This window comes from Nonomuraea sp. NPDC005650, from assembly GCF_040605375.1.
Taxonomy (GTDB): Bacteria; Actinomycetota; Actinomycetes; order Streptosporangiales; family Streptosporangiaceae; genus Nonomuraea.
In genome coordinates this window covers 1-230,686 of record NZ_JBEXCR010000006.1, presented here as the reverse complement: position 1 = coordinate 230,686, position 230,686 = coordinate 1, and the positions used below count along the sequence as shown (strand labels likewise).

General features: G+C 71.4%; 185 protein-coding genes and 3 pseudogenes (1 of these 188 cut by a window edge). 90 read left to right on the top strand and 98 right to left on the bottom strand.

Going from position 1 to position 230,686, the window contains the following annotated elements:
- The 5 genes and pseudogenes from ABZS69_RS12640 to ABZS69_RS12620 all read right to left on the bottom strand — a co-directional run.
- Positions 1-632 carry the 5' portion of a dienelactone hydrolase family protein gene (locus ABZS69_RS12640; protein WP_355370260.1) on the bottom strand. It extends 235 nt beyond the left edge of the window, so 632 of the gene's 867 nt are visible here — the first part of the coding sequence; its start codon is at positions 630-632; its stop codon lies beyond the left edge, outside the window.
- 83 nt (positions 633-715) lie between these two features.
- Positions 716-895 (bottom strand): helix-turn-helix transcriptional regulator, encoded by a 180-nt coding sequence (locus ABZS69_RS12635; protein ID WP_355370661.1) that lies wholly within the window; start codon positions 893-895, stop codon positions 716-718.
- Entirely contained in the window at positions 883-2,160 is a 1,278-nt protein-coding gene (locus ABZS69_RS12630; protein ID WP_355370258.1) for a hypothetical protein, read from the bottom strand. The genes ABZS69_RS12635 and ABZS69_RS12630 overlap by 13 nt, the downstream gene beginning before the upstream one ends.
- 589 nt (positions 2,161-2,749) lie before the next feature.
- Positions 2,750-3,178, bottom strand: a pseudogene (locus ABZS69_RS12625) (ATP-binding protein); the annotation flags it as partial.
- Positions 3,179-4,375: 1,197 nt separating this feature from the next.
- Positions 4,376-5,188, bottom strand: coding sequence for an SAM-dependent methyltransferase (locus ABZS69_RS12620; protein WP_355370255.1), 813 nt, complete (start codon positions 5,186-5,188; stop codon positions 4,376-4,378).
- Positions 5,189-5,520: 332 nt separating this feature from the next.
- Here ABZS69_RS12620 and ABZS69_RS12615 point away from each other — a divergent pair, with 332 nt between their 5' ends.
- From ABZS69_RS12615 to ABZS69_RS12605, 3 genes and pseudogenes are all read left to right on the top strand, one after another.
- Complete coding sequence (locus tag ABZS69_RS12615) at positions 5,521-6,105, top strand: hypothetical protein (protein WP_355370252.1); 585 nt, start codon at positions 5,521-5,523, stop codon at positions 6,103-6,105.
- Positions 6,106-6,176: 71 nt separating this feature from the next.
- Positions 6,177-6,410, top strand: a pseudogene (locus ABZS69_RS12610) (integrase core domain-containing protein); the annotation flags it as partial.
- Between the two features lie 329 nt (positions 6,411-6,739).
- Positions 6,740-7,729, top strand: coding sequence for an AraC family transcriptional regulator (locus ABZS69_RS12605; protein WP_355370249.1), 990 nt, complete (start codon positions 6,740-6,742; stop codon positions 7,727-7,729).
- Positions 7,730-7,827: 98 nt separating this feature from the next.
- Here the strand turns inward: ABZS69_RS12605 and ABZS69_RS12600 are convergent, their stop codons facing one another.
- Together ABZS69_RS12600 and ABZS69_RS12595 are read right to left on the bottom strand one after the other, a co-directional pair.
- On the bottom strand, positions 7,828-9,768 hold the full coding sequence (locus ABZS69_RS12600; protein ID WP_355370247.1) for a TOMM precursor leader peptide-binding protein: 1,941 nt from the start codon (positions 9,766-9,768) through the stop codon (positions 7,828-7,830).
- Positions 9,769-9,894: 126 nt separating this feature from the next.
- The gene (locus ABZS69_RS12595; protein WP_355370244.1) at positions 9,895-10,095 is read right to left on the bottom strand and encodes a lantibiotic protein; all 201 of its coding nucleotides are present in this window, start codon (positions 10,093-10,095) and stop codon (positions 9,895-9,897) included.
- Between the two features lie 175 nt (positions 10,096-10,270).
- Between ABZS69_RS12595 and ABZS69_RS12590 the strand changes: the two genes are divergently transcribed.
- From ABZS69_RS12590 to ABZS69_RS12555, 8 genes are all read left to right on the top strand, one after another.
- On the top strand, positions 10,271-12,553 hold the full coding sequence (locus tag ABZS69_RS12590) for a TOMM precursor leader peptide-binding protein (RefSeq protein WP_355370241.1): 2,283 nt from the start codon (positions 10,271-10,273) through the stop codon (positions 12,551-12,553).
- Positions 12,550-14,493 carry a TOMM precursor leader peptide-binding protein gene (locus ABZS69_RS12585; RefSeq protein ID WP_355370238.1) on the top strand — a complete coding sequence of 648 codons (1,944 nt, stop codon included), beginning with the start codon at positions 12,550-12,552 and terminating at the stop codon, positions 14,491-14,493. The genes ABZS69_RS12590 and ABZS69_RS12585 overlap by 4 nt, the downstream gene beginning before the upstream one ends.
- Positions 14,494-14,527: 34 nt before the next feature.
- A complete protein-coding gene (locus tag ABZS69_RS12580) occupies positions 14,528-16,147 on the top strand; it encodes a nitroreductase family protein (RefSeq protein WP_355370236.1) in 1,620 nt (539 codons plus the stop codon).
- Positions 16,148-16,174: 27 nt separating this feature from the next.
- Positions 16,175-18,952: a lantibiotic dehydratase gene (locus ABZS69_RS12575; RefSeq protein WP_355370233.1), complete on the top strand. Its 2,778-nt coding sequence runs from the start codon at positions 16,175-16,177 to the stop codon at positions 18,950-18,952.
- A gap of 19 nt (positions 18,953-18,971) precedes the next feature.
- Positions 18,972-20,057: a lantibiotic dehydratase C-terminal domain-containing protein gene (locus tag ABZS69_RS12570; protein WP_355370231.1), complete on the top strand. Its 1,086-nt coding sequence runs from the start codon at positions 18,972-18,974 to the stop codon at positions 20,055-20,057.
- Positions 20,058-20,095: 38 nt separating this feature from the next.
- On the top strand, positions 20,096-21,250 hold the full coding sequence (locus tag ABZS69_RS12565; RefSeq protein ID WP_355370228.1) for an acyl-CoA dehydrogenase family protein: 1,155 nt from the start codon (positions 20,096-20,098) through the stop codon (positions 21,248-21,250).
- A 322-nt stretch (positions 21,251-21,572) separates the two neighbouring features.
- Entirely contained in the window at positions 21,573-23,786 is a 2,214-nt protein-coding gene (locus tag ABZS69_RS12560; RefSeq protein ID WP_355370226.1) for a BTAD domain-containing putative transcriptional regulator, read from the top strand.
- Positions 23,783-24,622 (top strand): AfsR/SARP family transcriptional regulator, encoded by an 840-nt coding sequence (locus ABZS69_RS12555; RefSeq protein WP_355370223.1) that lies wholly within the window; start codon positions 23,783-23,785, stop codon positions 24,620-24,622. The genes ABZS69_RS12560 and ABZS69_RS12555 overlap by 4 nt, the downstream gene beginning before the upstream one ends.
- On the opposite strand, the gene ABZS69_RS12550 is transcribed toward ABZS69_RS12555, so the two are convergent.
- The 11 genes from ABZS69_RS12550 to ABZS69_RS12500 form a co-directional block, all read right to left on the bottom strand.
- Positions 24,585-25,502 carry a C1 family peptidase gene (locus tag ABZS69_RS12550; protein WP_355370220.1) on the bottom strand — a complete coding sequence of 306 codons (918 nt, stop codon included), beginning with the start codon at positions 25,500-25,502 and terminating at the stop codon, positions 24,585-24,587. The genes ABZS69_RS12555 and ABZS69_RS12550 overlap by 38 nt on opposite strands.
- Positions 25,499-26,362: a phytanoyl-CoA dioxygenase family protein gene (locus ABZS69_RS12545; protein ID WP_355370217.1), complete on the bottom strand. Its 864-nt coding sequence runs from the start codon at positions 26,360-26,362 to the stop codon at positions 25,499-25,501. The genes ABZS69_RS12550 and ABZS69_RS12545 overlap by 4 nt, the downstream gene beginning before the upstream one ends.
- Positions 26,359-27,006, bottom strand: coding sequence for a TfuA-like protein (locus ABZS69_RS12540; RefSeq protein ID WP_355370214.1), 648 nt, complete (start codon positions 27,004-27,006; stop codon positions 26,359-26,361). The genes ABZS69_RS12545 and ABZS69_RS12540 overlap by 4 nt, the downstream gene beginning before the upstream one ends.
- 26 nt (positions 27,007-27,032) lie before the next feature.
- Positions 27,033-28,382, bottom strand: a complete 1,350-nt coding sequence (locus ABZS69_RS12535) for a YcaO-like family protein (protein WP_355370211.1) — start codon at positions 28,380-28,382, stop codon at positions 27,033-27,035.
- Entirely contained in the window at positions 28,379-29,599 is a 1,221-nt protein-coding gene (locus tag ABZS69_RS12530) for a 50S ribosomal protein L11 methyltransferase (protein WP_355370209.1), read from the bottom strand. Before ABZS69_RS12530 ends, ABZS69_RS12535 begins: the two co-directional genes overlap by 4 nt.
- Positions 29,596-30,249, bottom strand: coding sequence for a flavoprotein (locus ABZS69_RS12525; RefSeq protein ID WP_355370206.1), 654 nt, complete (start codon positions 30,247-30,249; stop codon positions 29,596-29,598). The genes ABZS69_RS12530 and ABZS69_RS12525 overlap by 4 nt, the downstream gene beginning before the upstream one ends.
- Positions 30,246-31,139: a phosphotransferase gene (locus ABZS69_RS12520; RefSeq protein ID WP_355370203.1), complete on the bottom strand. Its 894-nt coding sequence runs from the start codon at positions 31,137-31,139 to the stop codon at positions 30,246-30,248. The genes ABZS69_RS12525 and ABZS69_RS12520 overlap by 4 nt, the downstream gene beginning before the upstream one ends.
- Positions 31,136-32,152, bottom strand: coding sequence for a T3SS effector HopA1 family protein (locus tag ABZS69_RS12515; protein WP_355370200.1), 1,017 nt, complete (start codon positions 32,150-32,152; stop codon positions 31,136-31,138). Before ABZS69_RS12515 ends, ABZS69_RS12520 begins: the two co-directional genes overlap by 4 nt.
- Positions 32,149-33,246, bottom strand: a complete 1,098-nt coding sequence (locus tag ABZS69_RS12510; RefSeq protein ID WP_355370197.1) for a phosphotransferase — start codon at positions 33,244-33,246, stop codon at positions 32,149-32,151. Before ABZS69_RS12510 ends, ABZS69_RS12515 begins: the two co-directional genes overlap by 4 nt.
- A complete protein-coding gene (tvaA, locus tag ABZS69_RS12505; RefSeq protein WP_355370194.1) occupies positions 33,247-33,474 on the bottom strand; it encodes a thioviridamide family RiPP peptide in 228 nt (75 codons plus the stop codon). It abuts the gene before it with no gap.
- Positions 33,475-33,691: 217 nt separating this feature from the next.
- Entirely contained in the window at positions 33,692-33,877 is a 186-nt protein-coding gene (locus ABZS69_RS12500; protein WP_355370191.1) for a hypothetical protein, read from the bottom strand.
- Between ABZS69_RS12500 and ABZS69_RS12495 the strand changes: the two genes are divergently transcribed.
- A complete protein-coding gene (locus ABZS69_RS12495; RefSeq protein WP_355370189.1) occupies positions 33,876-34,055 on the top strand; it encodes a hypothetical protein in 180 nt (59 codons plus the stop codon). The genes ABZS69_RS12500 and ABZS69_RS12495 overlap by 2 nt on opposite strands.
- A gap of 46 nt (positions 34,056-34,101) precedes the next feature.
- Entirely contained in the window at positions 34,102-35,049 is a 948-nt protein-coding gene (locus ABZS69_RS12490) for an AraC family transcriptional regulator (protein WP_355370187.1), read from the top strand.
- A 274-nt stretch (positions 35,050-35,323) separates the two neighbouring features.
- Here the strand turns inward: ABZS69_RS12490 and ABZS69_RS12485 are convergent, their stop codons facing one another.
- Positions 35,324-36,250 carry a LysR substrate-binding domain-containing protein gene (locus tag ABZS69_RS12485; protein WP_355370659.1) on the bottom strand — a complete coding sequence of 309 codons (927 nt, stop codon included), beginning with the start codon at positions 36,248-36,250 and terminating at the stop codon, positions 35,324-35,326.
- An 89-nt stretch (positions 36,251-36,339) separates the two neighbouring features.
- Here ABZS69_RS12485 and ABZS69_RS12480 point away from each other — a divergent pair, with 89 nt between their 5' ends.
- Together ABZS69_RS12480 and ABZS69_RS12475 are read left to right on the top strand one after the other, a co-directional pair.
- On the top strand, positions 36,340-37,716 hold the full coding sequence (locus tag ABZS69_RS12480; protein ID WP_355370184.1) for an MFS transporter: 1,377 nt from the start codon (positions 36,340-36,342) through the stop codon (positions 37,714-37,716).
- Between the two features lie 387 nt (positions 37,717-38,103).
- Positions 38,104-38,319, top strand: a complete 216-nt coding sequence (locus ABZS69_RS12475; RefSeq protein ID WP_355370181.1) for a hypothetical protein — start codon at positions 38,104-38,106, stop codon at positions 38,317-38,319.
- Positions 38,320-38,417: 98 nt separating this feature from the next.
- Here the strand turns inward: ABZS69_RS12475 and ABZS69_RS12470 are convergent, their stop codons facing one another.
- Complete coding sequence (locus tag ABZS69_RS12470; protein WP_355370179.1) at positions 38,418-39,551, bottom strand: cytochrome P450; 1,134 nt, start codon at positions 39,549-39,551, stop codon at positions 38,418-38,420.
- A gap of 162 nt (positions 39,552-39,713) precedes the next feature.
- On the opposite strand from ABZS69_RS12470, the gene ABZS69_RS12465 reads away from it, so the two are divergent.
- Positions 39,714-40,970 (top strand): serine/threonine-protein kinase, encoded by a 1,257-nt coding sequence (locus tag ABZS69_RS12465; protein WP_355370176.1) that lies wholly within the window; start codon positions 39,714-39,716, stop codon positions 40,968-40,970.
- Positions 40,971-41,156: 186 nt separating this feature from the next.
- Here the strand turns inward: ABZS69_RS12465 and ABZS69_RS12460 are convergent, their stop codons facing one another.
- Complete coding sequence (locus ABZS69_RS12460) at positions 41,157-43,541, bottom strand: CHAP domain-containing protein (RefSeq protein ID WP_355370174.1); 2,385 nt, start codon at positions 43,539-43,541, stop codon at positions 41,157-41,159.
- A gap of 501 nt (positions 43,542-44,042) precedes the next feature.
- Complete coding sequence (locus ABZS69_RS12455; protein WP_355370171.1) at positions 44,043-45,083, bottom strand: PP2C family protein-serine/threonine phosphatase; 1,041 nt, start codon at positions 45,081-45,083, stop codon at positions 44,043-44,045.
- Between ABZS69_RS12455 and ABZS69_RS12450 the strand changes: the two genes are divergently transcribed.
- The 3 genes from ABZS69_RS12450 to ABZS69_RS12440 all read left to right on the top strand — a co-directional run bounded on the left by ABZS69_RS12450 (position 45,073) and on the right by ABZS69_RS12440 (position 47,591).
- Positions 45,073-45,198, top strand: a complete 126-nt coding sequence (locus tag ABZS69_RS12450; RefSeq protein ID WP_355370168.1) for a hypothetical protein — start codon at positions 45,073-45,075, stop codon at positions 45,196-45,198. The two genes, ABZS69_RS12455 and ABZS69_RS12450, sit on opposite strands and share 11 nt — an antisense overlap.
- A 1,056-nt stretch (positions 45,199-46,254) precedes the next feature.
- A complete protein-coding gene (locus ABZS69_RS12445) occupies positions 46,255-46,896 on the top strand; it encodes a hypothetical protein (RefSeq protein WP_355370166.1) in 642 nt (213 codons plus the stop codon).
- 140 nt (positions 46,897-47,036) lie between these two features.
- Positions 47,037-47,591: an SMI1/KNR4 family protein gene (locus tag ABZS69_RS12440; RefSeq protein WP_355370164.1), complete on the top strand. Its 555-nt coding sequence runs from the start codon at positions 47,037-47,039 to the stop codon at positions 47,589-47,591.
- Positions 47,592-47,612: 21 nt separating this feature from the next.
- Here ABZS69_RS12440 and ABZS69_RS12435 read toward each other — a convergent pair whose 3' ends face one another.
- Complete coding sequence (locus tag ABZS69_RS12435) at positions 47,613-48,221, bottom strand: TetR/AcrR family transcriptional regulator (protein WP_355370162.1); 609 nt, start codon at positions 48,219-48,221, stop codon at positions 47,613-47,615.
- Between the two features lie 155 nt (positions 48,222-48,376).
- Between ABZS69_RS12435 and ABZS69_RS12430 the strand changes: the two genes are divergently transcribed.
- The 4 genes from ABZS69_RS12430 (at position 48,377) to ABZS69_RS12415 (ending at position 52,496) form a co-directional block, all read left to right on the top strand.
- Complete coding sequence (locus tag ABZS69_RS12430) at positions 48,377-48,937, top strand: hypothetical protein (RefSeq protein WP_355370159.1); 561 nt, start codon at positions 48,377-48,379, stop codon at positions 48,935-48,937.
- Position 48,938: 1 nt separating this feature from the next.
- The gene (locus tag ABZS69_RS12425) at positions 48,939-50,378 is read left to right on the top strand and encodes an NAD(P)/FAD-dependent oxidoreductase (RefSeq protein WP_355370157.1); all 1,440 of its coding nucleotides are present in this window, start codon (positions 48,939-48,941) and stop codon (positions 50,376-50,378) included.
- Positions 50,379-50,484: 106 nt separating this feature from the next.
- Positions 50,485-50,973, top strand: a complete 489-nt coding sequence (locus tag ABZS69_RS12420; RefSeq protein ID WP_355370155.1) for an Rrf2 family transcriptional regulator — start codon at positions 50,485-50,487, stop codon at positions 50,971-50,973.
- A 92-nt stretch (positions 50,974-51,065) separates the two neighbouring features.
- Positions 51,066-52,496, top strand: coding sequence for an MFS transporter (locus ABZS69_RS12415; protein WP_355370153.1), 1,431 nt, complete (start codon positions 51,066-51,068; stop codon positions 52,494-52,496).
- A gap of 43 nt (positions 52,497-52,539) precedes the next feature.
- On the opposite strand, the gene ABZS69_RS12410 is transcribed toward ABZS69_RS12415, so the two are convergent.
- The 6 genes from ABZS69_RS12410 to ABZS69_RS12385 form a co-directional block, all read right to left on the bottom strand.
- Positions 52,540-53,613, bottom strand: coding sequence for a DUF4236 domain-containing protein (locus ABZS69_RS12410; protein WP_355370151.1), 1,074 nt, complete (start codon positions 53,611-53,613; stop codon positions 52,540-52,542).
- 65 nt (positions 53,614-53,678) lie between these two features.
- A complete protein-coding gene (locus ABZS69_RS12405; RefSeq protein WP_355370149.1) occupies positions 53,679-54,578 on the bottom strand; it encodes an NBR1-Ig-like domain-containing protein in 900 nt (299 codons plus the stop codon).
- A gap of 255 nt (positions 54,579-54,833) precedes the next feature.
- Positions 54,834-55,310, bottom strand: coding sequence for a hypothetical protein (locus ABZS69_RS12400; RefSeq protein ID WP_355370147.1), 477 nt, complete (start codon positions 55,308-55,310; stop codon positions 54,834-54,836).
- Between the two features lie 135 nt (positions 55,311-55,445).
- The gene (locus tag ABZS69_RS12395) at positions 55,446-55,967 is read right to left on the bottom strand and encodes a hypothetical protein (RefSeq protein WP_355370145.1); all 522 of its coding nucleotides are present in this window, start codon (positions 55,965-55,967) and stop codon (positions 55,446-55,448) included.
- A 377-nt stretch (positions 55,968-56,344) separates the two neighbouring features.
- Positions 56,345-57,250, bottom strand: coding sequence for a HAMP domain-containing sensor histidine kinase (locus ABZS69_RS12390; protein WP_355370143.1), 906 nt, complete (start codon positions 57,248-57,250; stop codon positions 56,345-56,347).
- Positions 57,251-57,448: 198 nt separating this feature from the next.
- Entirely contained in the window at positions 57,449-61,558 is a 4,110-nt protein-coding gene (locus ABZS69_RS12385; protein WP_355370141.1) for a HAMP domain-containing protein, read from the bottom strand.
- A gap of 265 nt (positions 61,559-61,823) precedes the next feature.
- Here ABZS69_RS12385 and ABZS69_RS12380 point away from each other — a divergent pair, with 265 nt between their 5' ends.
- Positions 61,824-64,685: an AAA family ATPase gene (locus ABZS69_RS12380; RefSeq protein ID WP_355370139.1), complete on the top strand. Its 2,862-nt coding sequence runs from the start codon at positions 61,824-61,826 to the stop codon at positions 64,683-64,685.
- On the opposite strand, the gene ABZS69_RS12375 is transcribed toward ABZS69_RS12380, so the two are convergent.
- The 7 genes from ABZS69_RS12375 to ABZS69_RS12345 all read right to left on the bottom strand — a co-directional run bounded on the left by ABZS69_RS12375 (position 64,661) and on the right by ABZS69_RS12345 (position 73,901).
- A complete protein-coding gene (locus ABZS69_RS12375) occupies positions 64,661-67,342 on the bottom strand; it encodes a thiopeptide-type bacteriocin biosynthesis protein (RefSeq protein WP_355370137.1) in 2,682 nt (893 codons plus the stop codon). The genes ABZS69_RS12380 and ABZS69_RS12375 overlap by 25 nt on opposite strands.
- Entirely contained in the window at positions 67,335-69,152 is a 1,818-nt protein-coding gene (locus ABZS69_RS12370) for an ABC transporter ATP-binding protein (protein WP_355370135.1), read from the bottom strand. The genes ABZS69_RS12375 and ABZS69_RS12370 overlap by 8 nt, the downstream gene beginning before the upstream one ends.
- Complete coding sequence (locus ABZS69_RS12365; protein WP_355370133.1) at positions 69,145-70,791, bottom strand: ABC transporter ATP-binding protein; 1,647 nt, start codon at positions 70,789-70,791, stop codon at positions 69,145-69,147. The genes ABZS69_RS12370 and ABZS69_RS12365 overlap by 8 nt, the downstream gene beginning before the upstream one ends.
- A complete protein-coding gene (locus ABZS69_RS12360) occupies positions 70,788-72,263 on the bottom strand; it encodes a hypothetical protein (RefSeq protein WP_355370131.1) in 1,476 nt (491 codons plus the stop codon). Before ABZS69_RS12360 ends, ABZS69_RS12365 begins: the two co-directional genes overlap by 4 nt.
- Before the next feature lie 64 nt (positions 72,264-72,327).
- A complete protein-coding gene (locus ABZS69_RS12355; protein WP_355370129.1) occupies positions 72,328-72,483 on the bottom strand; it encodes a hypothetical protein in 156 nt (51 codons plus the stop codon).
- 18 nt (positions 72,484-72,501) lie between these two features.
- The gene (locus tag ABZS69_RS12350; RefSeq protein ID WP_355370127.1) at positions 72,502-73,644 is read right to left on the bottom strand and encodes a hypothetical protein; all 1,143 of its coding nucleotides are present in this window, start codon (positions 73,642-73,644) and stop codon (positions 72,502-72,504) included.
- 5 nt (positions 73,645-73,649) lie between these two features.
- Positions 73,650-73,901 carry a hypothetical protein gene (locus tag ABZS69_RS12345; RefSeq protein WP_355370125.1) on the bottom strand — a complete coding sequence of 84 codons (252 nt, stop codon included), beginning with the start codon at positions 73,899-73,901 and terminating at the stop codon, positions 73,650-73,652.
- A 263-nt stretch (positions 73,902-74,164) separates the two neighbouring features.
- Between ABZS69_RS12345 and ABZS69_RS12340 the strand changes: the two genes are divergently transcribed.
- Together ABZS69_RS12340 and ABZS69_RS12335 are read left to right on the top strand one after the other, a co-directional pair.
- Entirely contained in the window at positions 74,165-75,079 is a 915-nt protein-coding gene (locus ABZS69_RS12340) for an endonuclease/exonuclease/phosphatase family protein (protein ID WP_355370123.1), read from the top strand.
- A complete protein-coding gene (locus ABZS69_RS12335) occupies positions 75,049-75,954 on the top strand; it encodes an ornithine cyclodeaminase family protein (protein WP_355370121.1) in 906 nt (301 codons plus the stop codon). The genes ABZS69_RS12340 and ABZS69_RS12335 overlap by 31 nt, the downstream gene beginning before the upstream one ends.
- Before the next feature lie 50 nt (positions 75,955-76,004).
- Here ABZS69_RS12335 and ABZS69_RS12330 read toward each other — a convergent pair whose 3' ends face one another.
- The 5 genes from ABZS69_RS12330 to ABZS69_RS12310 form a co-directional block, all read right to left on the bottom strand.
- Positions 76,005-77,339, bottom strand: a complete 1,335-nt coding sequence (locus ABZS69_RS12330) for an ATP-binding protein (RefSeq protein WP_355370119.1) — start codon at positions 77,337-77,339, stop codon at positions 76,005-76,007.
- Between the two features lie 141 nt (positions 77,340-77,480).
- Entirely contained in the window at positions 77,481-78,002 is a 522-nt protein-coding gene (locus ABZS69_RS12325; RefSeq protein ID WP_355370117.1) for a hypothetical protein, read from the bottom strand.
- 12 nt (positions 78,003-78,014) lie between these two features.
- Positions 78,015-79,199 (bottom strand): FAD-dependent monooxygenase, encoded by a 1,185-nt coding sequence (locus ABZS69_RS12320; RefSeq protein WP_355370115.1) that lies wholly within the window; start codon positions 79,197-79,199, stop codon positions 78,015-78,017.
- Positions 79,200-79,317: 118 nt separating this feature from the next.
- Positions 79,318-80,799: an AMP-binding protein gene (locus ABZS69_RS12315; protein WP_355370113.1), complete on the bottom strand. Its 1,482-nt coding sequence runs from the start codon at positions 80,797-80,799 to the stop codon at positions 79,318-79,320.
- A 21-nt stretch (positions 80,800-80,820) separates the two neighbouring features.
- A complete protein-coding gene (locus ABZS69_RS12310; protein WP_355370111.1) occupies positions 80,821-81,324 on the bottom strand; it encodes a hypothetical protein in 504 nt (167 codons plus the stop codon).
- Between the two features lie 265 nt (positions 81,325-81,589).
- Here ABZS69_RS12310 and ABZS69_RS12305 point away from each other — a divergent pair, with 265 nt between their 5' ends.
- The gene (locus ABZS69_RS12305; protein ID WP_355370109.1) at positions 81,590-82,636 is read left to right on the top strand and encodes a family 43 glycosylhydrolase; all 1,047 of its coding nucleotides are present in this window, start codon (positions 81,590-81,592) and stop codon (positions 82,634-82,636) included.
- Between the two features lie 100 nt (positions 82,637-82,736).
- Here ABZS69_RS12305 and ABZS69_RS12300 read toward each other — a convergent pair whose 3' ends face one another.
- Both ABZS69_RS12300 and ABZS69_RS12295 read right to left on the bottom strand, forming a co-directional pair.
- Complete coding sequence (locus ABZS69_RS12300; RefSeq protein ID WP_355370107.1) at positions 82,737-83,714, bottom strand: LacI family DNA-binding transcriptional regulator; 978 nt, start codon at positions 83,712-83,714, stop codon at positions 82,737-82,739.
- Positions 83,715-83,779: 65 nt separating this feature from the next.
- Entirely contained in the window at positions 83,780-84,688 is a 909-nt protein-coding gene (locus ABZS69_RS12295) for a glycoside hydrolase family 43 protein (RefSeq protein WP_355370105.1), read from the bottom strand.
- Between the two features lie 127 nt (positions 84,689-84,815).
- Between ABZS69_RS12295 and ABZS69_RS12290 the strand changes: the two genes are divergently transcribed.
- The 5 genes from ABZS69_RS12290 (at position 84,816) to ABZS69_RS12270 (ending at position 89,086) form a co-directional block, all read left to right on the top strand.
- The gene (locus ABZS69_RS12290) at positions 84,816-85,553 is read left to right on the top strand and encodes a response regulator transcription factor (RefSeq protein ID WP_355370103.1); all 738 of its coding nucleotides are present in this window, start codon (positions 84,816-84,818) and stop codon (positions 85,551-85,553) included.
- Between the two features lie 136 nt (positions 85,554-85,689).
- On the top strand, positions 85,690-86,907 hold the full coding sequence (locus ABZS69_RS12285; protein WP_355370101.1) for a cytochrome P450: 1,218 nt from the start codon (positions 85,690-85,692) through the stop codon (positions 86,905-86,907).
- A gap of 11 nt (positions 86,908-86,918) precedes the next feature.
- On the top strand, positions 86,919-87,116 hold the full coding sequence (locus ABZS69_RS12280) for a ferredoxin (RefSeq protein WP_355370656.1): 198 nt from the start codon (positions 86,919-86,921) through the stop codon (positions 87,114-87,116).
- A gap of 76 nt (positions 87,117-87,192) precedes the next feature.
- Positions 87,193-88,014 (top strand): SDR family oxidoreductase, encoded by an 822-nt coding sequence (locus ABZS69_RS12275; RefSeq protein WP_355370099.1) that lies wholly within the window; start codon positions 87,193-87,195, stop codon positions 88,012-88,014.
- Positions 88,015-88,207: 193 nt separating this feature from the next.
- Entirely contained in the window at positions 88,208-89,086 is an 879-nt protein-coding gene (locus tag ABZS69_RS12270) for an NAD(P)-dependent oxidoreductase (RefSeq protein WP_355370097.1), read from the top strand.
- Between the two features lie 14 nt (positions 89,087-89,100).
- On the opposite strand, the gene ABZS69_RS12265 is transcribed toward ABZS69_RS12270, so the two are convergent.
- Together ABZS69_RS12265 and ABZS69_RS12260 are read right to left on the bottom strand one after the other, a co-directional pair.
- Complete coding sequence (locus ABZS69_RS12265; RefSeq protein WP_355370095.1) at positions 89,101-90,108, bottom strand: GDSL-type esterase/lipase family protein; 1,008 nt, start codon at positions 90,106-90,108, stop codon at positions 89,101-89,103.
- 271 nt (positions 90,109-90,379) lie between these two features.
- Positions 90,380-91,282 carry an NADP-dependent oxidoreductase gene (locus ABZS69_RS12260; protein WP_355370093.1) on the bottom strand — a complete coding sequence of 301 codons (903 nt, stop codon included), beginning with the start codon at positions 91,280-91,282 and terminating at the stop codon, positions 90,380-90,382.
- A gap of 182 nt (positions 91,283-91,464) precedes the next feature.
- On the opposite strand from ABZS69_RS12260, the gene ABZS69_RS12255 reads away from it, so the two are divergent.
- The 6 genes from ABZS69_RS12255 (at position 91,465) to ABZS69_RS12230 (ending at position 95,891) form a co-directional block, all read left to right on the top strand.
- Positions 91,465-91,824, top strand: a complete 360-nt coding sequence (locus tag ABZS69_RS12255) for a helix-turn-helix domain-containing protein (protein WP_355370091.1) — start codon at positions 91,465-91,467, stop codon at positions 91,822-91,824.
- A gap of 104 nt (positions 91,825-91,928) precedes the next feature.
- Positions 91,929-92,393, top strand: coding sequence for an SPW repeat protein (locus ABZS69_RS12250; protein ID WP_355370089.1), 465 nt, complete (start codon positions 91,929-91,931; stop codon positions 92,391-92,393).
- A 136-nt stretch (positions 92,394-92,529) separates the two neighbouring features.
- A complete protein-coding gene (locus ABZS69_RS12245; RefSeq protein ID WP_355370087.1) occupies positions 92,530-93,072 on the top strand; it encodes a hypothetical protein in 543 nt (180 codons plus the stop codon).
- A gap of 147 nt (positions 93,073-93,219) precedes the next feature.
- Entirely contained in the window at positions 93,220-93,540 is a 321-nt protein-coding gene (locus ABZS69_RS12240; RefSeq protein WP_355370085.1) for a plasmid stabilization protein, read from the top strand.
- A gap of 38 nt (positions 93,541-93,578) precedes the next feature.
- The gene (locus ABZS69_RS12235) at positions 93,579-93,812 is read left to right on the top strand and encodes a hypothetical protein (protein WP_355370083.1); all 234 of its coding nucleotides are present in this window, start codon (positions 93,579-93,581) and stop codon (positions 93,810-93,812) included.
- Positions 93,813-93,935: 123 nt separating this feature from the next.
- A complete protein-coding gene (locus ABZS69_RS12230; protein ID WP_355370081.1) occupies positions 93,936-95,891 on the top strand; it encodes an endo-1,3-alpha-glucanase family glycosylhydrolase in 1,956 nt (651 codons plus the stop codon).
- A gap of 45 nt (positions 95,892-95,936) precedes the next feature.
- Here ABZS69_RS12230 and ABZS69_RS12225 read toward each other — a convergent pair whose 3' ends face one another.
- Positions 95,937-96,410 carry a hypothetical protein gene (locus ABZS69_RS12225; RefSeq protein WP_355370079.1) on the bottom strand — a complete coding sequence of 158 codons (474 nt, stop codon included), beginning with the start codon at positions 96,408-96,410 and terminating at the stop codon, positions 95,937-95,939.
- A gap of 195 nt (positions 96,411-96,605) precedes the next feature.
- On the opposite strand from ABZS69_RS12225, the gene ABZS69_RS12220 reads away from it, so the two are divergent.
- From ABZS69_RS12220 to ABZS69_RS12190, 7 genes are all read left to right on the top strand, one after another.
- The gene (locus ABZS69_RS12220) at positions 96,606-97,148 is read left to right on the top strand and encodes a tripartite tricarboxylate transporter TctB family protein (RefSeq protein ID WP_355370077.1); all 543 of its coding nucleotides are present in this window, start codon (positions 96,606-96,608) and stop codon (positions 97,146-97,148) included.
- On the top strand, positions 97,148-98,659 hold the full coding sequence (locus ABZS69_RS12215; RefSeq protein WP_355370075.1) for a tripartite tricarboxylate transporter permease: 1,512 nt from the start codon (positions 97,148-97,150) through the stop codon (positions 98,657-98,659). Before ABZS69_RS12220 ends, ABZS69_RS12215 begins: the two co-directional genes overlap by 1 nt.
- A 26-nt stretch (positions 98,660-98,685) precedes the next feature.
- Positions 98,686-99,684, top strand: coding sequence for a tripartite tricarboxylate transporter substrate binding protein (locus ABZS69_RS12210; RefSeq protein WP_355370073.1), 999 nt, complete (start codon positions 98,686-98,688; stop codon positions 99,682-99,684).
- Between the two features lie 12 nt (positions 99,685-99,696).
- Positions 99,697-100,287 (top strand): RraA family protein, encoded by a 591-nt coding sequence (locus ABZS69_RS12205; protein WP_355370071.1) that lies wholly within the window; start codon positions 99,697-99,699, stop codon positions 100,285-100,287.
- 37 nt (positions 100,288-100,324) lie between these two features.
- Entirely contained in the window at positions 100,325-101,086 is a 762-nt protein-coding gene (locus tag ABZS69_RS12200) for an IclR family transcriptional regulator (protein ID WP_355370069.1), read from the top strand.
- Between the two features lie 36 nt (positions 101,087-101,122).
- Positions 101,123-101,896, top strand: coding sequence for a DUF1932 domain-containing protein (locus ABZS69_RS12195; RefSeq protein WP_355370067.1), 774 nt, complete (start codon positions 101,123-101,125; stop codon positions 101,894-101,896).
- Positions 101,897-102,018: 122 nt separating this feature from the next.
- Positions 102,019-102,603 (top strand): putative glycolipid-binding domain-containing protein, encoded by a 585-nt coding sequence (locus ABZS69_RS12190; protein WP_355370065.1) that lies wholly within the window; start codon positions 102,019-102,021, stop codon positions 102,601-102,603.
- A gap of 350 nt (positions 102,604-102,953) precedes the next feature.
- Here ABZS69_RS12190 and ABZS69_RS12185 read toward each other — a convergent pair whose 3' ends face one another.
- On the bottom strand, positions 102,954-103,826 hold the full coding sequence (locus ABZS69_RS12185) for an SPFH domain-containing protein (protein ID WP_355370063.1): 873 nt from the start codon (positions 103,824-103,826) through the stop codon (positions 102,954-102,956).
- A 60-nt stretch (positions 103,827-103,886) separates the two neighbouring features.
- Positions 103,887-104,279, bottom strand: a complete 393-nt coding sequence (locus ABZS69_RS12180; protein ID WP_355370061.1) for an ACT domain-containing protein — start codon at positions 104,277-104,279, stop codon at positions 103,887-103,889.
- A gap of 625 nt (positions 104,280-104,904) precedes the next feature.
- On the opposite strand from ABZS69_RS12180, the gene ABZS69_RS12175 reads away from it, so the two are divergent.
- Positions 104,905-105,246, top strand: a complete 342-nt coding sequence (locus ABZS69_RS12175; RefSeq protein WP_355370059.1) for an Lsr2 family protein — start codon at positions 104,905-104,907, stop codon at positions 105,244-105,246.
- A 282-nt stretch (positions 105,247-105,528) separates the two neighbouring features.
- Here ABZS69_RS12175 and ABZS69_RS12170 read toward each other — a convergent pair whose 3' ends face one another.
- Entirely contained in the window at positions 105,529-106,626 is a 1,098-nt protein-coding gene (locus ABZS69_RS12170) for a hypothetical protein (protein ID WP_355370057.1), read from the bottom strand.
- Positions 106,627-106,692: 66 nt separating this feature from the next.
- On the opposite strand from ABZS69_RS12170, the gene ABZS69_RS12165 reads away from it, so the two are divergent.
- Positions 106,693-109,227: a LuxR C-terminal-related transcriptional regulator gene (locus ABZS69_RS12165; RefSeq protein ID WP_355370055.1), complete on the top strand. Its 2,535-nt coding sequence runs from the start codon at positions 106,693-106,695 to the stop codon at positions 109,225-109,227.
- Here the strand turns inward: ABZS69_RS12165 and ABZS69_RS12160 are convergent.
- The 17 genes from ABZS69_RS12160 to ABZS69_RS12080 form a co-directional block, all read right to left on the bottom strand.
- Positions 109,224-110,669 carry a hypothetical protein gene (locus ABZS69_RS12160; RefSeq protein WP_355370053.1) on the bottom strand — a complete coding sequence of 482 codons (1,446 nt, stop codon included), beginning with the start codon at positions 110,667-110,669 and terminating at the stop codon, positions 109,224-109,226. The two genes, ABZS69_RS12165 and ABZS69_RS12160, sit on opposite strands and share 4 nt — an antisense overlap.
- On the bottom strand, positions 110,669-111,673 hold the full coding sequence (locus tag ABZS69_RS12155) for a hypothetical protein (RefSeq protein WP_355370051.1): 1,005 nt from the start codon (positions 111,671-111,673) through the stop codon (positions 110,669-110,671). The genes ABZS69_RS12160 and ABZS69_RS12155 overlap by 1 nt, the downstream gene beginning before the upstream one ends.
- Positions 111,670-112,653, bottom strand: a complete 984-nt coding sequence (locus ABZS69_RS12150) for a hypothetical protein (RefSeq protein WP_355370049.1) — start codon at positions 112,651-112,653, stop codon at positions 111,670-111,672. The genes ABZS69_RS12155 and ABZS69_RS12150 overlap by 4 nt, the downstream gene beginning before the upstream one ends.
- Positions 112,637-114,472 carry a hypothetical protein gene (locus tag ABZS69_RS12145; RefSeq protein WP_355370047.1) on the bottom strand — a complete coding sequence of 612 codons (1,836 nt, stop codon included), beginning with the start codon at positions 114,470-114,472 and terminating at the stop codon, positions 112,637-112,639. Before ABZS69_RS12145 ends, ABZS69_RS12150 begins: the two co-directional genes overlap by 17 nt.
- Before the next feature lie 2 nt (positions 114,473-114,474).
- Positions 114,475-117,585: a tubulin-like doman-containing protein gene (locus tag ABZS69_RS12140; RefSeq protein WP_355370045.1), complete on the bottom strand. Its 3,111-nt coding sequence runs from the start codon at positions 117,583-117,585 to the stop codon at positions 114,475-114,477.
- A 7-nt stretch (positions 117,586-117,592) separates the two neighbouring features.
- The gene (locus ABZS69_RS12135; RefSeq protein WP_355370043.1) at positions 117,593-119,764 is read right to left on the bottom strand and encodes a vWA domain-containing protein; all 2,172 of its coding nucleotides are present in this window, start codon (positions 119,762-119,764) and stop codon (positions 117,593-117,595) included.
- 198 nt (positions 119,765-119,962) lie between these two features.
- On the bottom strand, positions 119,963-123,739 hold the full coding sequence (locus ABZS69_RS12130; RefSeq protein WP_355370041.1) for an SAV_2336 N-terminal domain-related protein: 3,777 nt from the start codon (positions 123,737-123,739) through the stop codon (positions 119,963-119,965).
- Entirely contained in the window at positions 123,736-124,689 is a 954-nt protein-coding gene (locus ABZS69_RS12125) for a MoxR family ATPase (protein ID WP_355370039.1), read from the bottom strand. The genes ABZS69_RS12130 and ABZS69_RS12125 overlap by 4 nt, the downstream gene beginning before the upstream one ends.
- Before the next feature lie 111 nt (positions 124,690-124,800).
- The gene (locus tag ABZS69_RS12120; protein ID WP_355370653.1) at positions 124,801-126,651 is read right to left on the bottom strand and encodes a trypsin-like peptidase domain-containing protein; all 1,851 of its coding nucleotides are present in this window, start codon (positions 126,649-126,651) and stop codon (positions 124,801-124,803) included.
- Between the two features lie 5 nt (positions 126,652-126,656).
- Positions 126,657-127,001 carry a CU044_2847 family protein gene (locus ABZS69_RS12115; RefSeq protein WP_355370037.1) on the bottom strand — a complete coding sequence of 115 codons (345 nt, stop codon included), beginning with the start codon at positions 126,999-127,001 and terminating at the stop codon, positions 126,657-126,659.
- Positions 126,998-128,518: a vWA domain-containing protein gene (locus tag ABZS69_RS12110; protein WP_355370036.1), complete on the bottom strand. Its 1,521-nt coding sequence runs from the start codon at positions 128,516-128,518 to the stop codon at positions 126,998-127,000. The genes ABZS69_RS12115 and ABZS69_RS12110 overlap by 4 nt, the downstream gene beginning before the upstream one ends.
- Positions 128,515-128,883 (bottom strand): hypothetical protein, encoded by a 369-nt coding sequence (locus ABZS69_RS12105; RefSeq protein ID WP_355370035.1) that lies wholly within the window; start codon positions 128,881-128,883, stop codon positions 128,515-128,517. Before ABZS69_RS12105 ends, ABZS69_RS12110 begins: the two co-directional genes overlap by 4 nt.
- Before the next feature lie 6 nt (positions 128,884-128,889).
- Positions 128,890-130,047: a hypothetical protein gene (locus ABZS69_RS12100; protein WP_355370033.1), complete on the bottom strand. Its 1,158-nt coding sequence runs from the start codon at positions 130,045-130,047 to the stop codon at positions 128,890-128,892.
- Positions 130,044-132,416 (bottom strand): hypothetical protein, encoded by a 2,373-nt coding sequence (locus tag ABZS69_RS12095; protein WP_355370031.1) that lies wholly within the window; start codon positions 132,414-132,416, stop codon positions 130,044-130,046. The genes ABZS69_RS12100 and ABZS69_RS12095 overlap by 4 nt, the downstream gene beginning before the upstream one ends.
- A complete protein-coding gene (locus tag ABZS69_RS12090; RefSeq protein WP_355370029.1) occupies positions 132,413-133,429 on the bottom strand; it encodes a hypothetical protein in 1,017 nt (338 codons plus the stop codon). Before ABZS69_RS12090 ends, ABZS69_RS12095 begins: the two co-directional genes overlap by 4 nt.
- Positions 133,426-135,144: a hypothetical protein gene (locus ABZS69_RS12085; RefSeq protein WP_355370027.1), complete on the bottom strand. Its 1,719-nt coding sequence runs from the start codon at positions 135,142-135,144 to the stop codon at positions 133,426-133,428. Before ABZS69_RS12085 ends, ABZS69_RS12090 begins: the two co-directional genes overlap by 4 nt.
- A gap of 313 nt (positions 135,145-135,457) precedes the next feature.
- Complete coding sequence (locus ABZS69_RS12080; RefSeq protein WP_355370025.1) at positions 135,458-136,105, bottom strand: TetR/AcrR family transcriptional regulator; 648 nt, start codon at positions 136,103-136,105, stop codon at positions 135,458-135,460.
- A gap of 73 nt (positions 136,106-136,178) precedes the next feature.
- Here ABZS69_RS12080 and ABZS69_RS12075 point away from each other — a divergent pair, with 73 nt between their 5' ends.
- The 3 genes from ABZS69_RS12075 to ABZS69_RS12065 all read left to right on the top strand — a co-directional run bounded on the left by ABZS69_RS12075 (position 136,179) and on the right by ABZS69_RS12065 (position 140,586).
- Entirely contained in the window at positions 136,179-137,663 is a 1,485-nt protein-coding gene (locus ABZS69_RS12075; protein ID WP_355370023.1) for an FAD-dependent monooxygenase, read from the top strand.
- A gap of 101 nt (positions 137,664-137,764) precedes the next feature.
- The gene (locus ABZS69_RS12070) at positions 137,765-138,295 is read left to right on the top strand and encodes a hypothetical protein (RefSeq protein ID WP_355370021.1); all 531 of its coding nucleotides are present in this window, start codon (positions 137,765-137,767) and stop codon (positions 138,293-138,295) included.
- The gene (locus tag ABZS69_RS12065) at positions 138,292-140,586 is read left to right on the top strand and encodes a bifunctional polysaccharide deacetylase/glycosyltransferase family 2 protein (RefSeq protein WP_355370019.1); all 2,295 of its coding nucleotides are present in this window, start codon (positions 138,292-138,294) and stop codon (positions 140,584-140,586) included. The genes ABZS69_RS12070 and ABZS69_RS12065 overlap by 4 nt, the downstream gene beginning before the upstream one ends.
- Before the next feature lie 22 nt (positions 140,587-140,608).
- Here the strand turns inward: ABZS69_RS12065 and ABZS69_RS12060 are convergent, their stop codons facing one another.
- On the bottom strand, positions 140,609-141,169 hold the full coding sequence (locus ABZS69_RS12060; protein WP_355370017.1) for a helix-turn-helix domain-containing protein: 561 nt from the start codon (positions 141,167-141,169) through the stop codon (positions 140,609-140,611).
- 82 nt (positions 141,170-141,251) lie between these two features.
- Here ABZS69_RS12060 and ABZS69_RS12055 point away from each other — a divergent pair, with 82 nt between their 5' ends.
- Positions 141,252-142,619 (top strand): MFS transporter, encoded by a 1,368-nt coding sequence (locus tag ABZS69_RS12055; protein WP_355370015.1) that lies wholly within the window; start codon positions 141,252-141,254, stop codon positions 142,617-142,619.
- Positions 142,620-142,626: 7 nt separating this feature from the next.
- Here ABZS69_RS12055 and ABZS69_RS12050 read toward each other — a convergent pair whose 3' ends face one another.
- Entirely contained in the window at positions 142,627-143,562 is a 936-nt protein-coding gene (locus ABZS69_RS12050; protein ID WP_355370013.1) for an NADP-dependent oxidoreductase, read from the bottom strand.
- Between the two features lie 151 nt (positions 143,563-143,713).
- Between ABZS69_RS12050 and ABZS69_RS12045 the strand changes: the two genes are divergently transcribed.
- The gene (locus ABZS69_RS12045; RefSeq protein WP_355370011.1) at positions 143,714-144,691 is read left to right on the top strand and encodes a helix-turn-helix domain-containing protein; all 978 of its coding nucleotides are present in this window, start codon (positions 143,714-143,716) and stop codon (positions 144,689-144,691) included.
- Between the two features lie 6 nt (positions 144,692-144,697).
- On the opposite strand, the gene ABZS69_RS12040 is transcribed toward ABZS69_RS12045, so the two are convergent.
- Positions 144,698-146,257 carry a class I adenylate-forming enzyme family protein gene (locus ABZS69_RS12040; RefSeq protein WP_355370009.1) on the bottom strand — a complete coding sequence of 520 codons (1,560 nt, stop codon included), beginning with the start codon at positions 146,255-146,257 and terminating at the stop codon, positions 144,698-144,700.
- Between the two features lie 102 nt (positions 146,258-146,359).
- Here ABZS69_RS12040 and ABZS69_RS12035 point away from each other — a divergent pair, with 102 nt between their 5' ends.
- The 4 genes from ABZS69_RS12035 to ABZS69_RS12020 all read left to right on the top strand — a co-directional run bounded on the left by ABZS69_RS12035 (position 146,360) and on the right by ABZS69_RS12020 (position 151,644).
- A complete protein-coding gene (locus tag ABZS69_RS12035) occupies positions 146,360-147,799 on the top strand; it encodes a carotenoid oxygenase family protein (protein ID WP_355370007.1) in 1,440 nt (479 codons plus the stop codon).
- Positions 147,796-148,725 (top strand): LLM class F420-dependent oxidoreductase, encoded by a 930-nt coding sequence (locus tag ABZS69_RS12030; RefSeq protein WP_355370005.1) that lies wholly within the window; start codon positions 147,796-147,798, stop codon positions 148,723-148,725. The genes ABZS69_RS12035 and ABZS69_RS12030 overlap by 4 nt, the downstream gene beginning before the upstream one ends.
- A gap of 196 nt (positions 148,726-148,921) precedes the next feature.
- Positions 148,922-150,145, top strand: coding sequence for an MFS transporter (locus ABZS69_RS12025; protein ID WP_355370003.1), 1,224 nt, complete (start codon positions 148,922-148,924; stop codon positions 150,143-150,145).
- A gap of 131 nt (positions 150,146-150,276) precedes the next feature.
- Positions 150,277-151,644: an ATP-binding protein gene (locus ABZS69_RS12020; protein ID WP_355370001.1), complete on the top strand. Its 1,368-nt coding sequence runs from the start codon at positions 150,277-150,279 to the stop codon at positions 151,642-151,644.
- A 79-nt stretch (positions 151,645-151,723) separates the two neighbouring features.
- Here the strand turns inward: ABZS69_RS12020 and ABZS69_RS12015 are convergent, their stop codons facing one another.
- On the bottom strand, positions 151,724-153,343 hold the full coding sequence (locus tag ABZS69_RS12015; protein ID WP_355369999.1) for a protein kinase: 1,620 nt from the start codon (positions 153,341-153,343) through the stop codon (positions 151,724-151,726).
- A 118-nt stretch (positions 153,344-153,461) separates the two neighbouring features.
- Between ABZS69_RS12015 and ABZS69_RS12010 the strand changes: the two genes are divergently transcribed.
- Together ABZS69_RS12010 and ABZS69_RS12005 are read left to right on the top strand one after the other, a co-directional pair.
- A complete protein-coding gene (locus ABZS69_RS12010; RefSeq protein WP_355369997.1) occupies positions 153,462-153,893 on the top strand; it encodes a hypothetical protein in 432 nt (143 codons plus the stop codon).
- A gap of 39 nt (positions 153,894-153,932) precedes the next feature.
- Complete coding sequence (locus ABZS69_RS12005; RefSeq protein WP_355369995.1) at positions 153,933-154,670, top strand: winged helix-turn-helix domain-containing protein; 738 nt, start codon at positions 153,933-153,935, stop codon at positions 154,668-154,670.
- Between the two features lie 3 nt (positions 154,671-154,673).
- On the opposite strand, the gene ABZS69_RS12000 is transcribed toward ABZS69_RS12005, so the two are convergent.
- Positions 154,674-154,805: a hypothetical protein gene (locus ABZS69_RS12000; protein WP_355369993.1), complete on the bottom strand. Its 132-nt coding sequence runs from the start codon at positions 154,803-154,805 to the stop codon at positions 154,674-154,676.
- A 301-nt stretch (positions 154,806-155,106) separates the two neighbouring features.
- Here ABZS69_RS12000 and ligA point away from each other — a divergent pair, with 301 nt between their 5' ends.
- Both ligA and ABZS69_RS11990 read left to right on the top strand, forming a co-directional pair.
- On the top strand, positions 155,107-157,176 hold the full coding sequence (gene ligA, locus ABZS69_RS11995) for an NAD-dependent DNA ligase LigA (protein WP_355369991.1): 2,070 nt from the start codon (positions 155,107-155,109) through the stop codon (positions 157,174-157,176).
- 479 nt (positions 157,177-157,655) lie between these two features.
- Positions 157,656-158,855, top strand: coding sequence for a cytochrome P450 (locus ABZS69_RS11990; protein ID WP_355369989.1), 1,200 nt, complete (start codon positions 157,656-157,658; stop codon positions 158,853-158,855).
- Between the two features lie 16 nt (positions 158,856-158,871).
- On the opposite strand, the gene ABZS69_RS11985 is transcribed toward ABZS69_RS11990, so the two are convergent.
- From ABZS69_RS11985 to ABZS69_RS11960, 6 genes are all read right to left on the bottom strand, one after another.
- Entirely contained in the window at positions 158,872-159,498 is a 627-nt protein-coding gene (locus ABZS69_RS11985; RefSeq protein WP_355369987.1) for a haloacid dehalogenase-like hydrolase, read from the bottom strand.
- Between the two features lie 120 nt (positions 159,499-159,618).
- Positions 159,619-159,747, bottom strand: a complete 129-nt coding sequence (locus ABZS69_RS11980; protein WP_355369985.1) for a hypothetical protein — start codon at positions 159,745-159,747, stop codon at positions 159,619-159,621.
- 263 nt (positions 159,748-160,010) lie between these two features.
- Complete coding sequence (locus ABZS69_RS11975; protein ID WP_355369983.1) at positions 160,011-161,420, bottom strand: hypothetical protein; 1,410 nt, start codon at positions 161,418-161,420, stop codon at positions 160,011-160,013.
- A gap of 175 nt (positions 161,421-161,595) precedes the next feature.
- Positions 161,596-162,438: a hypothetical protein gene (locus ABZS69_RS11970; RefSeq protein WP_355369981.1), complete on the bottom strand. Its 843-nt coding sequence runs from the start codon at positions 162,436-162,438 to the stop codon at positions 161,596-161,598.
- On the bottom strand, positions 162,438-162,992 hold the full coding sequence (locus tag ABZS69_RS11965; RefSeq protein ID WP_355369979.1) for an RNA polymerase sigma factor: 555 nt from the start codon (positions 162,990-162,992) through the stop codon (positions 162,438-162,440). Before ABZS69_RS11965 ends, ABZS69_RS11970 begins: the two co-directional genes overlap by 1 nt.
- 224 nt (positions 162,993-163,216) lie before the next feature.
- The gene (locus tag ABZS69_RS11960; RefSeq protein WP_355369977.1) at positions 163,217-163,933 is read right to left on the bottom strand and encodes a GntR family transcriptional regulator; all 717 of its coding nucleotides are present in this window, start codon (positions 163,931-163,933) and stop codon (positions 163,217-163,219) included.
- Positions 163,934-164,187: 254 nt separating this feature from the next.
- Here ABZS69_RS11960 and ABZS69_RS11955 point away from each other — a divergent pair, with 254 nt between their 5' ends.
- From ABZS69_RS11955 to ABZS69_RS11935, 5 genes are all read left to right on the top strand, one after another.
- On the top strand, positions 164,188-166,494 hold the full coding sequence (locus ABZS69_RS11955; RefSeq protein WP_355369975.1) for a LuxR C-terminal-related transcriptional regulator: 2,307 nt from the start codon (positions 164,188-164,190) through the stop codon (positions 166,492-166,494).
- Positions 166,484-168,064, top strand: a complete 1,581-nt coding sequence (locus ABZS69_RS11950) for a sugar ABC transporter ATP-binding protein (RefSeq protein WP_355369973.1) — start codon at positions 166,484-166,486, stop codon at positions 168,062-168,064. The genes ABZS69_RS11955 and ABZS69_RS11950 overlap by 11 nt, the downstream gene beginning before the upstream one ends.
- Positions 168,058-169,071, top strand: coding sequence for an ABC transporter permease (locus ABZS69_RS11945; RefSeq protein ID WP_355369971.1), 1,014 nt, complete (start codon positions 168,058-168,060; stop codon positions 169,069-169,071). The genes ABZS69_RS11950 and ABZS69_RS11945 overlap by 7 nt, the downstream gene beginning before the upstream one ends.
- On the top strand, positions 169,068-170,171 hold the full coding sequence (locus ABZS69_RS11940) for a substrate-binding domain-containing protein (RefSeq protein ID WP_355369969.1): 1,104 nt from the start codon (positions 169,068-169,070) through the stop codon (positions 170,169-170,171). Before ABZS69_RS11945 ends, ABZS69_RS11940 begins: the two co-directional genes overlap by 4 nt.
- A 218-nt stretch (positions 170,172-170,389) precedes the next feature.
- A complete protein-coding gene (locus ABZS69_RS11935; protein WP_355369967.1) occupies positions 170,390-170,632 on the top strand; it encodes a hypothetical protein in 243 nt (80 codons plus the stop codon).
- 27 nt (positions 170,633-170,659) lie between these two features.
- Here the strand turns inward: ABZS69_RS11935 and ABZS69_RS11930 are convergent, their stop codons facing one another.
- Positions 170,660-171,427 (bottom strand): alpha/beta hydrolase, encoded by a 768-nt coding sequence (locus tag ABZS69_RS11930; RefSeq protein WP_355369965.1) that lies wholly within the window; start codon positions 171,425-171,427, stop codon positions 170,660-170,662.
- Positions 171,428-171,665: 238 nt separating this feature from the next.
- Here ABZS69_RS11930 and ABZS69_RS11925 point away from each other — a divergent pair, with 238 nt between their 5' ends.
- Genes ABZS69_RS11925 through ABZS69_RS11910 form a run of 4 tightly spaced genes read left to right on the top strand, consistent with a single transcriptional unit; the run spans position 171,666 to position 175,805 of the window.
- On the top strand, positions 171,666-172,889 hold the full coding sequence (locus tag ABZS69_RS11925) for a CoA transferase (RefSeq protein WP_355369963.1): 1,224 nt from the start codon (positions 171,666-171,668) through the stop codon (positions 172,887-172,889).
- Positions 172,886-173,734, top strand: coding sequence for a MaoC family dehydratase N-terminal domain-containing protein (locus ABZS69_RS11920; protein ID WP_355369961.1), 849 nt, complete (start codon positions 172,886-172,888; stop codon positions 173,732-173,734). Before ABZS69_RS11925 ends, ABZS69_RS11920 begins: the two co-directional genes overlap by 4 nt.
- Entirely contained in the window at positions 173,727-175,292 is a 1,566-nt protein-coding gene (locus ABZS69_RS11915; protein WP_355369959.1) for an acyl-CoA dehydrogenase family protein, read from the top strand. The genes ABZS69_RS11920 and ABZS69_RS11915 overlap by 8 nt, the downstream gene beginning before the upstream one ends.
- Before the next feature lie 51 nt (positions 175,293-175,343).
- A complete protein-coding gene (locus ABZS69_RS11910; RefSeq protein WP_355369957.1) occupies positions 175,344-175,805 on the top strand; it encodes a GNAT family N-acetyltransferase in 462 nt (153 codons plus the stop codon).
- A gap of 11 nt (positions 175,806-175,816) precedes the next feature.
- On the opposite strand, the gene ABZS69_RS11905 is transcribed toward ABZS69_RS11910, so the two are convergent.
- On the bottom strand, positions 175,817-179,020 hold the full coding sequence (locus ABZS69_RS11905) for a BTAD domain-containing putative transcriptional regulator (protein ID WP_355369955.1): 3,204 nt from the start codon (positions 179,018-179,020) through the stop codon (positions 175,817-175,819).
- Positions 179,021-179,036: 16 nt separating this feature from the next.
- Entirely contained in the window at positions 179,037-179,702 is a 666-nt protein-coding gene (locus ABZS69_RS11900; RefSeq protein WP_355369953.1) for a hypothetical protein, read from the bottom strand.
- A 158-nt stretch (positions 179,703-179,860) separates the two neighbouring features.
- Here ABZS69_RS11900 and ABZS69_RS11895 point away from each other — a divergent pair, with 158 nt between their 5' ends.
- Together ABZS69_RS11895 and ABZS69_RS11890 are read left to right on the top strand one after the other, a co-directional pair.
- A complete protein-coding gene (locus ABZS69_RS11895; RefSeq protein ID WP_355369951.1) occupies positions 179,861-181,900 on the top strand; it encodes a sensor histidine kinase in 2,040 nt (679 codons plus the stop codon).
- Positions 181,890-182,537, top strand: coding sequence for a response regulator transcription factor (locus ABZS69_RS11890; protein WP_355369949.1), 648 nt, complete (start codon positions 181,890-181,892; stop codon positions 182,535-182,537). Before ABZS69_RS11895 ends, ABZS69_RS11890 begins: the two co-directional genes overlap by 11 nt.
- 54 nt (positions 182,538-182,591) lie before the next feature.
- Here ABZS69_RS11890 and ABZS69_RS11885 read toward each other — a convergent pair whose 3' ends face one another.
- The gene (locus tag ABZS69_RS11885; protein WP_355369947.1) at positions 182,592-183,269 is read right to left on the bottom strand and encodes a helix-turn-helix domain-containing protein; all 678 of its coding nucleotides are present in this window, start codon (positions 183,267-183,269) and stop codon (positions 182,592-182,594) included.
- An 88-nt stretch (positions 183,270-183,357) separates the two neighbouring features.
- Between ABZS69_RS11885 and ABZS69_RS11880 the strand changes: the two genes are divergently transcribed.
- Genes ABZS69_RS11880 through ABZS69_RS11870 form a run of 3 tightly spaced genes read left to right on the top strand, consistent with a single transcriptional unit; the run spans position 183,358 to position 186,826 of the window.
- Complete coding sequence (locus ABZS69_RS11880; protein ID WP_355369945.1) at positions 183,358-184,896, top strand: acyl-CoA carboxylase subunit beta; 1,539 nt, start codon at positions 183,358-183,360, stop codon at positions 184,894-184,896.
- Positions 184,897-184,901: 5 nt separating this feature from the next.
- Positions 184,902-185,081 (top strand): acyl-CoA carboxylase epsilon subunit, encoded by a 180-nt coding sequence (locus ABZS69_RS11875; RefSeq protein ID WP_355370651.1) that lies wholly within the window; start codon positions 184,902-184,904, stop codon positions 185,079-185,081.
- Positions 185,082-185,083: 2 nt separating this feature from the next.
- Entirely contained in the window at positions 185,084-186,826 is a 1,743-nt protein-coding gene (locus ABZS69_RS11870) for a biotin carboxylase N-terminal domain-containing protein (RefSeq protein WP_355370648.1), read from the top strand.
- Positions 186,827-186,833: 7 nt separating this feature from the next.
- On the opposite strand, the gene ABZS69_RS11865 is transcribed toward ABZS69_RS11870, so the two are convergent.
- A complete protein-coding gene (locus ABZS69_RS11865; protein WP_355369942.1) occupies positions 186,834-188,192 on the bottom strand; it encodes a cytochrome P450 in 1,359 nt (452 codons plus the stop codon).
- On the opposite strand from ABZS69_RS11865, the gene ABZS69_RS11860 reads away from it, so the two are divergent.
- The 5 genes and pseudogenes from ABZS69_RS11860 to ABZS69_RS11840 all read left to right on the top strand — a co-directional run bounded on the left by ABZS69_RS11860 (position 188,185) and on the right by ABZS69_RS11840 (position 194,760).
- The gene (locus tag ABZS69_RS11860) at positions 188,185-189,855 is read left to right on the top strand and encodes a serine/threonine-protein kinase (protein ID WP_355369940.1); all 1,671 of its coding nucleotides are present in this window, start codon (positions 188,185-188,187) and stop codon (positions 189,853-189,855) included. The genes ABZS69_RS11865 and ABZS69_RS11860 overlap by 8 nt on opposite strands.
- Before the next feature lie 180 nt (positions 189,856-190,035).
- Positions 190,036-191,088, top strand: a complete 1,053-nt coding sequence (locus ABZS69_RS11855; RefSeq protein ID WP_355369938.1) for a TerC/Alx family metal homeostasis membrane protein — start codon at positions 190,036-190,038, stop codon at positions 191,086-191,088.
- Positions 191,088-191,285: pseudogene (locus ABZS69_RS11850) on the top strand (SDR family oxidoreductase); the annotation flags it as partial. The gene ABZS69_RS11855 and the pseudogene ABZS69_RS11850, both read left to right, overlap by 1 nt.
- Positions 191,286-191,401: 116 nt before the next feature.
- A complete protein-coding gene (locus ABZS69_RS11845; RefSeq protein ID WP_355369936.1) occupies positions 191,402-193,090 on the top strand; it encodes a sigma-70 family RNA polymerase sigma factor in 1,689 nt (562 codons plus the stop codon).
- A 68-nt stretch (positions 193,091-193,158) separates the two neighbouring features.
- Complete coding sequence (locus tag ABZS69_RS11840; protein WP_355369934.1) at positions 193,159-194,760, top strand: AbfB domain-containing protein; 1,602 nt, start codon at positions 193,159-193,161, stop codon at positions 194,758-194,760.
- Positions 194,761-194,886: 126 nt separating this feature from the next.
- Here the strand turns inward: ABZS69_RS11840 and ABZS69_RS11835 are convergent, their stop codons facing one another.
- Genes ABZS69_RS11835 through ABZS69_RS11825 form a run of 3 tightly spaced genes read right to left on the bottom strand, consistent with a single transcriptional unit; the run spans position 194,887 to position 198,238 of the window.
- Positions 194,887-196,818 (bottom strand): ABC transporter ATP-binding protein, encoded by a 1,932-nt coding sequence (locus tag ABZS69_RS11835; RefSeq protein WP_355369932.1) that lies wholly within the window; start codon positions 196,816-196,818, stop codon positions 194,887-194,889.
- A complete protein-coding gene (locus ABZS69_RS11830; RefSeq protein WP_355370646.1) occupies positions 196,818-197,975 on the bottom strand; it encodes a lanthionine synthetase LanC family protein in 1,158 nt (385 codons plus the stop codon). The genes ABZS69_RS11835 and ABZS69_RS11830 overlap by 1 nt, the downstream gene beginning before the upstream one ends.
- A 44-nt stretch (positions 197,976-198,019) precedes the next feature.
- Entirely contained in the window at positions 198,020-198,238 is a 219-nt protein-coding gene (locus ABZS69_RS11825; RefSeq protein ID WP_355369930.1) for a hypothetical protein, read from the bottom strand.
- A 169-nt stretch (positions 198,239-198,407) separates the two neighbouring features.
- Between ABZS69_RS11825 and ABZS69_RS11820 the strand changes: the two genes are divergently transcribed.
- From ABZS69_RS11820 to ABZS69_RS11810, 3 genes are read left to right on the top strand one after another with little or no spacing between them, the layout of a single operon-like run.
- Entirely contained in the window at positions 198,408-201,404 is a 2,997-nt protein-coding gene (locus tag ABZS69_RS11820) for a lantibiotic dehydratase (RefSeq protein WP_355369928.1), read from the top strand.
- Entirely contained in the window at positions 201,401-202,627 is a 1,227-nt protein-coding gene (locus ABZS69_RS11815; RefSeq protein WP_355369926.1) for a lanthionine synthetase C family protein, read from the top strand. The genes ABZS69_RS11820 and ABZS69_RS11815 overlap by 4 nt, the downstream gene beginning before the upstream one ends.
- A gap of 18 nt (positions 202,628-202,645) precedes the next feature.
- A complete protein-coding gene (locus ABZS69_RS11810; RefSeq protein WP_355369924.1) occupies positions 202,646-203,776 on the top strand; it encodes a cupin domain-containing protein in 1,131 nt (376 codons plus the stop codon).
- Here the strand turns inward: ABZS69_RS11810 and ABZS69_RS11805 are convergent.
- Positions 203,721-205,298 (bottom strand): AMP-binding protein, encoded by a 1,578-nt coding sequence (locus tag ABZS69_RS11805; protein WP_355369922.1) that lies wholly within the window; start codon positions 205,296-205,298, stop codon positions 203,721-203,723. The two genes, ABZS69_RS11810 and ABZS69_RS11805, sit on opposite strands and share 56 nt — an antisense overlap.
- A gap of 135 nt (positions 205,299-205,433) precedes the next feature.
- On the opposite strand from ABZS69_RS11805, the gene ABZS69_RS11800 reads away from it, so the two are divergent.
- Complete coding sequence (locus ABZS69_RS11800; RefSeq protein WP_355369920.1) at positions 205,434-205,769, top strand: hypothetical protein; 336 nt, start codon at positions 205,434-205,436, stop codon at positions 205,767-205,769.
- Positions 205,770-205,808: 39 nt separating this feature from the next.
- Complete coding sequence (secD, locus tag ABZS69_RS11795) at positions 205,809-208,019, top strand: protein translocase subunit SecD (RefSeq protein ID WP_355369918.1); 2,211 nt, start codon at positions 205,809-205,811, stop codon at positions 208,017-208,019.
- A gap of 63 nt (positions 208,020-208,082) precedes the next feature.
- Here secD and ABZS69_RS11790 read toward each other — a convergent pair whose 3' ends face one another.
- The 4 genes from ABZS69_RS11790 to ABZS69_RS11775 all read right to left on the bottom strand — a co-directional run bounded on the left by ABZS69_RS11790 (position 208,083) and on the right by ABZS69_RS11775 (position 213,682).
- Entirely contained in the window at positions 208,083-210,155 is a 2,073-nt protein-coding gene (locus tag ABZS69_RS11790; RefSeq protein ID WP_355369916.1) for a SpoIIE family protein phosphatase, read from the bottom strand.
- A 237-nt stretch (positions 210,156-210,392) separates the two neighbouring features.
- A complete protein-coding gene (locus tag ABZS69_RS11785; RefSeq protein WP_355369914.1) occupies positions 210,393-211,007 on the bottom strand; it encodes a helix-turn-helix domain-containing protein in 615 nt (204 codons plus the stop codon).
- Positions 211,008-211,376: 369 nt separating this feature from the next.
- The gene (locus tag ABZS69_RS11780; RefSeq protein WP_355369912.1) at positions 211,377-212,780 is read right to left on the bottom strand and encodes an L-fucose/L-arabinose isomerase family protein; all 1,404 of its coding nucleotides are present in this window, start codon (positions 212,778-212,780) and stop codon (positions 211,377-211,379) included.
- An 86-nt stretch (positions 212,781-212,866) separates the two neighbouring features.
- Positions 212,867-213,682, bottom strand: coding sequence for an alpha/beta fold hydrolase (locus tag ABZS69_RS11775; protein ID WP_355369910.1), 816 nt, complete (start codon positions 213,680-213,682; stop codon positions 212,867-212,869).
- Positions 213,683-213,764: 82 nt separating this feature from the next.
- On the opposite strand from ABZS69_RS11775, the gene ABZS69_RS11770 reads away from it, so the two are divergent.
- The gene (locus ABZS69_RS11770; protein WP_355369908.1) at positions 213,765-214,358 is read left to right on the top strand and encodes a TetR/AcrR family transcriptional regulator; all 594 of its coding nucleotides are present in this window, start codon (positions 213,765-213,767) and stop codon (positions 214,356-214,358) included.
- Between the two features lie 6 nt (positions 214,359-214,364).
- Here ABZS69_RS11770 and ABZS69_RS11765 read toward each other — a convergent pair whose 3' ends face one another.
- From ABZS69_RS11765 to ABZS69_RS11740, 6 genes are all read right to left on the bottom strand, one after another.
- Complete coding sequence (locus ABZS69_RS11765; protein ID WP_355369906.1) at positions 214,365-214,757, bottom strand: hypothetical protein; 393 nt, start codon at positions 214,755-214,757, stop codon at positions 214,365-214,367.
- An 84-nt stretch (positions 214,758-214,841) separates the two neighbouring features.
- Positions 214,842-216,140 (bottom strand): xylan 1,4-beta-xylosidase, encoded by a 1,299-nt coding sequence (locus ABZS69_RS11760; protein WP_355369904.1) that lies wholly within the window; start codon positions 216,138-216,140, stop codon positions 214,842-214,844.
- A gap of 168 nt (positions 216,141-216,308) precedes the next feature.
- On the bottom strand, positions 216,309-217,181 hold the full coding sequence (locus ABZS69_RS11755) for an NAD(P)H-binding protein (RefSeq protein ID WP_355369902.1): 873 nt from the start codon (positions 217,179-217,181) through the stop codon (positions 216,309-216,311).
- Between the two features lie 227 nt (positions 217,182-217,408).
- A complete protein-coding gene (locus ABZS69_RS11750; RefSeq protein ID WP_355369900.1) occupies positions 217,409-218,545 on the bottom strand; it encodes a mandelate racemase/muconate lactonizing enzyme family protein in 1,137 nt (378 codons plus the stop codon).
- Entirely contained in the window at positions 218,542-219,429 is an 888-nt protein-coding gene (locus ABZS69_RS11745; protein ID WP_355370643.1) for a dihydrodipicolinate synthase family protein, read from the bottom strand. Before ABZS69_RS11745 ends, ABZS69_RS11750 begins: the two co-directional genes overlap by 4 nt.
- Before the next feature lie 12 nt (positions 219,430-219,441).
- Positions 219,442-220,758 (bottom strand): MFS transporter, encoded by a 1,317-nt coding sequence (locus ABZS69_RS11740; protein WP_355369898.1) that lies wholly within the window; start codon positions 220,756-220,758, stop codon positions 219,442-219,444.
- Between the two features lie 274 nt (positions 220,759-221,032).
- Between ABZS69_RS11740 and ABZS69_RS11735 the strand changes: the two genes are divergently transcribed.
- The 4 genes from ABZS69_RS11735 to ABZS69_RS11720 all read left to right on the top strand — a co-directional run bounded on the left by ABZS69_RS11735 (position 221,033) and on the right by ABZS69_RS11720 (position 226,362).
- Positions 221,033-221,743, top strand: coding sequence for a GntR family transcriptional regulator (locus ABZS69_RS11735; protein ID WP_355369896.1), 711 nt, complete (start codon positions 221,033-221,035; stop codon positions 221,741-221,743).
- Between the two features lie 246 nt (positions 221,744-221,989).
- Positions 221,990-222,991, top strand: coding sequence for a sporulation protein (locus ABZS69_RS11730; protein WP_355369894.1), 1,002 nt, complete (start codon positions 221,990-221,992; stop codon positions 222,989-222,991).
- 190 nt (positions 222,992-223,181) lie between these two features.
- Positions 223,182-224,156 (top strand): hypothetical protein, encoded by a 975-nt coding sequence (locus tag ABZS69_RS11725; RefSeq protein ID WP_355369892.1) that lies wholly within the window; start codon positions 223,182-223,184, stop codon positions 224,154-224,156.
- Between the two features lie 130 nt (positions 224,157-224,286).
- Positions 224,287-226,362 carry an alpha/beta hydrolase-fold protein gene (locus tag ABZS69_RS11720; protein WP_355369890.1) on the top strand — a complete coding sequence of 692 codons (2,076 nt, stop codon included), beginning with the start codon at positions 224,287-224,289 and terminating at the stop codon, positions 226,360-226,362.
- On the opposite strand, the gene ABZS69_RS11715 is transcribed toward ABZS69_RS11720, so the two are convergent.
- Together ABZS69_RS11715 and ABZS69_RS11710 are read right to left on the bottom strand one after the other, a co-directional pair.
- Complete coding sequence (locus ABZS69_RS11715; RefSeq protein WP_355369888.1) at positions 226,334-227,812, bottom strand: Nramp family divalent metal transporter; 1,479 nt, start codon at positions 227,810-227,812, stop codon at positions 226,334-226,336. The two genes, ABZS69_RS11720 and ABZS69_RS11715, sit on opposite strands and share 29 nt — an antisense overlap.
- 390 nt (positions 227,813-228,202) lie before the next feature.
- Positions 228,203-228,775, bottom strand: a complete 573-nt coding sequence (locus ABZS69_RS11710) for a nuclear transport factor 2 family protein (RefSeq protein ID WP_355369886.1) — start codon at positions 228,773-228,775, stop codon at positions 228,203-228,205.
- A gap of 259 nt (positions 228,776-229,034) precedes the next feature.
- On the opposite strand from ABZS69_RS11710, the gene ABZS69_RS11705 reads away from it, so the two are divergent.
- Entirely contained in the window at positions 229,035-230,336 is a 1,302-nt protein-coding gene (locus tag ABZS69_RS11705; RefSeq protein ID WP_355369884.1) for a hypothetical protein, read from the top strand.
- Positions 230,337-230,686 lie beyond the last annotated feature (350 nt).

The window sequence follows — 230,686 nt, the reverse complement described above, 5'->3', positions numbered from 1 at the left end:
GTGGTGACTGGGGCGATCGAGTCGTTCTCGGCGCCGATGATCATCGTCGGCACCTGGACCTCGGACCAGGATTTGTCGAGGTTCCACGGGGTGAGTGGCACCGTGGCCTGGAGGGAGGGCCTGCTGGATGCGGCCTCCAGAGAGCCGCCCCCGCCCATCGAGTGGCCCATGACGCCCAGCCGGCCGGCGTCGACCCGGTTGCGGACGCTGCTGCTCTGGGTCAGGTAGTCGAGGGCGGCCAGGAGTTGGCGGCCCCGGCTGGCGGGCTGGTCGGTGGTCGAGTTGGTGTCGATGTTGAACACGACGAAGCCGTGCGAGGCGACCCGCCGGGCCAGCCACGCCAGGGCGGACCGGGTCTCGGTGTAGCCGGGAGCGATCGCCACCGCGCCGAACGTGCCGTCGGCCGTAGTGGTCGGGTAGTAGATCGTTCCGCCGCCGAAGCCGGTGACCACGAGCGAGGAGACGTCGGTCTCGGAGATCGAGTACGGCCCGCGGGCGGCTTCGAGTGCGGCCTCGGTGGGGTCGGGGCCCCTCTGGTAGGGGCCGGCCGAGGCCTGGGCCGGGGCGGTGGCCGCCACGACCGCGGTGAGCGTGGCCAGGACGGCGAGGGTTCGGGCGAAAGTGAGTTGCATTCTGCTGACTCCCTGTCCTTTTAGGGGGTACACGGAGCATTGTTCTGTTTGCCGGGGCGGGTGCGCATCGGTGAAATCGCCAGTCAGGACAGCAGCCGGACCAGTTCCACCCGAGACCGGATCCCCAGCCGCGTGAAGACATTGCGCAGATGATGGTCCACCGTCCGCGGGCTGAGGAACAGCTGTGCCGCGACCTCCCGATTCGTGGCGCCCTCGGCGACCATGCGCGCGATCTGCAACTGCTGTGCGGTCAGCTTGTCCACGGAGCCGGGCAGGGGCGGCCCCACCGCTTCGCCGGCTGCCCGTAACTCCGCACGCGCCTGCTCGGCCCACATCCGCGTGCCGTCCCGCTCGAAGGCATCCAAAGCCTCCTGCAGGTGTTCACGGGCGGCTCCGGGCCGTCGCTCGCGCCGCAGCGCTCCGCCGTACAGCAGCAGAGTGCGGGCCCGCTCGAACTCGCAGGACCCGAGCCGGTGCAGGTCGATCGCCTCGTGGAAACGCTCGTGGGCCTCGCGGACGGGGCCAGCAGGGCGTGGCACCGGGCGGCCAGCGCCCGGCGGTCCGGGCTGGCCATGCTGCCGGTCCAGCGCTCGAGAGCGGGCAGCGCGGCCGCGGCCCGTTCCCGGTCGCCCGCCCGCACAGCCGCCTCGACCAGGTTGGGCGTCGCCATGATCCGCACCACGACGTGGTCGTGACGGCGGCGCGGGCGCAGCCGGTCGGCGGCGCTGGCTGCCCGGCCCGCGGCGAGGTCGAGATGGCCGAGCGCCCAGTCGCCCAGCGCGCCCGCCATGCCGACGCCGTGCGCGTCGGCCAGCTCGATCGCGGCGGTGGAGCGGATCCGGCAGGTCTCGGCGTCGCCCCGGACGGCCGCGGCCACCGCGAGCCAGCCCAGGTGCTGGGCGGCACTGTTGAGCTGGCCGATCTCCCTGGCCAGGTGCAGGCCCTCCATCGCGTGCTCGGCGACCGAGGCGTAGCGGCCCCGCCAGATCTGGACGTGGATCATCGTCTCCAGCACCTGCGGCACCACCGAGATCGGCCCGCGGGCGCGGGCGGTGGCGATGGCGCGGGCCGACAACTCGGCGGCGTGCCCATCCTCGCCCAGCATCAGGCTGGCGACCGTGGCCCACACCAGGACCGACGGGCTGTCCACGGCGGGGGCCAGCTCCAGCACCCTGCGCAGCGGTCCTGCGGCCTCCACGTGCCGGCCCCGGAAGGTCGCCGAGACCCCGGCCAGGTAGTCGAACATGAGCCGTAGGTCGGCCGGGTCGTCCGGCGAGCGCAGCGCCGCGGCCTGCCGGGCGACCGCGACGAACCGGCGGTTGTCCCCGGCCAGGTAGCTCGCCTCGGCCGCTCGCACGAGCGTGCGTACGGCCAGCGCACGGTCGTGCTCCAGCAGGGACCCAGCGGCCGTCAGCAGCTCGTCGCAGGCGCTGGCCGTCTCGCCCAGGCGCAGCTCCAGGCTGCCGCGGATGCCTCCGGCGCTGGTTGTCCTGGTCGAGGAGGTCGGCCAGGACTCGATGGGCGGCACGGCGGTCGGCCAGGCAGGCGCTGTGGTAGGCCACGGCTCGCAGGTGCGGATCGGCGAACTCCCACCGGCCGTCGACCACCCACACCAGCCCCGCCGCCTCGGCAGGCTCCAGCGCGGCAAGATCGACCCCGGAACCGCACCCGCGCGCCGGGACCGCCGGCTCGACCTTGGATGAGCACGCCCGGACCATCGTCGCGAGCTCCAGCACGGGATCGGCGGCGGCGAGCAGGAGCAGCCACCGGGTCTCCCGCGGCAAGGCCTCCAACCGAGCCAGATGGGCGTTCCACAACCGCCCACCACGAGGCAGCAACTCCGGCGGGGCCGCATCCGCCCGCGACGCGCCCACGAGCTCGACCATGGCCAGCGGCACACCCACAGCCACCCGCTCCAGCGCCGCATAAAAATCCTCCGACGCCCCGGGCACCAGATCGGCCAGCAACGCACGCCCGGCCCCACGGTCCAGCTCGCCGAGCGTGAGGACCGGCAGGCCCTCCGGGGTCCCAGGACCGTCCCTGGTGGTGAGCACCATCGCCACCCGCCGCCCGGACAACCGCCGGGCCACGAAGTGGAGAACCTGCCTGCTGGCCGAGTCGAGCAGGTGCGCATCATCGACGCACACCAGGACCGGCCGGTCAAAGGAGTCCAGCAGCCCCAGCACCGCCACCGGAAGCGCCAGACCACCCGGCTGAGCCGTACCGGACCCTGGGTCAAGGACGTGGCCAAGCGCGGCTGCCAGAGGAACCGGGTGAGCGACCGAGTGCAGCAGGGGGTGCAACCCGGCATAGGACAGGTGACTCTCGTCGCTCGCCCCGCACCCGCGCAAGACCACGAACCCATCCGCCAGCCAGACCGCCCGATCCAGCAGGGCGGTACGGCCGCGGCCTGGGGAGCCACGCAGGACCAGCGCCCCACCGCGCCCCTTTCGCGCACCCTCGACCAGCAGTCGCAGGGCCTCCTCTTCCCGCTCCCGGCCATGCAGCCGGGGTAGCGCCCCCGCGGCAGAAGATAAGGCAGACACGCGTTCAGTGTTACGACGGGATGTCAGTCTGAACAGGCCCGATCGGAAACCGGTGATTTCGCCCGCTCGGCGAAGATTCGCGCTGGCGGCTCGTAGCCCGCCCCACGCATCAGTGCCGCCGAAGGGCACGCGGCGATCACGTGGCCGACCACACTCGGCTCAGTGACAGCCACGTTGGCGCCGAGACTGGCCAGACTGCCGACGATCAGCAGGGTCCAGGCGAGGTCTCCCCCTCGGGAGCCGTACCGGTTGGCCGGCAGGATCGTCGTGGTGGCGGGCGTGGGTTCGGTTCTTGGAGCTTGAGGTCGTCCGGGGCCGGGCACGGCGGGTTTTCGGCGCACCGGGGCCCCCAAAATCGTCACCATCGATGTCGCTACACCAGAACCAGATCGTCACCCAGCATGTCGTTCAACAGTCATCTCCTCGTTCTGCCGGGCCTTGTGCTCCCGCAGGACTTCGCCATCGTCGACCTTCGCCCACGTGAGCCCCGCGAGCTCCCCGGCGAAATCTTCGAGATCGAGTTCCCGCTCCGACAGCCACGCGGTCAGCTCTGGCGCGACACTGCCGTCCGCGCTGCCGTCCGCGCTGCCGTCCGCGCTGCCGTCCGCGCTGCCGTCCGCGACCTCCCGTACGCCTTACGGGCCTCGGCGCCGCTTTCCCCGGCGCGGCCTGGGTAGCGAATCCTCGTCGCTTGTGCTGGCGCCGCTTTCCGTCGTCAACGGGCGGCACGGTCTATGACCAAGCCCTGCGCACCGCAGACATCCCGTATCTGCCCGGACCACAACGTTCGCGACATCGAGCAACGACGTCACGCCCGGATACCCTCGAAAGCGCGCTCAATCTACGAACCAGCCAAAAGCGCACTTACCCGACCTCCCATGATCAAGGTCCCTCTTGTGTCCACATCGCCGGTTTGAGTGATTCCGGTACATTCACGTCTCGTGTCTTGATGAGGCATGCGATACGGCGATGGTGACGGGGTCGGGCTGCGGGCCTGCGCCTGCCGGGAACAGGTACGACTACAAGCCGCGGCGATGTTCGCCGAGGGATCGAGCCCTGGCAGGTCGCGGCCTCGCTGGAGGTGTCGACCAAGCCCGCGTACACGTGGCGACGGAACTGGGCTGCGGGCGGTGAGGCTGCCCTCTCCGACCCTCACATGCGCCGGCGGTCAGCGCACAACACTCCCGCCTACGGCCCCTATGGCTTCCGTGCGACCCCGCACCACTGGTCGACCTCGATCGGCAGGCTGCCGTCGTACTCCGGCTCGGGGTGCCACCGTGAGCACGAGACCCAGCCTGGTTCCACCACCTCAAGGCCGTCGAAGAACTCGGCGATCCGCTCCGGGGTCCGCAGCTTGAGTTTCGGCTGAGCGTCGAGATTCCATACGCGGACCGCTTCGGCGGTGGCCTCGCCGTTGACCGCTGTGGTGGTGTTGGCCACTGCCACGTAGCTTCCGGACGGCACGGCAGTCAGTAGCCGATCGATGATGCGCTGCAGTTTGTCGTCGTCGCTGATGAAATGCATGACGCCCAGCAGCATGATCGCCACCGGCTGGGAGAAGTCCAGCGTCTTGGCCGCCTCCCGCAGGATGAGGTCGGGGTCATGCAAGTCGGCGTCGATATAGTCGGTGGCGCCTTCCGCGGAGCTGGTCAGGAGGGCTCGTGCGTGCACCAGTACCAGCGGGTCGTTGTCGACGTACACGATCCGCGACTCGGGGGCCACCCGCTGCGCGACCTCGTGGGTGTTGTCCTGGGTCGGTAGCCCTGTGCCGATGTCAAGAAACTGCCGGATCCCCGCCTCGGCCACCAGGTACTGCACAGCCCGCCCCAGGAACAGCCGGTCGGCCCGCGCCAGCTCGATCACCACGGGAAAGATCTGCCGAACCCGGTCCCCGACCTCCCGATCCGCCGGAAAATGATCTTTGCCGCCCAGCCAGTAATTCCAGATCCGTGCCGTGTGCGGCACGTGCGACCGGAGTTTGTCCTCGACGACGGGTTCGTCGGCCATCATCAGCCTTTCCAGAAATAGTGGCGAAGCTACTAGATCATCGGATTCTAAGCGTATCGGCCGCGGAAACGTCGGCCAGTGGGACGCCGCGGACCGTCGCCTGTGATTCTTGGATCGCGGGGTCGAGGAACGACGGGACAGCCGTTGGCGGTACGGGCTGTTCGAGCAGGTCAGGGCGGTTGCACTGCCAACGGTGTCGAGTCAGCTTTGGCTTGAACATGGCGGGATGGCCCCGGCACTGCAACGCGATCTCGAGTGTTTTCCGCAGATCGCGGTGACCATCTGTGCCGTGAGGCAGCTCGCCGTCAATGGCTGTCCCGTCGTTCCTCGACCCCGTGGACGCCGTCGGCGCCCGCGACCTGCCTGACCCAACTCTGCCGCCGCCGTCGGCGTACGGGAAGAGCGTGACGCTCTGGGATGGCGTGGATGATCCCGACCTCACCTGCACGATCTCGCTGGATCGCAAGCGCATGCCCTCTGCCGTGCCCGTGCTCGCACGTACGCTCACGGGCCGGGTCACCGTGCGTGAAGAGGTGGCTGTCCTGCCGGAGGAGAAGACAGCCGAGAAGACGCGCCGCCTGCTGGTCACACCGGAAGACGAGCTGAAGAGCTACGACGGGAGAACCTTCGTCGTACCCTGCGACAAGCAGGACGACGACCAGGACGTCAGAGTCCCGTACACGATCGAGCCCTTTATCCGCGGCCGCTGGACCGGAGAGCTGGCCAGCCTCGCCGTGCGTCGCTCCGACCTGCCACTCAGCCCGACATCCCGCGACTCTGTCGCGCATGTCGAGGTGGTCGTGCGGCGTGGAACCACGGTCGCCCACCTGACGTGGCAGGGCCCTGCGGGCAAGGATCTGGCGGCGGCGGTGCGCAAGGGTCGCGAGACCGTCGCTCGCACCCTCGACCTCTTGTCCTGACCCTGTGAGGGTGGAATCCGCGAGTTAGGCTTCCGCGCCGGCTCACCGCCGCCCCGCGCGACAAGGACACCGGCCTGCTGCCCTCAATGGGCAGCGTCGGGGACTGCTTCGACAACGCCATGATGGAGTCGTTCTGGTCTCGCATGCAGGTCGAGCTCCTCGACCGTCACCGCTGGAACACCCGGATCGAACTCGCCAACGCGATCTTCGAGTATCTGGAGATCTGGCACAATCGGCAACGACGGCACAGCAGCCTGGGCATGCTCACCCCCATACAGTTCGAGAACGCGTCCACCGTGGCATGACAATCCAGAAACGCGACTCCATCGAACCCAGGGCACACCAGAGCCTCCATCAGACCCGGAGCGGGTTCAGTTTCCCATGCCCGCGGACAGGGGTATCGATCTCGTAATTGTTCAGGGTCTTCTGTGTGTCCTCGTGTCCGTCCGTTGAGGGCCCTGGGGGACCGGGGGAGAGCGCTGGTCGCTCCACCAGCGAGCTCATCGCGCGGGCCCGGGCGGAGGGCCGGCGACGGCTCATCTCTGCACCTCTCATTTGCGAGGGTGGTGCGGGATTCTTGCAATTTTCACGAAATGTCTGGGCCTGGCGTTCACTGCCATGAACAATTCTGTTGATGAAAGGTCAGGATGATCGGTGCCATGACGTTCCAAGGTCATTTACGGGCGATTTTCAAAAGGTACGTGACTTCCTGTCCCGCAGCTCATGGCCGCATGCCGTCGAGGCCATCAAAGAACATCCGGCAGGGGGCTGCTACAAGGAGCTGTACGAGGGCAACATCGGCATGCGCATCCTGTCGTACGGAGCCGAGATCCGCGTCGCCGTCCCGGAGGCCCCGGATCTCTACAGTATTTACTTTCCGCTGAGAGGCGTGGGGGAGGTGCAGGTCGAAGGCAAGCACGTCGATGCGCCGTCGGTCATCGTGGGCCCCCAGGTGCGGTCCGACATGTGGTGGAGCGTCGACCACGAGTTACTGATCATCCAAGTCCCCTCGGTGCTGGTCGAGCGGACACTCGCCGGCTATCTGGGCGATCCTCCGAAACAGGCCCCTCGTTTCCGCCCGGATATTACTTGTGACAGTGCTTTCAGCGGGGTCCTCACCATGGTGTCGCTGTTGAGCGCATACGACAGGCCACCGTTCATGGCTTCGCCCTTGGCCGGGCATCACTTCGAGCAATTTCTGCTGCATACCCTGCTGGATTCGCAGCCGCACAATTACTCACCCGTTCTTGGCGAGCCTGACGCCGCGTCCAGTCCGGCCGCATTGCGGCGAGCGCAGATCTACTGTGAGGAACACGCGGAGGAACGCGTCTCCCTCCGGGACATCGCCGCAGCGGCCAGGGTCAGCGTCCGCACCCTGCAACACGACTTTCGCAATCACCTGCAAACTACGCCGCTCGCCTACCTGCGCCAGGTACGACTGGCGCGTGTCCACGCCGACCTGGTACGCATCGCCCAGACCGGCGCTCGGACCACTGTCACGGAGGTGGCCATGCGTTGGGGTTTCACGCATCTGGGCCGCTTCGCCTCCCTCTACCGGGAGACATATGGCCGATCGCCCTCCAGCACCCTGTACGGGTCGCCGCGCGATCAGGGCTGTGGATGACAACATGATCAGCTCGACCGCCGACGGAAACCCGTCCCTGGCCGCGGACGGAGAAACCGCCGAGCGAAGATCGCCAGGCGGCGCGAAAGCGGCTGCGACTAGGCGAACGGGTGTGGCACCTGGTGCAATTCCGAATCATCCAGGTCGGTGGCCCGCCACCCGGCGCGTCGGAATGCGTTACGGGTCCGGGGCAGGTGCAGGGCGCGCTGCCGCGACCAGCCGAAGTCGATGGGCACCAATCCCGGCACGATCACGCGCACGGTCCGCAGGCCCAGCAGCTCCTGTTCCGGTGCCGTCTGGTCGACGACGAGTACGTCCAGACCGGCATCGACCAACAGGTCACGGCAGTACGACAAGTCCGTCAGCAGGTCCGTGCTCCTGGGCCGGGTCTGCTCCCACTCCCGGTACAACTCGGTCATGGGGGTCAGCCGTCTGTCGGACAACAGGAAGTCGGCATGGTGCGTCATTCTCGGCGACGAGAACAGCGCCGGATGGTCGGTCAGGGTGCGGACCTTGCTGAAGTCCTCGATCATCGCCTGGATCTCATCGGCGCGGCTGGTGAACTGATCAGGCATGGTCGGTGCGAAGGAAGCAACCTCGGACAGCGCGGACGCGACAGCCTCCGCCGGATCCAGGGCCGCGCCGGACGCGAAGGTCAGCGTACCGGCACCGCCGTCCCGACGGACCGCCACCGCGAGCACAGCGGGCACCGGCAGGTCGATTCGCATGTCGAACAGGCGCACGTCGTAGCCGCAGAGCCGCAGCCGGTCGATCGCGAAGCGGGATTCTCTCCGGCACGTGGCCGGATCGATTTCGGGCAGTGATGCTTTGCCGTACCACGCGAGCACGAAAGAATCGCGCTCGATCAGCTCAAGCATCCCATGCAGAATCGCCTCCTCGACGCTTGCGCCGCTCGCGCAGCCGCTGGAGCACTCCATCACGAAGTTGTGGGTGTTCTCCACCCCGCCGTAATAGGCGCTACGCTGCGGCACCCGCACTGTCCGCCGGTCACGTAGCGAGTAGCCCCAGACCCATGGAATCGGCTGAGCTGGGTCGAACCTCGAATACGCACCCGATTCGTAGACCTTGTCCGCGTAGACTCCGCACTCCCGGGGGTCGAGCGCCTCCGCGGAGAATTCGTCAAAAGTGCCTACCGTGACCGTGGACCAACGCCGTTGCTCGAGCCCGGCATAACGTTCAAGCGCTTCGAACAGCCCGCTGATCTTGCTGGTTTCGAATGAATCGGTCTGTCCGGTCCATTGGATCTCCTGCAGACTTTTACTGTTGCGAAATTGGAACATGCCGAAACTCGGCGCCGTCGTCGGAGACAGCTCGTCGCGGAACGCGTGATGGCCGATCGCGCCGCAGATCGGATTGGTCAGTGCCGAGACCGGCAGGTCGTAGTCCCGCAGGTGATGCTCCCGGTAGCGATCCGGAGCCGGTTTCGATCTCGAACGCAGGTTGAGGACGGCGCGAGCCGCGGTGTCCGGTTCCCGCGGCAGGCATACGGGACATGCGGCGTCCATCAGCAGGTCGAACCGAGACACCCGCAGGGTCCGCAGGTTCAGCTCGTAGACGGGGGCGATCCCCGGGCGTCGGCTTTCCACGGCTTGTGTCTGCAGCAGGCTCCACAGTTGCCAGATCGATTCAAGCGCGAATGGCGTCAGGTATGGCGAGGAAGCCGTCGACCGCGGCTGCCGCCCATTCTCGATCGCATCACGTTCCGGTGCGGCACGAAGGCGCTGCCACCGGAGGGCCAGACATCGCCCGCACGGGGCTGAGCGGCCACGTTCGGCGACCACCGGTCCGAGGATGGCCGACCCTGTAGTGAAATGGATCGGAACGAGGCCGTGCCCCTTTTCCGGTAGATGCGGGCGTGTCGCGTCGCGCAGACCGAGCACCGCCACGTCGGGCAGCGCTCCATTTCCAAGCCGCGAATCCAGGTAGCGAAGGAGTTTGGCCGGCGCCGATTCGCGGCTCTCATTGTCATGCTCCGCCACCGATGCCACACACTTCGCCTTTCGTGCGAGAAAAAGCATACGCCGCCATGATCGAGCAGAGCCGGCTACCTGCGGAGTTCGCAGGGAGCCGGCGGGGAGTCACCGGGCCGGGACGAGGCCGGTGACGTTGCGCTGATTCCGGGTCGAAATCGGCTCTGCTAGAGGTCACTCATCCAGGCAGGCGCAGCTTCCGCTGCTGCAGCTCGTGCTCGTGGTGCTGGTGGACCCGCAACAGCTCGTGGCGGCTGCGACAGGGGCCAGGTGAATGTCGACGTCGGTGTAGTCGGAAACCTCGAAAGTCTCCGACCCCAGCTGTTCCAGCTCCTGGAACAAGTCCGACAGCGGCTTCTCGGCGATGGTCTGCATTGCGGGCTTCCTTTCATTCGCGCGGTTGGGCCGATCGGGCAGAGTATTGCAGCCGTTGCTTTCACGCCGCTGTCACCCGCGGAAACGCCGGAAAGGGATGTGAAAGGACCCGCGGCCATACTTCCGAGGTGGGACGTACGGCGCCCGTCAGAGAAGTGGGGAAGTGATCTCGACAATGACTGCCACCGAGCTTGAGCCGGGAGGGGGACAGGCGAAGCCCGCGGCGGACGATGATTTTGCCGTCCGGCCCAGGCTGGGCCATGACGTGCTGTTCTACGACGTCGGCGACAAAGTCGTGGTGCGCAATCCGGAGAAGGTTTACGTCGTCAAAGGCCGGTGGGCGTACCGTTTCATCTGCTCGCTCGCGCCGTATTTGACGGGTGAATACACGGTCGGCGATCTGTGCGCGGAGCTTGCGCCTGAACGGCAGGAAATGGTCGTCTCGCTCGTGCGTTCGCTGATCGAGCGTGGTTTCGCGCGAAACGTACGTCCGGCCGGCGACGTCGATATGGACCCCGCCGTCGAGGAGGTGTTCGCCTCGCAGTTGAACTATGTGGAGCACTTCGTCGACGAGGCCAAGGCGCGGTTTCTGCGCTTCCGCACGGCCAAGGTGCTGATGCTCGGCACCGGTCGCGTGAACCGGGCGGTGGCCGAGAGTCTGCTGCGCAACGGACTCGGTTCACTGAGCCTGGTCGCGTCCTCGCCGGACGGCGTGGCCGAGGACAGCGCCGAGGACACCGCCGCGGCCATGGCGGGACTGGCCGAGTGCGTGGCGGACTTGACCGAGGCCGGATGTCCCCCGCAGGTTCAGCCGCTGAACCTCACCGTGGACGACGCCCTCGCGTCGCACGCGCTGATCGGATACGACTTCGTGGTCGCCTCCGGCGACGACATCGGTATGGCCGCGCTGCGGCGACTGGTCGACGCCGGCGTGAACGGCGGTCCGGTGGTGCTGCCCGCCACCACGATCGGTTCGAGGGTGGTCATCGGTCCGGTCACCCGCCCGGCGACCGCGGGATGCTGGATGTGCTCCATGCTCCGCTACGGGGCCAACGCCGAGCCGCGCGACGCGGCCGCCCTGTGGCGCGGCATCGCGTGCGGAGATCTCGGCCCAGGCGTTCCACGGCTCAATCCGCAACTCGCGGCGATGGTGGGCAACATGCTCGCCTTCGACCTGTTCCGGCTGGTCACCGGCTGCTTCGCCCCGGAGACGGACCATGGCGTCCTGATCCAGCACATCGCAACGCTGGAGGCCAGGCGCGAGCGGCTGTGGCCGCACCCGCTCTGCCCCTCCTGCGCGGAGCATCAGGACCTCGACGCGGCCATGCCCGTCACGCCGGCCGTCGTCCATGAGAAGCCGCCGCGGCCGTTCAGCGCTGATCGAGATGACAAGGAGCGGCTCAGAACCCTGCTGAAAGAGGCCGATGAGCTGGCCGGCCCCTACACAGGGGTGCTGTCGTCGTTCGACGACGCGACACTGGACCAGTCGCCGCTCAAGGTGAGCAGGGTCCGCCTCGGCGCCCAGGCCGGTCCCGATCTGCGCACTCGGCTGATCACGGCGTTCGATCTGCACTACGTTCCCGTGGCGCGCCGCAGCGCGCTGCGCGCCGCGCTGCTCGCCTACGTCGGCCAGGTGGCGAACGTCCGGCACGCGGTGACCGGTTCGACGGAGCTGCGGCACACGCTGGCCCCGACCGACCTGTCCACCTCCACAGGGCTCGCGGTCGACGGACGCGAGAGGCTCTCCTGGCTTCCCGCGACGTCCCTGGCGAGCGGGGAGCAGCGGCTGGTGCCCGCGGCGGCGGTCCACCCGTTCTCGGCGCTCAACGCCGACTTGTTGTTCGAACGGAGCGGGGCGGGCGACGGAGCCGGAGCGACCATCGGTGAGGCCGTCCGGACGGGCCTGTTGTCGGCGATCGCGTTCGAGGCCCTGCGCGAGGCCGTCTCGGGACGGGGTGAACCCCGTCCGATTCTCTGCGAGGATCCTGAAACCGGTTCTGAGCTGGAGTTCCTGCTGAGGACCTTCGACAACCTGGACGTCCGGCCGGAGGTGCTTGAGATCTCCCGCCGGCGCGATGCCGGCATCGTCCTGGCTCGAACCCCGGACTCGGCGGACGGGCCGCTGTGGACCGTACAAGCCGGGTTGTCCCGGGAGGCCGCGCTCGTCGGGGCCCTGAGAGATCTCGCCGGGCTGGTCCAGCTGCGTCACCTGGCGAAGATGGAGGAAGTCGACCTCGGTGATCCGCTGTTGCCCGGATTCGACGCCCGGGCCGTGCACGCGTCCGGAGATCCGCTGCCGGCCTCGACGGACTACTCACCCAGCGACGTCGCCGGCCTCGTCGGCGAACTCGCCGACGAGGGCCGCGACGTGCTCGTCGTCGACACCACGACCCCGGAGCTCAGGGCTCAGTCGGCCGTGGTGACCTGCCGGGTCCTCCTGGCGCGATGCAAGAAATGATTGAACGGGTCCCACCGGTGCTCGCGGACGGTCAACGACTGGTCGCCGACTACCTTCACGACCGATTGACCCGGACCGCCGGGCGACTCGACCGTCCCGTGACGCTTCGAGTGGCGCTCCTCGACGCACCGGACCTGCTGCGGGAGCCCGACATATCGGATACGGACACAACAGGCCTGCTGCCCGTCCATCTGTACGGCAGCGCCGTGCTGATCGGCCCGTTCGACAGCGAACGGCCCTGTTTCCACTGCCTGGCAAGACGGTGGCAACAGGTGCGGACCGGTGCCGAACGTGACGCGCTGGAAAGCGGACGATCGGTCGTCGCGCACCATGCGTCCCCGTTCCTCGCCCGGTTCGGGTTGGAGGCGATCTGGCAGACCGTCCGGCAGATCGTCAATGTGTCACCGGAGCAAAGGCCCGCCGACCGGCATGGCCATCCGTTCGTGCACGAGCTACGGCTGAAAGACCTGACGGTGCGCCGTCATCCGGTCGTCGCGGACGCGCAATGCCCTCGATGCGGCGTTCCGGCTGAAGACAGCGCCGACGCCGCTCGCATCGTTCTGCGCAGCCGGCCGAAACGATCGATCAACGACTTCCGGATCAACTCGGCCGCCGACTACGACCTGGAACCGGACGCGTACGCGAACCCCGTCTGCGGGATGGCCGGCACCGGCGCGGACCCGGGCATGACGAGCACGACGACGGCGAGCGTGACCGGCCGCATCGGCATTCGAGGCGGTGACTACGTCCATGAAACGTTCTGGGCCGGTCACTCCGACAGCTACGCCCGCAGCACGGTCCTGGGAATAATCGAAGCCCACGAGCGGATCGCCGGCACACAGCCCCGGCGATTTCCGAAGCCGGTGGTCGACACATACCGGAACCTGCGGGGCTCGGCGCTGGATCCCGCCGAGTGCGGGCTCTACTCCGAAGAGTTCTACGCCGGCACCCGGCATTATGTGCCCTACCACCCCGATCTGGCGATTCCCTGGGTGTGGGGCTTCTCGCTGCGCGATGAGCGTCCCCTTCTGGTCCCCGCGGCGATCACCTATTACCACCTGATCGATCAGGCCGGCAGATTCGTCCAGGAATGCTCGAACGGGTGCGCGTCCGGCGGCTGCCTTGAAGAGGCGATCCTCCACGCCATCCTCGAACTGATCGAGCGTGACGCGTTCCTGATCGCCTGGTACACCAAGCTGCGGCTGCGCGAGATCGACCCGTACAGCTGCACGACGGTCCGCAGCCGGCTGATGATGGACCGAATCTCGATGTACGGGTACGACATCCGGCTGTTCGACGCCCGAATCGAATTTCCGATGCCGGTCGTGGTCGTCGTTGCCCAGCGCAGAGACGGCGGCATGGGCAGGCTGCTGTTCGGGGCCGGGGCCAGTCTCGATCCCGAGGAGGCGATCGCCTCCGGCCTGTACGAGGTCGCGTCCGGGGTTCCGGAGTTCGCCGGCTACACGAAGCTGCGCGCCGAAGAGCTCACCGCGAAAGCGGCGGACTTCGACAAGGTTCTTTCGCTGTCCGATCATGCCCCGCTCTACGGGTTGCCCGAGATGGCCCGGCACGCTGCGCATCTCCTCGGCGACAACGGCCGGCCGGCCGATCTGCCCTCGGTGGAGGCGGTGTTCCGGGACTGGGGGCACGACCGGCCGCGCACCCTGGACCTGCTGGATGACCTCAGGTTCTGCGTTCAGTCCGTGGTCAAGGCCGGCTTCGACGTGATCGTGGTGGACCAGACCTCACCGGAGCAGGCGGATATCCCCCTTCACACGGCGAGTGTGGTGATCCCCGGCATATTGCCGATCGACTTCGGATGGGGCCGCCAGCGTGCCCTGCACATGAGGCGGACCCGCACTGTCCTGCGCCGGGTCGGACTCCGCGACAGCGATCTCGAAGCCTCGGAGCTCAACCGGGCTCCGCATCCATTCCCATGAACCGGCTCGCCGGCGCGGACTTCAGGAGTCATGCATGGACACAGAGCAGGCCATCGACACGGCGAGCGACTATTTCGACGCGATCGTGCGCCGCAACCGATCGCCGATGGAGGACCTGGGCTTCAAACCCGATTGGGCCGACCAGCCACGAAAGCACAATGTCTATCCTGGCGTCAGCCCGATCCCGCTACCGGCCGCGAAGGTCCCGCTCGCCTCTCTCGAAGAGAGCCTGGCCGGGCAGGTGCCCGCGAACGGCGGCGCGTTCACCATGCCGATGCTCTCCGAGATGCTGCGGGACTCCTACGCCTACGGCGGGCGGCGGCTGGCTGTGACGGTCAACGACGACTCGGTGGCTCTGCCGCATTATCCGCTCGCGATCTGGTCGCGCGGCACGGCGTCCGGCGGCGGCCTGTATCCGCTCGAAATCTACTGGGTCTGCGGCCCCGGCGGACCGATGTTGCCGGGCGTTTACAACTACTCGGGGGCACAGCATGGCGTCCAAAGGCTGCTGATCGGTGACGTGACGAGCCAGGTGCGTCATGCGATCGCGCCGGCGGAGGCCGCGGGCGACCAGTTTCTGCTCGTGACCATCAGGTTCTGGAAGAACGCCTTCAAATACCGGACCTTCAGCTACCACGCGGTCACCATGGACGTGGGAACGGCGCTGGGGACCTGGCAGTTGTGGTCACGGGCGGCGGGAATTCCGCTGCGCCCGCTGCTCAATTTCGATGAGGAAGCACTCAACGGGTTGCTGGGCGTGCGGACGCACGAAGAAAGCGTGTTCGCCGTGGTGCCGCTGCCCTGCGGCGAAAGCCCCGCTCCGAAGGGTCGACCCGAGCTTCGGGTCACCGCCGTCCCCAGGGAAAGGTCGCGTACCGTCGTCCGGCATCCCATGGTCGAGCGCGTACACGCCTCGACCGTCACCGCTCAATCGCCCGGCGGTTCACCGGCTGAGCGGCTGAAGGCGGCGAGCCCGGGTCACGACGGCGGCAGGGGCGGCGAAATCAAGCTGGCCGATCCGCTCCCGCTCGACGTCACCGTGCGGAAAGCCCTGCGCGGTCGTCGAAGCAGCTTCGGCAGGTTCAGCGCACAACACAGCCTTGGACAGGCCGAATTGGGTGCGGTGTTGCGTGCCGGCACCCTCGGAGCCCGGCTCGTGTCGGACGTCAAGGATGCAGCCGGCACGCCGGCGCTGACCAGGTTGGCCGTTCTCGCCAACCATGTCGACGGCGTCCCCCGGGACGCATATGACTACGACGTCGCCGCCAACACGCTGCTGCCCCTCGGCGTCGGGGTGAGCACCTCGTTCCTGCAACGCAATTACCTGCTGAACAACTACAACATGGAACAGGTCGCCGCCGTCGTCACGGTGCTGGCACGGCCGCACGCGGTGATGGCCGCCACCGGTCAGCGGGGTTACCGGTTCCTCAACGCGGAAGTCGGCGCCGCCGCCCAGGCCATGTATCTGGCCGCGGCCGCGGTGAACATCGGCTGCGGGGCCGCGCTGGGCTTCGACAACGTGTCGTACGTCGAGCACCTGGACAGGCGGCGGGACCTGAGCCGCGATGACGATGACCAGGAGTGGCCGTTGCTGATCGTGATGCTGGGACACGAGCGGCAGAAAGCTCCTGACTTCCACTTCCGACTCAGTTGATCTCACCGACCCGAGGAGGTGATCCCGGTGACAGACCGGGATTTCAGGCTTGGCACGGGGGCGCCTGCCACGGTGGACGGCGCCCCGGCGGACCACGAGAACGGCAGGCAGTGGATAGTCACACCGCAGTTCATGCTGCGGGTGGCCGGGATGCCCATCGACGCCGTGGCCCCTTTGGGCAACCCGCGGGGGGTGCGATGGGCCGACGCCCTGCTGGCTGCCGAGGCCGCCATGGACACGGCGAAGCAGGTGATCGCCGACGCGCTGCAGGAGTCCATCGCGGACAACGATGATGAGCATCAGCGTCGTCGGCTCCTCACGCTGAGGCGGGACGTCTTCAACCGCCGGCTCCCCAAGAACCTGGCATCGGCCAGGGCGCTCGCCGAACATCTTGACGATCAGGGCCGCGACGCCCTGCTCGCCTGGCTGGACCGGCGCGCCGCCTATGAGGAGGAGCTCCGGCAGGGCACCGCCGTCCTGGCAGAGGAAGCGGACCAGGCGCGCGTCCACCTGCGTGAGCTCGCCCGCGATCCGAGACTGCGCAAGGGCGTGTTGCTGGCGTCTCCTTCGCTGGACCGCTACCTGCCCGCCTATCTCAACGCCGGGGCCGGCCCGCTGAACAAGCGAGCGCGCCGCATCGAGCGGTCGCTGCTGGAGTACGTGTACCGCACCGCCTGCAAGACGAGCCCTTTCAGCACGTTCACCGCGGTCGCGCTCGGGCGGTTCGTGCCCGGCGGCGGGTCCGTCTTCCCGGCGATCGACCTCGACGTCACCTGGCGCAGCCACGCTCGCCTCAACGTCGCGGCGCTGGCGCGCTTGATAGACGTCATCGTCGACCAGCTCGCCCTGCGTCCGGAGCTGCCGGTGCGCCTGACGTCAGGCTCGCGGGCGGATACGGAGCGGGTGCGCTACGTGCGGCGGGTCCGGGTGGTCGGCGACGACGACACCCCGATGGGCGTGGACAGCATGCGCGAGAACCTCTTCTACCTCCCCCAGGGCACCCTGCTGCAGGAGGTCATGCGCATCCTGGGCGAGCGGACGGAGGTGTCCTTCGGGGACCTGGCCGAGCTGCTCAGCACGGCCGACCGGCCGAACCGATCCCCTGAGGACGTGCGCGAGTATCTGAGGCGCCTGCTCCGGCTCGGCCTGCTCGTGGCGCCGACCGTGCATCTGGACGTCCACAGCGCCGACCCGGTGGAATCGTTCCGGCACGGCCTGGTGCGGCTGGAGACGCCGTGGGCACAGGCGGCCGCCGACAGGCTCGGCGACATCTCAGAGCTGGTGAAGCGGTACCCGTCAGCCGATCACGAGGCCCGCCGGAAGCTGATCGGCACGATCCGGGCGGGCCTGGAGGAGACACAACGCGAGCTCGGCGCGTTGAAGCCCAGCACGCCGAGCAACCTGGTGTACGAGGACGTGTGCGTCACCGGCGCCGGCGCGGTGGCCGACCCGGAGGCGTGGCGGCGGTCGCTGATTCCCTCCCTGCGTCAGGTGGCGCGGCTGTTGCCGCTGTTCGACTCCACGGTGCCGCAACGGCTGAGCCTGCACGGATTCTTCACCGCTCGCTACGGAATCGGCGGACGTTGCGATGATGTCCTGCGCTTCGTGCACGAATTCCACCAGGACTACTTCGCCCACTACCTGAAGGTCACCTCGCGGCCGGGTTTCGACGAGGACGGCGCGTTCGTCCCCGACCCGAACTGGTTGCGGTTGCCGGAGGTGGAGGCGATGGGGGAGGCACGGAAAGAACTGATACGCCGCATGAAACCGGCCGCGGCGTCCGACACCGACGTGCTGCTCGACGACGAGTTCGTCGACGAGGTCTCCGGCCTGGTGCCCGGCCATCTGCTCGACCTCGAGCCGCGAAGCTTCTTCGTTCAGCTGGGCGACGACGGCGGTGAGCCGTTCGCCGTGGTGAACCAGACCTACAGCGGTCTGACCCTGTTGTTCTCCCGCTTCATGCACTGCTTCGACGACGGCGAACGCGGTGGGCTGGCCGCTGAACTGCGTGACGAACTCGCCAAGCTGCAACCGGACGACGCGGTCTTCGCGGAGGTCACGGGCGGCTACGACACCACGAACCTGAATCTGCACCCAGCGATCACACCGTATGAACTGGTCTGTCCTGGCGACGTGAGTTTCCGGAGCGAGTCCGAACAGATCACGGTGGACGAGCTCAGCGTGCTCCACGACGAGAAGACCGGCCGGCTGCGGCTTCACTCGTGGCGCCTGGGCCGCGAAGTCATCCCGGTCTACCTGGGCTTCATCATTCCACCGGCACTGCCCAAGGTGCAGCGGACGATGCTGCTGTTCTCCCGGACCATATTCGCCGCGATCGACATGTGGGGCGGCACGCACGTGAACGAGCAGATCACGACGATCAGGAGCCGGCCAAGGGTCCGCTTCGGCGACGTGATCGTGTCAAGACGCAGGTGGACCGTACACCCTGACTTCTTCCCCGCGGGCACCACAGCGGACGGCGACGCGGAGTCGTTCCTCGCCTGGCGGAGGTGGCAGCGGGACAACGGCCTGCCGCAGCGGGTCTTCGCCACACTCGGCGTGGCGCCGCTCAAGCCCGACACGAGCAGCGCCGTGCCGACGTTCAAACCACAGTACGTCGACTTCGGCAGCGCCCTCTCACTCCAGTTGCTGAACCGGTTGGCGCGTGAAGGCAACCGCCTGATCGTTTTCGAAGAGATGCTGCCGGACATCGAGCAGATCTGGCTGAAATCGGCTGAAGGACGGTACGTGGCCGAGCAGACCATCGAGCTCACCGGCACGACCCGGCCGCTGCGCGGTCATTGATCAGACAGGGGAAATACCGATGACATCAGAGCCGTCTCAGGCGCGGCCTGCCCCGCCGCCGGGGGAGTGGCAGGCGCTGCACATCTTCTACAGCGCCAATTCCCAGCCGGTTCTCACCGACTGCGTCGCACCGCTGGTGCGCGACCTGCGCAGCCGCGGACTGCTGGAGAGGTACTTCTTCATCAATTACTGGATGGAAGGCCCGCACGTCCGGCTACGGCTGAAGCCGGTTACGGAGGCGGCCGTGCCCGCGGTCCGCGCGGCGGCCGAGTCCGCCGTCCAGGAGTTCCTGTCGAGCCGGCCTGCGCTTTACGAGTTCGACCAGGACATGTTGAAGGCGCAGGACAATCTGTTCGTCATGGAATATCCCGACGAGAATGAGCGGCGCCGGATGTACCCGGACGGCCGGATACCCGTTCAGGACAACAACACGTTCCACTACCGCGCCTATCAGCCGGAATACAATCGCTACGGCGGATCTGTCGGGGTGGCTCTCGCGGAGCGGCACTTCGAATTCTCGAGCGACCTGGTGATCAGGCTGCTGCAGACGGCCAACGTGCATGTCCGGCCGGTCCTGCTGGGCCTGGCCGCCCAGCTCATGATGATCAGCGTTTCCATTTTCCTGCGGGACGCCCGCTGGATGTCGAGCTTTCTGGAGCGTTATCACGATTACTGGAACTCGTCGTTCGGCCTCGACTATTGGAGCTCGTCGTCCCGCATCGTCGAAGGCAGTGCCGCCAGCTATCGCATATGTTACGACTCGATGAAGGACGGGCTCGCCGCCCGGTTCATCGACACGCACAACGCCATTCAGCGAGGAGAGCCGGACCGGCTGACCGGCTTCCGGGCAATGTGGGCACGACACTGGGAGACCCTGCGCGAACAGGTGTTGGAACCCGGGCTTGCCGGCCGGCTCACCTTCCTCAGGGCATTCAGCTCCAAAACGCCCAAGGTTATCTCCGATCAGGAAGTGCTGCTGCCGCACCTGCTCGCGTCGTACATACACATGACGAACAACCGGCTCGGCCTGACGATAGCCGACGAGGCTTATTTGGCGTACATCCTGGCGCGTACCCTCCAGGACAATGTGGCCTCCGCGTCCTGACGCCGTGAATACGTGTCCCCACGAATTGAGATGAGCACATGACCATGCAGATATCCAACCTGCTGGATCTTCCCGCGCAGCTGGAGCCCGCCATCAGGGCGGCCGCCGGCGAAATGGAAGCCGGGCGGGACCTCCCCGAGAAGCTGGTGCGGGAGTTGCGGGACGGCGGCGCCTTCCGCCTGCTCACGCCGCAGGAGCTCGGCGGCTTCGAAGCCCCTCTGGAGACCCTGCTGAAGGTGTACGAGGGGTTCGGCCGAATCGACGCCTCTGTGGGATGGATCGTGTGGAACGCCAACTGGGGATTCATCGGCGCGCTGCTCGACGAGCCGGGCAACGCCCGGATCTGGGGATCGGGTCCCGAGCCGGTCTTCGCGAGCTCGAGCATGCTGGGGACCGCCGTGCCGTGCGAAGGGGGTTACCGGCTGTCCGGTTACTGGAAGCTCGTCAGCGGTGTCAATCGCGCCGACTGGCTCGTCGTGGCCGGCCTCGTCGTGGAGGACGGCAGTGTGCGCCTGACGGAGGCGGGCATTCCCGACGTGCGGTTCTTCGCGCTGCGCCGGGGCCAGGCGTCCGTCAAGGACACCTGGCACGTCAGCGGCCTGCTCGGCTCGGGGAGCAACGACGTCGTGGTCGAGGACGCCATGGTGCCGGACGAACTGGTCGCGCGCGTCGACGTGCCGGCCCGCGTCCGACGGCCCCGCTACCAGGGCTACATTCCCGCGCTCGTCCTCCCCGGGTGCTCTGCCGTCGTCCTCGGGGTCGCCCGGACCGCCATCGAGGAGACGGTGACCCTCGCGGTCTCCAAGAGGACGATCACCGGCGGCACGCTCGCCGAGTCGGCGCACGCCCCGGCGGTCATCGCACGATCCGAAGCCGCGCTGCGGGCCGCCCGGCTGCTGCTGCTGTCCGCGGCGCGGGACCTCGACCTCGCCGCGGAGAGCGCCGAGCCCGTCACTCTGGAGCAGCGAGCCGCGCTGCGCGCCGCGATGAGCCACGCCGCGCAGGTCAGCCGCGACGTGCTGGCGGCCATGTACGAGCTCGGCAGCTCTGCCTCGATCTATCGGGACAACGCCGTCGAGCGGCTCTTCCGCGACGGGATGGTGGCACTCCAGCACAACAACCACTCCGCCGGCTACTTCGAGGCCGCCGGACGGGTCCGCTTCGGCATCGACCCCGCCCTGCCCGTCTTCTGACGGACGAGGTTGTCGAAGGTCACTCGACCGGGACCCGTCGTGAAAGCGCTGCCGGTGATTCTTCCGCTATCCCGAATGCGCAGCGAATCAGACGTAACACGGATATTGCCGGCAACTGCGTGCGGATAGGCTCGGCCGCGCGCCGCATAAAATGCGGCGGAAATCGACGTTTTCATGACGAGGAATTCGCGGAAGGATTTCTTCACACGGTGCCGCCCTGCCCTTTCCCCCGCGTGCCTGGTGCTGGTCCAGCGCAGGTCCGTAACCGTCCGTCAATACCACCGAGTCGTCCGGACCACCTGAGGATGAAAGGCCGGTCCGCATGACCACGGGCGCGGGCAGCGGTCTGCACGTGGCTGTGCTGGGCCCCTTCGAAGTGCGAAAGGGGGCGGCCCAGGTCGAGCTGGGGTCGAGTCGCCTGCGGACACTGCTGGCCGTCCTGGCGCTGTCGGCGGGCGAGACGGTGTCCGTGGACCGGCTGGCCTCGGTGTTATGGGCGGAGGCTCTGCCGGACAACGTCCGGCGCAGCGTCCACACCTATATCGCCCGGCTGCGTAACACGCTCGGCGCCGAGGTGATCCAGACGACGTCGCTGGGCTATCAGCTGCAGGTGGCCCATGACCGGGTCGACGCGCTGCTGTTTCGTCAGCTGCTCGCCGAGGCGACGCCGGCGCGGGGCACCGAAGCCGAGCTGGCCACTCTGGAGCAGGCGCTGGCCCTGTGGCGGGGGCAGCCGTTCGAGGGGATCGATTCCCCGGCGCTGCACGGGACCGACGCCTCTCACCTGCTGGAGCTTCATCTGTCGGCCGCGGAGCGGTGGATCGACCTGGGCTTGGCCGCGGGACGCCACGGCGAGCTGGTGCCCGAGGTGCGCAAGCTGGTGACCCGTCATCAATGGCACGAGCCGTTGTGGGGACGCCTGCTCCTGACGCTGGACGGCTCCGGCAGACGGGCTGAAGCGCTGTCGGTGTACGAGCGGCTCAGACGCAGGCTGAGCGAGGAGCTGGGCACCGCCCCCTCCGTCGAGCTGCAACGCATTCACGCCGATCTGCTGCAGGATCGGGCGGAGTGGGTGGTGCCGATCCCGCCACGCCAGCTCCCGCCGGACGTGGCCGAGTTCACCGGCCGGGACGAGGAGCTGAAGCGGCTGGACGGGTTGCTCAGCGGGAGCGGCAGGGTCTGCGTCATCACCGGCACCGCCGGCGTCGGCAAGACCTGCCTGGCCGTGCACTGGGCGCATCGGGCCGCCGAGCGCTTCCCGGGCGGCCAGCTGTACGTCGATCTTCAGGGATTCGGGCCGGGCGAGAACGAGCTGGACCCGCACGAGGCCCTGTCCGGCCTGCTGCAGACCTTGGGCGTGTCCAGACACCGGATTCCGGTGGATCTGCAGGCCATGGCCGCGCTGTACCGGACACTGCTGGCAGGCCGGCGTGCGCTCGTGCTGCTCGACAATGCCCGCGACGCGGAGCAGGTACGGTGGCTGCTGCCCGGCGACACCGAATGCACGGTTGTGATCACCAGCCGGCAGGGGCTGAACAGCCTGGTCAGCCGGCACGCGGCTGAGCTGCTCACGCTGGACGTCCTCACCTACCGCGGCTCCCGGCAGTTGCTGATCCGCCGGCTGGGCCGCGAGTGCGTCGAAGCCGACGCGCGCGCCACCGACGAGATCATCGATCTGTGCGGGGGGCTTCCCCTCTCCTTGGCCATCGCGGCGGGCCGCGCGGCCGCGACGCCGTTCGCCCCGCTCACCGCGCTCGCGAAGGGGCTGCGTCGCGTCCGTACCGACATCGGCGTGCTGGCCACCCGGGACGCCCGCACCGACATGCGCACCGTGTTCTCGCGCTCCTACGACCTCCTGCCTCCCGGCGCGGCCTGCCTGTTCTCGTTGCTGGCGATCCATCCGGGGCCGGACATCGCCCGACCGGCCGTGGCCAGCCTGGCGGCCGTCGACCAGTTGCGGGCCGACCGGTTGCTGGACGTTCTCCTGGAGGCGAACCTGGTGGCCGAGACCGTTCCCGGCAGGTTCACGCTGCACAGCCTGCTTCGCACGTACGCGCACGATCTGGCCCGCGCCGCCGACGCCCAGCTCCATCGGCAGGCGGCACGACGGGTGATCGAGCACTACCTGCACACCGCGCACGGAGCCGCGCGGCTCCTGGCGCCGGCGGCGTCTGCGATCGTTCCCGCGCCCCCGGCGCCAGGCGTGCGGCCGGAGCAGCTCGCACACCGCCGGCAGGCGCTGGACTGGTTCCGGGCCGAGCACACGGTCCTGCTCACCGTTCTGCGCCAGGCGCTGACGGACGACTTCCCCTCCCATGCCATCCAGCTCGTGGCGGCTCTGACGCCCTGGTGCGATCACCAGCGCGACTGGTACACGAAAGCCGACCTCCGGCACCTCGCTCTGCAAGCAGCCGAACAACTGGGCGACATCCGGGTCGCTCACGACGAGGATCCGGCGGGCATCGAACTGGAGAGATCAGAATGCCAAGAAGGGTTTCCGCGCCAGTCGGCGATGTCTCCGCGTGTCACACCGTGATCTTCACGATCCTGGGTCCTGTCGGCGTGCTGGCACAGCAGGAGGCCGCACGGAAGGCGGCCGACGAGCAGCTCTCGGAACATCGGGTGCGAGGTCTGCTGGCCGCGCTGCTGCTGCGGCCCAACAGGTTCGTGGCCCACACCACGCTGGCGGGCCTGCTCTGGGACGACCCGCCGACCGGATACCGCTCCAACCTGCGCACGTACGCCTCCCGTCTGCGTCGTTGCCTCAACGCCGTGGACCCTTCGAAGGTCCGGCTGGAGTCGCTGAAAGGGAGCGGCGAACACGGCGGGGGCGGCGCGTACCTCCTGCGTGTCGGAGAGATGGAGCTGGACGCCGACGTCTTCCTTCGGCTGATCGCCCGTGCGCAGACCATGAGGCGGAACGACGACCACGAGTCCGCCGTCCGGCTGCTGAAGCCGGCCTTGGCGCTTTGGCACGGGCCGGCCGGCGGTTGCGACGTCGCCGGGTCCGGCCGGCTGCTCGCCCAGCTTGACGCGTTCAACGACCTGCGGTTGATCACGCAGGAGGATCTGATCGCGGTGCGGCTTCAGCGCGGGGAGCACCGGCTCGTCATCCCCGAGCTGAGGGCGCTGCTGGCCGACCACCCCTACCGCGAGGGCGCCTGGGCGCAGTTGATGTACGCCTACCACTGCTCCGGGGATGTCGAGAAGGCCCTGCGCACCTACCGTGAAATGCGGGAAATCCTGGACAAGGAGCTGGGGGTGGAGCCGGGTGACGAGCTGAACCGGCTGCACCGCGCCGTCCTCGACCGCGACGACGCCAGGGCACGCGGCGTCATCTGGCCGGAGCCGGACCGCCTCGCCGTGCGGTGACGGATCGTGATCCGCCGACGGCCGGGGAGCCGATCCGGCCCGGTGCCGGAACGCGATCATCGGCCGGGCGGCGGCCCCGCGTGGCCACCCAGCCCGGCTCGATCGCCAGCCAGCTGTCGCGGACCGGCCCTTGACGGACGAACGCGAACGGCAGCCACCCGTAGCCGTCCTCACCCCACCCCGTTCCCCAGCTGTTGCGCACCCGGAACGCGCCGGTGAGCCCGGGACCGCACGGCCGGTTCTCGTCGTAGCCGACGAGCAGCACCACATGTGTGCCGAGGAGCGCTTCCCCGAGCTGCGGAACAGGAAAGATCCCGTCGGCGAACGACCCGCTCGTCGAGACGTGCAGCGTGACCTCGAAGACGACCGGAACGCCCACCGCGAGCGGCGCCTTCAGGAACGTGAGGAGTCTCTCCGGCCGCATCGCGTCGCCCGCGAGCCGCCGGAGCTGCAGCCGCGGCGCGCTCGACGGGTACACCTCCTCGGGCGGGTCGTCGTTGACGCGGTTCGGATCCAGCGGCCAGCTCGCCTCGTCGGCCAGGCCGTAGCGCGTCCATGCGGCCAGGCTGAAGAAGACGTGCGAGCCGTCGCGGTCGGGATCCCCGCCGAGCCTGCGGGAGAGGCGGTAGTTGAAGAGCAGAGAGGGCTCGAACTCCCGCCCCTCGGCCCGCCTCGCGTAATAGGAGGCCATGGCGGTGATCACCGCGGAGCTGCACAACGGCTGTTCGCCCTGGTCGATGACGGCGGGAAACCATCGCTCGATGGAATCCGTCGCCGGCGGGAGCCCCGTTCCCGCCGGGGCGCGCGCCGACCACGGAGGCGCGAGGCCGGTCCCCGTGGTGCGGAAACCGTCCTTGACCGCGATCTGCCAGCCGGTCACCCGGCCCGCCTGGCGTGCGCCTCGCGCAGGACCGCGACCAGCCGGGCCTCCCGCATCGCCACCGCGGCGCGAAAGGCGCGCAGCGCTTCGGGAGCGAAGTCCGAGACAGGGCGCGGCTCGGAGGCGTAGTACCCGTGACGGTCCTCGCCGCGCGCCAGAAGTGCGCTGTCGGCTCCATGCGTAGGCCGCACGGCGGGGTTGACGTAGTCGACGGCGAAGCAGAGCCGCTCCGTTTCGCCCAGGCTGGGGCCCGAGCTGTGGACGGTGGCGGGGGTGTGCACGGCGCACTGGCCGGGTTCGAGGTCCACGCTGAGAATGTCCTCTCGCGCGATCTCGTACTCGGCCCGCTCGCCCTGGAGGAGATCGCTCATGGAGGCGCCGGTGAAGCCGTGCGGCACCAGCCCGCCCGCGTGCGAGCCGCGGCAGTACAGCATCGTGCCGTTCGCTCTGCTCGTGGGGGTGAGAGCGATCCAGATCCGGATCGCGCGCCCCTCGAAGCCCTCCCATCCGTAGTACGGGGCGTCCTGGTGCCAGGCGAGGCGGGCAGGGCTGTGCTCGGACCGCTCGAAGACGTTGGTGGACCACACCAGGAGGTCGGGGCCGATCAGGCTTTCCGCGAGGTCCAACGCCGCCTCGTGGTGGACCAGCGCATCGGCCCATCGCGTCAGCAGGTGGATCTTGGGGGAGTTCCAGCGCTGCCTCAGCAGCCCGCCGGCCCGCCGGGCGATCTCGCGGTAGGTCCTGAGCGCGGTGGCGTACTCTCGCGCCTCCTCCCGGTCCAGCAGTTCGACCGGGAAGAGGAACCCGTCGGCCCGGAAGCGGGTGAGCCGGTCCTGTCGCGTCGCGGTGTGGTTCCTCATCCCAGATACTCCCTGATCGCGGCGAGCAGCAGCCGGGCGTCGTCAGCCTTGGTGTCGGGCGCCTCGGAGGCGAAGAACCGGGCGAGCGCCTCATGTTCCCCGGCGGGCAGAGCGGGCTTGACGACGTGCAGGGTGTTGCGCGCGGTGCGCTCGGGGAAGTACAGCTTCTTCGCCGCGTCGACGAAGGTCGCTCCGGTCCCGGCGGTGATCAGCCCGCGGTCGACCGCCGCGTCGACGGCGAACCGAAGGTTGATCATGGGATCGGACGCGGCCGCCCCGGTCTCCTCGTCGTAGATGATCGCCACCTCGTCGTCGGCGTCGACGGCCCCGGACGCGTACGCCTCGTAGATCCTCCCGATGCCGATCATTCCCCAGGGCGCGCACTCCGCGGCGCGCAGGGCGCCCATGCTGGAGGAGCCATAGACGCGTACGCCCTGGTCGACGGCGGTGAGGACCTCCTTCGGCGAGATCGACAGCGACGACAGGAACCGGCCGTCCACGATGCCGATCACCTCGGGCGGCTCGGGCCGGCGCAGCAGGGCGTCGATGTCGCCGCGCTGGATCGGCGGCAGGTACTCCGCCTCGAGTTCCCTCAGCGCCAGGGCCGGGGACAGGCTCGGTCCGAGAAAGACCGCTGCGCGCATGGCGTTCCCTTCTACGGTCACGGTGGTCAGCCCGCCTCGGCGAGGGACAGACGGCGGTCGAGCTCGGCGGCCGTGCGGACGGCACGGTTCCACGCGGTGGCGGCCCGGTGGCCGAGCCTGCTGTGATCGACGCCCCAGGACTCCAGCCCCGGCACCAGCAGCCGGACCACGGAGATCGGGATCTGCGGCGGGGACAGGTCGACCACGATGGCCCGGGTCATCCCGATCGCCCGAAGGCGGTCGAGCATGAAGCGCACGTCGTCCATCACGTCGCCGTGCCGATAGGAGGCGATCTCCCGGGCGTCGAGGATCTTGTTCACCGGCTTCCAGAGCCAGCCGCCCTTGTCCACGGTCGAGGACCGGTGCACGTGCAGCATGTGCTTGGGCACCTCCGTGTCCGGCAAGGAGATGTCCTCCCGCATCGCCTGGATGTCCACCGCACGTCCTTGGGCACACTCGCTGATCGCCCGCGCGATCGCGACCTCGACGTCCGGGTGGGTGCCGAAGCCGGCGTGGTTGTGTGCCGAGGTGGCCGTCAGCTCCTCGGTGGTCGCCGCCACGAAGGTCGGCACGCCGATGTCATTGGTCAGCTGGACCACCCGCATCTCCAGCCGCGCGTCGTGGACCCGGGTGACCAGGTCCTGGGCCCGCGGCGGCAGTGTGCCGATGTCCAGGTGCGGGTGCTGCTCCTTGAGCCAATCGGTGATCGCGGCGGCGTGCCCCGCGCGGTCGTCCCCCTGCAGCACCCGGCCGAGCTTCGTGCTCAGCAGTTCGGAGATGGTGATGGCGTCGCGCTCGATCACCTCGCACAGCGCGTGGCACACCGCCTCCTCGAGGCTGTTGCCGGAGGCGAGCCCGTTGGTGGTGGTGATGCGGTAGCAGGGCGCCTCATGGTACTTGGCCACGTAGCCGGCCGCGTCCTGGGGGACCAGCACCGGTTCGTCCGAGAGCAGGTCGTGGCCCTGAGCCCAGGAGATGGGCAGGTCGTCGGAATAGTGCGGGGCCAGCTCCAACAAGTACTCGGCGGGGTGCAGCACGCTCCGCCCCTCGGCGCGCAGCTCCGCGTACGAGGCGATGGCGGCGGGCATGCGCGGCAGCCATGCGGAGAAGCGCTCCATGGCCTCCATCACGGCCGAGGTCTTGGCCTGCAGCGGGGTCATGCCCTTGCCGTTGTAGACGGAGATGATGTCGTTGGAGCGCGGGGAGATCGCGTTGTAGACCGGGATGCCGATCCGGTCCAGCCACGTGATGTCGGCGACCCGGGTGATGCCCGCGCGCAGGAGATGCGGCTCCACGCGCGACCAGGTCTCCTCGGCCGTGATCTCCCGGTGCACGCCGCGGCCGTCGACCTTGGGCACCTGAGTGCGCAACTTCATGATTCCCCCTGTTCCTGAACAAGCTCGACACGAGCCCGGCCGTCACCCTCGTATCGGTAACTCAGCGTGATCAGGTCTCCGGGCGCGACCTTGAGCTCCTCGGGGAAGGCCCAGCCGGCGCAGTACCAGTGGCTCTTCTCACCGCCGTCCCAGGGAGCCGTGGAGAGCACCGTGGTGGGACCGAGCTGCGCCTCGAAGTAGACGAGGGCGGTGTTGAGCAGGCCCGGCCGGCTGACGGGCACGGTCACCCGGTTCTCGAAGTGCCGTACGTCCTGGTGCAGGTCGACGGTGAACAGGGGTTCGGGCTCCGAGAGCCGCTCCCAGGTCCGCACGTGCTCGGGCCGTTCGTAGAAGCCCGCGGAACGGGAGAGGTTGCCCTCCAGCATCGGCGAGAAGTCGATGCCGTACCGGCTCTGCCAGCGCACGATGTGCGAGGGCAGGATCCGGTGCCGGGAGCGGAAGTCGACCGGCATGTGGGCGAGGTAGACCTTGGCGCGCAGCGAGCCCGGGATCAGGCGGGCGTCGTCGCTGAGCAGGCGCCGCCGGGCGTCCTGCAGGTTCTCCCAGATGACCATGTCCAGGCCGTCGTTGCCGATGATGTCGGTGGTGAGGACGGTCGCCTTCTCGGGCAGTTCGGTGGTGCTGGACCAGCCGCGTACGATCGTGACCCGGTCGGCGAAGCCGTTGCGCTCCACCACGCGGGCGGCGAGGTCGCCGGTGCGGGCGGGCTCGACGGCGTACACGTGCCGGGCACCGGCGCGGGCCGCCGCGACGGCCAGCACACCGCAGCCGGTGCCGAGATCCAGGACCACGTCGTCCGGGCCGACCACCTCGTCGATGGCCTTGAGGAACTGCGTCTTGCGAACCGGGTCCTCGAGCATCGTGACGTCCAGATACGTCTGTCCGTACCCGCCGATGGGGAACATCAGCTCCGAGTGGCCCTCAGCCGGGTCGGGGGTGAGCAGGCCGGCCCCGGTCATGGTGGTGAGCGTCGTGAGCAGCTCGTCGACGGCTCGCCTGCCCTTGAGCCGCGGGCGAAGCCGCTGCATGGCCTCGGCGACGGTCACGGGCTCGTAGAACACGTCGAGGAGGGACAGCGCGTGGGGGCCGAACTCCCAGATCCGCCGGTCGTGGTGCACCCGGACCCGATGGGAGCTCTCCACCTCGATGAGCAGTTCGGGGACGCGACGGAGCGTCACGTCGGGCGTCAGGGTCAAAGGTTCCTCCTGCTCTCACTGCTCGCGGCATCCGCGACGGGGGCGGACGTGGACGGGACAGTCCCGGGGTGGCCCGCGGCGCGGGTCAGAGCGGCGATCAGCGGGGCCCGATAGTCGCCCATCGAACCCTTCTCGTCCGCGCCGGAGGCGAGCGAGTGACCCGTCCGCGGCTCCACCACTTCGAAACCGTCGGCTCTGAGCTGCGCGACGTTGCGCCGCACGACGGGCTTGTTCCAGGTCGTCTCGCTGGTGGAGGGCACGACGACGGTCGGGCATGACACGGCCATGAGCGTGGAGCTGACGAGGTCGTCCGCGATGCCGTGGGCGAGCTTGCCGACCAGGTCCGCGGTGGCCGGCATCACCAGGCCCACCTGCGCCCACTGGGCGACGGACACGTGGGAGCGGTCCTCAAGGGGAAGGTCGTCCCAGTCGCACATCACCTCGCAGCCGACGACGCGCCGGAACGAGTCCTTGGTGACCAGCCGCAGCGCCATCGGTGTCAGCAACACCCTGATCCGTTTCAGCCCGAGCCGGTCGGTCAGCCAGAGCAGGATGTGCGGCACCGCGAGGGCCGCGACCGAGCCGGAGACGCAGACCAGCAGCCGCACCTCGCTCAGATCGAGGTGGGGTCCGGTCCGGGGCCGTGTCACGCCGTCACCGCCACCGCGAACCGTCGCCACTGCGCCTCCAGCCGCGGCAGCGCCACGGCCGGGTCGCCCCCCGCGGGCCGCCACAGCGTGCTCTGGGCGCAGTGCTCCAGCAGCCGGTCGGCGACGAGGCCCACCAGCCGGTCGGCATCGGCCACCGCGCCGTAGCCGTCGAGGAACGCCGTCGCCGCGGGGTCGTCCGCCAGCTCGATGAGCGCGGCCGCTTCGACCAGCTCGGCCAGGAAGAAGGCCAGGTCACGTTGTGGGTCGCCGAGCCCCGCCTCCCGCCAGCCGAGCACCACCGGCCGATCGGTGTCGGCGCACACGCCCGTCGAGAACCGGCCGTGCACGACCACCGGGTCACCGGCGAACGGGGCGACGGCCGCCGCGCCGCGCGCGAGCCCTCCGCCCTTCAGCCGACGCCGGGCGGCCTCGACCGCCCGGGCCGCCGGCGATCCTTCGGGCAGCCAGGCCGGGCCGTCCCGGCGGGGCAGGTCGGCGGGTGGCGCGGCGTGCAGCCGGGAGAGGAAACCGCCCAGTGCCCGGCAGACGGGTTCCAGGTTGCCGCGCTCGGCGACGTACGCCCGGTCGCAGAGCAGCGCGGGGGTGGGCAGCGCGGGCCACGTGGCCAGGCCGGGGGTGGGGAGCGTGGGGACGGCGGCGAGCACGGCGGCGTCCCGGGGCAACACGGTACGCAGCGTGTCGAGCTGCCGTGCGTCCAGGTATCCCGGGTTCTGCCGTTTGTCCCGTTCCGCCCAGCGGTAACCGGACGGGGTGCGCACGCAGGCCCGGAGCAGGAACGGCCCGTCCATGCTGCGTACGAGACCTTCGACGGCCGGGGTGCTCCCCACAGGACCGCCCGGCCGGTCGGCGGCGTCGGTTGCCGTGCTCACGGCACCCGCACCGGCTCGGCGTACGGCGCCTCCATGCTCAGCCCCTCCCGTGCGTAGCGGTCGCGGATGACGGCCAGGCGGCCGGCCGCGTCGCTCACCCCCTGCTCGTGCGCCTGGACCAGCGCCTCGGCGACGAGCAGGCAGCGGTGCTCGCCGAAGCTCAGCAGGCGTCCGGGCACCTGGGGCTCGACGGCGAAGGAGATCCCGAATTCGAGCGGCAGCGCCAGCCGCGGGTAGTCGTCACGCAGGACGGCGCGCACCTTCGCGCACATCTCCAGCAGGGCCGTCCGGTGGTCCGACCAGGCCTCCGCGCTCAGGAAGAGCACTCCGGCGTCGCGCCGGTGGTAGGCGGCCGGGTGGTTGGCCATCTTGAACTGGAAGGGAACCTCCAGCGCGTTGAGCGTCGAGGTGACCGCCCCCATCAGGGCCGGGGCCCCGAGGTGCCCGTCCAGGCTGAAATAGACGCGGACCAGGCCGTCCTCGCGTTCGGCCACGCCCTGGTCGCCGATGGCCATGTACCAGCCGAGCAGGGCGTACCGCATGCTCGGCGGGAAACGCACCGACACCGGTGCGCCCACCTTCACTTCGCCGTCCGGTCCGGCCGCGACCAGCTCCTGCGGGGCGGCGCTGAGCGTGATGCCCTCCCCGTGCACCAGGAAGCGCTGCCCGTCGTGCCCGGTGATCCGCCAGCCGGGGGAGAGATAGCCGCGTCCGGTGTTGTGCCCGTGAAGCTGCTCGCTGAACGTGTAGTCCTCGTAGTCGGGGATGGTGGCGACGGCCGTGCCGCCGCTCATGAGGATCTGCGCGGCCGCGTCGTCCCCCGCGTAATACGACAGGTAGATGAGCTTCGCCAGGTAGGTGACGACCGGGTGGCCGGCGCTGGCCGCCATGTCGCGTGGCGGCTCCAGGGTCCCGAATCGCGGGTGGGTGAAGGTGGAGGCGTCCTCGATCACCACCTCTTCCGCGATCTCATGGAAGAAGTGGAGATAGGGGTTGTCCGTCTCGCCCGTCATCGCAGGATCGCCTCCGGAGCGGGGTTCTGGATCAGCTGCTTTCCGTACAGCAGGCAGAGGTGGCCGATCCGGCCGAGAGCGCCCAGGAGCTGCAGCCGGCTCGCCGCCTGGACCAGCAGGAGGATGCCCGCGTACCGGAAGATCCGTTCCTCGTGGGGGTGCTCGAGCCCGGCCAGCCGGCGGTAGGCGACCAGGAAAGTGCGGATGTTGTGCCGCGCCGCGCGAGGTCCGTCCGGATCGCCGTGGCGGCGCAGGGCGGCGGTGAGGAACTGGCCCACCAGGGTGCCGAGGTCGAAGCACGGGTCGCCGAACCCGGCGGCCTCCCAGTCGATGACGCGGACGGGCGCGGGCGCCCGCGGGTCCAGGGCCAGGAGGATGTTGTCGTCACGCAGGTCGAAGTGGATCAGGCTGTCCGGCCTCCACCCCGCGTGAATCTCCAGGAAGTCCTGCTGGAGCTCCTGCATCGTCCGCAGGTATACGTCGAAGTCGATGCCGCAGCCGTGGGCGTACTCGTGCGGCGTGGGGATCGTCGACTTCGGCACCGGCGGCCGCAGCAGCCAGTCGGGGTACTCGGCGTAGGCTTCCTCGATCGACGCGCGGTGCAGTCCCGCCATCGCCGCGGCCAGCTGGACCAGGTACGCGACGTCCACCACGTGGGTGTCCCGGATCACGTCGCTCAGGCGTACGCAGTCCTGCATCACGTCCAACGCGATGGTCCCACTCTGGCGGTCGCCGGCGAGCAGGCGCGGTAGCGCGGCCCGGGTCCGCGTTGGAAGGTCGAGCCGGTCGAACAGGCTCAGCATCACGTACTCGTAGTCGTGGTCGTGCTCGACGTCGGTGTCCGGCCACTTCAAGAGCCGGGCGTCCCCGTCGGCGAGTTCGACCATCAGCACGAGCCGCCGCGAGACGCGCTGACTGACCCGGACCACGGAATCCGGATCTATGCGCAGCGCGGCGAATACCGGGGCGAGCTCCGCGCTGCGGTGATCGAACTGCTGCGTTCGGCGGGGCGCGCTCCGCCGACCCGGACGCGGGGTGTGGAAACCCAGCGTCCGGGCGCGCAGGAGCTCGTCAGCCCCTGAATCTGGGACCATCTAGCAGTGCACCCCGGCGGTGACGATAATGCCGGTGAAGCTGCCCTGGATGCCCTCGTCGGGAGACAGACCGACCTTCTCCTCCAGGAACTGCTGCAGGTCCTCCGGGGAGACGCCGGCCAGCTCGCTGAACGCGGTTTCGGACGTGTCGAAGTCCGCGGCCGATTCCTCGGCGCGAATCTGCGCGACGATCTCGTCGAGATTGTGCTCGGGCATGATCGCTGTCATGGACCTCTCCGTGGTTCGGCATCCGCTGGATGCATGAGGAACAGTGAACGGCTCAAGTCTGGCCACGGGCCGCATGCCGAACGCATGGCTGCCGCCGTGGCGCGATCGCGGCCACTTCGTTCGACGATGCGCTCGTTTCCGCTATCCCGAATGCGCAATGGATCAGACGTAACGTGGATATCGGCTGCCGCCGCGCGCCGCTAGGCTCGTGCGCGCCTCATACCACGAGGCGGAAATCGACGCCGGATGTGCACGATGTCCGCGCGCGAATGAGACCGCATCCGTTGCCCGCCATCGCCGGAGCGTTCTGCGTCACCGCGCATCCGCCCAGGTAGCCGGTAACGGTGCCCTCCATCACGAAGAGGCGGGCCCACAGCAAGAACATGTGAATGGAGAAAGACATGAGCGAACTGGTCGAGCCGTTCCAGATCGACATCCCGCAGTCCGCTTGTACTGGTTCACGGGCACGGGGGTGTCCGCGGCCCTGGGTCGAGCACGACCGCAGCCGGCACTTCCCGGCGATGGAGGCGCCCGAGCAGCCGGCCGAGGACCTATCCGCTTTCTTCGACGGTCTCAGGTGACGCGGCCGTCCGCGCTGACCGTGCAGTAGGCAGGGGGATCAAGACCATGAATGACTTGATGATGTTCAAAGGCGGCGTAGAGGAAATGCGGGCGCAGGTCTCGCAGAACTTCTCGCCGCACGGCCTCAAGGTCATCAAAAGCCATTCAAAAGGTGGCCGATACAGGCTGCTGCACCGCGGGGGCATCGTCTTGCACACGCTGGCGTACGGGGCGGAAATCCGGGTCGCAGTACCGGAGCTGCCCGACTTCTACAACATTCACGTGCCGTTGACCGGTGGTGGACGACTGACGATCGGGGGCCAGGATGTCGCCGCACCGCTCACCATCATCGGCCCTCGGCGGCGTATCGACATGAACTGGAGCGTCGATCACGATGTAATGATCATCCAGATTCCTGAGGTGCTTGTCGATCGCGTCCTTGAGGATCAGCTCGGCGATGTCCCCAAGAAAGACATGTACTTCGAGCCGCAAGTCGTCGATGCGAGCCCCCTGGGGCGAGCACTCACCGCGCTTTCCCGCCCCGCCACGGCAGGCAGAACGTTTCCCTTTGCGGCCTCGTCTCTCGCCGAACACCATTTCGAGCAGTTTTTGCTGCAGACCATGCTCGGCTCACAGCGCCATACCTACTCTGCCGACCTCGGCCAGCCCAGTGCCCCATTGACCTCCGCGGCGCTTCGACGCGCGCGCCACTTCTGCGAAGAACACGCCGCCGAGCCGATCACCCTGACGGACATCGCCACCGCGGCCAGGGTGAGCGTCCGTGCCCTTCAATCGGGCTTCCGTGAACACCTGCAGACAACGCCGATGGCTTATCTGCGCAATGTACGGCTGGCCCGGGCTCACGCCGATCTTCTCCACATCGCGGCCACCGGCGGCCAGACCACTGTCACGGAGGTGGCGCTCCGCTGGGGTTTCACGCATCTGAGCCGGTTCGCCTTTTTCTACCGCCAGACCTACGGTCAGGCGCCCTCCGTCACCCGGCGAGCACGATAGCGAAGGCGGCGCTTGAGGCCGGGAGCCGCGTGCGACCGGTTGACGGCCCGCCGGTGACGAACCGGGAGCCGACGTCACCGGGCCCGACCCGGCACCCGAGTGCCAAACCGGAAGCGTGCCTGCCCCGCTGCGACGGCACCCCGCTCCGTACTCGCCGGGGCACCTGCGGGGGCCGAGGCATCAGCTCGTACGGCACCGCTACCTGCGCCCCACTACGTGGAGGTCGGCCGGCCCGGTCGAGCCCGTCGGCGGCGGCGAGGCAGGAGCTTGCCCGCTACTGGCGCGGCCGGCGGGTCTCCGCACCCGTTGGAACCTCTGACCGGTGACGGGTGTCCTGGATGGAGCCGGTGGGGTTGGCGTGGGTGAGGATGGCGCTGGTCAGGGCCTCCGCGAGTTCGGAGGGGGCGCGCGGGTTGGTCAGCAGGACAAGGTCGAGCTCGCCCAGCTCGGGTAGCCCGGCATTCTTGGGAAGCTCGACCAGGTCGGCGGGCAGCAGGCTGCGGGCGAAGATCGCAACGCCGAGGCCGGCGCGGGTGGCGGCCAGCACGGCGTTGACCCCGCGCGCCGTACAGACCACACGGTGTTTGACGCCTGCCTGCTCCAACGCCTGCACCGCCAGCGCCCGGCTCGGGCTGGGCGCCTGATACACGATCAGCGGCACCCGCCGTCCCTCGTCCCACCGTAGGCCGGTGCCCTCGACGGAGGCCCATACGAGCCGGTCCCGGCGCACCAGCCGGCCCCGTCCCTCGCCGGCGGTGGTCTGGAGGAAGGCGACGTCGACGTGGCCGGATTCGACCCGGCGTTGCAGTTGCGCGCCCTGCTGGGCCACGGTCAGGTCCAGGGTGACGCCGGGGTTGAGGTGCCGGAAGTCCCGCAGGATCCGCGGCACCTGGCTCAGGGCGAGATCGTCGGTCACTCCGAACCGCAACCGGCCCCGCACTCCGCCGCCGGTGAAATAGTCCACCGCCTGAGCGTGCGCGGTGAGAATCGAGCGGGCGAAGCCGACCATCGCCTCGCCGTCGACGGTCAACGTCACGCTGCGGGTGTCCCGGACCAGCAACGGCCTACCGACCGCTTGCTCAAGCTTGCGTATGTGCTGACTCACCGTGGGCTGGCCCAGGCCCAGCGCCGCCGCGGCCCGGGAGAAGCTCAACGACTGCGCCACTGCCAGGAACGTCCGTACCTGCTCAGGAGGAAACATCACGGGCCGACGCTAGGCCGGCTCATCATGATTCGCAATAAGACTTATTGGATCAATTCCCTTTCGTAAATTGATCTCGGTGCCCAACGATGGAGACACAGCCCCGTTACCGAAGGAGGAGTTTCGTCGTGACCAGGGCGGCCGACAGACCAGAGCCCCCCAGCCCCCGGCAGAAACCACCTATCCCGCGACGTGCCAGGCTCGCCGCGTTGCGTTCCCGGAACTTCCGGCTCCTGCTGCTCGGCCAGACAGTGGCGACCACCGGGATGTGGGCGCAGCGCATCGCCCAGGACTGGCTGGTGCTCAGCCTCACCGGAGACGCCACCGCCGTCGGAATCACCACCGCTCTGCAACTGGCTCCCATGCTGGTCCTCGGCCTGGCCGGTGGATGGATCGCCGACCACTACCCGAAGCGCCGCGTGCTGCAAGCCACCCAAACCGCGACCGCCGCCCTCGCCGCGATACTCGCCGTGCTCACCCTCACAGACCACGTCACCGCCTGGCACATCCAACTTCTGGCGGCGGGTCTCGGCATCATCGCCGCGATCGACCAGCCTGTTCGGCTGGCGTTCGTCACCGACCTGGTCGAGCGTGATCACCTGTACAGCGCCATCAGTCTCAACTCCTCGACGTACCAACTCGGCGCCCTCGCCGGCCCGGCAGTGTCCGGCGCGCTGATCAGCGCCGTCGGTCCCGGCTGGGCGTTTGTTCTCAACGCCGTCTCCTACGCCGTCCCGCTCATCGCGTTCGCCTGCATCGACCCGGACCGGCTCCCACGCCCGCGACCCGCGACGCGTGCCGCCGCGCGCGCTCCGGGCGGGATGCGCGGACTGGTGCGGCAACCGGAGATCTGGCGGCCCATCGCGCTGGCCGGCGCGTTCAGCACGTTCACCAGCAGCCTGCCGGTCACGCTGTCCGCCTACGCCCGCACCCTCGGCATCGGACCTTCCGGCTACGCGATGTTCACCTTCGTCGTCGCCCTCGGCTCCATGCTCGGCGCGCTGATCGCCGCCGGTCGAACCCGCACCACCGTGCACGGACTGACCTGGACCGGCTGCATGCTGGCCGCCATGTACTTACTCGCCGCCGCCGTGCCGGCACAGTGGAGCCTCGCGTGCGCACTCGCCGGGGTCGGCATGGCGACCACACTGTTGTTCACCGCGGTCAACGCCACCGTGCAGGTCGCCGCCGGAACCGAGCTTCGCGGCAGGGCGATGGGCGTCTACCTTCTGGTGTTCTTCGGCTGCGGCGCCCTCGGCGGACCCCTGATCGGCGCCATCAACCAGCACCTCGGCCCGCGAACCGGTCTGGCGCTCGCCGGTGCGGTTCCCGCCGCCGCCCTTCTCCTGCTGTCCCTCTCGCATTTCGTACGCCGCCCTGCCGCGGCGCCACCGTCCGACGCGTCCCGGCGCCCATCCGGCACCGGCCGGGAATCCACACCGCACACCCGATCGCGACGCCCCTGACCCGCCGGCTCCGCCCTCCGGGGAAGACCCATGGGGCCTCGACTCACCGGGCGCTGTGGCACATCATCGGTCCCACCCTGCCGGCAGCCTGACCCCCGCCGGAGAACACCGCCGCCTGGGCGGGGCCGGCCCTTGGTACGGGCCGCGCCCCGCTCACCGCGCCGGTCGTCCCACGGAGCCTGGCCTCCTGTGCGCCGGACGACCGGACGGACGGAAAAGCCCTGGCCGGAGGGCACATCATGCGAGCTACCTCGATGACGAAGCCGGCTGCCGTACCAGCGTGACCCTTGACCTTGACAGAGAGATCGGTTTGACTGACAAGTCAAACCGATCTTGTTTGCCCTTGGGGGAACAATGCATCGACGCGTAACCAGCGTGTTGGCGACCATGACACTGGCGGCGGCAGTCGTAGTCGGCCTGGCCGATGCCGCCGTGGCGGATCAACGGACCTTCGTCGGCTACGGTTATCTCCCCTCGGATGCTCATGCCGACGCGGTGGCCGCCATGCAGGCGTACAGCAGCAGCTGTCAAGAGATCAACACGAGCTATTCTCCGGCCGGTTCCGAACATTATTGGAAGGCCACTCTCACCGCCTCTTGTTGAGAGCGCGGTCGTTTCCGCACTACCTCGGCGCGGTAGCGGCAGGGGCGGTCGGGCGGTCCCCGGCCGCACGTACCCGCAGCACCTATGGTCCGAGAGGCCTACCAGGTGACGCGTACGGCGAGCGGGCCGATGTCGACGCTGTTGGTGGTCCATTCCACGCTCTCAAGCGGCTCGGCCAGCCGTGCCCCGGGTAGGTGACGTGACAACGCTGACAGGGCGGCGCCGATCTCGGCGCGAGCGAGGACGGCGCCCAGGCAGTAGTGCGGGCCGTGGCCGAAGACCAGGGGAGGGGCGGAGCGGCGGCCCGGAAGGAATCGGTCGGGGTCGGTGAAGTGGGCCGGGTCGCGGTGGGCGGCTTCCAGGCGGACCAGGACGAGGTCGCCGGACTTGATGGCGACGCCGTCCAGCTCCAGGTCCTGATGGGCGTAGCGGGGGAACGGCTCGCCGGTGCGGCCCGACTGCATGCGGAGAGCTTCGTCGACCACGGCGGGGGTGAGGCCGGGCAGGCGGCCTTCGGTGATCACGCGCATGGCGGTGACGCCGACGGCATTGCTCGCCGACAGGTAGCCGCCGGTGACGATGGTGGTGATCATGGCGGTGAGCTCGTCGTCGGTGAGCGGCTCGGTGACCAGGCGGCTGAGCAGGTCCTCCCCGGGTTCCGACCGTTTGGCGGCGACCAGGGTGGCGGCGTGGGCGCCGAAGTCCTGCCAGGCCTGTGCCGCGGCGGCGATCTGGTCTTGCTCGCCGAACAGGAAGTCCGCCCTGCTGACCGCGTCCGACAGCTCGCGGAACAGGGGACGCCTCTGCGGTGGCACGCCGAGAAGCTCGCTGATGACGGTGATCGACAGGGGTACGGCCAGGTCCGCCATGAGGTCGGCGGGCGGTCCGGCCTCGGCCATGGCCCTGACGCACTCCTCGGCCAGCCCCTCGACGCGGGGGACGAGCTTGTCCAGGGCACGCGGGCCGAAGGCATGGGAGACCGCGCGGCGCAGGCGGATGTGAGCTTCGCCGTCCTGGAAGAGCGTGTCGTTGCCGGTGGTGTCGGCCCCAGGCGGCGCGATCCCGAAACGGCGGTCGGACAGCACCGTCGCCGCGGCCTGGTACGAAGTGATCAGCCACGCCTCCTGCCCGTCGGGAGCGAGCACCCTGGCCACGGGAGAGGTGGCGCGCAGACGTGCGTAGGCGGGTGGCGGTTCCAGCGGGAGGGGCCGGTCGAACGGCATGGTGTCCATGACATCAGTCAAAACGTTGACGCCGCGACAAGGTCAAGGATCGTGGCCGATGAGCGTTGCGGTCGCGTGCGCCGCCGGCCCGATTGGGGGGCGCCTGGCTGGGGGTGGCGATGTGCCCGTGGCCGTTGCATGTATGGACGATGATCGGGTACGCATGTCGTCATGCCCGTTACAGGCTATGAAGGATGGTTATTAGGGGCTCGGTACAGGTTGTTGGCCGAGCTGGGCCGAGGGGCCATGGGCAGGGTCTGGCGCGCTCATGACGAGCTGCTGGATCGGCAGGTGGCGGTCAAGGAGATTCGCATCCCGCACCAGCCGGGGCCAGAGCGCGAGGCGCTGCTCAGGCGAACCTTGCGCGAGGCCCGCCTGACCGCGCGGTTGAGCCACCCCCGCATCGCAGCCGTGTACGACGTCGTGGTCGCCGACGAACGGCCGTGGATCGTACTGCAGCTCGTCCCCGCCCCCAGCCTCGCCCAGGTGATCACCGAACGGGGACCGCTGCCCTCGTCCGCGGTCGCCCGAATCGGGCTCGAAGTGCTGGACGCCCTGCGCGCCGCCCACGTCGGCGGCATCGTGCACCGCGACATCAAGCCCGCCAACATCCTCGTCACCGACGACGGGCACGCCATCCTCACCGACTTCGGGCTCGCCAGGACTCTGGATGACCAGGCGCGCCGTACCCGGGAGAGCGTTGTCGTCGGCACACCCGCCTACATCGCCCCCGAACGCGCCCGCGGTGGCCCCGCCACGCCGCAGGCCGATCTGTGGTCGCTGGGCGCCACCTTGTACGCGGCGGTCGAGGGCCGTGCCCCGTTCGGGTTCAGTAGTGAGCTGGCCACCCTGTCCGCGGTGCTGGCCTCGGACCCGGTGCCGTTCGAGCACGCAGGGCCGCTCGCCTCAATCATCGCCGGGCTGTTGGACAAGGATCCGGACCGGCGTACGGACGCGGCTCGCCTTCACGAGCAACTGTCCACCTTGTGTGAGCAACCGGTCATTCCGGTCTCTTCGGACCCTCCGACCGTTGACGGTGACAGCGGGCGGATCAGCGGCTCGCCCGTCGGTCGTCCGCTCAGGGAACGGGCGCCGTACCGGCAGTGGGTTGTCGAGCACCGGCGGCAGGCGGCCGTCATCGCGGCCCTGATCGTCAGCGTGATGGCGACCACCTCGTGGTGGCGCGTCGAGCCGAGCACGCACCATTCACCACCCGGGACGGAGGCCACTCCGCCGCCCACCACGATCGAGCCGGACAGCATGCTGTCTGCCCATCTCATCTCTGCCCGGCGCCAGGTCGCCAGGAGCGAACCGGAGCACGCTCGTACGGAACCGCCCCTTTCCAGCTACACGGCGGGCATCCCGCCTGGACAGGCTAAGAAGGTCAAGACGAAGAACGTCAAGATAAAGCGGCACGGTCCGAAATGACGGCCGCTGGTGTTCAGAGCCATGGCGGTTTGATCTGCTGTGGCTGTGGCTGTGGCGCACGGTGGTGGCGCCCGCCGTCAGCGGGCCGAGTCCGGGCACCGGGGTGACGATCGCGAAGATCATGCCCGTCGCGGCTGCCGACACGAGCGTCCGACCTGCGGACCCTAGCTTGAGCGGGTGCTCAAGCTAGAGCGCGTCGGGGGCCGGGGGCGGAGGCGTCCACCTGGTGGTGGCATCCTCATCGCCGGTGTGCTGGTCGTCGTGTCCGCTGCGCCCGTCGCGGGCCTGGTCGGGGACGTTCTCGTCCGTGGACTCGGCCGGGGTGAAGGCGTTGAACGGGCTCGTCGCCGTGGGGATGACGATGGGGTCGAGGGGTCTGGTGTCGGCGGTCGACTCCAGCGGCCCAGTGTGGGTGACGGCGTCCAGCGGCTCGGTCAAGGCGTCCTCGTCCTGAGGGCCGCGAGCGGGGTCGGGTCGCCGGTTCTCCTGCTCGGAGGGTGCGGGGGCGCCGTCCTGATCGGAGGACGGGGTGGTGTCGAGGGCTACGGCGGCCTCGATGGCTTCCAGGAGCTCCCGTCTCCACGCCGTGCCTTCGTCCGGCTCGGTGACGCCGTGTCGCGGGACGACCGGCATGGGCGGCACGGGCGGGCTCGGGGGAGCGTACCCGGTGGCGGTCGCGGTGGCGGCCGAGCGGGCGCCGGCTCGGGTCTTGAGCACCACGAGCACCGCGAACAGAACCACGACCGCGACCACGGCCGAAGTGACCAACGCCGGAGTGGACAGGCTCGCCAGCGGGTCGCTGACCGAGGCCTGGAGGTGCGTGGGGAACGCGGTGTCAGCCGCTTTCGGCGCGGCGGGGGTGCTCTCCTCGGGGACCGGCTCGGCCGCGGTGGACGTGAGCGGCTCGGCCGGGTGGGGGGCGGTGGTCGGAGTGGGGGTGGCGGTCGGCTCGGACTGGGAGGTGGCCGCGGCCTCCGTCGGGGAAGCGGTCGCCTCGGGTTCGGGAGAGGCGGCGGACTCGGTCGGCTCGGCGGTGGTGGCGGACTCGGTCGGCTCGGTGGTGGTGGCGGTCGGTGAAGGAGTGGTTTCCGGAGCCGTCTGCGGCACCGATGCGCTGGCCGAGGCCGTCGTCGAGGGCGTGTCGGAGGTCGGGGTCGCGCTGGCTGTGGGGGATGTCTCGGAGACGGTTGGTGTTGGGGTGGCCGTGGCCGACGGCGTCTCGGATGTCGGGGTGGCAGTGGGGGTGGCAGTGGGGGTGGGGGTGGTGGTCGGGGTGTCGGAGGTCGGGGTGGGGGTGGTGGACGGGGTGTCGGAGGTCGGACTGGCGCTCGGGCTGTCGGGGGAACTCGCGGTCGGGGCAGCCGTGGCGGGCGGAATGTCGGCGGAATCCCGGGCTGGGGTTGGGGCTGTCGCGTTCGGCGGTGAGTCCGAAGCCTGGGGGTGTGTGGGTGCGGGGCGTGCGGTGGCGGAGTGAGGGTCGTCCTGGTTGTCGCCTGGGCTCACAGGGTCAGCCGACTGCCCCTGAGAGTGCGAGCCGTCTGCGGCGCCTGTGCCTGGTCCGTCTGCGGCACCTGTGCCTGGTCCGTTCGCGGCACCCGTGCCAGGTCCGTCCGCGGCGGCGCGGCCCGGCTCGGCCGTGGCGTGGGTGCCAGGTCCGTCCGCGGTGTTCCGGCCCGGGTCGTCAGCCTCAGGCCGGCCGTCTGTCTGGGGCGCGTGGTCGTCGGTGGCCTGGGGGTTCTGGTCGTGGGGGCGCTGGACTGTCTTGTCGCCGGACGGCCGCTCTTGTCCTGTGTGCTCGCCGGACGGGCGCGTTTGGCCCGTGTGCTCGCCGGACGGCTGCCTTTGGCCCGTGTGGTCGCCGGATGGCTGGTGGGGTGCCCGGTCGGAGGGTCGGTCGTTGGTCGTGTCCGCGTTGGGCCGCGAGTCAGCGGGCTGGTGGCTGGTCGTGTGGGTGACGCGTGATGTCTCAGAGGTCTGGCCAGCGTATTGATCTTGCCGCGTTTGGGATCCGGGCCGGGCTTCGGCGGACCAGTTGTCGGCCCCCTGCTGCGGCGCCTCGGGTCCAGGGCGCGCCTGAAGCAGCTGGGGTTCGGACTTGGTCGCGTCCAGGTGGGACTTGACCTGTTCCGGATAGCCGTACCCGACGACACTGCTCGTGCTGCGTTCTTTGCGCTCCACGACGCCGCCGTCGATGTTGCCCTCGATCGTGAAGATCGTGTCGCCCTGTACCTTCGTCACGACGCCGACGTGGTCGATGTCGTCGATCTGGCCGGAGCCGCTCCAGTCGAAGAAGACCAACGCGCCGGGCGTCGGAACCTTCCCCCACGCGTGCTGTTCCTTGAACCACTTCGCGTGTGCCACCGTCCACGCGAACTGGCCGATCCACGCCTGGTAGCCGAGCTTGTGCGCCGCCCACGAGAGGTACATGTCGCACCACGGGGCCGAACTGTAGTCGGCGTCGAACCCGACGTTGCTGCCGTACCACTCGCCGAACTTGGTGTTCGAGCCCTTGTCGGCATAGCCGAGCTGGCGCTGAAGCAGTTCGATGAACCTCTGAATCTCTGGCGTCATGGAAGTGAGAGGACCTCCTGAACAAGGCCGGATATATGCACATTGATCCTGACAAAATTGGTAATCATGTGACCAATGTGAATAGACCGGAAGCCTGTGATAGAGCGAGGGTAGCTTGATGTTTCCGCAGGTCAAGTGCGCCTCAAGGAGGGTTCAACGGTTCCGGTGAAGGTAAAGTCCCAGGTAGAAGGGGGTGTCCGATGTGTCATCTGATGGGAGATATGTAGAAAGATCTACCTAAATTCACAAACAGGCACCCGTCAGCGGATCCCACTCGCGGTGTCGGACCCACGTGTGTCGAGTGGCTTCGCGACAGTCGCCAGGCGCCATGCCCGTACCTGCCGTGAATGGGCCTTTCGCGGGGCTCCGACGGCACAGGCCCCGTCTGAGGGCCGGCCGCGCCGTCGTCGACGAGCGCTTCGAGGGCCCGTCCACCTGGCTATCGGCGTGGCGATGCGGCGGGCCGGCTCGCACCGTACTGGTCCCGCGCCCTGTTGTGGTTCACGGGGCCGGTTCGCCAGTGCGCCGGGTGATCGCCAGAATCGCCATGTCGTCATCGCGCGGGCCGCCGGCCCAGCGCTCGACATCTCGCACCAGCACGTCGATCACCTCCTCCGGCTGCCGGAACGGGCCCCGGCCGCCGAGTCGGCTTGCCGGGTCGTAGAACGTTCCACCACGGCCTCTGGCCTCCGTCACCCCGTCGGTGACGAGCAGGAGCGTGCTCCCGGTCGGGAAGGGCCAGTGGTCGGGTCGTGCCCGTGGTACGCCCAGGCGGCTCATGCCCAGGGGAAGGCTCGGCTCCGCGGGATCAAGGCAGGACACCGTGTCACCCTGAAGGAGGAACGGCGAGGGGTGGCCGCAGTTCAGCAGACGCACCTGGTCCGCGTCCGATGTGATCTCGCCGAGCACCGCGGTGACGAACCCCTCCATCCGGACGTTCTCCTCGCGCGAGGAGGCTTCTTTGATCAGCGCGCGCTCCATGCGCTCGGCCAGCACCACCAGGTCGGGTGCCTGGTCTGCCGCCTCTCGGAACGTGCCCAGCAGGACGGCCATCGTGCCGACCGCGTCCAGGCCCTTGCCTCGCACATCCGCGATCAGCAATCTGGTGCCGTACGGCGTGTCCTGGACGGCGTAGGCGTCTCCGCCGATCAGGGCCTCGATCTGCGCGGCCTTGTAGACCGCGGCGATGGCCAGCGGACCTACCTGCGCCGGCGGTGCGGGCAGCACGGCGCGCTGGACGGCCTCGGCGACGGAACGCACCACTTGCAGTCGGCGGTTGTGGAGGGCGACCACGCGGTTCACCCCGAGGCCCACGAGCGCGGTGAACACCGCGCTGATCAATGAGAGGGTGCCGACGGCATGACCGAAGTAGCCATCCTTGATCAACAACACCAGCTGGACCAGCACAACGGCCGCCGCGACCGCGATCGTGTGCCGTCGCGACAGCAGCGCCCCCGCCACCACGACCGCGGCGCCCAGCAGGTAGTCGCCCCAGTAGTAGCGCGGGGACAGCAAGTTGAAGACGGCGCCGATGACGATCATGGCGGCCGGTATGAAGGAGATGTACCGGGGCCACCTCGTGGAGTGTGGGTTCATCCGCACCTCGATCCCGCAGCCGATCGGCCTGTGCTCGACGAGCGTGGAGAAGGTCGCGTGACGTCCTCTGGTGGTCGTTGCACGCCGTTCCCTCAGGTGCCGGATCTGATCCTTTTCTAGTGAATGTCGAATCGCCTGTCGAGGCGACACTCCCAGGGCGCGCTGGGAGCCGGCCGCGCCGAACTCGATGATCTCGTGGGCCGACCCGCACCAGCCGGTACGTCGTGGCAGCCTCTACGAACGCCGTCAGGGCATGGCTCGCAGATCTTGCGTTATCCGTGATTGCGAGGCCCTGGCAGAACGCCCCTGGGGGGACATTTATTTGCAGGTCATTCTTCCACGAGCACCGCAAACAACTCCGGGAGCTGGGCGAGAAACGTCCTTTGCCGCCCTGAGCTGCACCTCCTGCTTGCGGTCCGTGGGTTGTCGCAGGACATTAGGAGGCCGCTCTTCTGTTTTTCTTCCGTACGTCTTCCACCGCAGGTGAGTGATGGGATCGCCCTCAGGAAAGCCGCCGGTCGAACGGAAGGGATTGCTGTCTTGCGCAGTTCCGGAATTCGCCGCCGCCCCCCGGAGGCCGGGCGAACCTGCCATACCTCTCAGGGCCGCGCGAAATGCGTGCGGCATTAGCGGTCGCGGAGTGCCTGACACAGGTCGGCAATCACCGCATCGTCGAGACGCACAACGTTCAGGAAAGGGATCCCGCATGTCCATGTACGAACCCCAAGCACCCGCCCAATTCGAAGACCGGCGCGCCGCCAATGCCCCCCAGAGGCCGGCGAACTTACCCGAGCGGTGTACGCGGCCATCGCCGCCGCGGTGCTCAACGTGATCAGCGCCATCGGAATCATCGTCTCCGGCACAGAGGCGATCAAAGAACAGATCGCCGCGAACGCGGACATGGGCTCTGCCCCCATAAGCCCAGACGAGGTCGACATCCAGAGCGACCGGTTCGAGGGGCTCCAGCTGATCTACTCCGGGCTCGCCTACAGCACGATCTTCTGGTCGCTCGTGCTCGTACTGCTCGCCGGGTTTCCTGGTCTGGGGCGAGTTCGGGGACTGGGGAGCCAACACAGGCGGGCCTTCCGGCGACAACCAGCGACCGACCGCGTCGTTCGTGACCCAGTGGCTGGAGGCGGTCGAACGCGACTACTCCCACCCGTCCATCGTCGGCTGGTGCCCGCTCAACGAGACCTGGCAGCGGTCGACCGACCAGATCACCGTGCTCGACGACGTCACCTGGGGGATGTACCTGGCCACGAAGGCGGCCGACCTCACCCGCCCGGTGATCGACGCGTCCGGCTACGCCCATCGTGTCCCGGGCGCCGACGTCTACGACTCGCACTGCTACGAGCAGGATCCCGAGCTGTTCGGCCGGCTCATGGCGGGCCTGGCCGACGGGGCGCCGTTCGTCAACGCCGATCGCGACGGCACGGCCTGGTCGGTGCCATACCAGGGCCAGCCGTACTTCTGCAGTGAGTTCGGGGGCATCTGGTGGAACCCGGACGTACGCCCCGAGGAGAGCTCCTGGGGATACGGCGAACGCCCCGCGAGCGAGGAGGAGCTCCAGCGGCGGTTCGCCGGGTTGGTCGGAGTCCTGCTGGACGACCCCCGGATGTTCGGCTACTGCTACACACAGCTGACCGACGTCTTCCAGGAACAGAACGGCATCTATCGCTTCGACCGTACGAGCAAGCTGGACGTCTCGCGGATCCGCGCGGCCCAGCTCCGTCCGGCCGCCATCGAGCAGGCCCGATGAAGCCGCTTATGCGCGCTGCTGGCGGGCCGTAGCGACTCCGGCTGAGGAGGGAGGCCCGGCACGCGGCAATCGCCCGACGGGCGCATACGCTGGTCACGGTTGGGGCTGGTGGGATTGGACGAAGTGACTGAGGTGATGTGATGGCCGGCATGGAAGCGATCAAGCGGCTCATGCCACCCCCGGTCGGGGGCGGCTTGTCGGTTGACTGGGCCCGGTTGGCCGAATCGTGGGGGAAGAAGGGGTTCCCTTCCGATTACGTGGACTTCATCCAGACCTACGGAGGGGGAGCTGTCCACGACTTCCTGGCGGTGATATCTCCCGAGCCCAAGGGGGGCGATCCGGTCACCGACGGGATGCTCAATGAGACGTGGAACGCCGAGGCCCTTTGGGCAGAGTCGACCTATGCGTGGCAGAAGTCCGCCGAACTGGCGAACGCGACGCCCGAACTCATCACCTGGGGCGTGGACGCGACCGCCGACCTGCTGTGCTGGGACGCCGCCGGCGACGACCCCGAATCCTGGCCCGTGATCGTGTGGAACAGGGGCGACGATCTGTGGCGCCGTTACGACTGCGGGATGGTGGAGTTCCTGACCCGCACCCTGCGGGCGGACTTCGACGAGTGCCCGCTCAACGGCCTTTTCATCTGGGGAGTGTCGCCCGTGGACTTCAAGCCGGAGCGCCCGCGTTCGCGGTGATCGCGCCTCGCGCCTGAGGCTTCAGGCGCCCGCCGGTCCGCTGTAGTCGGTGGTGGCATAAACCTGCAGGAGCCTCTCGACTCCGCGCAGGAAGGTCTCGCAGATCAGCGCCGGGTCGAACAGGCAGCCGGCGGCCATGGCGCCGTCGCGCATCATCACGAAGTGGCGGGCGGCGGGCTCGGCACCGGTCTCCTGGATCTTGGCCAGCAGTTCCGTGACGGTTTCCAGGAACCATTGGCGATGGGCGAGCACGGCCTTGTGCACCGGGGACTCGGGGTCGGGATACTCGGCGGCGGCGTTGAGGAAAGCGCATCCCCGGAAGCCGCGGGACTGGATGCCCTGGGCGATGGACGTGCTGAGGGCCCGGATGGTGCCGGCGGCCGGCAGCTCGGCGGCGACGGCCTCGTCCGCCTGACCCCGCATGGCTCGGTCGACCTCGTTCAGGTAGGCGAGGACGAGGTCTTCCTTGCCGGGGAAGTGCCGGTAGAGGGTGGCCCGCGTCACCTGCGCCTCGGCGATGATGCGGTCGATGCCGACGGAGTGGATGCCCTCCGCGTAGAAGAGCCGGATGGCCGTGTTGAGCAGCCGGGACCGCGCTTCGGACGGCCGGCCTTCGGATTGGCTGGGCATACGCCCATCCTAGTGGATAGAACGTTCGGTCTTGACAGCCTCCGTCGCAAGTCGCCATGCTGTGCCGAGACAGAACGTTCGGTCTAGCTGGGAGGTCCGGCAGCGGGCCGTTCTGAACCGCTCTCCTCGTCACTCAACCCGCCGAAAGGATCATCATGAGCACTATCGCTGCCTCGCCCGGCATTTCCGGGACCGCGTCCGCGCTGCGGCGCCTGTACTTCGTCCGGTTCGCGTTCGCCGTCGTCTGGGCCCTGGCGATGTTCACGACCGCCTCGAACCTGGGTCCGCTCGCGGTCGCCCTGCTCGTGCTCTACCCGCTGTTCGACGTGGCCGCCGCCGTCATCGACGCCCGCGCGTCGCGCACCACCGGATCACCTGCCCTGCTGTACGTGAACATCGCGGTCAGCCTGATCACCGCCGTCGGCGTGGCCATCGCCTGCGCGTCCGGTATCCCGGCGGTGCTGCGCGTGTGGGGCGCCTGGGCGGTCGTGGCCGGGGTGGTCCAGCTGATCGTGGGTGTCACCCGCCGCAAGATGGGCGGCCAGTGGCCGATGATCATCAGCGGCGGCATCTCCGTGCTCGCCGGTGCGTCGTTCATCGTCGGCGCCTCCGCGGGCAGCCCGACGCTGACCAACGCGGCCGGCTACGCCATCCCCGGCGGCATCTTCTTCCTCATCTCGGCCCTGCGTCTCGGCCGCGCCGCGAAGGGGAACTGACATGGACGGCGACACGTACGACGTCATCGTCATCGGGGCCGGCCCGGTCGGGGAGAACGTCGCCGACCGGGTGGTGCAGGGCGGGCTCAGCGCCGCCGTCGTCGAGCGCGAGCTCGTCGGCGGGGAATGCTCCTACTGGGCCTGCATGCCGACCAAGGCGTTGCTGCGCAGCGCGGCGGCGTTGCGGGCGGCGCGTCAGGTGCCGGGAGCTCGCGAGGCGGTGACCGGCGGTCTCGACGCGGCCGCGGTGCTGGGCCGCCGGGATTCGTTCGCCTCGCACTGGAAGGATGAGGGTCAGGTCGGCTGGCTCGATTCTGCCGGGATCGCCCTGCACCGTGGTCAGGGCCGGATCGTGGCCGCGAACGTGGTCGAGGTGACCGGCGACGACGGCGTCCCGGTCACGTTGACGGCCCGGCATGCGGTGGTCATCGCGACCGGAAGCGTCGCGCTGCTGCCGGACGTTCCCGGTCTGCGCGAGGCCGCGCCGTGGACCAGCCGGGAGGCGGCCGCCGCGAGCGCGGTCCCCGGCCGGCTCGCGATCATCGGCGGCGGCGTGGTGGCATCGGAGATGGCGACCGCCTTCGCCGCCCTGGGGTCCTCGGTGACGATGCTGGCCCGTGACGGTGTGCTGCCGCTGGCCGAGCCGTTCGCCGGCGAGCGGGTCACCGAGTCGTTGCGGGAGGCCGGGGTGTCGGTACGCCTCGGCGCGGAGGCCGCATCGGTGCACCGCGACGGGGCCGGAACGGTGCACCTCACGATGGCCGACGGCGAGCACGTCGAGGCCGACGAGGTTCTGGTGGCGACCGGCCGGACACCGAACACCCAGGACCTCGGTCTCGGCGCCGTCGGCCTGACGCCGGGTGCCTGGCTCACGGTGGACGACACGCTGCGCGTGGTCGGGCAGGACGGGGCGCCGATCGGTGACGGATGGCTGTACGCCGCCGGTGACGTCAACCGGCGGGTGCTGCTGACCCACCAGGGCAAATACCAGGCCCGCGCGGTCGGCGACGTCATCGTGGCGCGGGCGAAGGGCGAAGAGGTCGAGGACGGCCGCTGGGGCCGGCACGTCGCCACGGCCGACGAGCGCGCGGTGCCCCAGGTGGTCTTCACCGAACCGGAGATCGCGTCGGTGGGGCTGACCGCGGCCGCGGCCGAGGCCGCCGGGGTACGGATCCGCGTCGTCGACCACGACCTGGGCGCCGTCGCCGGATCCGCCCTGCACGCTGACGGATACCGGGGGCACGCCCGCATGGTCGTCGACGAGGACCGGAAAGTGATCGTCGGCTTCACGCTCGTGGGTCCGGACGTCGCAGAACTGCTGCACGCCGCGACGATCGCGGTCGTCGGCGAGGTTCCGCTGAACCGGCTGTGGCACGCGGTTCCGTCGTTCCCCACGGTCAGCGAGGTGTGGCTGCGGCTGCTGGAGGCGTACGGCCGCTGACCGCCGGGCAGGCCCCGGCCCGACGGGTCGGATGCCCAGTAGCCCCAGGCGGCGGCCGACCGCGCCGCTTCTGGATTGACGAGCGATCAAACTGCAACTAATCTCATTGCAGTTCGATCTGCATGCGACAGTGTGTGAAGGGACGCGGGTGAGTCTCAGCAGCAGGAGCGCGGTCGCGATTCACGCGCTCACGATGTTGGCGCGCTGGGGCGAACGCTCGCTGACCTCCGCGGAGATCGCGGACAGCCTGGCGAGCAATCCGGTTCTCGTCCGGCGCATCCTCGGCAGCCTGCGGGACGCTGGCCTGGTGTGGTCCACCGAGGGGCGCGGCGGCGGCTGGTCCCTTGCCCGCGCCCCGCGTGAGATCACGCTCTATGACGCGTACGGCGCCGTCGAGCAGGGGCCGATCCTGTCGCGGCACACCCATCCGGCCAGCGATGCCTGCGAGGTCGGGCGCCACATGCAAGATCTGCTCGAGGTGGAGTTCCGGGACGCGGAGCAGGCCATGAAGGAACGGCTCGGCCGGACGACCATCGCCCACCTGGTCCAGCAGGTGCTGGCCGCCGAGCGTGCAGCCGCGCTACCGAATCACTGACCGAGCACCGGCGGAGGCGTGTCCTCCGCCGTTCTTTTTGCCCTAACTGTAACTACAACGGTGGCAGTAATGTCGCACGGAGGACGCGTCGAATGACACCCACGTCGACCACAACCGAACGAACCGGCTCAGGGCCGGTCCTGCTGGCAGTGCTCATGCCGGCGATGCTCGCCACGGTCATCGCCAGCGACATGGTCAATCTCGTGCTCCCGTCGATCGGAGCGGAGTTCGGGGCCTCCGAGGCGGAGCTCGCGTGGGTCGTCACCGGGTTTCTGCTGATGTTCTCGATCGGCATCCCGTTCTACGGCCGCATCTCCGACCGGGTGAGCCTGCGGCATCTCTTCGCCTTCGCCCTGCTGACCTACGCCGCCGGCAGTCTGGCCTGCGCGCTCGCCCCGGATCTCCTCGTGCTCGTGCTCGGGCGGATCGTGATGGGGGTGGGCGCGGCCGCGATCCCGGTGCTCTCGATCATCGCCGTCACCAGGTTGATGCCGGAGGACAAGCGGGGGATGGGGATCGGCGTCATCTCCGCGGCCGCGGGCATCGGCACCGCCGCCGGACCGGCGGTCGGTGGCGGGATCGGCCAGTTCCTCGGCTGGTCCGCGCTGTTCTGGCTCATGCTCGTGGTCGCGTTGGTGCTGCTTCCCGCGGCGTGGCGGGTGCTGCCGGCCGAGGCCCCGGCCGGTGCGGAGCGGTTCGATCTTCTCGGCGGCGTCCTCCTGGGCCTCGGCGCCGGGCTGATCCTTTTCGGCATCACCCAGGCGCAGGTCGCCGGCCTGACCGCGCCCTCGTCCTGGGTCAGCCTCGTGGTGGCGATCGTGGCCATCGCACTCTTCGGGTGGCGCACCGTCCGCGTCGCGCAGCCGTTCGTCCAGCCCGCGCTGTTCACCAACCGGGTCTACCGGGCCGCGGTCGTCGTCGCGTTCCTCGCCATGATCGTCAACCTCGGCGGCTTGGTGTTCGTCCCGCTCCTGGTGGTTGACGTCAACGGTCTCGAACCGGGGGCCGGGGCCCTGGTCATGATCCCGGCCGGGGTCGCCGTCGCCGTCGTCTCGCCGTTGATCGGCCGCCTCACCGACCGCATCGGCACCCGGCTCCTGGTGCTCACGGGCCTCGCCGCCGTCGGAGTGTTCGCCCTGTTCCTGTCGACCTTCGCGGGAGGCGCGTCGGTGGTCCCCGCGGGGGCCGGGATATTCGGGCTCAGCATCGGGTTCATCTGCGTGATGACCCCGATCATCAGCGCTGCGGCAGGCGCGCTGCCGGCTGACCAGGTCGGCGCCGGTCTCGGGATCCTCCAAGGAGCCCAGTTCCTCGGCGCGGGCACCGGCCCGGCCCTGTTCGGTGTGCTGGTGACCGCGAGGCGGCAAAGCGGCGGCGACGCCGTCAACCCCCTGTACTCCGGGCACGAAGGCGCTGCCTTCTCCGACGTCTTCCTGGCCATGGCCGTGCTCGTCGTCCCCGCGTTGATCGTCGCGTTCCGGATGCATCCCACGCCGGCCCACGACAGGGATGACATCCACTAGCCAGGGCATCGGCTGTGCGGCTGCGAACGGGATCAGGCTCCGATCACGGACGGATGGCCGGTGTCCTGGCGGAGGAGGCCAGTCTGAGCGCGCGGCCGACGGCCTCGACCGGCCAGGTCTGAGAGGCGTCCCAGATGAGGTTGAGACCGTTCGTGCTCTGCAGGGTCAGCCTGCCGTACAACAGGACGGGAAGCTGGGCGTTGTCCTTGAAGCGCCGGTCGGGGCCACCGCGCACGTTGACGTACCGCCAGGTGCTCCCGACGACCTGTCCGTCAGCGGGAACGGCGCCGGTCTCGATGAAACGGGTCTGGGACGCGGTCACGCGCAGGTTCTGGTACGGAATGTCGGCGAAGTGATTGTTCTCCTGAAGCAGCACCCGATCCGGGAGGAAATAGACACGACTTCGCCCGGCGGACAGGGTCGGAACCGCGACATTGGTCACCAGGCAGCGGGGACCCGCCAACCCGGTGGCGGCGGGATGGCGCTGGAGCAGCGTGGAGGCGCCGCTGTTGACCTTGTACTGGTAGGTCGTGGTGATGGCGCCCGCCGCGGCGATGTGCCACAGCCGGTGCGCCTGGGGCAGGGCGGCCACAGCGTCGACGATCTGCCCGAACCGTTGCGCGGCGTCGTCGTTGACGTCGTACAGGACCACGACCGACCTGGCGGCGCGATCGCGAAAGGCCAGCCAGACGATCGCGGGCGCGCCGACCGGGACGAGCAGCAATCCCCAGCCGCCGACGATCAGGGCGACGACGACGAGAGCGGCCAGCGCGAACGGCCAGAGCGGCCGGCGCCGGGCGGCGGCCTGGAGTTGCCGGACGATGTCGCTCGGATCGGCGGCGACCAGTTCCTGGACGGAGGCGCCCGTGACATCCCGCATGACGACCCCCGGCGCCGGAGGGGGCGGCAGGTACGCCTGAGGTATCGAGTGATGAGCGGCCGGGCGCGACACGGTGCTGCGGTAGGAGATCGTGCCCGCGCCCATGCGCACATAGTTGCCGCGCGGGCCCGTCCCCACCCTGAACCCGGGTATGCCTACCGAGACCCCGATGCCCGTACGGGACAGATTGAACCGGAACGGTCCAGCCTTGAGGCTCGTTCTCACGTAGAAGCCCATTGACATCCTCCCAAGGAGGAATCCGCCGACGCACTCACCCTGTTACTCAGGGTGGTGCTCGCTGATCAGCCGACGACCACGTCCAGGAAGATCGGCTTCTTGGCGGACAGCAACTGGGTCCCGGCCTCGTCGGTCATCTTCCAGTAGATCTTGCATCTGCCGGGGGAGTCCGATGCGCGGACGCGTACCGCGATGTCGACGGGCTCGCCCGGCTGGACCGGGCGGATCTCGACCCGCTTGGGGGCGCGGCACGGGGTGTCGTTCAGCCGGGTGAGATAGCGTCCCCGCCACGGGATGGTGCCGGTGTTCCTGATCCGCCAGATCTTCGTGAACTCCGTCCCCGTCTTCACCACCGTGCCGTCCGGATGGGTGACGTCCTGCTCGAAGGCGGAATCGTCGTAGGAGGAGGCGGCGCGAGCCGTGGTGCCCGGCGCGGTGGACTCGTCCGCTCCGGAGAGCGGGGCGAGCCAGGTGAAGAGGGCGGCGCCGGCGGCGGCAGCGGCGGTCGCGACCGCCGCGATCACGGCCGGCCTCCTGGCAAGGGGCGGCCGGGGCCGGCGTTCGGGATGCTCTGCCATCCGGACCCCCCTCTCGATGTGCCCGGCACGGGCCTCGGCGGGTCCGGCGCGGGTTCCGTCGTGACCTGTACGGCCTTCGGTGGTGCGGGTTGCGTCGTGACCCGTACGGCCTTCGGCGGTCTCGCTACGTGCGGCGGCGTTCGCGGCCCGCTCCCAGTGGGCTCGCCACTCGCGCCTGGCCTCCTCGGCGTCCTGCCCCAACCGGTTGACGGCGAGGACCCGGACGAACTCCCACGTCGTCTCCCAGGTCGGCAGCACCTGCCCCCGGGCGGCGGCCGCCAGCGAGGATTTCGAGGCCGCCGCGCCCATACGGGTCGACATCTCCGCGAAGGACGGGTCGCCCGCCTCCGCCTTGAGCTCCCACAGGCGGGACGCGAGGGCCGCCACCGGGCCCGCGGCCGGTTCCGGCCGGACCGGTTTTCGTCCGGGCCGAGCTCCCCTGCCCGTCCACTGCGGGTCAGGCTCGTCTCCCTGTGAGCCTGACGTCCCCGGTAATTCCGGCATCTTCACCTGCCCTCTCCGGCACCGTCATCCGGCCGTGTCGACGACCCCGGCATGGGCCTGTGACACCCTGAGAGCAAATGAGATTACCTGAATTGTCCGTATAGGTCCGGAATTCTGCGGTTTACCCCGACATTGTGGTCATTCACCCGCGCATGCCCGGAAGCCGTACTCCGCCGCGAAGGATCGCAATGCCTTCTCGTTCTCGTCCGGTTCCAAGGACTGTTCCACCGCCTTCTTCGCCTCGCCCTCCCTGTCCGCGCGCATCGCCGCCTCCGCGCGTCCGCTGAGTCCGCGCAGGCTCGCGGCCAGCGCCCGGGCGGGCACGAAGAACCCGTTTCGCACCCGCGGGACGTCACCATCGGGCGGCGCGATCGCTTCTATCGCGGCGATGGTGCCGGTCATCGACTCCGACGCGCGGCGCAGTTCGTCCACCTCCTCGCGCAGGTTCGCGGGCGGCTCCTCGCGGAGGTCCGACTGCCGGGACGCTTCCTCGCACACCGCGTCCACGGCGGCGATGTATTGCCTTTTGACGTCCTCGTACGGTTCCTCCTCCGCCACCGAGACCGACGCCCACAGCACGAAGGCCAGGGCCGGCACGACCCCGCCGACGATCACGCGCCACGCCGGGACATGCCTTCTCTCACGCGATCCCATCCGCCGCTCACTCCTTCGGAAGAAAACGCCCTTGGCGCTCTCGCGAGCGCCAAGGGCCGAAGTCCGGCCGAGCTACGCCCCCGTCCCAGCCCGAGATCAACACTGGATCCGGCGCTCCTGCGTCCGCTTGTACAGGGTGGCCACTTCGCTGCCACGCAGGACGGAGTAGAGATGCACCTTCGTCTGGTTGCGGTAGAGCTGGCTGCCGCCGGAGCACTTCCACGAAGGGGTCGTCGTCACGGTGAACGCCGCCCTTCCCTTCTTCACCTCCGAGGTGGCCTTCGTCCGCCAGAAACCTAACCCGCGATACTGCTGGAGGCTCGTCTTGACCACGGCCCGGCGGCCCCACTCGCCCTTCTCACAGTGGACCTGCCTGCTGGTCGTGATGTAGGCGCCGGTCCTGTACGGGGTCTTTATCCGCTGCCAGCCCTTGCAGCGGTCGTGGTACCCGATCCCCAGGAAGGACTTCGCGGACCAGCCCGGCGCCAGGGCGGCCGAGCTGTCCGAGGCGGCGGTGACGCCCAGCCCCGCCTGCGCCGACGCGGACGACCCCGCCATGAGCCCGGCCGTCAGCCCGACGACGAGAGCCGCCCCTGTAATCCCTTTTCGTCCGATCATCGGATCTCCTTTCAAAGAAATCCTCTGCACTTTCCGACTCGGGAGTCCCCGGTCAACCGCGCACGGCGATTCAGCGGAATATCCGCATGCCTGCCAATGGCGCTGGGGAACGGCATCACTCTGACCGCCACTGCCCGGCACGGGCAAGTGACCAATCGTCCAGACATTGTCCAGAGCTATTAGGACAATCAAATCCGCAGGTCAGGGACTTGCTACCGGGATTCAGGCGGCTTCGTTGTCAGCCGGTGAGGTAGCCGCCGGAGGCGTCGATGTCCGTGCCGAGGACGGCGGTGGCGTCGTCGCAGGCGGTGCCGCGGTCCAATACCTGCGGGTATAACCGCTGTCTATGGGCAATCTCCCAGGTCCGCGCGCCCGCTTCAGCGCGATCCGTTCGCGCGATCGTACGAGAGGACCTGTCCGGACAGCGCCAGGTGATCGGACAGCGGGAGCCGGAGCACGAAGCGGGCTCCGCCGCTGGCGGACTTGCCCACCTCAAGGGTGCCGTGATGGGCATGGGCGATCTCACGCGAGATCGCCAGCCCGAGTCCGGTGCCGTTGCGATCGCGCTGGTAGGAGGCGTCAAGCCGGACGAAGCGCTCGAAGATCCGTTTTCTGTCGACCTCGGCGATCCCGTCGCCGTCGTCGGAGACGATCAGCTCGGCGCTGTGCCCGTTGCGGCCGACCTCGACCTCGACCTCGTGGATCGCATGCCGTTGGGCGTTGTCGAGCAGATTGGTGAGCACCCGGACGAGCTCGTTGCGAATGCCCATGACCATCACCCCGGGGGCGAGCCGCAGCTTGTTGCCCAGCCGGTCCACCCGGCGGAAGCACTCCGAGCTCACCAACTCCGCCAGATCGACCGCCTCCGGAATCCTGGCGCCGTTGTACCTGCTCTCGCTGCCGGTCGCCTCGATCCGTGACAGCAGGAGCAGGTCGGTGACGATCGCCTCCAACCGGTCGACGTCGGCCAGAGTCTGATCGATGAGGTCCTCCATGCGAGTCTGGCGTGGGTGCAGCTGCGCCTCCTCCAGCCGGACGCGCAACGCGGCGATGGGATTGCGGAGCTCGTGTGAGACTTCTGAGGCGAACCGGCGCTGCTGCCGGAGCGCCTGTTCCAGCCGTCCCATACAACGGGTGACGGACCGGGTGAGCCGGGTGACCTCGTCCTCGCCGGGGAACGTCAGGAGTTCGTCGTGCACAGGCCATCTGTCCGCGTCGCCGTCCGCGGTTCCCGGGGTGCCGAGTGCGTCGACGTATTGGCGCAGCTTCGTTAGGCGGTCCATTGCGGGGCATCCTCATTTCGCCCAAGCTTTTGGCTGATGGCGGAGCTGAGCTACAGAGCCAGGTTCGATTCTGCATCGACGTCCCGGCACCCCACATCACACATCTGTGCAGGTCAGTGGCAGGAATCCGGTGCGGTTGCGCGCACCGGCCTCTGGAGTCACAGGACAGAGGTTCGGTCACGCGGACTCGCCTGAGGGCTACTCTTCGGAGTCGTCCGTATCCAGGAGCTTCCGGGCGACGCTGAGCAGCAGGTTCACATCGGCGGGCTTCTGCACGTACTCGTTGGCGCCCGCGGCGATCGCCTTCTCCCGCTCCCCGGCGATGACCTTGGCGGTGAGCGCGATGATGGGAAGATCGGCGTGTCGGGGATCGCTACGGATCGTCCGCATGGCCTCGTAGCCATCCATCACGGGCATCATGATGTCCATCAGGACGAGCGAGACCTGCGGATGGCGGGCGAGCATCTCGATGCCCTCCTCGCCGTTCGCGGCGCGCAGCACCGACATCCCCACCCGTCCGAGGACGTGGGTGAGCGCCGTGACCAGGCGCACATCGTCGTCCACGATGAGGACCTGGGTGCCCGACAGCGCCTCCGCCGCGCGGCCGGTCTTCCGCTCGTCTGTTCGCTCCGGCTGGGCCGTACGGTCGGCGAGCCCGCGGTGGGCGGTCAGTTCGACCACGTGGCCGTCGGGCGCGGTGACGACGGGCCGCGCTTCTCCGGGTCCGGGCTCCGTCTCCGCGGGCGCGACCGCCGCCGTTGCCTGGTCGGGAGCATGTTCGCCCAGTTCTTCCCGGAGCGGAGGGACCACGGGCACGTACAACGTGAACCTGCTGCCGCGGCCGAGCCCGCTCTCGGCCACGATCTTGCCGCCGAGCAGACCGGCGAGCTCGCGGCTGATGGACAGGCCGAGACCGGTGCCGCTGGTGTGGCCGGCGGGACCGTGCACCTGTTCGAACGCCTCGAAGATGGTGGTGAGCTTCTCGGGTGGGATGCCGATGCCGGTGTCCTCGACGGTGAAGGCGATGACGTCCTCGGCCGAGCCCAGAGACTCGTCGTCGACGTTGACCGCTCGTTCCACGTGCAGCTTGACATGGCCTTCCGAGGTGAACTTGAACGCGTTGGACAGCAGGTTGCGCAGGATCTGCTGGAGCCGCTGCCCGTCGGAGTAGAGGTCGAGAGGCGCGTCCTCGGACACCTCGATGGCGAAGTCGAGCCCGTGCTCCGTGGAGATGGGCCGGAAAGCGGTGTTCACGTAGTCGAGCAGCGTGGCCAGCGGAAGGTACTTCGGCCGGATGTCCATCCGGCCGGCCTCGACCTTCGACAGATCGAGGATGTCGTTGATCAGCTGCAGCAGATCGGACCCCGACCAGTAGATGTTGTGCGCGAACTGCTCTTCTTCTGAGGAGAGGTGACCTTCGGCGTTGTCGGCCAGCAACCGGGCGTAGATGAGCAGCGAGCTCAGCGGCGAGCGCAGCTCGTGCGACATGTTCGCCAGGAACTCCGACTTGTACTGCGAGGCCGAGGACAACAGCGCCGCCTTCTCCGCGAGCTGCTCGTTGGAGCGCTGCAGCTCGGTCTGCTGCCTCTGCAGCTCCTTGGAGCGTTCCTGGAGCTGGGTCGTCAGCCGCTGCGACTCGCCGAGCAGCGCCTCCGTACGCGAGTTGGCGATGATGGTGTTGATCGCGACCCCGATGGTGTCGACGAACTGGTCGAAGAAGGCCAGGTGCACGTCGGAGAAGCGGCTGAACGAGGCCAGTTCGATGACGCCGAGCACCTTGTCCTCGAAGGGGATCGGGATGATGACGACGCTCGTCGGCGTACCCTCCCCGAGGCCCGAGCGGATCGTGATGTAGTCGGGCGGGGCGTCCGCCACGAGGATGCGCTTCTTCTCCTGGACGGCCTGCTGGACGAGGCCGTGGCCCGGGATTCCCGTGGTGTCGACGGTTCGCCCCTGCGAGCCGTAGCCGGCGATGTAGGCGAGCCCCTTCCCTGGTCCGCCTTCGCGGTCGCTGTCGCTGTCGGTGTCGGTGAGGAAGAACGCGCCGTACTGCGCGTTGACCAGCGGGGTGAGCTCGCGCAGCACCAGGTCGGCGACCTCCGTGAGGTCGCGGTGACCCTGCATCAGCCCGGCCAGGCGGGTGAGGTTCGACTCCAGCCAGTCCTTGGCCCGGGTGGTCTCGCGGAGATTGGAGACCATCTGGTTGATGTTGTCCTTCAACTCCGAGACCTCACCGCGGGTCTCGACGGCGATGACGCGGGACATGTCACCCTGTGTGACGGCCGAGGTCACCTCGGCGATGGCGCGGACCTGGGTGGTGAGGTTGAGCGCGAGTTCGTTGACGTTGTCGGTGAGGTCCTTCCACATTCCGGATACGCCGCGGACCTGGGCCTGGCCGCCGAGGTTGCCTTCGGTGCCGACTTCGCGGGCGACGCGGGTGACTTCGGAGGAGAACGAGGACAGGGTGTCGACCATGGTGTTGATGGTCGATTTGAGTTCGAGGATTTCGCCGCGGGCGTCGACGTCGATCTTCTTGCCGAGGTCTCCTTGGGCTACGGCGGTGGCGACCTGGGCGATGTTGCGTACTTGGCTGGTGAGGTTGTCGGCCATGAAGTTGACGTTGTCGGTGAGGTCTTTCCAGACTCCTGATACGCCGCGGACGTGTGCGCGTCCGCCGAGTCGGCCGTCGGTGCCGACTTCGCGGGCGACGCGGGTGACTTCGTCGGCGAAGGCGGACAGTTGGTCGACCATGGTGTTGACGGTGTTCTTGAGCTGCAGGATCTCGCCCTGGGCGTCGACGGTGATCTGTTTGGACAGGTCGCCGTTGGCGACGGATGTCGTGACCTCGGCGATGTTGCGGACCTGGGTGGTGAGGTTGAGCGCGAGTTCGTTGACGTTGTCGGTGAGGTCCTTCCAGACTCCGGATACGCCGCGGACCTGGGCCTGGCCGCCGAGGTTGCCTTCGGTGCCGACTTCGCGGGCGACGCGGGTGACTTCGGAGGAGAACGAGGACAGGGTGTCGACCATGGTGTTGATGGTCGATTTGAGTTCGAGGATTTCGCCGCGGGCGTCGACGTCGATCTTCTTGCCGAGGTCTCCTTGGGCTACGGCGGTGGCGACCTGGGCGATGTTGCGTACTTGGCTGGTGAGGTTGTCGGCCATGAAGTTGACGTTGTCGGTGAGGTCTTTCCAGACTCCTGATACGCCGCGGACGTGTGCGCGTCCGCCGAGTCGGCCGTCGGTGCCGACTTCGCGGGCGACGCGGGTGACTTCGTCGGCGAAGGCGGACAGTTGGTCGACCATGGTGTTGACGGTGTTCTTGAGCTGCAGGATCTCGCCCTGGGCGTCGACGGTGATCTGTTTGGACAGGTCGCCGTTGGCGACGGATGTCGTGACCTCGGCGATGTTGCGGACCTGGGTGGTGAGGTTGAGTGCCATGAAGTTGACGTTGTCGGTGAGGTCCTTCCACACCCCGGACACGCCGCGGACCTGCGCCTGGCCACCCAGCTGTCCTTCGGTGCCGACCTCGCGGGCCACTCGGGTGACCTCGTCGGCGAAGGCTGACAGCTGATCGACCATCGTGTTGACGGTGAGCTTCAGCTCCAGCAGCTCACCCGTCGCCTCGACGGTCACCGACCGGGTCAGATCGCCGCGGGCCACGGCCGTCGTCACCACCGCGATGTCCCGCACCTGTGCGGTGAGCCTGCTGGCCATCGTGTTGACGGCCTCCGTCACGTCCCGCCAGCTGCCGGACAGCCCGTTCACCTTGGCGCGCCCGCCGAGGCGTCCTTCCGCGCCGACCTCGCGGGCCACCCTGGTGACCTCGCTCGTGAACAGCGACAGCTGGTCGACCATCTGGTTGACCGTCTCCCCGAGCCGGCGCAGGCTGCCGCACAGCGGCCGGCTGTCGTCATGCAGGTCCACCCGCTGGGTCAGGTCGCCCCCCACGACCGCCTCCAGGACGCGCGTCGCATTGGCGGTCGGCACGACCAGCACATCGACGAGCGAGTTCGCCGCGTTGAGCGTCGCCGTCCAAGCACCCTGGCCAGGGCTGGCGGACATTCGCTCGTCGAGCCGGCCGTTGCGTACGACCTCGCGCCGGACCCGGCTCAACTCATCCGAGAAGTGCAGATTGCGGTCGGCGATCTGGTTGAAGACGGCGGCCAGCTCGGCAGTCATGCCGTCCTGGTCCGTCGGCAGCCTGACCCGGAAGTCCCCGTCGCGCAGGGCTTCCATCGCCGCCAGCAACGGGCGCAACTCGACCGGGCGAATCGCATGGGAAGAAACGGTGGCGCGTTGGACACCCATCGACGTGTCCTCCTTCGTCGATGCCCATCTATCGAAGTTATCCATGTTATACCGATATGTACGTCTTTTGATCTTTTTTTATATTGTTTGGCATTTAGATGGCATTCGCTGGTTGTGATCACCATGTTCTAGCCGATGTGCGGACCTTGCTTATCCCATGTACGGGTAATGTTGGCTTTCATGTTTCAGAAAGGTCGTCGGTCGCTGTCGTCGCCCGGCGGCCCGGAATGTTGCGCGCGTACCTGGGCCGTTGTCTGATGTATATATGGTGATGAAACGGAAGGGAAACCGCCCGCATATCGCCGACGCGTCGTCCCGGCCCGGCTGGCGTGGCCGAGCCAGTGAATGGCGCCCCGTCGCCGCTCTCCTCCAGGCCATCGAGACCGGCCGGGGCTCCATGGTCCTGGTCGAGGGCCGGTCGGGAATGGGTAAGACCCAGCTGCTCCACCGGGCCACCGAAGCGGCCGCGCGGACAGAGATCGCGGTCGCCCACGGCGCGGCCGAGGAACTCGGCCACCTGGCGCCCCTGGCACTGCTGGCGACGGCGTTCGACGAGCCGGCGCTCACCTCACCGGAGCCCGCGACGACATCGGGGCAGTGCGCCGATGCGGCCGATCTTCGGCTGTCGCTGGTGGAGCGGCTGCGCGCCCTTCTGGAAGAGCGGGCAGGGCGGGGCCCGCTGCTGATCACCCTCGACGACCTGCACTGGGCCGATCCGACCACCCAGCTGGTGCTGCGGTCACTGCTGCCGGAGCTCTCCTCGTACCCGCTCGGGTGGATTCTGGCCCGCACCAGCGGGATGGGCGATTCAGGCGTGGACGGGCTGTACGAACTGCTGGAACAGGAGGGCGCCGACCGCGTCGTCCTCGGGCCGCTGGACGACCTGGCGGTGGCCGAGATCGTCGCCGACACCTTCGGCGCGCCGCCCGGGCCGGACATCGTGGAGATGGCGGCGGAAGCGAAGGGAAACCCGTTCCTGCTCGTCGAACTGCTGAGGACGTGCAAGCTCGACGGCGTGATCGAGGTCGTCGCGGGCAGCGCGCGGCTGACCTCGACGGCACGCGTTCAGGTGAGCGCGCGAAGCCCGCTGATGAGCTTGTCCGCGCCGACCCGGCGGTTGCTTCAGGTGGCCGGGATCCTGGGCCGCTCGTTCTCCGTGGACGATCTGGCCGAGATGCTCGGCGAGCCGGTCGACGGACTGCTGCCGGGGCTCGCCGAGGCGGTCCGCGCGGGGATCGTCGTGCCCGCGGTGGACCGGCTGACGTTCCGTCACGATCTGCTGTGGCAGGTCGTGACGGACATGATCTCCGACCCTGTGCGCACGGCACTGCAGCGACAGGCCGGATTCATGCTGCTGCGACGCGGCGCGGTCGTGCCCGCCGCCGGGCACTTCATGCGCTGCGCCAGGGTCGGCGACACCCGGGCGCTCGACGGGCTGGACCGGGCGGCACGTGCGGTGCTGCCCTACTCGCCGCCGTCCGCGGTGGACCTCGCCGTCCGGGCGCTCGAGCTCACCGGCCCGGCGGATTCCGATCTCCTCGCCCGTACGTCGACGGCGGTGGAGGCGCTGACGGCCGCGGGACGGCTCGCCGAAGCGATCGAGTCCGCGCGGGCGGCGCTGCGGCGGGCGCCGCCCGGACCGTGGACCGATCGCATGCGGTGTGAGCTGGTGTCCGTCCTGCTGCAGAGCGGCCGAGCGGCCGAGGCGGTGGCCGAGGCCGAGGGCCTGCTCACGCGGCCCGACCTCGACGACGAACTGCGCGGCACGGCTGAGCTCGCGATATTCCACGGGCTGATGGGACTGCACGACTTCGGGCGCGGGCGGGCACGGGCGAACGCGGTCCTCGCCGACCGCGCGGGTCACCAGGACACCGCGCTGGTCGGAGCGCTCCTGCTCAGCGCGCACATCGCCTGGGAGGAAGCCCGCGCGGCCGACGCGTTCCGCCACGTCCATGAGGCCATCCGCATCGCGAGCACCGGATCCGTCGCCGCCCGGCGCGCCCACCCACGACTGTTCCTGATCCGCTGCCTGTTCGGGGTGGGACGGTACGCGGAGGGCGAGAGCGTCATCAGGGCCGCCGCCGCGGACTTCGACGCCTACGGACCGACCACCCACGTCGCCACCCCGGCGTTCTTCCGGGCCTGCCTGTCGCTGGCCACCGGCCGCCCCGACGACGCCGCTGCGGAGGCCGAGGTCGGGTTGAAGGCCGCCGACGAGATGGGCGCGTACGCGTTCGCGCTGCTCGGACTGGCGGTCCTGGCCATCGTCGAGTTGCGTCGCGGCAACATGGAGACGGCCGCGCGATACGTCGAACGCTTCGAGACCAAGCAGCAGGAGGCGCACGGCCCGATGTACGGGTCCGTCTGGGGCACGTGGGCCGGCGCGCTGGTCCACGAGGCCCAGAGCGGGCCCGAGAGTGCGATGGAAGCGCTCGGCACCTGCTACGAGGACATCAGGAAGCGGCGCTGGCTACTCATGCTGGAGCCGGACGCGGCGGCCTGGATGACCCGTACCGCGCTGGCCGCCGGGCGCCGCCCGGCCGCCGCGCGCGTGGTGGAGACGGCCCGGCAGATCGCGCACGACAACCCCGGCTTCCCCGCTCTGGCCGCCTCGGCCGCCCATGCCCACGGCATCCTCCACGGGGACACCACCGCGCTGGCCCAGGCGGCAGCACACCACAGCGACCCGTGGGGCGCCGCCTCCGCCGCGGAGGACCTGGGAGTCCTGCTGACCGCCGGCGCGTCGGACGATGCGCGAGGCGACAGAAAGGCGGCGATCGCCGGGTTCGAGGAGGCGGCCGACGCGTACCTGAAGATCGGCGCACTGCGGGACGCGGCCAGGGTGCGCGCCCGGCTGCGGAAGCTGGGCGTACGCCGCCGCCACTGGAACTACGCGGAGCGGCCCGGCACGGGATGGGACAGCCTCACCGACACCGAACGCAGTGTCGCCGCTCTCGTCGCACAGGGACTCACGAACCGTCAGGTGGCCACCCAGATGTTCCTGTCTCCCCACACGGTCTCGTTTCACCTGCGCCAGGTCTTCCGCAAACTCGGCATCGCCTCTCGGGTCGAACTGGCCCGCAACGCCGCCGAACAACCGCCTCAAAACCCGGGCCTTCGCGACTGAGTCTCCAACAGCCACCGCGCTCCCAATTGCTCATCGGCCGGCATTATGCCGCGTCTGTTCAAATGCATATGGGTCAGGCTCCGGACAATGCCGATATCGCCGACCAGATCTGAGAGATCGTCTGCCGTGCGGGTTTCATACAACCCTCTAATATGCGTGAGCCAGGGCGCCTGCCCCTCCGCCAGCACGTTCATGAGCTCCTTGCGGGCCTCATGCGCACGTCGTCGTGACACCTTCCGCGCCGGCGGCCCCGCGCTCATGCGGGTCAGCACCTCAGTGACGACATCGGCGGGAGCGCGCAAAGAGCCGAGATAGAGATGGGTCAAGGCGGCCGCCAGCAGGGCCCTGTCCTCTTGCGCCCGCCGGAGTGGCCTGAGGCAGGCGAGCGCGGATCTGCTGTCTTCGCAGAAGGAGCGTTCGCAGGCTGCCAGGCCCGCGGCACCGCCATATCGGCGGATCTCCGGGCGGTAGGGCTCAATGGAGAAGCCGGTCACGAGGTCCCTGCCGGCCAGTACCCGAAGCACCTGACTCATTTCGACGACATTCGCGTCCTCGCTCCGGATCCTGATCCGGAGCTGCCGGACGGGATCGTCGTACCGGACGAAGAACCACCGCGCCTTCCGGCGCTCGAGATGGTTGCCGAGGACGCGGATCACCTCGTCCTCGTCATCGGGATCCGCGACCACGTGGAAGGCCCACCACCGGTCGCCGGGAAGGCGCATGACCGGCTCGGTCACCTGGGAGACCTCCGCCGGTATGGGGGGATGTTCCGTGTCGACGACGGTGGCGACGAATTCGACGGGGCGGCCGGCCATCCCGCTGACGAACGACTCCTCGACCCATTCACGCCCACGGCGCCTCTCGTCCGCGAGGAGGTCCAGGTGCAGGGGGTTTTCAAGGTCGAGCAGCAGCCGCGTATCTCCCTCCCCGACATGGACGTACCTGGGCATCGGCGGACCGCCGGGCGTTTCGCCGATCCGCCACCTGGCCGGGGAGATGATCAGATCGCCGATCTCCACCCGCGGCAGTGCGCTGTTCGTCGCGGGCAGGGCGCCCCAGTCCCAGCCGGGAACGGCGGTGCCGAAGGCGGACACCCGATGGGCGAAATCCAGGAGCGGGGGAGCGTCACCGGTGTTGACCAGGTGGTGGGTACGTGCGACGACCTTGCGCCCGTCAGTGCGCGACCGCAGGTACGGCACGCCGTCCGAGATGCCGACCACCAGGTCGGCGGGCCGTGACACGGGCCGTTCCGCGGTGGAGGGAGCCGACGACCAGGCGAGCAGCCCTTCGTACGGGGAACAGCCGGTGGCGAGGTTCCGCAGAGCGTCCTGCCAATAGTCGATGGCCAGGAAAAGCGCCTCAGAGCCCTCAGGACGCACCGCCGCCGCGACCTGCTCCGCCACCCGCGGGTCCAGCCCGGCGAAGCGCGAGAAGGCGCGGCCGCCGGGGCAGGCCAGTCCTCGTGGCCCCAGCACCCAGCCCGGGTCCCGGGGGTCGCCTGTCCTGGTGCGTTGGACGAAGACGTCGTACGACACGGCCGCCCGGCTCAGGACGGGCAGGGTGGCGACGTCCTCCGGAACGATCGAGACCCTGTTCGCCGCCGCCCGCCGGATCAGGGCGGCCCGGAGTGCCGTCAGCCGCGGGGAATCGGCCACGCCCGGTGCCGGTGGTCGCTCCTCGTCCAGCACCCGCTCGAAGGGGACCTCCTCATGCCCGAAACGTCGTTCGAACCTCTCCGCGAAGTCGGCGATCCACGGGTCCGGCTCCCGCGCCATGGCCAATCGCAGCAGGATCGGCATGGCCGCGAGCAGGGCGTGCTTCAGGGCGTCCGGCGCCCGGCCGTCCACGGACATGGCCAGATCCACGGCCAGGCACGTGCGGGCACCCCGCCAGTCGAAGAGCTCGGTCGTCTTCTTGACCGCCTCGATCCCCTCCCCGAGCGGGCATCGCTCGAGCCGGCGCAGCATGGGAATCCGGTGGTCCAACTCATGCGGCGCAGGTCGACGGGCGGAGCTCACCAGCAACCCGCCCTCCCGCAGCCGGCCGACCAGGGCGCGAGGATCGAGGATCCCCGGGTCCGTGCGGTGAACCAGTTCGACAACGGAGTCGATGTCACGTGGCTCGGCGCAGTAGTCGCAGATCGCGTCGACGATGGGCAGTCGTCGCACCGAACGCATGGTCACGTCGTTGCCGGGCGGTGCGAACAGGATCCGCCGGGCGGTCACCCGCCGGCTGGGGTTCACCTCGACGGTGGCGGCGGTGCTGTCAGCGAGCCGGCACGCCACGGTGGCGTCCAACCTGACCCTCTTGGTGAAGGCGCGTGGGCGGAGTTCGTCCTGGTCCGCGCCCCAGGTGGTGAAGCCCGTGGCGGCGAACAGCCCGAAGGGCGTGGGACGATGGCTCATCCGGTTGGCGTACTTGAGTAAGGTCCGCAGCATTCGCCGATGGGCCTCGGGATCGGGCTGCCAGGCTCCCGACGCATAAAGGTCCAGGCGGGTCGCGAAGCGCGGGTTGGCCACCCAGACGGCCTCGGCCACGACGGCGTTCGACCACAGCCGGATGACGGGATCCCCCTCGTGGTCGGGCAGGTCGTACGGCAGGACGGGCATGCGGACCATCACGAGCGGTAGCGCCGACCACGCTTCTCGCTCAGGCATTCGGCGTACGCTCCGGGCTGCCCCCGGTGTCCCAGATCCGCCACAGCCGCGCGTAGATGTCGTCGCGGCGGAGCAACTCGTCGTGCGAGCCCACTTCGGCGATCCGGCCGCCCGACATGGCGATGATCTGGTCCGCCCGGGCGGCCGTGTCCAGCTTGTGAGCGATCTGGATGACCGTGTGGCCATGGAGTGAGCGGCGGAGCACGTCGTCCAGCCGCCGCCGCGTCGTTCTGGGGAGCGCGGAGGTGGCCTCGTCGAGGATGAGGATCGCCGGGGGACTCAGCAGGATTCGGGCCAGGGCGAGTTGCTGCGACTCCGCCGGCGTCGGGACGTACGCCTCTTCGCCCAGCTCGGCGTCGATGCCCCCGTCCAGCCGCGAGATCCAGGACATCGCGCCGGTGGCTTCCAGAGCGGCGGTCACCTGCTCGTCCGTGGCTGTGGGCAGGAACAGGCGCAGGTTGTCCGCGACGCTCCGTTTGAAGACGTGGTCTTCCTGAGTGACCAGCGCGATATGACGGCGCAGAACGCTCGGCGGGAAACTCGCGAGGTCGGCGCCCCCGACGAGTACGCGTCCCCGTGACGCGGGCTGGACTCCGGCCATGAGCAGAGCCAGGGTGGTCTTGCCCGCCCCCGACGGGCCCACGATCGCCGATCTGGTGCCGTGTCCGATTCGCAGGTGGGCGTCTTCGACCACGGGACGGCCCGGCTCGTAGGCGAAGCTCACGCCTTCCACCACCACCGATCGGTCGATCGGTTCGGGGCCGGACCCCTCGATCTCCCGCGGCGGCTCGGGCACTCCGACGATCCTGGCCAGCCCGGCCGAGCCACTCTGGAACTCGTCGAACCAGTGGGCGAGGTCGTCGAGCGGCCCGATCAGGGCTTGCGTGTAGAGGACGACGGTCGTCACCTCACCGACCTCCGCCAGCCCAAGGCCGGCCAGCCACGCCCCGACGCCGGCGGTGACGACCAGGGGCAGGAAATAGCCGATCTGCACGAGGGGGAACCACCGGGCCGACAGATCGACAGGGGTGACGGCGGCCTGCCTGGCCTCGGCCACGCCGGAGGCGATCAACCGAGCACGCCGGCCGCCGAGGTCGAACGCCTCCACCATCTGCGCGCCCTGCGCTGTCTCCAGCACCAGGGTCGACAGCCGTGACTGGGCGGCGAGCTCGCTCCCGTACGCTTTCCGGAGCCGCTCGGCATACCTGCGCGTCGCCACCACGATGATCGGAACACCGACCAGCACCGTCCAGCCCAGCAGCGGGTTGGCCACGAAGGAAGCGGTGACCGTCAGCACAAGGGTGAGCAGCGCGGCCACCGTCTCCGGCAACCCGGATCTCACGATCTCGTGGATGACCTGCATGTCGTTGGTGGACCGGGAGAGGATCTCACCCGTCCCCACGCTCTCGACCCGCTGCAGCGGCATTCGCAGGATGCGGCTGACGAACGTCTCGCGCAGCTCGGCGAACACTCTCTCGCCCAGCCTGAAGGCCGACTTCCTGGCGAAGAACACCAGGAGGCCCTGGAGCAGGACACCCGCCGCGATTCCCGCGACGGCGAGGTCCAGTGGAAATCCCGGCGACTTGTGCGCGATGCCGTCGACCACCTCGCCGAGCAGCATCGGCGGCACCAGCCCGACGGCCACCGCCACGAGGTAGAGGCAGACGACGGCGCCCAGCGTGCCGCGGTTGGACCGCAGCAGCCGCCGGACTTCGGCGCGGATCGTCGCGCTGTCGGCCGTCGGCAGGGCGGCGTGCAGGGCGGCGTGCAGGGCTGCGTGCTGGGTGGGGTGCAGGGTGGCGTCAGGCATCCTGGGTCTCCTGTGTGACCACGGCTCGGTAGGTCTCGCAGGTCGTGAGCAGTTGGCGGTGGGTTCCGCTGACGAGGTCGCGTTCCAGGTAGAGCACCCGATCGGCGAGCTCAAGGAACGCCGGGCTCCGCGTCAGCACCACGGTGCCCAGTTTCTGCCGGAAGGAGCGCAGGCGCGACGCGACCTCCTGCTCGGTGGCGCTGTCCAGCGCCTCTGTCGGCCGTACCATGACCAGATAGGGGCTCTGACGTGCGAGCGCGGAGGCGAGAGCCAGCCGCTGGCGCTGACCGCCCGACAGGTTGCGCGCACGCGGTCCCACCGCCAGGTCCAGGCCCTCGGGGCTCAAGGTCAGCAGGTCGTCGCAGCCGGCCGCGCGCAGAGCCTCCAGCACTTCGTCATCACTGAGACCACCGGCCGGGTCGACAGCCTCACGGATGGTTCCGGAGAAGAGGAACGGCTGCGCGCCGTGATGGAGCACCGTCCCGCGTACGTCGGAGCGAGGGGCCTCGGCCAGTACGGTGCCGCCGATCGAGGCTCGCCAGTCGGGATCGTCGGCTCGCAGCCCTGCCAGGTGTTGCGCGATCCGCGTCTCGTCGGCCGGTGATCCGGGAATGACGACGACCAGCTCTCCCGGCCGGACCACGGTTCCCGTGCGAGGTGCGGTCAGGTCACCCGAGAGCAGGCCCGGTTCGGCTGCGCGAGGCTGCTCCCGGTCAGGGCCTCCCAGGCAGGCGTTGTAGTTCTCGGTCGCGACCGATGCCCCGGCCCGGGTCGTCACGAAGTCCGCGACCGATCCGACGGGCCCGACCAGGAACACCGCCGCGGCACAGAACGCGACCAGTGTGCCCGGCTCGATCTCGCCGCTCAGCGCCAGCCGTCCGCCGGCCCAGGTGACCAGGATGAGCAGCAGGTTCGGCAGGAAGACGGCGGAGGCCGACAGCAGCGCCTGGGTGCCTCCCACCGCGACGCCCGCTCGCAGTGTCTGCTTCGACACGACTCGGTAGTGCTCCTCGAAGGCGGCCTGCGCTCCGAGACCGCGGAGCATCCGCAGCCCTCCCGCGAGGTCGACCCCCAGTTCGTTCAGCGTGCCGAGGAGTTTCCTGTGGGCGCGTTGCCGGCCCTCCAGCGGCACCGCGATCCTGGTGGTGAGGAGGGAGACGAGCACGACGCCGAGCAGGACGGCCCCGCCGAGCGGCAGGGACTCCGCGAGCAGGTACGTGGCGATCACCGCCATCGCGGCGATCGAACCGAGCAACCGCGCGATGGCGTTCGGGAAGCCGCCGATCGCGTCGGTGTCGGAGTTGACCGAGGTGCCCAGCTCGCCCGTGGAGCCCTGCGCCCCTCTGGTGACCCGATCGCCCAGACGGGCCTTCAAGTCGAACGACACCCGGATCCTCAGCTTGGCCGCCACGACGTAACGGGTGATCGACGCGGCGATGGTGACCGCCGCCAGCGCCGCCAGGAGCGCGATCGAGCCGATGAGGCCGCCGGAGGCCGGGTCGATCAGAGTCGCGAGAATCCTGCCCAGCGACCACGGGATCAACGCCTCCGCGCCCCACTGCGCCATGGCCAGCGCGACGAGCAGACCGACTGTCGCTTTGTTCTCCCGAATGGGGTCCGACAGCGCAAGGTGGTTCACGACTGCTCCTCGGCATCCGCCTCAGGGGGCAGGAGGGGGATCTCTTTCACGTCCGGATAAAGCGCTCGCAGGGCATCCATTCCGGCGACGCGGCCGATCTCGGCGAGGAGGTCGGCCGCGATGTCGAGGAACGGTCCCCTTCTTGATCCCGCGGCGAACTTGAGCAGGCCGCGCGGCCGGCTGACCCGTGGGATGACCGCGTCGAACCGGTGCGATCGGAAACCGAAGCTCGCGCCGTGGACGAGGCGGATTCCTCGGGCGGCGGCCACGTGGCGCAGCACACCCAGTACGAACCCATGGTTGGCGACGCTGTCCTCGGCCAGTTCGATGATGACGAACGGGGCGTCGCGGATGATGTCGTTCTCCGAGGCGAGCGAGGGGTGAACCACCGAGCCGAACACGCCGCTGACCGTCGCCAGTCTCTCGGCGACGTACCGGTTGTTGGCGTACACCTGGCCCGAGTGCCGTCGATGCCAGGCCGGGCGGAACAGGAAGGGAGCGTCCAGCGCCGCGAGGTCGGCGGCGCTCGGCCCGGCACCGGTCACCCCGCGCACCAGCCGCAGCACCTTCGCCAGTTCGCCCGCCCGCGGCACCCCGCCGACCGTCCCGTGGTGATGGAGGACGTTGGCGACGCCGAGGTTGGCCAGTTCGAGCCCCTGCTGGTCGAGTTTGAGCGCCGAGCGCACTTCGACGAACGTCACGGCGTCACGCCCTGCCATCGCCTCCAGCACCTGCCGCATCGGCCAGGCCGGGGAGATCAGCGTGGTGTCCGCGATCACCACCCGGGGGCGGGCCGGATCCTCCGCCCAGGCGCGCAGCCACCGGCGCAGCGGCAGAACATCCAGAGTGCGGCTGTACCGAACCGGCTCGATGAGGAGGATATCGGCGCCGGAGAACGAGGCCGGGTCGGTCAACGCCGACGGCGGGATCTTCTCGTGAGAGACGGCGGAGGACGCGAGGTACTCCAGGAGGAGGTCGGTTTCGAAGTAGTCACCCCAGTACGCGATTTTCAACGGGTGCGCCTCGGACGGGTGCAACATATGGATGAGCGATTGCAGCACATGGGTGAGCGCGGCCATGCCGCTGGAGAAGGCGACGCTCTCCAGCACCCATCCGGCGGGCACCTGCTCTGCCACGGCGGCGGCCAGCCGTGCCTCCAGGTGCGAAGCCGTCATGTTCCGTTCATAACTGTGGTCGAGCGCGCACCCGCTGGGCAGCACGGTCCGGAGCATCGTGTCGGGCGAGCGGAATCTCTGTTCGCTCATCGCGTGCGCCCGTCTCAGCAGCAGTGACCTGAGTGTTTCCGCGGCTCGATCGAGCTCGTGCTCGGCCAGGATGCCCCGGGTGACGTCGACGTCCGCGAGCCGGTGGTGCAGCAACCGCCAGTCCGGCAGGTCCTCGTAAGGCAGCTCCATTGTCTCCCGGACCAGCTCGGCGAGCAGATTCTGCTCGACCGCCAAGAAATCATCCATCAATCCCGCTTGCCGATGAAGAGGCGTGCCCCGCCGCCTTGGTGGCAGGGCACGCCGGAAGGAGTCAGTTGGTCTTCGGCTTGTTCATCGCCAGGATCGTGAGGTCGTCGCGGATCTCCCGGATCTCGGTGCCGACCACGGGCGTTTCCCGGATGTCGAGCGATTCCACCTCGGCGAACAAGTCGGCCAGATCCTTTTCCAGCAGCTCGATCGCATTCATTTGGCTCCCCTTTCTTGGCTAACCCGCGGCGGACGCCGCGGGTCGTCTGTAAACGGACGAGGCGTAACTCCCTTCATGGCCGGCGAGCGCGGAGCCGTCGGGCAGAACGACGGCTCCGAGAGCGTCGTGCGCCCTGTCCAGCCAGTGGAGGAAGGCCAGCCCGTCCTCGCCGAGCTCGGTCCGGGCGCCATCCCCGTGCAGGCCCCGCCTGAACTCCCGCGCCCGCGCCCACGCGACTGCGATTCGGTGCAGGATCTCCGGGTCCGGTTCGGCGTGAGAGCGACGGCGGGTCAGCAGCGCCAGGTAGAGCAGGGTCTGGTGCACGTACACGTGGTAGGCGCTGACGGCGCGATCGGCGCTGAACCGGCGGACTCTCAGCTCGTTCCCGCTCCAGGGGATGGGGATGGTGTGACTCTCGGCGTCCACGTAGCCCGGCCGGAAGATCGTGCGGGCGAGCCCGATGTCGAAGAGCTTCTGGTGGAGCGACTCATGCAGGATCGACTCGGCGGCGTCGTGGACGTTCCGCAGCGCGGACACGTTGACGAAGATCAGCTTGGGCGTCTGAGCGAAGTGCCCGCTGACGATCGCGCCGGTGATCGGCACGAGACCGTAGGCGCACCGCAGGACGTCGGGAGCGACCACGGGCAGGGCTTCGGCGAGCAGGTCCATCGCCTCGTCGGCGGCCCTCTCAAGGTCGTCTCCGACCTCGACGGCCTCCACCAGCAGGTTTTCGCCGTCCGCGACGGTCTGGGCATTCCAGCGGGACACGACCGCCTCGCCGGCGCGGGTGCCCCGCATGGCGCGGCATACGCGAGGACGGAAATGCCGGGACCGTGACTCGTCGACGGCGAGCTCTCCGTCGCCGCCTGCGATGACCAGGAAATTGTTGACGGCCGCATGGGCGGCTTCCTTCCGCCCGGCCTGGAATTCGCGGAGCGCGAGATCCAGAGCACCCCGGCGCAGGGCCTCAAGCTGAGGGGCCGCACAGGCGTTGAGCGCCGCCCGATCGATATGGGTCACATCAGCGCACAGTCTGCCGAGCCCGCGGTAATAGACCTCGGCCGTCCGGTCGGCGTTGTCGCCGTCACCGAACATTCCTGTGGCCAGGTGGCTCGCCACCTCCGAAACCGTCGCCGCTGCCTCGACAGCCGATTGGTGCACCGGTGTCACCCTTCCAGGGAAATCAGATCGTGGGCCGCGAGTTGACGTAGTTGCTCGTTCACCAGGGAATTGCACTGATCGATATTGACTGCGGGCATGATGCGCGAAACGCGCTCAGCCGTCGCCGACACGGTCTGGCCGTCGCAGATCTCCAGCAAATAGAGCTTGAATCTGTCGACGATCAGCGTGGCGACGGGTTTGCGCACGAATATGAAGGCGCCCGTCAGGTCGGCGAAGCGCTCCAGCTCCCAGCCCATGGTCCGGCGAATAACGGAATCGGCCATGTGATTCCCGAAGGTCGCAGTTCATCTCCGACTACCGACCATAGCAATGCCCTCGTTTGACTGACAAGGGGATTTGCTGGCGTCCACTCAAGCTTGTGAATAACGCGCGCCGAGTTTGAATTAGACACTCCTGTTTTCATTGGATTATAAATATTGTGCGGCAGTGTTTATGTTTTGACCCGGGTGTCCACGTCTGTACTGTCATCACATACTGCGCAATAACGGAAGGACCGTCGATGATGCGTTTACGTCGGATCGGAGCCGTCTTGGCGGCACTGGCGCTCACGGTCGGGCTCATGGCGGTGAGCGGGGTGCCCGCGCAGGCCGCCGTCCCGGCGCGGACCGTCAAGATCATGACTTGGAACGTGTGCGGGAACAACGGCGACTGCCAGTATTACGAGGACCCGGACGGGCTGGTCGCGGCCGTCAGATGGCACCTGCTCGGCCACGGCGCCCCCATGGACGCGGCCATCATCCAGGAGTTCTGCAGCTCCTTCGCCAAGCCACTCGAACGCGAGCTGGAGACCCACTACGGGCGCGGATGGGACGTGCGCTTCGCGCCCATCAAGATCAAGCGAGGTGCCGACCCGGCGGCCGCGCCCAACAAGCAGTGCGTCCGCGGTCGCGGCGACTACGGCATCGCGATCGCCGTGCCCGAGGAGAACACCTGGTACGGAATCACGTACCTGCCCTCCGTGGAGGGCGCCGAATGGCGGGTGGCCGTGTGCGCCACCGTCGAGTCGTGGCTGGTGAAGCTCTGCAACGCGCACTTCAGCAACGGCGGCGAGGACCCCACCGGCAGCTTCCGCGCCCAGCAGGTCACGGCCTATCGGGAATTCGTCTGGCCGTCCCGCTTCCGGGTGATCTTCGGCGGTGACCTCAACCGGACGCCGCCCGGAAGCGCCGCCTCCGGTGGTCTCACGCCCTTCTATGACGCGTTCGTCGAGTGCGCGCAGGCCGATCAATCCTCCCCGCGTACGGGTCCCGGGACGTACTACACGACCTCCCCGCACGACAACGACGCGACCGTGAAGCTGGACTACCTGTTCACCCAGACGGGCATCGCGCACACCTGCGGCGTACCGGGATCTCCGGTCGAGTCCTCCGATCACCGGCCCATGTGGATGACCGTGAACCTGCCCGCGACGTAGCGCCGGCCTTCGCGGAGCTCGGCGGCGAGGTGTCCGACGACGTCTCGCCGGCCGGACGCGACGAGCTCGTGGTCCGCCGGAGCGCCGCGCCGCCCTGGCCACGACACCGGCCGGCCGCCTCCCGCCCGACCCGCTGGAGTCGGAAAGGCCCAGGCAGACGCCTACGAAGCCGCCGTTCGCTCGCCAAATGGCGGGTGGCCGGCCGCACGCCGGCCATCACCGGCACGGTGGTCTGGAGCGAACTCGGCCATCCCCGCCACCTCATCGCCGACGCCACGGAGGTCACCCGCCTGCGCACCGGAGCCATCGTCGGCGTCGCCACCCAACTGCTCGCCCCGGCCGAGGCGCGGACGTGCGCCATCATCGGCGCCGGCGCGCAGGCCGCCGACCAGATCCGCGCCGTGCACGTCGTCCGCCCGCTCACCGCCCTGGAGATCGTGGACCTCGACCCCGATCGCGCCCAAGCCCTGGCCGACGTCGTCGTCGGCACCGATGCCGACAAGGCCGTTCGTGACGTCGACATCGTCTGCTGCGCCACGACCTCCACGGCGCCGCTGTTCTCGGTCGACTCCGTCGCGGAGCGCGCCCACGTCAACGCCGTCGGGGCGTTCCGCCCGACCATGCGCGAGCTGCCCGACGCGCTGCCCGCCGACGCGACCGTCGTGATCGACGAACGCGAAGCCGCCCTTGAAGAAGCGGGGGAGGTCATCCACGCTCTCGAGCACGATGAGATCACCGAGGACCAGTTGATCGAACTGGGCGCCGCACTCACTGACGGCGTGCCCTCCAGCGCGGGACGCACGGTCTTCAAGACCGTCGGCATCGCGACGCAGGACTGGGAGATCGCCCGGCTACTGGCCCAGCGCTACCTCTGACAGAGCACGATCGGCCGTGCTCCTTTCGCGCAGCCAGGGCGAGGAGGGCGTCACGGCCGGGGGGACGCGTCGACGGAGGGCTTGGCGGAGAGGGGGAGGCGTACCTCGAAGCAGGCGCCACCCTGGGCCGAGTCGCGGACGGCGATGGTTCCGGCGTGGGCGTGTGCGATGTCCCTGGCGATGGCCAGGCCGAGGCCGGTGCCGCCGTGGTGCCGGCTGCGGGCGGCGTCCAGGCGGGTGAAGCGTTCGAAGATGCGCTGGCGGTCGGGTTCGGGGACGCCGGGGCCGTCGTCGCTGACGGTCAGGAGCGCCTGGCCGTTCTGGCGGCTCACCTCCACCTCGACGCGTTCACCGGCGTGGCGTTGCGCGTTGTCCAGGAGGTTGGTCAGCAATCGGGCGAGCTGGACCGGGGTGCCGTCCACGGTGACGCCGTTCTGCAGGTTGGTCTGGATGGGGATGCGGTCGGCGCGACGGTCGAGTTCGGTACGGGCCAGATCCGCCAGGTCCACGTTCGTGCGTACGGTGGTCGAGGTCGATTCGAGGCCGGCGAGCAGGAGCAGGTCGGTGGCGATGGCCTGCAGGCGGTCGACGTCGCCGAGGGTGTTGTCGAGCAGCTCCTGGGGGTCGAGGTCCTGCGGGTGCAGCTGGGCCTCCTCCAGCTTGACGCGCAATCCGGCCAGCGGGGTACGCAGTTCGTGCGAGGCGTCGGCGACGAACCGCCGTTGCTCGCGCGTGGCCCGTTCCAGCCGCAGCAGGGTGTGGTTGAGCGTCTGGATCAGCCGGGCGATCTCGTCGTCTCCCTTCGGCCCGGGGATCCGGTGGCTCAGATCGTTGAGCGTGGTCGTGGCGAGCTGGGACGTGATGGACTCCACGGGGCGCAGGATGCGTCCTGTGACGTACCAGGTGATCCCGCCGACGGCGGCGGCCAGCAGGACGGCCTGCGCGGCCACGATGGCGTTGTCGAAGGTGGAGGACATGATCGCGGTGGTGCGATGGGCGGCGTAGACCACCAGGGATCGCGCTCCGGAGTCCACCCGGAGCGCGCTGAGGCGCAGGCAACCCGGCTCGCTGTTGGTGCAGGTCTGCAGATCCTGCACCGTCGCGTCGGGCGCCGGCCAGGCCCGGTCCATGGGCCGTCTGTGGTCGGCGCCGGGGGAGGCGGCGACCACCCGGCCGCCCGGCGCCACGACCTGGACCAGGTCGACGCCCGGCACCGATGGTTTGATCACGCGAGGCAGATTGCCGCTGCGAACGACCGCCGCCAGCAGGATCGCCTGCTGCTCGGTCTCGTTCCACATGACATTGGCGATCATCTGCGACAGCATCGCGCCCATCACCACGGCCAAGGGAATGAGGATCGCCAGCGTGCATACGACGCTCAGCATCGTAAGCCGCCCACGGATTGACCGTGGGCGCAGCCTCGACCAGCTGTTGCCCACACCCTCAAGGTAGTCAAGCCACCCCACCAACCTGACAACGCCAAGGGAAAACCTCGGCCAAAGAGGGTTATCCGTTGAGTCTGGGGGCTACGGGCACGTCGTCGCGGGGTCGAAGAGGTCTGGGTTGAAGGTCTCCCGGATGAAAAGCGCCGGTTGCGCGTTGTCGACGATGAGGTACCAGCGGGCGGCGGCGGCGCGTCCGGGACCCCACGAGTCCAGACCGTGTCCCAGCGGGTGGCGTTCGTGCGGCTGGGGCAGGCGCAGTCCCAGCGGGGTGGTGCAGGAGCGCAGCAGCGGGTCTGTCCAGGGCAGGCGGCCGAGCGGGGCCAGGACGAGGTTGCGGGAGATCTGGTGGCGCGCGCTGCCCAGCGTCGTGCGGCGGACCAGGACGGAGGCGCCGGCGGGCAGGCGCAGCGGGGCGGCCGCCTCGGGGCACACCTGGTCCACGACGGTGTGAGCCAGATCCAAGGTGTGGACCTTCACGTGTTCGTCCAGGAGGTGTTCGAGCAGGTTCGTGGTGGAGCCGGTATGGGAGAGGAGGGTTCGGGTCCGGGGGTCGGTGAAGGTTTCCGCGCTGACCGAGTGGAGCGCGCTCCTTTGGGGCGTCATGGGAACCCTGCTTCAGTAGAGGCTGCCGGGGATCCCGGCGTCGCGTGGTCCGTAGGGTTTGCTGTCGAGCCACGTCCCGGCGCGGGGCAGCACCCGGGCGGCGAGAGCGGCGGCTCGTTGCGCGGCCTGACGGTGCGGGCCGGCGGCGGTCAGGTGCGCCAGCGCCTTGCCCGCGGCGGCGCGGTTGCGTTCGGCGGCGGCCCGTCTCACCTGGTCGTATTCGGCGAGTACGCGGTGGCGGGCGCCGGGGTCGGTGCCGGCTTCGGCGATCGCGTCGACGGCGGCGGCCGCGTCGGCGATGCCGGAGTTGAGCCCGCGGGCGCCGAAGGGGGCGTAGAGATGCGCGGCCTCGCCGGCCAGCAGCACCCGGCCGAGGGTGAAGGTCTCCGCGACCGCCTGGCGGAACAGGTAATGGGAGGACCAGGTGACCTCACAGGCGTGCCCGGGCGGCAGGAGGGACCGGAGCCAGGCGCGCGGCTCGGCGGCCAGCCTCGCGGGATCGTCGCGGCCGCGGCACTGGAGGTCGACGCGGTGGCCGCCGGCGAAGGGGATGAACAGCACGTTGCGGCCCCCGGCCAGCGGATGGCGGTAGTGGAAGACCCGCTCGGCGGGCAGCGGCCGGGCGGGGTCCTCGGCGATGTCCACGACGACGAACGGGGCGCCGGCGGTGTCGCCGTTCATCGGGATGCCCAGTCGGCGCCGCATGACCGACCCGGCGCCGTCCGCCGCGACGACGAACGCGGACCGCCACTCTCTGCCGTCGACCGCGCGGATCAGGACAGAAGTGTCCTGGAGGACGACTTCGTCGGCCTGGGCTCCCCAGCTGAAGGTGACGCCTGCCCGCACGCCCGCCTCGTGGAGCAGCTCCTCCGTTCTGGGCTGCGGGAGGCTGATGAACGGTGCGAGTCTCGGGCGCACCGGTTCGTAGCAGCGGTGATGGACCCTCCTCCCGGCCCAGTACGTCCCGCGTCCCGGCCAGACCAGGCCTTCGCGCACCAGCTGGTCGGCCAGGACGGGGCAGGCCGTCGCGAGCGTCTGGATCGTCTGCCGGTGCAGGAAGGTCGCGCGGCTGCCGGGCTTGGGGGCGGCGGCGGGCAGCCGTTCCAGCACGTGCGCGGGCAGCCCCCGGGCCCGTGCCAGCAGGGCGGTCGCCAGCCCCACGGGGCCCGCGCCCACGATGACCGGTCCGTCGATCAAGGTGTGGCTCCTTCCGGCGGCCGTACCCGGCTCGGCACGGCTCGGACGCGCGTGGGCATCGTCACGCCGAAGCCGCCGGCGACGGCCGCGCCACGGTCGTGCGGCTGGAGCCGGTCATTCAGGGGCATGCGGATTGTCTCCCGGAGGTCGTCGAGGTGAGAGCGCGCCTGTCGACCTTGCCGTTCGCGGTGACCGGCAGGCCGGTGACGAGGACCACCCGGCGGGGCAGCTTGTGGGTGGCCAGCAGGGTCCGGCAGTGGCCGATGATCTCTTCGGAGGTGGGGACGGAGCCAGGCTCGGGCACCACCCACGCGCAGGGGATCTCACCCAGGATGGGATCGGGCAGCCCGGCGACGGCGACGTCACGAACCGCCGGATGCCCGCGGATGGCGCGTTCCAGCTCGGCGGGGAACACCGAATAGCCGCCGCACAGGACGACGTCCTTGATCCGGTCGACGATCCGGACGCGCCCGTCGTGGGTGATGACGCCGACGTCTCCGGTACGCAGCCAGCCGTCCGCGCCGATCGCCGCGGCCGTCTGCCGGGGGCTGTTCCAGTAGCCGGGGGTGACGATCGGTCCGTGCACCTGGAGCTCGCCCGGCTCGCCGGCGGGCACCACGCCATCGCTCGCCGCCGCTCGCAGACGCACACCCGGCACCTCGTGCTCGGGCGCCTGGCTCGTCACCACTCGCAGCCGCACGCCCGGCAGGGCCGTCCCCGCGGTGCCGTGGCGGCCGGGCAGCTCCGGCGCGGCCAGCGTGGCCATCCCGCCCAGCTCCGTCATCCCCCACCCCTCCACGTACGGTGCGCCCGTGCGTTCCTCCCAGGCCATGGCCAGGTCCTCCCCGGCGCACTGGCCGGCCGACAGGCCGCAACGTAGCGATCGCGGCATGCGGCCGTCCGGATGGGCCAGCAGGCGCCGGTACATCGTGGGCACGCCCGCCATGACCGTCGCCGCGTGCCGGGCCGATCGCTCCAGCATCGTCGCCACGTCGAAGCGTTCCAGCAGGATCAGGCCGGCGCCGCTGCCCAGCGCGGCGTTCATGACGTTCGTCCCGTAGGTGTGCGCCAGCGGGAGCGCCGTCACCACCCGATCCCGTGGCCCGAGCCGCAACCGTCCCGCCAGGTTGGAGCCACCGGCGCGGACCGCCCGCCAGGTCTGGACGACCCCCTTGGGAGACCCGGTCGTCCCCGAGGTGTAGGCCAGGCAGGCGGCGCCGGCCGGCGCCGCCTGCCTGGACCCGCGCTCAGGCGCCCGGCGGTTTCGGGGGACCGTGCCGTCCGGACAGAGCAGCACCTGGTCCGCGCACCTCTCCTCCAGTGCCTCGGCCCGATCGGCGGACACGAACAGCGCGCGCATGCCGCAGTCGCGAACCACATGGACGATCTCCGCGACGGCCGATGCCGCGTTCAGCGGCACGCAGCACGCCTGGAGCCTGGCCAGCGCCAGGTACGTCACCACCCATTCGCAGCCGTTGGGCAGGCACAGCCCGACGAGATCACCCTGCCCGATCCCGCAGGCCGCGAGCCTGGCCGCCCGTCCGTCCGCCAGTGCCGTCAATTCGGCACGGCTCACCGTGCGATCGCCGCACACCAGCATGAGAGCGCGGTCCTCCCCGCGTCAGAGCAGGTCGTCGGCGCCGGTGTAGAACTTTCGCAGGAACTCGGTGAAACAGGCCGTGTTCACCCGGCCGGTCCCTCCGCTGTCCAGGTCGCTGAAGAGTTTCGTCGAGTAGGACAGCGGGAAACCCGCGGCGCTGTGGAGACCGAGGAAGTCGTCGCGCTCGATGAGGCCGTCGTCGTCCAGGTCGCAGACGGCGGGCAGCGCCGCCGCGTACGCCTCACCGTGCTCGGCGAACCACGAGTCGTCGTGCGAGAACGAGGAGTATTCCTCGAAGGTGACCTGCCCGTCCCTGTTCCGGTCGGCGGCGGCGGCCAGGCCCTCCCAGAAACGCCGGCATCCTTCCTCCAGCGCGCCGGCCTTGGGCGCCTCGGCGGGCACGCCCAGCACGCGGCAGACGCGCGAGGCGTAGAGGGCGAAGTCGGCGGAGGTCAGCACGGCGCTGCCGTCGGTGTCGAGGAGTTCGAAGCGCATCCGCAGGCGGTCCGGAGAAGAGAGGGGCATGGGGGTCTCCATTCGGTACGCGATGGGTCCGCCGGGGGACTCGTCGATGGGGAGGTCAACGACCATACAACTACCCTTGGCATTCGAATGATAACCCAATGTAGTCGGCGAGGGGGTGTGGACCTGATGGCCGTCATGTCCTCCTGGTCGGAGGCGTTGTTGCGGACTCGTTACGGCTGCACGTCTTGCTGCCTCGGTGAGGCTTGCTGTTAACGTGGTTACGCGCGTTGGTTACGCGCGTAAACGCGACGGAAGGACCCGGTACGTGCCCGACCTCCACACCCGCTTCCGCCCGGGCCGCCCCTGGCTCGACACCAAAGGCGAGCGCATCCAGGCGCACGGCGGATCCATCCTGTACGTCGACGGCACGTTCTACTGGTACGGCGAGAACAAGGAGAGGACCACCCCGGGCAGCGGCATCTGGCACTGGGGCATCCGCCTCTACGCCTCCCGCGACCTGTACAACTGGGAGGACCGGGGCCTGATCATCCCGCCCGAGCCGGACGACCCCGCCAGCCCCCTGCACCCGGCCAGACAGGTCGACCGGCCGCACATCATCCACGACCGGCGGAGCGGGCGGTTCGTCTGCTGGCTCAAGATCATGGGTGCGTTCCAGGAGTCCACCGTGCTGGTCGCCGACGCCGTCGACGGGCCGTACCGGATCGTGCGCACCGGCCTGCGGCCGCTCGGCATGAGCGCGGGGGACTTCGATCTCGTCGTGGATCCGCACGACGGCAAGGGCTACTACTACTTCGAGCGCGTCCACAGCGAGCTCATCTGCGCCGACCTGACCGCTGACCACACCGACGTGAGCGGCCACTACTCCACCCACTTCCCCCGCCCCCACCCGCCGTACGTCCGCGAGGCCCCGGCCTACTTCCGGCGCGGCGCCAAGCACTACCTGTTCACCTCGGGCACCTCGGGCTACCTGCCCAACCCGAGCGAGGTCGCCGTCGCCGACACCTATCACGGGCCCTGGACCGTGCTGGGCGACCCGCACCCGGGCGACGCCACCGGCACCTCCTACCGGTCGCAGATCTCGTCGGTCTTCAAGCACCCGCACAAGAAGGACCTCTACATCGCCCTGGCCGACCGGTGGCTGCCCGACGTGCCCGCCGAGGTGTCCGCCAAGGCCCTGGAGCACATCGCGGCGCCCACGGAGGGCCGCGCCCCGGCCGAGGCGGAGCTGCGGCGCAGCCTCATGGACCCCGACACCTCCAGGGCCGACTACGTCTGGCTGCCGGTCCGGTTCGACGGTGACCTGCCGTACCTGGACTGGCACGACGAATGGCGCATCGAGGACTTCGACTGACCGGCGCACGGCGCGCCCGCGGCGGCGGCACTCGGCTCGTCTTGGGACGCCGCCCTGCTCGCCGAGGTGGGCGCGGCGCTCGGGGCCGAGAGCCGGGGGCTCAGGTGGACGACCGCTGGATGACCCGGGGGTTGGCCGAGGCGTCGGTGTGGTGGGTGGGCTGGCCGGCCAGGCCGGCGACGATCGCGCCGGCGCGGTGGTGTGCCACGTCGTGCAGGTCGTAGCAGACGGTGGTGAGCGGCGGGGTCGCCAGCCGCGCGGTGGGGATGTCGTCGGCGCCGATGACGGCCAGGTCGGCGGGGATGGCGAGGCCGTGCTCGTGCAGGCCGGCGAGCACGGCGACGGCGGTTTCGTCGTTGAAGGCGCACACGCCGGTCACCCCCTGCTCGCGCCAGCCGGTGACGGCCTGCGCCGCGCTGGGGATCTCCAGGTGCACGGTCAGCGTCACGGGAGGTTCGAGTCCGGCCTGCGCGCAGGCCTCGGTGACGCCTTGGAGGCGTTCTTCGGCCATCGGCCGGAAGGCGGGGTGGCCGGGCAGCGCGTATCCCAGGCGCCGATGGCCGCGGTCGATGAGGTGTTCGGCCTGCAGGCGGCCGATGTGGCGCATGGGGGAGGCGTCCTCGGTCCCTGAGGGGAGCACGAGGTCGGCGCCGGCGCGGTGCAGGGCCTGGACGGTGTCCTGGTCGAAGGCGTAGAAGCCGACGACCACGGAGGCGTCGACGGCCGCGCACACGTCGGGCAGCGGCCGGCCCTGCGCGGCCGCGAGGTGGGTGACCAGCGTCAGGCCGTAGGCCGCCAGGGCGGTGGCCAGCTCTTCGACGAAGCGGCTGATGCCCGCTCCGATGGGCAGGTCGGGGATGGCCAGGAGCACAACGTCGCTGCGGCCGGCGGCCAGGGAGCGGGCGGAGGCGTGCGGGCGGTAGTCCAGGGACCGGGCGGCCTCCAGGACGCGGCGCCGGGTCTCCTCGGTGATCCTCATCCCGGGCTTGTCGTTGAGCACGAAGCTCACGGTGGCGCGGGAGACGCCGGCGGCGCGGGCGACGTCCGTGCTGGTGATCCGCTTGGCGGGCGACGGCATGCGGTCCTCTCGTCACACGGGAATGTCGTGTCCCATGGTAGGGCTCGGCCGGGTTACGCGTGTAATCAATGGTCTGGTCTCTCGGTGAGAGTGACGGTGAGCTCGTGCTCGACGAGCGGGTGGATGATCGCCCGCTCGTCGGGAGTGGTGTTCGGCTGGTGCAGGGTGAGCGCGAGCCGGCCGCCGCGGAGCCGTACGATCATGCCGTGCCCGCCGTCCGCGGACCACAGCGCCCGCTCCTCCTGCGTCCAGGGCCCGGTCACCTGTCCGGACGACGAGTGGGCGACGCCCATCGCATAGCCCTGCTCTCCGAAGCTGGACCAGACCATGAGCAGGTGCCCGCTGGTGAGGCGGAAGAGGAACGGGCCGTCGGTGACATAGGCGGGCAGCCTGCCGGCCACGGGGAGCGGCCTGGCCCACGGGGCGTCGGACGCGTTGAAGAGGAAGACGGGGGTGCCGGCCGGTTCGCGCAGGTCGCCGGTGAGGCGCTGGGCCCAGATCGCTCCGTCGTGGATCTGCGTCCACTCCTGGCAGAAGACGAGCCAGGGCTCGCCCGCGTCGTCGGCGAAGAGGCTGCCGTCGAGGCACTGCCACTTCCGCGGGGTGATCGCGCCGTCGCTCCACGGCGTGAACGGGCCCCGCGGGGCGTCCGCCACGAGCACCTGGGTCCCGCGGTAGCCGTCCGGAGCGGTGAAGGTGGCGAACATGAACCATCGGCCCCGGTGCTCATGCACCTCGGGCGCCCAGTACATGCCCTCGCTCCAGAAGCCCGCGGGCGGGCGGAACGCCTCGAACGGGCCTTCCCAGGTGCGCAGGTCCGAGCTGCGGTAGGCGTCGAAACCCGTGCCGGGGCCGGACCAGACGTTCCTGTCAGTGCTGCCGTAGAGCCAGTAGGCCGACGTCGAGCGGTCGTTGAGGATGAACGGGTCGCGGATCTGGATCTCGTCCAGGGTCAGCCGAACGTCGTCGGACATCGATGATCCTTTCGTCTCGTACGCTGGTAACGCGCGTTGCTAACGCGCGTTTGCATGCTACCAACGGCGGAGCGCGCAAGGGCGTAACCTGTCCGGGGGCGGGGGCCCCGCCGACCTGGGGAGGGTGATGTCGTTCCGAGGAGAGAGCCTTCACGCGTACGGCGAGGTCAGGGAGCGGGAGTCGCCCCCGCCTGGCCACCGCCTGCTCCTGATCGTTCCGGACCCGGAGTCCCGCGAATCGCTCGCCACGCGGCTCGGGGCGGCCGGCTACCACGTCACGTCGGTGGGGACCGGTGCCGCCGCGATGGCCGAGCTCGGTGACCGGCACTTCGACCTGCTGCTCGTCGACGTCGACATTCCGGACCTGCACGACCTCGCCCGCGACCGGCCCCGCCTCGTGGCGCGGCCGCCCATCATCTGCATGATCACCTGCGACGCGCTGGAGCCGCTGCTGCCCGAGGTGGGCATCGAGGTGGAGGACTACGTCACCAAGCCCTGCCGGGACGCCGAGCTCCTCGCTCGGGTGCGGGTGCTGCTGCGGGGCAGGCAGGCGTCGCCGCGGCCGTGCGTGCTGCGGCACGGCGACCTCGTCCTGGACGAGATCGTCTACCAGGCGTGGCGAGGCGAGCGGCGGCTGGAGGTCACCCCGGCCGAGTACCGGCTGCTTCGACTCCTGCTGCTCAACACCGGTTGCGTCCTGTCCAAGGAGCAGCTCGCCCTGCACGTGTGGGACGAGCCCAGGGGCGTCAACGCCATCGAGCGGCTGGTGTCGCGGCTGCGCCAGAAGGTCGACGAGACCGCGCCGGCCCTGATCCACACCAGGCGCGGCTTCGGTTACTGGCTGGGAGAAGCCGGACGGATGTGACCTGCGTCACGTCCGGCTTTTGTCAGGTTACTGTCCGGGCCGCGTCAGGTTGGCCTGTTTGCATGGGTTCATCGTCTTCGCGCCACCAGGGTGATCCCTTCTACGGGACCGTGGCGACGATCCCTTGAGGAGACCCATGCCTGGAACGACCCCCTTGCCCGACTACCCGATGACCCGGGAGCCGGCCTGTCCCTTCGCGCCCGCCCCCGCGGTGCGCGCCATGACCCGGGAGGACCCGGTGGGGAAGGTGCGCATCTGGGACGGCAGCACGCCGTGGTTCATCACCCGGCACGCCGACCAGCGGGCGCTGCTCAACGACCCGCGCCTGAGCATCGACGAGAAGCGGCCCGGCTACCCGCACATGACCCGCAGCCGCGCGGCGTCCGCCCCGCACCACCCGGCGCTGATCACCAACACGGACCCGCCGGAGCACACCCGCCTGCGCCGCACCGTCAACGCGCCGTTCATGGTCAAACGGGTCGAGGCGCTGCGGCCCCGCATCCAGCAGGTCCTCGACGGCCTCATCGACGACCTGCTCGCCGGGCCGAACCCGGCCGACCTCGTCCAGGCGCTCGGGCTTCCGGTGCCGACCGTGGTCATCACCGAGATCCTCGGCGCGCCGTACGAGGATCACGAGCTGTTCCAGACCAACAGCCACACGCTGGTCAGCCACGAGTCGACGCCCGAGCAGGCGCAGGAGGCCGGCCGGATCCTGGGCGGATACCTCAGCGCCCTGTTCGACAGGAAGACGGCCGAGCCGGGCGACGACGTGCTGTCCGAGATGGCCGGCCGGGTCAAGGCGGGGGAGATGACCCGGGTGGAGGCCATCACCATGGCCAACGCCATCCTCATCGCCGGCCACGAGACCAGCGCCAACATGATCTCGCTGGGCACGCTCGCGCTGCTGCGGAACCCGGACCAACTGGCCCTGCTGCGGGAGAACGGCGACGACCCGAAGTTCGTGGCGGGCGCCGTCGAGGAGCTGCTGCGCTATCTGACCATCGTGCACAGCGGAATCCGGCGCATCGCGAACGAGGACATCGAGCTGCACGGCAAGGTCATCAAAGCCGGCGACGGCGTCATCTTCGACCTGGGTGGCGCGAACTGGGACGGCGCGGAGTTCCCCGGCCCCGACCGCCTCGACCTGACCCGGCCCGCCCGCCAGCATCACGCCTTCGGCTACGGCGCCCACCAGTGCCTGGGCCAGTCACTGGCCCGGGTGGAGCTGCAGGTCGTCTACGGCACCCTCTACCGGCGGGTGCCGACCCTCGCTCTGGCGGTGCCGTTCGAGCAGGTCGAGTTCGCGATGGAAGGCGTCGCGTACGGGCTCAGGTCGCTGCCGGTCACGTGGTGAGGGAGATGACGATGCGAGTGGAGTTCGACGAACCCAGGTGCGTGGCCGCCGGGCAGTGCGCGATGGTCGCCCCCGACGTCTTCGACCAGCGCGAGGACGACGGTGTGGCCGTCGTCCTGGACGCCGAGCCCGGCCCGGACCATCACGACCAGGTACGCGAGGCGGCGGCGGTCTGCCCGGCCGCCGCGATCCGCCTGGTGGAGCGGTGAACCGGGCCGTGGTCGCAAGCGCGTCGGCGGTCCGCCCGGGGCGGCAGGCCATCTCCACCTCACCCGAGGAGCAGCAATGACCGGAACCGACGTCGTGGTGGTCACCGGCGCGGGCGGCATGGGCACGGCCGTCGCCCGGCGCATCGGCAGCGGCCGCACGCTCATCCTGGCCGACGCCTTCCCCGACGCCCTGGAGCGGGCCGTCGCCGGCCTGCGCGCCGAGGGGTACGACGCCAAGGGGCAGCTCACCGACGTCTCCGACGCCCGGTCGGTGGCCGAGCTCGCCGTCGCCGCGGCGGCGGAGGGGCGCATCGGCGCGGTCGTCCACACCGCCGGCGTCTCCGCGGCCACCTCGACGGTGCGGAAGATCATGGAGGTGGACCTGGCCGGCACCGCGCACGTCATCGACGCGTTCGAGCCGGTGGCCACGCGGGGCACCTCGCTGGTCTGCGTGGCCAGCATGGCCGGCCACTACGCGAGCCTGAGCCCCGAGGACGAGCGGGCCCTCGCCACGGTGCCCAGCGGCGACCTGCTCTCCCTCGACGTGATCGCCTCGGTGGGGGACGACCCGGTGGCGGCGTACATCCTCGCCAAACGCGGCAACCAGGTCCGTGCCCAGGCCGCGGCCCTGGCGTGGAACCGGCGCGGCGCCCGCGTCAACACCGTCAGCCCCGGGGTGATCTCCACCGCGATGGCCAAGGCCGAGGCGGAGTCGGCCTCCGGCGACCACATGATGGCGATGCTCGACGCCTGCGGCGCCGGCCGCACCGGCACGCCCGCCGAGATCGCCGAGGTGGTGGCGTTCCTGACCGGTCCGGGATCGCTCTACATCACCGGCACCGACCTCCTCGTCGACGGCGGCCAGGCCGCCTGGCTGCGCTGGCACCGCCCGCGATAGCCCCGCGCTTCGGCGGACGGCTCCAAGGGGGCGCGGCCGGTCGATCCTCCCGAACGAGCCGGGGTGTGAAGGGCACGTGGCGATGGCGACGACGTCGGGGGAAGGACCACCTGTCATGGGGCCATTACCGGCGCTTGGCCGGCGTCGGGAAGGGTCTGGACAGCGTCGTACGACCAGACAGGAGGCCGACGTCATGACCGACAACCTCACCGTGAGCGTTCTGGGCACCGGGATCATGGGCGCCGCGATGGCCCGCAACCTCGCCCGCGCGGGGCATGCCGTACGCGCCTGGAACCGCAGCCGGGACAAGGCCGAACCGCTGGCCGCCGAGGGGGCGCACGTCGCCGACACGCCCGCCGACGCGGTACGCGGCGCCGACGTCGTGCTCACCATGCTCTACGACGGCCCCGCCGTGCTGGAGGTGATGCGGCAGGCCGCGCCCGCCCTGCGCCCCGGCGTCGCGTGGGTGCAGTCGACCACCGCGGGCCTCGACGCGGTCGGCGAGCTGGCGGCGTTCGCCCGCGAGCACGGGCTGGTCTTCTACGACGCGCCCGTGCTCGGCACCCGCCAGCCCGCCGAGGCCGGGCAGCTGCTCGTCCTGGCGGCGGGACCCGGCGCGGGCAGGCAGGCGGTGACGCCGGTGTTCGACGCCGTCGGGGCGCGCACCGTGTGGACCGGCGAGGACGGCGCGGCCGCCGGCGCCACCCGGCTCAAGCTCGTGGCCAACAGCTGGGTCCTCGCGGTCAACAACGCGGCCGGCGAGGTCCTGGCCCTGGCCAAGGCGCTGGGCGTGGACCCGCAGGGCTTCTTCGACGCCGTCGGCGGCGGCCCCCTGGACATGGGCTACCTGCGTGCCAAGACCGGCCTGATCCTGGAGGACCGCCTCACGCCGCCCAGCTTCGCCGTCACCACCGCCGCCAAGGACGCCCGCCTGATCGTCGAGGCGGGGCGGCGGCACGGCGTCCGCCTCGACGGCGCCGCCGCCGGCGCAGAACGGCTGGACCGGGCCGCCGCCCAGGGCCACGGCGACGAGGACATGGCCGCCGCCTACTACGCCAGCTTCGACGGCTGAGCTGCCGCGCGGGCTCAGAGCCTGGCGCTGATGATCGGTGCCAGGCGATCGGCGATGACCACGTGGCCGCTGTCGTTCGGGTGGACGTTGTCGGACATGTTCGCGCTGGTCAGCCAGCCCTCGGTGGGGACGTAGTAGACGTTGGCGTCGCCCGCGGAGTTGCGGGCGGCGACCGCGGCCCGCGTCTGCGCGGCGTACCGCCGGGTGAAGGTCTCCAGCGCGAAGACCGCCGCCCCCGGGTACGCCGCCCTGACCTCCTGCAGCAGGTGGGTGTAGGAGGTCTGGAAGGTGGTGGTGCTCACGCCGTGCCCCACGTCGTTGGTGCCCAGGTTGATCACGACCGCGTTGGCCTGGTAGCGGGAGAAGTCCCAGCTCGGGGTGTCGGCGTTGGGGTTGAGCTTGGGGAAGCGGGCCTCCAGGCCGACGCAGCCGTCCGCGGTCGCCACCAGGCAGGCGCCGCCCTGGGCGACCTGGGTGTGCCTGGCCCCGAGGCGCTCGCCGATGAGCCAGCCGTAGGCGGTCAGGGCGTTCTTGGAGGTGGTCGTCCCGACGGTGATGGAGTCGCCGACGAACTCGATCAGCTTGGGCGGGGCCGCGATCGCGTACGTCGTGGCCCCCGGGTCGAGCACGAGGCCCTGGAAGACGGCGTCACCGTGGTAGGACCCGGCGACGACCCGGTAGGAGACGCGTAAGGTGTGGTTTCCCGCGGCCAGCGGCGCCGGGGTGAGGTTGACCGTGCCGCGGACGTTCTGGATGTAGGCCCAGGCGCCGCCGTCGATGCTGTAGTACAGGTCGATGGTGTTGCGCTGGCTCAGCTTGACCGTCCTGCCGGTGAAGCCGGTGGTGAGGTAGGCGCCCGCCCAGTACGGCACGTACGCGGTGGAGACGGAGGCGTCCCAGCGCCCGGTGAAGGAGAGGTTGGGGTCGGTGGGGGAGCCGTCGCCCCGCGCCGCCTCGGCCCGCGGCGTGATCGCCGTGACCAGGGCGACGATGAGCGCGCTCAGCAGCAGTCGTGTCCTCATGAGAGTCCGATCTTGGGGGCGGCGAAGGGGGCGGCGAAGGGGGCGAGGCGGTCGGCGAGGGGGCGCGCGCACCAGTTGACTCGACGTCATGAACGATCGTCAACGAGATCGTTCGCGCGGCCCCCGACGGCCCGCCTCCGGGCAGGTCAGCGGCGAGTTCCCGGTGAAAGGTTCATCGCCGGGAAGGCCGGCAGCGCGGGCACGCAGCCGGCCTCCCTGCCCGCCCTGTCCCGTCCCATCCCGTCCCTGAGCCGTGGTCGAGGGCGTCTGCTCAGATCAGGACGGCGAGTTTGCCGACGGTTCCGGCGGTGAAGTCGATGATCGCGCGCGGCGCCTCGGCCAGCGGGTAGGTGCGGGCCACCGGTACGCGCAGGCGCCCCTCGGCCGCGTCGGCGGCGAGCCTGGCCAGGGTGTCCGGGTTAGGGTCGGCCATCACCGCCGTGGCCTTGACGTCGTCGGGCGCGTACTGCAGGGTCGAGGCCAGCCGCCCGCCGTCGGCCAGCAGGGCGGCGACCGCCGGGCCGTCGCCGGCCAGGTGCAGCGCGGCATCCACCCCGCCCGGCGCGATCGCGCGTACCCGCGCCGGCAGGTCCGCGGGGTCGACGGCCCAGGCGGCGCCCAGGCCGGTGACGAAGGCGGCCTCGGCTCCGGGCCGGGCGGTGGCGATCACCCTGGCGCCGCGCGCGGCGGCCAGTTGGACGGCGAAGGCGCCCACGCCGCCGGTCGCGCCCGAGATCAGGACGGTCTCCCCCGGCTGCGGGGCGACGGCGTCGACGGCGTTGAGCGCGGCGGTCCCGGCCAGGCCCAGCACACCCGCGCGCGGGTGGCCGAGCCCTTCAGGGATCCTGGCCAGGCCGTACTGCCCGCTCACCACCACGTACTCGGCGAAGCCGCCCTGGCCCAGGGACGGGCGCATGACCACGCCGAACACGTCCTCGCCCGGCGCCAGGCCGGTCACGCCGTCGCCGACGGCCGCCACGGTGCCGGCGAAGTCCTTGCCGAGGACGACCGGGAACTCGTGGTCGAGCACGTCCTTGAGATGACCGCCGAGCACGCCCAGGTCGAAGCCGTTGACCGAGGAGGCCAGCACCCGGACCAGCACCTCGCCAGGACCCGGTTCCGGCACGGGCAGCTCGGTGGCCTCCAGACCGGCGCCGAAGTCGGTGAAAGCCATGGCACGCATGATGATCACTCCGTTTCTGTGGAAGCTGTGGCGGCCCGCCCGCAGCCGAGGGGCGCGCGGCGATCGCAACAGCACTTTCTGTGCGCTGGTTACTTCTTGTGCGCGCGTCGAGTCTGGTCCAGAATGCCGCCATGGCGGAAGAAGGCACTTTGACCCGCGCAAGGCACATCGATGTGCGTGAAACGGTCGGCGAGAACACCCCGGGCTGTCAGCTGCGCGACATCCTCGACCGCGTCGGGGACAAGTGGAGTGTGCTGGTGCTGCACCTGCTCGGCGACGGGCCCAAGCGCTATTCCGAGCTGCGGCGGGCCATCGAGGGCATCTCCCAGCGCATGCTCACCCTCACCCTGCGCAGCCTGGAGCGCGACGGCCTGGTGGAGCGCACCGTCACCCCCACCTCGCCGCCGCGGGTGGACTACGCCCTGACCCCGGTCGGCGCGACGCTCTCCACCGAGGTCGCCGGACTCATCGCCTGGGCCGAGCGGCACCGCGAGTACGTGGCCGCCTCCCGCGTGCGCTACGACGCGTCGTAACCGGCCCGGCCCCCGCCTGCCGCGATTTGGGCAAATGTTGACCCGGGCGGGCGCGTCGGCGTGACCGTGGGGGAAGGGGTTTCGTATCCATACCTCCACGCGGCATGAGGAAGGTGGTGTGCGACATGGCTGAAAGTCCGCTCCATCCGAAACTCGACATGGGTCAGCACCCCGACATAGCGGCCCTGCGAGCTCAATACGATTTGGCTGCGCAGAGTCCGTCGGGGCAGTCCGTCAGCGGGCTGGCCTTTCTGAGCGGTCTCTACCTCGCCATCTCGCCATGGGTGGTGGGATTCTTCGGGCACACGCCCCTGACCGTCAACAATCTGATCACCGGTATCGCTGTCGCGCTGCTCGCGGCCGGGATTGCCTCGGCTTACGGCCGGATACACGGACTGGCGTGGGTCATGCCGGTCATCGGTGTCTGGACGATCATCGCCCCGTGGGTGCTGCCCCCGCACACTGCCAGCGGTGGCACGATCGTCAACAACGTCATCACGGGGATAGTCGTCGCCGCATGCGGCGCGGCCTGTGCTGTGCTCGGCACAATGTCCAAACATCGGCGTTGACGCTTCCTGCGGGCCATCCGGGTCCGCGTCGAGAAGCGGCTCGCTGCCGACTGCGTCCCGTCTCGGGGAGGAGAAGGGGACGCAGTCGGCTGTCCGGCCAACTGATTGTCCGGGCACCGGGACCGGGGTGACAGGGGTGGATTCGGCGCGGCGGCCGCGTCCGGAGGCGTTCGCGTTCGTCATGGCCACCGGGATCTTGTCCGAGGCGCTGGACAGGAGCGGCACGCGGGTGGCCTCCGCGGCGCTGCTGGCGGTGGCAGTGGCCGGCTTCGTGGCGTTGTCGCTGGCGGGAGCCGGCTTCGTGGTGCCGTCGCCGGCGTACAGATGGCGGCCGGCTCGCGGGCGCACGCGGGCGTACAGGTGGGGGCCGGCGCGCGGGCGCACGAGGGCGGCGGGCGATCTCCTCGGGGCGGGCGGTTTCGCCTGCCTGACCGTCGCGGCGGCCTCGAACGTGCTGGCGAGCCGGATCCTGGCGACCGGCCGCATCGGTGTCGCCGCGGCGCTCACGGCGTTCGGCGCGGCGGTCTGGGTGGTGCTCGGCTACGGCGTGCCGCTCCGGCTGATCAGCGCCGGCGACCGTCAGCGGGTGAACGGCACCTGGTTCATGTGGGTGGTCGGCACCCAGTCCGTCGCGGTCGCCACGGCGAGCTCGGGCGCTCCACCGGAACGTGGTGGATGACCGCGCCGGGCGACGGGGAGACCTGGCTCGCCGCCGCCGTCGCCATGATCAGAGCCTCGTACGGCTTGCTGACGCGCGAACGGTGAGCGATTGTTTCGGGGGTTTCCGTGGGGTAGGTGGGCAGGGAAAAGCCGGAAGGGGGAAGACATGCCTCGGGGATCGAGCCGGAAACGGGAACGGCAGTACGAACACATCAGGGAAAGCGTCAAGCAGCGGGGCGGGAGCGAAAAGCGGGCCAAGGAGATCGCGGCCCGGACGGTGAACAAGGAACGCGCCAGGGCCGGTGAGTCGCGCACCGCCAGCCGCACCTCGACCCAGGACATCTCCTCAAGCCGGCGCGGCGGGCTGCGCTCGCACACCGGAGCGGGCGGCCGTACGCGGGACCAGCTCTACGCGGAGGCCAGGCGCCGCGACATCAAGGGCCGCTCGAAGATGAGCAAGGCGCAGCTGGAGAAGGCCCTCGGCTAGCCGCCGAAGGCCGGGTCGTCGATCGAAGGAGCGGCATCATGGTTGCCAAGCCCGTTGACGCACGCCGTACGCGGATCGTGGTGCCCGGGGTGGGCACGGTCGTCCTGCCGCCGTCCGAGCACCTCATCTTCTACGCGGTCCTTCTCGCGCTGGGAGCGCTGGAGATCGTGGAATGGCCGGTCGTGGGCATCGTCGCCATCGGCCACCTGCTGGCCGGCCAGCATCGGTTCCCCAGGCTGCAGGAGGTGGGGGAGGCCGCGCAGTCGGCCTGAGCCCGGAGGCCGCATAACCCGATTTATCAGGAAATCGTGATCTGACGCAGGACCTTGATCCATCCTTGGCCGTGCAAGGCGGCCCTGCCGAGGCGGGGCCGTACCGTAAGCCAAGGGAGTTTCATGGCCAACCGATATCGGTCGTTATGGGCGGCGATGGCGGGCATCGCCACGCTGGCAACCGCCGCCGTGGCCCCGGTGCAGGCGTCCGCCGTCACCCCCGTCGGGAGGACGTTCGCCGCGGCCGAGGACGTGTTCGTCAGCCAGGCCGAGCCGGCCAAGAGCTTCGCGACCGCGACCTGGCTGAGCGTGTGCGGCACCGGGTGCGGCAGCGCCACCGCCGGGCAGCGCGCCGCCCTGGCCCGCTTCAAGGTCACCGGCATCCCGAGCGACGCCGAGGACGTGAAGGTCACGCTGGAGGTGGTCTCGGCCCGGACGACGGACACCACCGTCTCCGTCCGCCCGGTCACGGGCGCCTGGAGCCAGGCGGCCACCACCTGGACCAGCCGCCCGGCGCTCGACGCGCCGGTCGTCGCCTCGCACACCGGCTTCACCGCGGGCGCGACGGCCAAGCTGGACGTCTCGTCGGCGGTCCAGGGTGACGGCACGTACGCGTTCGCCCTGACCGGGACCGACGCCACCACGACCGTGCTGATGTCCTCGCGCGAGAGCGGGAACCGGGGACCGAAACTCGCCGTCACCTACACCGAGGGCACCGGCGGCGGGCAGACCGATGGGCCGCTGCCCTTCACCCTGCCCGGTACGGCGGCGCTGCGGGCCTCGGCCAAGAAGGTGTTCGCGCACTACTTCACCCCGTATCCGATCTCCCTGGACAACCAGGCCCCGGCCGGCGACTACTACGCCAGGAACTACCTCATGCCGGACGGCGAGAGCGGCAAACACGCCGCCTACGGCGGGCTGCTGCGCGACCGGCCGCTGGGGCGCGACCCGATCGCCGGCGACTACGCCCTGGCCGACCTCAAGACCGAGGTGAAGCAGGCGATCGCCGCCGGGCTGGACGGCTTCACCGTCGACATCCTCTCCGTGAGCAGCGCGCAGTGGACGCGGGCGCAGAACCTCGTCAAGGCGGCCGAGGCCGTGGACCCCGGGTTCAAGATCGTGCTCATGCCGGACATGAACGGCCTGGCCTCGGTGGACAGCGCCGCCTTCGCCGCCGCCATGGCCAAGCTGGCCGCCTCCAAGTCGGTCTACCGGCTGGCCGACGGTCGGCTGGTCGTCGCGCCGTTCAAGGCCGAGGGCCGCACCGCCGCCTGGTGGTCGGACTGGATGAAGACCATGGAGACGCAGCACGACATCAAGGTTGCCCTGGTGCCCACGTTCGTCGACTTCAACAAGTACCGCGACGCCTTCGCCTCCATCAGCTACGGCTTCTCGAACTGGGGCAGCCGCAGCCCCGCGGCCAACGCCGGCCTGAAGACGAACATCGACCGCGCCCACGGCATGGACAAGATCTGGATGCAGCCGGTGTCCGTCCAGGACGAGCGGCCCAACCAGAGCGTGTTCGACGAGGCGGGCAACACCGAGAACCTGCGGGCCACCTGGAAGGGGGCGATCGACGGCAAGGCGGACTGGGTGCAGCTGACGACCTGGAACGACTATTCGGAGAACACCCAGTTCGCGCCGTCCAGGAACGCGGGCTGGACTTATCTGGATATCAACGCCTATTACCTGACCTGCTACAAGCTCGGCTGCCCGAAGATCACCAATGACACGGTGTACCTGACGCACCGGGTCCAGCCGGTCGCGGCCGAGCCGTCGTACGCGCAGACCAAGCTGATGAAGCTGCGCGCGGGCAGCACGGCGGCCCGCGACACGGTCGAGGTGCTGACCATGCTGACCGCGGCGGGCAAGGTGTCGGTGACGGTAGGCGGTGCGACGCAGAGCTACGACGCGCCCGCGGGGGTGTCGGCCAAGACGTTCCCGCTGAAGGCGGGCACGGCTTCGGCCTCGGTCACCAGGAGTTCGGCGACGATGGCGAAGGTGGTCTCGCCGTACACGATCAGCTCGACGCCGTACGTGCAGGACCTGCACTACCGCGCGGTCTCCAGCGAACGCTGACGCGCCGGATCCCCGGGCCGCGGGTGCCCGGGGATCCGGCCCCTCTCAGGCGCGCAGCCGCTCCAGGCGGAGCGTGCCGCGCAGCAGAGGGCGCGCCGCCAGGGCCACGAGCACCGCGGCGAGAACCCCGATGCCCGCCATGGCCACGGCCCTGGCGGCCGCCCAGCCGAGCCACCGCACCTGGTAGACGTCGGTGAGGGACAGGACCACCACCGCGACTCCCGCGACGGCCGTCACGGCGCAGATCGGCAGCGCGGCGATGACCGCCTGCTGGGCTCCGGCCCCCGCGCCGAAGAACACCGTCAGGCCCACTACGGACAGGGCCCTGGCCCAGGCCCTCGGATCCGCCTCGACCAGCAGCGCTTCCGCCGACCGCGCCCGCCGACCGACCCGGCGGGCGTACGCCCTGATCACCCAGGTCGCGGCCAGGGTCACGCCGAACAGCAGCAGCACCAGCCCGGCCGCCATGGCCACCGCGGACCCGTACGGACCGACGAGCGGGAAACGGCCCTTCACCACGGCTCCGAATGATCGCAACTATACGCTCAATGAATAGTCGCATCCCCCTCCGGGCTGACCGCGCCGTTTCACCTTCCGGTCATCGGTGGAAACCTCCGCGTAACCCTTGACATGTCCGTACGCCTCCCAGCACGCTTGTCATGAAATGGAAAGACTTTTCACTGTGTGAAAAGAGTGGAAGGCGGCAACACCCCCATGAGCCATGAACAGGCGTTCGCCGAGCACGCGCCCGCCCCTGAGGATCACGGCCAGGCCACGCGATCTTCCAGCGCGAGGCTGAGAACGGGCGCGCAGGCGGTCCTCGTCGTGCTCTCGCTCTACATCGCCGTCGAGTCCCTGGGGCTCGGCCTGTGGACCTCGTTCGGTCCCGGGCCGGGGTTCTTCCCGTTCGCGCTGGCCATCGCGCTCGGGCTGCTCGCGGTGTCCTGGGCCGTCCAGTCGACGCGCGGCCGCGGAGGTGCTGACGACGGCCCGGCCGAGCGCACCGACGTCGGCCACGCCGCCGCCGTGCTCGGCAGCCTGGTGGTGCTCGCGGCCGTCATGGACCTGGCCGGCTACCAGCTCAGCGTGTTCGCGTTCCTGATGTTCCACCTCAAGTGGCGCGCGGGCCGGAGCTGGGTGCTGTCGCTCGTGCTCTCCCTGGCCGGCAGCGTGGGCATCTACCACGGCTTCGACCAGGGGCTGATGGTGCAGCTGCCGCCGTCGGCGATCCCGCTCCTGGCCGGTTGGGGCCTGTGATGGACGTCCTGTCCGACCTGCTCGGCGGGCTCGCGACGGCCCTGTCGCCGCAGAACCTCCTGTACGCGTTCATCGGCTGCCTGCTCGGCACCCTGATCGGGGTGCTGCCGGGCATCGGGCCCGTCGCCGGGGTGGCGCTGCTCATCCCGCTCACCCTCAACCTGGACCCGACCAGCGCCATCATCATGCTGGCCGCCATCTTCTACGGCACCCAGTACGGCGGCACCATCACCAGCGTCCTGCTCAACACGCCGGGCGAGGCCGCCTCCGCGATCACCACGATCGACGGCTACGCCATGACCAAGCAGGGCCGCGCGGGAGTGGCGCTCACCATCGCGGCGGTCGGCTCGTTCGTCGGCGGCACCGTCGCCACGGTCGGGCTCGTCGTCGCCGCCAAGCCGCTCGGCGACCTGGGCCTGCGGATCGGGCCGCCGGAGTTCTTCGCGCTCATGGTGCTCGGCATCTCCCTGCTCGTCGCGCTCGCGGGCCGCTCGATGACCAAGGCACTCATCTCCGGCGTGCTCGGCCTGCTGATCTCGATGGTCGGCATCGACCCGGTGGCCGGGGCTCCGCGCTTCACCTTCGGCAGCGACCGCCTGCTCGACGGCATCAGCTTCGTCGCCGTCATCATCGGGCTCTTCGGCCTGTCGGAGATCCTCGCGGCGGCCAGGGGCGGCACCGCCAAGGCGGTGGCGCCCGGACTGCGGGCGCTCCTGCCCGGCCGCGCCGACCTGCGGCGCAGCGTCCCGGCGATCGCCAGGGGCACCGGCATCGGCTTCGCGCTCGGGCTCGTGCCCGGGATGACCGGCTCGGTCTCCTCGCTGCTCGCCTACGGCGCGGAGCGCAGGTTCAGCAAGCACCGCGCCGAGCTGGGGTCGGGCGCGGTGGAGGGCGTCGCGGGGCCGGAGACGGCCAACAACGCGCACGCGAACGGCGCGCTCGTGCCCCTGTTCACCCTCGGCATCCCGGCCTCGCCGACGATCGCCGTGCTCATGGGCGCGTTCCTGCAGCAGGGGCTGACGCCGGGGCCGACCCTGTTCGCCGAGCACGCCGACGTCGCCTGGGGGATCATCGCCAGCCTGTTCGTCGGCAACGTCATCCTGCTGGTGCTCAACGTGCCGCTGGTCCGGGTGTGGACGTCGATCCTGCGCATCCCGTACCCGGTGCTGACCGCGCTGATCCTCACGTTCATGGTCGTGGGCGCGTACACGATCAACTTCTCCGTCTTCGACGTGTTCGTCATGGTCGCCTTCGGGCTGCTCGGCCTCGTGCTGCGCCGCCTGGACATCCCCCTGGCGCCCCTCGTGCTCACCCTCGTGCTCGGGCCGCTCATGGAGCGTTCCCTGCGCGAGTCGCTGGAGCTGTCGCAAGGCGACCTCACCGTCTTCCTGACCCGTCCGATCTGCGTCGTCCTGCTGGTGATCGCGCTCGCCATCGCCGTGAGCCCGCTGCTGAGCCGGCTGCTGGGGCTGCGCAAACCCGCCGTCCTGGCCGAGGACCCCGAGGCCTGAGCCACCACCCCCCAGAAGGAGCCATCGTGAAAGTCAAGATCACAGCCACAGCCACAGTCGTGGCCGTGATGACGGCGCTCGCCGCGTGCGGCGCCCAGCAGTCCGGCGGCGCCGCGGGCGCCTGGCCGCGCAAGGGGAAGCCGGTCACGCTGATCGTCTCGTTCGCGCCCGGGGCGGCCGTCGACGCGGCGGCCCGCGTGGTCGCGCCCGTCCTGGAGAAGGAGCTGGGTACGAACGTCGAAGTGCTCAACCGGCCCGGCGCCGGGGGCCAGATCGGCTACACCGCGCTCACCAAGGCCAAGCCCGACGGCTACACCATCGGAGCCACCGGTTCGCCGTCCGTCGTCGTCTCGCCCCTCGACCCGAGCCGGGGCGCCACCTACACCCGGCAGAGCTTCCAGCCGCTGGGCATGCAGGTGCTCGACCCGATGCTGGTCGGGGTCGCGCCCGGCAGCCCGTACAAGGATCTGAAAGCCCTGATCGAGGCGGTCAAGGCCAAGCCGAAGAGCGTCACCGCGACCACGACCGGGGTGCAGACCGGCGAGCACTTCGCGCTGGCCGACATCCAGCAGAAGACCGGCGCCGAGTTCGCCCCCGTGCACTTCTCGGAGGGCGCGGCGTCGGCCATCGCCGCCTTCCTCGGCGAGCACGTCACGGTGTTCGCCGGCAACGTCAGCGACGTCAAGGACCTCGTCGCCCAGGGCAAGATCCGGGTGCTCGGCATCATGTCGGCCGAGCGGAGCCCGTTCCTGCCCGACGCGCCCACCTTCGCCGAGCAGGGCTACCAGGTCGAGGCGGCTACCGCGCGCGGCTACTCGGCGCCCGCCGGGCTGCCGGACGAGGTCCGCGTCAAGATCGAAGGCGCGCTGAAGAAGGCGATCGAGGACCCGGCGGTCGTCGCCAAGATGAAGGACCTCGGTCTGAACACCGCCTACAAGTCCGGCCAGGACTACAGCACCTACTGGGCCGAGCAGGAGACCACGGTCAAGCAGGCCCTGCCCCTCGTTCGCAACACCAAGAGCTGAAAGGCCCCTCAAATGAGTGAAATCTCCCAGGACGTGCTGGCCCGGCTGGCCGCCCTGCCCACGGCCAACATCGGCGACGCCATGGACCGCCTCGGCGTCCTCGACTCCCGGATCCGCCCCATCTGGCCGGGCGCCCGCGTGGCCGGGCGCGCCTTCACCATCTGGACCCGATCGGGTGACAACGCGCTGATCCACCAGGCGCTCGACGTCGTCGAACCCGGCGACGTCCTCGTGGTCAACGGCGGCGGCGACGAGTCCAGGGCGCTGATCGGCGAGCTGATCGGCCAGCGCGCCAAGAACAAGGGCGTGGCCGGGTTCGTCATCGACGGGGCCGTCAGGGACGCCGAGGGGCTCGGCGAGATGGGCATGCCCGTCTTCGCCCGCGCGGTGACGCCCGCGGGGCCGTACAAGAACGGGCCGGGCCACCTCGGCCGCACCGTCGCGGTGGGCGGCGTCGCCGTCGCGCCGGGCGACCTGATCCTCGGCGACGCCGACGGCGTGGTCGTCGTCCCGCTCGCCGAGGCCGAGCGGATCGCGCAGGCGGCCGAGAACGTCTTCGTGATCGAGGAGGGCAAACGAGCTGCCATTCTTGAATCCGCGTGACGACAGGTTCATCCGCGTGCGAGAAAGGGTTCCGCCGATGACCGCCGGGCAGCCGCAGGCGTCCATGCGCTCGGTCGAGCGCGCGTTCGACGTGATCGAGGTGCTGGAGCGCAGCGACCAGCCGCTGCGGCTGTCGGAGGTCGCGCGGCGGGCCGGGCTGTCCCCGGCCACCACCCTGCGCCTGCTCGGGGTGCTCCAGCGGCGCGGGTTCGTGGTCGCCGAGCAGCAGGCATACCACCTCGGGCCGGCCAGCCTGGCCATCGCCCACGGATTCCTCGTCACCGACACCCTCAGCCGCGCGGCCACCCCGGTGCTCCAGGAGCTGGCCGCCACCACCGGCCTGACCGCGACGCTGCACATCAGGTCGGGCCTGGAGCGCATCGTCATCGCCCGCGTCGACGGCGCCGACCCGCTGCGCTACCAGCTCCCCATCGGCCGCCGGCTGCCGCTGCACCTGGGCGCGGGCAAGGTGCTCGCGGCGGCCATGCCGGACGACGAACTCGACGCCCTGATGGCCACGGTCCGCGACCTGGGCACCGCGGGCGGCAAGCCGGTCAGCGAGGCTGACCTGCGGGCCGAGCTGGAGCAGACCAGGGAGCGCGGCTACCACTTCTCCATCAACGAACGCGTCATCGGGAGCTCGGGCATCAGCGCGCCCGTGCCCGCCCCCGACGGCCACTCCATGGCCTCGGTGGGCATCTCCGGCCCCGCCGAGCGCCATCCCGAGAGCGAGATGCTCGGCTGGGTGCCCGAGCTGCGCCGCGCCGCCGCCGCGCTCGGCCGGGCGCGCGCCCTTTAGCCATCGGTTCACATAGAGGACAGAAGAGATTTGATCATGCGTTGCGCCGTCATCGGACTGGGCGAGGCGGGTGGCGTCTATGCCACCGCGCTCGCCGCCGCCGGGCACGAAGTGCTCGGGTACGACCCCGGGAACACCCCCACCCCCGAAGGCGTCACCAGGACGGCGACCCTGGGGGAGGCGGTCGACCGGGCCGCGTACGTGCTCGTCCTGACCGGGGCCGCCGCGGCTCCCTCGGTGGCCGGGCAATGTCTGTCCCACCTGGCGCCGGGCGCCTGCTACGCCGACTTCACCTCGGCCTCCCCGGAGGTCATGGAGCAGCTCGGCCGGACGGTCGGCGAGCGCGCCGACTTCGCCGACGTGGCGATCCTGGGGCCGGTCCCGCTGCACGGGCACCTGGTCCCGCTCCTGGCCAGCGGGCCGGGGGCGGCCGCGATCGCCCGGCTCATCCGCCCCCTCGGCGGCTCCCGCGAGGTCTCCGTGGAGGTCCTCGACGGGCCGCCCGGGGCGGCCATGGGCCGCAAGCTGCTGCGCAGTGTGTTCATGAAGGGGCTGGCCTCGGTGGTCTGCGAGGCTGTCGCGGCGGGGCAGGCGGCCGGGGACGAGGACTGGATCAGGGTCGAGATCGCCAAGCAGCTCGCGGGTGACGGGCAGGCGGTCATCGACCGGTTCCTGACGGGGACCCGTACGCATGCTGTACGGCGTGCCATGGAGATGCGCGACACCGGCGCCTACCTGGACGTTCTCGGGGTGCCCGCCGAGATGACCCGCGCGGCCGAGCAGACCCTCCGCCGCCTGTCCACCGGCTGAGCCTTGTCGCGCTGAGGCTCGTTGCGCTGAGGCCCGTCGTGCTGAAACGTGCCGTGGTGAGGCTCCTCGCGCTGAAGCTTGCCGTGCCGAAATCTGTCGGGGGGCGATGACATGCTCGGGTCATGACGACCTTCACGCCACCGCCTGACACCGCCGCCTGGCAGCACCTGGCCGCTCGCATCGGCTTCGAGGTGGTCTACTTCCAGCCGCTGCCGGACGGATACCGCGTGGAGGGGTGCACGACCGCGGTCGAGGAGGGCCTGACCTGGGTCGTCGACTATGTCATCGAGCTCGACGCGGGCTGGGCCACGCGCTCGGCCCGGCTCGCGAGCCGTTCCGCCGGAGGCGGGCGCCGGATCCTCCTGGAGAGCGACGGCGCCGGCCGCTGGCGGGTGGACGGCGCGCCGGCGTCCTGGCTGGACGGGTGCCTCGACGTCGACCTGGAGTCGTCGGCCATGACCAACGCGTTCCCCGTGCACCGGCTGCGCCTCGGCGTGGGCGCCGCCTCGCCGGCTCCGGCGGCCTACGTCCGGGCCGCCGACCTGGCCGTGGAGCGGCTGGAACAGCACTATGGCCGGCTGGCCGACGAGGAGGGGCGGCAGCGCTACGACTACGCGGCGCCGGTCTTCGACGTCGCCTGCCGCCTGGTCTACGACGAATCCGGCCTCGTCCTCGACTACCCGGGCCTCGCCACCCGAGCCGCCTGAAACCCCGCCTGCCCCGTGGGGAATCCCTGTCTTGCCTGCCTGCCTGGCTGGGGGTTCCGCGTCCCGACTGCCCAGCCGCTCGACGGCCAGGTCGGGCCCGTGTGCCGCCTCCCCGGCCGTGTCCCGCCCGCCCGGACGGGGATCCGCGCTCCAGTGCCTGGGTCGGCCAGCAGGTCGGTGCCTGGTTGGTCTCGGTCGGGTGGGTGGGCGCTTGGGCTGGTGCTTCACCCCGCTCATGAGACGGTCGGCCTGATCGTCCGGCCGGGTGCGGACGCGACCGTGGTCAGGAAACCGGCGTCCGGCTGGGGTCGGGCGGCTGGGGTCGGGCGGCCGGGGTCAGGAGAGCGGGGTCAGGGGCCGGGTCGGTCCGACGCCTCGTGCAGGCCGAGGGTCTTGGTGAGCTCGTCGGGTGGCGGCAGCGGGGGAGCCGCGGGCTGCGAAGCCTCCGGCGCTTCCTGCGCGGGGGAGCCCTGCGCGCCGCGGTCGAAGAAGCGCAGCACCTCCACCGGCAGCGGCATCACCAGCGTTGAGCTCTTCTCGGCCGCCACCTCCACAACCGTCTGCAGGAGCCGCAACTGCAGGGCGCTCGGCGTGTTGGCCATGATCGCGGAGGCGTCGGCGAGCTTCCGCGCGGCCTGGAACTCGCCGTCCGCGGTGATCACGCGCGCCCGGCGCTCGCGCTCGGCCTCGGCCTGGCGGGCCACGGAGCGCTTCATGGACTCGGGGAGCGTGACGTCCTTGATCTCCACCCGGTCGATGTGGATGCCCCAGCCGAGCGCCGGGCTGTCGATCATGAGCGCGAGGCCCTTGTTCAGCTCCTCGCGGTTGGAGAGCAGGTCGTCGAGCTCGCTCTTGCCGATGATGGAGCGCAGTGACGTCTGCGCCACCTGTTCCACCGCGAACAGGTAGTTCTGCACCCCGACGGCCGCCCGCAGCGGATCCTCCACCCGGAAGTAGGCGACCGCGTCGACCTGGACGGACACGTTGTCACGGGTGATGCCCTCCTGCGTGGGCACCGGCATCGTGACAATCTGTACGTTCACCTTCTTCATCCGGTCGACCACCGGGATGAGGAAGGTGATCCCCGGCCGGCGGATCTCCTTCTGGGCCCGGCCGAAGCGGAACACGATTCCGCGCTCGATCTGGTTGACGATCCTGACGCCCCCGAACGCGGTCAATATGACGATGATCGCGAGGAACCCCAGGATGAATTCGATCACCATGACGGCCTCCTCCCATACTTCGAGAGTAGGCCCGTACGGGCGGAAAGCGTAGTTGCAGATCTACTTTGTAAAGGGCGTCGGCTCGGTGTCCACCTGGTGCCCCGCCCTCTCCAGCGCGGCGACGGCCTCTCGGGCCATCTCTTCGGGCACGAGGACCAGGTCGGCGTGGAAGGTCGAGGCGACGAACACCGGGACGGCCGCCTCGGCCAGCGGCCCCACGACCGCCGCGAGCATGCCCGGGACGTCCAGGTCGTGGGCCGTCTGGCCGCTGTAGAGGGCGATCCACCGCTCGGCCGCCTCGGCCGGCCGGGTCTCGCGTACGACGGTCAGCCCCTCCGGAGCCCGGACGAGCGCGATCCACGTGTCGCCTTCGGGGAGCGTCGAGTCCGGCCGGTGCTCGACGGTGAACGCGGACGGCAGGACACGCAGGCGCTGGGCGGATGGGGAGCTCATGGAACTTGTGTAGCAGAAGTCACGTGTTCATCGGCGGATCCGGCTGAGTCGGCGCCGGCGAATGTGGTAATCATCGGTGAGATGCGGCCGGCCCGAGTTGCGGCGCTTGGCCAATACCTGATATGACGCGGCAAACCTTTGAATCGAACTTCAAGATAGCGGATTCATCGCTATTGACCGCGAGGTGGACGCACTTGCGACTAGGTTGCTGACAGCGGGATCGGCGTGGGTGCGGGTGCTCCGGGACAAGGGCCTCTCGCACCTGCGATGGCGCGCTGTGCGCTGGAGGAGGCGGGATGACGGCCATGGGTGCCCGACGCTGGGGATGTCGCCGGTTGTTGATGGCTTATCACTGGTGAGAAGGGCAGAAGGATCTCGTACGGGTCTTTGGGTGCGCCGCGCGCGGGCCGGGTCCTGAGATGTTCCCTGCTCGGCCACGAGCCGGGGCGCCGCCCATGAATGCCGGGCACGAGAACCACGAAAACCGCGTCACAACAGCGAAAGGCGTTGTAGTGCGGGACGGGATCGCGAAGTTCGATTGCGTCAGCGCGGCGCCTCAAGGAGATGCATGATCTGCTGAACAGAGCTACAGTACCTGCAACCATAACGTAATCGGAGCAGCATCATGGCGAAACGCATTGTTGAGTCCTTTGTCGATGACATCGACGGCAGTGACGCCGAGGGGACCACAAGGTTCGCTCTCGACGGCACGAGCTACGAGATCGACCTGTCGGGTTCTAACCGGGAGAAGCTGGAGAAGGCTCTCGCTCCCTTTATCACCAAGGCTCGCGCGGTCCGCGCCGAGCGGGGCGTTCGCGGTCGCCGCGGAGGCATCGGCACTTCCCGGGCGGTCACCCGTGAGAAGTCCACTGAGATCAGGCGGTGGGCGAAGGCTCAGGGCCTGCCGGTGAGCGAGCGAGGTCGCATCGCCGCCACCGTCGTGGAGCAGTACGAGGCTGCCCACTGAGGGGGCTTCTGGAAGGGTTTGTTGTAGGAGGGCCGCGGCGGTCGGGTCCTTGGCCGACCGCCCACGCCTGATCACCCGACGTCGTCCGGGGAGGGATCCGGGGCGATGGGGTCCGTCCCCGCCGACGGCGCCGCGCGAGCCGCCGTTTCGCTTTTAATGGCGCCGGGACGGATTTCGATTTCCGGGCCCGGCCGGGCGATGAAAAGGCCCGAATGGAATATCGGCGCCCGACCAAGATCCAATATTCCGGTTCCGCCCGCCCGCCAAGGCCGAAGGCCGATCCTAAGGGATCAAGGAGCGTCCCAGGTCGACGATGAATCGGGCGAGTCCGGCCCGCTTGCGGAACAGCTCGTGCAGCTCGGCGGTGGGCTCCTGCCCCAGGCGTTCGAAGGGGATCGCGGTCCAGGCGCTGCGCAGGACGAGGGTGGCGGCGTAGCCGAAGGAGACCTCGGCGGGGTCCGCGAGGCCGGCGACCGCGGCGGTGTAGGCGGCCTCGATCACCTCGTGGACGGCGGGCAGGTCCGCGGGGTCGAGGTCGCCGGTGTGGGCCCGGCCGACCAGGAGCTGGCCCAGGTCGAAGCCCACGGCCGCCGGGTACGGCCAGCTCCAGTCGATGGCCACGAAGTCCGCCGAGCCGTCGGCGGGGACGAGCAGGTTCGCGGGGCTGGCGTCGCCGTGGACGAGGGTGTGGGGCAGGCGGTCCAGGGCCTCCAGCAGCGGCTCGATGCGGTCGGCGAGGGCCAGCAGGTCGGCCTGGAGCAGGGGGTCGGCGTTCGCGGCGACCAGCGGGTGCCGCCACGTCGCCGGGTCGCGCACGGCGGGCAGGAACAGGTTGGCCAGCGGGCCCGCGCAGTAGTAGCGGAGGCCCTGGTTGATGGGCTCACGGGGCGCGGATGAACGGCCCGCGACGGGTTGCACGGCGGCCAGGTCGCCGAGCCGGCGGGCGGCGGCGCGGTAGCGGTCCAGGTCCCAGGTGGCGGGTTTGACCTGTACGTCCTCCAGCCACATGACGAGCCGGTCATCGCCCAGGTCGTCCAGCCGGTACAGCCGGGGCAGCCGCAGCCCGCGGGGGAGCCGGGGGCCGGTCAGGTAGACGTCCGCGTCGGCCCGCCAGGGGAAGTGCGCGAGCGCGGCGGCCCGCAGCGGCTCGGGGATGTCGGCGTACCTGGGCATGTGCCTGATCGCGTGGATCGCCTTGACGAAGAACGACCAGGTCGCGCCGCCGGTCGTGGTGCCGCGCACGCGGTGGAGCGAGGTCGTCGACAACGCCCCGGGGCCGGAGCCGAGGGGGTCGACGTGCCGGTCGGCGATCTCGGCGAGGGGGTCGCCGAGGCTCTCGCGTACGAGGTCCGTCAGGCCGGTGGTGAGCGCGATGGTCATGGGCCCAGCATGCTGGGCGGAACAATGCGCTCGCATGAGCATGGCCTACTCAAATACGCTTTCGCCGTGGCAGGCTCCTGGCCGTTCATCGGGCGTGTGGCGCAGTTGGCGGAGATCCGGTCCGCTTTCAGGGGCGTGGTCGTCGCCGGTCCGCCGGGGACGGGCAAGAGCCGGCTGGCGGCGCAGGCCGTGCACGGTCTCGACGGGGTCGCCTGGGCGCGGGCCACGGCCGCCGCCGCGGAGATTCCGCTGGGCGCCTTCGCCCCGTTGCTCCCGGCCACGCCGCCCGCCGGCAACCCGCTGGGCTGGGCGGCCGCCGCGCTGCGGGTGCCGGTGCTGGTGGTGGACGACGCCCACCTGCTCGATCCGGTCTCGGCCGCGCTGGTCCACCATCTCGTGACGCGGGACGGCACCCGGGTGATCGCGACGCTGCGCAGCCGCACGCTCGTGCCGGACGCGGTGCTCGCGCTGTGGAAGGACGATCTGGTGCCGCGGCTGGAGCTGGAGCCGTTCTCCTTGGCGGAGACGGCGGCGGTGCTGGAGGCCGCGCTGGGCGGCAGGGTGGAGTCGGCGACCGTGGCCCGGTTGTGGCGCGTCAGCCAGGGCAATGCCCTCTACCTGCGCGAGCTCGTGCTGTCCGGGATGCTCGCCGCTGATGGGGGCGTGTGGCGCTGGCACGGGCCGTTGACGATCACGCCCACGCTGCGGGAGACGATCGCGGGCCGCATCGGCGAGGTGACCGCGCGGGAGCGGGAGGCGCTGGAGCTGCTGGCGTACGGCGAGCCGCTGGGCGCCGACCTGCTGGCCGTTCTGGGCTCGCTCGACGCGGTGCAGCACCTGGAGGACCGGCAGCTCGTCTCGGTGCAGCCGGACGGCCGGCGGCTCCAGGTCCGGCTGGCGCATCCCCTGTACGGCGAGGTCATCAGGGACGGCTGCGGGGTGCTGCGTGCCCGCACGATGGTGCGCCGGCTGGCGCAGGCGGTCTCGGAGGCCGGGCTGCGGCGGCGCGAGGACGTGCTCAGGGTGGCCGTCTGGCGGCTGGACGGCGGCCTGCCCGGCGATCCTGGGCTGCTACTGGCCGGCTGCGAGCGCGCCAGGGTCATCAGGGACCTGGAGCTGGCCGTACGGCTGGGGCGCGCGGCCGTGGCCGCGGGCGGCGGGACGCCCGCGCTGACCGCGCTGGGCACGGTGCTGTTCTACACCGACCGGTACGCCGAGGCCGAGGAGGTGTTCGCCACGGCCTGGGCGGCGGAGATGGGCGACGCGGCCCGGACCGACCTGGGCGTGCAGCGGGCCATGAACCTGGCCGTCGGGCTCGGGGACGTCGCACGGGCGCGAGCCGTGCTAGATGAGACCGGCCGGCTCGTCCACGGGGTCCAGCCGCGGCAGGCGGCGTTCATCATGCGGGCCGTCCTGGCCGCCCTGACCGGCGACATCGCCGACGCCGACGACCAGATGGCGCGGGCGCGGGGCATGGGCCCGTTCAGCCCGCACGGCGCGCGGATGATCAGCGGGGCCGAGGCGGCCGTCCTGGTGGCGCGGGGCCGGGCCGCGGAATGCCTGGCCCACGTGGCGGAGATCGGCGCCGGGCTGGCGAAGGAGCCGGACGTCATGCGCAGCCTCTCCGCCGCCCTGACCGGCCACGCCACGCACGCCGCGCTGCTGCTGGGCGACCTGGACACCGCCGAGCGGCTGGCCGGGGAGGGGCACGGCCTGGAGGGCCCCTTCCACACCTGGACGCGGGCGAACCTGGAGTTCGGCACGTGGATGGCCCGCGTGCTGCGGTTGCGCGGCCGGGTGGCCGACGCCCTCGGGTGGGCCCGCGACACCGCCGCGCGGCTGCCCGAGCGCAGCGTGCTGGCGGGGTCCTGCCTGGGCGAGCTCGCGCACGCGTTCGCGCTGCTCGGCGAGGTCGGGGCGGCCGAGCAGGCGCTGGAGCGGGCGGAGGCGACGGGGACGCCGATCGGCCCGTCGGTCGTCCTGCCGGCGCGCCTGGCCCGGGTGTGGACCCTGGCCGGGCGCGGGGACGCGGCCGGGGCGGTCGAGCTCTGCCTGGAGACCGCCGAGGACGCGCTGCCGTGCGACGTGCCGTTCCTGCTGCACGACGTCGTCCGGCTGGGCCGTCCCGACCTGGTGTCGGCGCGGCTGGCCGCGCTCGACGTGGCCGGGCCGCTGGTGGCGCTGTTCGCGCGGCACTCCGCCGCCCGCGACGGCGCGGAGTTCGACGCGGTCTCGGAGGGTTTCGAGCGGCTCGGCCTGCTGCTGTACGCGGCCGAGGCGGCGGCGCAGGCGGCGGCCCGCTTCCGCGAGTCCGGGCTGGCGCGCGGGACCCGCGCGGCGCAGACCCGGGCCTGGCGGCTCTCGCGGCGCTGCCAGGGCGCCCGTACGCTCGCGCTGATGGATCTCGACGTGCCGAGCCTGACGCCGCGGCAGCGCGAGATCGCGGTGCTGGCCGCCCAGGGGCTGACGAACCGCGAGATCGCCGAGCGGCTCGTCGTGTCGGTCCGGACGGTGGCCAACACCCTGTACGCCGTGTACGACAAGACCGGCGTCAACGACCGCGCCGCCCTGGCCGCCCTGCTGAGCAGGCTGGCCGGTTAGCGCAGGAGCGTCGTGACGACCTGGAGGACGAGCACGACCAGCAGCACCGCGGCCAGCACGAGCCACCGGGGGTCGAGCCAGGCGGACCTGACGCCCTCGGCCCGGGCGTCCGGGTCCAGCAGGTCGCGCAGGACGGGGTTGACCTCGTTGTCGGGCAGCAGCCGCTCCAGTTCGGGCACCAGGGCGTGCAGCCGGGAGCGTACGTCGGCGGGCGGGCGCGTCCGTGCCCAGGCGTGGACGTCCCGCAGGATGCCCCGGGCGGCCCCGGCGCTGGTGGCTTCGGTCAGCTCGGCCAGGAAGTAGTCGAAGGCGTCGCGCACCACGACGGGTTGCGCCTCCGGAGGGCGGGCTCCCGGGGCGGGCGGCGGCGCCTCCTGCGTCACGGGCACCGGGCCCGGGGCGTGCGCCGACGGCCCTTCCTGCGTCACGGGCACCGGGCCTGGAGCGGGCGCCGGCGGCCTCGCTTGCGTCACGGGTGCGGGCCGTCCCGCGGGCACGCGGGTCCGGGGGCCCGAGGTCGCAGGGGGAGGAGCTGGAGAAGCCGCTGGAGGTCCCTCCACCGCAGCGGGCGTGGGAGCGCGGGGCTCGGCCGGAATGGGCTTCGGCGGCTCGCGCAGGGCGGCCCTGAGCCGCTCGATCCGCTCCTCCACCGCCATCTCGTCGTTGATCCGCAGCCGTTTGACCAGCCCGGTGAGCCGCTCGCCCGCGTAAGCGTCGACGACCATGGCCGCGATCTCGCCGTACAGGTCGTCCTGATCCGGTGCCCGCAGATCGACGCGCCGCCGGTGCGCGGCCCGCGACGAGGGCCCCGGCCACTGCTGCAGGAAGATGACCTCGGCCCCCTGCTTGAGGTCGTCGCTCTCATAGGTGGAGAACGTCTCCGGATAGCGTCCGAGCACCAGGTCCAGGATGTCCACCAGCCCCCACAGCTGCACGATCGCCTGCCCCTGCGCCGCCACCGACAGCGGCTCCCGGTGCCCGCGCAAGGTTTCCGAGACGATCGGCGCGAGGGCCGCGGCCCCGGCGCGGGCCTGCCGGTCGAGTGCCGCGCTCGAGGTGGCGTACGGGCGCAGCAGCAGGGCCAGATCGAGCGGCTCCGGATCGGCGGGCAGCAGCGAGCTCCAGCCGGGAGCCAGCGCGAGCGCCTGGCGTACGTTCGGCATCGCCGAGGCGTTGGCGGCCGAGCCGCCCAGGTACGCCTGGACCTGGATGGTCCGCCTGCTGTCCGAGCCGCCGGTCCGCGTGCGGGAGAGCACGACCACGCGCCCGTCCACGACGAGCCGGCAGATGCTGACCCCGGGCGCGGGCCCGGGGTCGAGCCAGGGCCCGAGCTGGTGGTACCAGCCCCTGGTGTCCTCCAGGGAGGAGCGCACGGGACCGAGGCCGGTGCGGCGCTCGTCCCACTCGAACAGGATCCAGTCGACGCTGGAGTAACGTCCCATCAGAGCCCCACCTCCGGATAGCCACGCAGGACACCGGTCATCGCGAAGAGCGAGATCAGAGGCGCCAGAACACGTCGCGGCCGGACGCCTCTGGGGAACCGCCCGTCGGTCGGGGCGCAGCCCGTCGCCGAGACGAAATGCAGGGTGCACTTGCGGCATTTGCCGTAGGGGCTGAGCCACGCCTGCGCGCCGCGCCGGTGCAGGAAGGCGTAGACGTCGCGGCTCTCCCGCAGGACGTCCACCTGGTCCAGCCGGTCGGGTTCGTCGTAGAGCCAGGTGTCGACCGGCGCCTCGAAGCGCGCCGAGTCGCTCTTGGTGACGGCGACGACGGCGGGGATGTCCAGCCGGCCGCCGCTCGTGGGCAGCCGGTCGAGCACGGCGCGGAAGGACTCGTCGCCCATCCTGGCCGACCTGGCGGCGGCGTCGATCACGAAGAGCAGCCCGCCGACGGCCGGCACGAACCTGGTCGCCTCGTGGGTGGAGCTGCGCAGCAGCTCGCCGGCGATGTCGAAGAACGCCACGGCGGTGGTGTGCCGGCCGTCGCTGACGAGCAGCGCGTCGGCCGGCTCGGCGGCGGCCCGGTGGGTGGTGCGCGAGAGCGCGGTCCGCTCCACCATGAGCGGATGCACGTACGTGTTGACGTACTCGGCGTGCCGCTCGATGTCCACCGCGTACGGGGTCAGCCCGTACGGCTCGAGCCCGCCCTGCTCGATGGCGCCGATCATCGAGGCCAGCAGGTGGGTCTTGCCCGTCTCTGGCCCGCCGACCAGCCCGATCACCAGCGGGCGGCCGTGCCGTACGTAGGTGTAGGGCAGGTGGTGTTCGAGGCTCGGGTCGGCCACCGGCGCCGGGCAGCGCACGTGGGCGGCGCGCAGGAGGTCCTCGCGGCGGGCCCCGGTCGCGTGCTCCAGGGAGAGCGGCTGGTAGTTGCCCGCGGGGGTGCGTTCGTAGAGCTCGTCCTCGCTCCAGGCGAACTCGTGCAGGCAGATCGGGCAGAGGATCACCGGATCACCATCCAGACGACCACGGCGAAGGCGAGCAACACGGCCAGCGGAAGCCAGCGGGCCCACCACTTCTGCGGCTGGTCCTGCGGCGTCTGCTCGATCCGGGTTTCGGGCGGCGGCTCCTCGACCTCGATCTCGCGTTTGGCCTCGCGGGCCCGGTCGAAGGCGGCGCGGCCCTCTTCGAGCCTGAGGTCCTGGTCGACGGGGATGGACTGCATCGGGTCGGGCACCCGCAGCCGGTTGAGCACCTCCAGGACCGACGGCGGCCGGCCGGAGAAGACGTCGTGGAGGGGCTGCAGCGCCGGGGCGGCGGTGAGGTCGGGGCGGTCGGCGACCTCGCGGGCGGTGATCGTGCGGTAGATCACCATTCCGGCGCTCCAGAGGTCGTCGGCGGTGGACGCTCGGCCGGTGCCCGCGCGCTGGTCCGGCGCGGCGTAGGGCGCCTCTCCCAGCCGCAGCCGGCGGCTGCCGACCAGCGTGGCGTGGGCGAGGCCGGTGACCTGGACGGCGGAGCCGTCCCAGCGCACGGTGCCGGGGTCGATGCGCCGGTGGACGATGTCGCAGGCCGACAGGATGCGCACGGCGCGGAAGAGGCTCTCCTGCAGGGCCCGCTGCTCGGCGATCAGCAACGCGCCGGAGAAACGGGTGACCGGCTCGCCCCGGTGGTCGGACAGCAGCACGAAGGGCTCCTCCACGTCCAGGCTGTAGCCCATCAGCCGGGGCAGCTCGACGGGGTAGGCCCGCCCCAGCCGGGCGAGCAGCCTGGAGCCCATCCGGGCCTCGTTCTCCAGCAGCTCGTAGAGGTGCTCGCGGTCGCGCCCCTCCGCGCGGGGCACCCGCCGCTGCACGATCTTGGTGCCCTGGACGACGAGGGTCAGCCGGCGCTCGAAGGGGTCGAGGTCCGGCTCCACCTCCACCTGCCAGGTCACGCGGTCGCCGTCGGGAGTGAAGAAGGTCAGCGGCTCAGGTTCCATCCTCACTCCAGTCCTCCTCGACCGTCCCGGGGCGCAGCGGCACCAGGCGCAGGGTGCCGGCGTACTGTCCCGACCGGGTCCACACGACGTCGGGCGGGTTTCCCTGCCCCCGTACGGCCCTGGGCGCGAACCGCACCGCGTACGCCTGCCGCAGCAGCGTCGCCAGATCGCGGTCGCCGCACAGCTGCAGCATCTGGCCGTTCGCCTGGGCGCGCAGCGCCCGCACGACCTGCTGGGACTGCCGCCAGACCGCGTCCACGAGGTCCTGGCGGCCCGTGTCGCCGGTGCCGAAGTCGGGACGTTCCTGGACACCGCGGTGGGCCAGGTGGTAGCGGTACTGCCGCAGCGTCTCGTCGACCCGGCGTTCGAGGCCCACCTGGGAGTCCCGGTAGGCGCCCTGTTCGAGGGAGGTCCAGGCGGGCTCCAGCCAGGTCGTCACCGCGTCGACGAGGTCGCCGGTGATGACCTCGCGCAGCTGGCCGCCGCGGTCGCGCAGGCGTACGGTGACCTCCTCGTCGAGGGCGGGGCCGGCGGCGGCCTGGCCGGTCTCGGCCTTGCTCCAGTCGGTCAGCGTCCCGGACACCTGCGCGCAGATCTCGTTCAGCGCCGCCGCCAGCGTGCGGGCCGCGTCGGAGGTGTGCATGCGGGCCGCGCCCAGCATCCACTCGCTGGCCGCGACGCGTTCGAGCGTCGAGCGCAGGTCGTCGAGGGCGGTCCTGGCCAGGCCGAGCGAGAGCTGCTCGCGCCACCACGTCCGCGTACGCCGCCAGAAGACGAACCGGGGCAGGAACGCGGCGGGGAACTCGGCGGGCGCGTGCAGCGCGTTGAGCAGCTCGTCCGGGCAGATCCGCCACAGGTCGCCGACGAAGGCGCGGCTGCCGATGGGCGCGCTCTGGTCGGCCAGCAGGCGGAGGCGTGAGACCAGCCGCGGCACGCTTTTCCGCTCGGCCAGGGACGCCTCCAGGTCGGCGCGCAGCTCGCCGACGATCTGGGCGTGGCCCATGTCGGCGGGGACGGCGAACCTGATCCCGTGCGCGGCCAGCCGCTCGGCGGCGTTCTCGTCGGCGTGGTCGATCTCCTCGAAGAGCCGCGCGACGGTGTCGCGGAACTCGGCCAGCGCCCGGCCCGCGGCGATCACCTGGTCGACGACCGCGGCCCGGTCGCGGGCGCTGTGGAAGTAGCCGAGCTCGTCCAGGGCGCGGACGGCCCGGTCCACCTGATCGGCGGCCCCGCGGTAGAGGCGGTGCAGCGTGCCCTCCGGGATGAGGGCGTCGAGGAGGTCGGAGGGCAGGTCGGCGGTGCCGCTGAGCACGGGGAGCGCGGTGGCCAGCGGCGAGCTGAAGGTGGCGGTGTCCTGCTGGACGGGCCCGTCGAAGCGTTCGGCCACCTCGCGGAAGGCCTGGGCGAGCACCTCGGGGTCGATCCGGCCGGCCACGATGCGCCAGCCGGGCGAGGCGGTGCCGTACGGGATGTCGCCCAGGCTGTTGACCACCTCGTCGAAGACCTCCGGCTGGGTGAGCAGGTCGATCAGGATGGCCTCCGCGCTCACCCCGGGCCCGTGGGCAGCCTCACCGGTGTCGGCGTTCCAGAGGATGCCGCAGGGGTCGCTCACCCAGAGCACCCTGCGGCTCTCCCCGCCCAGGACGGGGGGCAGGCGCAGCTCCGGCCCCACCGCCAGGACGAGCACCGACCTGACCAGGCGCGAGCTGAAGACGTCCTGGAGCACCCGCTGGGCGCCGGCCAGGCGTTCGGTGTCGGCCACCACCAGGACCTGGGCGCCCAGCCGCTCCAGCTCACCCTTGCGCAGGTCGAGCACGACGACCATGCTCACTCCCCGATGAGCGCGTCCAGGTCGCGCAGGTTGTAGGAGACGGCCTCGGCGACCCGTTCGAAGGGCAGGTCGAGCGCGGCGGGCAGGGTGTGGGCCCAGAAGGTGATCAGCTGATCGGCCCGGTTGCGCGCGCCCGACGGCAGCTTGGGCATCATGATCTCCAGCAGGCCGAGCTGGTCCGCGGACATGCCGGTGACCAGGTGGTAGAGCGGGTCCGGCAGGCTGGGCGCGCCCGCCAGGCCCCGCGGCGTGGCGTTCATGAGCTGCTCGCTGACCAGGCTGCGGAACTCCTCGTCGCCGGCGATCACCCACTGCTCGTAGGCCCGCAGCATGCTCGGCCACGAGGAGGCCTTGCCGTAGGCGGTCAGCGGCAGCGTCATCGAGCCGCCCTCGACGTCGATCCGGATCCGCGACGGCGAGCTCAGCTCGCCCTCCACGACGCTGACCCGGCCGTTCCACAGCAGGCAGAGCAGCCGGTGCAGGATCCTGACTCGGTGCTCCTCGGTCGTGGCCAGGTAGCCGAAGTCGTAGCCGAGCCGCTGGCGCCATTTCAGGTGGTCCTGCGGGCGTTCGTCGCGCAGCGCGTCGGCCCAGCTGTGCAGCACCTCGCGCAGCTCGCGGACCTGGGTGACGCTCATCGAGGTGCGCAGCTGCACGACGGTCACCGAGTCGGCGTCGATGTTGCGGAAGTCGGGCACGCCCGGCAGGTCGATCCGGTCCTTCAGGAACCGTTCCAGGGCGGGGTCCTTGGCCGGCGCCGGGTAGGAGACCAGCACTTTGAGGTCGCCGGTGCCGTCGGGGGTGAAGCCGCCGGGCACCAGGTCGGCCAGCTTGAGCTGGAACTGCCGCACGTGCGGGTCGTCGCCGCCCGTGGCGGCCTGGGCGAGGATGTCGGCCAGCGCGGGCAGCAGCGGCTGCTCGCCCAGCGCGGCGGCCTCGTCCTGGTCCTTGAAGAGCTTCTTGACCTCCAGCTTGATCCGGTCGCGCGCCCAGTTGAGGGCGTCGGCCGGTTTGCCCGTGCGCCAGGCCAGGTCGTAGGCGTGCCGCCAGCCGTCCGGGCCGATCAGCGCGTTGGCCACGGCGGCCTCCCCGTCGGTGGGGCGCAGCTGCTGCCGGGAGGCGAAGACGTCGACGAAGCGGCGCACGACCGCGTCGTAGAAGGACTCCGCGCCCGCGGGCGGCAGCAGGTGGTAGACGCCCACGCGGGTCTCGTACAGCTCGCCGGCCCGGCGCGCGAAGCGCTCGGCGTCGGCCTCGGCGTGCTCGACGAACACCTGCGTGAACTCGCGCACCTCGCGGATGAGCTGCTTGCGCCGCGGCTCCCAGCGGGGCATCTGGTCGGCCCACGCCTTGTGCCAGAGCGCCTGGCTGCGCCACAGGTACCAGGCGTCCTGGCTGGCGATCGCCGCCTGGACCTCGGGGTCGCCCCACTGCGCCTTGCGGAACACCCGGTCCCGGATCGGCCGCGGCTGCGGCGGGGCCTCGGTCATGTTCTCGTACGGCCTGCGCGGCTGCGCCCTGCGGTGGTCGAGGAGCCCGGCGAAGCCCAGCCGGTCGGCCTCGTGGGCGGCGCCGGGCAGGCCGACCACCACCCGCCGCAGCCGGAACGGGTCGACCTGGCCGAGCCCTTCGAGCGCGCCGCGGCGCACGTCCATCTCCTGGGCCATGGCAGGCACGACGCGGCTGAGCTGCCGCTCGAACGAGGCCAGGTTGTCCTCCATCGCCCGCAGCCGGTTGGCCAGCGACTTCTGGATCTCGGCCGCGCCGGTGGCGGGGCGGACCTCCGGCAGCGGCAGCGGCTCACGGGTGCTCAGCGGCTCCAGGTTGGTGGTGGTGAACATGCGCCGGATCTCCTCGACGTTGCTCTCGGCGGCGCCCGGCGGCACGGCTTCGAGCTGCGTCACCGCGCGGGCCAGCAGCCGGGAGCTGACCAGGTCGGCCAGCTCCTCCACGGGCACGGTCATGGAGGAGACGAAGGCCGTCGAGACGCCCCGGTTGCCGATGCCGGAGGCCGCCGCGACCTCGCGCTCCACGGCCCGGTTGATGAAGTCGTCGGCGAAGGAGGACTCGCCGCGGTCCTCCATGCCGCCGCCGACGTCGCCGGCCACGCTGGGCTGGGTGCCGGCCAGCGAGACGATCAGGGAGGCGATCGAGCGGTGCAGGTCGTCCCGCTCGACGCCGGGCGGCATGGTGAACAGGAACGCCGTCTGGACCGTGCCGGTGGCCAGCCGCACCTCGCCCTTGCCCGGGTAGCGCACGCCCAGCTCGCCGGCGATGCCCAGCTCGTCGACCTGCGTGCCCGCGTGCGGCGCGTTCTGGTCGTCGACCAGCCGGAACAGGTCGAGCAGGCTGGAGCCGGCGTTCAGGCGGGCCCGGCGGCCGCCGCCCTTGCCCTCGGCGAAGGCCGACGGCATGACGACCAGCGGGTAGATCCGGGCCCTGATGTGGTTGCGGGCGAAGGCGTCGCCGATCAGGTGCAGGTAGTCGTAGAAGATGCCGCTGCCGGTGCCGCCCGCCACCGAGTAGGCCACGAAGACGTCGCAGCTGCGCCTCAGCCGGCCGCCCAGCCCGGCCAGCTCGCCGCCCGAGTTGCTGATCGCGCCGATGGCGTCGTCGATGCCCTGCACCACGGGCCCGGGGCCGTGCCGCATCCGCTCGAACAGCGCCGCCCTGGCCACCGTGGGCAGCTGGCCGGCGCCGCGCATCAGCGGGGCGACCAGCGGCTCCTGCTCGCGCGGCGGCAGCCAGTCCTTGACGTGGTCGCTCGACGTCGCCCGCAGGCTGCGGGCCACCTCCGGGTAGGAGTCGAACTTCGGCACCACGTCGTGGATCAGGTGGGCGGTGCGGCCGGCCGCCGGGAACTCCCGCTCGGTCGGCACCACCCGCCGCCGGGTGCGGGTCAGCTCGGCCTCGTTGAGGTCGACGTAGACGAACTGCAGGCAGGAGGGCAATTCGTAGGGCTGGTAGTTCTGCCAGCTGAAGTTCCTGATCAGGTCCATGCCGTCGGGGCCGCACAACTCGTCACGCAGCCGCCGTTCGAGCTCCACACCGACCCGGCAGCCGGTGCCGCCGAGCCCCACGAACATCATCGGATCGAAGATCCTCATGCGCCCCTCACAACAGGTCGTCGCCTGGCATCGGTCTGTGGGTCCTGCTCTGGTACGGCTCCGGCGTGCCGTACGCGGGCTGCTCGGCGCGCTTGACCCGGGCGTCGTCGACGCCGAGGAACATGCCGCCGGGCAGCGGGATCGGGCGCCCCGGGCGCAGCGGTTCCAGCTCCTGCCCGGACGGATCGCGGATCAGTACGGTCTGGCCGCCGCCGCGGCGCGCCGTGTAACCGGTGCCGTACGTGCGCACCAGCCGGCCGTTGGAGATCTCGAAGGTGAACTCGGGTCCCTCGCCGAGGGGCGCCTGCATCTTGCTGACGTACGGCTCGCCCGGCTGTTCGAACAGGTAGAAGGTCAGCTCGCTCGGATCGGCCGCCCGGATCCGCGCGCGCCTCCTGAGGAGCAGCAGCGGGAGGGCCACCGCGACGATCAGCAGGAGGACCAGGAGGGCCTGGAGCAGCCGTTGCCACAGCGGCGTGGGCGGCTGCACGTCGACGTCGACGAACTCCTCGGCCACCACCTGCCCGGTCGCGTCGACCACCTGGACCGAGCCGCCGACCCGGCCCTTGGGGGCGTCGGCGCCGACGCGCAGCTTCAGGCCGTGCTCGGAGGCGCCCGCGGGCGCCTGGAGCCGCTGGACCGACAGGCTCACCGTGCCGGGCACGTCGACGAGCCGCAGGGTGAGCTGGGCGGGCTCGGCGTCGTTGGTCACGCGTACGGTGCCGGAGACCTCCGCGCCCGGCTCGACGGTGGCGGCGTCGAGCTGCACCTGGGCGCGGAGCCGGTCGGCGGGCCCGGCGACGCGGGTGGCGTAGGGGCGCTCGTCGCCGGCGACGCCGGGGCCGGTGACCTTGCCCAGGAAGGACAGGGCCCCGGCGGCCGAGGGCGGGATGGTGACCTGGCCGGAGTATTCGCCGTCGCCCTGGGCGCGGTCGGGGCCGTCACCGGTGTCGCGCAGGTCGACGGGGAGCTCCTGGAAGCCGTCGCCGGACATCCGGGCGGTGAAGCGCAGGCCCTCCAGCGCCGCCGGGTCGGTGATCGTGCCCGTCCTGGTCTGCAGGCGCAGCCGGACGGTCACCTGCTCGCCCGGACGCGGCCGGGGGTTGCTCAGGGAGATCGAGGCGCGCAGCGCGCCCTGCCACACGACGGTCGCGCTGACGTCCTGGCGGCTGACGCCCGGCGGCGACGTCAACTGGACCCGCCACTTGCCGGGCAGCGGGTTGCGGATGCGCAGCGACTCCACCGGGCCGGCCTCGCCGGCGACCTGGAAGGTCGAGTCGTTCTGCTCGCCCTGCTTGGGCACCTGGTTGCCGTCGGGGTCGAAGTAGGTCACCCGGATGCGCCGGTCGCGCTTGACCACCACGATCGAGCCGTCGGTCGCGATGACCGGGATGTTGACCTGGAGGTCGACGGTGGCGTTCGGTTCGAGCGAGTCGGTGACCGACTGCTCGATGCCCGCGCAGCGGGCGTAGGAGAACGCCTCCAGCAGGGATCTCTCCACGTCCGCCGAGGTCGCGACCACCCTCGCGCGGGGCGTGGCCGTCTCCTGGTCGCCGCAGGGCTGCCGCCAGCCGCCCGCGGCGAAGGCGTCGAGGCTGGCCTTGTCGGCCGAGCCGAAGCCCAGCGGCCAGAGCTGCACGTGCGCCTTCTCGGCGTCGCGCAGGCTCCGGTCGATCTGGGCCTGGGCGTTACGGTTGCGCGCCTGGGCGTCGGCGCCGTACTGCGGGCTGTTCCTGACGTCGAGGACGCCGTCGGTCAGCAAGAACACGATCTTCGCCCGCTGCTGGTCGTCGGGCGTGTTCATGATGTCGAGCGCCTGCTCCAGGGCGGCGGCGTGGTCGGTGTCGCCGCCCTCGCCGTTGGCGCGGCGGCGCAGCTTGTCCACGCACCGGCCCAGCGACTCGCGGTCCTGGGCCGTCTCAACACCGGTCAGCGGGCAGGCGATGTCCACGGCCGCCTGGCCGGGACCGTTGGAGCTGCCGAAGCCGACCACGGCCACCTGCGACTGCGGGGAGAGCTCGCTGAGGGCGATGAGCTGGGCGGCGGCTCGTTCACGGGCGACGTCCTGGCTGGACAGGCTGCCCGACTCGTCCACGAGGACGACGACGCGGACGGGTTTGACGTCGGAGGGCTGCGAAGCGTCCGCGGCCGTCGGGAAAAGCACCACAGCAGCGGTCACGGCCAGGGCGAGAAGGGACCTGAGGGATGAAGTGACGCGCACATTTCCTCACAGTTGCCGTTTTCCTATCCGCAGAACGGAGAGAGGCCACGAGAAGTTTCTGCCGCAGTTATGGACGCTACGAAATCCTTACTTAGGTATGTCACAAATAGTACGTTGACGCAAACATATTGCAATCCTAAAGGGAGAAATTCCGGGTCAGGCGCCGAAGTGACGGAGAGCGGCCCAGATCCGCGGCTGGGCCGGGAAGCGGCGGCGGAGCTCAAGGGCGACGTCGTGGACGTGCCAGGCCGTCGAGCGCTCGCCCGTCTGGCGGCTGACGTCCTGGAGTGCCAGGCGGACCTCGTCCGGCACCGGCCACATGACGGCCACCACCTCGCGGAAGGCCGCGAGCAGGTGCGCCGGCAGCGGCGCCGTGCCGTCCGCGGGCTCGCCCAGACCGGCGAGCACCTCGTGCCTGGGCAGCACCGCGAGCCGGCCCGGCGAGCTCGCCAGCTCCGGGACCTGGTGCCAGGTGCCCTCGAAACGGACCTTGCTCCGGGCCGGCTCGTAGGGATCGGTACGCGACAGGTCCGCGGTCCGCACACTCAGCGCGGCGGCCGTGCGTGGCGTGTCGCGCGTGTCGGCGAGGTAGGAGGAGATGACGTGGTCGAACATCGTCCGGTTGCCGTCGCCGGCCGCGTGCAGGGGCAGGAAGCTCAGGGCGCCGGCCGCCGACCACCACAGCCGCCGCCGCTGCGGCGCCGCAGGCCGGCTCAGCCAGCCGAGATGGGCCAGCACGGGCTCGCCGACGAGCTGCCACAACCACGACAGCGTGTCCGCGATCGGCTCGTCTTCTGCCCAGTCGGGCCGCCGCGTGGCGGCGAGCAGGTCGCGGGCGTTGCGGTTGACGTCGTCCGCGCTGACGCCGCTCAGCGGCAGCACTTCGATCCCGCCCGCCTTCAGCACCAGGGCGTCGGTGCGCCGCTCGCACACGTTGATCACGATCATCGGCCCGCGTGCCGCGGGCAGGCCCGGCAGGGTGGACCGGTGGCGGTCCGTCAGGCGGCGCAGCCCCGCCTGCGCCAGCCGCAGCGCGCCGGTGGCGTCGCCCCGCTCCAGCTCGACGGCGGCGGCCTCGCTGCAGAGGGTGGACAGGTCCTCGTCCGCTGTCCGGCCGATCTGCCCGCACAGGCTGATGGCCTGGTCGTAGGCGGCCGAGGCGCGGTGCCAGCGTCCGGCGGACACCTCGCAGCCCGCCCACGCCCGGGCCGCCCGCAGGCGCACCGGCGGCTCGGCGTCGGATTCGGTCAGCCGCTGGAGGTGGTCCGCCGCCTCCCATAGGTCGTGAACGTCGCGGAAGCTCGCATATCGGGCGATGAGTAGCCGGGACAGGCTCTCGTCAATGCTCGCCGACCGGCTGTCGTCGCGGTCGCGGGCCCGCAGCAGGAGCACGCGGGCGTCGTCGGCGATGCCCGGCCGGCGTTCGATGGCGAACCGTTCGAGCCGCACCTCGCCCAGGTCGTTCAGGACGTCGCAGGTCAGGCGGTGATCGCGGGGGAGCGGCAGGCGGCCCAGCCGGTCGAGGGCCCGCCGCAGCGCCTCCTCGCCCCGCTCCAGGGAGGAGGAGGTGCGTCGCAGCCGGAACTCCTCCAGCTGGACGCGCCCCAGCCCGGCCCAGATCCAGGCCAGCAGCGGCTCGCCGGCCGCGCAGGAGCGCTGCGCCAGCCGCAACTGCTCGGCCGCCTCGGCCAGCGCCTCGACACGCCCGTCGCGGCGGAACTCGGCCAGCAGGTGGGTGCCCAGGTCCGTCCGGCAGGCCAGCATGTCCGGGTCGTCGTCCTGGGCGGCCGAGACGGCCTGGCGCAGCAGGCCGATCGCGTGCTCGCGCTCGCCGGGGCCGGGTGAAGCGCCCTCGTTCCGGACGAGGTCGAGGACGAGCAGGACCCTGGCCAGGGTGCCCGCCACGAGAGGGCGGGCCGGGTCGTGCGGGGAGGGGATCCGCAGGGCGCCCGCGCAGCGCAGCAGCAGCTCGCCGTCGGGAGGCTCGCCGGTCCACCGGGCGCGCTCCACGGCGGCCAGGGCCAGGCCGCACACGTCACGCCGGCCGGGCTCCCGTCCCTGGGTGGCGTCGGCGAAGGCCAGCACGGCCTCGGTGAGGGTCAGCGGATCGCGGTCCCAGCGGAAGCGCGTCAGCGTCGCCCAGCCGAGCAGGCCGTCGATCATGTCGAACCGGTCCCGTCCGGCCAGCTCGGCCTCGCCCCGCGCGCGGGACAACAGGGCCGCGCAGTCGTCGAGCGCGCCGCGGTCGTCGCTCTGGCGGGCGCGGGCCAGCAGGGCCACGGCGAGGGAGATCGCGGTGCCGTACCGGCGGGGATCGCCGGGCCGGCGCTCGCTCAGCGCCTCGCCCCAGAGCCGGCGCAACGCGGGGACGTCGGCGCCGGACAGGCCCGGCCGAGCCGGCCTGATCCCCGGCGGCAGCAGCCCGGTGCTTTCGAGGTCGGCGAAAGCCTCCTGCATCGTCCACGGCTCACCGCCGGAACCGGGCGCCACCATGGCCCAGAAGCGCTGCTTGCGCCCGATGCCCGCGGTGCGGCGGCCGATCTCCGCGGACACCGCCGCCCGCACCCGCTGCGCCTCCGCCGCGGGCAGCGCGCTCTGCAGGACCGCGCGCACGCCGGGCTGGAAGGTGAACGTCTCCGCCTCGTCCTGACGCCGCAGCAGGCCGCTCAGCAGGACCTCGGCCATCGGCAGGGGATCGGCCGCGCGGAACATCGAGCGCTGCACCAGCCACATCAGGCCCAGGTCGAGCGGCTCGGTGTAGGACAGGTAGCCGGCCAGGCGGTAGGCGTGCGCGGAGGCGCCCTGGCGGAAGCCCGCCACCCGGGCGGCGGCGTCCTGCCCGGCCGGCCGGGGGATCTTGGCCGGCGGCGGGCCGCCCGCCATGGTGACGGCACAGATCAGCCCGTGGTCCAGCGATCCGGTCACCAGCCTGGCCCAGGGCGCCAGCCAGGGCCCCTCCGGCCGGATGACGGGGACGGGCGTGCCCGCCGGCCTCTCGCCGGAGAGCGCCTGGAACTCCAGCGAGCGGTTCGCCCGGGCGGGCACCGGAGAGTGCAGCAGCCCCGGGACGGGGGCCAGGGCCGTGCGATCCCACAGCTCTTCCGGCAGGGGCTGCAGGATCGCCGCCGGCCCGGCGTCCGCCCATTTGCGCAGCGCGGCGCCGGCCGTGCCGTCACGCCACCTCGGCCCGCAGCCGTCGGTCAGCACGAGCGTCAGCCGCCGCCCCGTCATGTCGATCAGCGCGGCCGGATCGTGCGACTGCGCGCCCGGCGTCGCCGAGGCGCTGATCCGGACGCCCCTGTCGCTCTCGTGCAGGTACCACAGCCGGACGTCGCGGAAGGGAACCTGGAGGAACAGATCGTGCAGCTCCCTCGCCAGCGGGCGCCAGACCCGCATCGAGACGCTCGCGTCCACGACGAAGGCCACGTCGAGCCAGCGGCCCGAGGCCGGCCGCAGGACGGGGGACCAGATCCGCTCGTGGGCGATCCGCTCGACCGTGAGCTCCTCGTCCACCTCCATCTCCCCGCCCGCGTCGGCGTACCTGCGGAACGGGCGCAGGGCGCGGACGAACTCCCGCGGGCGCTCGATCGCGTGCGGATAGGCGAACAGCTCGACGCGTACCGCTTCGGCGCCGTCCGGGTCTCCGCGCGGCGGGCGCTCGGGCTCGACGGACGGCTGCGGCCCGGGCCGCAGCGGGGGCGGCGGGCCGCTGGCGAGCGCGACCTTCTGCGGCGGCCGGGGCGCCGCCGGGGGCGGGCGCCGCGCCGGCGCCGGGCCGGGTCCGGCCGGTGGCTCGTCCGGTGGGTCGGGAGCCTGCGGGCTCTCCTCCTGGGGGGTCATGTGCTCGGCGAGCCAGGCCGCGTCGAGCAGCTCGCGGGCGTTGAGGTCGACGCCTCTCGCCCGGAGCAGCTCCAGCCAGCGGTCGAGGCTCATTCCCGCTCCTGCGGCCCGTCGATCGGCTGCATCGCGAGCTTGAGCAGCTGCTCGCGGAGCTTGCGGTCGCCGACGTCCTTGACCATGAAGACCGCCGACAGCAGCTGGTCCACGGGGAACTGCCCGGACCGCGACGACTTGACGAACTCCGCTATCCCGTCCGCCACCGCTTCGTCGCCCACGCCGGGCAGCTGCGCGCGCAGCACCCTGCCCAGGTGAGCCGGCTCCTTGTGGTGCTCGATCCGGAGCTGGAGGCAGCGGCGCAGGAAGGCGGGCGGGAACTCCCGCTCGCCGTTGCTGGTCATGACGATGACCGGGAAGTTCGCGCACCGCACGATCCCGCCACGGACCCGTACGGACTGCCGCTCGGCGGTGAGGACCTGAGCGGTCTCCTCCTTGGCGGCCAGCGGGCGCACCAGCTGCTTGATGGCGAACTCGCCCTCGTCGAGGGCGTTGAGCAGGTCGTTGGGGAGGTCGAAGTCGCCCTTGTCGATCTCGTCGATGAGCGCGACCCGCGGCCGCCGGTGCGGGTAGAGGGCGGTGCCCAGCGGCCCGAGCTGGATGTAGTGGCCGACCGGCCGCCTGCGCGCGTCGGTCTTGGCCAGCTGCGCGTCGTGCAGCCTGGCCACCGCGTCATAGGAGTAGAGGCCGTCGAGGAGTTTCGAGCGGCTGGTGACCTGCCAGCGCAGAACCGCCCCCAGGCCCAGCTCGTAGGCGATGCGGTAGGCCAGGCTCGACTTGCCGCTGCCCGGATCGCCCGTCACCAGCAGCGGCCGGCGCAGGATGAGAGCGGCGTTGACCATCCTGGCCTCGTCGGTCAGGCCGTCCGGGCCGGCGGAGCCCGCCGTCTGGTACGTCTGCCCGCGCCGGAAGGCCACGCCGGTCAGCTCGGGGGCGACCGGCGAATCGTCGGCAGGGATCTCCAGCGAGAAAGCGCGCCAGGGCGGCACCGGGCCGAAGGAATGGCAGACGCGGGGTTGGCCGGAGCCCCTGTATATAGGCCATTTGAACCCATCGACCGGCGACTGCAATTCAGCCTCCTCGGTTCGAGTCTAAGCGGATCAGGAGGAATGGAAAGCGTCATATTCGAAACGCAGATAATCAGCGGCGAAAGGATCGTCAAAAAGCAGGACGAGACCGGCACCGCAATGGCCGTTCTCGTCGGCCTGAGCCTCGCCGCGCAGCTCCCTGACCTTCTCCGGCAGCGCCGCGAGGCGGACGTGCGCGAGCTCCGCGGTGAGGCGGGCCATCCTGACCGTCCCGGGGCAGGGCTCGGCCTCGGGGCTCTGCTCCGGCCCCGGGCAGGGCGAGCGCCACCACAGCGCGACCGGAACGCCGAATCCGATCGCGCACCTGAGCAGCTCGTCGGAGCCGCAGGCGAGCACGAGCCCGGCGCGCTCGCCGATCCGCGCGGAGAACCAGCCTCGCCGCCGGCTGTCGGAGTAGGCGACCAGCTCGTGCCGGCAGCCGATCTGGTGCAGCGGGAGCGGCAGCGCGTCCTTCATGGCGTTCCAGCGGATGTCGCGCCAGTTCCGGAAACCCCTGGCCGAGGTGTGGTCGCGCACGATGATCGGGAAGCGCGTGCCCAGGGGCATGTCCTTCTGCTGCTCCACCAGGCCGGTCCACTCCTCCACGCCGAGGTCCAGCAGCTCGCCGGGCAGGTTCAGGTAGACCTTGGGCTCGCCCAGGGTGCGGCCGAGCCTGGTCAGCGGGCCGTGGAGATCCTTCTTCAGCTCCTTCTCCAGCTCGCCGCGGCGCAGCGGAACGGGATTGCGCTCCGGGCGATGCCTGTCCGACTCGGCGATCGCGTACCGGTAGAGGGGCGCCGCCCCGGCCTGGCGGGCCCGCAGGTCGAGCCCGACATGGACGGCGACTGCGGACGTCGCCTCCGAGGGCGGGTCCGCCGCCGCGCTGCGCAGCGCGATGCGCCAGGCGCGCTCCTGGTCGACGATCTCCGCCCACAGGGCGCCGCATTCCAGGAGCCGGTCCCGCTCGCCCGGCCCGAGGACCGGGAGCAGCTCCTTGATCAGCCCCAGCACGGGATGCAGGTCCCGGCCGACGTCGTCGCCGAACACGTGGTGGGCGATGTCCCAGTAGTCGTGCACGAGGTCCGGCTCGGGCCGCCCCGGGTTGGCGCGGGCGAGCAGCCCGGCCGGGTCGTCCGGCGGCGGCTGCTCGGCCAGCAGGATCAGCAGGTCGGCCTCGGCCCGCGCACGCCTGTCCAGCCGCTCCGCCCGCTCCCTGATCCAGGCCGGGGCGGAGGCGTGGTAGCGGATGTTCTCCCGCCAGATGCGCCGATAGAGCTCGGGCCGCAGCCGCGCCAGCTGCAGGAGGTTCACGGCCAGGCCGCCGAGGTCGTCGTTGGGGCGGCGGGTGGTCTTCATGACGCCGCGGACCGCGGCGCTCTTGAGGTGGATCACCGGGGAGCCGGAGCAGCCCTCGGTGACCTCCACCATTTTGATCCGCAGCTCGTACTCGTCGAAGTCGTCCACCACGGTGGAGGACGGATGCGTGAGCCTGAGGCGGGCGCGGGCGTACTCCGCGGGACGGAAGCTGTCGGCGTAGGCCGCGAGCCGGTGGTGGTCGTCGAGGTCGGCCGGGCCGAAGCCGATCCAGGCGCAGGAGCGTTCGCCCGGATCGCCGTCGATCTCCACCACGGCGAGGTCTGGCATGGCCCACATCTTCTCCGGGCCCTTGTCCGGCGGCAGGGCCTGCCGCACCGTGCCGGTGAGCACCTCGTTCCGCCCCTTCTGGACCAGGTCCAGCTTGGTCCCCTCGGCGGTGGCTTCGAGGGCGCCCAGCACGTGCGCGCACGTGAGCACGTGCCGGGGCGTGATCAGGAAGCCGGTCCCCTGCAGCAGGCCGCCGCCGTGCCCGCAGACGGCGACGGCGCACCGGTCCAGGAGGGCCATGAGGCTCACAGGGGAAGCTCGCCCTGCTCCGCGCGGTTCCAGGTCAGCGTCACGGTGACGCTGGCGTTGGTGCTGACGTCGGCGAGCCCGGCCAGCCATTCCCCGGCCTGGCAGCCGACCTCCAGGCCGAACTCCAGGCTCACCTCGTCGGGCCTGATCCCGGCCAGGGACTTGTGCACGCTGCTGACGATGCCGCCCAGGGTCTCGCCGAAGCCCTGAAGTGTCTTGATCACCCGGCCGCCGGCGACGTCCCGCGGCCCGTCGTCGTGCTCCCGGTCCGCGGGCGTGACGGTGGCCGCCACCCAGATCGTCTCGCCGGTGCTCAGCTCGACCTTCTCGAAAGTCCTCATCCGACCTCGCTGGTTGTCTTGTAGATGAACTCGACGCCGTTGATCATCACTTTCCGGCCGAGGGGGCAGGTCGCGGTGTCGCTCCGGCCGGCGACGCCCTCCGGCGCGTACGTGATCTTGACTCCGCCGGGGGCCGCCCGCACGTCCACGCTCCCCTGGACGCTGCCCCCGGGCAGGTCCAGTACGGGAGCCAGCTCGGCGGTGTACACCGACCGCCGTCCGCCGAGCTGGACGGGACCCAGCGTGCGCTCGTCCCATGCGTCTCCGGCGTCCTTGACGTAGGCCGACCAGAGCACGCCGGTCATCTTCGGCAGCCGGAACTTCACGGCCCGCCGCCACCGCAGCAGCGCCAGGATCAGGAGCCCGGCGAGCCCGGCCAGGAGCGCGGCGGCCCACCACGAGGGGCCGCCCTGGTAGGTGCCGGTCACGCGGGCCGCGTCGGTGGTGAGGTTCTTCTTGCCGTAGCTCAGGCCCAGCAGGCCCAGATCGCCCTCCCACGGCGTCTGCACGGTCGCGCTGACCTGCACGGTCCGGGACAGGTCGAGGGCGACCGGCTGGACCCGGACGGGAGGCGGCTGTGCCCACGACAGCTCGATCGGCACCGCCACGCTGCGGCCGGGCTCGATCCGGATCGGCGAGGGCAGGGTGGAGCGGCCCGTCACGCGCTCCTTGCCGTCCGAGACGACGACCTCGACGGCGCGCAACTCCAGCGGCAGCGCCTCGGTCTGCGAGCGCACGTCGAGCGTGAGCGTGCCGGTGCCCTGGGCCGGATCCAGCCGCACGCTCGGCTGTTTCCAGGTGGCGGCGACCCCCCGCTTGAGGTCCGCCGCCACCCGGCGCCTGGCCTCGGCGCGGAGCGAGTCGTCCCGGACCATCGACAGGTCCTTGGCGGCGGACTGGCTCTGCCGCGGGTCCAGGATCTGCGCGTTCTCGGGGAAGACCCGCTCCACGATCTCGTCCTGGTGGCGCCGGACGTCGGTCCCGCCGAACGGGAAGGTGTAGAGCAGCGGCTGGGGCTTCAGCTCGGCGGCCTGCTCGCGCAGTTTGTCCCAGGCGGGCCCGTTCGCGCTGCCGTACGGGCTGCCCGGCGCCGGCTCCTGGATGCCGTCGCTGACGAGCATGACCGCGGCCAGCCGGCTCGGGTGCTCGCGCAGGTAGCTTACGACCCACTCCAGGGCCCGGCCGAGGTCGGTGTACTCGCCGGAGGGGGCGGGCAGGGCGTCGACGTCCTTGTCCGTCTCCAGCACGCTGCGGTGGTAGGGCCTGCGGTCGAAGCGGACCAGGGTGACCTCGTCCTGCTCGCCCTTGGCCTTCAACAGGCCCTTGAGCTGGTCTTTGACGTCCTGCTGCTGCGAGCTCATCGTCCCGGACGTGTCGAGCAGCACGATGTAGTCGGCGGGCTGCTCCTTCAGGTCGAGCGCCTTGTACAGGGTCGTGGGCTCCGGGTCCGCCGCCGCGGGCGCGGACAGCGGCCAGGCCACCAGCATCAGCGCGGCCAGGGCCGCCCGGGCCCTCACGAATCGTCCTCCTTCTTCTCCTCCTCCTGCTTCAGCATCTGTGCGTTGTGCCTCAGGGCGACGTCCTCGCTCAGCTCGCCGAGATGGTCGAGGCTCGTCTCGATCTGGCCCCGCTTGGTGGCTCCGACGTCGCCCCGGTCGAGCATGGCCAGCACGCTCTTCTTGAACCCCGTGCTCTCGGCGAGGGCTTTGTCCAGGATCGCCGCGGCATCGATGATCAGGTCCTCCGGGCACTTCCTGACCGCCTCCTCGGCCAGCTCGAAGGCGCACTCCAGCAGTCTGAGGCGGGCCAGCGGGGCGTCGCCGGGCTGGTTGAGCTCCTTGACGATGCCGGCGAGCTTCTGCAGGGCGATTGACGGATTCATAGGGCTCTATTCGCTGGAGGCCGGAAGGATGCCCAGGGGCAGGGAGAACAGGGCGGGTTCGCCGTTCGCGGGCGTGAAGAGCAGCTCTCCGTGCCCGCTGTGGCTGACGCGTACGCCGAGGTGATACTCGCCGCGGCTGATCCGGTGGTCGAAGGTCAGCTGCCGGCCGGCGAAGGGGTCGTCGCCGACGGCCACCACGACCTGGTGGCCGTCCTCGACCAGCACCGGCTGTCTCCGCTCGCGCGCGTAGACGGCCTCGCCGCCCAGCCGGAGCCGGCCAGGGGCGGCCAGTTCGAGCCACTCGCCGAGCGCTTCGGCGCCCTCGAAGCGGTGGGCGGCGACCGACAGGCGCAGGGGGTAGCGGTCGTGCCCGTCCTGGCCGGCCGCCACCCTGGCCGCGCCGTACGCGGCGGCGTTGACGACCTCCTCGGGCGACAGCAGGAGCACGGCCCGCTCGTCCAGGCCGAGCGCGTCGCGAAGGGCCTGGTGCACCTGGGGGAAGGTGCCGGCGCCGCCGAGCGGGACCAGGAGGTCGCCGGGCCGGCTGCCGAAGTCGCCCAGCCGCTCGCGCATGAGCGTGGCCGAGCTCGCGGCCAGGCCGGCGACCTGGCGGACGAGCTCGTAGATCTGCGCGGTCTTCAGGCGCCCGTAGGCCCGGGTGTCGCCCCACGCCTCGTCGCGCGCGACATGGGCGAGCAGCTTCCGTAAACGCGCCTCCGACGCCATGTCACGCCGGTCGAACTGGCGGTCGGTGACGTTCGCGCCCTGTAACCGGTCGACGGCGGCGCCGAGGTCGAGGGACTCCCGATGCTCGCTGTCCAGGACGTAGATCACGGAGTGGCCGAAGAAGCACAGGTAGAGGTCGATCCAGGCGGCACCCACGTCGCACAGCAGGACCCGGCGGCCGGGCCGGACCCGCCGCTCCGCGCCGAGGTGGAGCAGGACCGCCCTGGGCAGGCTCAGGGTGGTGAAGTCGTGGAATCCGGCGCGGCGGGCGTTGGCGGCCGCGCGTTCTCCGGCGCCCTCGCCGACCGCCAGGACCACGCGGTCGGGGCTGCCCTCGAACCGCGCGGCGGCGCCCAGCTGCACGACCAGGTTCGGCCCCGACGGCCCCACCTCGGCCACCTTGACGTACGCCCGGCCCGCGTCGATGCCCAGCCTCACGTGTCCTCCCGGTCGGTCGTGCCGCCGCGGCCGAAGAACAGCTCCCGCAGGCGGTCGAGCAACGTGCGCGCGGCCCTCGGCCGCCTGCCGGCGCGCTTGGCGTTCGCGCTCTCCAGCAGCCACTCCAGGCGGTGGATCTCGGCACGCAGGCGATCGATGTCGCGCGGCACCTGGCGGCGCACCCATTCGGCGTAGTGGGGGACACCCTGGTGGTGCATGACGGCCTCCACCAGCCTGCGGCAGCCGGCCTCGGAGAGCACGCCGCGCCGGAGCGACTCCTGCTGCAGGTGCCGCAGCAGCTCGTGGACGGCCTCCGGGTCGTGGGAGCTCGGCCAGCGCGCCAGGAGCGGCCCCGGGTGGAACATCGCCCCCACCGACTCCAGCGCCAGCGTCCACAGCAGGGCCAGCTGCGGGGGCCGGGCGTCGTTCTCGGCCGCCGTCAGCAGGGACCGCACGGCCGGGTCGGCGGTGATCCGCTGCCGGTCGACGATCTCCGCCAGCACCTTCTCCCGCCTCCTGAGCTCGTTCAGGAGGGGGTGCCGGTGGTCCAGCGGCGAGACGATCCGGCGGGCCACGTCCAGCCGGACCTGCGGCGTCGGAAGCTGGTCCCAGACCCTCAAGAAGCTGGAGGCGTAGCGTCGCACGGCGTGGCCCTCAGCCGCGAGGGCCCAGCGGGGCTCCACTCCGAGCAGGACGGCGAGCACGTCGAGGAGGGCGCCCGCCTCGACCGGCGCCTGCCCGATGTCGGAGAGCAGCTTGGCGAGCTCCACCCGCGCGGGAGCGGCCGGTCCGCGCGCCAGCCCGAGCAGGTGGGAGTACGGCGCGGGCTGGAGCACCACCTCCACCCGCGACGCGTCGGCCGCGGCCCGGAGCAGGATGACGTACGCCATGTCGCCGCCGACGTCGTGCAGGCTCGTCAGCGTCGCCTCCGGCGGCGGCTTGGGCGGCGTCCGCAGCACCGAGGCGTAGGCCAGCAGCCAGGTCGGGCAGGAGTCGGCGAAGTCGCGCGCGGTGTACTGGCGCACCCACGCGCGCAGGTCCTCCGCCGAGTTCTCCGCCACGAGCTGGGTGATCAGGCGGTAGAGGGCGAGGGGCCGGGCCAGCAGGGCCGCGCAGGTCAGGAGCCCCGGCGGGCCGCCCGGCACCAGCAGCGGGATCGCGGCCTCGTCCGGCACCGCAGGCTGGTCGAGGAGGCCGGCCAGCCAGTCGTCGCGCCGGCCGTGCTGGTCGGCGAGCCTCAGGTAGGCGCGGGCCAGGTGCGGATCGCGTACGGCCAGGCGCCGGCCCGCCAGCGCCAGCGCGACCGGCGCGACCGACGGCCAGTGCGTGTCCAGCACCGCGAGATCCTCGGGCTCGGCCCGCTCCACCAGGCACCGCAGCAGCTCGGTCCGCTGCGCCTGCGTCAGCCGTTCGAAGGAGGGGTCGCGCACCGCGGCCCGCTGCTCCTCCGCCGAGACGCCGTCGTCCAGCCGGTGGATCACCGACAGCGCCTTGCTGTCCTGCAGCCGCTCCAGGGCCACGCGCAGCTGAGGGCTGCTGAACTCCAGCGGCTCGCGCAGCCCGCTCAGCCGGTGCAGCAGCCGGTCCGGGCCGGACTCCAGCATGCCCGAGACCCAGCGCAGGTAGACCTGCGCGTCCTCGTCGGCCGGGAGCGGCGGCGGAGCGCCCCAGCGCACTTCGAGCTGCCGCGCCCTGGCCCACTTGCCGAACATCAGCCGGATGCGATGGTCGACCATGTTGTCGGCCCACGTGCTCGCCGTCAGCGAGGCCCGGATGCCGTACGGGAGGAAGGCGACGACCGCGTCCAGGCAGTCCAGCCGGTCGCGCGGGCTCAGCGGGGGCGCGTCGGTCAGCACCACCGGCCCTTCGAGCAGCAGGGCCGCCACTCCGGCGCACCACTCCAGCCCGACCTGCTCGGCCGTGTGCCGCACGCCGCCGAGGCCGGGCGGCTCCAGCCTGACCTGCTCGCCGCTCGGGCCCGGCGACGGGCTGCGCAGGACGGCCTCGTAGAGGTCGCGGTAGCCGATGCCGGCCTGGGCGCCGTCCTCGTAGGGGAAGGTGAAGTATCGCGTCGGCATGATCGCCCGGTCGCTGGCGTCGAGCTCGTCCGACCATTCCCGCACCGCCACGGCCGACCAGCGCCGGCCGTCGCCGCTGGCCTCCGGGGCGCTGAAGGTCACCCAGGGCAGCGCGTCCATGGCCCCGTCGCGGCGGCCGCGCGGGGTGCCCGGGTTGACGAGCCTGATGAGCTGCTCGAACCGCATGTGATCGTCCTGGCCGAGGCTGCAGTCGACGATCCGGTAGTCGTCTGTGGCGCCGGGCGGCTTCGACATCACCGCCCACTCCGAGAGCACGCTCCGCGCGTTCATCGCCTTCTCCGGAGCCTTCGTTCGAGCTCCAGAAAGGGCTCGATCACATTGATCGGATTGATCTGGCTGATCCGGTTTCCCTGCACATTGGCGAATTTGCGCGCGTCGAAACGTTCGCCGTCGTACCGCCTGAAACCGACGGACGAGGAGACGAAATAGCACGTGCGCGCCGGATCGAAATACTTTTCGATGATCCGGTCGACGCGCTGCCCGACGTCGGCGCCGAAATAGCGGCATGCCCAGGTGAAATAGGCTTTCGCGTCGGGGTCCTTGACCCGCGGCGCGCCGTCCGGTCTGTCCTGGGTGCCCCAGCCGGCCGCGCGGGCGGGCATGAACACGCCTGGGTCGTCCCACTTCGTCACGCAGACCGCGACCTCGAACGGCAGGTAGAGCTTGGTGTCTCCCGCCTTGACCAGCAGCGTGGTGATGTATTCCAGCATGCCGAACAGGTAGTCGCCACTGTTGGAGTCGCGCCGCTCCCGGAGCGGGTCGAAGAGCAGCACGAAGCCCTGGCACTGGGCGAGCTGGGAGGCCACCTGCTCCATGTCCGCGCTGCGGTCGTGGAAGTCGCCGCCGGGGCGGTCCTGGACGTGCAGCACGAAGTGGGTCTCCGTGCCGTCCAGGCGCTGCCCCGAGAAGCCGAAGCGCAGCTCGCTGCCGGAGCTGGTGGCCTCAGGGAAACCGCCCTCGTTGACCAGGCGCTGTTTGCCCTCGGTGAGGAAGGTCCGCTCGCCGTCGTCCATGCCCATGACCCGCCACCTGCCGTAGTCGGTGGTGTTGTTGGCGACGTGGGCCAGCGCGTTGACGAAGGTCGTCTTGCCGCTGGCGCTGGCCCCCCACAGGCCGATCCGCATGCCTTTGTCCGCGTCCGCGGGCGGGGTGAACGGGACGTCGGTGTCGTCGTCGGGGAAGGGCGGGTCCACCGGCGGGCGCGCGGGGGATCCGGCCCCCGCCTCCAGCTCCGGCAGGCGGTCGGGCAGGCGCCGTACGGGCGGCTGCGGTGTCTCGGTCACGATGCCCCCTCCTCACCGGCCGCGAGCTGCGCGAACGGGAAGTCGCCCGCCAGCCCCAGGGCCCCCAGGAGATCGTCGGCGGTGACCCGGTCCGCGTCGAAGCTGCCGTTCTCGCCGATGGCCTCCCACGATCGGTCCCCCTTGATCCGGCGCCTGCCGCTCACCACCGCGAGGCAACTCGCGCCGTCCCGTTTGACCTGATCGAGGCCGCGCCTCCAGGAATGCCGCTCGGGGCAGATCTCCGGCGTCAGCTTGCTGAAATGATCCGTGCCGCAGGGCATGCGATCTCCGAGGGTGACCACGAACCGGGCGCTGTGATCCCGCCACGGGATCTCCGACGCCGCGTGGAACGCGTCCGACAGCGCCGCCGTCGTGGGATGGGCCGGGCCGTTGCCCCAGTCGTCGAGCCGGGCGCGGGCCTCCTCGGGACGGCCGAGCGGGAAGGTGTCGGTCGCGGGCTCCGTGCGGTACAGCCGCCGGCTGCCGTGGTCGCGGTAGCCCACCAGCCCCACCCGCAGCAGATCGCGGGCGGCCAGTGCCCGGCTCGCCTTGGCGATCACCTCGCGGACCAGCCCGCGCCGGTCGAGCGAGATCTTGTCCTCCGTGGTGTTCAGCTCCAGCAGGAAGACCAGGTCGACGCTGCGCCGCCGCTGCGTCCAGACGGAGAACGACCTGTAGAGCTCGGACCAGGATCTGCGGTCGGGCTGCACCTCCTTGGTCTGGCCGACCAGGCGGACCCGGTCGACGCCGTCGAGCACCGCCCGCAGCCCGGTGCTCTCGCCCGGCCCCAGCGGCAGGAAGCCGCTGCCGACCAGCTCCCAGGTCTCCGGCGGCCCCCAGGTGAACCTGACCACCGGCAGGCACACCCCGGCGCTGATCGCCTCCGGCCCCTGGACGGTCAGCGCCTGCTGGACGTCCTTGCCCGGCACGGTGCCGGCCTCGAACAGCGTCCGCGTGACCAGCGAGGCCGTGCCCTCGCCGGCGTCGATCCTGCCCAGCACCAGCGCGTACGGCTCACGCAGCGGCGATCGGTCGATCATCCGCTGGACGGCCTTGTCGAAGTCCTCCCCGTGGAGGGCGGCGACCGGCCGGCGGCGCTGGGCCAGCTCCCGCGCCACCCGGTCGAGCAGCGGCCAGCCCGGCCGGTCCAGCACCAGGGCCAGCGCCACCCGGCCGCTGGTCAGGGCGTACGCGCTGTCCAGCTGGGCGTGCAGGGCCTCGGCGTGGGCGGCGGCGTCCAGCGCGTCGTCGGGCTGGTCGCCCACCCCGCCGGCGAGGACGAACCGGCAGATCGTGCGGTCCGCCGGCAGGCCGGTGCCGATCTCCTCCCAGGTCCTGCTCCAGTCGGGGCCGTCCACCTCCAGCGGCGTCCCGTGCTGCCCCGCCTTGATCTTGCGCGCCACCACCCGGTCCGCGCCCAGGCCGACGACCAGCAGCCCGGAGATCTCGCCGTTGATGACATGGCCGAGCATCTGGCTCAACACGTCTTTCAGCGGCCAGCGGGGCGTCCGCTCGGTGCGCAGCCGGGCGCGGCAGCTCGCGACCGTCTCATCAGGTGCCGAGTCGCCTCTGACGGCGCGGTCCAGCAGCTCCTGCAGCAGTTGCCCATCCTCTTCGCCGGGTGCCCCCGCGGCCCGGAGCGCGGCACAGATGTCGTGCCAGGCTTGGCCGCTTTCGAGGTGAAAACGGAAATTCCGGTGCAGCTCAGGTGTCAATTGCCCGAGAATGAGCGGTGTACGAACGCGCCAGGAACACTGGTCACAATGTTCACTTGATGCCCAAGACCGACAGATCGGACATCTCACCATTTCGTTCCAGGGTGCTTTCTATCCATGCGCTTACATGCCCCTCCACACACACCCCCGAGCTCTCACCCACGTGGCAAACAGGATATTTCTCGGCACCCCAAGATGTGATGCGTCTCTTGCAATTTGTTCAAGACGCATCACGAAACGTAATAATCGCTAGATAGGGTCGTCCAAAAGGGTTGTCTCCGGCTCTTCTTAATTCCGGGACGACTAGGTGACGTCAGGGGCGGTGGGCGCGGACGACGAGGTCGGCGGCGTCGGCGGCGATGGCGTGCCGCCGCTCGGGCCGCAGCGGCAGCATCCCGTACGCCGTCTCGACCCGGCCCTCGGTGATCACCAGGTGTGAGAGCTGGCGCGCCGCCTTGGCCGGGTCCGGGACCCGCAGGCGGCCGTCGGCGTCGCAGCCCCGCAGGTAGCCGACCAGTGCGCCGTCCGCCGACGCCGAGCTCGCCCGCCAGGTGCGCTGCAGCTCGGGGTGGTGCGCCACCTCCGCGATGGTCAGCCGGTGCAGCGCGGACACGCGCGGCGAGAGCGCGATGTCGAGGATCTGCTCCCCGAGCGCGGTGAGGTCGTCGTGCGGATCGCCGCTGAAGACGATCGGCCGACCGGCCACGCCCTGTGCGGCCGGTCTGTCGGGCTCGTGGGCGGGGGCGGCGCCCACCACTGTCCTGGCCTCCTGGACCGCGGCCAGGAACAGCTGCTCCTTGTCCCCGAAATGGCCGTACACCGTCTGCTTGCCCACTCCCGCCGCCGCGGCGATGGCGTCCACGCTCGCCCTGGCGTACCCCTGGTCGGTGAACACCTTGATCGCGGCGTCGAGGATCGCCCGGCGCTTGGCCGGGGAGCGTCGCGGGCCGAGGTCGGCCATGGTCTGTACCCACTTTCTCCGGATGGGTATTAGTCTACGAGACGAGACGGTCTAGTCTAGTTTGGGAGGGACGATGGACGCCGACGTCATCGTGGTCGGGGCCGGACCCGTGGGGCTGCTGCTCGCCGCCGAGTTACGGCTCGCCGGAGCCAGGCCGCTGGTGCTGGAGCGGCTGGCCGAGCCGAGCGCCGAGCCCAAGGCGCGCGGGATCGGCCCGCTGGCCGCCGAGGCGCTGCGCCGCCGCGGGCTGGGCGAGGTTCTGGCCGCGTACCAGGAGCAGGGGCTTGCCGACAAGGCTCGCGAGCATGGCAGCGAGAAGGGCCACTTCGCCCAGATCTTCAAGATCGACCCCGCCCTGCAGGAGGAGCCGGACCGGGTGGGCGCGCTGATCTGGCAGCGGGACCTGGAACGGGTCCTCGCCGAACATCTCGCCAAGCTCGGGGAGGCCGACGTGCTGCGGGAGCACGAGGTCGTCGCCCTGGCCCAGGACGACTCCGGCGTCACCGCCACCGTCGCCACCCCGGCCGGGGAGCGGCGCTTCTCGGCGCCGTACCTGGTCGGCTGCGACGGGGGGCGCTCGTCCGTGCGCAAGCTGGCCGGGTTCGACTTCCCGGGCACCGAGCCCACGAGCGTCGTACGGCGGGTCCTGACCGACGCCCCCGGCCTCGACCGGCTCCCCGCGCCGGGCTGGACCCCCACGGGCAGGCTGATGTGGGCGCCCGGGATGGTGGCGACGATCGAGTTCGACGGGTTCCCCGAGGATCGCGGGCTGCCGCTGACCGCCGAGGAGATGCGCGAGAGCCTGCTCCGGGTGGCGGGCGTGGACGTCGAGATCCCGCAGGTGAAGGGCCCGCTGCGGTTCACCGACGGCGCGCGGCAGGCGGCCGCGTACCGGATCGGCCGGGTCCTGCTGGCGGGCGACGCCGCCCACGTCCACTCGCCGAGCGGTGGTCAGGGGCTCAACCTCGGCCTCATGGACGCGGTCAACCTGGGCTGGAAGCTCGCCGCCACCCTCGCCGGGCGCGCCCCCGAGGGCCTGCTCGACACCTACACCGCCGAACGCCACCCCGTCGGGGCCGCCGTCCTGCACAACACGCGCGCCCAGTCCGCGCTGCTGCGGCCGGGGGCGCACGTGGCGGCCATGCGCGACATCGTGTCGGACCTGCTCGACTTCCCCGACGTCAACCGCTACTTCGGCCGGATGCTGAACGGGCTCGGCACCCGGTACGCGCTCCCGTACCCCGCCACGCACCCGCTGGCCGGTCGCGCCTGCCCGGACCTGCGGCTGGTGACGAGCGCGGGGGAGACCCGCACGATCTCGGGGCTGTGCGGGAGCGGGCGGGCGCTGCTCGTCCACGCGCCGTCGCAGCCGGAGGTCGCGCAGGCGGCGGGGCCGTGGCGCGGGGCGCTGGACGTGGTCGAGGCGAGCGTGCGGGATCGCGACGACCTGGCGGCGGCGCTGGTCAGGCCGGACGGGGCGGTCGCGTGGGCGTCCGGCCTCGGTCCCGCCGACACGGTCACGCTGACGGCCGCCCTCGGCGCGTGGCTGAGGCCCTGACCGCCGCCGCACCATTGACTGGGCGTGTCTGGTGACTTTTGAGGCTGATGTCAAGAATGCCCTAGTTTCTCTACTTTGCTCCCTGTCACTACGATTTCCGCGTGCCTCCTGAGCAACAGAACACGACGGCCGTCTTCGTCAACCAGAGCGGACGGCGTCGAAGGCTGATCATGGTCGGCTCGATCACCGCGAGCGTCCTGGCTCTCGCGCTGCTCGGCGTCGTGATCGCCGGAATGTTCTCCAGCACGACGCTCTCGGTGAACGGCTGGCCGGGCGACCGCTCAGGAGCGGCGGACGCCACGGCCTCGCCGGATCGCACGCCGACGCCTTCGCCGAAGCGGTCCGAGCGGCCGACCCCCTCCGCGACGAGCCCGGAAGCGACCCGCCCGCCGTCGCGCCGTCCGACCCCCAGCGCCACCGGCGAGGTCCGGCCGGCGGCGACGTCCGGGCAGACCTCGCCGCGGCAGGCGCGGCCCACGCCGCGGCCCAGCACGGATCCGGCGCCGAGCAGCGATCCCACGACGGATCCCGCGGCCGATCCCACAGCCGAACCCACGGACAACGAGCCGCCCGGCCAGACCAAGACGCCGCCGGGACTCGATCCGAACCGGACGAAGGGCCCGAAGAAGTGAACGGCCCACCCTGGCCCGACAGGCGGGTCTGGCCGGCCGCGCCGCTCCCCGCCTGGCAGGACCACGCCGCTCAGCGACAGGACGAACCACCGCCGCACCCGCCGGCACAGCGGCCCGAGCCGACCGCGAGGCCCCCGGCCGACCCCAAGGGCCACTGGTTCCCGCTCGCCGTCTGCATGCTGCTGGCCGCCGCCGCCCTGGTGCTCAACGGGTACGTGACCAACGTCGTCGGCGAGACCCAGGCGCCCCCGCCCGCCGCCGACCCCCCGTCCCCGGAGCTGGAGGAGGTCCGGCGCGGCGGCCCCGTCCTCAACATCACGGCGAACGGGCCATCCAGCGCCCGCCTGCCGGCCAGGACCATCGCGCTGACGTTCGACGACGGCCCCGACCCGGCCTGGACCCCGCAGGTGCTCGACATGCTGAAGAAGTACGGCGCCAAGGCGACCTTCTTCACCGTCGGTTCCAAGGTCGCGAAATACCCCGAGCTGGCGCGGCGCATCGTCGACGAGGGCCACGAGCTGGGCAACCACACCTACTCGCACGCCGACCTCGCGGCGCTGCCGGGCTGGCGGCTCAAGCTGGAGCTGTCGCTGACGCAGCGGGCGCTGGCCGGAGCGACCGGGCTGCACACGACGCTGGCCCGCCCGCCGTACTCCTCGACCCCGGCGGCGATCTCCGGGCGGCAGTGGGCGGGCATGAAAGCCCTGGCGGCCGAGGGCTACCTCGTCACGCTGACGGACCTCGACACCAGGGACTGGAGCCGCCCCGGGGCGACGAACATCGCGGCCGCCGCGCTGCCGGCCAGAGGCCGGGGCGCCATCGTCATGATGCACGACTCGGGTGGCGACAGGCGGCAGACCGTCGAGGCCGTCGGGGCCGTCCTGCGAGAGCTGACCGGCAAGGGCTACCGCGCCGTCACGGTGACCGGCGCGCTCGGCATGCCTTCGGCGCACCAGCGGGCCGGGGGAGCGGAACGGTTCGTCGGTTCGGCGCTCAACCTGGTCCAGCGCGCCTCGGAGACGTTCGCCGGCGTGCTGGCATGGGTGCTGCTGGCCGCGGGAGCGCTCACCTTGGGGCGGCTCGGCCTCTTCGCCTCGCTCGCGTGGGCACACGCGGCGCGCAACAGGGGCGGGAGGCGGCGCAAGGGCCGCGCGCCCGTGTGGTCCGCGCCCCCGCCGGTGACCGTGATCGTGCCCGCCTACAACGAGGCGGCCGGGATCCAGGCGACGGTACGGTCGCTGGTCGACACCACGTACCGGGGAAGGCTCGAGATCCTCGTCGTCGACGACGGCTCGACCGACGGAACCGCCGAGCTGGCGGAGGCACTGGCGCTGCCCGGCGTACGGGTGATCCGCCGGCCCAACGGCGGCAAGCCGGCCGCCCTCAACACCGGCATCGCCCAGGCCGCCCATGAGCTGCTCGTCATGGTGGACGGCGACACCGTCTTCGAGCCCGCCACGATCGGTCACCTGGTCCGCCAGCTCGCCGACCCCGCGGTCGGCGCGGTGAGCGGCAACACCAAGGTCGGCAACCGGCGCGGCATGATCGGGCGCTGGCAGCACATCGAGTACGTCATCGGCTTCAACCTCGATCGGCGCGCCTTCGAGCTGCTCGACTGCATGGCCACCGTGCCCGGCGCGATCGGGGCGTTCCGGCGTTCGGCGCTCGTGGCACTGGGCGGGGTGAGCGCGGACACGCTGGCGGAGGACACCGACCTCACGATGGCGCTGTGCCGGGCCGGATGGCGCGTGGTCTACGAGGAGAAGGCGCTGGCCTGGACCGAGGCTCCCACCTCGCTCGGCCAGCTGTGGAAGCAGCGCTACCGCTGGTGCTACGGCACCATGCAGGCGATGTGGAAGCATCGGCGCTCCGTCCTGGAGCCCGGCCGCTTCGGCCGCCGCTGCCTCGGTTACCTGGCGCTCTTCCAGGTGCTGCTGCCCTTGCTCGCTCCTGTCGTGGACCTCATGGCGATCTACAACACGGTCCTGGGCGATCCGCTCCCGGTCGTGGCGGTGTGGGCCGGGTTCGTGGTGGTGCAGGCGTTGACGGGCTGGTACGCACTCCGCCTGGACGGCGAACGCGCCTCGGCGCTCTGGGTGCTGCCGCTCCAGCAGTTCGTCTACCGCCAGCTCATGTACCTCGTGGTCATCCAGTCGCTGGCGACGGCCCTGCTGGGCGTGCGGCTGCGCTGGCACACCGTGCGGCGGGAGGGCACGTTCAGCGACCCGGGCCACGCCGGCGGCCTTTCCGGCGAGGACGCCGTCGTGGGCGCCGCCCGCATGAGGCCCTGAACGGCCCCCGCGCGGCCGGTGCTCAGGGTGCTTCGGGCCCGGTGTGCGGCACGGTGCGCGGCACGGTGTGCGGCAGGGGGTCGAGCATGCGGTGCGGGCGCCGCAGGGCGCGGCTGACCGGGTCGTCGCGGAAGAGGTCGGCGTCGGGGCCGGGGCGGACCTCGATCTCGGTCAGCTCCGGGCGGACGCCGCAGGCCGGGCACACGCCGTAGCCGTCGATCCTGGCGTCGCAGGGCACGTGGCAGAAGATCCGCCGCGGCTTGCCCGACAGGTGGCGTTCGCCCCAGTTGCCCAGGACGAGGACGGCCGGCCAGAGCTCCTGGCCCATCTCGGTCAGGACGTACTCCTCGCGCGGCGGTGAGTCCTGGTAGCGGTGGCGGCGCAGGACTCCGGCGTCCACGAGCGTGGTCAGGCGCTGGGACAGCACGGCTCGCGGGATGTCCAGGTGGGCCAGGAAGTCGCCGTAGCGGCGCACGCCGTACAGGGCGTCGCGGATGACGAGCATCGTCCAGCGCTCGCCGACCAGCTCCAGGGAGCGGGCGAGCGAGCAGTCCTGGCCGTCGTAGTTCTTGCCGAGAGCCATGACCCCAAGGGTAATTCATTCATTGAACCTTGGCGTGTTAGCGTGTGCCTCCATAGTTCAATGAATGAACCAAGGAGATGTCGTGACACTCGCCGGATCGGCTCCCGCCTCGACGGCTCCGCGCGCGGCGGGCACGGTGGCCGTGGCGGCCTGCGCCGCCGCGCTGCTCGCATTGATCAACTACACGGTGCCGATGGTCACGCTGTCCCAGGCCGCCGCCGACCTCGGCTCGGGTCCCACCGGCCCCGCCTGGATGCTGAACTCGATCTCGCTCGGCCTGTCCGCGCTCCTGCTGGTCGCGGGCGGGCTCGCCGACGACCACGGGCGCAGGCGCGCCTACGTCGCCGGCACCTGGGCGCTGGCCGCCGGAGCCCTGCTGGCGGCGCTGTCCACGAACACCGCGATGTTCGTCGTGGCCAGGCTCGTGCAGGGCGGGGCGAGCGCGGCCATGCTGGCGGGCGGCCTGGGCATGCTCGGCCACGCCTACCCGGGCGGCCCGGAGCGCGTGCGGGTGACCGGCCGCTACGGCGCGATGCTGGGCCTGGGCATCGCCCTGGGGCCGCTGCTGTCCGGCTCGATCGCCGCCGCCTGGAGCTGGCGCGGCGTGCACCTCCTGATCGCCGTCGCCGGAGCGGCCCTGGCCGTGGCGGCCGGCCGGGTGCTGCCGGAGTCGCGCGGCGAGCGCCGCCGGCCGCACGACCTGCCCGGCGCGATCACCCTGGCGCTCGGCACGGCCGCGCTGCTCGCCGGGGTCACCGAGGGCCGGCTGGGCTGGAACCGGCCCGTGGTGTACGCGTCGTTCGCCGCCGCGGTCGTGCTGCTGGCCGCGTTCACGCTGGTCGAGAACCGCCGCCGCGAGCCCCTGCTCGATCTCGGCCTGCTGCGCCGCCCGCTCTTCCTGGTGGCCACGTCGGGGGCGTTCGTCACCGGGGTCGCCGTCATCGGGATGATGAGCTACCTGCCGACCGTGCTCCAGACGGCCCGCTCGCTCACCCCGCTCACCAGCGCCGTGCTGTTCTCGCTCTGGTCGGGCATGTCGTTCCTGGCCTCCCTGCTGGCCCGGCACCTGCGCGTCCACTCGGGCGTCCGCCTCGCGCTCGGCCTGCTCCTGGCCGCCGCCGGCGGCCTGCTCATGCTCGGGGCCGCGGACGCGGCCCCATGGACGCGGGTCGTGGCCGGCCTGGTGGTCGGCGGCGTCGGCAGCGGCCTCATCAACGCCTCGCTGACCCACCTGGCCATCGAGAGCGTCCCGACCGCCAGGGCGAGCATGGGCTCGGGCGCCAACAACACCGCCCGCTACGTCGGCTCCTCCCTGGGCGTGGCCGCCATGGCCACCACGGTCGGCGCGCTCGGCTGGCAGCACGGCACCGACGTCACGACGATCGCGTACGCAGTGATCGCCGCCCTGGCCGCCGCCGTCACCCTCGCCCTCGGCCGGGCCCGCGCCTGAGCGCTGTTCACGGGATGAGGACGAGGCGGCCGCGGAGGCCGCCCCTGGCCAGGCGCCCGTGGGCGGCGGCGACCTGATCCAGGGGCAGGGTCCCGGCGACGCGCAGCGTGAGGGCGCCGGCCTCGACCAGCGCGACCAGGTCCGCGAGGCGGGCGCCGTCGGCCCGGATCCAGTGGTCGAACACCCGCGTGCCGCGCAACGGCGCCGGCGCTCCGCCCGCGACCAGCGCGGCGAGGACGCCACCCGATCGGACGGCGTCGAGGGCCGCCGCGCCGTTCACGGCCGCGTCCAGCGCCCCGTCCACGCCGCCGGGGACGAGCGCGCGCACGGCCTCGCCCAGCCGTGCCGTACGCGGCACGAACCACTGCGCGCCGAGCCCGCGCACCAGCGGCTCGTCCTCGGCACCGGCCACCGCGACCACCCGCAGCCCGCGCGCGGCGGCCAGCTGCACGGCGAACCCGCCCACGGCCCCGGCCGCGCCGGTGACCAGCAGCGTCCGCCCGGCGGCCAGGTCCAGCCGGTCGAGCGCCTGCGCCGCGGTGAGGCCATTGAGCGGCAACGTCGCGGCCTGCGCCGGCGAATGGCCCGCCGGCGCGCGGGTGACCGCGTCCGCGTCGAGGACGACGTACTCGGCCTGGGCGCCGAGCGGCACGTCGAGGCGGTCCGACAGGCCGATCACCCGCTCGCCCGGCGCGACCCCGGTCACGCCGGGTCCCACCTCGTCCACGGTGCCGGCCACGTCCCAGCCGATGCCGATCACGTCCCGGGCCGGCAGCAGGCCCGCCTCGGCGAGCGCGCCCGAGCGGGTGGCCAGATCGACGGGATTGACCGTCGCGGCCTCGACCCGGACGCGGATCTGCCGCTCCCGCACCGCGGGCACCGGCACGTCCGCGATCTCCAGCACCTCGGGCCCGCCGAAAGCGCGAATGACGACTGCGCGCATGAGAACTCCCTCGTCAGGTTTCGTTGTGACGAACCTAGGGAGAGCTGCTCTCCATTGGGAAGTACGCACTTCAAGGTGCGTACCGCACGCGGGCGAGCGCGGCTCGGATAGCTTTTGTAGCCGAAGTCGCAGGTGGCGAGGAGCGGAGCGGGTGACAGGAACGGAGCCGGTGACGGGAACGGGGCGGCCCAGCGCGATCGGGCAGGCGCTGCTGGCGATCGGCGACCAGTGGACGCTGCTGATCCTGCAGCGCGCCTTCCTCCTGCACGTCCGGCGCTTCGCCGACTGGCGCGACGAGCTGGGCATGTCCGAGTCGGTGCTGGCCAACCGGCTCAAGGAACTGGTCGCGGGCGGCCTGCTGCGGCCCGTCCCCTACCGGGAGCAGGGCCGCACCCGTACCGAATATCTGCTGACCGAGCGCGCGATCGAGCTGTGGCCGCTGCTCCTGGAGATCTGGTCGTGGGAGCGCAGGTGGGTGCCGCGCCGCCACGGGCTGCCGGAGCTCGCGCACGACGTCTGCGGCAACCGTACCGACGTGGAGCTGGGCTGCGCGAGCTGCGGCGCGGCGCCGGTCACCGCCCACGACACCGAGACCGTGCGGGGGGCGGCCACGTTCGCCCAGGTGACGGTGGCGCGCCACCATCGCAGGACCGTGCGCGGCCAGGCCGGGCGCGACCCGCTGTCGTACTTCCCCGAGACCTTCGAGCTGCTGGGCGACCGGTGGAGCACGGTGATCCTCGCGGCCGCGTTCCTCGGGACCCGGCGCTTCGCCGGCTTCCGGTCGGAGCTCGGCGTGGCGCCGTCGGTGCTGGCCGACCGGCTGCGCCGCTTCACGGAGCTGGGCGTGCTCGCCGCCGACGAGCCCGGGGCGCGGCCCCGCTACCGGCTGACCGCCAAGGGGCTGGACTTCTTCGGGATCTTCGCCTTCATCGTCGACTGGGCGCAGACCTGGTACGCCGGACCGCCGGACACCGACCTGCGCGTCACCCATCGCGCGTGCGGCCGCCCGTTCCGTCCCTGCCTGCGGTGCCGGTCGTGCGGGCGGGCGCTCAGCCGTGCCGAGGTGCATTTCGTGCTGCCCGAGGCCGCCCCCGAGCGGCGGCTGCGGCTGGGCGTCAGCCGCGGGTGAAGCCGATCACAGCTTCAGCTCCCTCTTGAGCACCTTGCCGAGGGGGTTCCTGGGCAGCGCGTCGACGATCTCCAGCCGTTCGGGCAGCTTGTACGAGGCGATGCCCCTGCCCCGCAGGAAGGCGACGACCGACTCCAGGTCGATCTCCCCCTTGGGGACCACGACCGCGCAGACCCGCTCGCCCAGCACGTCGTCGGGGTATCCGGCGACCGCCACCTCGGCGACCGACGGGTGCCCGGCGAGCAGGGCCTCCAGCTCGGCGGGGGCGATGTTCATGCCGCCGCGGATGACGATGTCCCTGGCGCGGTCGACGAAGCGCAGGTACTGCCCCCGCTCGCCGGCGATCTCGAAGAGGTCGCCGGTCCTGAGGTAGCCGTCCTCGTCGAACGGGTCCGCCGCGGCCGTGCCCGGCAGGTAGCCCGCGAAGACCGTGGGGCCGCTCAGCCGCAGCTCGCCGGGGACGCCGGGCTCGGTGATCTCCGCGCCGTCCGGGCCCACCAGCCTGGTGCTCACCCGGTCGAGCAGCTCCGGCGCCCCCGGCGCGCCCGGACGCGGGAAGAACCGGGCGCGAACCTCCGGGTCGGGCAGGTGGGCGGGATCCGACAGCAGGGCGACGCCCTCGTTGGAGCCGAAGAAGTTGATGATCGCGATGCCGTGCCGCTCCTGCCAGCCGCGCACCATCGGCGGCGGCAGCGGGGCGGAGCCGGAGCCGATGCGGGTGAGCGAGGAGAGGTCGGTCCGCGCGAGGATCGCGTCCTGGTGCAGGAGCAGGGTGAGGAGCGCGGGCGGGGCCAGCGTGTACGTGACCCGCTCGGCCGCGATCTGGGCCAGGTAGGTGGGCAGGTCGAAGGGCTGGTGCTGGACCAGCAGCGCGCCCGTCCGCAGCCACGGCAGGAAGACGCCGCCGATCCCGGCCATGTTGACCGTCGGGAAGGGATTGAGGATGACGTCCCGGGCGGTGAGTTCGGCCGCGGCCGTGCAGATCGCCTCGACCGCGAGCCAGTCGTAGTGGCACCTCGGCACGCCTTTGGGGACGGCCTCGGTGCCGGAGGTCCAGCAGATCGTCACCCGCTCGGCGGGGTCGGCCTCGCGCCGGGGCGGCTCGGCTCCCGCCGCGTCCTCCAGGTCGTCCGGCCACGACAGCGTGGGCGTGCCCGCGGGCGCCCTGGACCCGCGGCCGGTGACCAGCAGGCGGGCGGCGGACAGGGGCAGGAGCTGGGCCAGCTCGTACTCGCGGTACTGCACGGGGAAGGGGGTGACGGTGGCCCCGAGCCGGACGGTCGCGAGGAAGCTCACCGCCAGCTCGACGCCGTTGGGCAGCTGCACGGCCACCACGTCGCCGGGGCCGACGTCGTGCGCGTGCAGCACCCCGGCGACCCGCTCCACCTCCGCGCCGAGCTGACCCCAGGTGAGCCTCTTGATCGGGCCGTCCTTGTCCGGCGGGTCCACGATCGCCGCGTCGCCGGGACGGGCCGCGACGTGTGTGCCGAGGAGCTTGTCGATCGTGTCACCGGTCCACCAGCCCTGGGCGGTGTAGCGGGCGATCCGGTCGGCGGAATGCGTCATCGGGGCTCCCACTGGTGTGATGGCCGCCACACTACGAAGCAGAAGTCGGACCGTCAATGTCCACATATTGACACCTGACTTCGCCTATCGTAGCTTCCGGGCATGGCCGAAAGTGTCGTGATCATGGACGAGTCGGGCGAGCCGAATCCGTACCTGCTTGGCGTCTACGCACCGGTCCAGGACGAGATCACCGCCGACGAGCTCACGGTGATCGGGCGGATCCCCGCGGACCTCAACGGCGTCTACCTGCGCAACGGGCCCAACGCGCGGTTCCCGATGAAGGGGCGCTACCACTGGTTCGACGGCGACGGCATGGTCCACGCCGTGCACTTCGAGAACGGCCGGGCCCGCTACCGCAACCGCTGGGTGCGCACCCGGGCCTTCGAGGCCGAGTCCGCGGCCGGCCGGTCGCTGTGGACCGGCGTCATGGAGAACCCCAAGGCGAACCCGTTCGGCAACGCCCGCGGCCTGCCCTTCAAGGACACGGCCAACACCGATCTGATCTTCCACCGGGGCCGGGTGCTGGCGTCCTGGTACCTGTGCGGCTCGCCGTACGGGCTGGACCCGCTCTCGCTGGAGACGCTCGGCGCCGGCACCTTCCTCGACACGCTCGACGGCGACATGATGGCGCACCCCAAGGTGGACGAGCGCACCGGCGAGCTGTTCTGGTTCGACTACGGGCCGCGCCCGCCGTACCTGCGCTACGGGGTGGTCGGCCCCGGCGGCGGCGTGGAGCACTGCGTGGAGGTGGACCTGCCGGGAGCGCGGCTGCCGCACGACATGGCGATCACGCGGAACCACGCCATCCTCATGGACCTGCCCCTCCACCAGGACCTCGACGCCGCGCGGCAGGGCCGCTACAAGCTGACCTTCGACCGCGGGCTGCCCGCGCGATTCGGCGTGATCCCGCGGCGCGGCCAGGCGCACGAGATCCGCTGGTTCGAGGCGAAGCCCTGCTACATCTACCACGTCGTCAACGCCTGGGAGGAGGACGACGAGATCACCTTGGACGTCTGCCGGGTCGCCCGCCCCGCGCCGTCCGGCGACGGCTCGCCGCTGGCGCGCATGGTCGCCTACCTGAAGCTCGACGCGCGGATGTACCGCTACCGCTTCGACCTGCGGACCGGCGCGACGTCGGAGGGATACGTGGACCCCGACCACAACACCGAGTTCCCCTCCATCGACGCGCGCTCCACCGGATACCCCACGCGCTACGCCTACAACGTCTCCGTGGCCGACGCCGAGACGAACCTGTTCGACGGCCTGGTCCGCTACGACAACGCCACCGGCGCCAAGGAGAGCTACTTCTACGGCCCCGGCGTCTACGGCAGCGAGGCCCCGTTCGCCCCGCGCGACGGCTCGACCGGCGAGGACGACGGCTACCTGGTCAGCTCCGTCACCGACGAGCGGGAAGGCCGTTCCGAGGTGCGGATCCTGCACGCGGCCCGGATCTCCGAAGGCCCGGTCGCCCGCGTGCTGCTGCCGCGGCGGGTGCCGCTCGGCTTCCACGCCACCTGGGTGCGCGCGGAGCAACTGCGGTGAACCCCTCGTTGAGCGTGTCGCTCGGATTGTGGCTGGACCGGCCCGCGCAGGAGGCCCTGGTGACCGCCCGGGCCGCCGACGAGCTGGGCTATCCGTCGCTGTGGATCGGCGAGATGGCCACGTACGACGCCTTCGCCCTGGCCACCGCCGTCGGACTGGCCACCGCGCGGATCGGGCTCACCGTCGGGCCGCTGGCGGTGGGCGTACGCGATCCGATGATGATCGCCATGGGGGCGGCCTCGGTCGCCGGGCTGACCGGGCGGCGGGTGGACGTCGCGGTGGGCACGTCCAGCCCGCTCGTCGTCGAGGGGTGGCACGGGCGCTCGCGCGCCCGGTCCGCGGCCGCGCTGCGGGAGGCGGTCGAGGCCCTGCGGCCGCTGCTCGACGGGGAGCGGTCCGCCGGCGGGTACCGGCTGCGGCTGCCCGCCCCCCGCTCGCGGCTGACCGTCGCCGCCTTCGGGCCGTCGGCCGTCCGGACCGCCGCCCTGGCCGATCGCATGGTGCTCAACCTGGTCACGCCCGCCTCCGCCGGGCGACCGGCCGCCCAGGCTCGGGCCGCCAACCCGGACATTTCCGTGGCCGCCTGGGTCACCGCCGCCGTGGACCCCGACCGCGAGGCCGTCGACCGCATCCGCCGCGCCGTCGTCGGGTACCTGGCCGCGCCCGGGTACGGCGAGATGTTCGCCGAGGCCGGTTTCGCGGACGTCGTCGCGTTCGCGCGCACCCGGCCCCATCCCCGGGAGCTGTTCGACGCCGTGCCGGACGAGCTGGCCGCCTCGGTCTCGCTGCTCGGGGACGTGGACGCGGTCACCGCGCGGCTGTCCGACTACGCCGCGGCCGGGGTCGACGAGGTCGCCCTGGTGCCGGTGAGCACGGAGCGCGATCCCGGGGGCGCCGCCACGCTCAAGGCGCTGAGCGCGACCTGACGGGCGGCCGCGCTGGTTGGCCGCGCGTGGCGGGGTGCGCGTGCGGTGCCGCGTGTGGCAGGGCCCGCTGTGCGGCGGGGTGCGCGTGCGGTGGCTGAGCGTGCCGTACAACCGGGGGTTGTCCCGCCGGGCGCGGCGGTTGTTTGTTTACCGGACGTCCCCGGGTGTTTGATCGCCTCCGGCAAAGGGGGCGGAGATGGCGGGCGAGGCCGGGCTGGGCCGGGACTTCGGGTGGTTGTGGTGGGCCTTCGCGGTCAGCGCGCTGGGGACGGGGCTGGCGCTGGACGCCATACCGCTGGTCGCCATCCTCGCCCTCGGCATCAGCGCGACCGAGGTGTCCTGGATCTCGGCGGCCGGCGCGGCGGCGGGCGCGCTGCTGGCGGTGCCGCTGGGGCCCTGGGTCGAGTTCCGGCCCAAGCGGCCGCTGATGATCCGGGCCGACCTGGTGCGATTCCTCGCGCTGCTGACGGTGCCCGTCGCCTACGTCCTGGGGGTGCTGAGCTACGTACAGCTGCTGGTGGTGGCCGTGATGGTGGCCGCGGCCGACATCCTCTTCGCAGGGGCCGGCGGCGCGCACCTGAAGGCCCTCGTCCACGAGCGGCACCTGACGACGGCCAACGGCCGGTTCGAGACGGTCAGATGGATCTCGACGGCGGTCGGGCCGCCGGCGGGCGGCGCGCTCATCGGGATGCTGGGGCCCGTCGTCACGATCGTCCTGAACGCCGTCAGCTACCTGCTGTCCGCGCTGGGCCTGCGCGCGATCACCGCGCCGGAGCCCGCGCCGCCCGCGCGGAGCGCAGGAAAGGTGCGCCTGGCCGAGGTCGTCGAGGGCTGGCGGGTCATCGCCAGGGACCACGTGCTGCGCCTGCTGTTCTCCAACACCGTGCTCGTCGCCGCGCTCATCATGGCGACCGCGCCGCTGCTGACGTACCTGATGCTGAACGACCTGGGCTTCACACCCCTGCAGTACGGGCTCGGCTTCGGCATCCCCTGCCTGGGCGGCCTCGTGGGCGCCCGGTTGTCCGCCCCGCTGGTCCGGCGCTTCGGACAGCGCGGGATCCTGCTCGGCTTCGGCGTGGCCAGGGGCCTCTGGCTCGTCGGGCTCGCCTTCGTGGGACCCGGCACGGGCGGGCTCCTCGTCGTGATGGCGGTCGAGCTGGCGCTGATCTTCTGCATGGGCGTCTTCAACCCGGTCTTCGCCACCTACCGGTTGCGGAACACCCCGGACGACGCGCTGGCCCGCGTACTCACCGCCTGGACCATCAGCTCGCGCGCGGTCATCGCCGCCGCCACGGCCCTGTGGGGCGGGCTGGCCTGGCTGACGAGCACGCGCGCCGCCATCGCGGTGGCCGGGGTCCTGCTGATCGGGACGGGCGCCCTGTTGCCCTGGCGGGCGCGGGCGGCGGCAGGCTCTCCGTAGCACCGCCGCCCGCGAATACGGAGAGTATTCGTAGTCGGTCTACTACCCGCATATCTGCAGATCATCCATCATGTTGCTGAAAAGATCCGCAGGTAGCCGTCACCTATAGTGATGCGGGGGGTCGGAATGAGATGGTAAGACGGCTTTTTCCACGTTCGATCCGGGCGCGGCTGACCATGGTCGCGACCCTGGCGGCGGCGGTCGTCTTCACCGTCACGGCCGTCATCACGCTCTCCACCGCGCCCGCCAACCTGCGCGGGGCCGTGTGCACCAGGCTCGAACTGGCCGTACGCCAGGTGGCGAGCGAGGTGCAGGCGGGGGAGTACCACACGGTGCTGCAGACGCCGTCGCGCGTCCAGCTCCTGCAGGTGGTCTCGGCGCGCGGCAACGTGATCGCGACCAGTCCCGGCGTGAACGAGATCCCGACCCTGATGAGCTTCGGGGCGGACCAGCCCGAGAAGATCTACACGACCGAGCTCACGCTGTCCCGCCACTTGACCGAGCCCGAGGCCCACTACCTGGTCATGGCCCTGAAGGTGAACTCGCCGGTCGGTCTGACCACGGTCTACGGGGCGGCCTCGCTGGCCGACGTGGACAAGGCCATCAATTGGGTGGAGGTCATGATATTTCTCGGTATCCCGCTCATCATGCTGAGCGTCGCCGGCATCGCGTGGGCCGTGGTCGGGGCCGCCCTGCGCCCGGTCGAACGCGTACGGGCCGAGCTGGCCGAGATCACCGGCCAGGACCTCAGCAGGCGCGTGCCCGTCCCCGACACCGGCGACGAGATCACCCAGCTGGCCACCACCACCAATCACACCCTCGACCGCCTCGAACGCACCGTCGAGACCCAGCGCCGATTCGTCGCCGACGCCTCCCACGAGCTCCGCAGCCCGATCTCGGCCCTGCGCGCCCAGCTTGAGGTGGCCAGTGCCTATCCCGACGACACGGACTGGCCGGCCACCGGCGAGCAGGCCCTGGCCGCCGCCGACCGCCTGGCCGGCATCATCGACGAACTGCTCATGCTGGCCCGGCTGGACGCCGGCGCGGCCGGCGAGCGCCGCGTGGTGGACCTGGTCCGCGTGGCGGCGGACCAGATCGACCGCCGTGAAGGCAGCCGGGTGCCCATCATCCCCGACCTGTGCGCCTCGGCGCCCGTCCACGGCTCGCCCATGCAGCTCGACCGCCTGCTGACGAACCTGCTCGACAACGCCACCCGGCACGCCGCCACCCGGATCGACCTGAAGGTGGCCGTGGAGGGCGACAAGGTCATCGTCACGGTGACCGACGACGGCGAGGGCGTCCCGCCGCCGGACAGGGAGCGGATCTTCGAACGCTTCACCCGCCTGGCCAGCGCCAGAGCCAAGGACAAGGGCGGCAGCGGCCTGGGCCTGGCGCTGTCCCGCGACATCGCCACGGCCCACGGCGGCACCCTCACACTCGCCGACCACTCGCCGGGCGCCCGCTTCGTCGCCGTCTTCCCGCTGCCCGAGCACACCTGACCCCCGACACCCACGGCGGCACCTCGCCGGGCAGCCGAGCCGGGCTGACACCTCCTGCGCCTGGCGGCCGAGCGGGCGCTCAGGTGGGTTGGTAGTCGCGCATGTAGCGGGAGACCTTCTCGGTGTAGTCGCGCCACCGCTCGGGGATGCCGCCGGCTCGCTTCAGCGGGTCGACCCCGCTGCGGTAGAGCGCGGCGAGCTTCAGCGCCGGGTCGCCGGGCAGGTCCGCGACCCTGGGGCCCAGCGTGCACATGAACCGTCCCATGGACAGGATCGACAGCTCCGGGCTGAACGGCGGCGTGGGCTTAGGGCTCTGCACGCCGCCCGGCTGCCAGTACCACAGCACGGACGGGGTCCACCTGGAGATGCCGTACTCGTCCTTCACCGGATCGGACAGGCCGGGGTCGTAGCCGGACTCCGCTTTGAGCATCGCGGCGATCAGGGCGGGGCTGAGGCCGGGCTCCTCGCAGTACGTGCCCGCCTGCACGATCAGCTCGCGGTATCGGCCGGGGATGTCGGAGTCCTCGCGCAGCCAACGGCTGGTCGAGCCGGCCGCGGGCGGTGGGCCCGCCGTCGCGCCGGTGCCGCCGGACGGATCGGGGCTCCGGGCGATGTTGACGACCACGGCGGTGACGGCCGCCGCGGCCACGACGGCCGCGGCGCCCCCGGCGAACGCCAAGCGCCGGCTCGGGCGGCGGCCCCCTTCGGGCGGCTTCACCAGCGGCTCCTCGGACGGAGGCGGCGACTGCGTACCGGGCGGCGACTCCGTACCGGATGGCGGCTGGGTACCGGGCGGCGAGTTAGTACCGGGCGGCGGCTGCGTGCCGGATGGCGACTCGGCATCGGATGGTGACTGTGTGCCGGATGGCGACTGCATGCTGGATGGTGACTGTGTGCTGGGCGGTGGCTGTGTGCCGGGCGGTGAGGACAGGGCCGTGGCGTAGGCGGCGGCGTCGGGCCAGCGCGCCTCCCGTTCGGGGTCCAGGGCGCGCATCACCGCGGCGTCGGCCGCCTCCGGCACCCCCGGACGCAGCGCGCTCGGCGGCACCCGCTGCTCCGGCTTGGCGGGCACCCTGCCGGTGAGCAGGTGGTACGTCAGCGCGCCCAGCCCATGGACGTCGGCGCGCGCGTCCGGGGCGCCGTCGAAGTAGAGCTGCTCGGGGGCCTGGTAACCGGGCGAGCCCGCCGGCAGCGTCAGCCCGCTCAGGTGGTCGGTGGACCTCGCGATGCCGAGGTCGGCCACCATCACCCGCTCACCGCCCTCGGGCCGCGAGCAGAACAGCACGTTCGACGGCTTGAGGTCGCGGTGGACGACCCCGATGCTGTGCAGCACGGCCACGCCCTGGCAGATGTCGCGCATCAGGCCGAGCGCCGCGTCGACGGCGAGCGGGCCGCCGGACAGGCGTTCCTCCAGCGTGCCGCGGTCGGCGTAGGTCATCACGAAGTACGGGCGGCCGTCGTCGAGCTCGCCCACGTCGAAGACCTGTACGAGCAGGTGGGAGTCGGCCCTGCGCAGCAGCCGCGCCTCCTGGAGGAAGCGCCCGCGGACCTCGGCCTGGCGGGCCCAGTTGTCGGCGAGGATCTTGACCGCCACCGGCGAGCGCAACTCGTCGTCATGGGCCAGATAGACGGAGGCGAACCCCCCGACACCGATGAGCTGCTCGATCCGGTAGCGACCTGCTTGGGACGGAGCCGTCATTCAGCTCATCATCGCCGATCATCGTGGATCCGTCCACGCGCCCTGGTAGCTACCAGGTTACGGAAACGGCCCTTCGCCCCGCAGGATCGACGCGGATACCGACATCGGGAGGAAAATCATGATGAGTATCCGACGGGCCGCGTTCGCCGCGGTCTTCGGGCTGGCGATCGCGGGGGTCGCCGCTCCGGCCGCGGGGGCCGTGGCGGGGGACGCCAGCCCGTGCGGCAAGCCGTACCGGCACAACAGCTACATGGTCCAGACCTGCCCCGACTGGTCGCCGAGCGGGAGCATCCCGGTCTACGAGTCGCCGGCGAAGGGCAAGGTCGTCGGCTACATCGATCCGGCGGGGGACGACTGGTACCTGTGTGAGAAGGCCGGGGCGAGCTACACGCTGGGCTCGTACCAGAACTTCTGGTGGGCGGCCACCATGGCCGACAACAACAAGTGGGGGTACGTCAGCGAGGTCTACTTCCGCGGGGGCGGCAACGACGAGTCCGACGGCGGCCTGCGGGAGTGCAGGCGCCCGGGTGGCAAGCCGTTGCCCGTATGACCTGGACGCCTTCACCGGCCGGCGAGTAAGGTCCCGCGGATGCACAGCACCATCTTGATCCAGATGGCGGCGGCGCCGACCGACGACCGGCCGTACTCGCTGGAGCTCGCGCCCGGGGAGCAGGCGCTCTTCGGGCGCGGGGCGCCCGGCTCTCCCGTGGACCTCCAGCTCGACGACGCCGCGGTCTCCCGGCGCGCCGGCGAGATCGTCGCCGTGGGGGACTACTGGCTGCTGTCCAACCTCAGCACGTCGAAGACGTACGTCGTGGAGAACCCGGAAGGGGGCGGGGAGTTCGTCAAGGTGCCGCCGGGGCGCATGGGGGCGCCGATCCCGTTCGAGTTCTCCAGGGTGAGCCTGCCCGCGGTCGATGGCACGGTCTCCTTCCTGGTGTTCGCGCCGCAGCACGTACATGTGCCGCCGAACCGCGCCGACATGGCCGATGAGGGGACGGCCACGCAGGTCGCCTACCCGCTCGACCGGAACGCCAAGTACTTCCGCATCCTGGTGGCGCTGTGCGAGCCGCGCCTGCGCGACCCTTCGACGTCGCGCATCCCGACGATCCCCGAGATCGCCGAGCGGCTGCCCGACCTGGAGCTGAGCCGTACCGCCATCGGCTTCCACATCGGCTACCTGGCTGAGAAGAAACTGCACGTCAAAAGCCCGCAGGACGGTGCGGGCAAGGCCGACTGGCAGCGCCACGCGCTGGTCTCGCTCGCGCTGAGGTTCGACCTGGTGACCAGCGAGCACCTGGCCCTGCTGCCGGTGCCCGGCCGCTGAGCGTCAGCCCTGCCGGAACGCCTTGACGGCCAGGACGGACGGTACGGGGCGCTCCTGCGGCTCGTAGACGCGCCCGATGGCCAGCCCGGCGTCGGCGAAGGCGTTCATCAGGCCGGACAGCGGCACGTGGCTCATCCCGACCCGGTCCCGGACCCCGCCCTTGCGCCACCACGGCGAGCGCCTGTGCCACCCCTTGATCCGTACGTGGGATGAATGATCACCGCGCCGTCCTCGCGCGCGTCCTTGCAGCGGCAGTCAAGGAAAATTACTCCCCAAAGCTATACAAATCGGATGTAAGGCCATAATCTCGACATGCCCCAGCCCGGGGAGCCGGCTGGGGCACCAAAGCTTCATGGTGCCCGCTCCAGGAGCGGGCGCCATTCTCGCCGGATCGGGGAGCGTGGGAATTGTCGGTGGGAACCGGCATGGTGGTGCCATGACCGACGCGCCCCCGATCACCGCGCTGGCCGATGACGCGGCCTATGCCAAAGCCGTCCAGCTGGCTGTTGACTCCGCCGCGGCCTACTACGCCGACGGCACCTCCACGCTCGACGACGACGCCTACGACCGGCTGGTCCGCGGCATCCAGGCGTACGAGGAGGCGCACCCCGAGGCGGTGCTGCCGTCCTCGCCCACCGGCAAGGTGGCCGGCGGGGCCGTGGTGGGCGACGTGCCGCACACCGTGCCCATGCTCAGCCTGGACAACGTGTTCGGCGCCGAGCAGCTCGCCGACTGGGCCGCCTCATTGGAGCGCAGGCTCGGCCGTCCGGTGACGGCGTGGAGCGTGGAGCCCAAGCTCGACGGACTGGCGATCTCGGCGCGATACCGGCACGGCCGGCTGGCCCAGCTGGTCACGCGCGGCGACGGCACCGCCGGCGAGGACGTCTCGCACGCCGTGGGCACCATCGTCGGGCTGCCCGACCGGCTGGCCGAGGCGGTCACGGTGGAGCTGCGCGGCGAGGTCATGATGACCGCCTCCCAGTTCGAGGAGGCGTGCGCCAAGCGGCAGGCGCACGACGGCACCACGTTCGCCAACCCGCGCAGCGCCGCCGCGGGCACGCTGCGCGCACAGGACCGGCCGTACGTGTGCGAGCTGACGTTCTTCGGCTACGGCGTGGTGCCGCCGCCCGACGACGAGTCCGAGCTGGCGGTGCGGCTGCGCGAGCTGCCGCACAGCCAGATCATGGACTGGGTGGCCGCGCAGGGCGTGCAGACCACCGCCGCCACGCCGGTCGCGGGGATCGTGGCCGACGGCCTTGAGCGGGTGCAGGAGCGGGTGGAAGAGATCGCCGCGGTCCGCGCCGAGCTGCCGTTCGGCATCGACGGCATCGTGATCAAGTGCGACCTCGCGGCGGACCAGGCCGAGGCCGGGTTCAGCTCCCGCGCGCCCCGCTGGGCCATCGCCTACAAGCTGCCCGCCACCGAGAAGATCACCAAGCTGCTCGCCGTCGAGTGGAACACCGGCCGCACCGGCGTCATCGCCCCACGCGCCGTGCTGGAGCCGGTCGAGCTGGACGGCAGCATCGTCACCTACGCCACCCTGCACAACGTCGCCGACATCACCCGGCGCGGGCTGATGCTGGGCGACAGCGTGACCGTCTACAAGGCGGGCGACGTGATCCCCAGGGTCGAGGCGCCGGTGGTGCACCTGCGCACCGGCGACGAGACTCCCATCGAGATCCCGCAGGTCTGCCCGGTGTGCGGGGACGCCATCGACAAGTCGCAGGAGCGGTGGCGATGCGTGCGCGGGCGCGACTGCCAGGCCATCGCCTCCATCGTCTACGCCGTGGGCCGCGACCAGCTCGACATCGAGGGGCTGGCCGAAAACCGCATCAAGCAGCTGCTCGACGCCGGCCTCATCGCCGACTTCGCCGACCTGTTCTTCCTGACCCGCGAGCAGCTGCTCGGTCTGGAACGCATGGGCGAGACCAGCACCGACAACCTGCTGGCCGCTTTCGAGGGGGCCAAGACGCGGCCGCTCAGCAGGGTGTTCGCGGCGCTCGGCGTGCGCGGCACCGGCCGGTCCATGAGCCGCCGCATCGCCCGCCACTTCGCCACGATGGACGCCGTCCGCGCCGCCGACGCCGAGGCGATCCAGCAGGTGGACGGCATCGGCCCGGAGAAGGCGCCGGTGGTGGTGGCCGAGCTGATCGAGCTCGCGCCGCTCATCGACAAGCTCGTCCAGGCCGGGGTCAACATGACCGAGCCCGGCGCCGCCCCGCCCGCCAAGGGGGAGGAGCCGCAGCCCGGGGCCGGGCTGCCGCTGGCGTCGATGTCGGTGGTGGTCACCGGAACGATGACCGGGCCGCTGGCGGCGCTGTCGCGCAACGAGGTCAACGAGCTCATCGAACGGGCCGGCGGCAAGTCGTCCTCCAGCGTTTCGGCCAAGACGTCCCTGGTGGTGGCGGGGGAGAAGGCGGGCTCCAAGCGGGCCAAGGCCGAGAGTCTGGGCGTGCGGATCGTCAGCCCGGAGGAGTTCGGCACCCTCGTCGGCCAGTTCATCTGATCGCCCTGGCGGTCCCGCCTGACGCGCGGCGCCTACCCTCGACGGGCTGGGCGCCACCCGCGCAGGCTGTCAGCGCACCACCGGACCTGGCCTGGCGCACCACCGCGCCTTTGGTGCTCGACGGCACTCTCGATGCGGACATGGCGCGCGATCTTCGTGCCGTCGGCGCTCCGAGCGTGGACGGGTCCTCGAGGGGCGGCGTCGGCGTGGCGGTGGTCGGCCATGAACGCCTGCTGGTGCGGTGGAGGGCCGTGCCGACGCGGCAACAGCGGGTGCCGCGCGGCGCCGGTAAACCCACGGCCACGGTTATTGCCCCGGGGGCGCTGAATCCCCAGGCTCACAGGCGACGGCTTTGCTGCAACGGCTGCTGGATCGCATTTCGGGCGGCCGAAAACGGGGTGACTGAAAACGGAAAATGGCAGGCGCTGGATCATGAACATAGGGTGGATTCCTGCCATTCCGTATGCGAAAGGGTGACGATGATCGAGACATTGTTCGATGAGGACTACTTGCGTGACCCGCACCCCGTTTTCGCGCGACTTCGCGAAGAACGCCCTGTCTACCGCACGGCGACCCCGCAGGGCGTGCAGGTCTGGGTGGTGAGCCGGTACGAGGACGTCAAGGTGGCCTGCACCGACCCGCGCCTCAGCAAGGACTTCACGAACAACCCGGACATGATCAAGTCGAACGAGTTGGAAGGCGGCGACAGCAGCGGCTACGCGGCCACGGTGCCCCACAACATGCTCTTCGTCGACCCACCTGACCACGCGCGCCTGCGCCGGTTGGTGGGCAAGGTGTTCACGCCGGGCCGCGTCCAGGCGTTGCGTCCCCGCATCGAGCAGATCAGCGCGAGCCTTCTCGACAAGGTGGGCCCGGAGTTCGACCTGCTGCACGACTACGCCGTGCCCCTGCCCGCCATGGTGATCGGAGAGCTGCTCGGCATCCCCGAGGAGGACTGGCCGCGGCTCATCAAGTGGTCCAACACCACCATCGAGGGCGCCGTACTGGACCCGCAGGAGGTCGTGCGGGCCGCCACCGAGTTCACCACGTACCTCGCCGAGCTCTCCGAGGCCAGGCGGGCCGAGCCGGCCGACGACCTGCTCAGCGCCATGGTGCAGGCCCAAGACGAGGAGGGCGCGCTGAGCGGGCGGGAGCTCGTCGACACCGCGTTCCTGCTCACGGTGGCCGGCCACGAGACGACCGTGCACCTGATCTGCAACGGCACGCTCGCGCTCCTGCGCCACCCCGACCAGCTCGCCAAGCTCCGTGAGGACCCCGCCCGGCTGCCGGCGGCGGTCGAGGAGTTCCTGCGTTACGACGGGCCGGTCAGCACGTCCACCCTCAGGTTCACCAAGGAGCCTGTCACCATCGGCGGCACGGAGATCCCGGAGGGCCAGCTCGTGCTGGTGTCCTTCCTGTCCGCGAACCGGGACGCGGCGCAGTTCGCCGACGCCGACCGCCTCGACGTCACCCGGGCTCCGGGCCAGCACGTCGCGTTCGGCCACGGCCTCCACTACTGCCTCGGCGCCCCGCTGGCCAGGGCCGAAGGCGCGGTGGCCTTCCGCCACCTGCTCGAACGTCTCCCCGGCCTCCGGCTCGCCGTTCCCGAGGAGCGGCTGGCCCGGCGTCCGGGGCTGCTCATGCACGGCTTGACGAGCCTGCCCGTACGGAGCTCATGAAGCCCCTGACGAGGGCTCAGGCCGGCGTGGCGGTCGTGAGCAGGGTGCGGGCCAGCCGGTAGGCCTCGGTGAGGTCGCCGCCGCGGTAGTCCAGGGCGGAGAGGTCGGCGAGGTGGTGGTCGGCGTTGACGGCGATCGTGTTGGTCAGGTGCCGGAACAGCGGCGCGTCCGACATCGAGTCGCCGTAGGCCAGGCACCGGTCGAGGCTCAGCCCGAGCCGGGCGCGGGTGCTGTCGGTGATGCGGACCTTGTCGGCGGGCGTCAGGACGCCGGCCGGGTCCAGGGGCGCGGTGAAGGGCGGGGGCGGGAAGCGGGAGGCGGCGACCTCGTCGAAGCCGAGCTCCAGCAGGTGGTGGGCGAAGAAGTCCGGGGCCATGGTGATGACCAGGGAGTGTTCGCCGCGCGCGCGGATGTCGGCGCAGACCTCGGCGATGCCGCCGAGCCAGGGGGCGGCGGCGTACGCGGCGGCCACGACCTGGGGGGTGAGGTCGCGCCAGAGGCTGTGGAGGTCGGCGGAGAAGCCGTGGGTGTCCAGCTCGCCGGTGGCGAAACGGGCCTCCATGTCGAGGAGCCGTGGCGTGGTGCCGGTGTGGCGGGCGATCTCGAGGGTGGCGGTGGTTCCGGCCAGGAGGGTGCCGTCCATGTCAAAAATATGCAGGATGCCCATGATTGGCCGATTATGGCAGGCGCTCTCGACGAGCACCTGGCTCGGGGATCAGACGGTGCGCAGCTCACCGAGGGCGCAGCTCACCGAGGGCGCAGCTCACCGAGGGCGCAGCTCACCGAGGGCGCGGCTGATGCCGTCGAGCGCGGCGCCGAGGCAGCCGGTCTGAGGGCCGTGCGTGATCCTCAGGTGGTTCTCCCGGGCCAGGTCCGGGTCCCAGCCGGTCACCGCGCGGCTGGGCCCTGGCGGGGTCGTTCAACTTCGGCGGTGCGATGAAGGGCCGCAGGGCGCGCCCGGTGCGGGTGGCCGGCCGCCCCCCGTCAGCACGCCGGTCAGCTTCATGGGTTCGCCGACCGTGCCGGACGCCGGCCCGTCTGTTGACCGTGCCGCGCGCGTTGCCGTCCCAGCTCGCCGACGGTGCCGGACGCCGGCCCGTCCAGGGTGAGGGAGGAGGTGTGCCTGACTCGAGAGAGCGCGTTGTTCCCGCCCACTCATTGCGCCCTGCTGTCGTGGTGCTGCCTGCGGGACGGCCACTTCCGCTGAATCCCCTCCTCTCCCGCTCGGAAAGCGAGGGCGGCGGCCAGGCAGGCGACGGGTATGACGGGCAGTACGTACCGGTGGTCGAAGTCCAGGACCGCGACCGGGCCGATCAGCAGGCCCATCGCCACGGCCCACGGCAGCAGCGCCACGCGGGGCCGCCGGACCGCGGCGACCGCGCCCAGCAGGAGGATCAGGCCCAGGAACGGGCCGCGCAGGTAGGCCGCGTACTGGTAGGCGATGAGGAAGTCCGCGTACGGGGAGACCGACGACAGGCCGCGGAGGTCCGGGTCGTACTCCCGTTTCACCTTGTCGATCAGCGGCTGGTCGGGCAACTCCCAGTGCCCGCTCCTGAAGCCGAACGCCGGGGTGGTGCGGTCGGGGTGCGGGACCGGCGTCCAGGAGAAGGCGATGGCGGTGTCGCGTACGACGTCGCCCAGGTAGTCCAGCGGCTGGGCGAGGATCGCCTCGATCGCGAACGAGCGGGCCAGGTCGTTGTGCGTGAAGCGGTCGCCGGGCAGCAGGTTGAGCGAGGCACCAGGGGCCCACACGTACTCGGAGGCCGCGTCCACCTTCGTCCCGTTGGGGCACAGTCGCGCCAGCTCGGGCGGCGGCTGGATGCGGGCGCAGTCGGCGAACGTCATCGTGCGCGCCCACAGGGCGACGCCGTCGGCGCCGCTGATGGCGAAACGGCCGTGGTGCTGGGCGTACCAGGCGGCGTACCCGGCCAGGGGCAACGTGCCGGCCAGGACCAGCGCGGCCAGCGGCCGCCGGCCCACGCGCCGCACGGCCAGCACGAATACGACGAGCAGGAGCAGCGGCAGCGCGATCGTCCTGGTGAGCGCGGCCGCGGCGAACAGCAGGCCCGCTCCGGCGGCGGCGCGTACGGACAATCGTGGCGACCACATCAGCACGGCCGGCCCGGCCACGATCAGGAAGATGAACTGCGTATCGGACAGGACAGCATGCTCCAGCCGCAGGAAGGAGGCGTCGAACAGCAGCGGCACCGCCGCCGACGCCGCCACCCAGCCCGGCGCCGACCTGCGGCGCAGCACCGCGTAGAGCAGCATGCCGGTGCCCAGGCCGATGACGTGCTGGACGGCCGCGACCAGCTCCACGCTGTGGAACGGCAGCAGCGCCCGCAGCAGCAGCGGGTAGCCGATCGGGTGGAAGGTCGCCGACGGGGCCGGGTGCACGGCGGTGTCGAGGTAGGTGAAGGAGTCGTACCAGTAGAGCGTGACGGGACGGTAGCCGAGCATCGTCACCACCCGCAGCGCGGCGGCCAGAAGCAGCAGGGCGGCGAAGAAGCTGTGGTCGGCGAGGGGGCGCTGAGCGGGCAGCGCCACGCGGGTGTCGGTGAGCACGCAAAATCCGATCGTGGGGGCATGACGGGGGCCCGCGCATGCCGACGACAACGCATGGCGGTGATGGGGGGCGCGCGCTCAGCCGCGCGCGCCCCGGGTGGAAGCTCTCAGTGCCGGGCCGGGATCAGCAGCGGGTCCGCGGCTCCGGGTGGAAGCTCTCAGTGCCGGGCCGGCATCAGCAGCGGGACCGCTGCACCGGGTTGCGCCGGGTGGTGGGCTCGGCGCCGACCAGCAGGAGGGCCTGGCCGTCGGCGCTCATGACGCCGTCGTGCACGTACCAGCCGCCGGGGGCCGAGGGCCCCGAGGGCCTGCCGGAGGAGATGTACGACGGCGTGACGCCCCGCTCGCGCAGCAGGGCCGAGATCTCCGCGACGCTCTTGTTGACGTAGTCCACGCAATGCAGAGGTTCGCCGGGCAGGGCGATGCCGGGCGGCATCTTGTACCTCTCGCCGGGCAGGGCCCGCCTGCCGAGACTGATCTCGGCCTTCTTGTCGAAGTCGACCGGCACCTTCAGGCCGACGGGGCAGCCGGCGAACCGCTCGCACGACCCCGGGGCGTCGATCGTGGTGATCGGGCCGTCGTCGGGTACCAGTTCGCCGGACCGCAACCGGTCCATGTCGTTGATCACGAATATCTGGCCCGTCAGGCTCGCGGAGGTCGGCACCAGATCGAGCGTGATGTCCAGGCCCCTGGCCCGCAGCTCCCGCTGGTACACCTCGGGCTCGGCCAGCAGGTCCTTCACCGTGATCACGTAGTGGTCGCCCACCAGTTCGATGTCGAGCGCGGCGGAGGCGGGCGCCTGGGCGACGCCGAAGGACAGCAGGGCCGCCAGCGTGGCCACCACCGGCATGGCCGCCCACCTGCGCGGCCGGGGAAAGGCGAGCCAACTGCGGCGGCGGGGCTCGGGGACGGGGGCGGGGACGGAGGTGATCTCCTCCATCAGCTCCCTGGCGATCGGCGTCGTGCCGGGACCGGGATCGGGCGCGATGCCGGCCACCATGCGGTCGATCTCGTGCATCAGACAGCCCCCTTCGTCATCGCGACGGCACGCAGGCCGATGCGGGCGGTGTCGACGCCGGCCGCGTCCAGGTGCCTGGCCAGCCGTTTGCGGGCCCGGTGCAACCGCAGCCGGGCGTTGGCCCGCGAGCAGCCCACGACGGTGGCGATCTCGTCGGAGCTCAGCCCCTCCCAGCCGGCCAGCGCGAGGATCTCCCGGTCGTCGGCGCTCAGCCGCGCGAACGCCTCCTGCACGCCCGCCAGGCTCTCGCCGGCCTCGGTGTGCTCCGCCCACACGGCGAGCTGCCGGCCGAGCCGCTCCACCAGCTCGCTGCGGCGCGACTCGGCGCGGCGGCCGTTGGCCAGCACCCGGCGGGCCACGCCGAACAGCCACAGGCGCGCGTCCCGTCCCTCGGGGACGTCGTCCAGCCGGCGCCAGGCCGTGGCGAACGTCTCGGCGAGGGCATCGGCGGCGTCCTCGTGGGAGTCGATACGTCGCCGGACGTAGGCGAGGATGTCGGCGTAGTTGGCAACGTAAATCACCTCGAAGCGCTGCTTGCGGTCATGGTGGGTCACGCTGTCTTCTCTCATCCGATAGGCCCGACACCCCCTACTTGTCCGGACCCGCCAGATAGTTTCACCCCGATTTCCGGTGAAATTTGGATGTCCCGCATGTCGGTCACCGCGATCTTCAGGATCTCGTGCGGGCGACCGCCCCCAGAGCCGCGGCGACAACCTGCCAGGCAACCTGACCTCACCTGCGGCATGGTGCGCGCACGACGAGGGAACGGGGCCGGCGGTCACCCGTCGGTGGCGGCGGCCCCCAGGATCTCGGCGCGGTAGGTCAGGAGGTGCCGGCGCCACACCTCGGCCGCCTCGGCGGCGTTGCCCTCCCGGATGTGCCTGATCACCGTGCGGGACTCCTCGACATGGCGGTCGCGGGCGCCGGCCTCGGCCAGCGCGCGGCGCCGCAGCTCCTGCCACAGCGGCCCCTCGGCGTGCCGCAGCGTCTCTTCGAGAGCCTGTTCCAGCAGCGGGTTGCGGGCGGCGCGGGCGATGGCCCGGTGTACGGGCAGATCGCCGGCGGGGGCGCCGGTCTCCGCGTACTCGGCCTCCAGCCTGGCCAGGGTGCTTTCGAGCAGTTCGAGGTCCTCCGGGTGGCGCTTCTCCGCGGCCAGCGCGGCCAGGGAGGGCTCGATCGCGAGCCTGGCCTCGAACACCTGCGGCGGCAGCACCTCCACGCCCCAGGTCGCCACGGTGGACGCCATACCGGTGACCACCGTGCCCCTTCCCTTGTGGGACTTGGCCAGGCCGGCGAGCTCAAGGGCGGCGAGCGCCTCCCTGATGGTCGGCCGGCTCACCGCGAAGTTCTGCGCCAGCTCGCGCTCGGAGGGCAGCTTGTCGCCGGGCTTGAGCTGCTCGTCGCGGATCGCCGCGACGATCTGGTCGGCGACTTGGACGGCCGCGCTCCTCTTGACCACCGGAGTCACCGAGAACCCCGCGCTGCCACTCGTCACTACTCGATGCTCCTCTTCTGCGACCATCCGTGCGCTCGATCACATGATCCTGAGCTGCCAGGCAACCTGACAGGCTGACCAGAACGCCTGTCGTACCGAGCTCAGCACGACCTGACACGGCGGTCAACACGCGCCCTGCCGGTCATGCAGGGTTTGCGTTCGCACGGCCATGACGTTGCCCGCCAGGGGTAGCAAATATCTGAGGCCTGCGAGGGCGCGCACGGGTGACGAGGTTTGTGGAAGTTATGGAGGCGATGGCGCGGTCGCGTGCGGGGAATCTGCCACTGGAGCTCACGAGCTTCGTCGGTCGCAGGAACGAGATCACCGAGGGCAAGCGCTTGCTCTCCGCGGGCCGGCTCCTGACGCTCACCGGCGTCGGCGGGGTGGGCAAGACGCGGCTGGCGCGGCGGATCGCGGCGGAGATGTCGCGGGAGTTCGACGACGGGGTCTGGCTGGTCGACCTGGCCCCGCTGGTGGCTGGTGCCCTGCTCACCGAGACGGTCGCCGACGCCGTCGGATGCCCCCGGCAGGATCCGGCCTCCCTCGCCGAATACCTGCACGACAAACGGCTGCTGCTGGTGCTGGACAACTGCGAGCACCTGCTGCCCCAGGTCGCCGCCCTGGTCGGCGACCTACTGGAGATGGCCCCCGAGCTGCGCGTCCTGGCCACCAGCCGGCAGGCGCTGCACGTCCCGGGGGAGCTGGTCCTCGAGGTCCCGCCGCTGAACGTGCCGGAGCAGGCCGAGCTGTCGATGGACGGCGCCCTGGAGAACGAGGCGGTGCGCCTGTTCGAGGACCGGGCCGCCTCGGCCGTGCATGAGTTCAGGGTCACGGAGGCCAACAGCGCGGCGGTGGCGCGGCTGTGCCGGCGCCTGGACGGCATCCCCCTCGCCATCGAGCTCGCGGCGGTACGCGTCCTGGTCCTGTCCGTGGACCAGATCCTGGAGCGCCTCGACGACCGGTTCCGGCTGCTGACCACCGGCCCCACCACCGCGCCGCCGCGCCAGAAGACGCTCAGGGCGCTGGTGGACTGGAGTTACGACCTCTGCTCCGACGACGAGCGGACGCTGTGGGAGCGGCTGTCGGTCTTCTCCGGCGGCTGCGGCCTGGACGCGATCGAGCACGTGTGCTCCGGGGACGGGACCGCCCCGGAGAGCCTCATGGACCTGCTGACCCAGCTGGTGGACAAGTCGATCGTGCAGCGCCGCAGGCAGGGCTCCGCCGTGCGCTTCGAGATGCTCGACACGCTGCGCCAGTACGGGTGGACGCGGCTCGTCGCCTCCGGCCAGGACCGGGCCCTGCGGCTGCGGCACCGCGACTGGTGCCGCCGGTTGGCGGCGAGCTCGGAGGAGGAGTGGTTCGGCGAGCACCAGATGGACTGGCTCGGGCGCCTCAGCCAGGAGCAGGGGAACGTGCGGGCCGCGCTGGAGTTCTGCCTGAACGAGCCGGGCGAGGCGTGGGCCGCGCGCGAGATCGCCGCCGCGATGTGGAGCCACCGGCTCTCGTGGAGCTCGCCGAGCGAGGGCCACCACTGGCTGGAACGGGCGCTGGCGCAGGAGCCCGAGGACGGCTCAGGGCGGGCCAAGGCCCTGTGGGTCGACGCGTGGCTCGTGCTGTTGGGGGGCGACGCGCAGGCCGCCAAACCGCTGCTGGAGGAGTGCCAGGCGCTGGCGGAGCGGCTCGGGGACGAGGCCCAGCTCGCCGGCGCGCTGCACATCACCGGGTTCGCCGCGCTGCAGGCCGGTGACTTCCCCCGGGCCATGGAGCTCCTGGACGAGGCGCTGACCCGTCGCCGCGCCCTCGGCCACCGGGGGCACGCGTGGGTGGCCCTCCTCCAGCTCGCCATGACCGCCGTCCTCATGGACCACCCGCGCTCCACGGTGCTCTGCGAGGAGGTGCTGGACACGGCCCGGCGCGCGAACGCCGAATGGTCGATCTCGTACGCGCTGTGGGTCGCGGCCCTCGACCGGCGGCGGCAGGGCGCCCTGCGGGATGCCGTGACCATGATGCGGGACGCCGTGCGGCTGAAGCTGCGCTGCAACGACCACCTCGGCCTCGCCCAGTGCCTGGAGGGGCTGGCCTGGATCCTGGCCGACGACGGGCGGTACGAGCAGGCCGCCCAGATGCTGGGCGCCGCCCACATGGTCTGGCAGTCGATCGGCACCTCGCTGCCCGGGCTCGCGCACCTGGCCGGCGCCCACTACCGGTGCGAGTCCGACCTGCGGCGGCACCTCACGGAACGCGCGTTCAAGGCGGCCTTCGACCGGGGCGCGGAGCTCACCCTCGATCAGGCCGCCGCCTACGCGCTGGACGAGAAGCCCGCGCGGCGCGCGGAGAGCGCCCAGCCGGAATCCGACGCCACGTCCATCCTGACCCGCAGGGAACGGGAGATCGCCGGGCTCGTCGCGCAGGGCATGAGCAACAAGGAGATCGCCGAGACCCTGGTCATCGCCCAGCGCACCGCGGAGTGCCACGTCGAGAACGTCCTGCGCAAGCTGAACTTCTCGTCCAGGTCACAGATCGTCAAAGCGTGGGAATCGCGCCGGCCCGATGGCGAGTGACCCGCGCCCCCAGCCGGAGCCGGCGGCCGGCCCGGATCCGCTCGTCCGGATCCGGGGGCTGCGCAAGCGCTTCGGCGGCATCCACGCGCTGCGGGGAGTGGACCTCGACCTCCGCCGCGGCGACGTCCTGGCCCTGCTCGGCGCGAACGGCGCCGGCAAGTCGACGCTGATCAAGATCCTGGCCGGCGTCCACCACGCCGACGGGGGAGAGGTCGTCGTGGCCGGCCATCCGCTGGGCAGCCAGGCCGCCTCCGCCGCCATGGCGTTCATCCACCAGGACCTCGGCCTCGTGGAGTGGATGACCGTCGCGGAGAACATCGCCCTCGGCATGGGATACGCCCGGCGCGGCGGCCTCATCTCCTGGCGCGCCGTACGCCGCCGCTGCCTGGACGCCCTCGGGATCGTCGCCTGCCACCTCGGCCCGGACGAGCGGATCGCGCACCTGACGCGGGCGGAGCGCTCGCTGGTGGCCATCGCCCGCGCGCTGGGCACGCGCGCGGAGATCATCGTGCTGGACGAGCCGACCGCCTTCCTGTCCGCCGCCGAGTGCGAGCGCCTCTTCGACGTCCTGCGGACGCTCCGGGGCCGGGGTCACGGGATCCTGTACGTCAGCCACCGGCTCGACGAGGTCTACCGGATCGCCGACAGGGTCGCCGTCCTGCGCGACGGCCGCCTCGTCAGCCAGGGGCCGCTCGCCGGCCGAGCCCAGGCCGACCTCGTGCGCGACATCGTCGGCCGGGAGGCCGGGCGGGAGGGCAGGCGGGAGGCCGGGGTCCGTCGGCGGGGCCGGGCCCGCGGGCCGGGGGAGGTCCTGTTGAGCCTGGACGGCGTGTGCGCCGGGCGGGCGGGCCCGGTCGGGTTCGACCTGCGCTCCGGGGAGTCGCTGGGCCTCGTCGGGCTCACGGGAGCCGGGCACGTGGACCTGGGCCGAGCGCTGGCCGGCGCGTACCCCATGCGGGCGGGCCGCGTGCTGCTCGCCGGCGGCCCGTACCGGCCGGCCTCGGTCGCGGCGGCCGTCGGCGCCGGGGTCGGCTTCGTGTCCGGCAACCGGCAGGAGGAAGGGGGCGCCGCGGACCTGAGCGTGCGGGAGAACCTGCTGGCCAACCCCGGCGCGCGCGGCCGGTCGCCGCTGAGCCCGCTCAGCCCGCGCCGCGAGCGCGCCGAGACGGCGGCGCTCGTCGAACGCCTGGGCGTCCGCCCCGCCGACCCGGAGACGCCGTTCGCCGCCCTGTCCGGAGGAAACCAGCAGAAGGTGCTGATCGGCCGCTGGATCGGGGCCCGCCGGCGGCTCCTGATCCTGGAGGAGCCCACCGCCGGGGTCGACGTCGGCGCCAGACCCGAGATCCACCGGCTGCTCGACGAGGCCCTGGCGGCCGGGGCCGCCGCGCTCCTGGTCTCCGCCGACTTCGAGGAGGTCGCGCACATGTGCGACCGCGCGCTCGTGTTCGCGCGCGGAACGGTGACCGCCGAGCTGAGCGGCGACGCCCTCACCGTGGCCGCCCTCACCCGGGCGGCCACGGCCACCTCTGGGGCCACCCCTGGGGCCGCCCCTGGGACGGACCGTTGCTGAGGAACGAGCGCACGCCCCGGAGACGGCTCTCCCCCGGCCACCTGATCGGCGGGTACGGGCTGCTCACGCTGGCCGTCATCCTGTTCGCCGCGTTCGCGCTGGCGCTGCCGGACACGTTCCCCACCATGGCCAACCTGACCGCGATCGTCTCCGCCTATTCGATCATCGCGGTACTGGCGCTGGGCGCGATGCTCCCCATCGTCACCGGGAACTTCGACCTGTCCATCGGCTACGGCCTGGGCCTGTCGCACGTCATGACGCTGGTGCTGGTCGTGAACGCCGGCTGGCGGTGGCCGGAGGCGTGCCTGGCCGTGCTCGCCGGCGGGCTGGCGGTCGGCGCGGTCAACGGCCTGCTCGTGGAGTTCGCGCGGATCGACTCGTTCATCGCGACCCTCGGCACCGGCAGCATCCTGTACGCCGTCACGGGCTGGGTGACCCAGGGCGCCCGGATCTTCCCCGGCCCGCAGGGCCTGCCCGAGGGCCTCACCGACCTGTACGACTCGACGCTCCTCGGCCTGCCGGCGCCCGCGTTCTACGTGCTCGCCCTGGCCGCCGTGCTGTGGCTCGCGCTGGAACGCCTTCCCGTGGGCCGCTACCTCTACGTCATCGGCTCGAACCCGCGGGCGGCCGAGCTGGTCGGGATCCCGATCCGCAGGTACGTCGTGCTCGCCTTCGCGGGATCCGGCCTGGTGACCGGCTTCGCGGGCGTGCTCTTCGCGGCCCAGCAGCAGATCGGCAACCCGAGCGTCGGGCTGGACTACCTGTTGCCGGCGTTCGTCGCCGCGCTGCTCGGCTCCACCACGGTCAAGCCCGGGCGGGCCAACGCCTGGGGCACGGTCGTCGCCATCGCGGTCCTGGCCATCGGGCTGTCCGGCATCAGCCAGCTGGGCGCGGACTTCTGGGTGACCCCGCTGTTCAACGGCGCCACCCTGCTCGTCGCGGTCGGCCTGGCCGGCTACTCCGCGCGGCGCCGGGCGCACACCGGCCGGGTGCGGAGCCGGCCGTGAACCTCGCCCGCCTCGTGGCCATCGCGCTGATCGCGGGCGGCTGCTCGGGCGGCCCCCCGCTCCCCGCGGCCGGAGGGGCGTGCCACGAGCTGGTGCACACCGCCCGGCGGGCGGTCGCGCGGGCCGAGTCGATGAACGTGCCCTGGAGCGGCCCCACGACCGGGCCGCGCGCCGTCCCCGGCAAGAGCATCGTCTTCGTCGCCGCGACCATGACCAACCCCGGCGTGGCCGGCACCGCGAAAGGCGTACGGGAGGCCGCCCGATCCGTACGGTGGAGCTTCCGCGTGGTCGACGGCCAGGGCACCCCCGCCGGGATCCGGGTGGCCCTGGGCGAGGCGATCGCCCTGCGGCCGTCGGGCATCGTCCTCGGCGGGTTCGACCCGGGGTCCGTGGCGCAGCAGATCAAGCAGGCCAACGCCGCCGGGATCCAGCTCGTGGGCTGGCACGCGACCCGGTCGCCGGGCCCCAGCGCGGATCCCCGGCTCTTCACCAACGTCACGAGCCGGGTGGAGGACGTGGCGCGGATCAGCGCGTACTGGATCATCGCCAGGTCGAACGGCAGGGCCGGCGTCGTGATCTTCACCGACTCCTCGATCCCGTTCGCCGAGAACAAGTCCCGGCTCATCAAGGAGGTCCTGGCGACCTGCTCCGGCATGCGGCTCCTCTCCTACCAGAACATCCCGCTCCCCGACGCGGGCAGCCGCACGCCGCAGCAGGTCTCGTCCCTGCTGTCACGCTTCGGGGAGCGGTGGACGTACTCGGTCGCCATCAACGACGTCTACTTCGCCGACGCCGCCCCGGCGCTGCGCGCGGCCGGCCGGCCCGGCAAGGGGCCGCCCTACTCCATCGGCGCCGGGGACGGCGACCCGTCGGCGTTCCAGCGGATCCGCGCCCGGCAGTTCCAGCACGCGACCGTCCCGGAGCCGCTGAACGCGCAGGGCAGCCAGATCGTCGACGAGTTGAACCGCGCGTTCGCCGGGAGCCCGCCGAGCGGCTACGTGACGCCGGTGCACCTGACCACGGAGGCGAACGTCGACTCCGCCACGTCCTGGGACCCGCGCGGCTACCGCGACGCCTACCTGCGGATCTGGCACGGGTAGCCCCTGCGGTCACCCGGCCGGGCCGCTCGCCGCAGGCCTGCCGCAAGCTCGCCTCCTCGGCCCGCCGCCGCGTCCGGGAACGCGGTCACGGCCGCGTCCACTCCGAGGAACGGACGCGCGTCGTCGCCGCGCTCAGGTCCGCCTGGGAGAACGGCGACCTGAAGGCCCTCGTCGGGTTCCTCGACCCGGACGCGACCGCCGTCACCGACGGCGGCGGCGTGGTCGGCGCGACGCTCCGGCCCGTCCACGGAGCCGACGCGATCGCCAGGCTCCTCCTCGGCGTGCGCCGGCGGCAACCCGACCTGACCATCGAGCCGGCCACCGTGAACGGGCAGGCGGGGCTGGTGGCCCGCGACGGGGCGGGACGTACCCTCGCCGTGGTCTCGGTGACGATCGCGGGCGGCCTCGTCGACCGCGTCTGGGCGGTCCGCAACCCCGAGAAGCTCACCCGCTGGACCTAGCGACGAGGGCCGCTCATCCGGGGCCGCTCACCAGCCTCGGGCGCGCAGGAAGGCGGCGCAGCGGCTGGTCCAGTCGCCCACGACGGGATCGTCGTCGGCCAGCCCCAGCCCGTGCCGGCCGCTGGGATAGACGTGGACCTCCAGGGGGATCTCGTGGCGGGCCAGCGCCCGGGCGACCTGGAAGGTGTTCTCGACGGGGACCGCCTCGTCGTCGGCCGTGTGCCACAGGAACATGGGCGGCGTGGCCGGGCCGACGCGGCCGGCGATCGACAGCTCGGCGCGTACGGACTCGGGGGCGTCCTGGCCGAGCAGGTTCGCGGCGGAGCCCTGGTGCGCGGCCGGTCCGGTGAGCTCGGCGACGGGATAGCAGAGCACGGCGAGCCCGGGGCGAGGGTCGGCCCGGTCGACGTCGTCGTGCGGGCCCTCCGGCAGCATGGAGCCCGCCTCGGTGGCGAGCAGCCCGGCCAGGTGGCCGCCCGCCGAGAAGCCGAGCACCCCCACGCGGGCCGGGTCCACACCGGTCGACGCGGCGTGGTGCCGGACCCAGCGCACGGCCCGGGCGGCGTCGAGCAGGGGCAGCGGGTGGCGGTGCGGCGCGATCCGGTAGCGCAGGACGAACGCCGTGATGCCCAGCGAGTTGAGCCACCGCGCGATCGGATCGCTTTCGTGGTCGGCGAGGTGGTGGTAGGCGCCGCCCGGGAAGACCACGACGGCCGGGCTGGGGCCGTCGTGGTGTACGGGGAAGGCGGTGATGGTCGCCTCGCCGATGGTGGGCCACAGGGGGTGCTCGCTCACGCGCCCTCCTTCGTCGGTCGCCCGAGCGAGGCTCGGCTGTGTCTAATGGGTCGCTCGCTGCGCTCGCTCATGCCGTGCCTTTCAGTTCGTCCGACACGGATGTTAGCGAGCGCGCCGATCGGGCCCGCGACCGCTTCGGTCAGGTTGGGCGGGTCCGCGACCGCTTCGGTTAGGTTGGTCGGGTGCGCGACCGCGACGAGATCGACAGCGACGGGCCCCACACCGAGGGCGAGGGCCGATGACGAGCGCCGCGCGACCGCTGAGCGGGCTGCGCGTCGTCGAGCTCTCCAGCTACGTGGCCACGCCGCTGAGCGGGATGACGCTGGCGCAGCTGGGCGCCGACGTGATCCGGGTCGAGCCGATCGGCGGGGCCCCCGACCGCACCCGCTGGCCGCTGGCCGAGAGCGGCACGAGCCTGTACTGGTCGGGGCTCAACAAGGGCAAACGCGCCGTCGAGGTGGACCTGTCCGCGGAGGAGGGGCGCCGGCTCGTCGCCGATCTGGTCGTCGGCGGGGGACCGCGCGGCGGGATCGTGATCAGCAACTCCGACCGGCACCCGGAGCTGACCTTCGAGGCGCTGCGCGCCCGCCGCCCCGACGTGATCCACGTGCTGCTCACCGGCCGCCGCGACGGCGGGACCGCGGTCGACTACACGATCCAGGCGGCGACCGGATTCCCCCTGCTGACCGGCCCGGAGGACGCGGCGCAGCCGGTGAACGGCGTGGTGCCCGCCTGGGACCTGGCCGCCGGCCTCTATCTGGCGATCGGGCTGCTGGCCGCGGAGCGGCACCGCGTCCTCACGGGCGAGGGGCAGCAGGTGCGGGTCGCGCTGGAGGACGTCGCCCTGGCGGCGGCGGGAAGCCTCGGCTACCTCGCCGAGGCGCAGCTGAGCAGCACGCCGCGCGAGCGGGTCGGCAACCACGTCTACGGCACCTTCGGCCGGGACTTCGTCACCGCCGACGGCGGGCGGCTGATGGTCGTGGCGCTCACCGGCGGGCACTGGCGCGACCTGCTCGCCGCCACCGGCCTCACCGGCGTGGTCTCCGCGCTGGCCGCCGCCCTCGGGGTCGACTTCGGCGAGGAGTCCGCGCGCTACCGGCACCGCAGGGTGCTCGGCGACCTGATCGCGGGCTGGTTCGAGACCCGTACGCTCGCCGAGGCCGAGGAGGCGCTGCGGGCCACCCGCGTGCTGTGGTCGACGTACCGGAGCTTCACGGAGCTGGTCGCGACGCTGCCCGCGAACCCGCTGATGGGCAAGGTCACGCAGCCCGGGGTCGGCGAGCACTGGGCGCCCGGTTCGCCGCTGGTGATGGACGGCGAGCAAGCACCTCCGCGGGCGGCGCCGGCGGTCGGCGGGCACACCGACGAGGTGCTGCGGGCCGAGCTGGGCCTGTCCGCGACGGATCTGGCGGCGCTGCGCGAGAACGGCGTCATCCGGACGAAGCAGGAAAGGTCCGCATGAGCTGGGCACCGCACACCCTCACCACCAGGGAGACCGTGGAGCCGGGCCCGGTCGCCGCGCTGTCGGCGCTGTTCGACGACGGCACGCCCGCGATCGGCCCGGGGGACGCGCTGCCGCCGCTGTGGCACTGGCTCGCCCTGGCCCGCTGGCCCGTCTCGTCCGTGCTCGGCGCGGACGGCCATCCGGCGTGCGGGTCGTTCCTGCCTCCGGTGGAGCTGCCGCGGCGGATGTTCGCGGGCGGCGAGGTCGCCTTCCACGCCCCGCTCGCGGTGGGCGGCACCGTACGCCGGGAGGCGCGCGTGGAGTCGGTCACCGAGAAGTCCGGGCGCTCGGGCCGGCTGGTCGTCGTGGTCGTTTCCATCCGGCTGTACGACGAGCACGACCGGCTCGCCGTCGAGGAGCGGCAGGACCTCATCTACCGGGAGGTCGGTGCCGTCCCGCCTGACGCGCCCCCGGCCGAGCCCGCGGCGGCACTGGCCCCCGCCGGCGCCCCGTTCACCCGGGCGGGGGAGCGGGACTGGCGGTTCGCCACGGACCCGACGCTGCTGATGCGGTTCAGCGCGGCGACGTCCAACCCCCACCGGATCCACTACGACTGGCCGTACGCCACCCGCGTCGAGGGCTACCCCGGCCTGGTGGTGCACGGGCCCCTGATGACGCTCGCCCTGGCGGAGGTCCTGCGCCTGGAGGGGCGTCAGTCGCCCGTGGCGCGCCTGCGGCACCGCAACCGCAGGCCCCTGTTCTGCGGCCGGCCCGCGCTGTTGCGGCGGATCGACGCGGACACGCTGGGCGTGTTCGGCCAGGACGACGAGCCCCACAGCACGCTGGTGATCGAGCATGAGTGAGGGGGCAGAGCCCGGCCGGGCGCGTGCCGTGGTCGAGGCGCTGCGGGGCGTCGTCGGCGCGGCCGCCGCCCACGTCGCCTCCGCCGAACGGGACCAGGCCGTGGCCTACGACGTGGCGTCGATGTCGGCGGCCGTGGCGGCGGCGGGCGAGCTGCTCGACCACGACGCGGACCTGGCGCTGCTCTACGCCGCCGACGTCGCCGCCGACCTGGTCGGCCGCCTGACCGGCAGGGAGTCCCTGTGGGGCGTGGACGGGACGGCTCTGGACGGTGTCGCCGCGTACATCGCCGCAGGTCGCGACCCGGCGTTCCTGGAACGCGTCGCCGAGCGCGTGCTGGCCACCGGCGAGGCGGGGCCGCGGCACCTGTCCGCCGAGCTGGAGCTGGTCCGCGCCGCCTTCCGCGAGTTCGCCGCCGACCGCGTCGCCCCCGTCGCCGACCGGATCCACCGCGACGACGAGGACATCCCCGCCGACATCATCGACGGGCTCGCCGGCATGGGCTGCTTCGGGCTGTCGATCCCGGCCGAGTACGGCGGCGGCGCCGAAGGCGACGAGCCGGCCGCCACGCCGGCCGCCATGCTGGTCGTCACCGAGGAGCTGTCCCGGGCCTCGCTGGGGGCCGCCGGCTCGCTCATCACGCGGCCCGAGATCATCGCCACCGCGATCGCCCGCGGTGGCACCGAGGAGCAGAAGCGGCGCTGGTTGCCGATGATCGCCTCGGGGGAGAGGCTGTGCGCCGTGGCGGTGACCGAGCCCGACTTCGGCTCCGACGTCGCCCGGATCGCCACGAACGCGACCCGCGACGGCGACGAATGGGTGCTGAACGGCGTCAAGACCTGGTGCACGTTCGCCGGCCGCGCCCACTACCTCCTCGTCCTGGCCCGTACCGACCCGGCCGGGCACCGGGGCCTGTCGCTCTTCGTGGTGGACAAGCCCTCCTTCCCCGGCCGCGAATGGCGCCTCACCCAGGAGGGCGGCGGGTCCGTCGAGGGGCGCGCCATCAGCACGCTCGGCTACCGGGGCATGCACTCGTTCGAGGTGCGCTTCGACGGCTGGCGCGTCCCCGCGACCGACCTGATCGGCGGGGAGGGCGGCCGCGGGCGCGGCTTCTACCTGCAGATGCAGGCGTTCGCGAACGCGCGGCTGCAGACCGCCGCCAGGGCCGTCGGGGTCATGCAGTCGGCGCTGGAGCTGGCCGTGGACTACGCGCGCCAGCGGTCGGTCTTCGGCCGGCCGCTCGCGGACTACCAGCTGACCCGCGCCAAGATCGCCAGAATGGCCGCCTTGATCGCCGCCTGCCGGGCCTTCGCGTTCGCGGCGGCGCGGGCCGTGACGGCCGGCGACGGCCAGCTGGAGGCGGCGCAGGTGAAGCAGCTCGCCTGCCGGGCGGCCGAATGGGTCACCAGGGAGGCCCAGCAGCTGCACGGCGGCTACGGGTATGCGGAGGAGTACGGCATCTCGCGGCTGTTCGTGGACGCGCGCGTGCTGTCCATCTTCGAGGGCGCCGACGAGGTCCTCGCCCTGCGGGTGATCGCCCGCAGGCTGATGAGGCCCTAGCTGCGCGGTGCCGCGAAAACGGCTGGCGGGGGCGACGGACGGGCCGGGAGCATGGCTCCCATGTCACTTCGTACGGCCCGTGAATCCGACCTGCCAGCCCTGCTCTCCCTCGCCGTCGCCTTCTACGAGGAGGACGGCTTCACCACGCCAGAAGGCGAGCTCAGAGCCAACCTCGCCACCTTGGTCACCTCGTCCGCGGCCCGGGTCGCGGTGAGCGAGGACGCGGGCCGGGTCGTCGCGTTCGCGATCACCACGACCTCGTTCGGGCTGGAGTCCGGGCTGATCGCCGAGCTCGAAGACCTCTACGTCGCCCCGGAGGCGCGCAGGCGCGGCGTGGCCAACCGGCTGATCGAGGACAGCCGGCGTTGGGCCGAGGAGCGGGGCTGCTCCCTCCTGGAGGTCGTGATCGCCCCCAACGGCAACGACGTGGGCCATCTCCTCGACTTCTACGGCAAGCGCGGTTTCCAGGACGAGGGGCGCCGGCTGCTCAGCCAACCGCTGGCCGGCACGTGATCCGGCCGGGCTCACGCTCTGGTGGCCACGTGGAGGGGCGTGCGGGTGGCGGCGGCGGCGCGGTCGCGCCACCAGCGCAGGCCGGCCGCGTCGGCCTGCTGTTCGAGGGTGACGAGGTGGGCGGTGGCGGCGTCGTGGTGTCCGCCGGCGGTGGCGAGCAGGGCGAGGTACCAGTCGACGGGGCCCATGCACAGCACGGCTGACAGGGCGGAGACGCGGCCGCCGTAGGGGAGCAGGGCGGCGTACGTGGTGCGGCATTCGTGGGTACGCCCGAGCGCGGCGACGGCGGCGGCGCGCAGGCAGGTGGCCGCCAGCCAGGACCAGTCGCGGGGCGGGGCGGGGCGCGGGCCGCCGTTGAGGCGGCGGGCCTGGTCGAGGTGGCCTTGGGCGCACAGCAGGAGGGTCGTGGCGTCGTGGTGGAGGGTGGGGTGGACGCCGCGGAGGGCGGCGACGAGGGGTGCGGCGTCGGCGAGGTCGCCGCGGTGGCAGGCCAGGGCGACGCGACCGGCGGCGACGGCCGGGCGGGCGTGCCAGAGGCCGAGGTGGCGGGCCTGGTCGTCGGCGTCGTCGTAGAGGTGGCCGGCGTCGTCGAAGCGGCCGTCGAGGGCGAGCCGGTTGGCCCGCCAGAGGGTGTGCTGGAAGCGGGGCCAGGGCAGCGGCAGGCGTTCCAGCAGGGCGTCGCAGCGTGCGGCGGCCCGGTCGGCGCCGGCCACGTCGAACGCCTCCAGGCGGGCGCAGGCGTCCACCATGCCGGCGAGCAGCTCGGCCTGGGGGCTGCGGGTGTGCTCCGCCAGGTCGCGTAACTCGCCCGTGAGGTCCGTCAGCCCGGTGAGGGCTCGGGGCCGGGGGACGGCGAGCCGGCGGGTGCGCGGGTGGGGGCCGTCCTGGTGCTGCTCGACCCCCTGGTACGGGTCACGCAGCAGTGCCAGGGACGGCGTGCCGAGCGCGGTGAGGGCGCGTACCGCCAGCCCGGCGCCCGCGTCGGCCCGGTCGGCGGCGCGCAGGGCGGCGGCTCTGGCGCGGCGGGCGGTGTCCTGGTCGCCGGCCGCCTCCAGAGCCTGGACGTGGTGGAGCAGCAGCTCCACGTGCTGGGCGGGGTTGCCGCCCGAGGCGTCGTGGGCGGCCACCGCGTGGCCCCACCACCCGGCCGCCTCCGCGTACGCCAGGCGCAGGCCCGCCTGCTCCGCGGCGGCCACGGCCCAGCGCACGGCCTCGCCGTGGGCGCCCGCCTGGACGGCGTGACGGGCGACGGCGGCCACGTCGGCGGATGGGCGGGCGGCCAGCGCGGCGGCCAGCTCGCGGTGGATGGCGGCCCTGCGGCGGGGCGGGAGCTCCCCGGCCAGCACCTCCCTGACCAGACCGTGAACGAACGCCAACCGGCCACCGGCCCCGGCCGTCCCCAGGTCGGGCTCGTCGTCGGAGAGGGACGTGCGGGTCGTCGGGGTGGGCGGGTCGCTGGGGACGAGGAGGCCCGCGCGGGTCGCACGGTCGAGCAGGTCGGCCGTTCCGGGGCCCGCCACCTGCGCCACGATCGCCGGGTCGAACTCCCTGCCGAGCAGCGCCGCGACCGCCAGCACGTCCGAGAACACGTGCGGCACAGCGTCCGGCACCAAGGTGGAGAGTTGTGACCGCACCAGCTCGGTGACCGCCTCGGGGGTGGCGTTCGCGGGGTGCCCGCCGGCCCGTAGCCGGACGCATTCCCGTACGAAGAAGGGGTTGCCGCCGGTGCGGTCGGTCAGCCGCGCCGCGGCCTCGGCGTCGAGCGGCATCCCCAGGTCGGCCGCAATGGCCCGCACGGCCTCCGGGGCGAGGCCGTGGACGCGCAGGCGTACCAGGTCGTAGCGGGCCGGCCGGCTCAGCGGGTCGTCGAAACCGGGGCGGAACGCGGCGACCAGCGTGACGGCCGCGCCGTCCAGCCGCGGGACCAGGTTCCTGAGCAGGTCCAGCGACGCCGGGTCGGCCCGCTGCAGGTCGTCCAGGATGATCACCAGCGGCCGGACGCGCGCGGCCGCGGCCAGCCACCGCGCGACGGCGTGCGCGTCGGCGGGGCGGGAAGCGTCGGTCGGGCGGTCCGTGCGGGCGGGGCAGGGAGCGTCGGCCGGGCGGTCTGGGTGGGCGGGGCGGGGAGCGTCGGCCGGGAGGTCGGCGTCGAGCAGGGCGGTCAGGGGTTGCCGGTCGCGGGGCGGGCAGTGCTGTTCGAGCGTGCGCAGCACCTGGAGCCAGGGCCACAGCGGCGGCAGCCCCTCGGCGTCGTGGCAGCGCCCCCAGAGCACGAGCTGCCCGAGCCGGGCCGAGCAGCGCTCGCCGAACTCCTCCAGCAGGAACGTCTTGCCGATCCCCGCCTCGCCGCTCACCGCCGCCAGCCGCAGACCCGCTCCGGCGGCCCGCGCGGGCAGCGCCATCAGCTCGGCGAGCCGGTCGTCCCGGCCGGGCCGCGCCGGCTCCGCCCGGGGCGGCACGGCCGAAGGGGCCAGCGAGTCGGCCTGGCGGAGGATGTCCTGTTCGAGGGAGCGCAGCTCCGGGCCGGGATCGAGGCCGAGCTGGTCGGCCAGCAGCCGGGCCGCGCGGCGCAGCACGGCCAGCGCGTCCGCCTGCCGCCCCGTGCGGTACAGGGCCAGCGCGAGCAGGCACCACAGCCGCTCGCGCAGCGGGTTCTCGGCCGTCTCCGCCTCCAGGTCCGTGATCACGGCCTGCGGGCGGCCCAGGTCGAGCAGCGCCCGGGCGCGCCGTTCGAGCGCGACCAGCCGCAGCTCGCGCAGCCGGCTCACCTCGGTCAGGGCCCAGGACTCCTCGCCGAACTCCCCGTACGGCACGCCCCGCCACAGCCCGAGCGCCGTGTCCAGGCCGGCCAGCGCGTCCCGCGGAGACTGGAACTCCGACCGGCTCACCAGCTCCTCGAACCGCGCCGCGTCCACGTCGCCGGCGGCCAGCACGTAGCCGGGCGGGCGGCCGACCAGCACCTTGGGCTTGGCCCAGGGGCCGCGGTCCGGCTCGATCGCCCGGCGCAGGTTCGACACGTACGAGTGCAGCGACGACAGCGCGCTGGGCGGCGGCGTGTCCCCGTACAGGTCATGGATCAGGGCGTCGGTGGAGACCACGACCCTGCGCGCGATGAGGAGCCGGGCCAGCACCGCGCGCGGGCGGGCCCCGCCCAGGCCGACGGGCTCCCCGCCGTCGGCACGGACCTCGACAGGTCCCAGAACTCGAAATTCCACGGCACGTCCGGTTCGCTCAGGCGGATCTGGAGATGACGGCGGCGGGTCGCAGGGCCATCAGCAGCCCGAGCGCGGCGTACCCGATGACCAGGTGGCTGCCGCCGACCCAGCGGGCCAGCTGCTCGCCGACCAGCAGGTAGCAGGGGACGGTCACGACCGCCCAGCTCTCCGCGACGAGCGGCCACCAGCGCAGCGCGCCGCGCCACCGCGCGGCGGCGGCCAGCTTGACGCTGATCGCGGCCATGCCCAGCATCGACAGCGGCCAGCAGATGTCGAGGAAGGCCAGCCAGGTCGCGTCCTTGACGCCGTCAGGCAGGACCCCGTGCAGCAGCGACCAGACACTGGCCAGGCCGAGCACCGCGGCCTCGAGCTTGAGCGCCACCGCCGCGGCTCGCGAGGTGCCGATCGCCCGCGTCCTCATCTGGGTCCAGAGCAGGCAGAAGACGCCGAGCTGGAACGCCAGCCCGGTCAGGTCGATGATCCGCTCGCCCACGCCGACGCCCTGCGTGCCGTGGATGAAGATGGCCACCGCCCAGGTCAGCGAGCCGATCGCGAGACCGGCTCCGGCGCGGCGGACGGCGCTCTCGCTCACCGGCGGCGCGGCGCCGGTGCCTTGGGAGGCGTCGCGAACCTGGGTGTCCGTGCGGGCACGGGCGGGTTCGTTGGTGATGTGGGCGTCCATGAAGTTCCTTCCGGTTCGTGGTGATGGCCCAACGATGTCCGCCCGCTGTCCCGGGCCGGCAGAGCCGCCGGTCCCTGATCCGGTCCCGAGACGCCCCGGCGCGTCCCGGGACAGGTTGTCCCGGGACAACGGGACACAAATCCGGCGACAATGCTCGGGTGACGAAAGCCAGCCGCCTGTCCGCGGTCCCGGCGGCGCTCGCGGTCGTGCTCACCGCCGGGACTGTGCTGCTGGACGTCCGCAACTCCGGGGGCCCGCTGCCGCCGAACGCGGGCCTCGAAGCCGTGAGCTGGCCGGCCGCGGTGTCGGGCCTGGCCCAGGCGGTGCCCGGCGCGCTGCTGCTGCGGCGGCTGCCCCGGCATCCCGTCGCCTGGGTGCTGACCCTGTCGGGCGTGCACTGGGCGCTGAACGGCTTCTCCGGCGCCTGGTCGGTGTACGCGATCTACACCTCGCCCGGGGCCTTCGGGGCCGCGGCGGCGTACTGGTTCTACGCCCGGTTCGGCGCGGCGCTGCTGGTCGGGCTGCCGCTGCTGATCCTGCTCTTCCCCGACGGGAGGCTGCCCGCGGCCAAGGGCTGGCGGCCGTTGTCGATCGCCGGCCTGGGGCTGGCCGCGTACCTGCCGCTGGTGTGGATCTTCGTGCCCGTGTCCGCGATGACCCGGTTCGAGGGCGCCCCGCTGCCCCCGGAGGTCCTGCGGCTCGGCCTCGACGCCGTCAGCCTGGAGCTGCCCTACGAGGTGTGGGCGGCCCTGCTCGCCCTCGCCAGGGTGGGGGCGGCGGTGAGCCTGATCATCCCCTTCGTGGTCATGGTGCGCCGCTACCGGCGGGCGGACGCGGAGCGGCGCGCCCAGATCCGCTGGCTGACCTGGGCCGCGCTGGCCGACATGTTCGTGCTCCTGGTGCCCCTGGAGCAACTGTCGTCGGTGCTCATGTGCGTCGGGATCGCGCTCACCTCCGCCGCCGTGCTGATCGCGGTGACCGAATACCGCCTGTACGACATCGACCGGCTGCTGCCGGCGACCTTCATGTACGGGATGCTCGCGGTCGTGGTGGTCGCGATCGACGTGGCCGTGTTCACCGTCGCGGGCAGCGTGCTGGGCGAGCGCGACTCCGCGCTGGCCGCGATCGCGATCGTCGCGGTGGCCTACGCGCCGCTGCGGACGTGGTTGTGGCGGGTGGCGCGGCGGCTGGTGCGCGGGGCGCGCGACGACCCGTACGCGACGGTCTCGACGCTCGCCGAACGGCTCGAGGTCACCACCGAGCCCGAGGCGCAGCTCGCCGCGCTGGCCCACACCGTGTCCGAGGCGTTCCGGCTGCCGTACGTACGGGTGGAGATCGAGCGGCCGGGCGGCGTGCGTACCGTGGTGGAGCACGGCACCCCGCAGGGGCCGCAGCTGTCGCTGCCGGTCGCCTACCGCGACGAGGCCGTGGGCCGGCTGGTCCTGTGCCGGGCCGACCTGACCGAGCGCGACCAGCGGCTGCTCGGCGACCTCGTGCGCCAGGCCGCGCAGGCGGCGCGGGCCAGCGAGCTCAGCGCCGACCTGCAGCGCATCCGCGCCCGGCTGGTGACCGCCCGCGAGGAGGAGCGCCGCCGGCTCCGGCGCGACCTGCACGACGGCCTCGGTCCCAGCCTGGGCGCCGTCGCGCTGCGCATCGAGACCGCCCGCAACCTGGCCGCCACCGCGCCCGCCGAGTCCGACCGCATCCTGGAGCAGACCGCGGCCGAGGTCTCCGTCGTGCTGGCCGACGTGCGCCGCCTGGTGCACGACCTGCGCCCGCCGGCCCTCGACGAGCTCGGCGTGCTCCGGGCCGTGGAGCAGCAGGCCGACCGGATGCGCTCCGGCGGTCTGCAGATCGCCGTCTCCGGAGACGAGGCGCTCGGCTCGCTGCCCGCCGCGGTGGAGGTGGCCGCGTACCGGATCGTGTCGGAGGCGCTGGCCAACGTGGTGCGGCACGCCGCGGCGGCGCACTGCGAGATCATGCTCGGTGTGCGAGGGCGGACGCTGGAGATCACGGTACGCGACGACGGCCGCGGCATCGGCCAGGACGTCGAGGCCGGGGTCGGCATGTTGTCCCTGCGCGAGCGGGCGGCCGAGCTCGGCGGCGACTGCCAGGTCACCTGCCCGCCCGGCGGCGGGACGCTCGTCCGCGCGAGACTCCCCCTCGAACAGACCACGGAGGTGGCCGGTGTCCGATGAGCCGATCCGCGTGCTGCTCGCCGACGACCATCCGGTCTACCGCGACGGGCTGGCCGCGCTGCTGGCCTCCCTGCCCGGCATCGACGTCGTGGGCACCGCCGCGAACGGCAGGCAGGCCGTCGCACTGGCCGCCGACCTGCAGCCGGACATCGTGGTCATGGACGTCAGCATGCCGGAGCTGGACGGCATCGAGGCGACCCGCCGGGTCGTCGCCGACAGCCCGCACATCGGGGTGGTCATGCTGACCATGTCGGAGGAGGACGCCACCCTGTTCGCGGCGATGCGCGCCGGGGCGCGCGGCTACCTGCTCAAGGGTGCGAACCAGGGGGAGATCGTCCGCGCCATCCAGGCGGTCGCCCACGGCGAGGCCATCTTCGGGCCGTCGATCGCCCGGCGGGTGACGGAGTTCTTCACCGCTCCGCCCACCGAGGACACCGCGTTCCCGCAGCTCACGCCGCGCGAGCGGGAGATCCTGACGCTGATCGCGGCCGGCCGGTCGAACCCGCAGATCGCCTCGGAGCTGTTCCTGTCGCCCAAGACCGTGCGCAACAACGTGTCCAACATCTTCGCCAAGCTGCACGTCGCCGACCGCACCGAGGCCATCATCCGCGCCCGCGACGCGGGCCTCGCCCGCTGAGCCCCCCGACAGAAATAAAAAAGGGGGGTCAATAAGGGGTTGTGTCCTCCACCGTCATGTGGAGGACTCCAGATGCTGCCGGATGGCGGCCATGACGTCCTGGGGTGAGGCCGCGCGGCTGAAGGTGGCGACGACGATCTCCTCGCCCTTCTCCTGCGGCTGTTCCAGGTGCCGGAAGGTGGCGATCACGTATCGGAGCGCGTGGTCGAGGGGGCCGGAGGGGTCGTAGGTGCCGCCCGCACGCAGCCAGCCCCGCAGGACCTGGTTGTGCGCGGCCACGACGGAGGCGGCCATGAGCTCGGCGCGCAGGCGGGCGTCGGGGGAGTCGCCGAGCCAGTCGCCGACGAACTCGCGGAACAGCCGCTGGTAGCGGGCCACGCTGGCGATCTCCCTGTCGCGCAGCGCCGGCACCCGGCGGACCAGGCGGTAGCGGCGCAGCGACACCTCGGCGTCGTCGACGTAGTGGGCGAGCACGATGCGTACGGCGTCGGTGATGGCGACGATCGCGGTGTCGGCGGTGGAGGCCCGCAGCCTGGCGGCGATGCGTTCGAGCAGGGTGTCGTGGTCGGGGAAGATCGCGTCTTCTTTGGAGCGGTGGTAGCGGAAGAACGTGCTGCGGCTCACGCCTGCTCGTGCGGCGATGTCGTCGACGGTGGTCTGGTCGTAGCCGTGCTCGTCGAACAGCGCCACGGCGGCTTCGGCGAGGCGCTGGCTGATGGGCGGTTTCGGCATGTGGCCATTGTCTCCAAAGTTAGGGGTATCCAAGGCTGCGAAACTGAGTATCGTCAATATGAAACTGGGTCCTATTCGGTGGTGGTGAATGTCGGCGCAGGGCACCGCGGGCAGCCTGGCCCGCCTCAAGGAGCGCTTGGATGAGGCAGTTCACGTGGGTGAGGCCCGCGCGGCGGCCAAGCAGCACGCGAAGGGCAGGCTGACCGCCAGGGAGCGGATCGAGCACCTGCTGGACGCGGGCTCGTTCGTGGAGCTGGACGCGCTGGCCCGCGGCGGGCTCGGGTACGGCGACGGCGTGGTGACCGGCTACGGGACGGTCGAGGGCCGCCAGGTGTGCGTGTTCTCGCAGGACTTCACGGTGGCCGGCGGCAGCCTGGGCGAGGTGTACGGGCAGAAGATCTGCAAGGTCATGGACCTGGCCGTGAAGAACGGCGTGCCGATCATCGGCATCAACGAGGGCGCCGGGGCGCGCATCCAGGAGGGCGTGGTCTCGCTCGGCCTGTACGGCGAGATCTTCCGCCGCAACATCCGGGCCTCCGGCGTGATCCCGCAGATCTCCCTGATCATGGGCGCGTGCGCGGGCGGGCACGTCTACTCGCCGGCTCTCACGGATTTCACGATCATGGTGGATGAGTCGTCGCACATGTTCGTGACCGGCCCGGACGTCATCAAGACCGTGACCGGCGAGGAGGTCACCTTCGAGGAGTTGGGCGGCGGCCGGGTGCACAACAGCCGCAGCGGCATCGCCCACTACCTGGCCCAGGACGAGCAGGACGCACTCGACCACGCCCGGGCGCTGCTGTCGTACCTGCCGCAGAACAACCTGGACGAGCCGCCGCAGGCCGCGTTCGAGGCCGATCTGGAGCTGAGCGGCGACGACCTGGCGCTGGACGCGCTGGTGCCGGATTCGCCGAACCAGCCGTACGACATGCACGAGGTCATCGCGGCGCTGCTGGACGACGGCGAGTTCCTGGAGGTGCAGCCGCTGTTCGCGCCCAACATCGTGGTCGGCTTCGGGCGGGTGGAGGGCCGGTCGGTGGGCGTGGTGGCCAACCAGCCGATGCGGCTGGCGGGCACGCTGGACATCGACGCCTCGGAGAAGGCCGCCCGGTTCGTGCGCACCTGCGACGCGTTCAGCATCCCGGTGCTCACGCTCGTGGACGTGCCCGGTTTCCTGCCCGGCACCGAGCAGGAGTGGAACGGCATCATCCGCCGTGGCGCCAAGCTCCTGTACGCCTACGGCGAGGCCACGGTGCCGCTGGTGACGGTGATCACCCGCAAGGCGTACGGCGGGGCGTACGACGTGATGGGCTCCAAGCACCTGGGCGCGGATGTGAACCTGGCCTGGTTCACCGCGCAGATCGCGGTGATGGGCGCCCAGGGCGCGGTCAATCTCCTGCACCGCAAGCGCCTGGCCGCCGCCGACGATCCGGACGCGCTGCGGGCCGAGCTGGTGCGGGAGTACGAGGACACCCTCGCCACCCCTTACCTGGCGGCCGAGCGCGGCTACGTGGACGCGGTGATCGCGCCGAGCGAGACCAGGCGCGAGGTCACCCGCGCGCTGCGGCTGCTGCGGGGCAAGCGTGACGCCCTGCCGCCCAAGAAGCACGGGAACATCCCGCTGTGAACGTGATGAAGGGCGACCCGTCGCCGGAAGAGCTGGCCGCGCTCGTCGTGGCGCTGCGTGCCGTCGCGCACGACGACGTTCCCGAGCCACCGCGGCCTCCCCGTCGCCGCGTGCTGCGCCGCCCCTTGGTGACCGGCCCCCGCGGATGGCGGGAGTCGCGATGGAATCTTGGAGGATACCCGTGAGCCTGCGTAAGGTGCTCGTCGCCAACCGCGGCGAGATCGCCGTCCGGATCGTCCGGGCCTGTCGCGACGCCGGCATCGCCTGCGTGGCGGTCTACGCCGACCAGGACCGCGACGCGCTCTTCGTCCGGATGGCCGACGAGGCGTACGCGCTGGGCGGCGCCACGCCCGGGGAGACGTACCTGTCGATCGAGAAGATCATCGAGGTGGCCGCGCGGGCGGGCGCGGACGCGGTGCACCCCGGGTACGGGTTCCTGGCCGAGAACGCCGCCTTCGCCCAGGCGGTCATCGACGCCGGCCTGGTGTGGGTCGGGCCGCCGCCCGCGGCGATCACCGCGCTCGGCGACAAGGTGCAGGCCCGGCACATCGCCCAGAAGGTCGGCGCGCCCCTGGTGGCCGGAACCCCCGACCCCGTGTCCGGCGTGGACGAGGTCCTGCGCTTCGCCGAGCAGCACGGCCTGCCGATCGCGATCAAGGCCGCGTTCGGCGGCGGCGGGCGGGGGCTCAAGGTGGCCCGCACCGCCGAGGAGATCCCCGACCTGTACGACAGCGCCGTGCGCGAGGCCGTGACCGCCTTCGGGCGGGGCGAGTGCTTCGTGGAGCGCTACCTGGACCGGCCCCGCCACGTCGAGACCCAGTGCCTGGCCGACACCCACGGCAACGTGGTCGTGGTCTCCACCCGCGACTGCTCGCTGCAGCGCCGCCACCAGAAGCTGGTCGAGGAGGCCCCGGCCCCCTTCCTGACCGCCGAGCAGGAGGCCCTGCTGCGCGAGTCGTCGAAGGCCATCCTGCGCGAGGCCGGCTACGCCGGCGCCGGGACGTGTGAGTTCCTCGTCGGCCAGGACGGCGCGATCTCCTTCCTGGAGGTCAACACCCGCCTGCAGGTGGAGCACCCGGTCACTGAGGAGGTCACCGGCATCGACCTGGTGCGCGAGATGTTCCGCGTCGCGGCGGGGGAGGAGCTCGGCTACGGCGATCCCGAGCCGCGCGGCCACTCGATCGAGTTCCGGATCAACGCCGAGGACGCGGGGCGCGGCTTCCTGCCCGCCCCCGGCACGATCACCGGCTGGCGCGCCCCCTCCGGCCCCGGCGTCCGCCTCGACTCCGGGTACGAGCAGGGCGAGACCGTGCCCGGCTCCTTCGACTCGCTGATCGCCAAGCTCGTCGTCACCGGAGCCACCCGCGAGCAGGCCCTGCAGCGCGCCCGGCGGGCGCTGGCCGAGTTCGGGATCGACGGCATGCCGACGGTGCTGCCGTTCCACCGGGCCGTCGTGGCGGAGGAGGCGTTCACCGCAGAGCCCTTCACCGTGCACACCCGGTGGATCGAGACCGAGTTCGACAACCGGATCGCACCCTACGACGGCGTGCCCGCCGAGGCCCCGGAGCAGGGCGAGCGCGAGCGGATCACCGTCGAGGTGGCGGGCAAGCGGCTGGAGGTCGTCCTCCCCGCCGGCACCGCGCAGCCGCGTGCCGCCAAGGCCGCCCCCCGGCGCGAGAAGAGAGGCGCGGCCAAGGCCGCCGTCAGCGGGAACGCCCTGGTCAGCCCGATGCAGGGCACCATCGTCAAGGTGCTGGCCGCCGACGGCGACGACGTGGCCGCCGGGGCCACGATCGTCGTGCTGGAGGCCATGAAGATGGAGCAGCCGCTCACCGCCCACAAGGCCGGGACCATCGTCGGCATGTCCGCCCAGGTCGGGGCCACGGTGGCGGCCGGGACCGTGATCTGCGAGATCAAGGACCCGGCCTGACGGCCGCCTACCTCTTGACGCGCAGCCCGCGCAGGAAGTTCCACAGCCCGCCGGTCCTCGCCGACACCGCCCCGGCCTGGACCTCGCCCGCCGCGGACGGCTGCGCGGCGGCCGCGTCGGGGCCGCCGATGGGGCGCTCGGTCACGGGTACGTAGCCGTCCGCGAGCTCGAACTGGACGGGCAGGGACCGCAGCGCGCGCATGAAGGGGGAGGAGCGCCAGGGCAGCTGGTCGGCCGGGAGCGCGAGCTTGATCTTGCTCAGCCGGCTGAAGAGCCGGCGCACGGCGATCGTCGTGATCTGGGTCGCCAGCCGGTGCCCCAGGCAGCTGTGCGGCCCGGCGCCCCACGCCAGATGCGCGCGGGTGCTGCGGATGGCCTCGTGGTCGAGCGCCCCGGCGAAGCGCGGATCGGCGTGGGCGCCCGCGACGGAGAGCATCACCGCGTCGCCGGCGGCGATCGTGTAGTTCCCCATCTTCACGTCGGTCTTCGGGAAGCGGAAGGTCAGGTTGGCCATCGGCGGCTTGAGCAGTGCGACCCGGTTGACCGTCTCGTCGATCGCGCCCACCGACAGGCTCGCCCGCACGTCCCGGTTGGAGACGACCTCGACGACGACGTTGCAGACCAGGCTGGCGGTGAAGTCGAGCAGGCCGGGCAGCATGAACAGCTCGCGGGCCAGCTCGTCCAGCGTGAGGTCCGGGCTCGCCGCGATCATGTAGGAGGGCAGGTCCTCGCCGGGCCGGTCCCGCTTGGCCGCCGCGAGCTCCGTCATGGCCGCGTACAGCCGCTCGAACGCCGCGCCGGCGTCGGGCCCGGCGTCGATCATCCGCCAGATGTCCATCACGACCTCTTCGCCGCGCGCCTCGGTGAAGCCGAGCATGCGGTTGGCGACCATCAGCGGGAGCGGCCGCGCGTACTGGGCGGCCAGGTCGGCCCACCCCGTGGAGCCGCCCTCCGCCAGCAGGGCGATGAGGTCGTCGGCGTACTGCACGACGGCCTGCTCCAGCAGCTGGGCCTGCGGACTGGCGTGGTCCTGGAACGGCGCCAGCGCGTGGGTCCACGCGTCGCGCAGCCTGCGCTGCGCGGCCCCCTCGGAGAACGACGAGTTGTTGACCTGGAACACCGGCAGCAGCGGCCAGTCCGCGGGAATCCGGCCCTCGACGTTCGCCCGCCACCTGTCCACGCTCTTGGTCCAGATGCCGCCCGAGTTCTGCAGGACGCGGAGCACCTCCTCGTAGCCGAGGACGAACCAGACCGGAACTCCGAGGACGTCGACCGGGGCCACCGAGCCGTACCTCTTGCGCAGCCGCTCGTGGACGAAGGCGGGGTCCGCATCGTAGTCCCTGGTCAGCAGCGGTTCTATGGACATCGACGTCAGTGATTCTGCGGGCTGCAGGGGCCACGGGCCGTGGGTCACGGGGATGAACTACCTCTCTGGTTGCCTCCGCCCCTCTGGGAGCTTTCGGCCGATTCACTCAAGAGATCTGAAAGCATCACGTAAAGCGCCGGTCATGGCAAGAGGGAAGTTCACGGCGCGTCTCGAATCATGGACGCTACGTGGTCCCCGCGGCTTTCAAGCGATCTGCTATCAAACGTCATGCATCCGCAGTCACAATCCTCGCGTGAGCCCCGAACCCCAGCGAATAGGCCCATACACCATCATTCGCCCCCTGGGTCAGGGTGGCATGGGGGTGGTCTACCTGGCCCGGGACGCGGGGTCCCGGCTCGTAGCGCTCAAGAAGTTACGTGAAGGGCCGACCGGCGACGCGGGCTTCCGCCGCCGGTTCACCAGAGAGGTCGAGGCGGCGCGCAGCGTGGCCCGCTTCTGCACCGCGCCGGTGCTGGACGCGGGCATCGACGGCGAGAGCGCGTACATCGTCACCGAGTACGTGGACGGCCCCGACCTGGCCGGGGCCATCAGGAAGAGCGGTCCGATGGCCGGGGCCGACCTGGAGGCCCTGGCCGTCGGCGTGGCGACCGCGCTCACCGCCATCCACCAGGCCGGGGTCGTGCACCGAGACCTGAAGCCGCAGAACATCCTGCTCAGCCCGGTCGGCCCGCGAGTGATCGACTTCGGCATCGCACAGCTCGTGGAGCCGGACGCGAGCCGGTCCACCGGGATCGTGGGGACGCCCGCGTACATGTCGCCCGAGCAGGCCACCGACGGCCGGATCACGGCCGCGAGCGACGTGTTCGCCTGGGGCGGCGTCGTGGCGTACGCGGCGACCGGGCGGCCGCCGTTCGGCACGGGCGGCGCGCCGGAGGTGCTGTTCAGGGTGGTTCACCGCGTGCCCGACCTGAGGGGCGTGGACGAGCGGCTCAGGCCCCTGGTGGAGCAGGCGCTGGACAAGGACCCGGCCCGGCGGCCCACGGCGCAGCAGCTCCTCGACCGCCTGCTCGGCCGGGAGTCGGTGTCGGTGGACACCGGGGTCCGCACGGTGAGCAGCTCGTGGACGGCCTCGCATCCCCGCCCCGCCGGCCGCTGGAAGGCGCAGGTGGCGGTCGCGGCCGCGCTCCTGGTGACGGGGGCCACCGTCGCCGCGGCCTGGCGCCCCTGGGAGACGGCCGCCGACCTGGGACCTTCCCCGACCACCTCCCAGGCGGCGTACGACGGCAGCGTGCCCCCGCTCGCGCAGCGGGACACGTCCGTGCGGAACCTGGACAGCCAGGTGGTGCCCGTGCGCGTCACGATCGACAACCTGTACCGCGTGGACGGATACCTCAGGCTTGAGCTGACCGTGAGAAACGACGCCAAGGACGGCGCGTACGCGGACCTTTACACGATCCTGGGCCGGGACTCGGAGGACCTGTCGAGCATCGGCCTGACCTACAACGGCGCGCCCAAGACGCTCCGCCCCCACCTCGACGAGGACGGCACCTGCATCTGTTCCAGCTGGACCTCGGTCAACAACATTGCCCCGGGCAAATCCCTCATGCTCGTCGCGGAGTTCGGCGAGGTGCCGTGGGTGGCGAAGCGCGCCGACCTCGACCTGCTGGGGCTCGGGAAGTTCAAAGACGTCCCCATCACCTAACCCCGTTCGGGGCTCTGCTGTAGAGCATTGGCGGGTTATGTCCTACTCTGGGGGCTGCGAGGGGAGTACTTCCCAAGTGCCGATCCGGTCAGTACGGACGTACCATGCGTCCCCGGACGGCCGCCCGCTACCCCCGGGTGAAGGAGACCTCGAACGGCTGAGTACGTTCGAGGAGGTTTCATGTCCGCGGGGACATTTCTGGCTGCGCCTGATCAGGGCAGCATCGCGTCCGTCACCCTGTGGGTGGCCACAGTGGCCGCCCTGCTCCTGCTGCTGGTGATCGACATCGTGCTGACCCGGCGTCCGCACGAGGTTCACATGCGCGAGGCCCTGGGTTGGTCCGCGTTCTACCTGGTGCTCCCGCTGGGTTTCGGCGCGTACCTGTGGGGCGCTTTCGGGGGCGGGGTGGCGGTGGAGTTCTTCACCGGATACGTGGTGGAGAAGTCGCTGTCGGTGGACAACCTGTTCGTCTTCATGCTGCTGCTGACGGCCTTCGCCGTACCGAACGAGCTGACCCAGCGGGTGCTGCTGTACGGCATCATCGGGGCGCTCGTGCTGCGCGTGATCTTCATCGCGCTGGGGGCGGCGGCGCTGCAGAGCGGCACGTGGGCGTTCCTGCTGTTCGGGGCCGTTCTGATCGTCACCGCGGGCAAGGTGCTCAAGGAGGCGTTGAAGGGGGATGAGCAGCACGTCGACGTCTCCTCCATGCGCAGCGTCCGGCTGCTGCGCCGGTTCGTCCCGGTCACCGGCGACTACCGCGGGTTCCGGCTGGTGGTGCGCGAGCACGGCCGCCTGGCGATCACTCCGCTGGCCCTGGCCACCGTGGCGGTGTTCGCCACGGACATCGTCTTCGCCGTCGACTCGGTGCCGGCCGTCTACGGGGTGACCGAGGACCCCTTCCTCGTCTTCGCCACCAACGCCTTCGCGCTGCTGGGCCTGCGGGCGCTGTACTTCGTGCTGCGGGACGCGCTGGCCAAGCTGCGCCACCTCAACCACGGCCTGGCCGTCATCCTGGCCTTCATCGGCGTCAAGCTGGTCCTGCACTGGGCGCACGGCATCTGGGCGTGGGTGCCCGAGATCCCCACCCTCGCCTCGCTCGGCGTCATCGTCGGGGTCCTGCTCACCGTCACGCTCACCAGCCTGTACGCGGGCCGCGGCGCCGATTCGGCACCCGGGGACGGCGACGAGGCCGAGCGGCCCAAGGCGCTGCAGCACGATCCGGTCGACCCGTGAGCCTCGCCCCCGGGCCCACCGCCACCCCGCTGTTCCTGGACGGCAAGGAGCAGGAGGTCATCGACCGGCTGGGGGGCCTGGCGCCGCTCGAACGCCTCGGCACCCCCGGCGACATCGCCGAGGTGCTCGCCTTCCTCGCCGGCCCGGCCCGCTGGGTGAACGGCCAGATTCTTTACGCCAACGGAGGAGTCGCCTGACGCGAGCATTGACACCTAGTAGGCGATAAGTGGAACAATGCGCGTTTTGTGTTACCGGATCGGTGACACTCCTGTCTCCTGATCGGAGCAGCGGAGGCTCCGGATCGAGGTGATGGATGTACACGCGGCCGACGTACGACGTCGAAACGGTGCTCGCCGCCGGGGCGGGCGACCGCGGCGCGATCGACGAGCTGGTCACGAGCCATCTGCCGCTCGTGTACAACATCGTGGGCCGCGCCATGAACGGCCACCCGGACGTGGACGACGTCGTGCAGGAGACGATGGCCAGGGTCGTGACCGGCCTGTCCGGGCTGCGCGACCCCGGCAGCTTCCGCTCCTGGCTCGTCGCCGTCGCCCTGAACCAGGTACGCGAGTGGCGGCAGGCCCCGGGCGCCGCGCTGGCCGCCCTCGACGAGGCGATGGGCCTGGCCGACCACGCCTCCGACTTCGCCGCGCTCACCGTCACCCGGCTCGGCCTGTCCGGGCAGCGCAAGGAGGCCGCGGAGGCCGCCCGCTGGCTCGACGCCGACGACCGCGAGGTGCTCGCGCTGTGGTGGATGGAAGTGGCCGGCGAGCTGGCCAGGGCCGAGCTGGCCGCCGCGCTGGGGACGAACGAGCAGCACGCCGCTGTACGCGTCCAGCGCACCAAGCGCCGCCTGGAGACCGCCCGCACGGTGGTGCGCGCCCTGTCGGCCAGCCCGCGCTGCCCCGGTCTGGCCGACGTGGCGGAGACCTGGAACGGCGCCCCGTCCGACCTGTGGCGCAAGCGGCTGTCGCGGCACGTGCGCGACTGCCCGGTCTGCGGCGAGCACCTGTCCGACCTGGTGCCCGCCGAGCGGCTGCTGGCCGGGCTCGGCCTGGTGGCCGTTCCCGCCGGCATCGCGGCCGGCCTGCTGGAGATCGCGCGTACGGCCGCCGCGCCCGCGCTCAAGGGCGGCCTGCTGGCCAAGGGCAAGGCGGCGGGCTCGGTGCTGGCCACCAAGCCGATCGCGGTCACCGCGGCCGGCGCCACGCTGCTCGCCGGGGGAGCGGTGGTGGTCCAGACCCTCCTGCCCGACCCCGCCCCGCCCCGGCGGGTCACGCCCGCGGTCGTGTCGTCCTCGCCCGCGTCCTCGCCGCTGATCACGCCCACGTCCTCGCGCCGCCCGGCCAGGCCCACGCGGAACCCGTACGGACTGACGGTCGACGCGGTGGACCAGGCGCCGCCCAGGAACCGCCCGCCCGCCCCGCTGCCCAGGCGCCCCGGCGGCACGGTCGCCATCGGCGGCAAGCACGGCTACTCCCGGTACGGCGGAGCCCCGTCGATGACCCACCGGGGCGACTACGTCACCATCACCGGCCGCGGCTACGTCCAGGTCCGCTGGGGCATCCTCTATCGCAACCGCGTCGGCCCCTTCCTGCCCGCGACCTGGACCGGGCTCAAGGGCAAGCTGTTCCACGTCGCCTCGGGCGGCGGCCGACGGATGGACGACGAACAGGCGCCCGGCGTGACCTGGATGGGCTCGCCCGAGACCGGCTTCGTACGGCTGCCGCGCGGGCAGCAGCAGATGTGGCAGAACGAGTTCTACTACCTCGACGGCCGGGTCACCTTCCGCAACAACGAGAGCGGCACGGACATCGACCTCACCGTCGCGCCCAGGACCTGGCAGGAGGTCTGGGCCGACCTCTCGGCCAGACCCGACCCGGCCAGGGGCATCGTCCGGTACGGCCTGACCCGCGACACCGGCGACGACCGCGCCCCCGTCCCCCAGTACGCCACCAGGGCGGCGAACCCGGAGCGGGTCCCACAGCGGAGCCGGGTCTGAGATTTGTGTTATCCGGACTCATCGGGGCCGTCTCCTGTGACGAGAGTGACCCCTGAGGAAGGATCTCCATGACCACGCAGCCCTCCCGCCGGAGCGTGCTGACGGCGGCCGCGACCGCGGGCGCCGCCGCCGTACTGCCCGCCGCACCCGCGGCCGCGGCGGCCTTCAAGCATCCCGGCCTGCTGCACACGCAGGCCGACTTCGACCGGATGCGGGCCCAGGTGAACGCCGGCGCCCAGCCGTGGAAGGCCGGCTGGGACAAGCTGACGGCCAACGGGCGCTCCAAGAGCACCTGGAAGCCCCGCTCCCTTGAGACGGTGGTCAGGGGCGGCACGGGCGCGAACCACGTCCAGCTCGCCATCGACGTGGCCGCCGCCTACCAGAACGCGCTGCGCTGGAAGATCAGCGGGGAGAAGGCGCACGGCGACGCCGCCCGCGACATCCTCAACGCCTGGTCGGCCGCGCTCAAGGCGGTGACCGGCAACGCCGACCGCTACCTGGCGGCCGGGATCCTCGGCTGGCAGCTCGCCAACGCCGCCGAGATCATGCGCGGCTACCCCGGCTTCGACCTCGAGCGCTTCACGAAGATGCTGCTGACGGTCTTCTACCCGATGAACGACCGGTTCCTGAGGCAGCACAACGACGCCTGCGTCACCAACTACTGGGCCAACTGGGACCTGTGCGGCATGGCCTCCGTGCTGGCCATCGGCATCCTCTGCGACGACCGGGCCAAGGTCGACCAGGCCGTCGAGTACTTCAAGCACGGCAAGGGCAACGGCTCCATCATGAACGCGGTCCCGTTCCTGCACCCCGGCGGGCTCGGCCAGTGGCAGGAGAGCGGCCGCGACCAGGGCCACACCAGCGTCGGCGTCGGGTGGATGGGCGTCATCTGCGAGATGGCCTGGAACCAGGGCATCGACCTGTACGGCTACGCGGACGACCGCTTCATGAGGGGTGTCGAGTACGTGGCCAAGTACAACCTGGGCGAATCGGTGCCGTTCACGACGTACAAGTGGGGCCAGGGCACGACCTGCGTCCAGCGGCAGCAGACCGAGATCTCCGCCGCCGGGCGGGGCGCCGCCGACCCGGTCTGGGCGCTGCTCCTCAACCACTACGGGGTGCGCAGGGGGCTGGCGGTGCCGTACATCGAGGCGTACAGCAAGCGCGTCGCCCCGGAAGGGGGCGGCGGGGACTACGGCGGCTCCAAGTACGACCACCTCGGCTTCGGCACCCTGACCTTCACCCGCGCCACGGCGACGAGCGGGGGCGGGCTGCTCGCCACGGGGGTGTCCCGGGCGTTCCGGCCGGTCAGCCGGCCGGAGGCGTACATCCAGGCCACGGGCCGGGTCGGGGCGGACCCGGTCACCCTTCGCGTCGTGCCCGGTCTGGACGATGCCAAGGGCTACTCCTTCGTCGGCCCCGACGGCCGTTACCTGCGCCACCGCGACTTCCTGATCCGTTTCGAGGCCGGCGACGGGACCGCCCTCTTCCGGCGCGACGCCACCTTCCACGCCCGCCCCGGGACGACCGAGGGCTCGGTACGCCTGGAGTCCGTCAACTACCCGGGCCGTTTCGTCCGCGTCCGTGGCGGGCGGTTGCGCCTGGACAAGACCGACGACACGCCCCTCTTCCGCACCGACACCTCCTTCCGCCCCACCCCGCCCTCCTGACCCCCTGCCCCGACCCGCCTCAGGACCTCAGCCGAAGCGCGATCCGTACTTCGGAGGGAGGCGCTGGACGGCGCTCAGGGGTGCGAGCGGGGCCGGGGTGTGCGCCAGGCGTGGGGCAGGTGGTGGTCAGTCGGCGTGGGCGTACTGGGCGGCCTGGAGGCGGTACATCGCGGCGTACGAGCCGCCCACGCGCATCAGGCCCTCGTGGGTGCCGTGCTCCACGACCTTGCCGCCCTCGAGCACGTAGACGCGGTCCGCGCGCGTCACCGAGGTGAGGCGGTGGGTGATGAGGATGACCGTGCGCCCGATGGCGGCCAGCCCCGCGACCTTGTCGAAGATCTCGATCTCCGCCCTCGGGTCGAGCGCCGAGGTCGGTTCGTCGAAGACCAGTACGGACGCGTCCCGGAACCACGCACGCCCCAGCCCGATCCGCTGCCACTGCCCTCCCGACAGATCGGTCCCGCCCATGAACTCCCTGGCCAGCAGCGTCTCCCAGCCGTCGGGGAGGGAGGCCACCACGGTGTCGGCGCCGCTGGCCGCCCCGGCGCGCCGCAGGCGTTCGCGGTCGTCGGCCTGGTCGGCGCGGCCGAGGGCCACGTTGACGCGGGCCGTGGCGGGCCAGCGGGCGAAGTCCTGGGCGACGAGGGCGATCCGGTCGAAGACGCTCCGGCGGTTCAGGAGCTCGATGGGCACGCCGCCCCAGCTGACGCTGCCGCCGGTCGGCAGGTAGAGCCCGGCCAGCAGCTTGGCCAGGGTGCTCTTGCCGGAGCCGTTGGCGCCGACGAGGGCCACGATCTCGCCAGGCAGGATCCGGACGCTGACGCCGTCGAGCGCGGGCCGGGTCTGCCCGGGGTAGGCGAAGGTGAGGTTGTCGGCGCGGATCTCGACGGGGTGTGCGGGAAGGGGTACGGGTCCGCTGCGCAGGCGCTGCCGGGCGGCCTCCTCGCAGGCGCGTTCCCACTCCAGGACGAACAGGCCCTGCTCGTACACCTGGTTGATCGACATCACCAGGCTGGTCAGGCCGGCCTTCGCGGTGCGGATGGCGATGACGGCGGCCCCGGCGGCGGCGAGCGGGATGGCGTCGGCGACCAGCAGCCCCGCCAGAGTGGCGTACGTGATCGCGGTCGCGACGCCGGAGACGGAGTCCCCGGCGAGCGCGAGGCGGGCCTCGTCCTGGCCCAGCCGGGCCTGCTCGCCCTCGGCCAGCGAGGAGAGCCGGCCGTAGTGCCCGAGCAGGAACGGGCCCGCGCCGTGGGCGCGGATCTCGGGCGCGACGTCGGGACGGGTGAGCAGCCCGCTGAGCACGTCGAGCTGCCGGGTGAGCTCCAGCTGCCGCTTGACGGAGGCGAAGCGGGCGCGGGCCGAGCGTACGGCGCTCCAGCCCTTCGGCACGACCGTGGCCAGCAGGAGCGGCAGGAGCAGCGGATGGAGCACCCCGAGCACGCTCCCGACGGCGAGCAGGGTGGTGAGGCCGGCGAGCAGCTGGGCCGCCTGCGTGATCACGATGCGCGCCGAGCGGGTGCCCTGCCGGGCGGCTTCGAGGAGGTTGTGGAACCCCGCCTCCTCCAGCGCCGCCAGCTCCGCGCCGGCGGCCCCCTCCAGCAGGCGCGTGTAGGCCAGGCGCTCGATCTTGGGCCCGAGGCGGCTGACCGCCGCCTTGCTGATCGCCCGCATCACGCTGCCGGTCGCCGCCGCACCGGCCATCGCGACGAGCGCGGGGACCCCGGCCGCGATCCGTTCGGCCGTCGGGCCGCCGGTCATGAGGGGCACGAGCACCCGGTACGTGGCCAGCAGCGTGACCACCGTCGCCACCCCACCGAGGAACTCCGCGACCAGTACGGCGACGAGGGCCCTCGGCGCCGCCTGCCGCGCCAGCCGCACCGTGACGGAGATCAGGCCGGGCAGCTCGCGCACCATCGACACGAAGCCGGTGCGCAGCCCCGCCCCTTCGTGCCTGAGCTGGCCGAACGACAGCCGGATGCCCCGGCCGAACAGCGGGTCGCGCCCGGGGACCCCGCGGACCGAGGCGTCGTGGGCGCCCGCGCGATGCCGTCCCATCAAGCCGCCAGGAACATGGACGCGGTCTCCAGGCCACCCGTCACGGCCAGCAGCGCCAGGGCGATCCCCGCCGCGCCGTTGAGCAACCCGGGACCGGCCACGTCGAAGCCGAGCGGCAGGCGGCTGTCGTAGGCGGCGCACACCCGATCGAACAGCAGCTCCACCGCCGCTCCGAACCCGTCGCCCGCCGCTCCGAACCCGTCGCCCGCCGCTCCGAACCCGTCGCCCGCCGCTCCGAATCCGTCGCCCGCCGCCCCGAGCTCATCGCCCGTGGCGCCGGTCACGAAAGTCGCCGTCATCAGCATCAGCCCCGCGAGCCCGTGGCACACGCCGAGCGAGTCCAGCCCCCACCCGTCCGGGGCGTCGAGCAGCTCGGCCATCGCGTCGCGGGCGGCACGGCGGTAGCGCGGCTCGTCCAGCGCCTCCCCGGCCAGCCACAGCGCACGCGCCACGCCCGGCACCCCGTAGCACCACGACGCCCGCCGCGGCGACGGGTACGCCTGCGCGCCGTCCACGCCCGCGGGCCACGCCGTCCCCCACTGGTCGCGCACCGCCGCACCGAGCAGCCACTCGGCCAGCGTTTCCACGGCGGGCCGCGCGATCTCCTCGGCATGCCCGCTGAGCAGGGACAGCACGGCGAGCGGCCCGGCGACCCCGTGGGCCAGGCCGCAGTCGGCGTAGCCGTCCCCGACGGACCAGCCCGGCGGGATCCGGCGCATGGGGAACGGCGGGCACGCCGAGGCGCCCCGCGCGAGCTCGCGGGCCACGGCCTCCAGACCGGCGGACGGAGATCTCATGAGCAGGTAGACGCCGGCGCCCGCCGTGCCGTCGATGAGATCGTGGCCCGCCACGGGCCCCACCGCCGCGTCCAGCCGCCCGAGCACCTTCCCGTAACGGCCCGCGCGCCGCCCCATCAGCGCCGCCGCGACGCCGAATCCGGCGAGCCCACCCGAGAAAAGTCCGGCCGTTCCGCCCGGTCCGGTAAATGTGCCGTCCTTGAGAATATGATGGCCGGACACGTCCCATTCTGAATTCGGCGCCAGGCCATCCAGCGCCGCATAAAGCGGGACGAGTCCGAGTTTTCCGCGCGCCAGCGAATCGGGCCACCGGTCCGGCGCCGGAGAAAGGGATTCCGGCCGGGCCAGGCGGGCCGCCACCTCTTGCGCGATGGCCAGGGCGGCGGCCCTCCGTGCGCCTGCGATCAGATGCAACGGCCGGGCGCCTTGGCCCCGTACGTGGGCGAACACGTGCCGCAGTCCTGCGTGCCGGCGCACGTCCCGCTCCACGACACCTGGGTCCCGCAGGTGTTGTCGGAGCCGCTGCAGGCGTAGATCGGCGGCACGGCGCCGGACTCCACGACGAGCTCGATGTCGAGGTCGAACACGTCCTCGCTGAGGTCGAGCTGGGCCACTGGACTCATATCGTCTCCCTTTCTTCGTCGATTTCCCTCGTAAGAGTTGATCGGTGAGTGACCCTACAGAGCGGACGGAGATGGGGGCGCCGTTTCGAATAACTTGAAAGGGTTTTACGGCGGCGAAAATGCGATGGTACGGTCCTCAGTCAACCCGGACATAGGTAAGGGGCAGCAGGTGACCGACAAGGCAGGATTCGTCGCCGCCGATTTCGCGTTGCTGCGGATGGGCGCGCTCCCGGCGGCGCGCGGGCACGGGACGCGGAGCGACCACGGCGACCCGGCGGGCTACCTCCGGGCCGCCACCGCCGACCCCCTGGTCAGGGAGGCGATCGCGGTCTCCAGCCCGTCACTCGCGCACACGCTCGACGCCGTCCACGAGGGGCGCCAGGTCGAGCCGAAGAAGTTGCGCCGCGCCGTCGTCTCCACGACCCGCTACGTGCTGCGCATGGCCACCAGGCCCACCCCGTTCGGCCTGATGGCGGGGGTCGCGGCGGCCAGGTTCGACGACTCGGCCAAGGCCAGGATCGGGGCGGACCACCAGAAGGGGGTGCGCCCCGACACGGCCTGGCTGCTCGCGCTGATCCGCGACCGCGAGCGCGACCCCGAGGTGCTCCGGAGGGTCCGCGTCGTGCTCAACGACCTGTGCTTCGCCCGCGGCGACCGGCTGGCCCTGCCGTACCTCCCGCAGGACGGCGAGGGCGCGGTGCGAGAGGTGTCGGTCCGCCTGACCGCCCTGGTTCGCGTGGTGATGGAGCGGGCGCGGCGGCCGGTGCTGTTCGGCGAGCTGGCGGACCAGCTGCACGCGGCCTTCCCGCAGGGGACGCGCGAGCGGGTGGAGGGCGCGCTGGCGCAGCTCGTCGAGCGAACGGTGCTGCTCACCGAGCTCGTTCCCCCCGACGACGCCCCCGACCCGATCGCGCACGTCGCATCCCGGCTCCCGCGTGACGAGGGGCTGGAGGAGGTCGCCGCGGCGCTGCGCGCGTACGCCGGGCCCGCGCCGGGCGAGGGCCTGCCCGCCTGGAACGCCCTGCTCCGCGCCACCAGGCGGCTGCGCCCCGACCACCACGCGCCGCACGTGGACCTGAAGCTCGACGTGGACGTGCGGCTCCCGCGCGAGGTGGCGGCCGAGTTCGAGTCGATGGCCGGCGTCCTGGCCCGCATCACCCCGCCCGACCAGGGCTCCGACCACCTGCGCCGCTACTTCGAGGAGTTCGTGACGAGGTACGGCACCGCCCGGCTCGTCCCGATCAAGGAGCTGCTGGACCCCGAGTTCGGGCTGGGCGCCCCGGCCGGCTACCGGGCCTCCGAGCGCGCGGACGCCGACTCCGAGGGGGACCGCTACCGCGACAAGGTGCTCGGCGAGCTGGCCCAGGGCGCGGTCTTCGACGGCGTGCGCGAGGTGGAGCTGGACGACGCCACCCTCGCCCGGCTGGCCGGCGCGGACGACGGGCGGCTGCCCGAGGTGCTGGAGGTCGGCGCCCACCTGCTGGCCGACTCGGTGGAGGCGCTGGACCGGGGCGACTTCCGGCTGGTGCTGGCGAACATGCCGATCTCGCGCCGTGGCGGGGCCATGAGCGGGCGGTTCACGTACCTCCTCGGCGAGCTGCGCGACCAGACGGCGCGGCTGTGGCGCGAGGCCGGGGGCCCGGGTGGAGGCCCGGGTGGAAGCGCTGTGCCGGCGCAGGTGACGTTCCAGCCGGCGTGGTCGCGGATCTCGAACGTGGCCCGCGTGCCGACCCTGGCCGACCGCACGCTGCCCATCGGCCGGTACGCCGACCGCGGCGACCCGTCGGTGCTCACCCTCGACGACCTGGTGGTGGGGGCCACCGGCGAGCGGCTGTTCCTGTTCTGCCCGCGGCTCGACGCGGAGATCGTGCCCGCCACCCTCCACATGCTCGTCGTCCCCAGCGTCGCCCTGGAGCTGGTCCGCTTCATCTACGAGCTGGGCGAGGACCGGCACCGGGCGTGCAAGGGGTGGGACTGGGCCGGGGCGGGCGGCGTGCTGCCGTTCCTGCCGCGTGTGCGCCGCGGCCGTACGATCCTGGCCTCGGCCATCTGGCGGCCCGCCGCCGAGCTCAACGACAGGAAGGCGCCGGACGCCGACTGGGACCGGGGCTTCGACGCCTGGCGCGAGCGGTGGCAGGTGCCCGGCGAGGTCTACCTGACCAACGGCGACAACCGCATCGGGCTCGACCTCGACGCCCCGCTGCACCGCCGGATCCTGCGTGACGAGCTGGCCCGCAGGCCGAGCACCCTGCTGGTGGAGTCGCCGGGCGGCAGTGGGTTCGGGGCGGGCTGGCTGGGCGGCCACGCCAACGAGCTGGTCGTGACGCTCCGCTCGGCCGCGCCGGAGCCCGCGGTGCGCACCTCGGCCCGCGCGGGGACGCCGGTCGTGCGGCACCACCCCGGCGGCGAGTGGCTGTTCGCCAAGCTGTACGCCTCGGCCGACCGGCACACGGACCTGCTCAGGCAGCGGTTCCCCGTGCTGCTGGACGCGCTGCCCGGCGGCGTGGACCGCTGGTTCTTCATCCGCTACTTCGATCCCGGCGCCCACCTGCGCCTGCGCTTCCACGGGGATCCGGCCCTGCTCCAGCGCGACGTGCTGCCCCTGGTGCACGACTGGGCCGCGGACCTGTGCCGGGCCGGGCTCGCCCGCACGGTGCAGCTCGACACGTACGAGCCGGAGATCGACCGGTACGGCGGGACGGAGGCGCTGGAGGCGGCCGAGCGGGTGTTCGCGGCCGACAGCGAGGCGGTGCTGGCCCAGCTGCGCCTCCAGCTCGACCTGCGGCCGGAGCTCCTGGCCGCGGCCAACTACGCCGACCTGGCCCGGGCCTTCCACGGGCCGGGGTGGGAGGACCGGCTGCTGGCCGCGTACCCGGTGGACGAGCACCATCGCGCGTTCCAGGCGATCAGGAGCAGCGCCGTCGAGGTGGTCGGCGGCGCTGGCCTCGACCCGCGGCTGGCGGAGATCTGGCGGGCCCGCAGGCCGGCGGTGACCGCGTACGGCGAGCTGATCCGCTCGCTGGAGCGCAGGTCACCCCTCCAGGCGCTGCTGCACATGCACCACAACCGGCTGGTCGGCGCCTCCAAGACCGCCGAGGGCGCCTCGTACGCCATCGCCCGCGGCGCCGTCCAGGCCCTGCGCGACCGGGCGAGGCACGGGCGATGACAGAGACCGCGGAGATCGTCGAGGAGGTCGCGCGGCGGCTGGCCGACCCCGTCGAGGTGGCCCGGGTGGCCTCGGCCAACCAGGACCGCCTCCTCGACGGCCGCCGCCCCCTGGTGTGGCACGCGATGTCGCTGAACGAGGGCTATCTCGGGGTCGCGCTCCTGCACAGCGAGCTCGGTCGCCGCCAGAGTGCCCACGCCTTCCTCGCCGCCGCGGCCACGTCCCAGGCGGGGCGGCACGGGCTGATCGACGGGCTGCCGGCGCTGCTGTTCGCGATCAGGGCGGCGGTGACCCGGCCGGGCGACTACGCCGGGCTGCTGGCCCGTGCCGAGCCGGCCGTGCGGGAGCTGATCAAGCAGCGCGCCGAGGAGGAGACGCGCCGGGGCGAGGTGAGCTTCAGCGCGTACGACGTCATCGAAGGGCTCACCGGGCTGGGCCGCGTGGCGCTGTCGTACGGCGACACGGAGCCGCTGGCGTACCTGATCGCTCTGACCGAGCCGCGTTCGGAGGGCGTCCCCGGCTGGCTGGTGCCGCACGCCTCCGTCAAGGGCGGGCATGCCGGCGAGGGCCACTTCAACCTCGGCCTCGCCCACGGGATCCCCGGCCCGCTGGCCCTGCTCGCCATCGCCCACCGCGAGGGCTACCGGCTGCCGGGCCACGAGGAGGCGATGGAACGCATCGCGACCTGGCTGCTCGAATGGGAACACGACGGCTCCTGGCCGCCCACCGTCCCCCTGCGGCACCAGCTCGAACGGGCCGTCCCCGCCGGGCCGCCCATCCGGCCCGCGTGGTGCTACGGCGCCGCGGGCGTCGCCCGCGCCCTCTTCCTGGCGGGACAGGCGCTCGACCGGCCGCAGTGGCGGGAGGCCGCCGTACGCGGGCTCCGTACGGCGCTCGCCCGGCCCTGGGACGAATGGGGCATGGTCGACGCGGGCCTCTGCCACGGCTGGGCCGGGATGCTCCACGTCACCTGCCGCGTGGGGCGCGAGACCGGCGACGAGGCGCTGCTCGAAGCGGCCGACGGGCTGGCCGCGCGGATCGCCGGCGAGTTCCGCCCCGAGGCCCCGTTCGGCTTCAGGTACTCCGCGACGGGAGGCACCGAGGTGGCTCCGGACCGCGTGGGACTGCTCGAAGGAGCGGCCGGGATCGCGCTCGCGCTGCACCACCACGCGACCGGCCGGCCGCCCGCGACGGGCTGGGACGCCGCCCTGCTGCTCGACTGACACATGAGGAGATGGACCATGCTGAGCCTCGCGGACCTCGTGGGCGACGAATTCCCGGCCCGGCGGGCGGTCTTCCGGCCCGGCGCGGTGCCGGACCCCGGCGAGATCGCCTCCGTGGCGGACATCGACCGCGTCCTGACCGGCAGCGGCCTGCGGGCGCCCGGGATCCGCGTGGTCAAGGACGGGTCCGTCATCCCCCCGGCCCGCTACACCTCGCCGTCCACCTTCGGCTACGCCGGTCTCGACGACGTGGTCGACCCGGGCAAGGTGGTCCAGCTCCACCGCGAGGGCGCGACCCTCGTCCTGGGCACCGTGAACCTCCTGCTCCCGCGCCTGCACGAGCTCTGCAAGACCGTCGAGCGGGACGTCGGGCACCCCGTGGACGCCAACGTCTACGTCGCGCCGCCGGGCGCGCGGGCGTTCGACGTCCACTGCGACGCCCAGGACATCATCGTGATCCAGGCGTACGGGGCCAAGCAGTGGACGTTGTTCGACGAGATCGTGCCGAATCCCGGCATCGGGAAGCTCGTCGCCACGGAGCGGGACGGCGCCACGTACGAGCTGCGCGCGGGCGACGTGCTCCACGTCCCCCGGGGGATGCCGCACCTCGTGCGTACGGCCGCCTCCGCCTCCGTCCACGTCACGATCAGCGTCAACACCCTGACCTGGGCGGACCTGCTGAAGGGGTTTGTCACGGACCTGCTGCGCTCCGACGAGTACGCCGCGGCGCTGCCCATGGGCCCCGGCCTCGCCGAGCGCGTCCAGCCCATGGTCAGGCAGTACGCCGACCGCCTCGCGGCGGCGCTGACCGAGGCGGCCACCGCCCCCGCCATCCACGAGCTGATCTACAGCAGGCCCGCCTTCGGGGAGCCGCACCAGGGCGGCCTCTTCAGCCAGGCGCTGCTCGGCACTTCGATCGGGCTGTCCGACCGGATCGCGCTGCGTCCCGGCACGTGGCCGCTGATCGGCGAGTCGGGGATCAAGGTCGGCGACCGGACGTTCCGGGTGCCGGGCGCGGTCGCGGCGGCCTGCGCACGCCTCACGAACGGCCCGTTGAAGGTCGGTGAGCTGTCCGGGAACCCTGAGGAGGCCGTCAAGATCGCTCAGGCTCTGGTCGAGCTCGGTCTGTGCGCGCCGCCCGCTCCCTGAGCACGGTCTTCTGGATCTTCCCCGTGGAGGTCTTGGGCAGCTCGCAGAAGGACACCGCCTTGGGCGCCTTGAAATGCGCGATCCGTCCCCGTACGTGCTCGATCAGCTCGTCCTCTGTGGTGCTCGCCCCGGTGGCCAGGCTCACGTACGCGACGGGCACCTCGCCCCAGTGGACGTCGGGCCTGGCGACGACGGCGGCCTCCGCCACCGCCGGATGGCTCACCAGGGCGTTCTCCACCTCGACCGAGGCGATGTTCTCGCCGCCCGAGATGATCACGTCCTTCGCGCGGTCCACCAGGCGCACGTAGCCGTCGGGGTGCAGCACCGCCAGGTCGCCGGTCCGGAACCAGCCGTTGGGCGCGGCCCGGGCCGTGGCCTCGGGGTCGCGGTGATAGCCCACCATGACGTCGTTGCCGCGGACCGCGATCTCGCCGATCGTGGCGGCGTCGGCCGGCACGTCGCCGCCCTCCTCGTCGACCACCCTGATCCGCTGGGCGATCACGTTGCCCACGCCCTGCCTGGCGGTCAGGGCGGCCAGCTCGCCGACGTCCAAGCCGTCCCACTCGGGCTGCGGCTGGCAGATCACCGCGGGTCCGTACGTCTCCGTGAGCCCGTACAGGTGGATCACGTCGATCCCCGCCCGCAGCGCCCGCCCGAGCAGCACGGGGCTCGGCGGCGCGCCGCCCACGCAGGCGAGCAGCCGCGGTTCGAGCGGGTCGGCGGGCGCGGCCGGGTGGGCCAGCAGGGACGTGAGCACCGTCGGGGCGCCGCACAGGTGGGTGATCCGCCGCTCGCGGATCAGCCGCCAGGCGTGGCCCGGCTCCACCTTGCGCAGGCAGACGTGGCGGGCGCCGGCCAGGGTCACCGCCCAGGGGAAGCACCACCCGTGGCAGTGGAACATGGGCAGGGTCCACAGGTAGCCGCTCGCGGCGTCGAGCCGGGTGTGCACGGCCATGGCCAGGGCCTGCAGGTAGGCGCCCCGGTGGTGGTACACGACGCCTTTCGGCCGTCCGGTCGTCCCGCTCGTGTAGTTGATCGACAGCGGCGACAGCTCGTCCGCCACCCGGACCAGCCGCGGTTCGGCCCCGGCCAGCAGCGACTCGTACTCGGCGCCCTCGCACACCAGCCGCGGCCGGGAGCCGCTCGCCTCCGACGCCGACCGGGCCAGGTCGGCGTGCTCGGCGTCGTGCAGCAGCACGGACACCTCGGCGTGATCGAGGATGTAGGCCAGCTCGCCGGGCGACAGCCGGATGTTCATCGGCACCAGGATCGCGCCCGCCGCCGGCACGCCGAACGTCGCCTCCAGCAGCAGGTGCCCGTTGGCGCTCAGCGCCGCCACCCGGTCGCCCGGCCGCACGCCGGTCGCGGCCAGCCCGCCGGCCAGCCGCCGGACCCGCTCCCACAGCTCGGCGTAGGTGAACGCGATCTCCCCGTCCACGACCGCGAGCCGCCGCGCGAACACGGTCGCCGACCGTTCGAGAAAGCTCGTCGGGGTCAAGGGCTCGAACGACAGACCGGACATCGACCCTCCCGTCCTCCGTGCATTGATCGTCGCACGCGGGCACCGAAGGGGCCAGATCGTTTCCGGCGCTGGACCGCCGACGGCGTCGCACGTTCGAACCTGGGCTAGGTTGAGCAGCGAGGAGAAGGAGGCGACATGCGCACGACGCTGCCCGCGGCGTTGCTCCTTCTCCTGTCGTGGTTCCTGCCGGCCACCGCCCATGCCCAGGTCGCCTCGCACGTCGTGGCGGTGCACGCGCGGGTCCAGGAACCCCACGGGCTCCAGCGGGAGCCGTACCGGGAGGTCGTGGGCCAGGCCCGGCACGGCCTGCTCGGCACCGCCGGGCCCGCGGGGCCGGCCGTGCTGCCGTCGGCCCTGCCGGTGCCGCGGCGGGCCTGGGCGGCCGTGGTCGCGAGCCCGGCCGCCGACGTCCCCGCCGATCGCCGCCCGGCGGCGGCCCCGGCGCGGGGGCCTCCCTCCACAGGGTGCTGAAGATCCCCATTCCGCACATCTGAGCCTGTGGAGGCTTTCATGCACCGTGCGCCTGTTTGGCGTGCGGTGACGGCCCTTGCCGTCATCGCGATCTCCTCGATCCTCGCCCTCGTCAGCCCCCCGCGTCTGGGCCTGGACCTACGCGGGGGCACCCAGCTTGTCTTCGAGACGAGGGACTCTCCCACCGTCAAGGCCGACTCGGCCGCCACCGACCGCGCCCTCGACGTGCTCCGCCAGCGGGCGGACGCGCTCGGCGTGGTCGATCCCACCCTGGTCCGCTCCGGCGAGCGGCGGATCATCGTCGAGCTGCCCGGCGTGCTCGACCCGCGGCAGGCGGCCGAGGTCATCGGCCGTACCGCGCAGCTCGCCTTCCACCCCGTCCTCGGCGGCGACGGAAACGCACGCGACGAGAACGGCGGGCAGCTGCGGCTCGGGCCCGCCGCCATCACCGGGGACGGCATCACCGACGCCGTCGAGCAGAACGACCCCCAGCGCGGCCCCGGCTGGTGGGTGAGCATCGACTTCCGCGACGCCGCGGCCTGGCAGTGGATGAGCGGCGCGGCGGCGTGCGAGCCGGCGGGCGATCCCAAGCGCCGGATCGCGATCGTGCTGGACGACGAGGTCATCTCCTCGCCGCCGCTCGACCCGTCGATCCCCTGCCGTACCGGCATCCCCGGCGGGAGCGCCGACATCACGGGCTCGTTCACCTACGACGAGGCCCGCGACCTGGCCGTGCTGATCAAGGGCGGCGCGCTGCCCGTGCCGCTCTCCCTCGTGGAGCAGCGCACGGTCGGCCCGACGCTCGGCGCGGCGGCCATCGACGCGAGCGCCAAGGCGGCGGTCGCCGGGCTGGCGCTGACGGCCGCCTTCATCGTCGCCGTCTACCGGATGTCCGGGCTGCTCTCGACCATCGCGCTCGCCTGCTACGGCCTGATCTCCTACGCGGCGCTGGTGGCGATGGGGGCGACGTTCACGCTGCCGGGGCTGGCCGGGTTCGTGCTGGCGATCGGCATGGCCATCGACGCCAACGTGCTGGTCTTCGAGCGGGCCAGGGAGGAGTACGCCCAGGGGCGCGGCCGCGGGCTGAAGACGGCCCTCGACCGGGGGTTCAGGAACGCGTGGAGCGCCATCGCCGACTCCAACGTCACCACCCTCATCGCCGCCGGCCTGCTGTTCTGGCTGGCCTCGGGGCCGGTCAAGGGCTTCGGCGTGACGCTGGCCGTCGGCGTGCTGGCCTCGCTGGTCTCGGCCATGCTGATCACCCGCGTGCTCACCCAGGCCGTCATCGGCCGGGTCGGGCCGCGCCTGTCGGGCCTGGGCTCCCCGGGAGCCGTACGGATCTGGCTGACGCGCCGGAATCCTCAGCTCATGAAGGCCAGGAAGCTGTGGCTGGCGATCGCGGGAGCGCTGGTCGCGGTGGCCGTCGCCGGGCTGCTCGCCCGCGGGCTGAACTTCGGCGTGGAGTTCACCGGCGGGCGGCTCGTCGAGTTCGCCACCGCCAAGCCCCTGTCGGCCGACGCCGCCGGGCAGGCCGTCTCGCGTGCCGGGTTCCCCTCGGCGGTCGTGCAGGCGAGCGGCGACGGCGTCACCGTACGCGCCGGGCGGCTCGGCCTGGACGACGTGGCCAGGATCGAGCAGGAGCTGGAGCGGGAGGCGGGGGAGGTGACGAAGCGGAGCGAGGAGTTCGTCGGCCCGAGCCTGGGCCAGGAGCTGCGCCGCAACGCCCTCGTCGCGCTGGGCGTGGCCGTGGCCATGCAGCTGGCCTACCTGGCGGTCAGGTTCAGGTGGACGTTCGGCGCGGCGGCGGTGCTGGCGCTGCTGGTGGACGTGACCGTGGTGGCGGGCCTGTTCGCGTGGCTCGGCAAGCCGGTCGACGGGATCTTCCTGGCCGCGATGCTGACCATCGTCGGCTACTCGGTCAATGACAAGGTCGTGGTCTTCGACCGGGTACGCGAGCTGTGGTCGACCCGCGGCCCGTTCGTCACGGCGGTGAACTCGGCGATCCTGCAGACCATGCCGCGCACGGTCAACACCGGCCTCGGCGCGCTGTTCATCCTGGTCGCGCTCATGGCCTTCGGCGGAGACTCGTTGCGGGACTTCGCGCTGGCCCTGGTGACCGGGATCGTGACGGGCACGCTGTCGTCCGCCTTCGTGGCCGGGCCGCTGGCCGTCTGGCTGGCCCGGTTCGACCAGAAGCCGCCTCCCGGGCCGCCCGTCAAGCGCCGGCGCGTCTCGGGAGCCGTGGTCTGAGCCTCCGGTGAACGGGGTCACGCGTGGTGGCCCCGTTCACCGGGGTCGGCGCCTCACGTCCGGTCACGTCCGGCAGAGGAGCACCGCGATGTCGTCCGTGCGCTGCTCGGCCGTGGCCTGCTTGATGAGCGACTCCGCCAGGTCGTGCAGGGGCTGGCCGGACGAGGGCGTGAAGCGCTCCGCCAGGTCGTCGATGGCCGCGCCGATGCTGCGCCCCGGCTCCTCGATGAGGCCGTCGGTGTAGAGGGCCAGCACGGAGCCGGGCGGCATCGGCAGCTCCGTGGTGACGTACTCGGTGTCGGGTTCCACACCGAGCAGCAGCCCGGAGCACGGGTCGATGGCCTCGGTACGCCAGCCGGGCCGGCCGAACAGCGGCGGCAGGTGCCCCGCGCTGGCCAGGCAGGCGATGCGCTTGCGCAGGTCGATGTTGACGTACAGGCAGCTCGTGAACCGGTCGGGGGCCAGCTCGCAGAGCAGCCGGTTGGTGCGCGCGAGCACCTCGCCGGGGCTGGCCCCGGAGGTGGCGTAGGCGTGGATGGCGGTGCGGGCCTGGCCCATGAGGGCGGCGGCGGTCACGTCGTGGCCCTGCACGTCGCCGATGACCGCCGCGGCCATGCTGTCGCTCAGGCGGATGAGGTCGTAGAAGTCGCCGCCGATGTCCATGCCGGGCGTGGCGGGCAGGTAGTGGGCGGCCAGCTCCAGGCCGGGGATCTCGGGCAGGTTGCGCGGCAGCAGGCTCTTCTGCAGGGTCTGGGCGAGCTGGTGCTTGACGTCGTACAGCCGGGCCCGCTCGTACGCCTGCGCGATCAGCCCCGCGAGCGCCGTCAGCGTGGCCCGCTCGTTGGGATAGAACTGGTGCGGCCGCTTGTAGGCGAGGACGCACGTGCCGATCGGATGACCCGAGATGACCAGCGGCAGGAAGGCCCAGGCGGACATGTCGTCCGAGCGGACCGCGCCCGGGCACGCCTGTCGCAACTCGTCCCAGGTGGAGTAGAACGCCGGCTTGCCGGCGTCGAAGGAGTGGTCGGCCGGGTCCGGCGGGATCACGGGGCGGCCGTCGAAGTCCAGGATGGCCTGCCGGCTGTAGCCGCGCGAGGCGTCCACGCGCAGCCGGCCGCCCCTCGAGGTCAGGATGGCCAGCGCCTGCACGTTGTAGACGGGCATGACGTGGTCGGCCACCAGGTCGACCACCTCCTGCGCGGTCACCGCCCGCGAGAGCTTGGTCGCCAGGTGCAGGATCTCGTGCATCGCGATGTTCGGGGACGACCGCTCGGCGCCGGCCACCAGGTGGCCCGGGCCGCGGGCGCCGAGGGCCGGCGTGATGCGCACGGTGATCCCGGACAGGCCGGGGAAGAGCCGGAACGACAACTGCCCTCCGGCGGGGTTGGTCGCCGTGAAGTGGGTGACCTGGCGGCTGACCATCGCACTGCGGAAGGCGTCCTCGTACGCGGGGTCGTTCACCCACGGCAGCGCCTCGCCCAGGCGTTTGCCGAGCAGTTCGGACATGGAGCTGAGCAGCAGGTCGGCGGCCGGGGCGGTCAGGAGGGTGACGCGGCCGTTCGCGTCCAGCGAGCCGTAGCCCTCGGGCAGCCGGTTCAGGCAGTCGAGGGCGACCAGGTCGGCCCGCGGATCGGACTTGTGCATGGGGTCCAGCATGCGGGGCCGCGGCCCCGGCTTGATCGGCGTCCCCTGCTCGGCCGCCTGCTTGAGCACCTTGGCCATCCGGGCGGCGACGTCCTCGATGAGGTCGAGCTGGTGCTGGGCCAGCCGGTTCACCTGCCCCGCCGGCCACAACAGCACGATGCCGCCCCAGACGATGCCGCCGCAGATGAGAGGGAAGGCGGCGGCCGCGAAGTCGTACGGCACGGACAGCGCCGACGACGGGAACTCGCGCGCCAGGCCCTCCCTGTCGGGGACCCAGACCAGCCGCTGCTCGCGCACCGACGCGGTGATCGGGGCGGAGTCGTTTGTCCTGACCCTGGCCCACGCCTTGGCGATCATGGGGGGAAGCCCGAGATGGCTGTCCATCTTCAGGACCTCGCCGTCCTCGTCCAGGAGATACACGTGGCCGATGTGCGCCCGCGTGCTGACGACGGCTTCGACCAGCAGTTCGTCCAGGGGGGACGAACCGGTCACCGGGGCGACGCTGCCCTGCACCGCCTCAGCCTGTCTCGCTCACGGTGTGCGAGCGCCCGAATCGCCTGAAACCTCGCATATGGGCAGGATACACGCATGCATGTAGCTCATTGCTTACGATGCGCTAGGGCGTAGATCTAGGGGAGGGGCGCTGAGGAAGATCTCGCTTGACGTGTTTGCGAAATGTTCGTCATGAAGCGGCCGTCCCCGGTCGGGGATTCTTGACACACCTCGTGATCAGGCGGACAGCCTGAGGACCCGGTCGAGCAACTGGTGCATGTGCGCGCGGAAACGCCGCAGCGTACGGGGGTCGTCGGCGTTGCGGCGCTGCCCGGTCCCGTCGAGCACCCCGCTCAGCGTGAACCCGTGAATGCACCAGATCATCGTGTACGTGGTGAACTGCGCGTCGGCGTTCGCGGGCTCGGTGAGCGCGTCGATGCTGTCGATGGCGCGCTGGGTCAGCGGCTGGGCGTTGAGCGGCTCCAGGTCGATGTCGCTGGCGTCGGACAGCCAGCGGTGCATCCACAGCGCGGGCACCTCGGGATGCTCGGCGCACAGGTCGATGTACCCGTCGACGAACCGGTGCAGCGCCTCCGGCCGCCGCTCGGGCGGGGCGGCCCGCAACTCGTCCGCCCTGGCCACGATGACCTCGGCCAGCACCCGGTGCGCCTCCTCCATGACCGTGAGATAGAGCTCCCGTTTGTTGGTGAAATGCGCGCTGACGGTGGCCGCTTCCACCCCTGCGGCGTCGGTGATCTGCTCCATGGAGGTGCCGTCGTAGCCGAGCGCCGAGAACAGCCTGGTCGCCGCCCGCAGGATCAACTCCCGCTCGCCGCCTTCTGGAGAGCCCATGGACGCGACCCTAGATCCGTGGTGGCGTGCAGTCTGTCGCTTGATCGGCAAGTACGGGTAAAAGTAACCCCAAACGCCCTTGTCGGGCCCTCAACGGCCCACCCCCACCCACCGGCCCCGCCCACGCCGGGCGCCCGCCACCTGAGACGGCTCGCCACTCACGGCGGGCGGCGTCCGGCGGCGTGCCGCACGTGCGGGGCGGGGGGCGTGCTGAAATGCCGCGTCGCCCGCAACGTACGACGCGCCGTTGTCGATAGCGCGCCGCCCAGCAGGAGCGCCGGTCGGGGGCGTGACGTCGGTGGCTTGGCACCGCGTCGGCCCCTGCGCCGGTCAGGGGCGCTGTGGCGCCCCTGCGTAGGCGGCCCTGGGTCAGATCTGGATGAAGTCCGCCTCCAGCAGGTGGGCCAGGGACTTGATCTCGGCGGCGCGGTGGCCGGTGCCGAGGGCCCAGTGGTGGGACATGCCGGTGGCGCTCCAGTCGTCGGTCCACTCGCCGGGGTCCCGGCCGAAGTCCACGCGGGACGTCGTGTTCCCGATCTGCAGGTGCGGCCCGTCCACGGTCTCGCCCTCCGAGGCCACCAGGGCGAAGCGGCCGTCGCGGCGCTGGATGATCCCGAACGCCGTCACCGGCCCGTGCTTGACGTCGAACTCCACGGAAACGCCCCACCCCCGCTTCCCGTGATAGACGCCGAGCCCGCGCAGGAGCGGCCTGCGGGCGCTGATGGCCAGGTGGGCGGGGCCGTCGTGCCCCATCTCGACGTGGCCGCGGTGGAAGTCCAGCGCCTGGAGCTCGGTGAACGACCCGCCCGCGCCCAGCCGGTCCATGATCAGCATGGCCAGGCTGGTACGCAGCTCGTACTCGCCCGCCGCCGGGATGCCGCGCGCGGTGAGCAGGGACGCGCCCAGGATCATCCCGGCGCCCAGCCGCTCGTGCGTCTCGCCGTCCAGGCCGCGGTGGTAGTACGCCAGGCTGTCCAGGGAGAAGTCCTCGACCAGCCGGTCCAGGCCGACCGAGACGCGGCAGGCCCACTCGAGGTCGACGGCGTTGACGGTGTCGGCCAGCTCGAAGATCTTCTCGGTCTCGGCGCGCTTGGCGGCGACCTCGGCGTCCGTGACCTTCTCCACGCGTACCCGCAGGTCGTCGAACTCCAGCACCTCGACGTGCCCGCCGAAGTTCGCCGAGACGAGCGTGAGGTCGGTGGAGACGTCCAGCATGCCGGGGTAGAGGTGCCCCATCAGGCCGTGGCGGCCGTGCCGCAGGGCCGCACGGGCCCCGGCGGCGCGCACCCAGCTCGTGATGCGGGCCCAGGCGCGCTCGTCCTCCAGGTAGCCCGACACCGAGCGGAACGGGATGCCGCACCGCTGGAAGGCGTTGGCCATCTCGGGGAGCGGGCAGGCGCCGCAGTAGGCGAGCCACTGTCCGGTGTCGAACGTGGCGTGGTCCATCGACTCGGTCGGCTGCAGGTTGATCAGCAGCACGGGAGCACCGCTGCGCTGCGCGATGGGCACGAGCATGGTGGCCGTCATGTAGGTGGTGAGGAACCCGACGATGAGGTCGCAGTCGGCGGCGCGCAGCTTCTCGGCAGCGACCGCGCCCTCCTGGGCGTCGGAGATGAATCCGACGTCCACGATCTCCGCGTCCAGCTCCCGCATCCGTTCGGAGACCCGGTCGGCCGATCGCTGGAGCTGGGGGAGGAGGTCGGGGAACTGCGGCCAATATGCGCCGAGCCCGCCGGCGACCAGTCCGACCCGGGTCTTCGTCTTGCTTGCCACGGTGATGCCCTCCTGAGGGTTAAGGGAGGATGCCGGGAGAGTTTCGGACAAAAGTATAGATCTTTTCCAAAACCCCACCAGAGGCGTCAAGAGTGGAGCGTGCGGCTCAGGAAGTCAACGACCGTGCGGGCCAGGGTCAGCCGGTGGTCGGACAGGGCGTGGTCGGTGGGGAAGAGATGGTGCTCCAGTCGGGGCACCGGATGCGCCTGGTAAGCCTGGACCAGCGGATGGTGGTGGGTCTCGGCGGGCGTGACGGGATCGCGTCCGGTCCCGACGAGCAGCACGGGCCGGTCGGCCAGGCGCGGCGCGAGCGCCGCCAGGCTCCACTCCTGCCCCGCCGCCTCCATCTCGGCCACCAGCGCCGCGGCGCTGGTGCCCTGGAGCGGCAGCAACTCGCCTTCCCAATCCCGTACGTATCCCGCCCGCACCGCCGGGTCCGCCAGGCCGGCCGCCGCGCCCGCCCCCAGGTCGAACGCCGCCACCGACGCGACCGCGCGGACCGCCGGGTCGGCGGCGGCCGTCATCAGCGCCGCGAACCCGCCCAGGCTGTGCCCCACCACGCCCAGCCGCGCCGGATCCAGCCGGTCGTCCAGGCGTACGGACTCCACCACGCGGGCCGCGTCCTCCAGCACGTGGCGCCACGACCAGGACCCGCCGACGCCCCACGACCCCCGGTAGTGGAAGACCAGCGCCGCGTAGCCGGCCCGGCGCAGCGCCTGGGCCAGGTCGAAGTTGCGCTCGTTGCCCGGGAAGCCGTGCAGCAGCACCACGATCGGATGGGGCCCGGGCCCGGCCGGCAGGTGCAGGACGCCGAGCAGCCGGTGGCCGCCGCTCTCGAACGTGACCGCCGGCGTGCCGGCCGCCGGGGTGAGCGTGGCAGGGGGGTCGTACGCGTCGGTCACGCGGGTCTCCGTCCGTCATCGAACCGGTCGTTTCGCCGTGAAACTTAGCAGAGACTTGGAACCGACCGGTACGATCTGACGCATGCCCGTACCCAAAGGCGCGTCCCTCGACCCCGTCCAGACCCGGGCGACGATCCTGCGCGCCGCCACCGGCCTGCTGTACGAGCGCGGCCTCGACGGCATCGGCGTGGCCGAGCTGTGCGCGACCGTCGGCGCGTCCAAGGAGACCCTCTACCGGCACTTCGGCTCCAAGGACGGGCTGGTCCAGGCGGTCCTCGAAGCCCGCAGCGACCACGTCGTACGCTGGCTGCGCGAGGCGGCGCAGGCGGCGGGCGACGACCCGGCCGGCCAGCTCGCCGCGGTGTTCGACGCGCTCGCCACCTGGTACACCGAGCCCGCCTTCCGCGGCTGCGCGATCGTCAACGCCTCCGCCCAGTGGCACGACGGCGTCCCGCGCACCGTCGCCGCCCGGCACCTCGACCGCCACCTCGACCTGCTGACCGGCATCGCCCGCCGGGCCGGCGCGCGGGACCCGGAGGTCCTGGGCAGGCAACTGCTGATGCTGGTCGAGGGCGCCACCGTGCTCGCCGACCACCATGGCGCGCGCGATGCCGCCGCCACGGCCAAGCAGGCGGCCCTCGCCCTGCTGCGGCAGCAGGGCGAGGGCGGGTCCTGATCCCCGTCAGCGCGGCGGCGGGAGGGTGTGGAGGTTGCGCGGCGTGACCGAGCGGGCCAGCCGGTACGCGGCCTCCGCGTTCACGAGCCCCGACCCGGTCGGCCCGTCGTAGCCGTCCGTGGCCACCTCGCCCATCGCGCTCTTGCCGTCGAGCACGTCCCGCGCCGACGCCTTGAGTATGGCCTTGACGAGGTCCGGCGACAGCCCCGGCTGCGCCTGCTTGAGCAGCGCGCTCACCCCGGCGATGGCGAAGATGTTCGCGGCCTCCGCGGTGCCGTGCCCGAACTCGTCGTGCTGGACCGAGGTGGCGTCCGGGGCGAGCGTGGCGTTGTAGTTGTAGCCGTGGTGGTCGTAGAAGGGGTGCCGGTAGAAGCCCGTGTCCGGCATCGCGACCAGCACGCCGCGGCCATGCCCCCAGGCTCCGCGCCGGGGGCGGGCCGCGACACAGGGAACGGCCCAGGGATTACCCTGGGGTTGCGCCCCTCAGCGACCGGTCCACTTGATCTCGTACGCCTTGAGCGCGTACTCCTTGCCGTCCACGGTCGTGGTCACGGCGGAGTCGGCGGTGTTGACCAGCAGCAGTTGCTGCGGCTGCGCCAGCACCCTGACCTTGGAGTCCGACGAGGTGACCTGGTCCAGCTCGGCCCCGGCGGGGAACCACTTGACGAAGTTCGCCACCAGCCGGCCGGTGTCCGTCTCGGCGCCGCTGCGCGGGTCCCACAGGCACGCCTGGCAGGCGCTGTCCTTGGTCTGCGGGTTCCAGTACAGGGCCGTGGCGGCTCCGCTCCGCGCGAACTCGATCATCGAGGCGGCCTGCACCGCGATCCGCTTGTTCTCGGGCCAAGTGGTGCCGTCCTCGGGCACGAAATACCACTCCGACCACCAGACCGGCAGGTCGCCGACCTTGTCGCGCAGCCACTTGGTGACCGCGCCGAACTTCGCCAGTGCCCCGAACTCGTCGGGCAGCAGCTCGTGCGCGTCCGTGGGCGAGGCGCCGTCGACCACGACGAAGTCGGCGCCCTTCTTGTTCTTGAACCAGTAGTCGAAGGCGTCCAGCACGTTCTGGTTGACGACCCCCCAGTCGCCGCGCAACTCGGACTGTCCGCGCTTGTTGCTGTCGAAGCCGAGGTACGGGCCGCCGATCTGGGCGTCGGGCCGGGCCTGCTTCACCGCGGCGTACACCTTGTTGTACAGCTCGGTGTAGCCCTTGTAGTCGGCGGGCTTGGAGTGGTCGCGCCAGAAGCCCTTGAACTCGTTCCAGACCATGAAGTACTTGACGTCCTTGTACCTCGTGGCCACGGCCGCCGCCAGCTTGGCGAAGTCGTCGAAGTGCTCGGGGTAGGGGGCGTCCTCCAGGTGCTCGGCCCAGGCCGACTCCTCGGTGGGGCCCTCGGGGCCGCCCTTCATCCAGTCGGGGGCGCAGCAGAGCGTGATGACGGGGACGCCGCCGGACTCCCTCATCAGGTTGATCCGGCTGTCGAGGTCCTCCCAGAAGTACTGCCCCGGGTAGGGCTCGGGATTGAGCGCTCCGAACCCCATGATGTGCTGGTTCTGCAGCATCGGGGTCTGCGAGAGCCGCCCGGCGACGTCGCGTTCGAACTGCGGGGTGATGTTGTTGGCGCTGACGCCCGTATGGGTGAAGCCCCAGCGTGGCCAGCCGTCGTCCACCTTCGGCGGCGCCTCGGGCGCCGGCTCGGACTTGGTGGGAGACTGCTGCTGCTGTTCCTGCTGGGCTCCCGTGGTCCCCTGCTCCCCGGGCCCGGCGGCAGTGCAGCCGGTCATGGCCAGCGCCATGACGGCCGCTAAGACGCTCGCTCTGCCGAGCCTCCGCAAGATCGATCCCCCGCTAGTCGATGCCACCCGGTTCTCACCTGATCCTCGCCATTGGTATACCGTCTGTAGCGTTCCATGGGTGGCCTAAAAGGGGCACATCGGGAGCAGGGTTCACAGCTAATTGTTATCCGCGAAAAGGTGTGCGTGATCTTCCGCCCATTCGGCGAACGTCCGCGCGGGGCGGCCGAGGATCTTCGCCACCTCCTCCGCCACCGGATGGGGCCGGGAGCCGGCCCTGGCGTACCTGTCCATCAGGGCCCGTACGAACGGTTGCGGCAGGCCCCTCCCGACCATGGCGCGCTCGGCGGCCTCCGGCGGGATCTCCTGGAAGCGCAGCGGCCGGCCGATCGCCGCACCGATGATCCGCACCATCTCCTCGTGGGTCATCGACCGCGGGCCGGTCAGCTCGACCCTGCGCCCGGCCAGGTCGTCGGTGAGCAGCGCGCGGGCGGCCACCTCGACCAGGTCCCGATCGTCGAGCGGCGCCTCCTGGAACGACGCGTGCACGTACCGGACGGTGTCGCCGGCGCGGATCTGGGCGCCCCAGGAGGTGACCGCGTTGGACGCGAACGAGCCGGCCCGCAGGCTGGTCCAGCTCAGCCCGCTGGCCACGGCGGCGGCCTCGGCCTCCTTGTTCCGGTCGCCGCGGAAGCGGGAGGGCTGCTGGTCGAGCGGTTCGTCGATGTTCATCGCCGACAGGGCCGCCACGCGCGTCGCGCCGCGCTCCTTGGCGAGCGCGAGCAGTTCGCCGGCGCGGTCGCCGATGACGCGCGAGTGCAGGAAGACGGCGCTGACGCCGTCCAGGTGGCGGGCCAGCGTGGCCGGCCTGGCCGGGTCGCCCTCGACGACCTCCGCCCCGGCGGGGAGCCGCGCCGCGCGAGGGTCGCGGCTGACGGCGCGGACCGCGGCGCCTTCGGCGAGAAGCAGCTCGACCAGGGGACGCCCGACGGTGCCGGTCGCGCCGGTCACCAGGATCGTGTTGTCTGTCATGCCTCCTGAGAGGCTCGCCGGCACCCGGAGTGTGACGCCGTCCAGGCGAATGTGACCCACGCCTCACCTGCGGGGAACGCACCCGCTTTCATTCACCGGGCGGTTGCGGCGGCCGGACGTCTCCCTCTTCCACGCCACCCGCCGCCCCGACGAGGCCCTCTTCGCCGGGGCGGGCGCACGGCGTGCCGGCCGGGCGGGTGTTCACCGGGCGGTTCGAGTGGTGAGCGTCAGACGTATCCGGTGGAGCCGTCCGGGCGGATGGGCAGGACGCGCTCCCAATGCACGTAGTCGTCGGTGCGCAGGGCCGACTCGTCGATCTCCACCCCCCAGCCCGGCCGGTCGGGCCGCAGCTCCAGGTAGCCGTCCACCGGCAGGTACGGGTCCGGGCACCACGTCGTGTCGTCCGGCTTGTACTCCAGCAGCTTCAGCCCGTGATGGGTGGCCGCGAAGTGCACGTTCACGGCGGTCGCCAGCGGTCCCATCGGGTTGTGCGGGGCCACGCTCGCGAAGTGCGCCTCCGCGATGGCCGCGATCCTGCGCAGCTGGGCCAGCCCGCCGACCACGCACACGTCCGGCTGGACGATGTCCGCCCCGCCGGCCGTCAGCAGGGCCAGGAAGTCCTGCGGCAGGAACAGCGACTCCCCGGTCGCGAGCGGCACGTCGAGCTGGGAGCGCAGGTGCCCCCACGCCGGGATGTACTCGGGCCTGATCGGCTCCTCGAACCAGAGCGGGTCGTACGGGGCCAGCGCGTTGCCGAGCTGGATCGCCTGGCGCGGCTCGAAGATGCGGGCGTGGGCCTCGAAGGCGAACTCCCACTCCGGCGGGCTCGTCGAGCGGATCTCGGCGAAGTAGTCGGCCGCCTCCTTGCACACGTTGCCCCACCGGCCCGCGTACAGGTCGCGCCGGTACGGGCTCAGCTTGAAGGCGGTGAAGCCGTAGCGGTCGTTCAGCTCCTGGGTGAGGTCGCGGCAGGCGGGCGGGTCGGGCGCGGTGTAGACGCCGCAGTAGACCGGGACGCGGTCGCGTACGTTGCCGCCGAGCAGCATGTAGACCGGCAGGCCCGCCGCTTTGCCGGAGATGTCCCACAACGCCTGGTCGATGGCCGCGATGGCGGCCAGCCCGAGCGCGCCCGGCGGGAAACGGGCCTCCTGGAGCAGGCGGCGCACCACGTACTCGACCCGCCGCGGGTCCACCCCCTCGATCTGCCGGAACATGTACTCCAGCACCGGCGGCAGCGCGTGGTCGGGCCCGTGGTTGTAGGCCTCGCCCCAACCGGACACGCCCTCGTCGGTCTCGATCTTCACCAGCAGCCGCGGCCGGTTGCCGACGCGCTGCATGTACGTCCGCAACGCGGTGATCTTCATGCTCCTCCTTCCTGCCAGGCGGCCAGGATCGTGGCCACCTCGTCGCGTACGGTGTCGGGCAGCGCCCGGCTGGGCGGCCGGACGTCGCGGCGGCAGAGCCCGAGCTGGGCGAGCGCCTCCTTGACGACCGACACGTTGTCGGCCGAGGCGTCCGCGCCCCGCAGTTCCTCGAACCGCCTGATCAGCTCCCATACCTCCATCGCCGCCGGATAGTCGCCCGCGCGCAGCGCGTCGCGCATCCGCAGCGTGAGCGAGGGCGCCGCGGTGACCAGGCCCGAGGTGAAGCCGCGCGCCCCGACCGCCCAGTACGCCGGCGTGTACGGCTCCGCGAGCCCGCACAACCAGGCGAACCGGTCGAGCCCGGCGTCCCGGGCGACCGAGGCGAACCTCACCGGATCGGGCACCGCGTACTTGACCCCGACCACGTTCGGGCACTCCTCGCCCAGCTGCCGCACCTCGGCCCCGCCGATGCGCGGGCTGCGGATGTAGGGGACGACGCCCAGCTCGGGCACCGCGCGGGCGATCTCGCGGTGGTAGCCCACCCAGCCCTCGCCCGACACGTACGGGTGCACGGGCTGGTGCACCATCACCATGCGCACGCCCAGGTCGCGGGCCTGCCGGGCGGACTCCACGGCCGAGGCCACGTCCAGCCCGACGCCCGCCAGCACGGTGGCGTCGTCACCTGCCGCGGCCACCGTGGACTCCAGCACCTGGCTCCGCTCGGCCGGGCTGAGCGCGTAGAACTCGCCCGTGTTGCCGTTCGGCGTGATCACGTTGACACCCGCGTCGACCAGCCTGCGCACGAGCTTGGCGTTCGCGTCGAGATCCACGGCGCCGCCCTCGTCGAAGGGCGTCACCGTGACGGCCGCGACGTCGTTCAGCACAGTACGCAAGAATCAACCTCTGCTTTCGTTCAGCGGGCGGATCTTCACCACGAACCCGTAGATGAGCGTGCCCAGGATGGCCGTCGCCCCGGCGAAGAGCATCGGCCCGGTGTAGGAGTTGCCGCTCAGCGTCAGGAAGAACCCGATGAGGATCGGGCTGATGATGTTGCCGATCTGGGAGCCGAAGTTCTGGAAGCCCGCGACCGAGCCGACCACCGACGGCGACGGGGCCACCTCGGCGGGCAGGCTGAGGATGGCGGCGCCGGCGAAGGAGTGGGCGCAGTTGCTGACCGACAGCAGGATCATGACGGCCACGTTGCCCGGCACGAACGTGGTCAGCGCGATCGTGGAGGCCAGCAGCATGCCGGTGATGATGGGGATCTTGCGGGCGCGGGCGATGGGGACGCCGCGGCGTACCAGCCAGTCGGAGAACGCGCCGCCCGCGATCGTGGCGCCCACCCCGAGCAGGGCCGGGATCGAGCCGAACACGCCCAGCTGCAGGATCGTGAAACCGCGGTCCTCCACCAGGTAGCTCGGGTACCAGGTCAGGAAGAACGCGCCGGTGGCCGAGCGGCAGATGTAACCGAGCACCAGCCCCCACACGGTCGGATAGCGCAGCAGCGAGACCCAGCGCACCTTCGGCCCGGTCTCGGGCACGGCCGCGTCGCCGCCCTCGATGTAGTCGAGCTCGGCCTGGGAGATGCGCGGGTGCTCCTGCGGCTGGCGGTAGATCATCAGCCACCCGACCACCCAGAACAGTCCGAGCGCGCCGATCACCACGAACGCCGCCCGCCAGCCGAAGGCCGCGATGAGCCCGGTCACCACCGGGACCGACAGGGCCACGCCGACCTGCTGGCCGGTGTCGAACAGGCTGGAGGCCAGCGCCCGCTCCCTACGCGGGAACCAGGCGGAGACCACCTTGATGTTGGCCGGTTGCACGGGTGCCTCGCCCATGCCGAGGCCGAGCCGGCAGACGATCAGCGAGGCGAACCCGCCGGCCAGCGCGGTGGCGGCGGTCCACAACGACCACCACACGACGGCGATGGGATAGATGAGGCGGGGGCCGAACCGGTCGAGCAGCCAGCCGGAGGGCAGCTGGAAGATCGCGTAGCTCCAGAAGAACGAGGAGAGCAGGACCCCCTTCATGGTCTGGTCGAATCCCAGCTCCTGCTGCATGTAGGTGCTGGCGACGCTGAGGCTGGACCGGTCGAGGTAGGCGATCGTCAGGCCGAGGCCCGACATCGTGATGATCGTCCAGCGGAGTCGGGACCGTGCGGGTCGCGCTGTCGCGGGCACGGCGGGGGCGGGCATGGCGGAGTTAGACTGCATTTCGAGCTCCATGCTGCAGGTCAGTGCAGTGGCCACGCGGGACCGCCGGATCGCGTTCCCGGCCGGCGTCGTTGGCGCGACGCCCTCCGGTGTTCCGTCCGGTCCAGCGCGTGGTGAGCCGTCATCACCGGTGTGGCCCGTGTCCGCGGGTCACACCGGACGGCTCTCTTTTTCGTACGGGCTCCCTTCGTGAAGTCCCTGAAGTCGTTAATTGACGCGACTGTAACCGAAACAGCGGTCATATACGAGATGCGATGTAAGATATCTTCTGGTCATGAGCATCGCGTCACCCGTCTTCGGCGGGCAGCCCAGGTCAATGTCCTCGCGGGGCACGGTGGTCCTTGAGGCGATCAAGCACGCGATCCTGACCGGCGCGCTCCAGCCGGGCCAGCCCCTGGTCGAGACCGACCTGGCCCAGCAGCTCGGCGTGTCGAAGACGCCGGTGCGTGAGGCGCTGAAGACGCTGGCGGGCGCCGGGCTGGTCACGATGAGCGAGTACAAGGGCGCGACGGTGCGCACGGTGGACACGGCGCTGATGGAGTCGGTCTACGACCTGCGCCTGCTGCTGGAGCCTGAGGCGGTCTCCCGTACGGTCCAGCGGGGCGCCGACCTGGCCCCGGCCGCCGACGCCCTGCGCCGCGCCGACGAGGCCGCCGACCGGGCCGATCGCAGCCTGGCCAACCGCGACTTCCACCGCGCCCTCTACGCCGGCTGCGGCAATCCGCTGCTCGTCTCCACCCTCGACTCCCTGCGCGACCAGACCGCCCTGATCTCGGCGGCGGCGTGGAGCCGGGCGGCGACGTGGGAGCGCGAGGCCGAGGAACACCGCGGCATCCTGCGCGCGGCCCAGTCCGGCGTCGCGGCGCAGACGGCCGACCTGCTCCGGGACCACATCTGCCGCTTCGTCGACCGCGTCAACGCCTCCGGCGGCCTCACCCCACCCCCCGCCGCCACCCCCGACCCCACCCCCGACCCCAGCGCTTGACCCCCGGCCTTTGACCGTCGCCCGACGCCACGGCCCCGCGCCTGCACCACTGCGCTCGCCGCGTCGTACGCCGCTCCTCGGCGCAGAGGCCGTTGTCCCGTGCTTCGTCCGCCGTGGCGCATGCGGGTCGCAGGGAAAAGCGACATAGCGGGCAAGCCCCGGCCGGCGGAACTCCAGACCCGGCGTTGATCGTTGTGGCCAGCGGCAGACAACCCAACCCGATCTTGCAACAGGGAGAACAGAGCCGTGGTCTTCAAACGGATGCTGGGTGCTTTCGGCGTCGGCGCGCCTTCGGTGGACACCGTACTGTCCACCCCGAGGACCCAGCCGGGCGGCACGCTGCGCGGGGAGGTACGACTCAAGGGCGGCGACTTCGACGCCGAGATCGAGCACGTCACCCTCGGCCTGGTGGCCAGGGTCGAGATCGAGCACGGCGACAGCGAGCACGGCGGGCTCGGCGCGTTCGCCAGTTCGCGGGTCTCCGGGCCGTTCACGCTGCGTAAGGGCGAGGACCGCGTCATCGGGTTCGAGCTGCCGGTGCCGTGGGAGGCGCCGATCAGCGAGATCGGCGGGCAGCCGCTGACCGGGATGGCGATCGGCGTGCGCACCGAGCTGGCCATCGCCAAGGCCGTCGACAAGGGCGACCTCGACATGATCTCGATCGAGCCGCTGCCGTCGCAGCTGCGCATCCTGGAGGCGTTCCTGGGGCTCGGGTTCGGGTTCAGGTCGGCCGACCTGGAGGCGGGGCACCTGTATGGGGTGCACCAGCAGTTGCCGTTCTACCAGGAGATCGAGTTCTACCCGACCGGCCACTACGCCGGCCGGGTGGGCGAGGTCGAGGTGACGTTCGTGGCCGACCCCGCGGGGCTCGAGGTGGTGCTGGAGGCGGACAAGCGTTCCGGGCGCTACTCGTCGAGCGACGCGATCGGCCGTTTCCACGTCAGCCACGACGACGCCCTGCGTACCGACTGGGCGGGCGAGCTGGGCCGCTGGCTGGACGGCCTCGCCCAGTACGGGCCCGTCCACCACGGCGGCCACTACGACCCCCATCACGGCGGGCACTACGACCCGCACCATGGTGGCCACTACGACCCGCACCACCACGGCGGCCACCACGAGGAGCGCCGCGGTCCGGGCTGGGGCACGGTGGCCGCCGCCGGCGCCGCGGGCGTCGTGGGTGGCCTCGTGGCGGGGGAGATCGTCGAGGAGATCTTCGAGGGGGACGAGGACGAGGGCGGCGACTGGTAACCCGTTTGTCCTGCTCCCGCGGTGGCCGGTGACCCCGGTCGCCGCGGGCGGCTCCGCGTGCCCGCAGAGAAACGCTCCGCGATCATAACCGTGCAACCACGCTGTAAGTGGGACGAAAGCGTCGCCAATAGGTTGTAGATCGTTACCCGATCGAGTCCGATCTGAAGGAGCCGACGTAATCAGCACCACTATGTGGAGCGAACTGCGCATCACCTCCGCGCCGCAGCTGTCCATCTCGATCTCGCCACACCTGACCGCCCTCGCGATGATCGCCGACGCCCTCGCGGGCCGCCGCCGCGGTCTGCCGGAGCTCTGGCGCAAGGCGATCAGGGCGCGAGTCAGCCCGCAGGGGCACCAGGCGGTGCGCCCCCTGGCCGCCCCCGGCTACTCGGTGGTTCCCGACAGCATCGTGCCGCGGACACCCACCAGCGGAGACATCTCCGTACAGGCCCAGCTCGGCGCCCTGCGCGACCTCTCGCCCGACAGCCTGTCCAGGGATCTGGAGCAGGCGTTCGGCCAGGGGCCGGTGCCCATTCACTGGCGTTCGGCGGCCGAACGGCCCGACCGCTGGCTGCACGGCTACGCCGACGCCCTCGGCGCCGTCTGGAACACCACCGAGCCCGTCTGGCGACGGGCCCGCGCGCTGCTGGACAGGGAGGTCCAGCGTGTCGGCATCGCCGCCGTCCGCGGCGGCCCCGAGCTGCTGCTCGGCGCTCTCAACAGCCGCATCATGTACGGCGAGCGCGGGCTGCTCATCGCCGACGTGGAATCGAGCACGTTCGAGCTGGGCGACCGGAGGATCGTCCTGGTGCCGATGCTGGCGGGCAAGGACGCCGTCATCGTCAGCCTGGACCACGACGAGGCCGTCTGGATCGCGTACCCGGTGCCCGGAGCGGAGACGCTGTGGCACCGGCCCGTCGCGCCGGCGTTCGACGACTTGTCGGCGCTGGTCGGGCCGGTCCGCGCGGATCTGCTCGTCGCGATCGGCCAGCCCATGACCATGAGCATGCTGGCGGCCGGCATGCAGGTCGCGCCCAGCAGCATCACGTACCACTGCGACCGGTTGAGCGCCGCCCAGCTGATCACCAGGGAGCGGCGCGGGCGCGAGGTGTGGATCACCCGCACCCGGCGCGCGGAGGAACTGCTGGAGATGTTCGGCCGCTGAGCCGGGGGCGCGCCGGGCCACCCGCCCGGCGCGCCCCCGCCGGAAGGCGGTTGACACGGCCACACCTTCACCACGAAACTCTCCCGAAACACCGCAAGGTGCGTACTGTAAACGTTTACGGGAGCGGTTGATGCGCAAACCCCGCTGGATCGCCGTGCTCGCCGTCCTGGCGTCACTGTCCTTCCTGGCCGCGCCGGGCGAGACGGAGGTACGGGCGGGCGGCACGCTGACCGCCGGCTCCGCCCCGTCCCAGGCACTGGGCGAGAACATCGCCTACAACGTCTACCTGCCCAGCGGCTACGACCGGGGCAGCGACCGCCACCCCGTGCTCTACCTCCTCCACGGCCGGGGCGACACGATGCAGGCCTGGACCCGGGTCAAGACCCTGCTCGACGACATGATCCGGACCAAGCGCATCCCGCCCGTCATCGCCGTCATGCCGGACGCCCCCTGGAGCGAGCGCGGCGGCTGGTACGTGGACTCCCGCTACACCGGCGCCGACCTGCCCGGCAGGCCGATCGAGACGGCCCTGACCAAGGACCTGGTGGCGTACGTGGACGCGACGTACCGTACGGCGCCCATCAGGGAGGCCCGCCTGGTCGGCGGGTACTCGATGGGCGGCGCGGGCGCGCTGCGGTTCGCGCTCGCGCACCAGGACCTGTTCAGCGCCGCCGCCGTGCTCAGCCCGGCCGTCTACACGCCGCTGCCGCCGTCCGACTCCTCCGCCCGCGACTACGGGGCGTTCGGCGAGGGCGGCGCGAAGTTCTCCGACGAGGTCTACCGGGCGCTCAACTACCCGGCCCTGCTGCCGAAGCTGGACGCCGACCTGCCGGTGCGGCTGTTCGTGGCGGTCGGCGACGACGAGTACGCCAACCCGGACCCCGCCGACGCCCGCCACGACCTGGACTTCGAGTCCGCCGCCCTCTACAACGCCGCCCGGCGCTCGCCCGCGCTCTCCGCGCAGCTGCGCGTCATGGACGGCGGCCACGACTGGACGGTCTGGGAGCCCGCGTTCGAGCAGGCCATGGCCGAGCTGGGCCCGGGCCTCAGCGTCACGCCGCCGACCGGCCTGCCTGCCCCGCTGTACGGAACGGCCGGCCCCGACTGGGCCGGGGGAGTGGCGGCCCACGCGGACGGCTCCCTGACCATCGGGTACGCGGCCGGCGGGAACGCGGTCCTCACCCGCGTCGGCGGCTGGACCAAGCAGCTCGGCACCCCGGCCGACGAGCGCCTGTACGGCGTGGCGGCCCTGCCGGACGGCGGCGTGCTGGCGGCCGGGTACACCAAGGGCGACCTGGACGGGCGGCACGCGGGCAACACCACGGACGACGCGTTCGTGGCCAACCTGGATGCGAGTGGAACCGTCCGCTGGGTCACGCAGTTCGGCGTGCCGGGCGTGGCCGACCGTCTCTACGGCCTGGCCGCCGCGCCCGACGGCGGCGCGTACGTCGTGGGCTACACCAAGGGCGCGCTGGACGGCGCCAACAGCGGCGACAAGGACGCCATCCTCGCCCGCCTCGCCCCGGGCGGCGAGGTGTCCTGGATCCGCCAGTACGGCGGCGCGGGCGAGGACAAGGCCTACGGCGTCGCCGTGGATGCCTCGAACGTCTACGTCACCGGCGGCGCGAGTGCCGCCCTGCCATCCACTGGGCCTGGCACGACCGCGCCCGGCGGGTGGCTGGCCGCGTTCACGACGGACGGCACCAGGAAGTGGGCCGTCACGGCGGGCGGCAGCGCGAGCGACCGGCTGAACGCGGTGGCCGTCACCACGACCGGCCTGGCCGTGGCCACGGGCGGCGTCGGCGGGCACGCGTACACCGCCGCCTACACCGGCCAGGGCAAGCAGCGCTGGCAGCACACCCTCACCACCACCGGCACCGACGCGGGCGCCGCCGTGGTCCCGCTCGCGGGCGGCGAGGTCGAGGTGGCCGGCTACACCCGCGGCCGGGTGGGCGTCCAGGCGGGCGGCGCCGACGTCCTGACGCTGCGGCTGGACGGCAGGGGCAGGCAGAGCGCCGCCGCCCAGCTCGGCACCGCCAGGGACGACGGCGTGGACGCGTTCAACGAGCCCAACCTGTACGCGACCGCCACCCCGTCCGGCGAGGTGGCGATCACGGGCCTTACCTACGGCACCCCGAAGGGCGCCGACGCGCCGGGCAACGGCGACGTCTTCCTCGTCAGAACGTCACCAGCGGGTCTCCGATGAAGTCGGCGATGAAGTTCACGAAGAAGAAGCCGAAGAACAGGAAGTTGAGCACGAGGATGACGTAGTGCCACGGGCGCGGGCGGGCCGGGCGCGGCAGCTTGCTGTTCAGATACATGAGCAGGAACGGGTAGATCAGCGCGCCCAGGTTCGACATGTTGGCCGACCACTCCACCAGGCCGACCGGCAGCGACTGGAAGATGATGATCGAGATGGCGACCAGCAGCAGGAGCATGAACGGGTAGTAGAACCGGCGCGGGTCGCCCGCGATCAGGGCACGCAGGCGCGGGCTGCTGGCGTTCGCCGCGTCGGTCGTGACGCGTACCATCGCCTCGAAGATGCCGAGCTGGGTGGAGAAGAGGATCAGCACGCCGACCACGAGTGCGGCGTAGAAGCTCACCGGCCCGTACTGGTCGCCGAGCGCGCTGGCCACGAACGTCGGCACGTTCGCCCGCGTGGGCTTCTCCCCGGCGATCGCGACGGCCTGCGCCATGAGGATCGTGGGCAACAGCATGCCGAGGATGGCGCCGACGAAGAACACGCCCCACATGTCGGTCAGCAGCAGCCGGTACCACCTGCGCCACAGGCCCCGGTTGAGCTCGTCGTCGGGGAACGTGAGGCCGCTGGCCAGGATCTCGCGCCGCTCGCCGCGCAGGCCGGAGATGTAGCCCACGCGGTGGCCCATGCCGTAGCCCTTGTCACGGTAGTGGCCCATGACGTACCAGTTCAGGCCCGAGGCCAGCGCGGTGAACCCGGCCAGGGCGCCCAGCTGGGTCGCCGTGATCCCGGCGGGCGGGGCGGCCGGGGTGAGGAAGCCGCGGATGCCCTCCCACCACTGGCTGAACGGCACCACGAGCAGGTCGACGGCCAACAGGGCGAGGAGGATGGTGCCGACCATCACCCAGTTGGCCAGTTCGAGCACGCGGCTGATGCGCTTGGCCCCGGCGGTGATCAGGAACACCAGCACCAGCAGGCCGATGGCCCACCAGCGAGGTTCGAGGTCGTCGGCCGCCGGTGGCACGCCGTGGACGAGCGCGTACACGCCCTGACCCGCCGACGCGGCCCACCCGCCCGCGATGAACGCGAAGATCACGATGAGCACGGACAGCGGCACCCACAGCGGCCACCCCGGCGGCACCCGCCCCCAGCCGACCACGGGCGTCTCGCCGGTGGCCAGGACGTACCTGGAGCACTCGACGTTGTAGAACGTCTGCAACAGCGCCGACACGACGATGACCCAGCCGACGCCGACGAATCCGTACTGGCCCACGTTGAGGGGTCCCAGTAACCACTCGCCGCTGCCGATGGAGATGCCGAGCGCGATCAGGCTCGGGCCTATGGCGTACTTGAACAGTTCCTTGGTGCCGATCTTAGAGACCTTGAAGACCTCTTCCGGCGTGGGTAGGTCGGTGACTTCGAGATCCGGTCGGCTTACTCCGAGTGGGTGCGACATCTCACTGCCTCCTGCCGCCAGGGTGATCCTCAATCCGGACGGCTACAAGACCCAAATGCCATACAGCATCCAGAATCCCGCCATACAGAATCCCACCCCACTCCCGCACCCCGCCCTCCACTCCCCGCCCTGCTTCGTGCCCTGCGCCTTGGCCTCCGTGTCCTGCGCCCCGGGCCTCTGCATTCCTTGGGCTGCGAGGCCCTCCGGTTCCGCGCCCTCCGGTTCCGCGCCCCGTGCCCCGCACCCCGCACCCCGCGCCATGCCCCCTGGCTCCGTGCCCTGCGTTCCGTGCCTCTGCATCCCTTGGGCTGCGGGGCCCTCCGGTCGTGTGGTCCTGTGCACTGCGCTGTGCGTCCTCGGAGCCCTGAGGTCCTGCGCGTCGGGGCCCGATCAGGCGTACTGCAGGTCAGCCCGGACGATGCGCCCGCCGGCGACCGTGAAGTCGTAGTGCGCCCGCCACCCGCCAGAGCCGCTGGGCGCCCAATGGACCAGGAGCTTCTGCCCGTTCGCCCGCCGCTCAACGATGGAAACGACCTTCAGGGTGCCCCCGATCACCTCGGCGCGCGCCCACTCGCGGATGGCGTCGTGCCCACGGATGGAGCGGGCGACGTCGATGACCTCGCCGTCGGGGGCGAAGGCGGCGACCAGTGCGTCCAGGTCACGGGCGTTCACGGCATCCGCATAGGCCCGCGCCTCCGGTGCCACACCCACAGGCGCACCGATGCCAGAGCTCGCCGATGTGGACCCGCCGGCGGTGGAGCTCGCGGTGGGGGCAGTCGCGGGGGCGGTCGGCGGGCCGGTGGTGGGACTGGTTGTGAGGCCGGTGGTAGGGCCGGTGGTGGGGCGGGGCGCGAGGCCGGTGGTGGGGGCGCCGATAGGAGCAGCAGTACTGCAGGAGCACGCCAAGAGCGCGCAGGCGGCCAGCGCCGCCGCCCACCGCCCGCGCAGAAGTCGCGTCGTCATGGTGGCGATGATGCGGCGCCCAGGTGAGGCCGGTCCAAGACCTGGCGTCATAACCAAAAGCTATCGCCTCGGGAACGATCTTCCCAGGAGCGACATCAGCGCTCATCTGGCCGCATCTGACGTCAGCTGAGGACATAAGCGAGCGATCTTGGTTGAGGGTGTCGACAAGTGACGAGAGGTTCCGGGCGTGCCGTTACGCCGCGTTACGGTCCTAACTACTTAGAGTGACAAAGTCACTTCGTGATAACGGGGGGAGATCATGAAAGTCAACTTCATAGCAGCCGGGGCCGGTGGTGCGCTAATCGTCGCCGCCGCGCTCGTTGGGATGGCCGGCCCGGCCAGTGCCGCCACGGGCGATCTTTGCGTATCCGATGTCTGGAGCACGCTGAAGATCGACAAGACGGGCGTGTACGCCGGCCGCCGCGATGCTAACGCCTGTGACAAGCACGACGGCTCGTACCGTAAGCACAAGGACGAGAAGAAGTATTACGACGCCGACTCGTACGAGAAGGACTACGACTCGTACGACCGGGAGAAGAAGGATTACGACTCCAACGTGAAGGAGGATTCCTACCAGAAGGATGACTCCTACGCGAAGGAGGATGCCTACGAGAAGGACAACTCGTACGGGTACGGCGACCACGAGAAGAAGTTCGACGAGAAGAACTACGACGCCGACCGGTACGAGAAGGACTACGACTCCTCCGACTACGGCCGGAACGAGAAGCAGTACGACGACAAGAAGTTTGACTTCTCCGACTACGACGAGAAGAACTTCGACGACAAGAAGTACGACTACTCGGATTACGACGAGAAGCAGTACGACAACAAGAAGTTCGACTCCTCCGACTACGACGAGAAGCAGTACGGCGACGAGAAGTACGACTTCTCCGACTACGACGAGAAGAACTACGAGTCCGACCGGGACGAGAAGAACTACGAGTCCGACCGGGACGAGAAGAACTACGAATCCGATCGGGACGAGAAGGACTTCGACTCCTACGAGTCCGACCGGGACGAGAAGAACTACGAATCTGACCGGGACGAGAAGGACTTCGACTCCTACGAGTCCGACCGGGACGAGAAGAAGTTCGACAAGAACCAGCATGAGAAGAAGTTCGACAAGAAGAACTTCGACTACGGCGACTACGAGAAGTCGTACGACTACGACCGGTCTGAGATGGACGTCGACTCCTACGACTACGACCGGTACCAGAAGGACAGCGACGAGAAGAAGCGCTACGACGGGTTCGAGAAGGACTACGACTCCTACGGCTACGACGAGGATAAGTACGACACCAAGAAGTTCGACGACTACGACTACAACTACGAGAAGAAGTTCGACTCCTCCGACGACGACCGGCAGGAGAAGAAGTTCGACTCCTCCGACGACGACCGGCACGAGAAGCGCTTCAACAAGCACGACGACGACGACTTCGACGACGACCACGGGCAGAGGCACCACCACCACTGGGGGTGGCCCAACGACTGGAGCCACTACGGTTGGTGGCCCCAGCACGCAGGCTGGGGCCTCGACTGGCCCTGGGTTGCTCGTTTCTGACGGGCGGCTTGATTCGGGTTCCCGGGGACGCGTCGCGGCGCGCCCCGGGACCCCACCCCGCCGCACATTCCCACCCCTGTAAACCGATCTCCGCAGCCGAGTGCTCGATATTCGCACTCAGCGCTTGATGGGAATGTGCGCCCCTCCTCAAAACTCTCCGCGAAAACTCTCCCCGCCACCATCCACGCCGCTGCCCGAGTCGCTCTCCGCACCGCGGTCCATGCTGCTGCTTGAGTCGCTCTTCGCACTGCAGTCCATGCTGCTGCTTGAGCCGGTCTTCGCGCCGCCCCTCGCGCCGCCCCTCGCGCCGCCCCTCGCGCCGCCCCTCGCGCCGCCCCTCGCGCCGCCCC

Coding starts and splice junctions, on each gene's coding strand:
- ABZS69_RS12015 (WP_355369999.1), bottom strand. CDS start 153,343: ATGACGGCTCCGTCCCAAGCAGGTCGCTACCGGATCGAGCAGCTCATC.
- ABZS69_RS12020 (WP_355370001.1), top strand. CDS start 150,277: ATGGTAAGACGGCTTTTTCCACGTTCGATCCGGGCGCGGCTGACCATG.
- ABZS69_RS12470 (WP_355370179.1), bottom strand. CDS start 39,551: ATGGACACCATGCCGTTCGACCGGCCCCTCCCGCTGGAACCGCCACCC.
- ABZS69_RS12170 (WP_355370057.1), bottom strand. CDS start 106,626: ATGACCATCGCGCTCACCACCGGCCTGACGGACCTCGTACGCGAGAGC.
- ABZS69_RS11815 (WP_355369926.1), top strand. CDS start 201,401: ATGACAGAGACCGCGGAGATCGTCGAGGAGGTCGCGCGGCGGCTGGCC.
- ABZS69_RS12115 (WP_355370037.1), bottom strand. CDS start 127,001: ATGAGGACTTTCGAGAAGGTCGAGCTGAGCACCGGCGAGACGATCTGG.
- ABZS69_RS11880 (WP_355369945.1), top strand. CDS start 183,358: ATGTCGGCGCAGGGCACCGCGGGCAGCCTGGCCCGCCTCAAGGAGCGC.
- ABZS69_RS12410 (WP_355370151.1), bottom strand. CDS start 53,613: ATGGGCTTCTACGTGAGAACGAGCCTCAAGGCTGGACCGTTCCGGTTC.
- ABZS69_RS11810 (WP_355369924.1), top strand. CDS start 202,646: ATGCTGAGCCTCGCGGACCTCGTGGGCGACGAATTCCCGGCCCGGCGG.
- ABZS69_RS11800 (WP_355369920.1), top strand. CDS start 205,434: ATGCGCACGACGCTGCCCGCGGCGTTGCTCCTTCTCCTGTCGTGGTTC.
- ABZS69_RS12540 (WP_355370214.1), bottom strand. CDS start 27,006: ATGCGCGCAGCGGTCTTTCTCGGACCGAGCCTGTCCCCGGCCCTGGCG.
- ABZS69_RS12080 (WP_355370025.1), bottom strand. CDS start 136,105: ATGGCCGACCTCGGCCCGCGACGCTCCCCGGCCAAGCGCCGGGCGATC.
- ABZS69_RS12450 (WP_355370168.1), top strand. CDS start 45,073: ATGACGATCATGGCGGCCGGTATGAAGGAGATGTACCGGGGCCACCTC.
- ABZS69_RS12025 (WP_355370003.1), top strand. CDS start 148,922: ATGGCGGGCGAGGCCGGGCTGGGCCGGGACTTCGGGTGGTTGTGGTGG.
- ABZS69_RS12010 (WP_355369997.1), top strand. CDS start 153,462: ATGATGAGTATCCGACGGGCCGCGTTCGCCGCGGTCTTCGGGCTGGCG.
- ABZS69_RS12235 (WP_355370083.1), top strand. CDS start 93,579: ATGGTTGCCAAGCCCGTTGACGCACGCCGTACGCGGATCGTGGTGCCC.
- ABZS69_RS12430 (WP_355370159.1), top strand. CDS start 48,377: ATGAGCACTATCGCTGCCTCGCCCGGCATTTCCGGGACCGCGTCCGCG.
- ABZS69_RS11710 (WP_355369886.1), bottom strand. CDS start 228,775: ATGACGACGCGACTTCTGCGCGGGCGGTGGGCGGCGGCGCTGGCCGCC.
- ABZS69_RS12455 (WP_355370171.1), bottom strand. CDS start 45,083: ATGATCGTCATCGGCGCCGTCTTCAACTTGCTGTCCCCGCGCTACTAC.
- ABZS69_RS11990 (WP_355369989.1), top strand. CDS start 157,656: ATGATCGAGACATTGTTCGATGAGGACTACTTGCGTGACCCGCACCCC.
- ABZS69_RS12295 (WP_355370105.1), bottom strand. CDS start 84,688: ATGTCCGACGACGTTCGGCTGACCCTGGACGAGATCCAGATCCGCGAC.
- ABZS69_RS11740 (WP_355369898.1), bottom strand. CDS start 220,758: ATGCAGTCTAACTCCGCCATGCCCGCCCCCGCCGTGCCCGCGACAGCG.
- ABZS69_RS11715 (WP_355369888.1), bottom strand. CDS start 227,812: ATGTCGCACCCACTCGGAGTAAGCCGACCGGATCTCGAAGTCACCGAC.
- ABZS69_RS12300 (WP_355370107.1), bottom strand. CDS start 83,714: ATGCCGTCGCCCGCCAAGCGGATCACCAGCACGGACGTCGCCCGCGCC.
- ABZS69_RS12190 (WP_355370065.1), top strand. CDS start 102,019: ATGACGACCTTCACGCCACCGCCTGACACCGCCGCCTGGCAGCACCTG.
- ABZS69_RS12285 (WP_355370101.1), top strand. CDS start 85,690: ATGCCTGGAACGACCCCCTTGCCCGACTACCCGATGACCCGGGAGCCG.
- ABZS69_RS12260 (WP_355370093.1), bottom strand. CDS start 91,282: ATGGCTTTCACCGACTTCGGCGCCGGTCTGGAGGCCACCGAGCTGCCC.
- ABZS69_RS12175 (WP_355370059.1), top strand. CDS start 104,905: ATGGCGAAACGCATTGTTGAGTCCTTTGTCGATGACATCGACGGCAGT.
- ABZS69_RS12185 (WP_355370063.1), bottom strand. CDS start 103,826: ATGGTGATCGAATTCATCCTGGGGTTCCTCGCGATCATCGTCATATTG.
- ABZS69_RS12000 (WP_355369993.1), bottom strand. CDS start 154,805: ATGAGCCACGTGCCGCTGTCCGGCCTGATGAACGCCTTCGCCGACGCC.
- ABZS69_RS11825 (WP_355369930.1), bottom strand. CDS start 198,238: ATGAGTCCAGTGGCCCAGCTCGACCTCAGCGAGGACGTGTTCGACCTC.
- ABZS69_RS11760 (WP_355369904.1), bottom strand. CDS start 216,140: ATGACCGGCTGCACTGCCGCCGGGCCCGGGGAGCAGGGGACCACGGGA.
- ABZS69_RS12325 (WP_355370117.1), bottom strand. CDS start 78,002: ATGACGCCCCAAAGGAGCGCGCTCCACTCGGTCAGCGCGGAAACCTTC.
- ABZS69_RS12035 (WP_355370007.1), top strand. CDS start 146,360: ATGGCCGAAAGTGTCGTGATCATGGACGAGTCGGGCGAGCCGAATCCG.
- ABZS69_RS12565 (WP_355370228.1), top strand. CDS start 20,096: ATGACCATGCAGATATCCAACCTGCTGGATCTTCCCGCGCAGCTGGAG.
- ABZS69_RS12395 (WP_355370145.1), bottom strand. CDS start 55,967: ATGATCGGACGAAAAGGGATTACAGGGGCGGCTCTCGTCGTCGGGCTG.
- ABZS69_RS12345 (WP_355370125.1), bottom strand. CDS start 73,901: ATGGGCTGGGAGCTGGAGCGCTTCGCCGACCTGACGGGCGCCTTCATA.
- ABZS69_RS12535 (WP_355370211.1), bottom strand. CDS start 28,382: ATGAAGTTGCGCACTCAGGTGCCCAAGGTCGACGGCCGCGGCGTGCAC.
- ABZS69_RS12160 (WP_355370053.1), bottom strand. CDS start 110,669: ATGGGACGTTACTCCAGCGTCGACTGGATCCTGTTCGAGTGGGACGAG.
- ABZS69_RS12375 (WP_355370137.1), bottom strand. CDS start 67,342: ATGCCTGAGCGAGAAGCGTGGTCGGCGCTACCGCTCGTGATGGTCCGC.
- ABZS69_RS12290 (WP_355370103.1), top strand. CDS start 84,816: ATGTCGTTCCGAGGAGAGAGCCTTCACGCGTACGGCGAGGTCAGGGAG.
- ABZS69_RS12495 (WP_355370189.1), top strand. CDS start 33,876: ATGAGCGAACTGGTCGAGCCGTTCCAGATCGACATCCCGCAGTCCGCT.
- ABZS69_RS12275 (WP_355370099.1), top strand. CDS start 87,193: ATGACCGGAACCGACGTCGTGGTGGTCACCGGCGCGGGCGGCATGGGC.
- ABZS69_RS12425 (WP_355370157.1), top strand. CDS start 48,939: ATGGACGGCGACACGTACGACGTCATCGTCATCGGGGCCGGCCCGGTC.
- ABZS69_RS12050 (WP_355370013.1), bottom strand. CDS start 143,562: ATGCGCGCAGTCGTCATTCGCGCTTTCGGCGGGCCCGAGGTGCTGGAG.
- ABZS69_RS11770 (WP_355369908.1), top strand. CDS start 213,765: ATGCCCGTACCCAAAGGCGCGTCCCTCGACCCCGTCCAGACCCGGGCG.
- ligA (WP_355369991.1), top strand. CDS start 155,107: ATGACCGACGCGCCCCCGATCACCGCGCTGGCCGATGACGCGGCCTAT.
- ABZS69_RS12105 (WP_355370035.1), bottom strand. CDS start 128,883: ATGAATCCGTCAATCGCCCTGCAGAAGCTCGCCGGCATCGTCAAGGAG.
- ABZS69_RS11805 (WP_355369922.1), bottom strand. CDS start 205,298: ATGTCCGGTCTGTCGTTCGAGCCCTTGACCCCGACGAGCTTTCTCGAA.
- ABZS69_RS12140 (WP_355370045.1), bottom strand. CDS start 117,585: ATGAGGATCTTCGATCCGATGATGTTCGTGGGGCTCGGCGGCACCGGC.
- ABZS69_RS12465 (WP_355370176.1), top strand. CDS start 39,714: ATGCCCGTTACAGGCTATGAAGGATGGTTATTAGGGGCTCGGTACAGG.
- ABZS69_RS12600 (WP_355370247.1), bottom strand. CDS start 9,768: ATGCTTTTTCTCGCACGAAAGGCGAAGTGTGTGGCATCGGTGGCGGAG.
- ABZS69_RS12315 (WP_355370113.1), bottom strand. CDS start 80,799: ATGCTGGTGTGCGGCGATCGCACGGTGAGCCGTGCCGAATTGACGGCA.
- ABZS69_RS12200 (WP_355370069.1), top strand. CDS start 100,325: ATGACCGCCGGGCAGCCGCAGGCGTCCATGCGCTCGGTCGAGCGCGCG.
- ABZS69_RS12215 (WP_355370075.1), top strand. CDS start 97,148: ATGGACGTCCTGTCCGACCTGCTCGGCGGGCTCGCGACGGCCCTGTCG.
- ABZS69_RS11835 (WP_355369932.1), bottom strand. CDS start 196,818: ATGGGACGGCATCGCGCGGGCGCCCACGACGCCTCGGTCCGCGGGGTC.
- ABZS69_RS11785 (WP_355369914.1), bottom strand. CDS start 211,007: ATGGGCTCTCCAGAAGGCGGCGAGCGGGAGTTGATCCTGCGGGCGGCG.
- ABZS69_RS11725 (WP_355369892.1), top strand. CDS start 223,182: ATGTGGAGCGAACTGCGCATCACCTCCGCGCCGCAGCTGTCCATCTCG.
- ABZS69_RS12580 (WP_355370236.1), top strand. CDS start 14,528: ATGGACACAGAGCAGGCCATCGACACGGCGAGCGACTATTTCGACGCG.
- ABZS69_RS12195 (WP_355370067.1), top strand. CDS start 101,123: ATGCGTTGCGCCGTCATCGGACTGGGCGAGGCGGGTGGCGTCTATGCC.
- ABZS69_RS11865 (WP_355369942.1), bottom strand. CDS start 188,192: ATGTCCATAGAACCGCTGCTGACCAGGGACTACGATGCGGACCCCGCC.
- ABZS69_RS12480 (WP_355370184.1), top strand. CDS start 36,340: ATGGAGACACAGCCCCGTTACCGAAGGAGGAGTTTCGTCGTGACCAGG.
- ABZS69_RS11950 (WP_355369973.1), top strand. CDS start 166,484: ATGGCGAGTGACCCGCGCCCCCAGCCGGAGCCGGCGGCCGGCCCGGAT.
- tvaA (WP_355370194.1), bottom strand. CDS start 33,474: ATGACAGCGATCATGCCCGAGCACAATCTCGACGAGATCGTCGCGCAG.
- ABZS69_RS12270 (WP_355370097.1), top strand. CDS start 88,208: ATGACCGACAACCTCACCGTGAGCGTTCTGGGCACCGGGATCATGGGC.
- ABZS69_RS12390 (WP_355370143.1), bottom strand. CDS start 57,250: ATGGACCGCCTAACGAAGCTGCGCCAATACGTCGACGCACTCGGCACC.
- ABZS69_RS12475 (WP_355370181.1), top strand. CDS start 38,104: ATGACACTGGCGGCGGCAGTCGTAGTCGGCCTGGCCGATGCCGCCGTG.
- ABZS69_RS12515 (WP_355370200.1), bottom strand. CDS start 32,152: ATGACGGGCGAGACGGACAACCCCTATCTCCACTTCTTCCATGAGATC.
- ABZS69_RS11875 (WP_355370651.1), top strand. CDS start 184,902: ATGAAGGGCGACCCGTCGCCGGAAGAGCTGGCCGCGCTCGTCGTGGCG.
- ABZS69_RS12280 (WP_355370656.1), top strand. CDS start 86,919: ATGCGAGTGGAGTTCGACGAACCCAGGTGCGTGGCCGCCGGGCAGTGC.
- ABZS69_RS12385 (WP_355370141.1), bottom strand. CDS start 61,558: ATGGGTGTCCAACGCGCCACCGTTTCTTCCCATGCGATTCGCCCGGTC.
- ABZS69_RS12355 (WP_355370129.1), bottom strand. CDS start 72,483: ATGAATGCGATCGAGCTGCTGGAAAAGGATCTGGCCGACTTGTTCGCC.
- ABZS69_RS12370 (WP_355370135.1), bottom strand. CDS start 69,152: ATGCCTGACGCCACCCTGCACCCCACCCAGCACGCAGCCCTGCACGCC.
- ABZS69_RS12485 (WP_355370659.1), bottom strand. CDS start 36,250: ATGTTTCCTCCTGAGCAGGTACGGACGTTCCTGGCAGTGGCGCAGTCG.
- ABZS69_RS12510 (WP_355370197.1), bottom strand. CDS start 33,246: ATGGTCCCAGATTCAGGGGCTGACGAGCTCCTGCGCGCCCGGACGCTG.
- ABZS69_RS11735 (WP_355369896.1), top strand. CDS start 221,033: ATGAGCATCGCGTCACCCGTCTTCGGCGGGCAGCCCAGGTCAATGTCC.
- ABZS69_RS11955 (WP_355369975.1), top strand. CDS start 164,188: ATGGCGCGGTCGCGTGCGGGGAATCTGCCACTGGAGCTCACGAGCTTC.
- ABZS69_RS11910 (WP_355369957.1), top strand. CDS start 175,344: ATGGCTCCCATGTCACTTCGTACGGCCCGTGAATCCGACCTGCCAGCC.
- ABZS69_RS11885 (WP_355369947.1), bottom strand. CDS start 183,269: ATGCCGAAACCGCCCATCAGCCAGCGCCTCGCCGAAGCCGCCGTGGCG.
- ABZS69_RS11925 (WP_355369963.1), top strand. CDS start 171,666: ATGACGAGCGCCGCGCGACCGCTGAGCGGGCTGCGCGTCGTCGAGCTC.
- ABZS69_RS12545 (WP_355370217.1), bottom strand. CDS start 26,362: ATGAGGAACCACACCGCGACGCGACAGGACCGGCTCACCCGCTTCCGG.
- ABZS69_RS12040 (WP_355370009.1), bottom strand. CDS start 146,257: ATGACGCATTCCGCCGACCGGATCGCCCGCTACACCGCCCAGGGCTGG.
- ABZS69_RS11845 (WP_355369936.1), top strand. CDS start 191,402: ATGTACACGCGGCCGACGTACGACGTCGAAACGGTGCTCGCCGCCGGG.
- ABZS69_RS11920 (WP_355369961.1), top strand. CDS start 172,886: ATGAGCTGGGCACCGCACACCCTCACCACCAGGGAGACCGTGGAGCCG.
- ABZS69_RS12250 (WP_355370089.1), top strand. CDS start 91,929: ATGAGGAAGGTGGTGTGCGACATGGCTGAAAGTCCGCTCCATCCGAAA.
- ABZS69_RS12310 (WP_355370111.1), bottom strand. CDS start 81,324: ATGCCCCTCTCTTCTCCGGACCGCCTGCGGATGCGCTTCGAACTCCTC.
- ABZS69_RS11985 (WP_355369987.1), bottom strand. CDS start 159,498: ATGGACGGCACCCTCCTGGCCGGAACCACCGCCACCCTCGAGATCGCC.
- ABZS69_RS12415 (WP_355370153.1), top strand. CDS start 51,066: ATGACACCCACGTCGACCACAACCGAACGAACCGGCTCAGGGCCGGTC.
- ABZS69_RS12380 (WP_355370139.1), top strand. CDS start 61,824: ATGGTGATGAAACGGAAGGGAAACCGCCCGCATATCGCCGACGCGTCG.
- ABZS69_RS12265 (WP_355370095.1), bottom strand. CDS start 90,108: ATGAGGACACGACTGCTGCTGAGCGCGCTCATCGTCGCCCTGGTCACG.
- ABZS69_RS12130 (WP_355370041.1), bottom strand. CDS start 123,739: ATGAGCCTCGACCGCTGGCTGGAGCTGCTCCGGGCGAGAGGCGTCGAC.
- ABZS69_RS12490 (WP_355370187.1), top strand. CDS start 34,102: ATGAATGACTTGATGATGTTCAAAGGCGGCGTAGAGGAAATGCGGGCG.
- ABZS69_RS12340 (WP_355370123.1), top strand. CDS start 74,165: ATGATGCGTTTACGTCGGATCGGAGCCGTCTTGGCGGCACTGGCGCTC.
- ABZS69_RS11860 (WP_355369940.1), top strand. CDS start 188,185: ATGGACATCGACGTCAGTGATTCTGCGGGCTGCAGGGGCCACGGGCCG.
- ABZS69_RS12205 (WP_355370071.1), top strand. CDS start 99,697: ATGAGTGAAATCTCCCAGGACGTGCTGGCCCGGCTGGCCGCCCTGCCC.
- ABZS69_RS11840 (WP_355369934.1), top strand. CDS start 193,159: ATGACCACGCAGCCCTCCCGCCGGAGCGTGCTGACGGCGGCCGCGACC.
- ABZS69_RS12120 (WP_355370653.1), bottom strand. CDS start 126,651: ATGGCCCTCCTGGACCGGTGCGCCGTCGCCGTCTGCGGGCACGGCGGC.
- ABZS69_RS12560 (WP_355370226.1), top strand. CDS start 21,573: ATGACCACGGGCGCGGGCAGCGGTCTGCACGTGGCTGTGCTGGGCCCC.
- ABZS69_RS12075 (WP_355370023.1), top strand. CDS start 136,179: ATGGACGCCGACGTCATCGTGGTCGGGGCCGGACCCGTGGGGCTGCTG.
- ABZS69_RS11915 (WP_355369959.1), top strand. CDS start 173,727: ATGAGTGAGGGGGCAGAGCCCGGCCGGGCGCGTGCCGTGGTCGAGGCG.
- ABZS69_RS12145 (WP_355370047.1), bottom strand. CDS start 114,472: ATGGTCGTCGTGCTCGACCTGCGCAAGGGTGAGCTGGAGCGGCTGGGC.
- ABZS69_RS11705 (WP_355369884.1), top strand. CDS start 229,035: ATGAAAGTCAACTTCATAGCAGCCGGGGCCGGTGGTGCGCTAATCGTC.
- ABZS69_RS12590 (WP_355370241.1), top strand. CDS start 10,271: ATGACTGCCACCGAGCTTGAGCCGGGAGGGGGACAGGCGAAGCCCGCG.
- ABZS69_RS11970 (WP_355369981.1), bottom strand. CDS start 162,438: ATGCACGAGATCGACCGCATGGTGGCCGGCATCGCGCCCGATCCCGGT.
- ABZS69_RS12605 (WP_355370249.1), top strand. CDS start 6,740: ATGAAAGGTCAGGATGATCGGTGCCATGACGTTCCAAGGTCATTTACG.
- ABZS69_RS12220 (WP_355370077.1), top strand. CDS start 96,606: ATGAGCCATGAACAGGCGTTCGCCGAGCACGCGCCCGCCCCTGAGGAT.
- ABZS69_RS12595 (WP_355370244.1), bottom strand. CDS start 10,095: ATGCAGACCATCGCCGAGAAGCCGCTGTCGGACTTGTTCCAGGAGCTG.
- ABZS69_RS12620 (WP_355370255.1), bottom strand. CDS start 5,188: ATGATGGCCGACGAACCCGTCGTCGAGGACAAACTCCGGTCGCACGTG.
- ABZS69_RS11750 (WP_355369900.1), bottom strand. CDS start 218,545: ATGAAGATCACCGCGTTGCGGACGTACATGCAGCGCGTCGGCAACCGG.
- ABZS69_RS12095 (WP_355370031.1), bottom strand. CDS start 132,416: ATGAACGCGCGGAGCGTGCTCTCGGAGTGGGCGGTGATGTCGAAGCCG.
- ABZS69_RS12360 (WP_355370131.1), bottom strand. CDS start 72,263: ATGGATGATTTCTTGGCGGTCGAGCAGAATCTGCTCGCCGAGCTGGTC.
- ABZS69_RS12060 (WP_355370017.1), bottom strand. CDS start 141,169: ATGGCTCTCGGCAAGAACTACGACGGCCAGGACTGCTCGCTCGCCCGC.
- ABZS69_RS12230 (WP_355370081.1), top strand. CDS start 93,936: ATGGCCAACCGATATCGGTCGTTATGGGCGGCGATGGCGGGCATCGCC.
- ABZS69_RS12570 (WP_355370231.1), top strand. CDS start 18,972: ATGACATCAGAGCCGTCTCAGGCGCGGCCTGCCCCGCCGCCGGGGGAG.
- ABZS69_RS11720 (WP_355369890.1), top strand. CDS start 224,287: ATGCGCAAACCCCGCTGGATCGCCGTGCTCGCCGTCCTGGCGTCACTG.
- ABZS69_RS12440 (WP_355370164.1), top strand. CDS start 47,037: ATGGCCGGCATGGAAGCGATCAAGCGGCTCATGCCACCCCCGGTCGGG.
- ABZS69_RS11900 (WP_355369953.1), bottom strand. CDS start 179,702: ATGGACGCCCACATCACCAACGAACCCGCCCGTGCCCGCACGGACACC.
- secD (WP_355369918.1), top strand. CDS start 205,809: ATGCACCGTGCGCCTGTTTGGCGTGCGGTGACGGCCCTTGCCGTCATC.
- ABZS69_RS12240 (WP_355370085.1), top strand. CDS start 93,220: ATGCCTCGGGGATCGAGCCGGAAACGGGAACGGCAGTACGAACACATC.
- ABZS69_RS12330 (WP_355370119.1), bottom strand. CDS start 77,339: ATGCTGAGCGTCGTATGCACGCTGGCGATCCTCATTCCCTTGGCCGTG.
- ABZS69_RS12005 (WP_355369995.1), top strand. CDS start 153,933: ATGCACAGCACCATCTTGATCCAGATGGCGGCGGCGCCGACCGACGAC.
- ABZS69_RS12460 (WP_355370174.1), bottom strand. CDS start 43,541: ATGACGCCAGAGATTCAGAGGTTCATCGAACTGCTTCAGCGCCAGCTC.
- ABZS69_RS12500 (WP_355370191.1), bottom strand. CDS start 33,877: ATGTCTTTCTCCATTCACATGTTCTTGCTGTGGGCCCGCCTCTTCGTG.
- ABZS69_RS12180 (WP_355370061.1), bottom strand. CDS start 104,279: ATGAGCTCCCCATCCGCCCAGCGCCTGCGTGTCCTGCCGTCCGCGTTC.
- ABZS69_RS12435 (WP_355370162.1), bottom strand. CDS start 48,221: ATGCCCAGCCAATCCGAAGGCCGGCCGTCCGAAGCGCGGTCCCGGCTG.
- ABZS69_RS11855 (WP_355369938.1), top strand. CDS start 190,036: ATGTCCGCGGGGACATTTCTGGCTGCGCCTGATCAGGGCAGCATCGCG.
- ABZS69_RS11755 (WP_355369902.1), bottom strand. CDS start 217,181: ATGACAGACAACACGATCCTGGTGACCGGCGCGACCGGCACCGTCGGG.
- ABZS69_RS12585 (WP_355370238.1), top strand. CDS start 12,550: ATGATTGAACGGGTCCCACCGGTGCTCGCGGACGGTCAACGACTGGTC.